The 230,686-nt window shown below is 62.4% G+C and carries 202 protein-coding genes, 1 pseudogene and 2 riboswitches (2 of these 205 cut by a window edge); of the genes and pseudogenes, 142 read left to right on the top strand and 61 right to left on the bottom strand.

What is annotated here, in order from left to right; translation table 11 throughout:
- From IGS58_RS15725 to IGS58_RS15715, 3 genes are all read right to left on the bottom strand, one after another.
- Positions 1–496, bottom strand: the 5' end (the start) of a protein-coding gene (locus tag IGS58_RS15725) for a tetratricopeptide repeat protein (protein WP_230521993.1). It extends 2,717 nt beyond the left edge of the window; the window shows 496 of its 3,213 coding nt (coding positions 1–496); its start codon is at positions 494–496; its stop codon lies off the left edge, out of view.
- Positions 497–668: 172 nt separating this feature from the next.
- Entirely contained in the window at positions 669–1,397 is a 729-nt protein-coding gene (locus tag IGS58_RS15720) for an acetyltransferase (protein ID WP_230521992.1), read from the bottom strand.
- Between the two features lie 186 nt (positions 1,398–1,583).
- Positions 1,584–3,260 (bottom strand): electron transfer flavoprotein-ubiquinone oxidoreductase, encoded by a 1,677-nt coding sequence (locus IGS58_RS15715; RefSeq protein ID WP_174718100.1) that lies wholly within the window; start codon positions 3,258–3,260, stop codon positions 1,584–1,586.
- Between the two features lie 264 nt (positions 3,261–3,524).
- Here IGS58_RS15715 and IGS58_RS15710 point away from each other — a divergent pair, with 264 nt between their 5' ends.
- Entirely contained in the window at positions 3,525–4,301 is a 777-nt protein-coding gene (locus IGS58_RS15710) for an SDR family oxidoreductase (protein WP_034752351.1), read from the top strand.
- Positions 4,302–4,323: 22 nt separating this feature from the next.
- Here IGS58_RS15710 and IGS58_RS15705 read toward each other — a convergent pair whose 3' ends face one another.
- A complete protein-coding gene (locus IGS58_RS15705; protein WP_034784217.1) occupies positions 4,324–4,890 on the bottom strand; it encodes a LuxR C-terminal-related transcriptional regulator in 567 nt (188 codons plus the stop codon).
- 147 nt (positions 4,891–5,037) lie between these two features.
- Between IGS58_RS15705 and IGS58_RS15700 the strand changes: the two genes are divergently transcribed.
- Positions 5,038–5,739, top strand: coding sequence for a CoA transferase subunit A (locus tag IGS58_RS15700; RefSeq protein ID WP_230521991.1), 702 nt, complete (start codon positions 5,038–5,040; stop codon positions 5,737–5,739).
- Between the two features lie 20 nt (positions 5,740–5,759).
- Entirely contained in the window at positions 5,760–6,410 is a 651-nt protein-coding gene (locus IGS58_RS15695) for a CoA transferase subunit B (RefSeq protein ID WP_034784214.1), read from the top strand.
- A 50-nt stretch (positions 6,411–6,460) separates the two neighbouring features.
- Here IGS58_RS15695 and IGS58_RS15690 read toward each other — a convergent pair whose 3' ends face one another.
- Both IGS58_RS15690 and IGS58_RS15685 read right to left on the bottom strand, forming a co-directional pair.
- Entirely contained in the window at positions 6,461–6,871 is a 411-nt protein-coding gene (locus tag IGS58_RS15690) for a DoxX family protein (RefSeq protein WP_230521990.1), read from the bottom strand.
- 235 nt (positions 6,872–7,106) lie between these two features.
- Positions 7,107–8,444, bottom strand: coding sequence for a dicarboxylate/amino acid:cation symporter (locus IGS58_RS15685; RefSeq protein ID WP_230521989.1), 1,338 nt, complete (start codon positions 8,442–8,444; stop codon positions 7,107–7,109).
- A 215-nt stretch (positions 8,445–8,659) separates the two neighbouring features.
- Here IGS58_RS15685 and IGS58_RS15680 point away from each other — a divergent pair, with 215 nt between their 5' ends.
- Genes IGS58_RS15680 through IGS58_RS15670 form a run of 3 tightly spaced genes read left to right on the top strand, consistent with a single transcriptional unit; the run spans position 8,660 to position 12,239 of the window.
- Positions 8,660–9,541 carry an alpha/beta fold hydrolase gene (locus tag IGS58_RS15680; protein ID WP_034784211.1) on the top strand — a complete coding sequence of 294 codons (882 nt, stop codon included), beginning with the start codon at positions 8,660–8,662 and terminating at the stop codon, positions 9,539–9,541.
- 54 nt (positions 9,542–9,595) lie between these two features.
- Positions 9,596–9,946, top strand: coding sequence for a RidA family protein (locus IGS58_RS15675; protein ID WP_230521988.1), 351 nt, complete (start codon positions 9,596–9,598; stop codon positions 9,944–9,946).
- A 40-nt stretch (positions 9,947–9,986) separates the two neighbouring features.
- Positions 9,987–12,239, top strand: a complete 2,253-nt coding sequence (locus IGS58_RS15670; RefSeq protein WP_034784208.1) for a RelA/SpoT family protein — start codon at positions 9,987–9,989, stop codon at positions 12,237–12,239.
- 140 nt (positions 12,240–12,379) lie between these two features.
- Here the strand turns inward: IGS58_RS15670 and IGS58_RS15665 are convergent, their stop codons facing one another.
- From IGS58_RS15665 to IGS58_RS15655, 3 genes are all read right to left on the bottom strand, one after another.
- Positions 12,380–13,330, bottom strand: a complete 951-nt coding sequence (locus IGS58_RS15665; RefSeq protein WP_070257419.1) for a cation diffusion facilitator family transporter — start codon at positions 13,328–13,330, stop codon at positions 12,380–12,382.
- A 117-nt stretch (positions 13,331–13,447) separates the two neighbouring features.
- Entirely contained in the window at positions 13,448–14,323 is an 876-nt protein-coding gene (locus IGS58_RS15660; protein ID WP_230521987.1) for a pirin family protein, read from the bottom strand.
- Positions 14,324–14,380: 57 nt separating this feature from the next.
- Complete coding sequence (locus IGS58_RS15655) at positions 14,381–14,980, bottom strand: FMN-dependent NADH-azoreductase (RefSeq protein WP_070257417.1); 600 nt, start codon at positions 14,978–14,980, stop codon at positions 14,381–14,383.
- A 125-nt stretch (positions 14,981–15,105) separates the two neighbouring features.
- Between IGS58_RS15655 and IGS58_RS15650 the strand changes: the two genes are divergently transcribed.
- Positions 15,106–16,011 (top strand): LysR family transcriptional regulator, encoded by a 906-nt coding sequence (locus IGS58_RS15650; RefSeq protein ID WP_230521986.1) that lies wholly within the window; start codon positions 15,106–15,108, stop codon positions 16,009–16,011.
- Between the two features lie 17 nt (positions 16,012–16,028).
- Here the strand turns inward: IGS58_RS15650 and asd are convergent, their stop codons facing one another.
- Complete coding sequence (gene asd / locus IGS58_RS15645; protein ID WP_070257416.1) at positions 16,029–16,877, bottom strand: archaetidylserine decarboxylase; 849 nt, start codon at positions 16,875–16,877, stop codon at positions 16,029–16,031.
- Positions 16,878–17,161: 284 nt separating this feature from the next.
- Here asd and IGS58_RS15640 point away from each other — a divergent pair, with 284 nt between their 5' ends.
- The 6 genes from IGS58_RS15640 to IGS58_RS15615 all read left to right on the top strand — a co-directional run bounded on the left by IGS58_RS15640 (position 17,162) and on the right by IGS58_RS15615 (position 24,450).
- Positions 17,162–19,342: a TonB-dependent receptor plug domain-containing protein gene (locus tag IGS58_RS15640; RefSeq protein WP_230521985.1), complete on the top strand. Its 2,181-nt coding sequence runs from the start codon at positions 17,162–17,164 to the stop codon at positions 19,340–19,342.
- 119 nt (positions 19,343–19,461) lie between these two features.
- Positions 19,462–20,700 (top strand): DEAD/DEAH box helicase, encoded by a 1,239-nt coding sequence (locus IGS58_RS15635; protein ID WP_230521984.1) that lies wholly within the window; start codon positions 19,462–19,464, stop codon positions 20,698–20,700.
- Between the two features lie 53 nt (positions 20,701–20,753).
- Positions 20,754–21,371 (top strand): LON peptidase substrate-binding domain-containing protein, encoded by a 618-nt coding sequence (locus tag IGS58_RS15630; RefSeq protein WP_052140282.1) that lies wholly within the window; start codon positions 20,754–20,756, stop codon positions 21,369–21,371.
- Between the two features lie 141 nt (positions 21,372–21,512).
- Positions 21,513–22,256: a DNA-binding protein gene (locus tag IGS58_RS15625; RefSeq protein ID WP_035818092.1), complete on the top strand. Its 744-nt coding sequence runs from the start codon at positions 21,513–21,515 to the stop codon at positions 22,254–22,256.
- A 226-nt stretch (positions 22,257–22,482) separates the two neighbouring features.
- Positions 22,483–23,430, top strand: a complete 948-nt coding sequence (locus tag IGS58_RS15620; protein ID WP_230521983.1) for a cupin-like domain-containing protein — start codon at positions 22,483–22,485, stop codon at positions 23,428–23,430.
- A gap of 108 nt (positions 23,431–23,538) precedes the next feature.
- Positions 23,539–24,450, top strand: coding sequence for an ADP-ribosylglycohydrolase family protein (locus IGS58_RS15615; RefSeq protein ID WP_230521982.1), 912 nt, complete (start codon positions 23,539–23,541; stop codon positions 24,448–24,450).
- Here the strand turns inward: IGS58_RS15615 and IGS58_RS15610 are convergent.
- The 4 genes from IGS58_RS15610 to trpS all read right to left on the bottom strand — a co-directional run bounded on the left by IGS58_RS15610 (position 24,447) and on the right by trpS (position 29,263).
- Positions 24,447–25,178, bottom strand: a complete 732-nt coding sequence (locus tag IGS58_RS15610; protein WP_230521981.1) for a class I SAM-dependent methyltransferase — start codon at positions 25,176–25,178, stop codon at positions 24,447–24,449. The two genes, IGS58_RS15615 and IGS58_RS15610, sit on opposite strands and share 4 nt — an antisense overlap.
- On the bottom strand, positions 25,175–26,428 hold the full coding sequence (locus IGS58_RS15605; protein WP_230521980.1) for a voltage-gated chloride channel family protein: 1,254 nt from the start codon (positions 26,426–26,428) through the stop codon (positions 25,175–25,177). Before IGS58_RS15605 ends, IGS58_RS15610 begins: the two co-directional genes overlap by 4 nt.
- Before the next feature lie 36 nt (positions 26,429–26,464).
- Positions 26,465–28,054: a pyridoxal-dependent decarboxylase gene (locus IGS58_RS15600; protein WP_230521979.1), complete on the bottom strand. Its 1,590-nt coding sequence runs from the start codon at positions 28,052–28,054 to the stop codon at positions 26,465–26,467.
- Between the two features lie 132 nt (positions 28,055–28,186).
- Positions 28,187–29,263, bottom strand: a complete 1,077-nt coding sequence (gene trpS, locus IGS58_RS15595) for a tryptophan--tRNA ligase (RefSeq protein WP_225317293.1) — start codon at positions 29,261–29,263, stop codon at positions 28,187–28,189.
- A gap of 318 nt (positions 29,264–29,581) precedes the next feature.
- Here trpS and IGS58_RS15590 point away from each other — a divergent pair, with 318 nt between their 5' ends.
- Positions 29,582–31,525 carry a CocE/NonD family hydrolase gene (locus tag IGS58_RS15590; protein WP_230521978.1) on the top strand — a complete coding sequence of 648 codons (1,944 nt, stop codon included), beginning with the start codon at positions 29,582–29,584 and terminating at the stop codon, positions 31,523–31,525.
- Here IGS58_RS15590 and IGS58_RS15585 read toward each other — a convergent pair.
- The 4 genes from IGS58_RS15585 to IGS58_RS15570 form a co-directional block, all read right to left on the bottom strand.
- Positions 31,522–32,379, bottom strand: coding sequence for a DMT family transporter (locus IGS58_RS15585; protein ID WP_230521977.1), 858 nt, complete (start codon positions 32,377–32,379; stop codon positions 31,522–31,524). The genes IGS58_RS15590 and IGS58_RS15585 overlap by 4 nt on opposite strands.
- A 7-nt stretch (positions 32,380–32,386) precedes the next feature.
- Positions 32,387–33,208, bottom strand: coding sequence for a substrate-binding periplasmic protein (locus IGS58_RS15580; RefSeq protein WP_034784189.1), 822 nt, complete (start codon positions 33,206–33,208; stop codon positions 32,387–32,389).
- Positions 33,209–33,308: 100 nt separating this feature from the next.
- Positions 33,309–34,592: a TCR/Tet family MFS transporter gene (locus IGS58_RS15575; RefSeq protein WP_230521976.1), complete on the bottom strand. Its 1,284-nt coding sequence runs from the start codon at positions 34,590–34,592 to the stop codon at positions 33,309–33,311.
- A gap of 157 nt (positions 34,593–34,749) precedes the next feature.
- The gene (locus IGS58_RS15570; RefSeq protein ID WP_230521975.1) at positions 34,750–35,400 is read right to left on the bottom strand and encodes an HD domain-containing protein; all 651 of its coding nucleotides are present in this window, start codon (positions 35,398–35,400) and stop codon (positions 34,750–34,752) included.
- Positions 35,401–35,750: 350 nt separating this feature from the next.
- On the opposite strand from IGS58_RS15570, the gene IGS58_RS15565 reads away from it, so the two are divergent.
- The 3 genes from IGS58_RS15565 (at position 35,751) to IGS58_RS15555 (ending at position 39,894) form a co-directional block, all read left to right on the top strand.
- The gene (locus IGS58_RS15565) at positions 35,751–36,242 is read left to right on the top strand and encodes a chemotaxis protein CheW (RefSeq protein WP_034784183.1); all 492 of its coding nucleotides are present in this window, start codon (positions 35,751–35,753) and stop codon (positions 36,240–36,242) included.
- Between the two features lie 325 nt (positions 36,243–36,567).
- Positions 36,568–38,175: a methyl-accepting chemotaxis protein gene (locus IGS58_RS15560; RefSeq protein ID WP_230521974.1), complete on the top strand. Its 1,608-nt coding sequence runs from the start codon at positions 36,568–36,570 to the stop codon at positions 38,173–38,175.
- Between the two features lie 81 nt (positions 38,176–38,256).
- Positions 38,257–39,894 (top strand): methyl-accepting chemotaxis protein, encoded by a 1,638-nt coding sequence (locus IGS58_RS15555; protein ID WP_115057467.1) that lies wholly within the window; start codon positions 38,257–38,259, stop codon positions 39,892–39,894.
- Here IGS58_RS15555 and IGS58_RS15550 read toward each other — a convergent pair.
- Positions 39,891–40,565, bottom strand: a complete 675-nt coding sequence (locus IGS58_RS15550) for a ribonuclease HI family protein (protein ID WP_230521973.1) — start codon at positions 40,563–40,565, stop codon at positions 39,891–39,893. The genes IGS58_RS15555 and IGS58_RS15550 overlap by 4 nt on opposite strands.
- A 142-nt stretch (positions 40,566–40,707) precedes the next feature.
- Between IGS58_RS15550 and IGS58_RS15545 the strand changes: the two genes are divergently transcribed.
- A complete protein-coding gene (locus IGS58_RS15545; RefSeq protein ID WP_230521972.1) occupies positions 40,708–41,916 on the top strand; it encodes an NAD(P)/FAD-dependent oxidoreductase in 1,209 nt (402 codons plus the stop codon).
- A 59-nt stretch (positions 41,917–41,975) separates the two neighbouring features.
- The gene (locus IGS58_RS15540; RefSeq protein WP_230521971.1) at positions 41,976–42,542 is read left to right on the top strand and encodes an RrF2 family transcriptional regulator; all 567 of its coding nucleotides are present in this window, start codon (positions 41,976–41,978) and stop codon (positions 42,540–42,542) included.
- Between the two features lie 18 nt (positions 42,543–42,560).
- Here IGS58_RS15540 and IGS58_RS15535 read toward each other — a convergent pair whose 3' ends face one another.
- The 4 genes from IGS58_RS15535 to IGS58_RS15520 form a co-directional block, all read right to left on the bottom strand.
- Positions 42,561–42,902 (bottom strand): hypothetical protein, encoded by a 342-nt coding sequence (locus IGS58_RS15535; protein WP_230521970.1) that lies wholly within the window; start codon positions 42,900–42,902, stop codon positions 42,561–42,563.
- Positions 42,903–42,938: 36 nt separating this feature from the next.
- On the bottom strand, positions 42,939–45,623 hold the full coding sequence (gene mgtA, locus IGS58_RS15530) for a magnesium-translocating P-type ATPase (protein WP_230521969.1): 2,685 nt from the start codon (positions 45,621–45,623) through the stop codon (positions 42,939–42,941).
- Between the two features lie 395 nt (positions 45,624–46,018).
- Complete coding sequence (locus tag IGS58_RS15525) at positions 46,019–46,633, bottom strand: TetR/AcrR family transcriptional regulator (RefSeq protein WP_230521968.1); 615 nt, start codon at positions 46,631–46,633, stop codon at positions 46,019–46,021.
- A 22-nt stretch (positions 46,634–46,655) separates the two neighbouring features.
- Positions 46,656–47,873, bottom strand: a complete 1,218-nt coding sequence (locus tag IGS58_RS15520; RefSeq protein WP_230521967.1) for a Bcr/CflA family efflux MFS transporter — start codon at positions 47,871–47,873, stop codon at positions 46,656–46,658.
- A gap of 162 nt (positions 47,874–48,035) precedes the next feature.
- Here IGS58_RS15520 and IGS58_RS15515 point away from each other — a divergent pair, with 162 nt between their 5' ends.
- On the top strand, positions 48,036–48,194 hold the full coding sequence (locus tag IGS58_RS15515; RefSeq protein ID WP_161789584.1) for a hypothetical protein: 159 nt from the start codon (positions 48,036–48,038) through the stop codon (positions 48,192–48,194).
- Between the two features lie 176 nt (positions 48,195–48,370).
- Here the strand turns inward: IGS58_RS15515 and gcvP are convergent, their stop codons facing one another.
- The 3 genes from gcvP to gcvT all read right to left on the bottom strand — a co-directional run bounded on the left by gcvP (position 48,371) and on the right by gcvT (position 52,947).
- Positions 48,371–51,271 carry an aminomethyl-transferring glycine dehydrogenase gene (gene gcvP, locus IGS58_RS15510; protein ID WP_230521966.1) on the bottom strand — a complete coding sequence of 967 codons (2,901 nt, stop codon included), beginning with the start codon at positions 51,269–51,271 and terminating at the stop codon, positions 48,371–48,373.
- A 103-nt stretch (positions 51,272–51,374) separates the two neighbouring features.
- On the bottom strand, positions 51,375–51,755 hold the full coding sequence (gcvH, locus tag IGS58_RS15505; RefSeq protein ID WP_034784168.1) for a glycine cleavage system protein GcvH: 381 nt from the start codon (positions 51,753–51,755) through the stop codon (positions 51,375–51,377).
- Between the two features lie 70 nt (positions 51,756–51,825).
- Positions 51,826–52,947, bottom strand: coding sequence for a glycine cleavage system aminomethyltransferase GcvT (gcvT, locus tag IGS58_RS15500; protein WP_230521965.1), 1,122 nt, complete (start codon positions 52,945–52,947; stop codon positions 51,826–51,828).
- A gap of 74 nt (positions 52,948–53,021) precedes the next feature.
- Positions 53,022–53,127, bottom strand: a riboswitch (glycine riboswitch).
- Positions 53,128–53,155: 28 nt separating this feature from the next.
- Positions 53,156–53,242: riboswitch (glycine riboswitch) on the bottom strand.
- Positions 53,243–53,411: 169 nt separating this feature from the next.
- Between gcvT and IGS58_RS15495 the strand changes: the two genes are divergently transcribed.
- From IGS58_RS15495 to def, 7 genes are all read left to right on the top strand, one after another.
- A complete protein-coding gene (locus tag IGS58_RS15495) occupies positions 53,412–53,984 on the top strand; it encodes an ATP-dependent Clp protease proteolytic subunit (protein WP_230521964.1) in 573 nt (190 codons plus the stop codon).
- A gap of 147 nt (positions 53,985–54,131) precedes the next feature.
- Positions 54,132–54,767 (top strand): phosphatase PAP2 family protein, encoded by a 636-nt coding sequence (locus IGS58_RS15490; RefSeq protein WP_230521963.1) that lies wholly within the window; start codon positions 54,132–54,134, stop codon positions 54,765–54,767.
- Between the two features lie 184 nt (positions 54,768–54,951).
- Entirely contained in the window at positions 54,952–58,479 is a 3,528-nt protein-coding gene (smc, locus tag IGS58_RS15485) for a chromosome segregation protein SMC (RefSeq protein ID WP_230521962.1), read from the top strand.
- On the top strand, positions 58,476–59,639 hold the full coding sequence (locus IGS58_RS15480) for a cell division protein ZipA C-terminal FtsZ-binding domain-containing protein (RefSeq protein WP_230521961.1): 1,164 nt from the start codon (positions 58,476–58,478) through the stop codon (positions 59,637–59,639). The genes smc and IGS58_RS15480 overlap by 4 nt, the downstream gene beginning before the upstream one ends.
- Before the next feature lie 14 nt (positions 59,640–59,653).
- The gene (ligA, locus tag IGS58_RS15475; RefSeq protein WP_230521960.1) at positions 59,654–62,005 is read left to right on the top strand and encodes an NAD-dependent DNA ligase LigA; all 2,352 of its coding nucleotides are present in this window, start codon (positions 59,654–59,656) and stop codon (positions 62,003–62,005) included.
- Between the two features lie 25 nt (positions 62,006–62,030).
- Positions 62,031–62,924 (top strand): UTP--glucose-1-phosphate uridylyltransferase GalU, encoded by an 894-nt coding sequence (gene galU, locus IGS58_RS15470; RefSeq protein WP_230521959.1) that lies wholly within the window; start codon positions 62,031–62,033, stop codon positions 62,922–62,924.
- A complete protein-coding gene (gene def / locus IGS58_RS15465) occupies positions 62,921–63,457 on the top strand; it encodes a peptide deformylase (protein ID WP_034784158.1) in 537 nt (178 codons plus the stop codon). The genes galU and def overlap by 4 nt, the downstream gene beginning before the upstream one ends.
- Positions 63,458–63,535: 78 nt before the next feature.
- Here def and IGS58_RS15460 read toward each other — a convergent pair whose 3' ends face one another.
- The 4 genes from IGS58_RS15460 to map all read right to left on the bottom strand — a co-directional run bounded on the left by IGS58_RS15460 (position 63,536) and on the right by map (position 68,673).
- A complete protein-coding gene (locus IGS58_RS15460; RefSeq protein WP_230521958.1) occupies positions 63,536–64,300 on the bottom strand; it encodes a flagellar brake protein in 765 nt (254 codons plus the stop codon).
- A gap of 152 nt (positions 64,301–64,452) precedes the next feature.
- Entirely contained in the window at positions 64,453–65,202 is a 750-nt protein-coding gene (locus IGS58_RS15455; RefSeq protein ID WP_230521957.1) for a pseudouridine synthase, read from the bottom strand.
- A gap of 43 nt (positions 65,203–65,245) precedes the next feature.
- Positions 65,246–67,813 (bottom strand): [protein-PII] uridylyltransferase, encoded by a 2,568-nt coding sequence (locus tag IGS58_RS15450; protein WP_230521956.1) that lies wholly within the window; start codon positions 67,811–67,813, stop codon positions 65,246–65,248.
- Between the two features lie 47 nt (positions 67,814–67,860).
- Complete coding sequence (map, locus tag IGS58_RS15445) at positions 67,861–68,673, bottom strand: type I methionyl aminopeptidase (RefSeq protein WP_070257392.1); 813 nt, start codon at positions 68,671–68,673, stop codon at positions 67,861–67,863.
- A gap of 400 nt (positions 68,674–69,073) precedes the next feature.
- Between map and rpsB the strand changes: the two genes are divergently transcribed.
- From rpsB to IGS58_RS15360, 17 genes are all read left to right on the top strand, one after another.
- Positions 69,074–69,826, top strand: coding sequence for a 30S ribosomal protein S2 (gene rpsB, locus IGS58_RS15440; RefSeq protein WP_010397614.1), 753 nt, complete (start codon positions 69,074–69,076; stop codon positions 69,824–69,826).
- Positions 69,827–69,984: 158 nt separating this feature from the next.
- Positions 69,985–70,896 carry a translation elongation factor Ts gene (tsf, locus tag IGS58_RS15435; protein ID WP_034784153.1) on the top strand — a complete coding sequence of 304 codons (912 nt, stop codon included), beginning with the start codon at positions 69,985–69,987 and terminating at the stop codon, positions 70,894–70,896.
- A gap of 147 nt (positions 70,897–71,043) precedes the next feature.
- Entirely contained in the window at positions 71,044–71,760 is a 717-nt protein-coding gene (gene pyrH / locus IGS58_RS15430; RefSeq protein ID WP_034752258.1) for a UMP kinase, read from the top strand.
- A gap of 165 nt (positions 71,761–71,925) precedes the next feature.
- Positions 71,926–72,486 (top strand): ribosome recycling factor, encoded by a 561-nt coding sequence (frr, locus tag IGS58_RS15425; RefSeq protein ID WP_034784152.1) that lies wholly within the window; start codon positions 71,926–71,928, stop codon positions 72,484–72,486.
- Between the two features lie 99 nt (positions 72,487–72,585).
- On the top strand, positions 72,586–73,353 hold the full coding sequence (gene uppS, locus IGS58_RS15420) for a polyprenyl diphosphate synthase (protein WP_034784151.1): 768 nt from the start codon (positions 72,586–72,588) through the stop codon (positions 73,351–73,353).
- Complete coding sequence (locus tag IGS58_RS15415; protein ID WP_070257391.1) at positions 73,353–74,186, top strand: phosphatidate cytidylyltransferase; 834 nt, start codon at positions 73,353–73,355, stop codon at positions 74,184–74,186. The genes uppS and IGS58_RS15415 overlap by 1 nt, the downstream gene beginning before the upstream one ends.
- A gap of 8 nt (positions 74,187–74,194) precedes the next feature.
- Entirely contained in the window at positions 74,195–75,379 is a 1,185-nt protein-coding gene (gene ispC / locus IGS58_RS15410; RefSeq protein ID WP_070257390.1) for a 1-deoxy-D-xylulose-5-phosphate reductoisomerase, read from the top strand.
- Positions 75,376–76,737, top strand: coding sequence for an RIP metalloprotease RseP (gene rseP, locus IGS58_RS15405; RefSeq protein WP_099393339.1), 1,362 nt, complete (start codon positions 75,376–75,378; stop codon positions 76,735–76,737). Before ispC ends, rseP begins: the two co-directional genes overlap by 4 nt.
- Positions 76,738–76,820: 83 nt before the next feature.
- Positions 76,821–79,157 (top strand): outer membrane protein assembly factor BamA, encoded by a 2,337-nt coding sequence (bamA, locus tag IGS58_RS15400; protein WP_034784144.1) that lies wholly within the window; start codon positions 76,821–76,823, stop codon positions 79,155–79,157.
- Positions 79,158–79,208: 51 nt separating this feature from the next.
- On the top strand, positions 79,209–79,727 hold the full coding sequence (locus IGS58_RS15395) for an OmpH family outer membrane protein (RefSeq protein WP_051958405.1): 519 nt from the start codon (positions 79,209–79,211) through the stop codon (positions 79,725–79,727).
- 149 nt (positions 79,728–79,876) lie between these two features.
- Positions 79,877–80,932, top strand: coding sequence for a UDP-3-O-(3-hydroxymyristoyl)glucosamine N-acyltransferase (gene lpxD, locus IGS58_RS15390; protein WP_230521955.1), 1,056 nt, complete (start codon positions 79,877–79,879; stop codon positions 80,930–80,932).
- The gene (gene fabZ, locus IGS58_RS15385; protein WP_070257388.1) at positions 80,929–81,423 is read left to right on the top strand and encodes a 3-hydroxyacyl-ACP dehydratase FabZ; all 495 of its coding nucleotides are present in this window, start codon (positions 80,929–80,931) and stop codon (positions 81,421–81,423) included. The genes lpxD and fabZ overlap by 4 nt, the downstream gene beginning before the upstream one ends.
- A gap of 1 nt (position 81,424) precedes the next feature.
- Positions 81,425–82,216 (top strand): acyl-ACP--UDP-N-acetylglucosamine O-acyltransferase, encoded by a 792-nt coding sequence (gene lpxA, locus IGS58_RS15380; RefSeq protein WP_034784140.1) that lies wholly within the window; start codon positions 81,425–81,427, stop codon positions 82,214–82,216.
- Positions 82,200–83,384 carry a lipid-A-disaccharide synthase gene (lpxB, locus tag IGS58_RS15375; RefSeq protein WP_230521954.1) on the top strand — a complete coding sequence of 395 codons (1,185 nt, stop codon included), beginning with the start codon at positions 82,200–82,202 and terminating at the stop codon, positions 83,382–83,384. The genes lpxA and lpxB overlap by 17 nt, the downstream gene beginning before the upstream one ends.
- A gap of 44 nt (positions 83,385–83,428) precedes the next feature.
- The gene (gene rnhB / locus IGS58_RS15370; RefSeq protein ID WP_035818175.1) at positions 83,429–84,067 is read left to right on the top strand and encodes a ribonuclease HII; all 639 of its coding nucleotides are present in this window, start codon (positions 83,429–83,431) and stop codon (positions 84,065–84,067) included.
- Positions 84,064–84,849, top strand: a complete 786-nt coding sequence (locus tag IGS58_RS15365) for a TrmH family RNA methyltransferase (protein WP_230521953.1) — start codon at positions 84,064–84,066, stop codon at positions 84,847–84,849. Before rnhB ends, IGS58_RS15365 begins: the two co-directional genes overlap by 4 nt.
- An 11-nt stretch (positions 84,850–84,860) precedes the next feature.
- Positions 84,861–86,063, top strand: a complete 1,203-nt coding sequence (locus IGS58_RS15360; RefSeq protein ID WP_230521952.1) for an aminotransferase class V-fold PLP-dependent enzyme — start codon at positions 84,861–84,863, stop codon at positions 86,061–86,063.
- Positions 86,064–86,117: 54 nt separating this feature from the next.
- Here the strand turns inward: IGS58_RS15360 and ppsR are convergent, their stop codons facing one another.
- Entirely contained in the window at positions 86,118–86,966 is an 849-nt protein-coding gene (gene ppsR, locus IGS58_RS15355; RefSeq protein ID WP_230521951.1) for a posphoenolpyruvate synthetase regulatory kinase/phosphorylase PpsR, read from the bottom strand.
- Between the two features lie 152 nt (positions 86,967–87,118).
- On the opposite strand from ppsR, the gene ppsA reads away from it, so the two are divergent.
- From ppsA to IGS58_RS15330, 5 genes are all read left to right on the top strand, one after another.
- The gene (gene ppsA, locus IGS58_RS15350; protein WP_034752367.1) at positions 87,119–89,551 is read left to right on the top strand and encodes a phosphoenolpyruvate synthase; all 2,433 of its coding nucleotides are present in this window, start codon (positions 87,119–87,121) and stop codon (positions 89,549–89,551) included.
- 146 nt (positions 89,552–89,697) lie between these two features.
- Complete coding sequence (locus IGS58_RS15345; RefSeq protein ID WP_034752224.1) at positions 89,698–90,195, top strand: Dps family protein; 498 nt, start codon at positions 89,698–89,700, stop codon at positions 90,193–90,195.
- A 177-nt stretch (positions 90,196–90,372) separates the two neighbouring features.
- The gene (locus IGS58_RS15340) at positions 90,373–90,789 is read left to right on the top strand and encodes an NfeD family protein (RefSeq protein ID WP_034784134.1); all 417 of its coding nucleotides are present in this window, start codon (positions 90,373–90,375) and stop codon (positions 90,787–90,789) included.
- A 15-nt stretch (positions 90,790–90,804) separates the two neighbouring features.
- The gene (locus IGS58_RS15335; protein WP_070257384.1) at positions 90,805–91,749 is read left to right on the top strand and encodes an SPFH domain-containing protein; all 945 of its coding nucleotides are present in this window, start codon (positions 90,805–90,807) and stop codon (positions 91,747–91,749) included.
- A 629-nt stretch (positions 91,750–92,378) separates the two neighbouring features.
- Complete coding sequence (locus IGS58_RS15330; protein WP_010397665.1) at positions 92,379–92,687, top strand: H-NS histone family protein; 309 nt, start codon at positions 92,379–92,381, stop codon at positions 92,685–92,687.
- 312 nt (positions 92,688–92,999) lie between these two features.
- Here the strand turns inward: IGS58_RS15330 and smpB are convergent, their stop codons facing one another.
- The gene (gene smpB, locus IGS58_RS15325) at positions 93,000–93,449 is read right to left on the bottom strand and encodes an SsrA-binding protein SmpB (protein WP_034784131.1); all 450 of its coding nucleotides are present in this window, start codon (positions 93,447–93,449) and stop codon (positions 93,000–93,002) included.
- A 93-nt stretch (positions 93,450–93,542) separates the two neighbouring features.
- On the opposite strand from smpB, the gene IGS58_RS15320 reads away from it, so the two are divergent.
- From IGS58_RS15320 to guaA, 4 genes are all read left to right on the top strand, one after another.
- Positions 93,543–93,974, top strand: coding sequence for a type II toxin-antitoxin system RatA family toxin (locus IGS58_RS15320; RefSeq protein WP_035818194.1), 432 nt, complete (start codon positions 93,543–93,545; stop codon positions 93,972–93,974).
- Positions 93,967–94,263, top strand: a complete 297-nt coding sequence (locus IGS58_RS15315) for an RnfH family protein (protein ID WP_230521950.1) — start codon at positions 93,967–93,969, stop codon at positions 94,261–94,263. The genes IGS58_RS15320 and IGS58_RS15315 overlap by 8 nt, the downstream gene beginning before the upstream one ends.
- A gap of 143 nt (positions 94,264–94,406) precedes the next feature.
- Positions 94,407–95,867 carry an IMP dehydrogenase gene (gene guaB, locus IGS58_RS15310; protein WP_034777711.1) on the top strand — a complete coding sequence of 487 codons (1,461 nt, stop codon included), beginning with the start codon at positions 94,407–94,409 and terminating at the stop codon, positions 95,865–95,867.
- Between the two features lie 70 nt (positions 95,868–95,937).
- The gene (guaA, locus tag IGS58_RS15305) at positions 95,938–97,548 is read left to right on the top strand and encodes a glutamine-hydrolyzing GMP synthase (RefSeq protein ID WP_034777714.1); all 1,611 of its coding nucleotides are present in this window, start codon (positions 95,938–95,940) and stop codon (positions 97,546–97,548) included.
- 164 nt (positions 97,549–97,712) lie between these two features.
- On the opposite strand, the gene IGS58_RS15300 is transcribed toward guaA, so the two are convergent.
- Positions 97,713–98,453 carry a helix-turn-helix transcriptional regulator gene (locus IGS58_RS15300; protein ID WP_230521949.1) on the bottom strand — a complete coding sequence of 247 codons (741 nt, stop codon included), beginning with the start codon at positions 98,451–98,453 and terminating at the stop codon, positions 97,713–97,715.
- 516 nt (positions 98,454–98,969) lie between these two features.
- On the opposite strand from IGS58_RS15300, the gene IGS58_RS15295 reads away from it, so the two are divergent.
- The 31 genes from IGS58_RS15295 (at position 98,970) to IGS58_RS15150 (ending at position 129,623) form a co-directional block, all read left to right on the top strand.
- Positions 98,970–99,383, top strand: coding sequence for a hypothetical protein (locus IGS58_RS15295; RefSeq protein ID WP_034777728.1), 414 nt, complete (start codon positions 98,970–98,972; stop codon positions 99,381–99,383).
- Between the two features lie 87 nt (positions 99,384–99,470).
- On the top strand, positions 99,471–99,857 hold the full coding sequence (locus tag IGS58_RS15290; RefSeq protein ID WP_070257381.1) for a hypothetical protein: 387 nt from the start codon (positions 99,471–99,473) through the stop codon (positions 99,855–99,857).
- 7 nt (positions 99,858–99,864) lie between these two features.
- Positions 99,865–100,494, top strand: coding sequence for a hypothetical protein (locus IGS58_RS15285; RefSeq protein ID WP_230521948.1), 630 nt, complete (start codon positions 99,865–99,867; stop codon positions 100,492–100,494).
- On the top strand, positions 100,494–101,342 hold the full coding sequence (locus IGS58_RS15280; protein WP_230521947.1) for a hypothetical protein: 849 nt from the start codon (positions 100,494–100,496) through the stop codon (positions 101,340–101,342). Before IGS58_RS15285 ends, IGS58_RS15280 begins: the two co-directional genes overlap by 1 nt.
- Before the next feature lie 2 nt (positions 101,343–101,344).
- Entirely contained in the window at positions 101,345–101,974 is a 630-nt protein-coding gene (locus tag IGS58_RS15275; protein WP_230521946.1) for a DUF4255 domain-containing protein, read from the top strand.
- A complete protein-coding gene (locus tag IGS58_RS15270; RefSeq protein ID WP_070257378.1) occupies positions 101,971–102,549 on the top strand; it encodes a carboxypeptidase-like regulatory domain-containing protein in 579 nt (192 codons plus the stop codon). The genes IGS58_RS15275 and IGS58_RS15270 overlap by 4 nt, the downstream gene beginning before the upstream one ends.
- A 19-nt stretch (positions 102,550–102,568) precedes the next feature.
- A complete protein-coding gene (locus IGS58_RS15265; RefSeq protein ID WP_230521945.1) occupies positions 102,569–104,227 on the top strand; it encodes a phage tail sheath C-terminal domain-containing protein in 1,659 nt (552 codons plus the stop codon).
- Between the two features lie 34 nt (positions 104,228–104,261).
- Positions 104,262–104,708: a phage tail protein gene (locus IGS58_RS15260; RefSeq protein WP_034777734.1), complete on the top strand. Its 447-nt coding sequence runs from the start codon at positions 104,262–104,264 to the stop codon at positions 104,706–104,708.
- 21 nt (positions 104,709–104,729) lie between these two features.
- Complete coding sequence (locus IGS58_RS15255; RefSeq protein WP_052139831.1) at positions 104,730–105,113, top strand: hypothetical protein; 384 nt, start codon at positions 104,730–104,732, stop codon at positions 105,111–105,113.
- Positions 105,110–105,265 carry a DUF6760 family protein gene (locus tag IGS58_RS29190; RefSeq protein ID WP_308140640.1) on the top strand — a complete coding sequence of 52 codons (156 nt, stop codon included), beginning with the start codon at positions 105,110–105,112 and terminating at the stop codon, positions 105,263–105,265. The genes IGS58_RS15255 and IGS58_RS29190 overlap by 4 nt, the downstream gene beginning before the upstream one ends.
- Before the next feature lies 1 nt (position 105,266).
- Positions 105,267–105,779 (top strand): phage tail protein, encoded by a 513-nt coding sequence (locus IGS58_RS15250; protein WP_070257377.1) that lies wholly within the window; start codon positions 105,267–105,269, stop codon positions 105,777–105,779.
- Complete coding sequence (locus tag IGS58_RS15245; protein WP_230521944.1) at positions 105,779–106,924, top strand: hypothetical protein; 1,146 nt, start codon at positions 105,779–105,781, stop codon at positions 106,922–106,924. The genes IGS58_RS15250 and IGS58_RS15245 overlap by 1 nt, the downstream gene beginning before the upstream one ends.
- Positions 106,924–107,565, top strand: a complete 642-nt coding sequence (locus IGS58_RS15240) for a CIS tube protein (protein WP_230521943.1) — start codon at positions 106,924–106,926, stop codon at positions 107,563–107,565. The genes IGS58_RS15245 and IGS58_RS15240 overlap by 1 nt, the downstream gene beginning before the upstream one ends.
- A complete protein-coding gene (locus IGS58_RS15235) occupies positions 107,558–108,604 on the top strand; it encodes a phage late control D family protein (RefSeq protein ID WP_070257373.1) in 1,047 nt (348 codons plus the stop codon). The genes IGS58_RS15240 and IGS58_RS15235 overlap by 8 nt, the downstream gene beginning before the upstream one ends.
- Complete coding sequence (locus IGS58_RS15230) at positions 108,601–109,197, top strand: phage baseplate assembly protein V (protein WP_070257371.1); 597 nt, start codon at positions 108,601–108,603, stop codon at positions 109,195–109,197. The genes IGS58_RS15235 and IGS58_RS15230 overlap by 4 nt, the downstream gene beginning before the upstream one ends.
- 5 nt (positions 109,198–109,202) lie before the next feature.
- Positions 109,203–109,610 (top strand): PAAR domain-containing protein, encoded by a 408-nt coding sequence (locus IGS58_RS15225; RefSeq protein WP_230521942.1) that lies wholly within the window; start codon positions 109,203–109,205, stop codon positions 109,608–109,610.
- 2 nt (positions 109,611–109,612) lie between these two features.
- On the top strand, positions 109,613–110,002 hold the full coding sequence (locus IGS58_RS15220; RefSeq protein ID WP_034777759.1) for a GPW/gp25 family protein: 390 nt from the start codon (positions 109,613–109,615) through the stop codon (positions 110,000–110,002).
- Between the two features lie 14 nt (positions 110,003–110,016).
- Positions 110,017–110,214 (top strand): hypothetical protein, encoded by a 198-nt coding sequence (locus tag IGS58_RS15215; protein ID WP_230521941.1) that lies wholly within the window; start codon positions 110,017–110,019, stop codon positions 110,212–110,214.
- Positions 110,211–113,273, top strand: a complete 3,063-nt coding sequence (locus IGS58_RS15210; protein WP_230521940.1) for a baseplate J/gp47 family protein — start codon at positions 110,211–110,213, stop codon at positions 113,271–113,273. The genes IGS58_RS15215 and IGS58_RS15210 overlap by 4 nt, the downstream gene beginning before the upstream one ends.
- 2 nt (positions 113,274–113,275) lie before the next feature.
- Entirely contained in the window at positions 113,276–114,397 is a 1,122-nt protein-coding gene (locus IGS58_RS15205; protein ID WP_230521939.1) for a hypothetical protein, read from the top strand.
- On the top strand, positions 114,394–115,371 hold the full coding sequence (locus IGS58_RS15200; protein ID WP_070257363.1) for a phage tail protein: 978 nt from the start codon (positions 114,394–114,396) through the stop codon (positions 115,369–115,371). Before IGS58_RS15205 ends, IGS58_RS15200 begins: the two co-directional genes overlap by 4 nt.
- Positions 115,368–116,177, top strand: a complete 810-nt coding sequence (locus IGS58_RS15195) for a hypothetical protein (protein ID WP_230521938.1) — start codon at positions 115,368–115,370, stop codon at positions 116,175–116,177. The genes IGS58_RS15200 and IGS58_RS15195 overlap by 4 nt, the downstream gene beginning before the upstream one ends.
- On the top strand, positions 116,174–119,692 hold the full coding sequence (locus IGS58_RS15190; protein WP_230521937.1) for a hypothetical protein: 3,519 nt from the start codon (positions 116,174–116,176) through the stop codon (positions 119,690–119,692). Before IGS58_RS15195 ends, IGS58_RS15190 begins: the two co-directional genes overlap by 4 nt.
- A 64-nt stretch (positions 119,693–119,756) precedes the next feature.
- Positions 119,757–120,701, top strand: a complete 945-nt coding sequence (locus tag IGS58_RS15185; RefSeq protein ID WP_230521936.1) for a hypothetical protein — start codon at positions 119,757–119,759, stop codon at positions 120,699–120,701.
- Positions 120,701–121,345 carry a hypothetical protein gene (locus tag IGS58_RS15180; protein WP_230521935.1) on the top strand — a complete coding sequence of 215 codons (645 nt, stop codon included), beginning with the start codon at positions 120,701–120,703 and terminating at the stop codon, positions 121,343–121,345. Before IGS58_RS15185 ends, IGS58_RS15180 begins: the two co-directional genes overlap by 1 nt.
- A 4-nt stretch (positions 121,346–121,349) precedes the next feature.
- Complete coding sequence (locus tag IGS58_RS15175; protein WP_230521934.1) at positions 121,350–122,117, top strand: hypothetical protein; 768 nt, start codon at positions 121,350–121,352, stop codon at positions 122,115–122,117.
- 4 nt (positions 122,118–122,121) lie between these two features.
- Complete coding sequence (locus IGS58_RS15170) at positions 122,122–122,613, top strand: aspartyl/asparaginyl beta-hydroxylase domain-containing protein (RefSeq protein ID WP_230521933.1); 492 nt, start codon at positions 122,122–122,124, stop codon at positions 122,611–122,613.
- A 4-nt stretch (positions 122,614–122,617) separates the two neighbouring features.
- On the top strand, positions 122,618–124,870 hold the full coding sequence (locus tag IGS58_RS15165; RefSeq protein ID WP_230521932.1) for an ATP-binding protein: 2,253 nt from the start codon (positions 122,618–122,620) through the stop codon (positions 124,868–124,870).
- An 11-nt stretch (positions 124,871–124,881) separates the two neighbouring features.
- A complete protein-coding gene (locus IGS58_RS15160; RefSeq protein WP_230521931.1) occupies positions 124,882–127,725 on the top strand; it encodes a hypothetical protein in 2,844 nt (947 codons plus the stop codon).
- A gap of 57 nt (positions 127,726–127,782) precedes the next feature.
- Entirely contained in the window at positions 127,783–128,952 is a 1,170-nt protein-coding gene (locus tag IGS58_RS15155) for an eCIS core domain-containing protein (RefSeq protein ID WP_230521930.1), read from the top strand.
- Between the two features lie 23 nt (positions 128,953–128,975).
- Positions 128,976–129,623, top strand: a complete 648-nt coding sequence (locus tag IGS58_RS15150; protein ID WP_139144174.1) for a DUF4272 domain-containing protein — start codon at positions 128,976–128,978, stop codon at positions 129,621–129,623.
- 75 nt (positions 129,624–129,698) lie between these two features.
- Here IGS58_RS15150 and IGS58_RS15145 read toward each other — a convergent pair whose 3' ends face one another.
- The 4 genes from IGS58_RS15145 to tssK are packed head-to-tail and all read right to left on the bottom strand — an operon-like array spanning position 129,699 to position 136,128.
- Positions 129,699–130,136 carry a hypothetical protein gene (locus tag IGS58_RS15145; RefSeq protein WP_070257344.1) on the bottom strand — a complete coding sequence of 146 codons (438 nt, stop codon included), beginning with the start codon at positions 130,134–130,136 and terminating at the stop codon, positions 129,699–129,701.
- Positions 130,137–130,186: 50 nt separating this feature from the next.
- Positions 130,187–133,993 (bottom strand): type VI secretion system Vgr family protein, encoded by a 3,807-nt coding sequence (tssI, locus tag IGS58_RS15140; protein ID WP_230521929.1) that lies wholly within the window; start codon positions 133,991–133,993, stop codon positions 130,187–130,189.
- A complete protein-coding gene (icmH, locus tag IGS58_RS15135) occupies positions 133,993–134,772 on the bottom strand; it encodes a type IVB secretion system protein IcmH/DotU (RefSeq protein WP_034777796.1) in 780 nt (259 codons plus the stop codon). Before icmH ends, tssI begins: the two co-directional genes overlap by 1 nt.
- Positions 134,773–134,781: 9 nt before the next feature.
- Entirely contained in the window at positions 134,782–136,128 is a 1,347-nt protein-coding gene (gene tssK / locus IGS58_RS15130) for a type VI secretion system baseplate subunit TssK (RefSeq protein WP_070257341.1), read from the bottom strand.
- Between the two features lie 359 nt (positions 136,129–136,487).
- Here tssK and IGS58_RS15125 point away from each other — a divergent pair, with 359 nt between their 5' ends.
- The 20 genes from IGS58_RS15125 to IGS58_RS15030 all read left to right on the top strand — a co-directional run bounded on the left by IGS58_RS15125 (position 136,488) and on the right by IGS58_RS15030 (position 161,490).
- Positions 136,488–137,069, top strand: a complete 582-nt coding sequence (locus IGS58_RS15125; RefSeq protein WP_052139838.1) for a tetratricopeptide repeat protein — start codon at positions 136,488–136,490, stop codon at positions 137,067–137,069.
- A gap of 66 nt (positions 137,070–137,135) precedes the next feature.
- Positions 137,136–137,645, top strand: a complete 510-nt coding sequence (tssB, locus tag IGS58_RS15120; RefSeq protein ID WP_070257339.1) for a type VI secretion system contractile sheath small subunit — start codon at positions 137,136–137,138, stop codon at positions 137,643–137,645.
- 4 nt (positions 137,646–137,649) lie between these two features.
- Positions 137,650–139,134, top strand: a complete 1,485-nt coding sequence (tssC, locus tag IGS58_RS15115; protein ID WP_034777802.1) for a type VI secretion system contractile sheath large subunit — start codon at positions 137,650–137,652, stop codon at positions 139,132–139,134.
- Between the two features lie 29 nt (positions 139,135–139,163).
- Positions 139,164–139,655, top strand: a complete 492-nt coding sequence (locus IGS58_RS15110) for an Hcp family type VI secretion system effector (RefSeq protein WP_034752191.1) — start codon at positions 139,164–139,166, stop codon at positions 139,653–139,655.
- Positions 139,656–139,801: 146 nt separating this feature from the next.
- Complete coding sequence (gene tssE / locus IGS58_RS15105) at positions 139,802–140,290, top strand: type VI secretion system baseplate subunit TssE (RefSeq protein ID WP_070257336.1); 489 nt, start codon at positions 139,802–139,804, stop codon at positions 140,288–140,290.
- A gap of 2 nt (positions 140,291–140,292) precedes the next feature.
- Complete coding sequence (tssF, locus tag IGS58_RS15100) at positions 140,293–142,137, top strand: type VI secretion system baseplate subunit TssF (protein WP_230521928.1); 1,845 nt, start codon at positions 140,293–140,295, stop codon at positions 142,135–142,137.
- Positions 142,101–143,195, top strand: a complete 1,095-nt coding sequence (gene tssG / locus IGS58_RS15095) for a type VI secretion system baseplate subunit TssG (RefSeq protein WP_230521927.1) — start codon at positions 142,101–142,103, stop codon at positions 143,193–143,195. Before tssF ends, tssG begins: the two co-directional genes overlap by 37 nt.
- Before the next feature lie 46 nt (positions 143,196–143,241).
- Complete coding sequence (gene tssH / locus IGS58_RS15090; RefSeq protein WP_230521926.1) at positions 143,242–145,902, top strand: type VI secretion system ATPase TssH; 2,661 nt, start codon at positions 143,242–143,244, stop codon at positions 145,900–145,902.
- A 66-nt stretch (positions 145,903–145,968) separates the two neighbouring features.
- Complete coding sequence (locus tag IGS58_RS15085; protein WP_230521925.1) at positions 145,969–148,506, top strand: type VI secretion system Vgr family protein; 2,538 nt, start codon at positions 145,969–145,971, stop codon at positions 148,504–148,506.
- Positions 148,503–149,417, top strand: a complete 915-nt coding sequence (locus tag IGS58_RS15080; protein WP_230521924.1) for a DUF4123 domain-containing protein — start codon at positions 148,503–148,505, stop codon at positions 149,415–149,417. The genes IGS58_RS15085 and IGS58_RS15080 overlap by 4 nt, the downstream gene beginning before the upstream one ends.
- The gene (locus IGS58_RS15075; RefSeq protein WP_230521923.1) at positions 149,414–149,890 is read left to right on the top strand and encodes a hypothetical protein; all 477 of its coding nucleotides are present in this window, start codon (positions 149,414–149,416) and stop codon (positions 149,888–149,890) included. Before IGS58_RS15080 ends, IGS58_RS15075 begins: the two co-directional genes overlap by 4 nt.
- A gap of 310 nt (positions 149,891–150,200) precedes the next feature.
- Positions 150,201–150,707: a hypothetical protein gene (locus tag IGS58_RS15070; RefSeq protein ID WP_139144173.1), complete on the top strand. Its 507-nt coding sequence runs from the start codon at positions 150,201–150,203 to the stop codon at positions 150,705–150,707.
- 1 nt (position 150,708) lies between these two features.
- Positions 150,709–152,823, top strand: coding sequence for a phospholipase effector Tle1 domain-containing protein (locus IGS58_RS15065; protein ID WP_230521922.1), 2,115 nt, complete (start codon positions 150,709–150,711; stop codon positions 152,821–152,823).
- A 1-nt stretch (position 152,824) separates the two neighbouring features.
- A complete protein-coding gene (locus tag IGS58_RS15060) occupies positions 152,825–153,091 on the top strand; it encodes a PAAR domain-containing protein (RefSeq protein ID WP_230521921.1) in 267 nt (88 codons plus the stop codon).
- A gap of 7 nt (positions 153,092–153,098) precedes the next feature.
- Positions 153,099–154,445 carry a hypothetical protein gene (locus IGS58_RS15055; RefSeq protein ID WP_230521920.1) on the top strand — a complete coding sequence of 449 codons (1,347 nt, stop codon included), beginning with the start codon at positions 153,099–153,101 and terminating at the stop codon, positions 154,443–154,445.
- 118 nt (positions 154,446–154,563) lie between these two features.
- The gene (locus IGS58_RS15050; protein ID WP_230521919.1) at positions 154,564–157,365 is read left to right on the top strand and encodes a type VI secretion system Vgr family protein; all 2,802 of its coding nucleotides are present in this window, start codon (positions 154,564–154,566) and stop codon (positions 157,363–157,365) included.
- Positions 157,362–158,285 (top strand): DUF4123 domain-containing protein, encoded by a 924-nt coding sequence (locus tag IGS58_RS15045; protein WP_230521918.1) that lies wholly within the window; start codon positions 157,362–157,364, stop codon positions 158,283–158,285. Before IGS58_RS15050 ends, IGS58_RS15045 begins: the two co-directional genes overlap by 4 nt.
- 55 nt (positions 158,286–158,340) lie before the next feature.
- Complete coding sequence (locus tag IGS58_RS15040; protein ID WP_139144466.1) at positions 158,341–158,736, top strand: hypothetical protein; 396 nt, start codon at positions 158,341–158,343, stop codon at positions 158,734–158,736.
- Between the two features lie 71 nt (positions 158,737–158,807).
- Positions 158,808–159,308: a DUF3304 domain-containing protein gene (locus IGS58_RS15035; protein WP_230521917.1), complete on the top strand. Its 501-nt coding sequence runs from the start codon at positions 158,808–158,810 to the stop codon at positions 159,306–159,308.
- 31 nt (positions 159,309–159,339) lie between these two features.
- Positions 159,340–161,490 (top strand): phospholipase effector Tle1 domain-containing protein, encoded by a 2,151-nt coding sequence (locus IGS58_RS15030; RefSeq protein WP_230521916.1) that lies wholly within the window; start codon positions 159,340–159,342, stop codon positions 161,488–161,490.
- Positions 161,491–161,555: 65 nt separating this feature from the next.
- Here the strand turns inward: IGS58_RS15030 and tssA are convergent, their stop codons facing one another.
- The 7 genes from tssA to IGS58_RS14995 are packed head-to-tail and all read right to left on the bottom strand — an operon-like array spanning position 161,556 to position 170,958.
- Positions 161,556–162,602 carry a type VI secretion system protein TssA gene (gene tssA / locus IGS58_RS15025; RefSeq protein WP_230521915.1) on the bottom strand — a complete coding sequence of 349 codons (1,047 nt, stop codon included), beginning with the start codon at positions 162,600–162,602 and terminating at the stop codon, positions 161,556–161,558.
- Positions 162,603–162,621: 19 nt separating this feature from the next.
- The gene (locus IGS58_RS15020) at positions 162,622–163,416 is read right to left on the bottom strand and encodes an OmpA family protein (RefSeq protein ID WP_070256532.1); all 795 of its coding nucleotides are present in this window, start codon (positions 163,414–163,416) and stop codon (positions 162,622–162,624) included.
- Positions 163,417–163,418: 2 nt separating this feature from the next.
- Complete coding sequence (gene tagF / locus IGS58_RS15015) at positions 163,419–164,399, bottom strand: type VI secretion system-associated protein TagF (protein ID WP_070256530.1); 981 nt, start codon at positions 164,397–164,399, stop codon at positions 163,419–163,421.
- Positions 164,396–168,301 (bottom strand): type VI secretion system membrane subunit TssM, encoded by a 3,906-nt coding sequence (gene tssM, locus IGS58_RS15010; RefSeq protein ID WP_230522239.1) that lies wholly within the window; start codon positions 168,299–168,301, stop codon positions 164,396–164,398. The genes tagF and tssM overlap by 4 nt, the downstream gene beginning before the upstream one ends.
- Before the next feature lie 46 nt (positions 168,302–168,347).
- Positions 168,348–169,796, bottom strand: coding sequence for a hypothetical protein (locus IGS58_RS15005; RefSeq protein WP_230521914.1), 1,449 nt, complete (start codon positions 169,794–169,796; stop codon positions 168,348–168,350).
- Between the two features lie 31 nt (positions 169,797–169,827).
- Positions 169,828–170,097, bottom strand: a complete 270-nt coding sequence (locus IGS58_RS15000) for a PAAR domain-containing protein (RefSeq protein ID WP_034788054.1) — start codon at positions 170,095–170,097, stop codon at positions 169,828–169,830.
- 15 nt (positions 170,098–170,112) lie between these two features.
- Positions 170,113–170,958, bottom strand: a complete 846-nt coding sequence (locus IGS58_RS14995) for a M15 family metallopeptidase (protein ID WP_230521913.1) — start codon at positions 170,956–170,958, stop codon at positions 170,113–170,115.
- Between the two features lie 217 nt (positions 170,959–171,175).
- Here IGS58_RS14995 and IGS58_RS14990 point away from each other — a divergent pair, with 217 nt between their 5' ends.
- From IGS58_RS14990 to IGS58_RS14925, 14 genes are all read left to right on the top strand, one after another.
- Positions 171,176–171,943: a hypothetical protein gene (locus IGS58_RS14990; protein ID WP_230521912.1), complete on the top strand. Its 768-nt coding sequence runs from the start codon at positions 171,176–171,178 to the stop codon at positions 171,941–171,943.
- Positions 171,940–175,248 (top strand): type VI secretion system Vgr family protein, encoded by a 3,309-nt coding sequence (locus tag IGS58_RS14985; protein ID WP_230521911.1) that lies wholly within the window; start codon positions 171,940–171,942, stop codon positions 175,246–175,248. The genes IGS58_RS14990 and IGS58_RS14985 overlap by 4 nt, the downstream gene beginning before the upstream one ends.
- A 54-nt stretch (positions 175,249–175,302) precedes the next feature.
- Entirely contained in the window at positions 175,303–178,359 is a 3,057-nt protein-coding gene (locus tag IGS58_RS14980) for a phospholipase (protein WP_230521910.1), read from the top strand.
- 28 nt (positions 178,360–178,387) lie between these two features.
- Entirely contained in the window at positions 178,388–179,743 is a 1,356-nt protein-coding gene (locus IGS58_RS14975; protein WP_230521909.1) for a T6SS immunity protein Tli4 family protein, read from the top strand.
- A gap of 121 nt (positions 179,744–179,864) precedes the next feature.
- Positions 179,865–182,669, top strand: coding sequence for a type VI secretion system Vgr family protein (locus IGS58_RS14970; RefSeq protein ID WP_230521908.1), 2,805 nt, complete (start codon positions 179,865–179,867; stop codon positions 182,667–182,669).
- Between the two features lie 14 nt (positions 182,670–182,683).
- Positions 182,684–183,619 (top strand): DUF4123 domain-containing protein, encoded by a 936-nt coding sequence (locus tag IGS58_RS14965; RefSeq protein ID WP_230521907.1) that lies wholly within the window; start codon positions 182,684–182,686, stop codon positions 183,617–183,619.
- Positions 183,620–183,642: 23 nt separating this feature from the next.
- Positions 183,643–186,390: a T6SS effector BTH_I2691 family protein gene (locus IGS58_RS14960; protein WP_230521906.1), complete on the top strand. Its 2,748-nt coding sequence runs from the start codon at positions 183,643–183,645 to the stop codon at positions 186,388–186,390.
- An 8-nt stretch (positions 186,391–186,398) separates the two neighbouring features.
- Complete coding sequence (locus tag IGS58_RS14955) at positions 186,399–187,094, top strand: putative type VI secretion system effector (RefSeq protein ID WP_139144145.1); 696 nt, start codon at positions 186,399–186,401, stop codon at positions 187,092–187,094.
- A gap of 366 nt (positions 187,095–187,460) precedes the next feature.
- On the top strand, positions 187,461–188,255 hold the full coding sequence (locus tag IGS58_RS14950; protein WP_230521905.1) for a hypothetical protein: 795 nt from the start codon (positions 187,461–187,463) through the stop codon (positions 188,253–188,255).
- Positions 188,256–188,329: 74 nt separating this feature from the next.
- Positions 188,330–188,731 (top strand): hypothetical protein, encoded by a 402-nt coding sequence (locus IGS58_RS14945; RefSeq protein ID WP_230521904.1) that lies wholly within the window; start codon positions 188,330–188,332, stop codon positions 188,729–188,731.
- A complete protein-coding gene (locus IGS58_RS14940) occupies positions 188,677–189,024 on the top strand; it encodes a hypothetical protein (protein WP_230521903.1) in 348 nt (115 codons plus the stop codon). Before IGS58_RS14945 ends, IGS58_RS14940 begins: the two co-directional genes overlap by 55 nt.
- A 365-nt stretch (positions 189,025–189,389) precedes the next feature.
- Entirely contained in the window at positions 189,390–190,184 is a 795-nt protein-coding gene (locus tag IGS58_RS14935) for a hypothetical protein (protein WP_230521902.1), read from the top strand.
- Between the two features lie 113 nt (positions 190,185–190,297).
- On the top strand, positions 190,298–190,699 hold the full coding sequence (locus IGS58_RS14930) for a hypothetical protein (protein WP_230521901.1): 402 nt from the start codon (positions 190,298–190,300) through the stop codon (positions 190,697–190,699).
- Positions 190,700–190,778: 79 nt separating this feature from the next.
- On the top strand, positions 190,779–190,991 hold the full coding sequence (locus IGS58_RS14925) for a hypothetical protein (protein WP_230521900.1): 213 nt from the start codon (positions 190,779–190,781) through the stop codon (positions 190,989–190,991).
- Positions 190,992–191,183: 192 nt separating this feature from the next.
- Here IGS58_RS14925 and IGS58_RS14920 read toward each other — a convergent pair whose 3' ends face one another.
- The gene (locus IGS58_RS14920; RefSeq protein ID WP_230521899.1) at positions 191,184–191,717 is read right to left on the bottom strand and encodes an ankyrin repeat domain-containing protein; all 534 of its coding nucleotides are present in this window, start codon (positions 191,715–191,717) and stop codon (positions 191,184–191,186) included.
- A gap of 42 nt (positions 191,718–191,759) precedes the next feature.
- On the bottom strand, positions 191,760–192,959 hold the full coding sequence (locus IGS58_RS14915; RefSeq protein ID WP_230521898.1) for a YbfB/YjiJ family MFS transporter: 1,200 nt from the start codon (positions 192,957–192,959) through the stop codon (positions 191,760–191,762).
- Between the two features lie 314 nt (positions 192,960–193,273).
- On the opposite strand from IGS58_RS14915, the gene IGS58_RS14910 reads away from it, so the two are divergent.
- The 4 genes from IGS58_RS14910 to IGS58_RS14895 all read left to right on the top strand — a co-directional run bounded on the left by IGS58_RS14910 (position 193,274) and on the right by IGS58_RS14895 (position 195,751).
- The gene (locus tag IGS58_RS14910) at positions 193,274–193,948 is read left to right on the top strand and encodes a CsgG/HfaB family protein (RefSeq protein ID WP_034788077.1); all 675 of its coding nucleotides are present in this window, start codon (positions 193,274–193,276) and stop codon (positions 193,946–193,948) included.
- An 8-nt stretch (positions 193,949–193,956) separates the two neighbouring features.
- On the top strand, positions 193,957–194,325 hold the full coding sequence (locus tag IGS58_RS14905) for a DUF4810 domain-containing protein (protein WP_230521897.1): 369 nt from the start codon (positions 193,957–193,959) through the stop codon (positions 194,323–194,325).
- Positions 194,322–194,984 carry a DUF799 domain-containing protein gene (locus IGS58_RS14900; protein WP_099377092.1) on the top strand — a complete coding sequence of 221 codons (663 nt, stop codon included), beginning with the start codon at positions 194,322–194,324 and terminating at the stop codon, positions 194,982–194,984. The genes IGS58_RS14905 and IGS58_RS14900 overlap by 4 nt, the downstream gene beginning before the upstream one ends.
- Before the next feature lie 137 nt (positions 194,985–195,121).
- Entirely contained in the window at positions 195,122–195,751 is a 630-nt protein-coding gene (locus tag IGS58_RS14895; RefSeq protein ID WP_230521896.1) for a hypothetical protein, read from the top strand.
- Positions 195,752–195,773: 22 nt separating this feature from the next.
- On the opposite strand, the gene IGS58_RS14890 is transcribed toward IGS58_RS14895, so the two are convergent.
- Positions 195,774–196,622: a siderophore-interacting protein gene (locus IGS58_RS14890; RefSeq protein ID WP_230521895.1), complete on the bottom strand. Its 849-nt coding sequence runs from the start codon at positions 196,620–196,622 to the stop codon at positions 195,774–195,776.
- A gap of 91 nt (positions 196,623–196,713) precedes the next feature.
- Here IGS58_RS14890 and IGS58_RS14885 point away from each other — a divergent pair, with 91 nt between their 5' ends.
- Positions 196,714–197,292, top strand: a complete 579-nt coding sequence (locus IGS58_RS14885) for a TetR/AcrR family transcriptional regulator (protein WP_230521894.1) — start codon at positions 196,714–196,716, stop codon at positions 197,290–197,292.
- Between the two features lie 38 nt (positions 197,293–197,330).
- Here the strand turns inward: IGS58_RS14885 and IGS58_RS14880 are convergent, their stop codons facing one another.
- The gene (locus IGS58_RS14880) at positions 197,331–198,434 is read right to left on the bottom strand and encodes a tryptophan 7-halogenase (protein ID WP_230521893.1); all 1,104 of its coding nucleotides are present in this window, start codon (positions 198,432–198,434) and stop codon (positions 197,331–197,333) included.
- Entirely contained in the window at positions 198,431–200,296 is a 1,866-nt protein-coding gene (locus tag IGS58_RS14875; RefSeq protein WP_230521892.1) for a LodA/GoxA family CTQ-dependent oxidase, read from the bottom strand. The genes IGS58_RS14880 and IGS58_RS14875 overlap by 4 nt, the downstream gene beginning before the upstream one ends.
- A 485-nt stretch (positions 200,297–200,781) precedes the next feature.
- Here IGS58_RS14875 and IGS58_RS14870 point away from each other — a divergent pair, with 485 nt between their 5' ends.
- On the top strand, positions 200,782–201,447 hold the full coding sequence (locus IGS58_RS14870) for a response regulator transcription factor (protein WP_230521891.1): 666 nt from the start codon (positions 200,782–200,784) through the stop codon (positions 201,445–201,447).
- The gene (locus IGS58_RS14865) at positions 201,441–202,751 is read left to right on the top strand and encodes an ATP-binding protein (protein ID WP_230521890.1); all 1,311 of its coding nucleotides are present in this window, start codon (positions 201,441–201,443) and stop codon (positions 202,749–202,751) included. The genes IGS58_RS14870 and IGS58_RS14865 overlap by 7 nt, the downstream gene beginning before the upstream one ends.
- Before the next feature lie 61 nt (positions 202,752–202,812).
- Here IGS58_RS14865 and IGS58_RS14860 read toward each other — a convergent pair whose 3' ends face one another.
- Together IGS58_RS14860 and IGS58_RS14855 are read right to left on the bottom strand one after the other, a co-directional pair.
- Positions 202,813–203,451 (bottom strand): NAD(P)H-dependent oxidoreductase, encoded by a 639-nt coding sequence (locus tag IGS58_RS14860; protein ID WP_034788098.1) that lies wholly within the window; start codon positions 203,449–203,451, stop codon positions 202,813–202,815.
- A 107-nt stretch (positions 203,452–203,558) separates the two neighbouring features.
- Complete coding sequence (locus IGS58_RS14855) at positions 203,559–204,557, bottom strand: aldo/keto reductase (RefSeq protein WP_230521889.1); 999 nt, start codon at positions 204,555–204,557, stop codon at positions 203,559–203,561.
- 103 nt (positions 204,558–204,660) lie between these two features.
- Here IGS58_RS14855 and IGS58_RS14850 point away from each other — a divergent pair, with 103 nt between their 5' ends.
- A complete protein-coding gene (locus IGS58_RS14850) occupies positions 204,661–205,548 on the top strand; it encodes a LysR family transcriptional regulator (protein WP_230521888.1) in 888 nt (295 codons plus the stop codon).
- Here IGS58_RS14850 and IGS58_RS14845 read toward each other — a convergent pair whose 3' ends face one another.
- Both IGS58_RS14845 and IGS58_RS14840 read right to left on the bottom strand, forming a co-directional pair.
- Complete coding sequence (locus IGS58_RS14845) at positions 205,549–206,634, bottom strand: ATP-binding protein (protein ID WP_070256502.1); 1,086 nt, start codon at positions 206,632–206,634, stop codon at positions 205,549–205,551. It abuts the gene before it with no gap.
- A complete protein-coding gene (locus tag IGS58_RS14840; protein ID WP_070256500.1) occupies positions 206,634–207,383 on the bottom strand; it encodes a response regulator in 750 nt (249 codons plus the stop codon). Before IGS58_RS14840 ends, IGS58_RS14845 begins: the two co-directional genes overlap by 1 nt.
- 133 nt (positions 207,384–207,516) lie before the next feature.
- Between IGS58_RS14840 and IGS58_RS14835 the strand changes: the two genes are divergently transcribed.
- The 3 genes from IGS58_RS14835 to IGS58_RS14825 are packed head-to-tail and all read left to right on the top strand — an operon-like array spanning position 207,517 to position 213,238.
- Positions 207,517–208,680 carry an efflux RND transporter periplasmic adaptor subunit gene (locus IGS58_RS14835; RefSeq protein WP_230521887.1) on the top strand — a complete coding sequence of 388 codons (1,164 nt, stop codon included), beginning with the start codon at positions 207,517–207,519 and terminating at the stop codon, positions 208,678–208,680.
- A gap of 26 nt (positions 208,681–208,706) precedes the next feature.
- Positions 208,707–211,853, top strand: coding sequence for an efflux RND transporter permease subunit (locus tag IGS58_RS14830; protein ID WP_230521886.1), 3,147 nt, complete (start codon positions 208,707–208,709; stop codon positions 211,851–211,853).
- Positions 211,853–213,238, top strand: coding sequence for an efflux transporter outer membrane subunit (locus IGS58_RS14825; protein ID WP_230521885.1), 1,386 nt, complete (start codon positions 211,853–211,855; stop codon positions 213,236–213,238). Before IGS58_RS14830 ends, IGS58_RS14825 begins: the two co-directional genes overlap by 1 nt.
- A 45-nt stretch (positions 213,239–213,283) precedes the next feature.
- Here IGS58_RS14825 and IGS58_RS14820 read toward each other — a convergent pair whose 3' ends face one another.
- Genes IGS58_RS14820 through IGS58_RS14810 form a run of 3 tightly spaced genes read right to left on the bottom strand, consistent with a single transcriptional unit; the run spans position 213,284 to position 214,724 of the window.
- The gene (locus IGS58_RS14820; RefSeq protein WP_230521884.1) at positions 213,284–213,823 is read right to left on the bottom strand and encodes a contractile injection system tape measure protein; all 540 of its coding nucleotides are present in this window, start codon (positions 213,821–213,823) and stop codon (positions 213,284–213,286) included.
- 16 nt (positions 213,824–213,839) lie between these two features.
- Positions 213,840–214,409 carry an Hcp family type VI secretion system effector gene (locus IGS58_RS14815; RefSeq protein ID WP_230521883.1) on the bottom strand — a complete coding sequence of 190 codons (570 nt, stop codon included), beginning with the start codon at positions 214,407–214,409 and terminating at the stop codon, positions 213,840–213,842.
- Positions 214,410–214,451: 42 nt separating this feature from the next.
- Positions 214,452–214,724, bottom strand: coding sequence for a DUF6150 family protein (locus IGS58_RS14810; protein ID WP_070256573.1), 273 nt, complete (start codon positions 214,722–214,724; stop codon positions 214,452–214,454).
- A 192-nt stretch (positions 214,725–214,916) separates the two neighbouring features.
- On the opposite strand from IGS58_RS14810, the gene IGS58_RS14805 reads away from it, so the two are divergent.
- The 9 genes and pseudogenes from IGS58_RS14805 (at position 214,917) to IGS58_RS14765 (ending at position 223,263) form a co-directional block, all read left to right on the top strand.
- A complete protein-coding gene (locus tag IGS58_RS14805; RefSeq protein ID WP_230521882.1) occupies positions 214,917–216,563 on the top strand; it encodes a DUF4394 domain-containing protein in 1,647 nt (548 codons plus the stop codon).
- Between the two features lie 118 nt (positions 216,564–216,681).
- On the top strand, positions 216,682–217,962 hold the full coding sequence (locus IGS58_RS14800; RefSeq protein ID WP_070256487.1) for an arsenic transporter: 1,281 nt from the start codon (positions 216,682–216,684) through the stop codon (positions 217,960–217,962).
- Positions 217,963–218,021: 59 nt separating this feature from the next.
- Entirely contained in the window at positions 218,022–218,609 is a 588-nt protein-coding gene (locus tag IGS58_RS14795) for a TetR/AcrR family transcriptional regulator (protein ID WP_230521881.1), read from the top strand.
- A 76-nt stretch (positions 218,610–218,685) separates the two neighbouring features.
- A complete protein-coding gene (locus IGS58_RS14790) occupies positions 218,686–219,786 on the top strand; it encodes an alkene reductase (protein WP_230521880.1) in 1,101 nt (366 codons plus the stop codon).
- A 29-nt stretch (positions 219,787–219,815) separates the two neighbouring features.
- Complete coding sequence (locus tag IGS58_RS14785) at positions 219,816–220,199, top strand: nuclear transport factor 2 family protein (protein WP_070256481.1); 384 nt, start codon at positions 219,816–219,818, stop codon at positions 220,197–220,199.
- Between the two features lie 58 nt (positions 220,200–220,257).
- Positions 220,258–220,887 (top strand): NAD-dependent dehydratase, encoded by a 630-nt coding sequence (locus IGS58_RS14780; RefSeq protein WP_230521879.1) that lies wholly within the window; start codon positions 220,258–220,260, stop codon positions 220,885–220,887.
- Positions 220,888–220,934: 47 nt separating this feature from the next.
- Positions 220,935–221,363 (top strand): annotated as a pseudogene (locus IGS58_RS14775) (GNAT family N-acetyltransferase); the annotation flags it as partial.
- A 9-nt stretch (positions 221,364–221,372) separates the two neighbouring features.
- Positions 221,373–221,981: a flavin reductase family protein gene (locus tag IGS58_RS14770; RefSeq protein ID WP_230522237.1), complete on the top strand. Its 609-nt coding sequence runs from the start codon at positions 221,373–221,375 to the stop codon at positions 221,979–221,981.
- On the top strand, positions 221,965–223,263 hold the full coding sequence (locus tag IGS58_RS14765) for a glycosyltransferase (protein ID WP_230521878.1): 1,299 nt from the start codon (positions 221,965–221,967) through the stop codon (positions 223,261–223,263). Before IGS58_RS14770 ends, IGS58_RS14765 begins: the two co-directional genes overlap by 17 nt.
- A 20-nt stretch (positions 223,264–223,283) precedes the next feature.
- Here the strand turns inward: IGS58_RS14765 and IGS58_RS14760 are convergent, their stop codons facing one another.
- The 3 genes from IGS58_RS14760 to IGS58_RS14750 all read right to left on the bottom strand — a co-directional run bounded on the left by IGS58_RS14760 (position 223,284) and on the right by IGS58_RS14750 (position 225,573).
- Positions 223,284–224,156 carry a DUF2145 domain-containing protein gene (locus IGS58_RS14760; RefSeq protein ID WP_099387546.1) on the bottom strand — a complete coding sequence of 291 codons (873 nt, stop codon included), beginning with the start codon at positions 224,154–224,156 and terminating at the stop codon, positions 223,284–223,286.
- Between the two features lie 56 nt (positions 224,157–224,212).
- The gene (locus IGS58_RS14755) at positions 224,213–224,644 is read right to left on the bottom strand and encodes a hypothetical protein (protein WP_034788152.1); all 432 of its coding nucleotides are present in this window, start codon (positions 224,642–224,644) and stop codon (positions 224,213–224,215) included.
- 95 nt (positions 224,645–224,739) lie between these two features.
- Positions 224,740–225,573: an HDOD domain-containing protein gene (locus tag IGS58_RS14750; protein ID WP_230521877.1), complete on the bottom strand. Its 834-nt coding sequence runs from the start codon at positions 225,571–225,573 to the stop codon at positions 224,740–224,742.
- Between the two features lie 257 nt (positions 225,574–225,830).
- Here IGS58_RS14750 and IGS58_RS14745 point away from each other — a divergent pair, with 257 nt between their 5' ends.
- On the top strand, positions 225,831–226,322 hold the full coding sequence (locus IGS58_RS14745; RefSeq protein ID WP_230521876.1) for a (R)-mandelonitrile lyase: 492 nt from the start codon (positions 225,831–225,833) through the stop codon (positions 226,320–226,322).
- 39 nt (positions 226,323–226,361) lie between these two features.
- Here IGS58_RS14745 and IGS58_RS14740 read toward each other — a convergent pair whose 3' ends face one another.
- Together IGS58_RS14740 and IGS58_RS14735 are read right to left on the bottom strand one after the other, a co-directional pair.
- Positions 226,362–227,468, bottom strand: a complete 1,107-nt coding sequence (locus IGS58_RS14740; protein ID WP_230521875.1) for an acyl-CoA dehydrogenase — start codon at positions 227,466–227,468, stop codon at positions 226,362–226,364.
- A 74-nt stretch (positions 227,469–227,542) separates the two neighbouring features.
- Positions 227,543–228,328, bottom strand: a complete 786-nt coding sequence (locus IGS58_RS14735; protein WP_230521874.1) for an AraC family transcriptional regulator — start codon at positions 228,326–228,328, stop codon at positions 227,543–227,545.
- Positions 228,329–228,437: 109 nt separating this feature from the next.
- Between IGS58_RS14735 and IGS58_RS14730 the strand changes: the two genes are divergently transcribed.
- The 3 genes in view from IGS58_RS14730 to panB are tightly spaced (at most 36 nt apart) and all read left to right on the top strand, a layout consistent with a single transcriptional unit that may run on beyond the window.
- Positions 228,438–229,385 (top strand): DMT family transporter, encoded by a 948-nt coding sequence (locus IGS58_RS14730; protein WP_070256460.1) that lies wholly within the window; start codon positions 228,438–228,440, stop codon positions 229,383–229,385.
- Between the two features lie 36 nt (positions 229,386–229,421).
- Positions 229,422–229,868, top strand: coding sequence for a PaaI family thioesterase (locus tag IGS58_RS14725; protein ID WP_070256458.1), 447 nt, complete (start codon positions 229,422–229,424; stop codon positions 229,866–229,868).
- A gap of 19 nt (positions 229,869–229,887) precedes the next feature.
- Positions 229,888–230,686 carry the 5' portion of a 3-methyl-2-oxobutanoate hydroxymethyltransferase gene (panB, locus tag IGS58_RS14720; protein WP_230521873.1) on the top strand. It continues 29 nt past the right edge of the window, so only the first 799 of its 828 coding nucleotides appear in the window; its start codon is at positions 229,888–229,890; its stop codon lies beyond the right edge, outside the window.

Genomic DNA, 230,686 nt, shown 5'->3' with positions numbered 1-230,686 from the left:
AGTCGGAGAGCGGGTAGCGCTGCGTCAGGTCGCGGCTGGCCGCTTCCAGCTCGGCATGGCGGCCGGCCTGGTACAGGTCGATGACGGCCTGGATTTCCTGTGCGCCCGGCGCGGCGGCAATCGCCGTTTCCACGCGCTTGCGCAGCGTTTGCGACTGTTCGTTGTCCAGCCCGCGGGTGATCGCTTCGTTGACGATTTCCAGCGCCTGCTCACGCTCGCCCGCTTTCAGCAAGCCGTCCGCGTAGGAGAGCCAGAACTGGCCTTCGTCCGGATTCACCGACAGCGCCTTGTGCAGGTATGGCAGGCCGGCCTTGAATTGGCCAACCTGTCCCGCCAGCAAGCCCATGTTGTGATTGGCGATGGCGTGATAAGGCTGGGCCTGCAAAATAGCCAGGTACAGCTCTTCTGCCTGCTCCAGCAGCCCCCCCTGGTGCGCCGCAAGCGCTGCTTGCAGATCGTTGTCGAGAGGCATCTCAGTGGTGGCGCTATCGGTCATGGCAAGTGGGAAAAGTAAGGTCAGCTGGAATTGTAACTGTTGGGGAGGGGAATAGAAACTTTCCCATGGGAATTTTATTGCGTGGCGATGCGCCGCTGGCAGCGGCGTGCCCGCAAAGCCACAGCGCACCGGAAAATATTGTGCGAATGGCAGTGCCGCCCCGACGGCGGCTTCACACGGCGATGGCGCCGTGCTCCTGTTCCCATTGCTTGCGGCTGGTCTTCAGGATGTCGATGACCAGCAGCGCTTTTGCCTCATCCGTGGAAAGGTCTTCCATGAACATGGCATTGTTGGCGCGTATCCAGGCCAGCGGCATTTCCCACCAGGCCAGTTCCACCAGCCCGGCGCGCACCTTTTCGGAAAAGCGGTAGCGCAGCAGGCGCGCCGGCGAGCCCGCATATATTCCGTAGGGTTCGGAGCGGAAATTGGGTGGCAGCAGCGCCCGCGCGCCGATGACGCAGCCGTTTTCAATCACGCTGCCGCCCAACACCATGACTTCATCGCCGATCCAGACATCGTTCTTGATAACGGTGTCGTCGTACTGCGGTGGCTCGGCCGATTTCAGGCCGCCGCCCAGCACGCCGAGCATATAGGTCGATATCGTGCGCATTTCATGCTGGCCATTCAGCACGAAGCGCAGGCGCGCGCCGCCGGCGACAAAGCGCCCCACGCACAGGCTTTGCTTGCCGCTGTCGTATTTCACTTGCGAACCGACGCCGAAACCGGAGCAGCGGCCGATGAAGAAATGGCCAAAGCCCGGCTCCTGGTCGAGCCAGTCGCGGAAAAACTGCGGCGGCAAGGTGCTGCTGGCGCCATCGGCATAGCCGAGCACGGTGAAGTGGGCGGAGAGGGGATGATCTTGCAGGGTGCCTGTGTAATTGGCTTCTGTTGTGATTTGCACTACATTGCTCTTTGTGACGGTGAAGTTGCGGGAGGGTGATGCGACGTGCGGCTGTCCGGCCAGGTCGGCCGCTGCCGTGGCGGGAATTGTAACTGGCGCGGGAAGCGATGGGAAAATTTCCAATAGGAAATTTATCGCGGCCGTATGAAAAACGCCCCGGCGAAGAAGCCGGGGCGTGCGGGAAACTTACATGTTCGGATAGTTCGGCCCGCCGCCGCCTTCCGGTGTCACCCACACGATGTTCTGCGTCGGATCCTTGATGTCGCAGGTTTTACAGTGCACGCAGTTCTGCGCATTGATCTGCAGGCGTTCGGCGCCGTCGTCGTTCTTCACGAACTCGTACACGCCGGCGGGACAGTAACGGGCTTCCGGACCCGCATACGTGGCCAGGTTGACGTCGACGGGCACGCTGGCGTTCTTCAGCGTCAGGTGGATCGGCTGGTCTTCCGCGTGGTTCGTGTTCGAGATGAACACGGACGACATCTTGTCGAAGGTCAGCTTGCCATCGGGTTTCGGATACACGATCTTTTTCGACTGGGCGGCCGGTTTCAGGCATTCGTGGTCGCCATGCGAGTGGTGCAGGGTCCATGGCGCCTTGCCACGGAAGATCAGCTGGTCGATGCCCGTCATCAGGCTGCCCAGGTACAGGCCTTTCGATAGCCATGGCTTGACGTTGCGCGCCACGTGCAGTTCTTCATGCAGCCACGATTGTTCAAAGGCGACAGGGTAGCTCGTCAGTTCGTCGTGCTGGCGCTGTTCGCCCAGCGCGCCGAAGGCCGCGTCCGCCGCCAGCATGCCGCTCTTGATGGCCGCGTGGCTGCCCTTGATGCGGCTCATGTTCAGGAAGCCCGCATCGCAGCCGATCAGCGCGCCGCCGGCAAACACCAGTTTCGGCAGCGATTGCAGGCCGCCGGCCGCAATCGCCCGCGCGCCGTACGAAATGCGCTTGCCGCCTTCGAAGAACTTGCGGATTTCCGGATGCGTCTTGTAGCGCTGGAATTCCTCGTACGGCGACAGGTACGGGTTTTCGTAGTTCAAGCCCACCACGTAGCCGACCATCACCTGGTTGTTTTCCAGGTGGTACAGGAAGGAGCCGCCGTAGGTTTTCGTGTCCAGCGGCCAGCCGCTCGAGTGGATCACCAGGCCCGGCTTGTGCTGGGCCGGGTCGATTTCCCACAATTCCTTGATGCCGATGCCGTAGGATTGGGGATCCTTGCCGGCGTTCAAGTCATACTTGGCCATCAATTGCTTGCCCAGGTGGCCGCGCGCGCCTTCGGCGAACAGGGTGTACTTGGCGTGCAATTCCATGCCGAGCTGGAAGTCGGGGCCCGGCTCACCGTCGCGCTTGACGCCCATGTTGCCGGTCGCCACGCCTTTCACGGAGCCGTCGTCGTTGTAGAGGATTTCCGCGGCAGGGAAGCCGGGGAAGATTTCCACGCCCAGGTTTTCCGCCTGCTGGCCCATCCAGCGCACCACATTGCCCAGCGAGACAATGTAGTTGCCGTGGTTTTCAAAGCAGGCCGGCACGGCGAAGCCTGGCGTTTTATACGCTTTGGTTTCGGTCAGGAACAGGATGCGGTCTTCCGTCACTTCCGTGTTCAGGGGCGCGCCCAGTTCTTTCCAGTTTGGAATCAGTTCCGTCAGCGCTTTCGGGTCCATGATGGCGCCCGACAGGATATGCGCGCCCAGTTCGCCGCCTTTTTCCAGCACGCAGACGGACACTTCCTGGCTCTTTTCAGCGGCCAGCTGCTTCAGGCGGATCGCCGCGGCCAAGCCTGCGGGGCCACCGCCGACGATCACCACGTCATACTCCATGGTTTCGCGCGGTCCGTACTGTTCAACTAAGTTATTAGGCTGTGTCATGGTCTCGATTTATAGTCACTCAATTAGGTAGCAAGGATAGGGAATAAAGCATCATCGGGGAAATTTAAGCACGAGTGTGCTTGTTTTTGGCGAGGATTGCAACTTTGGCGCCATTTTGCGTGACATTGCCCCTCGCCGCAATCTAAATCCGGCCATTTTGTGTAATGATGGCGTTTACCTTTGCTCAAGTGCGATGCGGGGTATTTTGCCCCTGTGCCAGTGGCACGGCGTAAAGTGTTGTCTAAAATAAAACAGGAGTAGCTCGTGGGCATAGAAGTCAATTTCGAGGGCAAGATTGCCCTGATTACCGGCGCATCGAGCGGCCTCGGCGCGCGCTTTGCGAAAGTGCTGGCCCAGGCTGGCGCACAGGTCGTGCTGGCGTCGCGCCGCACCGAACGCCTGAAGGAATTGCGCGCCGAGATCGAAGCGGACGGCGGCGCCGCGCACGTGGTGTCGCTCGACGTGACCGATTTCGCCAGCATCAAGTCGGCCATCGCGCATGCGGAAACGGAAGCGGGCCCCATCGATATCCTCGTCAACAATTCCGGTGTCTCCACCACGCAACGCCTGGTCGACGTCACGCCCGAAGATTACTCGTTCGTGATGGACACCAACCTGCGCGGATCGTTCTTCGTGGCCCAGCAAACGGCCAAGCGCATGATCGCGCGCGCCAAGGGCGACCCGAAGAAACAGCACCGCATCATCAATATCGCCTCGATGGCAGGCTTGCAGGTCCTGCCGCAGATCGGCGTGTACTGCATGAGCAAGGCGGGCATGGTGCACATGACGCGCGCCATGGCCGTGGAGTGGGGCAAGTACGGCATCAACACGAACGCCATCTGCCCCGGCTACATTTCCACGGAAATCAATGAAGATTACTTTGCCACCGAGCAGGGCAAGAAGCTGATCGAGATGCTGCCGAATAAACGTCCGGGCAAGCCGGAAGACCTCGACGGCCTGCTGCTGTTGCTGGCGGGCGAGGATTCGCATTTCATCAATGGCGCCATTATTTCCGCAGACGGTGGAATGAGTACCTTCTAAGGCACCGGCTTGTGCACCAGCCCTAGCGCTGCAGCTGCAAGCCCACCAGCTTGTGCACCAGCTCCGACGAGGTCGAAGCGGCGAACTTGCGCATCAGCTTGGCACGGTGCATTTCCACCGTGCGGGGGCTGAGGTCGATCTGGCGGGCGATGACCTTGCTGGTCTTGCCTTCGACCAGCAGGGCGGCGATTTCGCGCTCGCGCGGGGTCAGCTCCGCCGTCACGGGACGTTTCTCGCTGACATCCTCGAACGTCCAGATGCCCGGCCCCAGCGGCTGTGCGGCCAGCATGGCGTGGCCCGTGACGTGGCACCAGAACAATTCACCATTACTGCGGCGCATGATGCGCTCGTCCGAATAGCGTCCCTTGGCGTTCATGATGGGGATGATGCGGTCACCCGTGCGCAGGAATTCATCGTGCGTGGGGTAGAGTACTTCGAACGACTGGTCGTCCAGCTGGGCGCGCGCATAGCCGAACATGGCTGCCAGCGCTTCGTTGCAGCTGCGCATGATGCGGTTTTCCGACATGCACATGCCCACGGGCGCGTGCAGGAAGATGCTTTCATAATCGATGGCTGACGCGGCGTTCATCTGATACGTATCACTCTCACAGGGGGATTGCCGGCACGGCGCCGGTAGTTCTACGGTATTGTACTTTCCACTCGCGTATTTTATGCTGAGTCGCTGCCTGAGTCATGGACTCAAGACCAAAGCTTAACAAAAGATAGAGGGACACCCATGAATAAAGTTTATCCTGACGCCGCCTCGGCGCTGGCCGGTATCGTCCAAGATGGCCAGACCATCGCCGTCGGCGGCTTCGGCCTGTGCGGCATTCCCGAAGCCCTGATCGGCGCCTTGCGCGATTCGGGCGTGACGGGCCTGACGGCCATTTCGAATAACGCCGGCGTGGACGGCTTCGGCCTGGGCAAGCTGCTGACCACGCGCCAGATCAAGAAAATGATCGCCTCCTATGTGGGCGAAAACAAGGAATTCGCGCGCCAGTACCTGGCCGGCGAGCTGGAACTGGAATTCACGCCGCAAGGCACCCTGGCCGAGAAACTGCGTGCCGGCGGCGCCGGCATTCCCGCCTTCTTCACCAAGACGGGCGTGGGCACCATCGTTGCCGACGGCAAGGAGCTGCGCGAATTCGATGGCGAGCAATACGTGATGGAACGCAGCCTGGTGGCCGATGTGTCGCTGGTGAAAGCCTACATGGCCGACCGCGCGGGCAATTTGGTCTATCGCAAGACGGCGCGCAATTTCAACCCGAACGTGGCCATGGCCGGCAAGATCACCATCGTCGAAGTGGAAAAACTGGTCGAAGTGGGCGAGATCGACCCGGACCAGGTCCACACGCCGAGCATCTTCGTGCACCGCATCGTGGTCAACGCGAATCCGGAAAAACGCATCGAGCAGCGCACCGTGCGCACTGAAGCATAAAAAAGAATACGGAGAACATCATGGCTTGGACTAGAGACGAAATGGCCGCGCGCGCGGCGAAAGAATTGCAGGATGGCTTTTATGTGAACCTGGGCATCGGCTTGCCGACCCTGGTGGCGAACTATGTGCCGGAGAATATCGAAGTGTTTCTGCAGTCGGAAAACGGCTTGCTGGGCATCGGCCCGTTCCCCACCGATGCGGAAGTCGATGCCGACCTGATCAACGCTGGCAAGCAGACGGTGACGGCCTTGCCCGGCGCAGCCTACTTCAGCTCGGCCGACTCGTTTGGCATGATTCGTGGCGGCAAGATCAACCTGGCTATCCTGGGTGCCATGCAAGTGTCGGAAAAGGGCGACCTGGCGAACTGGATGATTCCGGGCAAGATGGTCAAGGGCATGGGCGGCGCGATGGACCTCGTCGCCGGCGTCAAGCGCGTCGTCGTGCTGATGGAACACGTGGCCACGGCCAAGGATGGCACGACGTCGCACAAGCTGCTGAAGCAGTGCGACTTGCCGCTGACGGGCGTAGGCGTGGTCGACGTCATCATCAGCGACCTGGGCGTCATCGACGTGACGGAAAACGGCCTGAAGCTGGTGGAACTGGCGCCGGGCGTGACCAAGGAACAAGTGCAAGAGGCCACGGGCGCTGAGCTGGACGTTTCGGCCGTATAAATGGCTTGTTGTATGGAATAAAAGGGCGGACAGCGATGTCCGCCCTTTTTTTATGCGCCGGCCTTGCCGCGCAGCCCGTCGAGGCTGTAGGCGCCGGCGCCGGCAACTGCGAAATACAGGAAGGTGAAGCAGTACATCACGGCCATTTCGCCGCCGTTCAGGATCGGCAGGAAACCGGCTGGCGCATGCGCCATGAAGTAGGCGGCCGCCATCTGGCCCGACAGGATGAAGGCGACGGGGCGCGTAAACAGGCCGACCAGCAGCAAGGTGCCGCCGACCAGCTCGATGACGCCGGCCGCGCCCATCACGGAAAACAGTTGCAGGCCGTCGAACATGGCCACATGCGGCGCGCCGAACAGTTTGGCCGTGCCGTGTTGCAGGAAGAGGAAACCGAGGATGATGCGCAGCACGCCCAGCAGGCGTGGACTCCAGGTGGCGTAGAAGGCGGGCGAGAGGGACATGACGTACTCCATTCAAAAGTGAGGATGGTTCGGTGTCAGGCTTGCATTAACGCAATGTCATTATGCGGGAGCTTGCGGGCGAACAGTGCTGTAACTGTAATTGTTTTTGATTCATTGATCATCCAGTGAAATATTGATACATGATTTACTGTGGGTTGATGATGCGATAAGATGCGCGCGCCATGAAAAAAGCCCCGAAGATCGCTCTACGGGGCTTTTCAATGAAGAGTACGGCTTACTTGACGATATTCACGGCCGGGGCGACATACGCGTCGTCGGTCGGGTGGGTGGGGTGGGCCAGCTCGCTGTGCAGCTTGTCCATGTCGAGTTCTTTTTCCCATTTCGACACGACGATGGTGGCCACGCCGTTGCCCACGAAATTGGTCAGCGCGCGGCATTCGCTCATGAAGCGGTCGATGCCCAGGATCAGCGCCATGCCGGCCACGGGGATGGTCGGCACCACGGCCAGGGTGGCGGCCAGGGTGATGAAGCCGGCGCCCGTGATGCCGGACGCGCCTTTCGAGGTCAGCATCGCCACGCCCAGGATGGTGAGCTCTTGCCAGATCGTCAGTTCCGTGTTGGTGGCTTGTGCCACGAACAGGGCCGCCATGGTCATGTAGATGTTGGTGCCGTCCAGGTTGAACGAGTAGCCGGTAGGCACGACCAGACCGACCACCGGTTTCGAGCAGCCGAGGCGCTCGAGTTTTTTCATCAGGGCCGGCAGGGCCGATTCCGACGAGCTGGTACCGAGCACGATCAGCAGTTCTTCCTTGATGTACAGCAAGAAGCGGCCGATGGAGAAGCCCGTGTACTTGGCGATCAGGCCCAGCACGACGAAGACGAACAGGAAGCAGGTCAGGTAGAACGAACCCATCAGTTTAGCCAGCGGGATCAGCGAAGCCAGGCCGTATTTGCCGATGGTAAATGCCATCGCGCCGAACGCGCCGACAGGGGCGACTTTCATGATGATGTTGACCATGCCGAAGATGGCGTGCGACAGCTCGTCGATCAGCTTGGTGACGGGACGGCCGCGCTCGCCCAGCAGGGACAGCGAGAAACCGAACAGGATGGCGATCAGCAGCACTTGCAGGATGTCGCCCTTGGCGAACGCATCGACGAAAGTCTTCGGGATGATGTTCATCAGGAAATCGATGGTCGTCATGCCTTCGGCGTGCGTGTATTGCGCGATCGACTTGGCGTCCAGGTGGGCCGGATCGGCGTTGAAGCCGGCGCCCGGTTTGAGGATGTTGGCAACCAGCAAACCGATGGCCAGCGCGAAGGTGGAGACCACTTCGAAGTAGATCAGGGCCTTGCCGCCCACGCGGCCGATCTTCTTGACGTCCTGCATGCCGGCGATGCCGGAGACGACGGTACAGAAGATCACCGGGGCGATGATCATCTTGATCAGTTTGATAAAGCCGTCGCCCAGCGGTTTCATGTCGACAGCGTTGGAAGGGTAAAACACGCCCAGCAGCACGCCGGCCACGATGGCGAACAGCACCTGCACGTACAGGATTTTATAGAATGGTTTTTTCACGAGTGGTCTCCTCTTGCGGGTTGATGCTGCGATCATCCACTCATTGCCAGGCCGCCTCAATTGTGGATAACCGCAGATATGCATTTTCGCTATATCGGGTATTGCGCCATGACTGGCGTGCTGCGGCGCAGCATTTCAGGCGTGCGCTTGGAGCATTGCCCGCGCTGCGCTACACTGCCGTAGCGTCGCGCGCGGGACACCCCATGGCAGGCAGGAAGCGGTGCTCTTTTTATATCGAATAAGGAATTGGCATGATCGAAGCGAGCATCAAATCCGTCCAGTGCATCTCCCCCGCAGGCTTGCACACCATGTCGTACAAGGAGTGGGGCGCGGCGGACAACCCGAACGTGCTCGTCTGCGCCCATGGCGTGACGCGCGTGGCGGACGACTTCGACAACCTGGCGCGCGCCATGGCCAGCGATTACCGCGTGATCTGCCCCGATGTGGTGGGACGCGGGCGCTCGGGCTGGCTGGCCAATCCCCAGTTCTACCGCGTGCCGCAATATGTGAGCGACATGGTGACCCTGCTGGCGCGCGTGCTGGCCAATGGCGAGCGCCAGACGGTGGACTGGTTCGGCACGTCGATGGGCGGCTTGATCGGTCTGGGCCTGGCATCGTTGCCGAACAGCCCGATTAGCAAGCTGGTGCTGAACGATATCGGCCCGACCCTGGCGCCGGAAGCCTTGCAGCGCATCGGCGACTACATCGGCCAGGACTTGCGTTTCGAGACATTTGAACAGGGCGCCAAGTTTGTGCGCGACGTGTCCGCCAGCTTCGGCCCGCACACGGACGCGGAATGGCATAAACTGGCGGTGGATGTGTTGCGCCAGGATAAGGATGGCCACTGGCGCCGCCACTATGATATGGGACTGGCCATGCCGTTCCGCTCGGCCACGCCGGAATCGGCGGCCAGCGACGAAGCCATGCTGTGGGCCGCGTATGATGCCGTGCGTTGCCCCACCTTGCTGGTGCGCGGGTCGGAATCCGATTTGCTGTCGCACGAAACGGCGCAAAGCATGCTGGGCCGCGGCCCGAAGGCGGAGCTGGTGGAAATCGCCGGCGTGGGCCATGCGCCCACTTTTGTCCACGATGACCAGATCGCCATCGCCCGCAAGTTTTTGCTGGGCAAATAAGAAGGTAACAAGCAATAACGCTGTACAGATTTTGAAACAACCGAAAGAAGAAGCATGGAAATTACACGACTGCACGTAGGCAAACGCCTCTCCGAAGTAGCCATACACAACAACACCATCTACCTGGCGGGCCAGATCGCGGAAGACACCACGCAGGGCATCGTCGGCCAGACGCGCGAAGTGCTCGGCCACATCGACCGTTTGCTGATGGAAGCGGGCAGCGACAAGACTTGCATCCTGTCGTGCCAGATCTACATCGCCGACATGAAGGATTTCCCCGGCATGAATGAAGTGTGGGACGACTGGGTGGCTTCCGGCCACACGCCGCCGCGCGCCACGGTGGAAGCGAAGCTGGCCAATCCGGCATGCCTGGTTGAAATCGTCATCATTGCTGCAGAGCGTTAAGTCATCAAGTTGTTGAGTTATTAAGTTTAAAAGGTAATACATGGTTTCCATCTCGGCCCCGAATAGCGTCACCTCGGAACAACTGGTAGAGGGCTTGAGTGCGCCGGACAGTGCGCGCGTGCTGGACGCGCTCGCGTATGCCACCGAGGCGTATGGCGACAAGCTGACCTTTGCCGGCCGCTCCGCGCTGGACTTCGCCGTCGGCGTGGCCACCACCCTGGCTTTCCTGCGCAGCGATGCGGAAACGCGTATCGCCGGCCTGATGTTCGAGCTGACCCTGTTGGAACCGGACACGGCCGCCGACATCGAGCCGCGCTTCGGCAAGCAGGTGTGCGACCTGGCGACAGGCGTGCGCCAGCTGATCCGCTTGCGCGCGCTGACCCAGGCGCAGCACGGCAGCGCTGGCGGGCGTGGCAAGAATGCGGCGCAGCAAGCCGTGGCCCAGGTGGAAACCCTGCGCAAGATGTTGCTGGCGATGGCTTCCGACATGCGCGTCGTGCTGGTGCGCCTGGCTTCCTGCGTGACGACCTTGCGCTATTTCGCCGAGTTGAAATTGTTCAATGAAATGACGCGCGAGTACGGCAAGGAAACCCTGGACCTGTACGCGCCGCTGGCCAACCGCCTCGGTATCTGGCAGCTGAAGTGGGAACTGGAAGATTTGTCGTTCCGCTTCATCGAGCCGGAAGCGTACAAACGCATCGCCAAGATGCTGGAAGAAAAGCGCATGATGCGCGAGGGCTTTGTGTCCTCGGCGATTCTGCGCCTGCAGACGGAACTGGCTTCAGCCGGTATCCAGGCGGAAGTGTTTGGCCGCCCGAAACACATTTACAGCATCTGGAACAAGATGCGCGGCAAGGAACTCGATTTCACGGCCCTGTACGATGTGCGCGCCTTCCGCGTCATCGTTGCCGACGTGAAGACTTGCTACACGGTGCTGGGCGTGGTCCACAATATCTGGACCCCCATCCCGAAAGAATTCGACGATTACATTTCGCGGCCGAAACCGAACGGGTATCAGTCGCTGCACACGGTGGTGACGGCCGAGGATGGCCGTCCGCTGGAAGTGCAAATCCGCACGAATGAAATGCACAGCTTTGCCGAATACGGCGTGGCCGCGCACTGGCGCTACAAGGAAGAGGGCGGTTCGAACTTTGCCGGCCAGAAATACGACGAAAAGATCGCCTGGCTGCGCCAGCTGCTGGCCTGGAAAACCGAGGTCGCCGACGCCGTCGTGGGCCAGGAAGAAATCCAGCGCGAATGGGTGGAAAAGCTGAAATCCGCCACCTTGGACGACCGCATCTTCGTCATGACGCCGCAGGCGCGGGTGCTGGAATTGCCCGTGGGCGCCACGCCCGTCGATTTTGCGTATCACCTGCACACGGACGTGGGCCACCGCTGCCGCGGCGCCAAGGTTGACGGCATCATGGTGCCCCTGAATACCCAGCTGAAAAACGGCCAGACCTGCGAAATCATCACGGCCAAGGGCGCGCCGGGCACGGCCGGGCCGTCGCGCGACTGGCTCAGCGCCGGCTACGCCGTCAGCACGCGCACGCGTTCGAAGATCCGTGCCTGGTTCCACGCCATCGACATGCAGGAAACCCTGGCCCATGGCCGCGCACTGGTGGAGAGATCCTTGCAGCGCGAAGGCAAGACGGCCGTCAACCTCGAAGCCCTGGCGCAAAAGCTGGGCTTTGCGAAAGTCGACGAACTGTTCCTGTCGGTCGGCAAGGATGAATTCAGCCTGCGCCACGTGGAGCAGGCGCTGCACGACAACGGCGAAGTGGTGGTGCCGGAAGACGCCGTGCTGGTCGGCAAGAGCCGCGCTTCCAGCGTGGAGCAGGGCGCCAAGTCCGGCGTGCTGGTGGTGGGCACGGAAGGCTTGATGACAGTGCTGGCCAAGTGCTGCAAGCCGGCGCCGCCGGACAGCATCGTCGGCTTTGTGACGCGTGGCAAGGGCGTCTCGATCCACCGCGCCACGTGCAAGAACTTCGAGGAAATGCGCGCCAAGTCGCCCGAGCGCGTGATCTTCACGGAATGGGGCAGCACGGGCGGGCACGACACCGTGTATCCGGTCGACATCTTCATCCTGGCAGGCGACCGCCAGGGCTTGCTGCGCGACATCTCCGAAATCTTCTCGCGCGAAAAGATCAACGTGATCGGCGTCAATACCCAAAGCGCCAAGGGCCAGGCCCGCATGACCTTTACGGCCGAGATCAGCTCGACGGCGCAGTTGTTGAAGGCGCTGAATGTGATCAAGGATGTGAGTGGGGTGCTGGAAGCGCGGCGTAGTTGACGCCTGACCAAACCTACTGCGCGTCGGTATAGATGGCCTGCGATGCTCACCGTGCTCTAGTACGGTTGCGCTTCTCGACCACCTCTACCTTCCGCTCGCTACGGTTTTGTCAGGCGTTGTGACGGTTGTTGAATTCCGTGCTAGTGGGTCTTGTCACCCTGATGCAAGCCCGCCATCGCCGCCGTCTCCGGCTGCAAGGTGATATGGTCGATGCCATGCTTACTCAGTAACATCTTCTTGATCGCCCGCAAGACCTTCGGCCAATGGTCGAGGTGTTCGATTTCCACGTGGCCGATCAAGGCCGGCTGGCCCGGCGACATATCCCACACATGCAGGTCGTGCACGGCGATCACGCCATCCACCTGCTCCACGTCAGCGCCCACTTGGATGTAGTCGATATGCACGGGCACGCCTTCCATCAGGAAATGGTAGGACTCGCGCAGCACGCCGAATGTCGACTTTAAAATCAGCAGTGACACCAGCACGGACAGCAGCGGGTCGATCTGCATCCAGCCAGTAAAGTAAATCACGGCGCCGGCGACGATGGCGGCGACCGAACCGAGCAAATCGCCCATCACGTGCACGAGGGCGGCGCGCGTGTTCACGCTTTGCTTGTCTTTCGATAATACCCACGCCACGACTATATTGATCGCCAGGCCGATGAAGGCGACGATGAAGACCATGCCGCCCTTTACGGGTTGCGGGGAGGAAAAGCGCAGCGCCGCTTCGTAGCAGATCCAGCCCACCACGCACAGCATGGCCAGGCCGTTGACGAAGGCGGCCAGCGCTTCAGCGCGGCCAAAGCCGAACGAGTGGCGGGGCGAAGGAGGGCGGCGCGCGATCAGTTGCGCCAGCAGTGCCAGGCCCAGCGCGGCCGCGTCCGTGACCATGTGGCCCGCGTCGGAAATCAGGGCCAGCGAATTGGACAGGAAGCCGGCCGCCACTTCGATCCCGGCAAATGACAGGGTCAGGCCCAGCGCCCAGGCGAGGATGCTCTGGCTGCGCCCCTCGAACGAGTGGGTGTGCTTGGCGTCGCCTTTCAGGTGGGCGTGCAAATGGGTGGCGTCGTGTTCGGTGTGCGTCGGTTGCATGGAATGCTTTGTGGAATGATGTTGCCGCCAGTGTAATTGAAAAGCAACAAAGTAGTCGGCACGTAAAAAAACCTGCAGGCCCGGAGGCACTGCAGGTTTTTGATGAGGCAGACAACTTTACTGCACGGCCGTCTCGCCAAACTTGCCCTCACGGAAATCCTGTACGGCCTGGAACACTTCCGCCTGGGTATTCATGACGAACGGGCCATATTGCGCGATGGGCTCGTTCAAGGGCTGGCCGGCGACGAGGATTACGCGGCCGCCTTGCGGCGCCTCGATGCGCACGCCGTCGCTGCCGGGCGTATTGGCGAAGATCGCCATGCGCAGGGCGGGCACGGCCTTGCCGTCGACTTGCACTTCGCCACGGAAGGTGTAGATGAAAGCGTTATGGCCTGGCGGCAATGGCTGCTCGACGCTGCTGCCGGCCGGCAAGTCGATATCGAGGTACAGCGGTTCCGTCAGTTCGCGCTGCACGGCGCCCGTCACGCCATGGCTTGCGCCGGCGATCACTTGCACGGCCACGCCCGCGTCCGTCGTGTAGCGGGGGATTTCACTGCTGGTGAAATCGCGGTACCACGGCGTGCGCATCTTGTCGCGCGCGGGCAGGTTCAGCCACAGCTGAAAACCTTCCATCACGCCTTCTTCCTGCTCCGGCATTTCCGAGTGGATCACGCCGCTGCCGGCCGTCATCCATTGCACGCCGCCCGAGGTCAGCAAGCCTTCATTGCCCGCGCTGTCCTTGTGGCGCATGCGTCCCGTGATCATGTACGACACGGTTTCGAAGCCGCGGTGCGGATGCTCGGGGAAGCCGGCGATATAGTCGTTCGGCTTGTCGCTGGCAAAGTTGTCGAGCATCAGGAAAGGGTCGAGGCGGCGTTGCAGCTGCTGCGTCAGCACGCGGTTGATCTTCACGCCGGCGCCGTCCATGACGGCCTGGCCGGCAATCACGCGCTCGACGGCGCGTGGCTTGTTGACGGTGGTGGTATCGCTCATTGTTCTCTCCTCTAGGCCAGGGCGGCGCCAGTGCGCCGTCCCTTTCACTGCTGGGGATTACACCAGGATCGCGTTGATCTCGGCGTCCGCCTGGGCTTGCGCCTTGGCCACGGCTTCCGGGCCCATGCCCATGCCTTCCGAATACACGTATTGCACGTCGGTCAGGCCCAGGAAGCCGAACATGGTGTTCAGGTAAGGCACCTGGCTATCGTTGGCGCTGTCGCGGTGCAAGCCGCCGCGGGACAGGCCCACATAGACTTTCTTGCCAGTCAGCAGGCCCACGGGGCCGTTTTCCGTGTACTTGAAGGTGACGTTGGCGCGGGCAATCGCGTCGAACCAGCTTTTCAGTTGCACGGTGATGCCGAAGTTGTACATGGGCGCGCCGATGACGATCACGTCAGCCGCTTGCACTTGCGCAATCAGTGCGTCATCGAGGGCGATGCGGGCCGCTTGCTCCGGCGTGCGCTTGTCTGCCGGGGTGAACAGCGCTTGCAGGGTCGGCTCGTCGAGCACGGGGTGCGGTGCGGCAGCCAGGTCGCGGCGGGCCAGGGTAGCACCGGGGTTGGCCGCTTGTACGCGGGTAACGATGGCGTCAGCCAGGCGGGTCGAGGCGGAACCGGTGCTGCGGGCGCTGGAATTGATTTGCAGGATGTTCATCTTGTTTTCTCCGTTGTGAGGTGTCTTGCGATGGATGAACTATAGCAATTCCAAAATTGATGCGGAAGCTGTTAAAATGGATAACATTAATCCATTAATGGAACAATCGAGTTAAAGGTAAGTATATGGATATCGATCCCGGAGATTTGCTGCTGTTTGCGCGTGTCGTTGAATGCGGCAGTTTCTCGCGCGCCGCCGTGCGCGTGGACTTGCCCAAGTCGACACTGTCGCGCCGCATCTCGCTGCTGGAAGCGAAATTGGGCGAACGCCTATTGCTGCGCACCACGCGCAAGCTGGCGCTGACGGAGTTTGGCGCCAGCTTGCTCGAGCATGCGCGCAAGGTGGTGGAAGAGACGGAGGCTGCCGGCGCGCTGGCACAGCACCGCCAGGCAGGACCCAGCGGCTTGCTGCGCATTTCCATGCCGGCCGACTTTGGCGACACCCTGATGCGCCAGGTGCTGGCCGAGTTCGTGCGCCGCTATCCGGCCATTTCGCTGGAACTGGACTTGTCGGCGCGCCGCGTGGATTTGCTGGAAGAGAACTTCGACCTGGCCATCCGCATGGGCAACTTGCCAGACGACGCCAGCCTGGCCGCGCGCCGCGTGGCGTTCAGTACGCTCGCCCTGTATGCCTCGCCGCAATACACGAGCGTGCACGGCTTGCCCGAGCATCCCGACGATCTGTATGGCCACGATTTGCTCAGCTTGCCACGGGCCGTGCATGGCCTCGTGCACTGGACTTTGATCCGCGGCAAGACGACGTGGGAGCGCGATTTGCCCGTGCGCCTGCTGGCCAATTCGCCGGAATTGCTGGTGCGCATGGCGTGCACGGGCGTGGGCATCGCGGCCAGCACGGACCGCTTTGCCAAGGCGTATGTGGCGACGGGGGAACTGGTGCGGGTATTGCCGGAGTGGAGTTTTCCGCTGGTCACGGGCTGGGCCGTGTTTCCCGGCCGGCGTTTGATGCCGGCCAAGACGCGCACGTTTCTGGACTTGATGGAGGAAATGTACCAAACCGACGCGCCCGTGTAGGCGCGCGTCTTGCTGCCTTACTTGGGCAGCTTGCCCATGACTTCGCCCAGCTGCACGGGGCCGGCCGGTTGCCAGTTGGCATTGAACGTCACGGTATCTTTCGGGAACAGCATGACGACGGTGGAGCCGAGCAGGAAGCGGCCCAGCTCTTCGCCCTGCTTCAGCACGACATTGTCGTTCGCATAGCTCCAGTCGCGTACCTGGCCTGTGCGGGGCGGGTTGACGACGCCGTGCCAGACGGTGGCCATGCTGCCGACGATGGTGGCGCCCACCAGGGTCATGACGAAGGGGCCGTTGGCCGTATCGAACACGCAGACGACCCGCTCGTTGCGGGCGAACAGGCCGGGGATGCCGCGCGCTGTCGTCGGGTTGACGGAGAACAGTTCACCGGGCACATAAATCATGCGCGTCAGGCGGCCGTCGCACGGCATGTGGATGCGGTGGTAGTCGCGCGGGCTCAGGTACAGATTGGCGAAGCTGCCGTGTTCAAACTGGGCCGCCAGTGCCGCATCGCCGCCCACCAGGGCCGTGGTGCTGAAGCTGTGCCCCTTGGCCTGGAAGATCTGGTCCCTGTCGATCGTGCCGAACTGGCTGATGCGGCCATCGACGGGGCAGACGTAGTCGGCCTGGGCCAGCGGACGGGCATCGGGGCGCAGCGCGCGCGTGAAAAAGTCGTTGAAGCTCGTGTAATGCGTGATGTCCGGGTCCAGCGCCTCATCCATGTTGACGTTGTAGCGGCCGACGAACCAGCGGATCAAACGCGTCGTCATGGCGCCGCCCTTGGCACCGGCGACGCGGCCGGCAAAATTGGTCAACGCTCCCTTGGGCAGCAGATATTGAGGCAAAACGGCAAGACGGTCAGACACGATGGGAAGCCTTTGACGGGGTGATGGGAACAATGATGAAAACGCATTATAGCGGCGATGTGGCGCGCAATGATATGTACCGTATGCAAGGGGGCGTAGTGCAGCCGGCCGCCGAATTTAATTTGCCATAGGAAATATTTTCAGGAAACTGTGTCACTCGGAAAAAATTACAGCACAATACAGCGGCCTGTTTTTTAGCTTTTAGCCATTTTTATTCAGCCAACTTTTTTAGCCAGGTCATGATGCCACGCCGTTGCCTTCGCCTTACCATCCTTTGTTCCTCCGTGTTACTTGCCTGGAATGCCCAGGCCCAGCAATCCGAAACGCCCGCCGCCACTGACGCCGCCGTGCCGCTGAAGGTTGAAAAGGCCGCTGCGCCCGCCATGCAAACCGTCGAAGTCAAGGGCAGCGGCTATGATCCGCGCCGCGACGATACGGCCAGCAAGATGGTCGTTGGCAGCGAGGAAATCCTCAAGTATGGCGACACGAATGTCACCGACGTGCTCAAGCGCCTGCCCGGCATTACCGTGTCCGGCGCGGCCGGGCGCTCGGGAGGTGAAATCCGCATGCGTGGCCTGGGCAGCGGCTACACGCAGATATTGCTCAATGGCGAGCGGGCGCCGGCCGGTTTCTCGCTCGACACCTTGTCGCCCGACGTGATCGAACGCATCGAGATTTTGCATGCGGCCAGCGCCGAATACAGCACGCAGTCGATTGCCGGCACCATCAACGTGGTGCTGAAAAAAGCCGTCAAAACGGCGCAGCGCGAACTCAAGCTGGGCGTGCAGGGCAGCGACGTGAGCTTTTCGCCCAGCGTGAACGTGCAACTGTCCGACCGCGACGGCAATTTCTCGTATTCGCTGGCCGGCTCGCTGTTCCGCTACGATTACCATTACGACAATCCGGGGCTGGAACTGGGCTACGCGCCCGATGGCCGGCAAAACCTGCTGCGCCGCACGAACGGCACGGGCGATGGCCGTCCGGAAGGCATCAACCTGTCGCCGCGCCTGAACTGGGTGCTGGCCAACGGCGACAATGTGACGGCGCAATTCTTCTTCAATGGCGGGCGCTCGAACCACCGCAATTTCAGCCGCGCGGAAACGGAGCAGGGCGTGCGTCCCGACTACGACAGCAATACGGGCAGCTCCAGCAACCACAATGCCTTCGGCCGCAGCGACCTGACGTGGATGCACAAGCTGGCCGGCGGCGCCAGGCTGGAACTGAAAGTGGGCGCCTCGGCTGCCCGCAATACGTCCGACAGCCTGCAGCAGGGCTTTATCGATGGCAGTGGCCTTGCCCTCGAGCGCAAGGTGGGCGTGAAGGCAACGGAAAACGGCGTCAGTTCGACCGGCAAGTATTCCACGCCCTTGCTGCCCGGCCATGCCCTGTCGATGGGCTGGGATGGCGCCTACACGGAGCGCGAGGAATCGCGCCGGCAGCGCGAAGCGGCCCTGGGCACCTTGGGCGCGCGTCCGCCCGTCAACAGCGACGAGGGTTTCGACGCCACGATCAAGCGCCTGGCCCTGTTCGTGCAGGATGACTGGGAAATCACGCCGCGCTGGTCCATGTATGCGGGCGTGCGCTGGGAAGGCATCGACACGCGCAGCGCGGGCGATACCTATGACGAAGTGCAGCAGCGCACCAGCGTGTGGAGCCCGCTGCTGCAAACCCTGTGGAAATTGCCCGATACCAAGGGCGACCAGGTGCGTCTGGCCCTGACGCGCACCTACAAGGCGCAGCCTACGTCAAGCCTGATTCCACGCCGCAATACCTCGACCAACAATAGCCAGACGGACCCTGACCGCGAAGGCAATCCGTATCTGAAGCCGGAGCTGGCGCTGGGCATCGATGTGTCGTACGAGCACTACTGGGCCGAAGGCGCCTTGCTCAGTGCGCGCGCCTCGGCCCGCCGCATCGATGGCTACACGCGCCAGGGCTTGCTGTTCATCAATGACCGCTGGGTCTCCACGCCTGTCAACGATGGCCGCGCCAATACACAGACACTGGAACTGGAAGCGAAATTCCCGCTGCGCGCCGTGCTGGCCGCGCCTGTGCCGGCCATCGACCTGCGCGCCAGCGTCAGCCGCAACTGGTCGCAGGTGGAGCAGGTGCCGGGACCGGACAACCGGCTCGACCAGCAAACGCCCGTCAGCGGCAACTTCGGCCTCGACTACAAGACGCCCGACGGCGTGCTGACGACGGGCGGCAGCTTCAACTTCCGCAATGGCGGCCCCGTACGCATCACCGAGCGCCAGAGCGCCTATACGTCGCCGCGGCGCGACCTCGATATTTATGCGCTGTGGAAGTTCGATGCGAAGAACCAGCTGCGCCTGGCCGTGTCGAACCTGCTGGCGCAAGACTTCGAAAGCACCACCACGTATGCGGATGCCAGCGGCACGATCACCCGCAACAGCATTTCACCGAGCTCGCCGCAGGCGCGCGCCACCCTGGAAATGAAGTTCTGATCGTGACGTTCCCGCACTGAAAACCCCGGCCAGCCTCCCCGCTGGCCTATAATCTCGGCAATCGCGCGCGCGGCCGGTCCGTGCGCGCCACCTTTTCATTTGCCAAGATTGCTTTCCCCATGACGTTTTCCTCCCTCGGCCTGATCGATCCCCTGGTCCGCAAACTCGATGAGCTCGGCTATGCCAAGCCGACCCCCGTGCAGGCGCAATCGATTCCTGCCGTGCTGGCCGGGCGCGACTTGATGGCCGCCGCCCAGACGGGCACGGGCAAGACGGCAGGCTTTGCCGTGCCGCTGCTGCAGCGCCTGACCCTGGAAGGCGTGGTGGCACCCCAGTGCGTGCGCGTGCTGGTGCTCGTGCCCACGCGGGAACTGGCCGAGCAAGTCTATGCCAGCTTCCGCAGCTATGGCGGCAACTTGCCGCTGCGCAGCTTTGTCGCGTATGGCGGCGTACCCATCGAGCCGCAGATCAGCAAATTGCGCAAGGGCCTCGACGTGCTGGTGGCCACGCCGGGCCGCTTGCTGGACTTGCAGACGCAGGGCGCCGTCAAGTTCGAGCAAGTGCAGACGCTGGTGCTGGATGAGGCTGACCGCATGCTGGATCTGGGCTTCGAGCGCGAGCTCGACATATTGCTGATGACCATGCCCAAGCAGCGCCAGACCCTGCTGTTCTCGGCCACCTTCTCGGACGCCATCCGCGCCATGGCGAAAACCATGCTGAAGGATCCCGTCTCGATCGAGGTGAGCGCGCGCAACAGCACAGTCAAGGCCGTCAAGCAATCGGTCATCGTGTGCGACAAGAAGCGCAAGCCGGAACTGTTCCTGCACTTGCTGAAGAAAATGCGCTGGGGCCAGGTATTGGTCTTCGTCAAGACGCGCAAGGGTGTCGAGTTGCTGGTGAACACCTTGCTGGAGCAGGGCGTGCGCGCCGATTCCATTCATGGCGACAAGACGCAGCCGAACCGCCTACGCGCGCTGGCCCGTTTCAAATCTGCCGAGGTGCAGGTGCTGGTGGCTACCGACGTGGCCGCCCGTGGCCTCGATATCGAGCAATTGCCCGTCGTCGTCAATTTCGACTTGCCCACCGTAGCGGAAGACTATATCCACCGCATCGGCCGCACGGGCCGCGCGGGCGCTTCGGGTGCAGCCATTTCGCTTGTGTGCGCCGATGAAGTGGAGCTGCTGTCGGCCGTGGAAGCGCTGACCCGGCAAACCCTCAAACGCAACGAGGAGCCCGGTTTCGAGGCGGAACACCGCGTGCCGGGCACGTCCGCCGGCGGCACCATCCAGAAGAGGGCTGTGAAAGTGCTGGCGCCGAAGGCGGCGGAGCGGGCCAAGAAAAGGCGCTTCTACAAATAATCAGGGACGCCAGGCGCGCAGCACGGATATGCCATTCGTGCCATCATGCGCTTATGACCTCGATACCTTTGTTCCCGCTCAATACGGTGCTGTATCCCGATGGCTATCTGCCCCTGCAGATCTTCGAGGTACGCTATCTGGACATGATACGCAAATGCATCATGGGCGAGCAGCCGTTCGGCGTGGTGCAACTGCTGGATGGCACGGAAGTGCGCAAGCCTGGCCATCAGGAAACCCTGGCGCCCGTGGGCACCCTGGCGCGCGTCATTGACTGGGCCGCGCCCTTGTCCGGCTTGCTGCAAATCAAATGCATGGGCATGCAGCGCTTTCACATCGTTTCCAGCGAACAGCTGAAGCACGGCTTGTGGATGGCGCAGGTCGAAACTTTACCGCCCGATAAAACCATTCCCATTCCGCAAGAGCAGCAGAACGTGGCCGACGCGCTCGGCGCGCTGATCCGCACCCTGCAGGAGCAAAAGATCCCGCCCGACCAAATGCCCTTGCAGCCGCCGTACCGGCTCGACGAGTGCGGCTGGGTGGCGAACCGCTGGTGCGAGCTGCTGTCCCTGAGCGCCATGCAAAAGCAATTGTTGCTGAGCCAGGACAATCCCGTGCTGCGCTTGGAACTGGTGCAGGATATGCTCACGGAAAATGGCCTGCTCGAAGAGTAAAACATCCCAGGCCGCATGCTTGCACAAGTTCCGTTGTGTAATTGCAATTTCTATTGAGAAATACTTTACGCTTTGCCGCCGCTGGCATAAGATAATGCCCCTGGGCAAGATTGCCCTGGGCAACATTCAAGAGTACACGACATGGCAAAAGTAAGCGCGGAACAGATCAATGCGGCAATGGAAGCGATGGCGGGCGAAGGCCAGGCCATCACGGTACGCGCCTTGCGCGAACGGCTGGGCAACGGCGCCTGCCTGGGCACCATCAGCAAGCTCTTGCTGCGCCGCAAGGCAGGCGCGCAACGCCAGATCGCTGCCGCCGCCGAACTGTCGCCCGTGCTGCAGCAAGCCATCCTCGATTATGTAGGACAGGAATTAAGCGCCAGCCACAGCGCGCATGAAGCCGAGATGAATGACAATCAACAGGAATTGATGGACCTGGCCAGCGAGAACGAGCGCCAGCAAGAGTTGCTCGACCTGCAAGCGGGCGAGCTGGAAACCTTGCGCGAGGAGCTCGAGCGCGAACGGCAAGTGGCGAACCAGGCCCGCACGGACCTGGCCAAGGCGCAGCTGCGCCTGGAAGGCTTGCCGCGCCTGGAAGAGGCGGCCGAGCAGGCGCGCATGGATCTTGCCAAGGCGCAATTCAAGCTTGAAGGTATCCCGCGCCTGGAAGAGGCTGCCGAAGCGGCACGCGCGGAACTGATCCAGGCCCAGTTGAAGCTGGAAAGCCTGACGCGCGTGGAAACGGAGCTGGCGGCCGCGCGCCTGGAACTGGAAGCGGAACGCGAAGAGCTGGGCGAAACGCGCGCCGAGCTGGACGAAGAGCGCACCTTGCGCATCAAGGCGCAGCAGTTCATCGTCGATCCCATCTTCAAGACGCCTGTCTGAGGACACCTGACCAAACCTGCTGCGCGTCGCGCTTTGCGGCCTGCGATGCTCACCGTACTGGAGTACGGTTGCGCTTCTTAGCCACAAATCACTGCCGCTCGCGACGGTTTTGCCAGGTATCGATGCGTCGTAGGGAATCTCTCATGCGTGCTGCACGGGCCTTGCTGGCTTAAAATGGCGCACTGTCGCGCCATGTCGTGCGACGCCTTGATCGCAAAGAAGGTTTATGCCCGTAGAAAAGAAGGTGTCGCTCCCGCTTGCGGCCACGCCCATATCGCCGCGCGCGCTGCCGCCCCGGCCGCCAGCACAATTCAGTTCGCCCGAAGCGGCCCTTGCGCGCAAGCAGGCACGCGAGGGCAAGGATGCGCAGGTGCGTGGCGTCACGTCCATCGATGCCATGCGCGAGGCCATCAAGCTGGCGGCGCGTGACTTGCCGGCCATCACCGAGGTGCCGCGCCTGGCCATGCTGGACGCCGCCGCCTTTCGCGCGCGCGCCGCGCTGGGATTGCCCTTCCTGATGCGCGGGCTGGTGCAGCGCTGGCCCTTATCCAAGCTGGAACCCGAAGTCTTGCGCGAGCAATTCAGCCACGTGCCCGTGCGCGCGCGCGTGGGCGACTACATCAACACGGCATTCGCGGCAGACCGCGCCATGCAGGACATGTCGATGGGGCAATACCTGGATATGCTGGCGGAGGGCAAGTATGCGCTGCCGCCGTACCTGGGCAACCTGGAATTGCGCGAGTTGAACCGTCTGTGCCACTGGCCCACGTATTTCGACAAGATGGGGCCGCCACGCTTCTGGGTGGGGCCGGCCGGTACGGTCACGCCCCTGCATTGCGATTACGACGACAATATCTTCGCCCAGGTGTGGGGCCGCAAGCGTATCTTCCTGTCGCCGCCGCACCACGACGAATTCCTGTACCCCAGCGAAGCGAACGCCATCCTGTTCGGCTCACCGTTCGACCCGGAAGCGCCCGACTTCGAGCGTTTTCCCCTGGCGCGCCAGGCGACCATGATCGAATGCCTCGTCGAGCCGGGCGACATGCTGTACGTGCCTGCCGGCTGGTACCACCAGGTGCGCGCGCTGACGTTTTCCCTGTCGTCGAACCGCTGGGCCAGGGCCGTGCCGCTGGCGCTGCATGGGGAGATGGCGCTGCGGTGTACCGAGGCGTAATCGGATGGACCAATGGCCTTGCCATCGGCGCACAGACCATGCGGGGGAATTGTCGTCCAGCTTGTTATCATGTCTTCTTCATCCGCAACCTCATCTGCATGGAGAGCAATGATCACATCGAGCTTGAATAATCGTTATCTGGGCGCCATGCTGGCGCTGGCCTGCGGCGATGCGGTCGGCACGACCGTGGAATTTTCCCCGCGCGGCAGTTTCGCGCCCGTGACGGAGATGACTGGCGGCGGCCCGTTCGGCCTGCAGCCGGGACAGTGGACGGACGATACTTCGATGGCGCTGTGCCTGGCCGAGAGCCTGGTATTGAAAGGGGTGTTCGATCCGGCGGACCAGATGGTGCGGTATCTGAACTGGTGGCAATGGGGCTACCTGAGCTCCACCGGCACCTGCTTCGATATCGGTGGCACGGTCAGGGGCGCGCTGGCCAGTTTCCAGGAAACAGGCAATCCCTACAGTGGTTCCACCGCGCCGATGACAGCAGGCAATGGATCGCTCATGCGCCTGGCTCCCGTCGTGCTGTTTGCCTATCCGGATGCGGCGGCGGCCGTGGCATACGCCGCCGATAGCTCGCGCACGACCCACGCGGCGCCGGAAGCCATCGAAAGCTGCCAGCTGTTTGCCGCCTTGCTGTGCAGCGCGCTGGCGGGTACGCCGAAAGAGGCGCTCATGGACAGTGTGGCTTATCGTCCTGCCGAACCGCGGCTGGTGGAGCTGGCCAGTGGCAACTTCATCGCCAAGACGGAAGGGCAGATACGCGGCACGGGCTATTGCGTGGAGTCGCTGGAAGCGGCGCTCTGGTGCTTCTTCCATACCGACACGCTGGAAGAAGCTGTGTTGCGCGCCGTCAACCTGGGCGAGGATGCCGATACGACCGGCACCATCGTCGGCCAGCTTGCCGGCGCCTATTATGGCGCCAAGGCAATCCCGGCGCGCTGGCTGGAAGCGCTGGCCATGCGCGGCGATATCGAAGAGCTGGCGGGCAAATTGTTCCAGCGGGCCCGGGGCTAGCGCAGGCTACAGCCCACCAGCAACAGCATCGGCCGTTCCCGCTCTTCGGTCAGGGCCGGCTGCCGCGCGACTTGCTCGTCGGTGGGGCCCCATTCTTCCACGTGTTCCAGCTGGAAACCGGCGCGTAGCAGCGCATTGATGGTCGTGCCCAGGGTGCGGTGCTGCTTGATCACGCCTGGCGCCAGCCAGTCCGACACGCGCGGGCCTTGCTGCTGGTAGCTGTCGACGGGCCAGCGCTTGCGGCCTTGCGCATCCGTCAGCCAGCCGGGCTTTCGCGGGGCCATGAAGATCGGGTGCTCGATGGAAAACACCAGCTTGCCGCCCGGTTTCAAGCCGTGGCGGATGGCAGCCAGCAAGGTGGTGAAATCCTCGATGTAGTGAAACGCGAGCGAACTGTAGACGAGATCGTAGCTGGCGGGCGGCAGGGCCAGTTGTTCCAGGTCCAGCCGGGCATAGCTGACGGCCGCGTGCGTCCCCATGGCGTTCGCCTGCGCCAGCATCTTTTCCGACACGTCCACGCCCAGCACCTGCGCCGCGCCAGCGTCGGCTGCCCAGCGGCAGAACCAGCCATAGCCGCAGCCCAGGTCGAGCACGCTTTTCCCTTGTATCTCCGGCAGCATGGCGCGCAGGGCTGGCCATTCGGGCGCGCTGTCGAGTCCGCCGACGGAGCGGGGCAGCTGGCTGTAGCCGGTAAAGAAGGCGTCGTTGTCGTAGATATTCTGTGTCATGTGTCGATATCCTTGTGGACGGTGCGCTTGGCATGGCCGCCCCGTTGCGCCCGGTAAATGCCCGCGTGGCCGGAAAACAGATAGGCCACGACGCAGGCGATGGCCGCATACACGCCGATCTCGGCGCCGAACAGTTCCATGGCCATCAGGGTCGAGGCAATCGGCGTGTTGGCCGCGCCCGCAAACACGGCGACGAAGCCGACGGCGGCCAGCAAGGTGACGGGCTGGTGCAGCAGCGGGCCCAGCGCATTGCCCAGGGTCGCGCCGATGAAGAACAATGGCGTCACTTCGCCGCCCTTGAATCCCGTGCCCAGCGAGACGATGGTAAACGCCATCTTGGCCAGGAAATCGTATGCCGGCAGCGGTTCCTTGAGCGCGTCGACGATGGTGGGGATGCCCAGGCCGATATACTTGTCCGTGCCGATCAGCCACACGGCGATGGCGATGATCACGCCGCCGGCCAGGGGGCGCAGCGGGGCGTAGCGGATCCAGCGCTTCATCAGCCCGCTCAAGCCGTGCGTGGCCTGCGCAAACACGTTGCCCGTCACGCCGAACAGCACGCCAGCGATCACCATGGCGGACAAGGTCCAGGCGGAGATGGCGGGGATCAAAGGCACGGCGTAATGCGTGTGGTGAATGTTGAATAACTGCCCCCACAGCAAGCCCACCTGGTCGGCGATGACGGCGGCCAGCAGGCAGGGCAGCATGGCTTCGTAGCGCAGGCGGCCGATGGCCAGCACTTCCAGGCCGAAGATGGCGCCCGCCAGCGGCGTGCCGAAGACGGAAGCAAAGCCGGCGCTGATGCCGGCCATCAGGATGATGCGGCGGTCTTCATTGTTCAGGCGAAACATGCGGGTCAGCTGGTCGGCCAGGGCGCCGCCCATCTGCACGGCCGTGCCTTCGCGCCCGACGGAGGCGCCGAACAAATGCGAGACGACGGTGCCGCCCAGCACCAGCGGCGCCATGCGCAGCGGGATGATTTTTTTCGGGTCGTGGATTTCATCGATCAGCAGGTTCGCGCCGCCTTCGACACTGCTGCCATAGCGCAAATACAGCCAGCCGACGGCAAAGCCCGCCACGGGCAGCAGCCAGATCAGCCAGGCGTGCGCTCGCCGCGTAGCGGTTGCCCATTCCAGGGCGAACAGGAAGCCGGCCGAAGCCGATCCCGCCAGCACGGCCACAACAAAGGCCAGCAGCAGCCATTTCAACAGATGCTTGCATAGATCGGCGAGGGCGCTCAGGCGGTGCATCGGGCATCCAGTCAAGGGGGGATGGGGGGAGATTCCTTACAGGCCCAGTTCCGCCAGCAGCGCCTGGCCGATGGCGCGCTGCTCGGCCAAAATGGCGCGCAGGTGGTGGGGGCGCGTCTTGACATTCGTCATGACCACGCGCAGCACGTTGGTCGGGCCAGGGTAGCGCGTCGATTCCAATACCGTGCGCGAGACAAAGCTGTGGCCTTGCGCCTTCTGCCGGTTCTGCAGCTTGGCGTTCAATGTGTTCAGTTGCGTGTTCAACTCTGTCGCCGCGTCCACCTGGCCGCCGGCCAGCAAGCTTTCCATGCGCTGGCGCAAGTGTGCGGGCACGTAGCGGTAGGTCAGAATGAAGGTGTCCGAGCGCGTGACGAGTTCGAAATCCTGCTGGTCGGCCAGCAAGTCCTGCAACTGGCCGGACAGGGTGGCCGCCTGCCGCAGCAAGGTCGTGTAGCCGGACACACCGAGCACCTTGAACGAAGTCCACAGTTTCAAGGCATCGAAGCGGCGCGAGCCTTCCAGCGAGGTCTGGCCCAGGTCGCCCGAGTTGTCGCGCAAGATGTAGTTGGCGTTGTGTTTCAGCAAGTTCAGGCTGGCGCTATCCTTGAACAGCACCATGCTTTGCGCCATCGGCACCCACAGCAATTTATGCCCGTCGATGACGACGGAATCGGCCAGGGCAATCCCGTCGTACAGGGCGCGGTACTGTTCCGCGATCAGGAGGGCGCCGCCCCAGGCCGCATCCACGTGGAACCAGATGCCTTCCCGCGCGGCAATGGCTGCCATGGCGGCCAATGGATCGATGGCGCCCGTTTCCGTCGTGCCGGCGATGCCGATCATGGCGACGACCTTGATCTTGCGCAATTTTAAATCGGTAATGGTCGCTTCCAGCGCGGCGACGTCGATGCGGTTGTCGCGGTCGACGGCCACCAGGTGCAAGGCGTTTTCGCCGAGGCCCAGGGTCGCCAGCGCCTTTTTCACGGAGTAATGGCTGCGCGCCGAGCCGATCACGGCCAGCCCCGCATAGCCTGATTCCTGCATGGCGGCAAACAGGCCCCGTTTGCGCGTGCCGGGCAACTGCCGTTCCAGCGCCACGGCCAGGGCCGTCAAGTTGCCCATGGTGCCGCCATTGACGATATTGCCCAGCGCGCCGCTGGTGGCTGCCATCGCCTGCGCGTAGACGCTATCGGCCTGCTGGTACACCTGGCGGTGCAGCCAGCCGAGGATCTGCTTTTCGATCAGGGTCGACACATACGCCGTCTCGATCTTCACCTGGTTCTGGTTCAGGGTCGCCGTAAACGCTTCGGCCAGCACGCTGATCCACGGCAGGGCTTGCGTCATGTGGCCGATGTATTGCGGGTGGTTCAGCTGGGCCGTATTGGCCAGCACGGTGGTATCGAGTTCTTGCAGGAAATCCGCCACGGGCATGCCGTGCGCGGGCAGGCAAGTGTCGGACAGTTGCGTCAGCAATTGCGCATACGGCGTGTGCGGATAGGGCGTGTCGCGTTCGGCTGCCAGCCACCCGCCCAGCATGCCCAGCGCCTGCTGCAGGGGCGCGGGCGAGCGTTGCAGCGCATCGATGGAAAAATGCTGCAGCAGCAGCTGTTCGATAGGGGTATCGGTCATGGCGCGTTGTCTTCTCTACGGATTGCTGATGCCACGGTGACAAACGAATTGCGCCCAGGCGAAAGCGGGATTTTACCCGACTCCGCCTGGGCGCATCAGTTTGCTATATCAGTTTGCTATGACTGCTGGTGATCAGAAGTAGTTCAGGCCCAGCGCCGACTTGACTTCATCGGCCGTGCGGGCCGCCACTTCGCGTGCCTTGAAGGTGCCTTCCTTCAGCATCTGGATGACCTGGCCCTTGTCCTTGGCGAATTCTTCGCGGCGGGCGCGGATCGGCGCCAGCATTTCCTGCAAGACCACATCCAGGCGCTTCTTGACAATGCTGTCGCCCAGGCCGCCACGCACATAATGGGCCTTCATTTCGGCCAGCGCCGCTTTTTCCGGATCGAAGGCGTCCAGGTAGGTAAACGCGATGTTGCCTTCCAGGTGGCCCGGGTCTTCCACGCGCAGGTGCAGCGGGTCGGTATAGACTTTCTTCACGGCGGCCGTGATTTCGGCCGAGGTCGCACCCAGGTTGATGGTGTTGCCCAGCGACTTGCTCATCTTCGCCTTGCCGTCGATGCCGGGCAGGCGGCCGATGTCGGGTACCAGCGCCTTGCATTCCATCAGCACTTCGCGGTTGTACATGCGGTTGAAGCGGCGCACGATTTCATTCGTTTGCTCGATCATCGGGATCTGGTCTTCGCCCACGGGCACCACGCCCGCCTTGAAGGCCGTGATGTCGGCCGCCTGGCTGGCAGGGTAGGTCAAAAAGCCGGCCGGGATGTCGCGCTCGAAGCCGCGCAGGCGGATTTCTTCCTTGACGGTGGGATTGCGCTCGAGGCGCGCCACGGTGACGATGTTCAGGTAGTAAAACGTCAGTTCGGCCAGTTCCGGGATTTGCGACTGGATGAATACCGTGGTCTTCGTCGGGTCGATGCCGACAGCCAGGTAATCGAGCGCCACTTCGACGACATTGCGGTGCACCTTGTCGATGTCTTCCATATTGTCCGTCAGCGCCTGGGCGTCGGCCAGCATGATGAATTGCTTGTAGCTGTTCTGGTAGCGGACGCGGTCGCGCAGGCTGCCCACGTAGTGGCCCAGGTGCAAGGGGCCGGTCGGGCGGTCGCCCGTCAGGATCACGGATTGCGACGCGATGGCGGCGGCGGACAGCGGTGCGGCCGGGGTATTCTCGGTGTCTGGGGTATCGGGGGTGTTAGGCAAGCTCATCAAGTTTCCTTTCGAGCCGCCTGCATCGGGGATGATCCAGGCTGAGCCTGTTACGCCACCGATCGAGGCGGCGTTGATCATAATTCACATCACTATGCAGTGGCCGCGCGAAAGTGAGCGGGACCACCAATTCAAGCAGGCGTGTTGTGAATGAATAAATTTCATGGCGTTATGGTTGCAGTTCGCACGCGTTCTGTCAAGTTTGCGCCCCGATTTATCTGCTGCGCTGCGTCAGAGGCTAGCCTTATGCGGAACTTGCTTTCCGGGTACTATTGCCGTTCGGCCACTTTTGCGTGGCATGAATCATTGGAGAACAGTATGCGCGTGTCGTCCCCCGTCCGGCTCACCGGTCTGGCTTTTGTTATCAGTTCCTTGTTTGCAGTACCGGCGATGGCGCAAACGCCGCCGATGACGCCCGATATCGGCGCCAAGCTGGTGATGCCCGACATGAATGACTACGTCAAGCGCGTGGTGATGATCCCCATGCGCGACGGCGTCAAGCTGTACACGGTGATCGTCGTGCCGAAAGGCGCGCAAAAGGCGCCGATCATGCTCACGCGCACGCCGTACAATGCGGCCCGCCGCGCCCAGCGCGCCGCCAGCCCCAGCATGCTGGTCACTTTACCTCTGGGCGACGACACCCTGGTGGAAAACGGCTACATTCGCGTGTTCCAGGACGTGCGCGGCAAGTATGGCTCGGAAGGCGATTACGTCATGACGCGCCCCGTGCGCGGTCCGCTGAACAATACCAAGGTCGATAACGTGACCGATGCGTGGGACACCATCGACTGGCTCGTCAAAAACGTGCCGGAAACGAATGGCAAGGTGGGCATGCTGGGTTCCTCGTACGAGGGGCATACGGTGCTGATGGCCCTGGTCGACCCGCATCCGGCCCTGAAGGTGGCCATTCCCATGAGCGCCATGGTCGATGGCTGGCGCGGCGACGACTGGTTCCATAACGGCGCCTTCCGCATGCCCAGCCTGTCGTACATCGCGGGACAGACGAGCGTGCGCGGCGGCGGCGAATCGCCGGCGCTGGGCGTCTATGACGATTACGACGCCTATCTGCGCATCGGCTCGGCCGGTGACTACGCGAAAAAGTTCGGCATCGACAAGCTGACGTACACGAAAAAGCTGTTCGAACATCCGGCTTACGACAGTTACTGGCAAGAACAGGCGCTCGACAAGATCCTCGCGAAACGCCCGTTGATCGTGCCCACCATGCACGTGGTGGGGCAGTGGGACCAGGAAGATATCTATGGTCCCTACGCCACCTATACGGCGATGGAGGGACGCGACAAGCGCAACAACCTCAATTACCTGGCCATCGGCCCGTGGCGCCATAGCGGCGTCAACTATGACGGTTCCAGCCTGGGCGCCCTGAAGTTTGACGGCGACACGGCGCGCCAGTTCCGCGAAAAAGTCATGCAGCCATTCCTCAATCAATACCTGAAGGATGGCGCGCCGGACGCGAATACGGCGCCCGTGGTGTCGTACCAGAGCGGCACGAACCAGTGGCAGCGCCTGCAGCAGTGGCCGCTGGCTTGCGAGACCTGCGACACGAAGCTGACGCCGATCTACCTGCAGGATGGCTACAAGCTGGGCTTTGCGGCGCCATCGGGCGCTGCGGATGCGGCTGAAGGCGCCTTCGATGAATACGTGGCCGATCCCGCCAAGCCCGTGCCTTTCGTGCCCCGTCCCGTGCGCCTGAACGATGGCGACGTGTGGAAGCCATGGCTGGTCAGCGACCAGCGCGGCTATGCGGACCGCACGGACGTGCTCAGCTATGTTTCCGAACCGTTGAAAACGGCCGTGCGCATCGCCGGCGCGCCGATGGTCAACCTGTTTGCCGCCACCAGCGGCACGGATGCGGACTGGGTGGTGAAACTGATCGACGTGTATCCGGATGAGGTGCCGTCGCAGCCAGCCATGGGCGGGTATCAGCTGGGCGTGGCGATGGATATCTTCCGCGGGCGCTACCGCGACAGCTTCGAGCACCCGACTCCGATCCCGGCGGGCCAAGTGCAGCGCTACCGCTTCGCCTTGCCGAACGCGAATCACGTCTTCCTGCCCGGCCACCGCATCGCCGTGCAAGTACAGTCGAGCTGGTTCCCCCTGTACGACCGCAATCCGCAAAACTATGTGCCGAACATCTTCCTGGCCGACCCAGGCCATTATAGAAAGGCGACGCAGCGCGTGTACCACGCGACAGGGGCGGCCAGCGCGATCGAGTTGCCGATTGCGCCGCTCGACGCGCGCTAGGCCATTCGCATCAGCATGGCGCCCGCCGCGATCAGGGCTATGGCCAGGTAGCGGCGGGGGCTGATTTTTTCGCGCAGGAACAGGGCCGCAATGGCGATAGCGAACAAAATCGATGTTTCGCGCAGGGCTGCAATGGCGGCCACGGGCGCCTGCGTCATGGCCCACAGGGCCAGGCCATACGAGGCGAGGGTGCCGAAACCGCCAACGGCGGCCAGGCGCCATTGCGTTTGCGCATACGCAAGCAAATCGGCGGGACGGCGCAACGCCGTCCACAGCAGCAATCCGGTTCCGTTCAAGACAAAAATCCACATCGTGTAAGCGGCTGGCGCGCCGGACAGGCGCACGCCGATGCCGTCGATCAGGGTATAGCTGGCGATGACGCAGGCGTTGCCCAGCGCAAAGGCGGTGGCGCGCCCCGTGCTTTTCGGCACCGTGCCGATGGCGCTCGTGCGCGCGGCAACATACAGGCCGAGGATACCCGCGCAGATGCAGGCGACGGCGCCCATCTGCATGGCGGACAGGCGCTCGCCGATCAGCGGCCAGCTGGCCAGCGCGACGATAAGCGGCGCGCTGCCGCGCATCAGGGGATAGGCATGGCTCATGTCGCCCGCCTTGTAGGCGGCCGCCAGCAGCGAGTAATAGGCCAGCTGCGCCACAGCCGAGGCGGCCAGGTAGGGCCAGCTGGCGGGTGCGGGAGCATGAACAAAGGGCAAGACGGCCAGTGAAATCAGGGCCGCGCCGACGGAGACGAGCACCGTGCTGAGAAAGGTATCCTTGCCCGACTTGACGATGGCGTTCCAGCTGGCGTGCAGCAGGGCGGCAAACAGGACGACGGCGACGACAAAACCGGACATGCGGGCCTTAGCGGGGGCGTATGCTGAGCGACAGCAATTCCTGGCGGTGATGGCGCTGGAAGCCTTCCATCACGGAGCCCGAGCGCCCCGCCTTGTCCAGCAGGTCGCGCAGGGTCGCCTGGTCTTCCGCCGTGAGGGATTTGCGCGACAGGTAGACGCCGCTCATGCCCCATGGCAGTTCCGGCAGCGCTTCCAGGCGCAGGCGGTCGGCCAGGCCATACACGCGCGCATCGTTCTGCGCCACGCCGGCCAGGATGGTGGGGCTCATGATGGTGGCATCGATGAAGCCGCTTTGCATCAGGCGCGCCACGGAGAGCGCGTCGACTTCGTAGAACAGGCGTCCCTGGCTGCTCAGTTCCTTCGCCAGCGCCTGGTACGGTGCGCCATAGTCGTAGCCGCGCACGAGCGCCACGCGCAATTCGCGCCGCTCGATCAGTTCCTGCATGGTGTTGATGGGCGCGCGCGCGCCCTGTAGCGAGATCAGCAGGGGGCGGCTGCCCAGCATGGGGATGAACAAGCCATGCTGGTCGCGCCGCAAGGTGCTGCTGGCCGGGATCAGCAAGTCGGCCTTGCCCGCCTCGAACATCGCTTCCAGGCGCGCGCGGGGCACGGCCGTGAAGATGAAATTGCAGCCGAGCTTGGCGCCCATGCTGCGCAGCAAGTCGGGATAGATGCCGCCGATCGTGGCGCCATTGACCACCACGCTGGCGCCGATGGCCGAGACGGGCACCTGGATGTCGCGCGAGCATTGCGCGCCCGCCAGCGGCGGCAGCGCCAGCGCCAGCATGGCCACGGTCCGGCGCCAGGCGCTGGAATAAAAGTCAGTCATACCCATCCTTGCTCACCATCGAATGCCGGGCATCGGTAATGCCCCGCTGATTTTCTCATTCTCGCCTATTTATTTCTCAAATGCAATATTATCCCGCCGACTACTTTGTGGTGGAAACCACAAGTCTTGCCTGGCGTTGCGCCTTGAAGTAGCGCCAGGCCACCAGGATGGCCAGAATTTGCATGATGGCGCACAGGTAGAACGTGCTGCCGATGCGCCAGTCCTGTGGCGGCAAATGGCTCACTTTGCCGAGGATCATGCTGCCCAGCAAAGGCATCATGATGATGCCCAGGCTGCTGATCGATTGCAGGGAGCCCATCAGTTCTCCCTGTTCGCTGGCGTTCGATGATTTCGAGATGATGCCTTGCAGGGCCGGTCCGGCGGCAAAGGCCAGCAGGTTGCACAGGATCAGCGCATACATCATCCAGCCCTGCGTCGCCAGGCCGTACAGCAAATAGGTGAGGGCGCCCGAAGCCATGCCCAGCAGCGACAACCGTACCTCGCCGAAGCGCTTGATGAGTATGCCCAGCAAGCCCGCCTGCACGACGGCCGCGCACAGGCCCACGCAGAACAGGGCGATACCGTTCTGGCGCGGCGTCCAGTCGAAACGGAAATGCGTGTACAGCACCCAGGTGGTGTTGAGCATCATTTGCGCAAACGTCATCAGGCCGAAAGCCAGCACAAGGCCGCGGATTTCCACACGGCGCACCAGCTTCAGCAGGGCGGCAAACGGATTGATGCGCGCCAGGGTAAACGGTGCGCGCGGGCCTGGCTGCAGCGATTCGGGCACGCAGAAATAGCCATAGATGAAATTGGCCGCCGACAGGCCCGCCGCCACGTAGAACGGCAGGCGCAGATCGATTTCGCCCAGCAGGCCGCCCAGCATGGGGCCGCAGATGAAACCCAGGCCGAAAGCGGCGCCGATCTTGCCGAAGCTCTTGGCGCGGTTGTCCGGCGTGGACACGTCGGAGGCGTAGGCGGACGCGACCGACATGCTGGCCGACGAGACGCCGCCGATGACCCTGCCAATGAACAGGCAGGCCAGGTTCGGCGCCCAGCCCGTGGCGAGAAAGTTGATGCCCATGCCGGCCATCGAGTACAGCAGCACGGGGCGGCGTCCCACGCGGTCGCTGATGGCGCCCAGCATGGGCATGAAGATGAATTGTAGCAAGCCGAAGAGGGCTGCCATGATGCCGTACCAGAACGCCTGGGCATCCTTGCCGTCGACAAAGTTGCCGATCAGGATGGGCAGCACGGGCACCACCAGGCCGATGCCCAGCATGTCGATGAAGACGCAGACGAGGATGAAATTGAGATTGCCGGCGCGCGCGGGCGCGGCGGGCGATGATGGGGAAGGGCTGTCGGTGCTGGTTTTATCGGACATGCATGCTTTCGGCGCGCACCCCGCGCCGCCGTGCGGCTGGCGGGGTTCAGTTGTTGGCGTTGCGCCGGCGCGTTGCAGGTTTCTGCTGACGCGCGGCGCGATAGCTGAGCCTTGCATTATAGACAGCATGGGCCATGCTGGCTATCGCCACCAGGGTTTATGTACTAATACCCCACTCGCCGGCAAAGGCGGCGCGGAAATCCGTCAGCACGGCCAGCCGCTGTTCGGCCAGCGCGCGGCCTGCCGCCGTCTGCATCTTGCCGGGCAGTTTGTCGAGCTTGGTGACGATATGGTCGAGCGCGTATGCCTTGTCGTCGAGCGGGCGATGGGCAGCCAGCGGATCGCTGCCATGCGCCAGTGCGCTATCCATGCGCGCCGCCGTGTAAAACAGGCGTGCCAGTCCCACGGCGCCCAGCGCGTCGATGCGGTCGGCATCCTGCACGATTTGCGCTTCGATGGTGTGCGGCGGCAAGTTGGCGGAAAAACTGTGCGTCTCGATGGCGTGTGCCACGCCGGCCAGTTTTTCTGATGGGAAATCCAGTTCCGCCAATTGGCGGCAAGCCAGTACTGCCGCCTGGCGCGAGGCCAGGTGGCGCTCGGGATGGTTTTTCGGCAGGTTGACCAGGTCGTGCAGATAGCAGGCGGCCATCACGGTGAGGGCGTCCGCTTCCGCATGGTTCTGCAGCAAGACACTGGCATTGCGCCAGACGCGTTGCAGGTGGTTGATGTCGTGGGCGCTGTCATCGCCGAGGCCGGCCGTGGCCAGCGCCAGCAGGCGTGGTTGCCATTGGGAAAGCAAGGATTGCATGGTTCGAACTTCTAAAAGGCAAAGGCCGCCAGTGTGGCATAAAACGGCGAGCTTGGCAGTGCAGGCACCTGCATTTGCGGTCCGGCGAGTGCCATGCAGCGTGCCGTTTTTGCCACGTAATTTCCCCTTTGATAACGAGGCAGGTCGGCAGACGCTCTTTTTTAGTGCATGTAAAATTTACATGGGGTAACATTGCCGCATGGAAATTAGAAGCATAAGCTAATTGCAAGAAAGTATTTGCAAAACATACAAGTAGGAGCCATGCCTTGCGGATGGCTCTTGTCACGTCCAAGGCCTGCGTGCAGCGTGCCGTGGCCTGCGCCCTTGGGCGATTTAACTAAAGGATTATCATGAGCACCATTTCCAGCGACACTGGCGCAACCGTTGCCAAGGCTGCCGAATACCTGGCTTTTACCCTGGGCCAGGAAGAGTATGGCATCGACATCCAGAAAGTCAGCGAAATCCGCAGCTATGAAACGCCGACCCGCATCGCCAACGCCCCCGAGTTCGTCAAGGGCGTGGTCAACCTGCGCGGCATCATCGTGCCGATCGTCGACATGCGTATCAAGTTCAACCTGGGCACGCCCAGCTATGACCAGTTTACCGTTGTCATCATCCTCAATATCGGCAACCGCGTCGTCGGCATGGTCGTCGACCGCGTCTCCGACGTCACCACCCTGATGCCGGAGCAGATCAAGCCGGCGCCGGACATGGGCCGTTCGATCAACACGGAATACGTGATCGGCCTGGGCACCATCGACGAGCGCATGCTGATTCTGGTCGATATCGACCAGCTGATGTCCAGTGCCGACATGGGTTTGATCGAGAAGCTGGCCGCCTAGGCCGCCAGGAAAAGTCCAGGGCTGCGTTGCATTGCCTCGCCGTACATTCGTACTGTCTTCGGCCACGCGCCTTGCCCTGCACATGTCCTGACTCCCTGGTGCCGAGAGGGTTTTTTAGAAACAATTGACCCCAAGCATTGTTTGCTTTTTCTGCAAGGCGCACGCTAGCGCATTTCCTGGCGCACGGTTCAGCCGAACCGTGCGCCAGTTTCACTTCAGTTTCACTTTTTACGCCAATTCGCTACAGCGGCCAACCAGCGCCCGCCCATGAGCGAGATCGTCAGCTTGTTATCAGGCTGACGGCAGGGCTTTTTAGGATAGTCACATGAATTTATTACGCAACGTCAGCATCGGTGTCCGCCTCGGACTCGGTTTTGCCGTGATTTTGCTGTTTTCCATGCTCATTACGGGCATCAGCGTCTGGCGCCTGCACGACGTGGCCAGCGCCACGCGTGTCATGATGGAGCAGCCGCTGGCCAAGGAACGCTATATTTCCGACTGGTATGGCCGTATCGACAGCGCCGTGCGCCGTACCATCGCCATTGCCCGCAGCAGCGATACCTCGCTCAGCGGCTATTTCGCCGAAGAATCCAAAGTCTCGTCGTCCAGTTCGGCCGAGCTGCAAAAGAAGATCGAGGCGCTGATCGACAAGCCGGAGGAAAAAGCCATGTTCGCGGGCTTGCTGGAACAGCGCAAGGTGTACATCAGCTCGCGCGACCAGGTCTACAAGCTGAAGGGCGAAGCGCAGGTCGATGCCGCCAATGAGGTATTTGAAAAGACCTTCGTGCCGGCCGCCGCCAGGTACCAGAAGATGGTGCAGGACTTGCTGGAACACCAGCGCGCCAGCATCGATACGACGGCGCGCGAGATCGACGCCGTCGCCAATACCAGCCGCAACCTGATGCTGGTGCTGGCCGCGCTGGCGCTGGCATTCGGCGTCGTCTGCGCGTGGGTCTTGACGATGGGCATCGTGCGTCCCCTGCGCACGGCCGTGGATATCGCCCGCAAGGTAGCCGATGGCGACTTGACGGCGCAGATCGACGCCAGCGCCAAGGATGAAACGGGGCAACTGCTGCTGGCCCTGAAGGACATGAACACCAGCCTGCTCAACATCGTGGGCGAAGTGCGCAGCGGCACGGACAGCATCGCCACGTCGTCGACGCAGATCGCCGCCGGCAACCAGGACCTGTCCTCCCGCACGGAAGAGCAGGCCGGTTCGCTGGAAGAGACGGCTTCGTCGATGGAAGAACTGACCAGCACCGTGAAACAGAACGCGGACAATGCGCGCCAGGCGAACCAGTTGGCGGCCTCGGCGGCGCAAGTGGCCGTCAAGGGCGGCGAAGTCGTGGCACAGGTGGTGGGCACGATGGAATCGATCAATGCGTCATCGAACAAGATCGTCGACATCATTTCCGTCATCGATGGCATCGCCTTCCAGACGAATATCCTGGCCTTGAACGCGGCCGTGGAAGCGGCCCGCGCGGGCGAGCAGGGCCGCGGCTTTGCCGTCGTGGCGTCCGAAGTGCGCAACCTGGCGCAGCGTTCCGCCAGCGCCGCGAAAGAGATCAAGACCCTGATCGGCGCGTCCGTGGAGCAAGTCAACGCGGGCAGCATGCTGGTGGCGCAAGCCGGTTCGACCATGAACGACATCGTCGACAGCGTGCAGCGCGTGAGCGACATCATCACGGAAATCACGGCGGCCAGCAGCGAGCAAAGCGTGGGCATCGACGAGATCAACCGCGCCATCGGCCAGATGGATGCCGTCACGCAGCAAAATGCGGCGCTGGTGGAAGAGTCTGCGGCCGCCGCCGAATCGATGCAGCACCAGGCACACAACCTGGCGCAAGTCGTCAGCGTCTTCAAATTGACTGGCCAGCAGGCGCTGAAACGCCCGGCTGCGCCGAAAACCACCTTGCGCATCGGCACACGCTGATGGCGCTGCGGCTGCCCCGAGCAGCCGCTTTCTGCTGTCCCCTTTTTATATAGTCTGGTTCCGCTTTTTTAGGATATTCACATGAATTTGTTAAGAAACGTCAGTATTGGTGTGCGCCTCGGCCTGGGTTTTGCCGTGATTTTGCTGTTTTCCATGCTCATTACCGGCATCAGCGTGTGGCGCTTGCATGATGTGGCCATGGCCACGCGCACCATGATGGAATTGCCGCTGGCGAAGGAACGCTATATTTCCGACTGGTACGCGAAGATCGACAGCGGTGTGCGCCGCACCACGGCCATCGCGCGCAGCAGCGACACCACACTGGGCGCGTATTTTGCGGAAGAAGCCAAGCAATCATCCGTCGTATCGGGCGAATTGCAAAAGAAAATCGAAGCCTTGATTTCCAGTCCGGAAGAAAAGGAACTGTTCCGCCTGGTGAGCGAACAGCGCAAGGTTTACCTCGACTCGCGCGCGCAAGTGTCGAAGCTGAAAGCGGATGGACAGGAAGCGGAAGCGGAGCAGGCGTTCCAGGGCATCTTCGTGCCCGGTTCGACGAAATACCTGAAAGTGGTCAACGACATGCTGCAGCACCAGCGCGCCAGCATTGACAAGACGGCGCGCGAGATCGACGAGGTCGCCAAGACGAGCCGCAATTTGCTGCTGACCCTGGCCGTGCTGGCGCTGGGCTTTGGCGTCGTCTGCGCCTGGTTGTTGACGATGGGCATTGTGCGCCCCCTGCGCACGGCCGTGGACATCGCCCGCAAGGTAGCCGATGGCGACTTGACGGCGCAGATCGACGCCAGCGCCAAGGATGAAACGGGGCAACTGCTGCTGGCCCTGAAAGACATGAACACGAGCTTGCTCAACATCGTCGGCGAAGTGCGCAGCGGCACGGACAGCATCGCCACGTCATCGACGCAGATCGCCGCCGGCAACCAGGACCTGTCTTCCCGCACGGAAGAGCAGGCCGGTTCCTTGGAAGAGACGGCTTCGTCGATGGAAGAGCTGACCAGCACCGTGAAACAGAACGCGGACAATGCGCGCCAGGCGAACCAGTTGGCGGCCTCGGCGGCGCAAGTGGCTGTCAAGGGCGGCGAAGTCGTGGCGCAAGTCGTGGGCACGATGGAATCGATCAATGCGTCATCGAACAAGATCGTCGACATCATCAGTGTGATTGACGGCATCGCCTTCCAGACGAATATCCTGGCCTTGAACGCGGCCGTGGAAGCGGCCCGCGCGGGCGAGCAGGGCCGTGGCTTTGCCGTCGTGGCGTCCGAAGTGCGCAACCTGGCGCAGCGTTCCGCTTCGGCGGCGAAAGAAATCAAGACCCTGATCGGCGCGTCCGTGGAGCAAGTCAACGCGGGCAGCATGCTGGTGGCGCAAGCCGGTTCGACCATGAACGACATCGTCGACAGCGTGCAGCGCGTGAGCGACATCATCACGGAAATCACGGCGGCCAGCAGCGAGCAAAGCGTGGGCATCGACGAGATCAACCGCGCCATCGGCCAGATGGATGCCGTCACGCAGCAAAATGCGGCGCTGGTGGAAGAGTCTGCGGCCGCCGCCGAATCGATGCAGCACCAGGCGCACAACCTGGCGCAAGTCGTCAGCGTGTTCAAGCTGAACGGGCAGCAGGCCAGTGTCAGCGGATTGAAGGGGGTGAAACGTCCGGTGGCGAAACAGCCGAAAGAAACGTTGCGGATCGGCCGCGCCGCTTAATCCTCTTCTACCCAGCCGGTAATGGCCAGCTGGGACAGCCGGTCCGCCTCGCCATTCCTGTGGCGCGGCAGCCAGCGCAAGCTCACATCAGTAAATTGTTCCAGCAGGGCCACTACGGTGGCCCTTTGCGTTTCCAGTCCTTTGGCCCCCAGCGGCGTCGTTCCCAGCACATCATTGATCACCACCTGGCTGTCGCCGTACAGCAGCAGTTGCACGGGCGGCGGACGCACCTTGAGTGCCGCCTGCAGCACGGCCGTCAGGGCCGCATATTCCGCGTCGCTGCTGCTGCCATAGCCGGCAGCCTCGCTCACTTCGATGCGCTCGCCGTTTGGCCCCAGCAGCAGGGCGCCTATGCCCAGCTTGCCCGGGTTCGGATGGGCGGAGCCGTCGAACCAGCCGCGCCAGGCCGACGCCGGCACTGCCATCACCCGCCGCGCCGCCTGCGCCTGCTGGCGATCGCTGATCTTTTGCGCCTTGCGCTGCGCTTCGGCGGCGTGCGCCTGCAGCCGTGCCGCCAGCAGGGCGGCCAGGCCCAAGGTGCCGGATGCCTGTTCCAGTATCCGCCGCAGCGCCGTGTCGCCGGCGATGCCTTCCCGCGCGGCCAGGCGGCGCGCCTGTGCCCGCTCGCTCTTGAACGCTGCTGCCAGCAATGTTTCCAATTCCTCTTGCATGGGACCTTCCCTCATCATCGTGCCGCGAATCTACGCGAGTGCGGCACAGTCCGCAAGGCAGGCTGTTGCGATTTTGGCGGGCCAGCTTGCAACTCATAACGCGGAGTGATATAGTCTGCGTTATCAAATCAAGGAGAAAAACATGACACAGCGCGTATTGATCATTGGTGCCGGCTTTGCCGGATTGTGGAGTGCCCTGGCAGCCGTGCGTCGCCTAAGGCTGGAAAACATTGCCGCAGGCGAGATCGAAGTGGCGCTGGTGGCGCCGGAAGCCATGCTGACGATGCGCCCCCGCCTGTACGAACCGGCGCCCGCCAGCATGGTGGCGCCGTTGCAGCAACTATTTGACGAGACGGGCGTGCGCTTCATCGCCGGCAAGGTCGATGCCATCCGCAGCGACAGCGACGAAGTCGACATCGTCGCTGCCGATGGCAGCCGTTCGACCCTGGCCTACGACCGCCTGGTACTGGCGGCCGGTAGCAGCCTGTTCCGGCCGAATATTCCGGGTCTGCAAGAATTTGCTTTCAGCGCCGACCAGCGCGATGACGCGGTGGCGCTCGATGCGCACCTGCATGCGCTTGCGGCCCGGCCAGCATCCTCCGCGCGTAATACCGTCGTGGTGGCCGGCGGCGGCTTCACGGGCATCGAGCTGGCGGCCGAGCTGCCGGCCCGCCTGCGCGCCATCCTGGGCGAAGATGCCGATATCAAGGTGATCATCGTCGAGCGGGCGCCCGACATCGGCCCGGATCTGGGGCCGGGACCGCGCCCCGTGATCGAGCAGGCGCTGGCGGAGCTGGGCGTGGCATGCCGGCTCGGTTCGGCGGTGGCCGCCATCGACGCGGATGGATTGACGACGGCCGATGGCGAGCGCATCGAGGCGTCCACCGTGGTGTGGACGGCGGGCGTGCGGGCCAGTGCGTTGACGGCGCAGGTTCCCGGTGAGAAAGACGCCGCGGGACGCCTGCGGGTGGCGCATGATTTGCGCGTGCCTGGCGCCGGCAAGGTCTTTGCCACGGGCGACGCCGCCGTTGCCGCCACGGATGACGAAGGCAATCACACGCTGATGAGCTGCCAGCACGCCATGTTCCTTGGGCGCTCCTCGGGCGACAATGCCGTGGCTGACCTGCTGGGACTGGCCACGCGGCCCTATCGCCAACCCTATTATGTGACCTGCCTGGATCTGGGAGCATGGGGTGCGGTCGTGACGCAGGGCTGGGAGCGCAAGGTGTGGCTGACGGGCAGCGAGGGCAAGGCCATGAAGGTGGCCATCAATGGCCGTGTGATTTATCCGCCTGTCGATAGTGCCGCGGCGCTGGCCGCCGCCGATCCGGCGTTCGAGCTGTCGCTGTAGCCTTGCGGCTGCAAACGGGGAGTGCTACAGTCCCCGTTTTGCAACGGAGGAATGGCATCATGGCACATTATGGAAGCGGCACCGAGTATGGCTTGCATTGCCTGCTATATCTGGCACAGCCGCTTGCCGAGCCTGCCAGCAGCCGCGACTTGGCGGAGTTGCAGGGTATTTCCGTCTCCTTCCTGGCGAAAATCTTTCCCAAGCTGGAGAAGGCGGGCATCGTGACCGCGTCGGAAGGCATACGCGGCGGTTATCAGCTGGCGCGCCCGCCCGGCGACATCAGCGTGCTCGAGGTGGTGGATGCCATCGAAGGCCCGAAACCCCTGTTCGATTGCCAGCAGATCCGCAGCCGCTGCACCCTGTACGAAGGCGAGCCGCCGGGCTGGATGACCAGCGGCGTATGCGGCATCCATGCCCTCATGCTGCGCGCCGAGAAAAGCATGCGCGCCGAACTGGGCAAGACCACCTTGCTTGACTTGGCGCAAGGTTTTGGCAGTGTCGCGCCGGCCGGTTTTGGCGCGGATGTGCAGGGCTGGTTCAGCGGCCGCGTGCAGGAGCGCAGCGAGGCGCGCATCGCCGCCGTGCGCGGACCGAAGTCGCGCCGCATCAAGGACGATGTGGTTTGACGCTCATTTGACGCTACTTCACGGTTTCAACAGCACGGTATCGACCAGGCTGCCAATCCAGCATACCACCAGCACGCCCACGGCCACCGTCATGGCGGGGCCGTCATTGGCGGACAGGGCATCGACTTTTTCCACGATCAGCTGCACGTCGAAGGGCAGGGCACCGCTGTCGATCTGTGCCATTATCTGGTCCAAACGTGCCATGATCTGGCGCACTACGATCACCAGCGCGACCAGGGCCGGCACGAGGAAGAGGCAGCCGCGTGCCTTGCGTTGCAATACGAAATGCCCGCTGCCGGGAAAAACCAGGGCCGACAGCAGCAGGGCGAGATTACGCTTGGAAGGAGGGGAGCCGCTCATGCGTGCCTTGTGTGGGTGGAAGAGCGGCTCATCATACTATTGCCAGCCGAATTTGCGCAGATACACGCGTTTCATGAACGTCGTCAGCACCGTGTAGCAGACGAGGATGCCCAGCAGCCAGGGGAAGTAGCCCAACGGCAAGGCCTGCAGCTTGAAGTAGGTCGCCAGCGGACCCATCGGCAGGAAGACGCCCACAGCCATGATGGCGGTGGTGGCCACCAGCAGGGGCACGGACGCGATGCTGTCGATGAAAGGCAGCTTGGGCGTGCGGATCAGGTGCACGATCAGGGTTTGGGTCAACAGCCCCACGACGAACCAGCCGGACTGGAACAGGGTTTGCTGCTCTGGCGTATTCGCGCCAAACACATGCCACATCAAGATAAACGTGCTGATGTCGAAAATCGAGCTGATGGGGCCAAAAAAGACCATGAAGCGGCCGATGTCGCGCGGATTCCAGCTCAGCGGCTGCTGGATCAGTTCGGCGTCGACATTGTCGAAGGGAATGGCGATCTGCGACACGTCATACAGCAGGTTCTGCACCAGCAGGTGCAGCGGCAGCATGGGTAAAAACGGCAAAAAGGCGCTGGCCACCAGCACGGAAAACACATTGCCGAAGTTCGAGCTGGCCGTCATGCGGATGTATTTCAGCATGTTGCTGAAGGTGCGGCGGCCTTCCAGCACGCCTTCTTCGAGCACCATCAGGCTCTTTTCCAGCAGGATGATGTCGGCCGCTTCCTTGGCGATATCGACGGCGGAATCGACGGAAATGCCGATGTCGGCCGCGCGCAGGGCGGGCGCGTCGTTGATGCCATCGCCCATGAAGCCGACGATGTGACCATTGCCGCGCAGGGCGCGCACGAGGCGCTCCTTGTGCAGCGGGCTGAGCTTGGCAAACACGGTATTGTCTTCCGCTGCCCTGGCCAGGGTGGCGTCGTCCATGTCGTCGAGCTGCGGGCCTTGCAGCACGCCATGCACGGCCAGGCCCACTTCGCGGCATATCTTCGCCGTCACGAGGTGATTGTCGCCCGTCAGGACTTTCACGGTCACGCCATGTTCCGCCAGCGCGCGCAGTGCTGGTGCCGTCGATTCCTTCGGCGGATCGAGGAAGGCCACATAGCCGATCAGGGTCAGCGCCGTTTCATCGGCCACGCCGTACACGGTCTTATGGGGCGGCACTTCCTTGACGGCCACGGCCACCACTCTTAAGCCTTCCGCATTCAGGCCATGCGTGGTTTCCAGCACCTTCGCCAGCAGGGCCGCATCGAGGGGAATATTCACGCCGCCCAGGCGCAGATGGCTGCAGGCGGCGAGGATTTCCTCGACGGCGCCCTTGCAGATCAGTTCATGGTGGTCATTCTTTTCGGAAACGACGACGGACATGCGGCGGCGCACGAAATCAAACGGGATTTCATCGACTTTCACATAATCGCGGGCCAGCTGCATTTCCGTCTGCAGCTCAACATGGTCAAGCACGGCCCGGTCCAGCAGGTTTTTGAGGCCCGTCTGGTAGTGGCTGTTCAGATAAGCGAATTGCAGCACTTCGTCGGAGGGCTGGCCGAACACGTCCGTGTGGCGCTCGAGCACGATCTTGTCCTGCGTCAAGGTGCCCGTCTTGTCCGTGCACAGCACGTCCATGGCGCCGAAGTTCTGGATGGCGTCCAGGCGTTTCACGACGACTTTCTTTTTCGACAGTTTCACGGCGCCCTTGGCCAGGGTGCTGGTGACGATCATGGGCAGCATTTCCGGCGTCAGGCCGACGGCGACGGACAGGGCAAACAGGAACGCTTCCATCCAGTCGCCCTTGGTCCAGCCATTGATGAGGAACACGAGCGGCGCCATCACGAGGGCGAAGCGGATCAGCAGCCAGCTGACGCTGTTGACGCCCGCTTCGAAGGCCGTCGGCGTACGCTCGGTGGCCGTCACGCGCGTGGCGATGGTGCCGAAGTAGGTGCGGTTGCCTGTGGCCAGCACCAGCGCCGTGGCGGCGCCGGAGATCACGTTGGTGCCCATGAACAGCAGGTTGGCCAGTTCCATGGGATCGCGGCCCGCACTGTCGGCCAGTTCGGCCATTTTTTCCACCGGCAAGGATTCACCCGTCATGGCGGCCTGGCTGACGAACAGGTCTTTTGCGGAAAGCAGGCGGCAGTCGGCGGGAATCATGTCGCCGGCCGACAGTACGATGAGGTCGCCCTGCACCAGCTGGCGGATCGGCAGCTCGACCTGCTGGCCGTTGCGCAGCACGGTGGCCGTATTGCTGACCATGGCTTTCAGGCGCTCGGCGGCCCGGTTCGAGCGGCCTTCCTGCACGAAGCGCAGCAGGGTCGACAAGATCACCATGGTGCCGATGACGATGGTGGCCTTCGGGTCTTCCGTCAGGTAGGACACGATGGCCAGCACGGTGAGCAGCAGGTTGAACGGATTCTTGTAGCACAGCCACAGGTGCTGGTACCAGGCCAGCGGTTTTTCATGCTCGACTTCATTGGGGCCCGTTTGCGCGCCGATGACTTGCGCCTCGGCATCGCGCAAGCCTTCGATGCGCGTGTGCAGGCGGTTCAGCGCCGTATCGAGGTCTTCATGGGCGGCAGCCAGCAGCTGGCGCGCCAGGTGGTCGGGCACTGGGCGGGCCGTGCTGTTTTCCAGTGGCATGGCGCGCCGGCGGAAGTGGCCGGCCGTATGGCGCTTGCGCAGGAACGATTCGAATAAGCGGGTGAAGAGATTCATGGCTCTTCCTTTCACGACGAGGTGTTGACGGGCGGCGCAGCCGCAGGCAAGACTTGCGTGCCGCCAACGCAACATGGCGAGGCATGGCGCTGGCGGGCAATCCGGGTCAGTAGCCGGTCGCGATCGGAAAGAGGGGGAGAGGCGCGCAGCCGTACTGGCCGCGCGAGACACCGCACCTTGCTCAGCAAGGCACGGAGAAAACGGAATTCCGCGTTGCTTGCTGTTTAGCTGCCGAGGCAATCACCGATACAAGATCGGCTACTGTCACTAGAACAAGTACCCACGTGGGACTCCGTAAATGAATAATGAGGGCATCTTATGGATGTGCTGCAAGAGTGTCAACTGAAGAAATCTTAGGTTTCCAAAGTGTAATGTGGGTGTTGCAGGCCACCTGCTCAGCCATGTTGCGTGGCCATCGCCAGCGAATCGGACAATATCTGCCACAAGGCCGCGTGGCGCTGCTGCAGCGCGGCGCCGCCCGCGTAGATTAGCTCCACGTGCAGGCTGTCGACGATGCCCAGATAGGCTTGCGCATACAGGTCGACGCGTTGCGGCGGCAGCGCGGGCGCCAGCCGGCCCAGGCTGGCCACGAAGTGCTGCTGCAATTGCGCCAGCAGCGCTTCGTAACCCGTGCCGACTTCGATGCGCAGGGGCGCGGGCGGCAAATACGCCGTGCGCAGCAAAAAGCGCAAATGGGCCGAGTCCGCATAGCGCTGCGCCATGCGGTCGCAGTACAGGGAGCCGGCCAGAGCACTGCCGGCCGTGGCCGCCAGCGCCGCTTCATCGGCGAAACAGGCATCCATGAAGGCTTGCTCTTCGGCCAGGGCGTCGGCAAAGACGTCGAGGAACAGGGCATCCTTGCCGGCGAAGTGCGAGTACAGCGAAGCCTTGCGCATGCCCGCCTGCCCGGCGATGTCGCTGAGGGACGAGGCATCGTAGCCATGCTCCGAAAAGTGCACGACGGCAACGGCACAGATGTTATCGGCCGAAGCCGAGCGTTTTTTCATCATTGGGGTGAGTGTGAGTGAGGCGTCAGTGCGCTCCGAGGCTGCTGGCATGGACCGGATGGATGCGCGCAGTAGCCAGGGTCAGCCATGATACCAGCAGGCCGGCCACGGTCAAGAACAGCAGCCAGGGCAGTGGCCCCCATTCGGACAGGCTGGCCGCCAGCGGCGTGGCCAGCGACGACAAGGTCATCTGGATGGCGCCCAGCAGGGCGGCCGTGGAGCCGAGCGCGCGCTGCTGCGAACCCATGGCCATGGCCATCAGCGCCGCTTCCGCGATGCCCAGGCCAAACAGGGCCACGAACATGCCCGGCACGACGGCGGCGATGCCTGCTCCCGCCCAGGCACCGAGCAGGGCCAGTCCCGCGCCGCCCAGCATGGCCGCGCTGCCCGTCACGCTCAATCGCGCCACGCCATACTTTTCCACCAGGCGGCCGCTGGCCATCGCACCGAGCAGCACGGCCACGCCCGTGGCGCCGAACACCAGGCCGAAACTGCCGGCGGACAGGCCGAAGTCGCGCTGGTACACGAGCGACGCTCCGCCGATATAGGCAAACAGGAAAAAGAATGTGGCCGACAGGGCCAGCGCGGGCAGCAGGAAGGCGCGATCCAGCGCGATGCGCGCATACGTGCGGTGCATGCCGCGCGGCGAGACGCGGCGGGCGCGGGGCAGCGTTTCCGGCAGGAACAGCGCGCTATTGAGCAGGGTCAAGACACCGAGCGCGGCCAGGGCCAGCATCACGGCGCGCCAGCCGTAATGCGCGTCGAGCAAGCCGCCCACGGCCGGCGCCAGCACGGGCGCCAGGCCCACGATGGTCATCAGGAGGGCAAACAGCTGCGCCGCCTGCACGCCATCGGCCACGTCGCGCACCATGCTCATCACGACGACCAGGGTCAGCGCCGCACCCAGGCCCTGCAGGGTGCGCGCCAGCAGCAGGGTGTTCAATTGATCCGCCTGTGCCGCCCACACGGCGGCAAGAATGTAGACGGCGATGCCGGCCAGCAGCGGACGGCGCCGGCCCAGCATGTCGGTCAGCGGGCCGCACAGCAGCTGCCCGCCGCCCAGGGCCAGCAGGAACACGGTCAGGCTCAGCTGCACATTTGCATACGAGGTGTGCAGCTCGCGCGCCATGGCGGGCATCGAGGCCAGGTACATGTCGATGCCGGCCGGACCGAGCACGGCGACCAGGGCCAGGGAAGCCGCCAGCCCGAGACTGGCGGCGGGAAGAGGGGTTTGCTGCTGCATTGCGCTTCCTTTGTATCGTCAAAAAACACGGCATGGACATTGCCGTCTTTTTTATTGTACACTGACTACCTACCGATAGGTAGCTACTCAATAAAGGCAAAGGATGACGACGATGATGAACGTAACAATGGCGGCTGCGCCGCATCTGCGGGGAGAGCGGACATGACGGAAGTGGGTATTTCGCTCAGCGGCGTCGCTGTCGCACTGCTGTTTGCCGCCTGGAGTTCGCACCGCGCCCGCTGCGAGCGGCGCGATGTCGTGCTGTTGACGATGCTGGGCACCGTGCTGGGGTTGCCGGGCGCGGCCTTGCTGGCGTTGTAGGTCGGATTAGGTCTGAAGGACCGTAATCCGACAGCGCCACATAGGTCAACAATGTTGTCGGATTACGCGCTTGCGCGCTAATCCGACCTACGTGGATGTGCAGGCATAAAAAAAAGGCAGGCCGCGTGGCCTGCCTTCTTGTCGTCGACACGCCCGCGGAAGCGGGCGCCCGGCGCTTACTCTTCTTCGTATGAGCTGATAGGTGCGCAACCGCAGAACAGGTTGCGGTCGCCGTACACGTTGTCGGCGCGGCCGACTGGTGGCCAGTATTTGCGCTGGCGCAGGGAAGCGACGGGGTAGGCGGCGATTTCGCGGCTGTACTTGCGTTCCCAATTGTCCGACATCAGCACCTGCGCCGTGTGCGGCGCGTTTTTCAGCGGGTTGTCGTCGTGGTCGAATTCACCGCTGGCGACCTTGGCGATTTCCGCGCGGATGGCGATCATGGCGTCGATGAAGCGGTCGATTTCCACTTTCGATTCGCTTTCCGTCGGCTCGATCATCAGGGTGCCCGGCACGGGGAAGCTCATGGTCGGCGCATGGAAACCGAAGTCCATCAAACGCTTGGCCACGTCTTCGTTGCTGATGCCGGTGGCGTCCGTGATCGGGCGCAGGTCCAGGATGCACTCGTGCGCGACCAGGCCGTCGTGGCCCGAGTACAGCACGGGGTAGTGCGGCGCCAGGCGGCGCGCGATGTAGTTCGCCGCCAGGATCGCCGTCTCGGTCGCTGCCGTCAAGCCTTCCGCGCCCATCATGGCGATGTACATCCACGAAATCGGCAGGATGCTGGCCGAGCCGAATGGCGCGGCGCTGACGGCGCCGATGCCGGCCACATCGCGCTGGTAGCCCGAGGAACGCTGGTTCGGCAGGAATTTCGCCAGGTGGGCGCCGACGCCGATCGGGCCGACGCCTGGTCCGCCGCCGCCGTGCGGGATGCAGAAGGTCTTGTGCAGGTTCAGGTGCGACACGTCGCCGCCAAACGAGCCGGGAGCGGCCACGCCGACCAGCGCGTTCATGTTGGCGCCGTCGATGTAGACCTGGCCGCCGTGCGAGTGGATGATCTCGCACAGTTCCTGGATGCCTTCTTCAAACACGCCGTGGGTGGATGGGTAGGTGACCATCACGCAGGCCAGGTTGGCGCTGTGCTTTTCCGCTTTCGCTTTCAGGTCGGCCAGGTCCACGTTGCCGTTGGCGTCGCAACTGGTGACGACCACCTGCATGCCGACCATGTTAGCCGATGCCGGGTTGGTGCCGTGCGCCGACGACGGGATCAGGCAGATGTTGCGGTGGCCTTCGCCGCGCGATTCGTGGTAGGCCTTGATCACCAGCAGACCCGCGTATTCACCCTGCGAGCCGGCGTTCGGCTGCAGCGAGACGGCCGCGTAGCCTGTCAGCGCGCACAGCATCTCTTCCAGCTGCGAAATCATCTCGCGGTAGCCGACCGTTTGCGCATCGGGAGCGAACGGGTGGATGTTGGAGAACTCGGGCCAGGTGACGGGAATCATTTCACTCGTCGCGTTCAGCTTCATGGTGCACGAGCCGAGCGGGATCATGGTGCGGTCCAGCGCCAGGTCCTTGTCGGCCAGGCTGCGCAGGTAGCGCAGCATTTCGTGTTCCGAGTGGTAGCTGTTGAAGACGGGGTGGGTCAGGTAGGCGCTCTCGCGCGCCAGCTGTGTCGGCAGGGCGCTGGTGACGCCAGCTTCCACGCTGTCCAGGTCAGGTGCGGCAGGCGCGTTGACCAGGCCGTGCGCGAACACTTTCCACAGCAGCGCGATATCGTCGCGCGTGGTGGTTTCATCGAGCGACACGCCGACATGGGTATTGTCGATCTTGCGCAGATTGACGCCGTGGTGCATGGCCGTCGCGTGCAGTTGCGCCGCATCGGCAACGTTGATGGTCAGGGTGTCGAAGTAGCTCGCGTTGACGACGCCATAGCCGAGGGTCTTCAGGTTGGCGGCCAGCACGCCCGTGTAGCGGTGCACGCGCTGGGCGATCTGCAGCAGGCCGGCAGGACCGTGGTAGACGGCGTACATCGAGGCCATCACGGCCAGCAGCACTTGCGCCGTGCAGATGTTCGAGGTCGCTTTTTCGCGGCGGATATGCTGTTCGCGCGTTTGCAGGGCCAGGCGATACGCCTTGTTGCCTTGCGCATCGACGGTCACGCCGACCAGGCGGCCCGACATATTGCGCTTGAATTCATCGCGCGTGGACAGATAGCCCGCGTGCGGGCCGCCGAAACCGAGCGGCACGCCGAAGCGCTGGCTGTTGCCGACGACGACGTCGGCGCCCCATTCGCCCGGCGGCGCCAGCATGGTCAGGGCCAGCAGGTCGGCCGCGACGATGACCATGGCGCCGTTCGCGTGCAGTTTTTCCACGCCGGCGCGGTAGTCGCGCACGACGCCGTTGACGCCAGGGTATTGCAGCAGCACGCCGAAGCAGGCGTCCAGCGACTCGATTTCAGCCGGGTCGAAGGTACGCACTTCGATGCCGATCGGCTGGGCGCGCGTCTGCACCACTTCCAGGGTTTGCGGCAGCACGTCATTGGCGACGTACAGCACGTTCGACTTCGACTTGCCCACGCGCTGGATCAGGGTCATCGCCTCGGCGGCGGCCGTGCCTTCGTCCAGCATCGAGGCGTTCGAGATGCCCATGCCGGTCAAATCCGTGATCACTTGCTGGAAGTTCAAAATCGCTTCCAGGCGGCCTTGCGAAATCTCTGGCTGGTATGGCGTGTACGCCGTGTACCAGGCCGGGTTTTCAAAGATGTTGCGCAACACGACGCCAGGGGTGAACGTGTTGTAGTAGCCCTGGCCGATCAGGGATTTCAATACCTGGTTCTTGCCGGCGATGGCTTTCAGGCGCGACAGGGCTTCCTGTTCCGGCATCGGCTGCGAGTACGCGCCCAGGGGCAGGGCGCCCTTGTTGCGGATGTTGGCCGGTACCAGGGCGTCGATCAGCGCGGCGCGCGATGGATAGCCGAGGGTCGCCAGCATGGCTTGCTGTTCGGTGGCAGAAGGGCCGATGTGGCGGGCGATGAAGGCATCGCGTGCTTCGAGTTGGGTCAGGCTGGTGCGGGTCATGATATAGAGGCCAAAAAAGACTGAAAAACCGGGATGCGGCGCGCGGGCGCAGCGCAGAAAAAATGCAAACGGGCCGCGATTGCGGCCCGTGAGTCAAACGCGATTAGGCGCCGGTGGTGGCGCCATAGGCGGCAGCGTCGAGCAAGCCGTCCAGGGCCGACACGTCGGCTGGCTTGATCTTGAACAGCCAGTTGGCGTAGGCGTCGGCGTTGATCGACTCAGGCGAGTTGACCACGTCGTCGTTGACGGCCACGACTTCGCCGGCGATCGGCGCGTAGATGTCGCTCGCTGCCTTGACCGATTCCACCACGGCGGCGTCGTCGCCGGCGCCGTAGGTATTGCCCACGGTTGGCAGTTCGACGAAGACGATGTCGCCCAGGGCGTCCTGCGCGTACTCGGTGATGCCGACGGTGATCGTGCCGTCGCCTTCAAGGCGTACCCATTCGTGGGAAGCGGTGTACTTCAGTTCTGCAGGAATGTTCATGTGTGGCTCCAGATGGTAAGTGTTCGTTATTGATTATGGTTGTACGGTCTTGCGGGCGGCTCTAATACGCTTACGCAGCCAGGATTTTACCGTTACGCACGAAAGGCAGCTTGACAACGGAAGCGGCCAGCTGCTTGCCGCGGATTTCCACGTGCACGGTGTCGCCCACGTTCACGCCGTTCGGCACGCGCGCCAGGGCAATCGCTTCCTGCATCGTCGGGCTGAAGGTGCCGCTGGTGATTTCGCCCGTGGCTTCGCTGCCGGCGATGATGACTTTCTGGTGGGCGCGCAGCACGCCGCCTTTTTCGCGCAGGATCAGGCCCACGAATTGCGCGTTCTGGCCTTTGGCCAGCAGGGCGGCCTTGCCGATGAAGTCGCGCTCGCTGACCAGGTCGATGGTCCACGCCAGGCCCGCGTCGAGCGGGTTGACGGTTTCATCCATGTCCTGGCCGTACAGATTCATGCCCGCTTCCAGGCGCAGGGTATCGCGCGCGCCCAGGCCCGCCGGCTTGACGCCGGCCGCTGCCAGGGCGTTCCACAGCGCTTCCACCTGGGTGGCGGCCACGCCGATTTCAAAGCCGTCTTCGCCCGTGTAACCGGTGCGCGCCAGCATGACTTCGCCGAAAGCCGTGTCCTTGACGATGACGACGTTGAATGGCTTGATGGCTTCGGAGGCGGCTTGCGTTTCCGGCAGCACTTGCCACACCTTGGCGCGGGCGTTCGGGCCTTGCACGGCGACCAGCGCCATGGCGTCATTGCCGTCGCGGCGCTGGGTGATCGTCAGACCGCTGTTGGTGCTGGTATTTTGCCGCTGCATCCAGGCCACGTCTTTTTCCGCCGTGCCCGCGTTGACGACCAGGCGGAACCAGTTTTCATTGAAGAAGTAGACGATCAAGTCATCGATGACGGTACCTTCGGCATTGAGCATGCACGAGTACAGCGCCTTGCCCGACACTTGCAGCTTGTCAACGTTGTTGGCCAGCAAGCCGCGCAGGAAAGCGCGCACGTTCGGACCTTCGATATCGACCACGCACATATGGGACACGTCGAACATGCCGGCATCGCCGCGCACGGCATTGTGTTCTTCGATTTGCGAGCCGTAGTTGACGGGCATGTCCCAGCCGCCGAAATCGACCATGCGGGCGCCGAGGGCACGGTGGGCGTTATTGAGTGGGGTCGCTTTGAGCGTCATGGATTCCTCGGGACGAAGGTAAAAGGGGAGTTAACAAAACATAGAATAGCCAAACACGGCTTTCCAGCGTGATCACTGACCCCCCTGTCCTTTGTACCTGAGAGATTACGGGGGCTTGCCCCGTGCGCCCCTTCGGTGGGCCGCCGGCAATAGCCGCGGCCGCTCTCCAGAGTTGAGCTGAAACGTGTCGCCAAAGCAACAGCTTCAGTCCGCCTGATCGGTCCTTTTGCCTGAGAGTTTTTGGGTAGTGCCCCTTCGGCGGCAACGCTGGTTTGCCCTCTCCCGATCAAGTGGGAGGAATATATGCCAGCAGGGTGTTTCTGTCAATCTGAAAAGACGTTGCCAAATTGCAGCAAAAGCCCCGGTTTGCGGGGCTGGCAGGGGGCTGGAGACGCCGCAAAAGGGCGCCCGGCCGCGCGGGAATGCGCTATGATGAAATCCTGGCTTTCTTGCGGGTGCCTGCCATGAACACTACACAAAGCGAGACGCAAAACAACACCGAGCAGCACGGTTACTTTACCCTCTCGGGCGACGTCAACAGTGACATGGTGCGGCGCGTCTTCAACGCCGTGGCCGACATCACGGAAGACAAGCTCACCACTGCGCACATTTTGATCCAGTCCAACGGCGGCTATGTCAGCGATGGCATCTGTCTGTACAACTTCCTCAGCAAGTTGCCTTTCGACATCATCACCTATAACGCGGGCGCCGTGGCTTCCATCGCCGTCACCCTGTTCCTGGCGGGGCGGCACCGCCACGCCAGCGACACGGCCCGTTTCATGGTGCACAAGTCGCATGCGACAGCCTCGCCCGGATCGCGCCCCGACGCGCTCAGCATCATCGTCGAGGGCTTGCGCGCCGACGACATGCGCACCGAGCGCATCCTGCGCGGCCACGTCAGCCTGACGGAAGAGCAGTGGCAGGTGCACGCGTATTCCGACCTGCATCTGACGGCCGACCAGGCGCTGGAAGTGGGCATGATCGAATCGATCCGCGACTTTGCGCCGCCCAAGGGCAAGCGCTTGACGAATATCTGACGCGTGCCTTGCAATGCCCGGCGGATGGTTTCGGCGTGGAAATTTTGTAATCGAATGTAATTCTTCGCTGCAGCACAGCAAAAGCCGCGCGGAACAGCACTGAGTCGTGGCATAGTGCAAGCTGATCATGAAATAAGTGCAGGCACGATGACTTGGTGGAATGGAATTTCTTTTGCGGCCGATATGGCCGTGATGGGGCCGGCTGGCGTGGCGATCGCCCTGTGGCTGCTCGTTTCGCGCCAGTGGCGCCTGGTACTGAGCTGGAGCCTGTGGTACGGCGGCGGCCTGGCCCTCGTGGTGCTGTCGAAGCTGGCCTTCATGAGCTGGGGTGTGGGCAGCAGCGTGCTCGATTTTACGGGTTTCAGCGGCCACGCCATGCGCGCCGGCGCCGTGTTTCCCGTGCTGATGTATGTGCTGCTGCAGCGGGCCGCACCGCGCTGGCGCCATGCCGGCGTGCTCGTCGGCGTGGCGTTTGCCGTGCTGGTGGCTATTTCCCGCGTGGTCGTCCATGCGCACAGCGTGTCGGAAGCCGTCAGCGGCTGCGTGCTGGGCCTGGCGCTGGCGCTGGGCTTCATGTGGAATGCCCGCGGCACCGTCAATTTCGCCGTCAGCCATGCGCTGGCGCTGGCCAGCCTGGTGCTGATGGTGGTGCTCAGCTTCAAGGCCGAACCCATGCCGACCGAGCAATGGCTGCAAAAACTGGCCCTGGTGCTGTCCGGCCATGAGCGAGTTTTTTCCCGCGAAGACTGGAAACTGGCACAGGATGGCCGCCCAGCCCCATGATGCGGGACAGGCTGGCGCCTGGCGCCACGGTTTTTTGGCCAGAAAAGCATCAGGAAATGATATGATGAACCACTTTTTTTGCGGTGCATGGCCAGACAGCCGCCGCGATGGTGCATCTGAAGTGAATATGAACCGGGTTCACCCATAATATAACCGCCAGCATAGGCCAGGAACTCTAAAACACGTGCGTCTCTCTTCCATCAAGTTGTCGGGATTTAAGTCTTTCGTCGATCCCACCAATTTCCAGGTGCCAGGCCAGCTCGTGGGCGTGGTCGGGCCGAATGGCTGCGGCAAGTCGAACATCATCGACGCCGTGCGCTGGGTGCTGGGCGAATCGAAAGCGTCGGAACTGCGCGGCGAGTCGATGCAGGACGTCATTTTCAATGGTTCCACGCACCGCAAGCCGGCCGGCCGCGCCTCGGTCGAGCTGGTATTCGACAACAACGATGGCAAGGCCTCGGGCCAATGGGGCCAGTACGCCGAGATCGCCGTCAAGCGCACCCTGACGCGCGACGGCACGTCCACCTATTACATCAATGGCCAGCCCGTGCGCCGGCGCGACATCCAGGATATTTTCCTTGGCACGGGCCTCGGTCCGCGCGCCTACGCCATCATCGGCCAGGGCATGATTTCGCGCATCATCGAATCGCGCCCCGAAGAATTGCGCGTCTTCCTGGAAGAGGCGGCCGGCGTCTCCAAATACAAGGAACGCCGCCGCGAGACGGAAAACCGCTTGCAGGACACGCGCGAGAATTTGCTGCGCGTGGAAGACATCTTGCGCGAACTCAATGCCAACCTGGAAAAGCTGGAAGCGCAGGCGGCCGTGGCCACCCGTTTCCACGCCTTGCAGGCGGACCAGGAAGAAAAACAGAAACTGTTGTGGTTGCTGCGCAAGAACGAGGCGCAAAACGAGCAGACGCGCTATTTCCGCGAAGTGGAACAGGCGCAGACGGACCTGGAAGAGCAGACGGCCAAGCTGCGCAATGTGGAACTGACCCTCGAGCAGATGCGCCAGGCGCACTTTGCCGTGGGCGACCGTTTGCACACGGCGCAAGGCCATCTGTACCAGACGAATGCGGAAATCGGCAGCCTGGAAGCGCAGATCAAGTTCGTCATCGAATCGCGCGCGCGCCTGCAGGCGCAGCTGGCGACACTGACGGCCCAGCGCGACCAGTGGACGCAGCAAGGCGGCGAATACCAGGAGCAGATCGAAGAGGCGGAATTTCATCTCGAAGAGCTGGCTGCCAAGGTCGAGCAATCGCAAATGATGGCGGAGCAGAAGGGCGAACAATTGCCCGAGCTGGACGCCGCCTGGCGCGCCGCGCAAAACAAGAGCACGGAATCGCGCGCACGGATCATGCAGGCCCAGCAGCAGCTGGAACTGGAATCGGCACACCAGCGCAACGCCTCGAACATCCTGGCCAGTCTCTTGAGCCGCCGCGAGCGCCTGCAGCAGGAAAAGAACAGCCTGAGTTTGCCCGACAGCAGCCATCTGGAAAACCTGAAACTGCAGCTGGAAGAAAAGCAGCAAACGCTGGAAGAACAGGGTTTCTATCTAGAGGAAGCGCTGGAGCAGCAGCCCAAACTGGAGCAGGAACGGGCCGAGGCGCAGGCGCAAGTCAATGCCGAGACGGCGGCGAATGCCCAGCTGGAAGCGCGCCTTTCCGCTTTGAAACAATTGCAGGAACGGGTACAGACCCAGGGCAAGGTTCAGCCATGGCTGAAAAAGCACGAGCTCGACACCTTGCCGCGCCTGTGGCAAAAGCTGCAGATCGAAGCGGGCTGGGAAGCGGCCATGGAATCGATCTTGCGCGAGCGCACGTCGGCCCTGCAACTGTCGAACATCGACTGGGCCAAGGCATTCTTTGCCGACGCGCCGCCGGCCAAGCTGGCCCTGTATGCGCCATCCACCGTGGCGCCGCTGCCGATGCCGGAAGTGGCGGGTCTGAAACCGTTCCTGAACTTGCTCAAACTCAATGATCCGGGCTTGCGCGGCTTGCTGCAGGATTGGCTGTACAACGCCTACGCCGTGGAAGACGCAGCCGAAGCCCTGGCCGAACGCGCAAAATTGCCGCCAGGCGGCTACTTCGTCACGCGTGCCGGTCACGTGGTCACGGCCACCAGCGTGCGCTTCTATGCGGCTGATTCGGAGCAGGAAGGCATGCTGGGCCGCCAGCAGGAAATCGAGAATATCGGCAAACAGTTGCGCGCCCAGCAATTGCTGGCCGAAGAGGCGCGCGCCCGTTCCGTACGGGCCGACGCGGCCGTGGGGGCCTTGACGCGCAACCTGTCCGACCTGCGCCTGCGCATCCAGCAACTGACGGCGTCCGTGCATACCTTGCAGCTCGACGTGGTCAAATTGTCGGAAGTGGAAGCGCGTTTCAACCAGCGCAGCACGCAGATCGGCGCCGACCTGGCCGAAATCGCCGCGCAGGAAGCGGAACAGATGCAGACCAAGCTGGAATCGGAAGAAAAATTCGAACAGCTGGACATGGAGCTGGGCAACTTGCAGGAAGCGCACGAAGACGGCCATACGGACTTCCTGCAGAAGGAACAGCGCCTGGCCGAAGCGCGCGAAGCCTTGCGCGACCTGGAGCGGGCCGCCAAGGATACGGAATACGCGGAAAAAGCCCAGCGCGCGAAGATCGAGGAGTTGCGCCGCAACATCGCCACGGCCAGTACGCAGGCCCAGCAAGTGACTGCCAGCCTGCAGGCGGGCGAACTGGAACTGGCCAACCTGGAAAGCGGCGCGGCCGCCGACGGCTTGCAGGACTTGCTCGAGCGCCGCACGACGCAGGAGCGGGCGCTGGCCGATGCGCGCCATGAGCTCGATCAGATCACGCAGCAGCTGCGCCTGTCCGAAGATGCGCGTACGCAATCGGAACGCAGTCTGCAGCCGCAGCGCGACAAGATCATGGAAATGCAGCTCAAGGAACAGGCCGCGCGCCTGAACCAGGAGCAATTCGCCCAGCAATTGCTGGAGTCGGGCGCCGATGAAGCTGTCCTGACGGAAAAATTGCACCCGGACATGCGTCCGTCGTATCTGCAGGGCGAAGTGACGCGTTTGACGAATGCCATCACGGGCCTGGGCGCCGTCAACCTGGCCGCGCTGGACGAGCTGGCGCAGGCATCCGAGCGCAAGAATTTCCTCGATGCCCAGAATGCCGACCTGACGGAAGCGATCAATACGCTGGAAGACGCGATCCACAAGATCGACAAGGAAACGCGCGACTTGCTGCAAGACACGTTCGACAAGGTCAACCATCACTTTTCCGAGCTGTTCCCGATTCTGTTCGGCGGCGGCCAGGCGAAACTGACCATGACGGGCGACGAGATTCTCGATTCCGGTGTACAAGTCATGGCGCAGCCTCCCGGCAAGAAAAATGCCACCATCCACCTGTTATCGGGTGGAGAGAAGGCGCTGACCGCGACCGCATTGGTGTTTTCCATGTTCCGCCTGAATCCGGCGCCGTTCTGCCTGCTCGACGAAGTCGATGCACCGCTGGACGATTCGAACACGGAACGCTTCTGCCGCATGGTCAAGCGCATGTCCGACCAGACCCAATTCCTTTTCATTTCGCATAACAAGATTGCGATGGAAATGGCCCATCAATTGATCGGTGTGACGATGCAGGAGCAGGGCGTATCGCGCATCGTGGCGGTGGACATGGAGTCCGCCGCAAATTTTGCAACCGAGGCACAAGCAGCATGACAGACCTTCAAATTACCTTGTTCGGCGCCGGCGGCGTCTTTATCGTCGGCGTTTTCTCGTATAACAAATGGCAGGAATACAAGGCCAAGAAAAGCGTGGAACGGGCTTTTTCCACTGACCACGACGACGTGCTGATGCGCGAGGGCGACGCCCCCGCGGTGGAAGCCCAGGAACCCGTCTTGCGCCAGGAGCCGCGCTTCGACGCGGCGCCCGCCGCCAAGGCCGAACCATCGTTCGGCGCACCGCCAGCGGCCCCCGTACCTGACGCGCCCGTGCATGCGGAACCGTCGCTGGCCGATGCCGACCCTGCACCCGCCGCTCCTGCCGCGCCGGCGCAGCAGGAAGTCAGCGCCGCCAGCGAACAGGCGACCAGCCTGGTCGACCCGCTGATCGATTGCCTGCTGCCCCTGTCGCTGGAAGCGCCCGTGCGCGGGGACAAGATACTGCCCGTGCTGCAAACCCTGCGCCTGGTGGGTAACAAGCCCGTCCACTTCATCGGCTTGCACGTGAATGGCGACTGGGAACCGATCACGCATGGCGGTGTCTACACCAAGATGCAGGGCGGCGTGCAGCTGGCCAGCCGCAGCACGGCCTTGAATGAACTGGAATACTCGGAACTGGTCACGCGCCTGCGCGGTGTGGCCGACGAGATTGGCGCCGAGCCGGAAGTGCCCGACATGATGGAAGTGATGGCCGAAGCGCGCAATCTGCACCGCTTCGTGGCCGGTCACGATGCCCAGCTGGGTGTGAACCTGCACACGAATGGCGCGCCATGGGCCATTTCCACCTTGCTGTTCGCGCTGGAAAAACAGGGCTTTGACGTGCGTCCTGATGGCCGTTTCGTCATGCCGGACGGCGACGGCGGCTATCTGTTCTCGCTGTCGACGAATGTCACCCTGGCCGAAGAAACGACGCCACGCCTGACCCTGTTGCTGGACGTGCCATGCGTGGCGCCCGCGCGCGACGGTTTCGGCGCCATGGTCGCCTGCGCCAAGGCACTGGTGGGCCGCCTGGACGCTACCATCGTCGACGATTACAACCAGGCCTTGTCCGATGCGGCACTGGCCGAGATCGCCGGCCAGGTGCAAGAGTTTTACCAGGAAATGGAGGCGGCCGACATTCCGGCCGGCTCCACCCGCGCCCTGCGTTTATTTAGCTGAAGAATCCCGCAACAATGACTGATCCGATCAACCAGGACGCCGCCCAGCGCGTCCTGGCACTCACGGCCGAACTCAATCGGCATCTGCACGCCTACCACGTGCTCGACAATCCCACCATCCCCGACGCCGAGTACGACAAGCTGTTTGTCGAACTGCAGGCGCTGGAAGCGGCCCATCCGGAACTGCGCACGCCCGATTCGCCCACCTTGCGCGTGGGCGCGGCGCCCTTGCCGCAATTCGAGCAAGTCACGCACACGGTGCCGATGTTGTCGCTGAATAATGGTTTCACCGATGACGATATCGTCAATTTCGACCGCCGCGTGCGCGAAGGCCTGGACCTTGACGGTGCAGAGGTCGACTACGCGGCCGAAGTGAAATTCGACGGCCTGGCCATCAACCTGCGCTATGAAAACGGCCTGTTCGTGCAGGCGGCCACGCGCGGCGACGGCGCCACGGGCGAAGACGTGACGGCGAATATCCGCACCATTTCCGGCATCCCGCTGCGCCTGCTTGGCGACAGGATTCCTGCCGTGCTCGACGTGCGCGGCGAAGTGATGATGTTCAAGGCCGATTTTGCCCGTTTGAACGAACGCCAGCGCGAAGCGGGGCAGAAGGAATTCGCCAACCCGCGCAATGCGGCCGCCGGCAGCCTGCGCCAACTCGATTCGCGCATCACGGCGCAGCGCAAGCTGCGTTTCTATGCGTATGGCATCGGCGCCCTCGATGGCGCCGCCATGCCGGTGTCGCATTCGGCCTTGCTGGACTGGTACGAAACGCTGGGCATCCCCGTGTCGAAGGAGCGCAAGGTGGTGCAGGGCGCGCAGGGCTTGCTGGCATACTACGCCGATATCGGCGCGCGCCGACCCGTCTTGCCCTACGAAATCGACGGCGTGGTCTACAAGGTGAATGCGACGGAAGACCAGCAGGAACTGGGCTTTGTGTCGCGCGCGCCCCGTTTTGCGCTGGCGCACAAGTTCCCCGCCGAAGAAGCGCTGACGCAGGTGCTGGGCATCGATATCCAGGTGGGCCGCACGGGTGCCATGACACCCGTGGCGCGCCTGGCGCCCGTGTCCGTGGGCGGCGTGACGGTAACCAACGCCACCTTGCACAATGAAGATGAAGTGCTGCGCAAGGATGTGCGCGTGGGCGACACCGTCATCGTGCGCCGCGCCGGCGACGTGATTCCCGAAGTGCTGAGCGTGGTGCTGGAAAAGCGCCCGGAACCGGCGCCGCTGCCGTTCAAGATGCTGGAAGCGTGTCCCGTCTGCGGCTCGCACGTGGTGCGTGAAGAGGGCGAGGCGATTGCCCGCTGCTCGGGTGGCCTGTTCTGCTCGGCACAGCGTAAGGAAGCGTTCCGCCATTTTGCGGGCCGCCGCATGATGGATATCGAAGGCCTGGGCGAACGTTATATCGATACCCTGGTCGAACTGGAATACGTGCATGGCTTGGCTGACCTGTACGGCCTGACCCTGGAAAAACTGCTGGAAATGAAGCTGCGCGCCGACGAGCGCGACGGTTCGACGCCAGAAACAGTGCAACAAGGCAAGATTCCTACCAAGTGGGCGGAAAATCTGCTGGCCGGCATCAAGGCGAGCAAGCGTCCGCCGCTGGAGCGTTTCCTGTTCGCGCTGGGCATCCGCCACGTGGGCGAGTCGACGGCGAAGACCCTGGCCGAGTGGCTGGGCAGCCTGGCGTATGTGCGGCAGGCGCCGGCGGCCTTGCTGCGCGTGCTGCCCGATATCGGCGGCACCGTGGCCGAATCGATTGCCGACTTCTTTGCCGAAGAAAAGAACCAGCAGGCGCTGCAGGCATTGCTGGACGCTGGCGTTGCGCCGCAGGGCGAGCATGCGCCCAGCGCCAAGCTGCGCACGCAGCTCGAACAAACCACGTTGCTGGCCGCCATCGGCATCCCGAAACTGACGGAGCCGCGCAGCAAGCAGCTGGTGGAGCGGGGCGTGACCCTGGCCAGCCTCGCCGCGCAAGGCGCCAGCTTCCATGCGGGCTTGCCCGCCGCCGTGGCCGAATCGCTGGCGCAATGGCTGGCCGATGAGGGCAATGTCAAGCTGCTTGGTCAACTGGACGCCCTGCGAAATGAATTACTGTCACAATTGCCTGAAATGCCAGCCGCTGGCGGCAAACTGGACGGCAAGACTTTCGTCCTGACGGGCACCTTGCCCAATATGAGCCGCGACGAAGCCGCGGAGCTGATCGAGGCGGCCGGTGGCAAGGTCAGCGGTTCTGTATCGAAGAAGACAGGCTATGTCGTGGCCGGTTCGGATGCCGGCAGCAAGCTGGCCAAGGCCCAGGAGCTCGGTGTGGCCATACTCGACGAGGCTGGCTTGCTGGCTCTGCTGGCGCAGGACTAATCATTCAAAATATTACAGAAGACCCATGAAAAAAATCAGAAAAGCAGTTTTCCCCGTCGCCGGCCTGGGCAGCCGTTTCTTGCCAGCGACCAAGGCGCAACCGAAGGAAATGTTACCCATCGTCGACAAGCCATTGATCCAGTACGCGGTGGAAGAGGCCGTGGCGGCCGGCATCACGGAAATGATCTTCATCACGGGCCGCAACAAGCGCGCCATCGAAGACCATTTCGATACGGCCTACGAGCTGGAGTCGGAACTGGAAGCGGCCGGCAAGCGCCAGTTGCTCGACATGGTGCAAAACGTCATTCCCAAGCACATCAATTGCATTTACATACGCCAGTCGGCGCCGCTGGGCCTGGGGCATGCCGTGCTGTGCGCCCGTCCCGTGATCGGCGACGAGCCGTTTGCCGTCTTGCTGGCCGACGATTTCATGGATGTGGAAGAGGGCGTGCGCCCCGTGCTGGCGCAGATGACCGATGTCTTCCAGTATGAAAATTGCTCGCTGCTGGCGGTGCAGGATGTGCCGCGCGCGGAAACCAAGCAGTACGGTATTGTCTCGGCAAAGAATTATCAGCCGGACCTTGAATTGGTCTCGGCCATTGTGGAAAAGCCTGCGCCCGAAGAGGCGCCATCGACGCTGGCCGTGGTGGGCCGTTATGTGCTGACCAGCCGTATCTTTAACCACCTGGAAAATATCGGCACGGGCGCCGGCGGCGAAATCCAGTTGACGGACGGCATTGCCGCCCTGATGCGCGAAGAGCGCGTGCTGGCTTACCGCTACCAGGGGCAGCGTTATGATTGCGGCTCCAAGCTCGGCTACCTGAAGGCAACGACGGCGATGGGCATGAAACATCCGGAAACGGGTGCGGCCTTCCGCACTTACTTGCAAGAACTGCAATCGGCACTGGAAGCAAAATGACCGTACGTGAAATCCTCAAGATGGGCGATCCACGCTTGCTGCGCATGGCCGAGCCTGTGCGTGAATTCGATACGCCCGAACTGCATGCCTTGATCGCCGACATGTTCGACACCATGCATGCTGCCAATGGCGCGGGCCTGGCGGCGCCGCAGATCGGTGTCAACCTGCAGCTGGTGATCTACGGTTTCAAGCAAAACCTGCGCTATCCCGACGCGCCGCAAGTGCCGGAAACCGTGCTGATCAATCCTGTGCTGACGCCTTTGTCGGAACGCAAGGAAGAGGGCTTTGAAGGCTGCCTGTCCGTGCCCGGCCTGCGCGGCAGCGTGCCGCGCTGGAGTGAACTGCATTACGAAGGCGTGGACCAGTTCGGCCAGCCCATCAGCCGCGACTGCGACGGCTTCCATGCCCGCGTGGTGCAGCACGAGGTCGACCACTTGCACGGCATTCTGTATCCGATGCGTATCGTTGATTTTACGCAGTTCGGCTATACGGAAGTGATGTTTCCCGAGTTGGATCCAAACGACGACGACTAGGCGCCGCATACCAGTCGACGATAAAACAACGGCCGCGCAGCATGAGCTGGGCGGCCATTTTTTATGCCTGAAGCAAACCTAGCGTACCTTGCGGCTGCTGCCCAAGTTATCCAGCAGCATCTTTAATTCATCCTGCATGGCATCCGTCAGGTTCAGGAAGCGGCAGCCGATCTGCACTTGTTCTCCCAGCAGGAAGGAGCGGAAGGTGCGCGACAGGCGGATTTCCAGGTCGGCGATCATGACCTTGTTTGGTCCCAGTTCCAGGCGCACGCGCGACAGCTTGCGCCCCACGTACAGGCCCACCGTGTCGCGCGGATGGGCGCGCATGCCGATGCCGCCGGCCGAGAAATCATACAGCTGCAATTCATACGGGCGACCTTCGAGCACGAAGGCGGCCAGGTAGTACACGCCCAGCGGCGTTTCCAGGCGGGTCGATTCGCGCCGTTCCAGCACCAGGCAATGGCTGGGGAAGTTGGTCAGGTAAACGTTCGGGCGTTCGGGATACGCCTGCCATTCGCCATTGATGGTGAATTGCAGCTTGGCGCTTTGCACCCACGACACAAACGTGGCGCCACCAGGCGGCAGGGTAGCGCCTTCATTGAGTTCCAGTACGAATTGCGGCAAGTCGTCGTCGACGGACAGAATGCGCGCCATGATGACGTCTTCGCCGTCCGTCGGGTAGATGGAAATGGCGTCGCCATTGTCAGCCAGGCTGCACAGGGTTTCGCCGATATCCCACGGATCGCTCATATGGTGCGGCTTGGTGCCGGGCGCCATCGGCTCGGCCACGTCAGCCAGGCTGGGCGCGCCTTTGCGCAGGGGATTAGGAATGGGATCGTTCACGACAGCGTATCTCTTTTGTTCTAATGGGGAATAGTGTATAGGTTTAAAGCAATATTTACTAAGTAAATCACAATAATTGTTTTTATATCACTATATTCCTGTTGCTTATGTGACTTGGCATGCCGCGCGGCATGCCGTCTTGACGTCGTCGCTTAAAATTGTTCGTCCGCGCTCAGGTAACGCCATTGGCCTGTCGGCAAGTCGCCCAGCTTGACCTTGCCGATACGCACGCGTTTCAATCCCAGCACTTTCAGGCCCACGGCTTCGCACATGCGGCGGATCTGGCGTTTCTTGCCTTCGCGCAGGGTAAAGCTCAGCTGGTCTTCGTTTTGCCAGCGCACCTTGGCCGGCAGCAGCGGCTTGCCATCGAGCCACAGGCCGTGGTTGAGCTTTTTCAGCTCGCTGTCGGGCAGGGTGCCGCTCTTGCTGTAGCTCACGCGCACCAGGTATTCCTTGTCGATATCGGTATCGTGGCCGATCAGCTGCTTGGCCACGCGGCCGTCCTGTGTCAGGACCAGCAAGCCGACGGAATCGATGTCCAGTCGGCCGGCCGCCACCAGGCTGCGCAGCTGCGTGGGGTGGAACTGTTCCGGGCTGCGGTCTTCCGCCCAGCGGTTTTCCGCCTTGATCAGGGCCACGGCAGGCGTGTAGCCGTCTTCCGCCTGGCCGCTGACATAGCCGACCGGTTTGTTGATCAGCACGGTGACGCGCTTCGATTGCTCGGCCGCCGCCTGGCGTTCCACGGTGACCCGCTGGCTCGGGTAGACCTTGCTGCCCAGTTCGGATACCACCTTGCCGTCCACACGGACCCAGCCGCGCGCGATCCATTCATCGGCTTCGCGGCGGGAGCACAGGCCCAGTTCAGACATGCGTTTGGACAAGCGTAATAATTCTTCGGTCATGTTGTTTCAGTTTCAGTAAAGGTAGGCGCTGCGCGGGAGGTCATCAAACCTTCAGCGCATCGAGTAAATCGGTTTCCAGCAATATCTGGTTGCGGGCATTGTTGAGCGCGGGACCGTCGACGAGGAAGACGTCTTCGACCCGCTCGCCCAGGGTCATGATCTTGGCCGTGTGCAAGTTAATGCGGTACTTGGTCAGCACGTTGGCGATCGCATACAGCAAGCCCGTGCGGTCGTTGGCCGCCACCGACAGCAAATAGTACTGGCCCCGCTCGTCGGGCCGCAAATCCACGGTCGGTTGGAAGGGGAAGGTGCGCGACAGGCGCGACAGCCGTCCCTTGCCCGGTGGCGGCAGCGGCGTTTGCGACTGCAGCAGTTCGCCCAGTTCATGCTCGATCAGGCTGATGATGTCGCGGTAGCTCTTGGCGAAGTTTTGCTCGGTGACAAGGAACGTATCGAGCGCATAGCCATTCTTTGTCGTGTGGATCTTCGCGTCGAGAATGCTGAAGTTCTTGCGGTCGAAATAGCTGCAGATGCGCGCGAACAGGTCGGGCTGGTCGGGAATGTACACGGCCACCTGCAAGCCTTCGCCTATGGGCGCCAGCCGGCATTTTACCACCGGCAACTTACTGTCGAGCTTGTCATACAGCGAGCGCGTCTGCCACGCGATGTCGGACGCGTCGTGGCGCAGGAAATACGCCACGTCCAGCTGCTGCCACAGTTTCAGGTGGGCATCCGGCGGCAAGCCGTACAGGCGCAGGGTGGCCAGCGCTTCCTGCTGGCGGTTCTTCAGCTCGCGGTCGGCCGTGTGTGGCTCGCCGCCGAGCACGCGCAAGGTGATCTTGTACAGGTCTTCCAGCAGTTTGCCCTTCCAGGCATTCCACACTTTCGGGCTGGTGCCGCGGATGTCGGCCACCGTCAGCAGGTACAGGCCCGTCAGGTGGCGCTCGTCCTTGACGACCTTCGCAAAGGCGGCGATGACGTCGGGATCGGACAGGTCCTGCTTTTGCGCCACTTGCGACATGGTCAGGTGATTTTCCACCAAGAAAGCCACCAGTTCCGTGTCTTCCGCCGACAGGCCGTGGTCCTGGCAGAACTGGGTGGCGTCGGCCACGCCCAGCTTCGAGTGGTCGCCGCCGCGGCCCTTGGCGATGTCGTGGAACAGGGCCGCCACGTACAGCAGCCACGACTGCGAGAAATCGGCCATCAGCTGGCTGCAGAACGGGTATTCGTGCGCGTGCTCGCTCATCGTGAAGCGGCGCATGTTGCGCACCACCATCAAAATGTGCTGGTCGACCGTGTACACGTGGAACAGGTCGTGCTGCATCTGGCCCACGATGCGGCGGAAATTGGGCAGGTAGCGCCCCAGGATGCTCATCTCGTTCATGCGCCGCAGCGCGTGGATGATGCCGACCGGGGCTTGCATGATGCGCAGGAAGAGGGCGCGGTTGGCAGGATCCTGGCGGAAGGGGGCGTCGATCTTGAAGCGCGCGTGCCACAGGGCCCGCGTGGCGCGCGACGTCATGCCCTTCAGGGCGGGGCGTTCCGTCATCAGCACGAAGACTTCCAGCATGGCCGACGGGTATTGCTCGAACGTGTCGTCGGCGCTGATGTCGATCAGGCTGTTGACTTCATTGAAGCGTTCGTTAATGGGCACAGCCACGTCGTCTTGCGGAAACAATCGTGCCTCGATGTTTTGCAGCAGAATCGTGTTGAGCTGGGTCACCGTCTTGGCGGCCCAGTAGTAGCGCTGCATCAAGAATTCGCTGGCGCGGCGCATGTGCGGACCGCTGCCCGTCGCTTGCAGGCCCAGCGATTCGGCGATGGCCGTCTGCACGTCGAACACGAGGCGGTCTTCGCGCCGTCCCGCATGCAGGTGCAGGCGCACGCGGATATCCTTGAAGGCGCGTTCTTTTTCCATCAGCTGGCGCGCTTCCGTCAGGGTGATCAGGCCGCCCGTGGCCAGCGTGCGCCACGAGTTCGCCAAGCCGGCCGCCTTGGCCACCCACAGGATCACCTGCAGGTCGCGCAGGCCGCCCGGGCTTTCCTTGCAATTCGGTTCCAGGCTGAAGGCCGTGTCTTCGTATTTGGCATGGCGCTGGCGCATTTCCGCCGTTTTCGCCTGGAAGAATGCCTGCGGATCCATGGCCGCGTCATAGCGCTGCTGCAATTGCGCGAACAGGTCCGCGTTGCCGCACACGAGGCGCGCTTCGAGCAAGCTCGTTTGTACGGTGATGTCGGCCTTCGATTCGACCATGCATTCATCCACTGTGCGGATGCTGTGGCCGATTTCCAAGCCCAGATCCCACAGCAGCTGCACCAGTTCCTCGAGCTTTTCCTGCGTGGCCGCATCGGGCGCCTGTTGCAGCAGGATCAGCAGGTCGACGTCGGAATAGGGAAATAGTTCTCCGCGGCCATAACCGCCCACGCCGACCAGGGCCGTGCCGGGCGGCAAGCCGGCTTCCTGCCAGGCACGCGCCAGCACGCCGTCGACGCTGTGGCGCAGGCTGCGCAGCAGTTTTTCAGGCTTGCCGTCGGCCTGGAAGGCCGCAATGACGACCTGGCGGTCGGCTTTCAGTTGCTGCTTCAGCTGTTCCCGAACTTGCTTTTTCATCTGGGCCCTGGGTGGCGGTGGGTCGGGGTGCGGTCAAGCCTGATGAATCAGGCTTTATTGCCGATCAAGGCGGGCGGCGGCGGCATGCCGGGCGAGACGGTCAGCACTTCATAGCCCGTTTCCGTCACCAGCACCGTGTGTTCCCATTGCGCCGACAGGCTGCGGTCCTTGGTTTTGATGGTCCAGCCATCGTTCATTTCGCGGATTTCGCGGCGGCCCGAGTTGATCATCGGTTCGACGGTAAAAATCATGCCCGCTTCCAGGCGCTCCAGAGTGCCTGGCTTGCCGTAATGCAACACTTGCGGCTCTTCATGGAAAACCTTGCCGATGCCGTGGCCGCAGAATTCGCGCACCACGCTGTAGCCGGCCTTCTCGGCATGCTGCTGGATGGCGTGGCCGATATCGCCCAGGTGGGCGCCCGGCTTGATCTGGTCGATGCCCAGCCACATGCACTCATAGGTGATTTCCGACAGGCGCTTGGCCAGGATGGTCGGTGTGCCGACGAGGAACATGCGGCTGTTGTCGCCGTGGTAGCCATCCTTGATGACGGTGATGTCGAGGTTGACGGAATCGCCGCTCTTGAGGACCTTGTCGCCGGGAATGCCGTGGCAGATGACGTCGTTGACGGAGGTGCAGATGGCTTTCGGATACGGCGTGTAGCCGGGCGGGCAATAGTTCAGCGGGGCAGGGATGGTGCCCTGCACGTTGACCATGTATTCGTGGCACAGGCGGTCCAGTTCGCCGGTCGTGACGCCGACCTTGACGAAGGGGGTGATGTAGTCGAGTACTTCGGCGCCGAGCTTGCCGGCAACGCGCATGCCTTCGATGTCGGCGGCGCTATTGATACGGATGGTGGACATGGTGTATTTCGCAATCTGCAAGAATTCAGGTGAAAAGCACAGACGATTTCTGCTGTATGGGAAAAAGTCTGCAAATATGTCGAAATTATAAACGAGGCGCCCTGAATCCGCCGCCTCCTTCCTATGGCCAGGCAGGGATTTGTGGGGGAAGTGGCGGCCAGCAGGCGGTGGCGCCACACCTTGCACCAGCATGGTGCATTGGGTGTTTCCGCAGGGCGCGCGATTTGCAGCGCGGACTTGATGCGGCGGGCATTTCGGTGTAGAATCCCGGGTTGCTTGAATTCTCTTTTAAGCAATGCAGTAAAACAGTGTCTTTAATTTATATAAACACGCGAATCCGGTCGACAAGGGTGCCTGTATGGTGACTGATCGGATTCCAGACCCAACCCTGGAGTTAATAATGTCCGTAACAATGCGCGAAATGCTGGAAGCCGGTGTCCACTTTGGTCACCAAACCCGTTTTTGGAATCCAAAAATGGCACCGTTCATCTTCGGCCATCGCAACAAGATCCACATCATCAACCTGGAAAAAACCATGGCGATGTACCAGGACGCAATGAAGCACGTGCGTCAACTGGCTGCAAACCGTGGCACCATCCTGATGGTTGGCACCAAGCGTCAAGCTCGCGAAATCATCGCTGCTGAAGCACAACGCGCTGGCGTGCCTTTCGTTGATCAACGTTGGTTGGGCGGCATGCTGACCAACTTCAAAACGATCAAAACCTCGATCAAGCGTCTGAAAGACATGGAAGTGATGATCGAAGATGGTTCGATCGAGAAGCTGTCGAAAAAAGAAGCGCTGATGTTCTCCCGCGAAATGATCAAGCTGCAAAAATCGATCGGCGGCATCAAGGACATGGGCGGCATTCCTGACGCAATCTTCGTCGTCGACGTCGGCTACCACAAAGGTGCGATCACCGAAGCAGCTAAACTGGGTATCCCGGTCATCGGCGTTGTCGATACCAACCACTCCCCAGAAGGCGTGAACTTCGTGATCCCAGGTAACGATGACTCCTCGAAAGCCATCATGTTGTACGCTCGCGGTGTTGCTGATGCAATCATCGAAGGCCGTGCAGCTGCCGGTAACGAAGTTGTTGAAATGGTTAAAGCAGCCGCTGGCGACGAATTCGTCGAAGTAAACGAACAGGCTTAATGGCCAGGCTATCGCAAGATAGCCGTTTGTAAGCACAGCAGTAAGGGAAAAGGGGTGGCAGCAGCTCCCCCTTTTTTTTAACAAAAAAACGATAGTGACCGCTGGCGAGGCATGCATGCCCGGCCGCGACTATCGACTCACCGAATCAGGAGAAACACATGGCAGCGATTACAGCAGCGATGGTAGGCGAATTGCGCGGCAAAACCGACGCACCAATGATGGAATGCAAAAAAGCACTGACCGAAGCCGATGGCGACATGGCTCGTGCGGAAGAGATCCTGCGCGTCAAACTGGGCGGCAAGGCATCGAAAGCATCGGCACGCATCACCGCTGAAGGCGTCGTGGCAACCTACATCGCCAATGGCGTAGGCGCCCTGGTCGAAGTGAACTCGGAAACCGACTTTGTTGCGAAAAACGACGATTTCCTGGCACTGGCCAACAACGCTGCCCGTCTGGTAGCAGAACACAACCCGGCTGACGTGGCTGCCCTGCTGGCCCTGCCACTCGATGGCAAGACCCTGGAAGACGTGCGCGCTGCCCTGATCGGCAAAATCGGCGAAAACATGACCATCCGCCGCTTCCAGCGTTTCGAAACCAGCAACAAGCTGGCTTCGTACCTGCACGGTTCGCGCATTGGCGTGATCGTCGAATTCGACGGCGCCGATGAGCAAGTCGGCAAAGACGTGGCCATGCACATCGCTGCCATGAAGCCAGTGTCGCTGTCCTCGAACGAAGTTCCTGCGGAACTGATCGAAAAAGAGCGTTCGGTTGCACAACTGAAAGCCGAAGAAGACGCAGCCAAAGCGGCCGCCGAAGGCAAGCCAGCGCAATCGCCGGAAATCCTGGCCAAGCGCCTGGAAGGTTCCGTACAGAAGTTCCTGAAAGAAGTTTCCCTGCTGAACCAAGCTTTCGTGAAAAACGACAAGCTGTCGGTTGAGCAAATGCTGAAGGCGGCTAACACCAGCGTCAAAGGTTTCGCCATGTACGTAGTGGGCGAGGGCATCGAGAAGAAGCAAGACGACTTCGCAGCAGAAGTCGCAGCACAGATGGCTGCCTCCCAGGGAGCGTAAGTAAAGCGGGCCGAGAGGCCCGTTTTTTTGGCCCGCCCGCACCTGTCGTGCCGGGCGGCGGCATGGGCAGCCCCGCGCGCCTATCCGGCGCTGCAAGGCGCTGCGCCATGTCATACTCGAATAACCTCATTTATGGAGCCCCAGCTCATGTCAAAACCAGCCTACAAGCGCGTCCTCCTCAAGTTGTCCGGCGAAGCCCTGATGGGTGATGATCCCTACGGCATCAACCGCGCCACGATCGAGCGCATGGTGGCCGATGTGGCCGAGGTGGCGAAGTTGGGTGTGGAACTGGCAATCGTGATTGGCGGCGGCAATATCTTCCGCGGCGTCGCGCCTGGTGCGCAAGGCATGGACCGTGCCACCGCCGACTACATGGGCATGCTTGCCACGGTGATGAATGCACTGGCCCTGGCCGATGCCATGCGCCACGTCGGCATTACCGCGCGCGTCATGTCGGCCATCGGCATCGAACAAGTGGTCGAGCCGTACGTCCGCCCGAAAGCCCTGCAATACCTGGAAGAAGGTAAAGTGGTGGTCTTCGCCGCCGGCACCGGCAATCCATTCTTCACCACCGACACGGCAGCTGCCCTGCGCGGTTCCGAGATCAGCGCCGAGATCGTCCTGAAGGCCACCAAGGTCGACGGCGTCTACACGGCCGATCCGAAGAAGGATCCGAACGCCACCCTGTTCCACACGATTACGTTCGACGACGCCATCGCCAAGCACCTGCAAGTGATGGATGCCACGGCATTCGCCCTGTGCCGCGACCAGAAACTGCCGATCAAGGTGTTTTCGATCACCAAGCCGGGCGCGCTGATGCGCGTCATCATGGGTGAAGACGAAGGCACCCTGGTACACGTATAAGGGAAGCGGAGCGCCGAGAAACCGCCCATGGCTGCGTTGCAGCGCCTCGCCGTACATTAAGGCGCTGCGCCTTGCCCTGAACGGTTTTCGGCACTCCCGGCTGCGGTACCATTCAAGCCGCAAGCGCAATAGAATATTCATTATTATCAAGACAAGGAGTAGGTAATGTCCTTAGCTGACGTTAAAAAGAACACCCAGGAACGCATGACGAAGTCGCTGGAAACACTGCGGGCCGATCTGGCCAAAGTGCGTACCGGCCGCGCCCATACGGGTATCCTGGACCACGTGATGGTCGATTACTACGGTTCGCCGACGGCGCTGACCCAGGTCGCCAACGTGACCCTGATCGACGCGCGCACCATCGGTGTGCAGCCGTACGAAAAGAAGATGGCCAACACCATCGAGAAAGCCATCCGCGACGCCGACCTGGGCTTGAACCCATCGGCACAGGGCGACCTGATCCGCGTTCCGACGCCGCCGCTGACGGAAGAGCGCCGCAAGGAAATGGTCAAGCTGGTCAAGAGCGAGGCGGAAGACGCGAAGATTGCCGTGCGTAATATTCGCCGCGATGCGAACGAGTCGCTGAAGAAACTGGTCAAGGAAAAAGCCTGCTCCGAGGACGATGAGCGCCGCTCGTCGGAAGAAGTGCAGAAACTGACGGACAAGTTTATTGCCGACATCGACAAGATGGTCGTCGACAAAGAAAAAGAAGTACTGACGGTCTAGTTTTCAGTCCTTTTGACACTGCCCGGGAAAGCATGGCTTTTCCGGGCAGTGCTATTTGGCGCATAATAGCTATCTTTTATTTTTGGTATTCGTGTTTTCATGATCTATTCGAGTTCGACAACGGCAGTACCTGAGGTGGGCACGGTGCCGCGCCATGTGGCAATCATTATGGATGGCAATGGTCGCTGGGCAACCAAGCGCTTCCTGCCCCGCGTGGCTGGCCACGTCAAGGGCGCCGACGCCGTGCGCGGCATCGTCGAGACTTGCCTCGACCGCGGTGTCGAATATCTGACCCTGTTTGCCTTCAGTTCGGAAAACTGGCGCCGCCCGGAAGAAGAGGTGTCGATGCTGATGCGCCTGTTCGTCACGATGCTGGAACGTGAAGTGGTCAAGATGCATGCCAGCGACATCCGCCTGAAGGTGGTGGGCGACCTGTCGCGCTTCAATGGCGAGCTGCAAACCCTGATCGCCAATGCGGAGCGCAAGACGGCGAACAACACGCGCCTGACGGTATCCATCTGCGCCAATTACGGCGGCCGCTGGGACATCATGCAGGCAGTCAACAAAATGACGGCCGAGGCGGCAGCCAATGGCCAGCCCGCCGCGCACGCTTATACGGAAGAGCAACTGGCGCCGCACCTGGCCATGGCCTACGCGCCCGAGCCCGACCTGTTCATCCGCACGGGCGGCGAGCAGCGCATTTCCAATTTCCTCCTGTGGCAACTGGCGTACACTGAGTTGTTTTTCACCGAGACTTTCTGGCCCGACTTCAATGACGAGTGCCTCGACGCGGCAATCGCGTCTTACCAGCAGCGCGAACGGCGCTTTGGCCGTACCAGCGCGCAATTAACTGAAAAGACAAACTGATGCTGAAAACACGGATAATCACCGCCCTGGTCTTGTTGGCGGTCTTGCTGCCGGTTCTGTATCTGAATTATTTCCCCGCCTTCGCCGTGATCGCCACGGCGTTCTTCGGCGCCGCCGTCTGGGAAAGCTTCCGCATTTTCAAAAATCGCCATGCGCTCGTGATTGCCGCCGTCTGGACTGCCGCCTTCGCGTATACGTTCTTTGCCGGTAACGGCATGGCGCAGCTCAATTTCTGGTTCGCCCTGTGCGTGGCCATCTGGCTGATCCGCTTCGTGCCCTCGCTGGCGACGGGCTTGCCGCCTACCGAAGGCCTGGGCAATACCTTGCTCAGCCTCGTGTATCCGGTGACCATCGTCGGCTGCTTCGTCGCCATCATCGCCCTGTTCCTGCATAGCCCCTTGTTCCTGCTGTCCGTCATGGCCCTCGTGTGGATCGCCGATATCGGCGCCTATTTCTCGGGCAAGGCTTTCGGCAAGCGCAAGCTGGCGCCAAGCATTTCCCCAGGTAAATCCTGGGAAGGTGCCATTGGCGGCGGCATCGCCGTGCTGGTCATTGCCGCCATCACCATCGTGGCCGCGCCATCGCTGCCGGTCTTGCAAGACACCTTTGCCGTGCAGCTGCAATTGCGCCGCGGTTGGCTGGTGGCCCTGCTGGTGCTGCTGCTGATCGTCGCCGCCAGCATCGTCGGCGACCTGTTCGAATCCCAATTGAAGCGCCGCGCCGGCATCAAGGACAGCAGCAGCCTGCTGCCTGGCCATGGCGGCGTACTCGACCGTATCGACGCGTTGATCCCGGTCCTGCCATTTGCCGCCCTCGTGGCCAGCTGGCTTTAAGGAAACTCATGCAATACATCACCATTCTTGGCGCGACCGGTTCGGTCGGCGTGTCCACCCTGGACGTGCTCGCGCGTCATCCGGAGCAATACAGCGTGTATGCGCTGAGCGCGCATACGCGTGTGGCCGAGCTGGCCGCCCAGTGCCTGCAATTTCGTCCCCAGCGCGCCGTCGTCGGCACGGCGGACGCCGCCCTTGAACTGACGCGCTTGCTGCGTGGGCAGGGCGTCGATACGCAAGTCGAGTACGGCGAGGAAGCCCTGTGCGCCATCGCCAGCGCGCCGCAAGTGACGGGCGTGATGGCGGCCATCGTCGGCGCGGCCGGCCTGGCGCCCACCCTGGCGGCGGCGCGTGCCGGAAAGAAAGTATTGCTGGCCAATAAAGAAGCGCTCGTCATGTCCGGCCAGCTGTTCATCGATGCCGTGCACGATAACGGCGCCGTGCTGCTGCCGATCGACAGCGAACATAACGCCATCTTCCAATGCATGCCGCATGCCCATGGCCGCGCGCCAGGCGCCGCAGGCGTGGCAAAAATCGTGCTCACCGCTTCCGGCGGCCCCTTCCTCACGCGCGACGTCGAAACGCTCGACTCGGTCACGCCGGACCAGGCGTGCAAGCATCCGACCTGGGCTATGGGGCGCAAGATTTCCGTCGATTCGGCCACCATGATGAACAAGGGCCTGGAAGTGATCGAGGCGCACTGGCTGTTCGGTGCCCCTGCCGAGCAGATCGAGGTGCTGATCCACCCGCAAAGCGTGATCCATTCGATGGTCTCGTATGTTGACGGTTCCGTGCTGGCCCAGCTGGGCAACCCGGACATGCGCACGCCGATCGCGCATGCGCTGGCATATCCGCAGCGTATCGCTTCCGGCGTGGCGCAACTGGACCTGGCGCAAGTGGCTACCCTGCAGTTCGAGCGCCCCGACTTCCGCCGTTTCCCTTGCCTGGCGCTGGCGTTCGACGCCTTGCGCGCGGGCGGCACGGCGCCGGCCCTGCTGAACGCGGCCAATGAAGTGGCCGTGCAAGCCTTCCTCGACGAACAGATCGGCTTCCGCCAGATCGACCGGGTCATCGCGCACGTGATCCAGACGGTGCCGCATGGCGCCGCTTCCAGCATCGAAGCCGTGATGGAGCAGGACCGCCTGGCCAGAGCGGCTGCGCGAGCATACATCGCCCAGAGGCTGGCTGCATGACGCTCATCACCACGTTGCTGGCCTTTATTGTCGCGCTCGGTTCACTGATTACCCTGCACGAGCTGGGCCACTACCTGGTGGCGCGCTGGTGCGGCGTAAAGGTGCTGCGTTTCTCGATCGGCATGGGAAAAGTGGTGTATTCGCGCAAGTTTGGCAAGGACCAGACGGAATGGGCGATTTCCGCGCTGCCGCTGGGCGGCTATGTGAGCATGCTCGACAGCCGCGCGCAAGACCTCAGCGACTTGCCGGAAAGCGAATTGCGCCGCGAATTCACGCGCCAGAGCGTGTGGCGCCGCATCGCCATCGTGGCCGCCGGCCCGCTGGCCAATTTCCTCGTCGCCATCGTGCTGTACGCGGGCCTGTTCATGCATGGCATCGAAGAGCCGTCGAGCAAGCTCGGCCCCGTGGCCGAGCAGACGGCCGCCTATGCGGCCGGCTTGCGCAGCGGCGATACGGTCGAAGCGGTGAATGGCAAGGCTGTGGCCAGCTGGTCCGAGCTGCGCTGGGAGCTGATCCAGGCCACGCTCGATAAGCAGCCGGCCCGCATCGAAGTGCGCCGGCCTGACCGCGGCGAGCAGGAAGCGACCTTGCCGACGGCCAGCCTGACGGAAACGGACCTGGAAGGCGATGTGCTGGGCAAGCTGGGCCTGACCCTGGCCCGTTCCGCGCCCACCCTGATGGAAATCATGCCCGGTGGCGCCGCTGCGCGCGCCGGCCTGCAGAAAGACGACCAGATCCTGGCCATCGACGAGCAGCCCGTGCACGACGTGGCGGCCGTTATCGCCACCCTGAGCCAGGCGCCGGGCCGGACCTTGCAATTGCAACTCTTGCGCCAGGGTCAGGACCTGACCCTGGCCATTACGCCGGACGCCGTGCCGGGCGCCGGGGCAGAGGGAGCTGTAACAGTTGGTAAGATACAGGCAAAGCTGGGGCAGGTGCCGGATATGATCACCGTGGCATCCGGACCGTTCGCCGCCGTGGGCAAGGCGTCCGCCAAGGTCTGGGATACCAGTGTCATGAGCCTGAAAATGCTGGGCAAGATGATCACCGGCCAGGTCTCGCTGAAGAATGTGACGGGGCCCATTACCATCGCCGATTACGCGGGCCAGACGGCGCGCATCGGCCTGGTAAGCTACCTGAGCTTCATTGCCTTCATCAGTATCAGTCTGGGCGTGATGAATTTGCTACCCATTCCTGTTCTGGATGGCGGGCATTTGCTGTATTATTCGCTGGAAGTTTTGACCGGACGCCCCTTGCCGGAGCGCGTAGGCGAGATTGCCCAGCGCCTGGGGATCGGTTTGTTGCTGACCTTGATGGTGCTTGCCGTCTTTAATGACGTGTTGCGATTGCTGAATTAGGGCGGTGGTTGATGCCATTGCGTGAGTCGCACAAGCAATCTTTTGTGTATGTTGTCCATTGATTTACCCATTGAATAACCCCAATGAAATTACATTCTGCTCGTTTTGCCTTGCCTTCCTTTCGCCGCAGCCTGATCGGCGCCGCCGTCATGGCCTTCTGTTCCGGCCACGCGCTGGCCGTCCAGCCATTTACTGTCAAGGACATCCGGGTCGAAGGGATCCAGCGTACTGAAGCGGGCACCGTGTTTGCCTACCTGCCGGTGCGGGTCGGCGAAACGTTCTCCGACGAGAAGAGCGTGGCCGCCATCAAGGCCCTGTACGCGACGGGCATGTTCAAGGATGTGCGCCTGGAAGCCGATGGCGACGTGCTGGTGGTGCTGGTCGAGGAACGTCCAGCCATCGCCACCGTGGAATTTACGGGTACCAAGGAATTTGAAAAGGATGTGCTGGTCAAGGCCCTGAAGGAAATCGGCGTCGGTGAAGCCAAGATTTTCGACAAGGCGTCCGTTGACCGCGCGGAACAGGAACTCAAGCGCCAGTACCTGTCGCATGGCCTGTACGGCGTGAAGATCACCACCACCGTCACGCCGATCGAGCGTAACCGCGTCAACGTGGTGTTCGCCGTCGACGAGGGCGACGTGGCCCGCATCAAGCAGATCAACATCGTCGGCAACAAGGCCTTCACCGACAAGGAACTGCGCGAGCAGCTGGCCTTGAACACGGGCGGCTGGTTCAGCTGGTACACCAAGGCCGACCAATATTCGAAGACCAAGCTGACGGGCGACATCGAGTCGCTCAAGTCCTACTACCTGGACCGCGGCTATATCGAGATGCAGGTCGACTCGACGCAAGTGTCGATCACGCCCGATAAAAAAGACATCTACCTGACGATCAATATCACCGAAGGCGAGAAGTACAAGATCGCCGGCACCAAGTTCGAAGGCGAGATGTTTGGCCGCGAAGAAGAGTTGAAAGCGCTGAACCTGATGCGCGAAGGCGAAATCTATTCGGGCGCGCGCCTGACGGCGACGAACAAGCGCATCCAGGATCGCCTGGCCACGTTCGGCTATGCGTTCGCCAACGTCAACGCGAATCCGGAAATCAACCGTGAAAAGCATGAAGTGGGCTTTACCTTCTTCATCGATCCGGGCAAGCGCGTGTACGTGCGCCACATGAATATCGCCGGCAACACCACCACGCGCGATGAAGTCATCCGCCGCGAATTCCGCCAGTTCGAATCGTCCTGGTATGACAGCAACAAGATCAAGCTGTCGCGCGACCGTGTCGACCGCCTTGGCTACTTCAAGGACGTGACCATCGACACGCCGGAAGCGCAGGGCACGACCGACCAGGTCGACGTCAACGTGACGGTGGTGGAAAAACCAACCGGTAACTTCCTGATCGGCGGCGCTTTCTCGCAATCGGAAAAATTTACCCTGTCGGCATCGATTTCGCAGGCCAACTTTGCCGGTAGCGGCAACACGGTCGGCATCGAACTCAATACCAGCCATTACAGCCGCACGATCGCGTTTTCGCAAACCAATCCGTACTACACGGACGACGGCATCTCGCGCAGCTTTGAAGTCTACCTGCGCACGACGGAACCGCCGGCGCTGAACATCGGCAGCTACAAGATCAAGCAAACCGGTGGGCGTGTCAGTTTCGGCGTGCCGTTCTCGGAAGTCGACACCGTCTTCTTCGGTATCGGCGCCGAACGCTCGCGCATCGAAACCGACATCACCAGCCCGATCCGCTTCAAGCAATACGTGGTTGACAATGGCGGCCCGTCCGACGGTATCGGTTCGGCTACCACCAATTCCATCCCGCTGACGGCGGCATGGCAGCGCGACAGCCGCGACAGCGCCCTGACGCCGTCGATCGGCCGCTACCAGCGCGTCAACCTGGAGGCTGACCTGATCGGCGACCAGAAATACTTCCGTGCCATCTATGAGCACCAGTATTTCCGTCCGCTGTTCAGCAAGGTCACCCTGGCGCTGAAGGGCGAACTCGATTACGGCCACGGCATCGGCAAGCACGTGTACCCGGTCTTCAAGAACTTCTACGGCGGCGGTATCGGTTCGGTGCGCGGCTACCTGAGTTCTTCGCTGGGCGCGGTCGAACCGAGCACCAACGATGCCTTGGGCGGCGCTTCGCGCCTGATCGGTAACGCGGAACTGCAGATGCCATTCCCCGGTTCGGGCAATGACCGCAGCTTGCGCTGGTTCGGTTTCCTTGACGGCGGCCAGGTCTACCAGGAAGGCGAAAAAATGCGTTTGTCGCAATTGCGCTATTCTGCTGGCTTGGGCATCAGCTGGATTTCCCCGGTGGGCCCGCTCAAGTTGAGCTATGCCAAGCCGCTGAACGCCAAGCCGACGGACCGCCTGGAGCGCTTCCAGTTCCAGATGGGCACCGGTTTCTGACCGGCCATCTGAACCGGGGCGACAGCTTTTACTTTTTGACCATGGAGTATCATGAACACCGCATCCGCTACCCTGCCCAAGACCCTTGCCGTGATCGCATTGTGCTGGAGTTCGCTGTTGCCGGTGCAGGCGCAGGCTCAGGAGTCGAAGATCGCCTGGATCAGCAGCGAACGTATTTATAACGAATCGAGGCTGGCCAAGCTGGCCAGCGCCAAGCTGGCCGAAGAGTTCCGCTCGCGTGAAAAAGCCGTGCAGGAACTGGCCAGCCGCTTCAAGGTCGCCAACGAAGCCCTGGAAAAGGACATGCCGACCCTGAGCGAGGCGGAGCGCGCCAAGCGCCAGCGCGAGTTTTTCGAGCTGGACAAGGAGCTGCAACGCCGCCAGCGCGAATTTCGCGAAGACCTGAGCCAGCGTACGAACGAAGAGCGCAGCGCCATCGCGGAAAAAGCCAACACCATCATCCAGCAGATGGCGCATATCGAAGGATATGACATCGTGCTGCAGGAAGCCCTGTGGGCCAGCCCGCGCATCGACATTACCGACAAGGTATTGAAGGCGCTGGACAAGTAACTGTAATAGTTTTTACGCCTGACAGTGCCGTGGCGAGCGGATGTGAGTTGTGGTTGAGAAGCGGAGCTGTGCTGGAGCACAGTGAGCATCGGAGACCGCAAATCGCGCCGCGCAGCAGGCATAGTCAGGCGTTCTTATAAAGGTAAAAGATGGGCACTCGACTAGGAGAATTGGTCGAACGCTTCGGCGGGCAGTTGGCGGGCGATCCGAACCTGGAAGTTTCAGGCATCGCACCGCTGGCCGACGCCGGCGTTTCGCACATCAGCTTTCTCAGCAACAGCAAATTCCGCGCACAGGCCGCCCAGAGCGGCGCCGCGGCGCTGATCCTCACGCCGGCCGACGACGCGCTGATCGGCGGCGACTACGCCGGCGCGCGTATCGTCACCCCGAATCCCTATGTGTATTTCGCGCGTGCGGCGCAGTATTTCGCCGCCCTGCACGAGATCAAGGCCCCGGTCGGCATCCATCCGGGCGCCTTTGTCGACGCCAGCGCGCAGGTTGACGCCAGCGCCTCCGTCGGCGTGCATGCGGTGATCGAAGCGGGCGCCGTGATTGGCGCCGGCTGCGTCATCGGGCCTGGCTGCGTGGTGGGCCGCGACGCCGTCATCGGCGCGGGTACCCAGCTGTTCGCCAACGTGACCTTCCACGCGCGCTGCGTGATCGGCCAGCGCGGCATCATCCATTCGGGCGCCGTGATCGGCACCGACGGATTCGGCTTCGCCAACGAAGGCGGCGTGTATATCAAGATTCCGCAGACGGGCAGGGTGGTGATCGGTGACGATGTCGATATCGGCGCCAACACCACCATCGACCGTGGCGCACTGGCCGACACCATCATCGAAGATGGCGTCAAGCTCGATAACCAGATCCAGATCGGCCACAACTGCCATATCGGCGCGCACACGGCCATGGCCGGCTGCGTCGGCGTGGCCGGCAGCGCCATCATCGGCAAGTACTGCACCTTTGGCGGTGCCGCCATGGTGCTGGGCCACCTGACCATTGCCGACCGCGTCCACGTGGGCTCGGGCAGCATGGTCTCGCGTTCGATCCTGGAAGCGGGCCAGTACACGGGCTTCTATCCGCTGGCCAAGAACGCCGACTGGGAAAAGAGCGCCGCCATCGTGCGCAACCTGTCAAGCATGCGCGAGAAGATCCGCGCGCTTGAAAAAACAATTAAAACACTGACCACGCAAGACGAAAAATGACTACTGAAAAAAAGACCCTCGACATCCTCGCCATCAAGTCGCTGCTGCCGCACCGTTACCCGCTGCTGCTGGTTGACCGCGTGCTGGACTGGGAAGCGAACAAAACCATCACCGCCATCAAGAACGTGACGGTCAACGAAGAGTTCTTCCAAGGCCATTTCCCGCACAAGCCAGTCATGCCTGGCGTGTTGATGATCGAAGCGCTGGCGCAGACGGCGGCCTTGCTGTCGTTCCTGACGATGGGCGTGAAGCCGGACGAAAATTCGGTGGTGTACTTTGTCGGCATCGACAATGCGCGCTTCAAGCGTCCTGTCGAGCCGGGCGACCAGCTGAAGATGGATGTGGAAATCCTGCGCGTCTCGCGCGGCATCTGGAAATACAAGGCCGTCGGTACGGTCGACGGCAAGCTGGCGGTGGAAGCGGAACTGATGTGCACCATCCGCAGCGCGCAGGATGCGAGCCAGTCTGCGAGCCAGCCAGCGGGGCAGTAACATGGCGGCCATCCACTCCACGGCAGTCATCGACCCGAAGGCCGAGCTCGACAGCTCGGTCGAGGTGGGTCCGTACACCATCATCGGTCCGCACGTGCGCATCGGCGCCGGTACCAAGGTTGGCCCGCACGTGGTGATCGACGGGCACACGACGATCGGCAGCGATAACCACCTGTTCCAGTTTTCCTCCATCGGCGCGCAGCCGCAGGACAAAAAATGGGCGGGCGAGGCGACGCGCCTGGAAATCGGCGACCGCAACACTATCCGCGAATTCTGCACCTTCAACACGGGCACCGTGCAGGGCGGCGGTGTGACGCGCCTGGGCAATGACAACTGGATTTCGGCGTATGTGCACCTGGCGCACGACTGCCTGGTGGGCAACAACACGATTTTTTCGAACAACGCGCAGCTGGCGGGCCACGTGGAGATCGGCGACTGGGTCATCATGAGCGGCTTCGCCAATGTGCACCAGTTCTGCAAGATCGGCGCGCACGCTTTTGTCGGCATGAGCACCAGCCTGACGCAGGACGTGCCACCGTTCGTCCTGTTGAACGGCAATCCGGCGCAGGCGCATGGCGTCAATATCGAGGGCTTGAAACGCCGCGGCTTTACGCGCGAGCAGATCAACGGCATCCGCACCGCATATAAACTCATCTACCGCTCGGGACTGACCCTGGAAGAATCCAAGGCTGCCCTGTTCGAAGAAGAAGCGGCATCGTCGCCCGAGGTGGCGCAACACATTCGTGCCATGCGCGAATTCCTTGGCGTGGCGTCGCGTGGCATCGTCCGCTGACCAGTCCGGCGGCCGGCCGGTCGCCAATGTCGCCATCGTCGCCGGCGAGGTGTCGGGCGACCTGCTGGCCAGCCGGCTGCTGTCCGGCCTCGTGCCGCAGCTGCCCGGTGCCCGCTTTCACGGCATCGGCGGCGAGCACATGGCCAGGCAGGGCTTTGTTTCCGACTGGCCGCTCGACAAGCTGACCGTGCGGGGCCTGTTCGAGATCATTCCCCGCTACCGCGAAATCAAGGGCATCCAGAACGCGCTGCGCGACCAGTTGCTGGCGGAGCGTCCCGCCGTCTTCATCGGCGCCGACTACCCGGGCTTCAACCTGGGACTGGAACAGCAGCTCAAGGAAGGCGGCATCCCCACCGTGCACTACATCGGGCCGCAGATATGGGCCTGGCGCGGTGGCCGCATCAAGAAAATCATCAAGGCCGTCTCGCACATGCTGGTGATCTTCCCCTTCGAGGAAGAGATCTACCGCAAGGCGGGCGTGCCCGTCACCTATGTCGGCCATCCGCTGGCTGAAATGATTCCGTTGCAGCCCGACGAAGCGGCCGCGCGCCGCACTTTGGGCTTGCCGGAAGACGCGAATGTCGTGACCCTGATGCCGGGCAGCCGCATGGGCGAACTCAAATACAATACGGTGGCCTTTGTCGGTGCCTGCAAGCTGCTGCTGGCGCGCGACCGCTCCCTGCGTTTCGTCGCGCCCATGGCCGGTGAAAAGCAGCGCCAGTACTTCCTGCAATTGATTGCGGAAGCAGGCTTGCAGGATGTCGAGATCCTGCTCACCGACGGCGGCTCGCACACGGCCATCTGCGCCGCCGATGCGGTGCTGGTGGCGTCCGGCACGGCCTCGCTGGAAGTGGCGCTGTACAAGAAGCCCATGGTCATCGCCTACAAGATGATGCGCGCGTCGTGGGAAATCATGCGCCACATGGGTTACCAGCCGTGGATTGGCTTGCCCAACATCCTGGCGCGCGACTACCTGGTGCCCGAGCTGCTGCAAAACGCGGCCAGCCCGGAAGCGCTGGCCGAGGCCATGTGGCAGCAGCTGAGCGACGTGCCGGGCCGCCTGCGCCTGGTGCAGCGCTTCACGGACATGCACCACAGCCTGCTGCGCGACAGCGCGCGAGAGAGCGCCAACGCCGTCATGCAAGTCATCGCCGCCAACCGCAAGTAAGCCCCGATCACCGCTTCAACCGCAGTACCAACCAAAGATTCAACGTGAAAAATATCTATCCCGGCCTGTTTGACGACTTGCCATTCTCGCTCGATGAAATCATCTGCGGCGTCGACGAGGCAGGACGCGGTCCGCTGGCCGGCCCCGTGTTTGCCGCCGCCGTGATCCTCGACCCGAACCAGCCTATCGACGGCCTGCGCGACTCGAAAAAACTCAGCGAAGCCAAGCGCGACCTGCTGGCGCCGCAGATCAAGGCCAAGGCCCTGGCCTGGGCCATCGCCGAAGCGTCGGAAGAAGAGATCGACCGCCTGAACATTTTGCAGGCGTCGATGCTGGCCATGCGCCGCGCCGTCGAGGCGTTGGCTACCGTGCCGACCCTGGCCCTGATCGACGGCAACCGCTGCCCCGTGATGCCGATACGCGGCATGGCCATCATTGGTGGCGACGACAAGGTCGATTCGATCTCCGCCGCCTCGATCCTGGCCAAGACGGCACGCGACGCGGCCCTGGTACACCTGCATGCGGCCTATCCCGAATACTGCTTCGACCAGCACAAGGGCTACGGCACCAAGCTGCACCTCGAGCGCCTGCACCTGCACGGCGCCTCGCCCGTGCACCGCCGCTCGTTCGCACCCGTGCGCAACGTGATCGCCCTGTTTGGCGGACAGGAGGTGGCGGCATGAAGACGATTACCTCGCGCGACAATGCGCAATACAAGGATTTGCTGAAGCTGGCGGGCAGCTCGCAGGCGCGCCGTAAGTCGGGCCGCACCCTGCTCGACGGCGTGCACCTGTGCCAGTCCTACCTGCAGCTGCGCGGCATGCCGGAGCAATGTATCGTCAGCGAAAGCGCCTTGCAGAACGGGGAAGTGGCGGACATCGTCGGCCAGCTGGAAAGCCAGCGCGCGCACGTACTGGGCTTGCCCGACGCGCTGTATAACGCCGTGAGCCAGGTCGAACATGGCGTGGGCGTGATGTTCCTCATCGAGACGCCGGAACGGGCCGTCACGCAGCCCCTGGGCGTGTCGGCCGTGCTGCTCGATAACCTGCAAGACCCGGGCAACGTGGGCTCCATCCTGCGCAGCGCGGCCGCCGCCGGCATCACGCAGGTGTACTGCAGCGCCGGCACGGCCTTCTGCTGGTCGCCGAAGGTGCTGCGTGCGGCGATGGGCGCGCATTTCGTGCTCGACATCTTTGAAAACGTCGACCTGGCGGCGCTGGTGGCGGGCGCCAAGGTGGCGACCCTCGCCACCAGCGGCTATGCCACGCAGCGCCTGTACGACGTCGACCTGCGCCAGCCCGTCGCGTGGCTGTTCGGCCATGAAGGGCAGGGCGTCGCCGACGACCTGCTGTCGATGGCCACGCACCAAGTGGTCATTCCCCACCTGGGCCAGATCGAATCGCTGAACGTGGCTGCCTGCGCCGCCGTCTGCTTCTTCGAGCAGCTGCGCCAGGGCCAGGCCTGAACAGGGTAGCCATGTCTTTCGCCCTGCTCGCCGACGGTGCCGCACGTGACGAGGCCTGGTGGCGCCAGGTGGCCGCGTTGTATCCCGCGCCGCCGGACGCCATCGTCAATCTCGAGCATGGCTATTTCGGCGCCATGGCCGCGCCCGTGCAAGCCGCCTTCGAGCAGGCCGTGCGCTACACCAACGAGCAACTGAGTCCTTTCGTGCGCGGCGAGTTCACGCGCACGCATGTGGATATCCTGCGCCAGCGCGTCGCTGAACTGATCCACGCGGAGCCGCACGAAATCCTGCTGACCCGTAGCGGCACCGAGTCCATGCAGGTGCTGATCACGCAATACCACGGCCTGGCGCCCGGCGATACGGTGCTGTGGAGTAATCTCGACTATCCGGCCATGCGCACGGCCATGCGCTGGCTGGCGCAGCGCCGTGGCGTCACCAGCACGCAAGTCACATTGCGCTTGCCCATCAGCGATGACGAGATCGTCGCCAGTTACGCGCAAGCCATGCGCCAGGCCGTCAAGCCCAAGTTGCTGCTGCTGTCGCAGGTGGCGCCGGCCAACGGCCAGCAACTGCCAGTGCAAGCCATCATGGCGCTGGCGCGCGAGCACGGCATCGACGTGCTGCTCGATAGCGCCCATGCGCTGGGGCAGGTCGACGTGGACGTGCAAGCGATGGGCGTCGATTTCGCCGGTTTCAATCTGCACAAATGGCTGGGGGCGCCGGCGGGACTGGGTATCGTGTATATCCGCGCATCGCAGCTGCACAAGATCGAACCGCACTTTGGCGACGATGATTATCCGCCCGACGATATCCGCAGCCGCCTGCACATGGGCATGCCGCCGATCGGTGCCATCTTGGTCGCGCCTGCCGCATTGGACTTCCATGCGCGCCTGGGCGGCACGCCGGCCAAGACCGAACGCCTGGCCTGGCTGCGCAATTACTGGGTCAGCCGCGCCGCGCAACTGCCCGGCGTGCGCATGCTGTCTCCGCTCGATGCCAGGCGCGGCACGGCGCTGGTGGCGTTTGCCGTCGATGGCATGCGTGCGCGGGAGCTGCAGCAGGTTTTATTGCACCGCTTCGGCGTGTTTACCGTCGAACGCAATATCGGCGATACCGACATCGTGCGCGCCACGGTGGCCATCACGACGCAGACCAGCGAACTCGATCAACTGGTCGCCGCGCTGACGGTGCTGTCCGGCGAGGCGAACACCTGACAAAACCGTCGCAAGCCATCTATTACCGACGCGCAGCAGGTTTGGTCAAGCGTTCTAGTACTCGCGGCGGTTCGGCTTGATCTCTTGCAGGATCGTCGTGGAGATCTCTTCGATCGACTTGGTGGTCGACGACAGCCAGCGGATGCCTTCGCGTTTCATCATTTTTTCCGCCTCGTTGACCTCGTAACGGCAATTTTCGATGGCCGCATACTTGCTTCCAGCGCGTCTTTCGTTGCGTATTTCCGACAAACGTTCGGGCGTAATGCTCAATCCGAAAATTTTATTCTTAAATTCCAGCAGGGCCGATGGCAGCTTCTCACGCTCGAAATCGTCGGGAATCAGCGGATAATTGGCCGCCTTGATACCGTATTGCATGGCCAGATACAGGCTGGTCGGGGTCTTGCCAGAGCGTGACACACCCACCAGAATGACATCGGCCGAGGACAGGTTCTTGTGCGACTGGCCATCGTCGTGCGCCAGCGAATAGTTGATCGCCTCGATGCGGTTCTTGTATTCCTCGCTGTCGACGATATTGTGCGAGCGCCCGATGGTATGGGTCGACATGACGCCCAGTTCCTGCTCCAGTGGGGCGACAAAGGTCTGGATCAGGTCCATGTGCATGCCGCTGGACTTGCGGATCACGGCCGACAGGTCGTTCTTCACCAGGGTGGAGAAAATGATCGGGCGCTGGCCATCGGTGGCGAACGCTTCGTTGATCTTGCGCGCCGCCTCGTAGGCCTTGTCCATGGTATCGATGAAGGGCAGGCGGATCTGGCGGAAGCGCAGATCGAACTGCGTCAGCACCGAGTGGCCGAACGTCTCGGCGGTGATGCCGGTGCCGTCGGAAACGAAGAAGACGGTGCGGGCCGCGGAGGGCAGAGGGGGGCGTGGATCTTGTGTCATGGGTTTTCGGATCAAGATTGTGCGTCGTCAATTTGCGCCGCACAAGGTAAAATGGCTGCAACGGTATGATTGTGCTGCACGACGCCAAGAATAACAAGAAGACTGTCTGTGCGCCGCGCGTAAAGATTTCTATCATCAGTAAGGGTGTCATTATGACCAACGCAGTATCGCAACAGCAGGAAGACAAGGACGCGGTGTATGTTGCCTCGTTCGAGCATTTGCGCATGACGGATGTCGAATCCGTCGGCGGAAAGAACGCCTCCCTGGGCGAAATGATCAGCCAGCTGGCGGAAGCCGGCGTGCGCGTGCCCGGTGGCTTTGCCACCACGGCGCAGGCATTCCGCGATTTCCTGTCGTATAGCGCCAATGGCGGCTTGCCGCTGGCCGAACGCATCGCCCAGCGCCTCGAAGGGCTGAACATCGATGACGTGCGCTCGCTGGCGCAAGCCGGTGCCGAGATCCGTCAATGGATCGTGGAAACGCCATTCCAGCCACGCCTGGCCGCCGAAATCGACCAGTTCTACGCCAAGCTGGTGGCCGATTCCGATACCGAAATGTCGTTTGCCGTGCGTTCCTCGGCCACGGCGGAAGACTTGCCGGATGCTTCTTTTGCTGGTCAGCAAGAGACCTTCCTGAACGTGGTCGGCATCGACAACGTGCTCGAGGCCATGAAGCAGGTGTTCGCATCGCTGTACAACGACCGCGCCATCTCGTACCGCGTGCACAAGGGCTTTACGCACGCTGAAGTGGCCTTGTCGGCCGGCGTGCAGCGCATGGTGCGTTCCGACCTGGGCGCGGCTGGCGTGATGTTTACCATCGATACGGAATCGGGCTTCAAGGACGTGGTCTTCGTCACCTCCAGCTATGGCCTGGGCGAAACCGTGGTGCAGGGCGCAGTCAATCCGGACGAATTCTATGTGCACAAGCCGATGCTGGAAAAAGGCAAGTCGCCTGTGATCCGCCGCAATATCGGCTCGAAGCTGCTGAAAATGGAATTCACGAACGAAGCGAAAGCTGGCCGTTCCGTGAAAACCGTCGACGTGCCCGTCGAAATGCGCAACCGCTACTCGCTGAACGACAGCGAAGTGGTGGAACTGGCCAAATACGCCGTCATCATCGAAAACCACTACGGCCGTCCGATGGACATCGAGTGGGGCAAGGATGGCCGCGACGGCAAGCTGTACATCCTGCAAGCGCGTCCCGAGACCGTCAAGTCGCAGCAAAAGGCGACCGACGTGCAAGAACGCTTCAAGCTGAAAAGCACCGGCACCGTGCTGACCTCCGGCCGCGCCATCGGCCAGAAGATCGGCGCCGGCCCCGTGCGCGTGATTCACGACCCGGCCGACATGGAGCGCGTGCAGCCAGGCGACGTGCTTGTTGCCGACATGACAGACCCGAACTGGGAGCCGGTCATGAAGCGCGCTTCGGCCATCGTCACCAACCGCGGCGGTCGTACTTGCCACGCAGCAATTATTGCGCGTGAACTGGGCGTGCCTGCCGTCGTCGGCTGCGGCGACGCGACCGACGTGCTGAAAGACGGCACGTTTGTCACCGTCGTGTGCTCCGAAGGCGACGAAGGCAAGATCTACGATGGCTTGCTGGAAACAGAAGTGTCGGAAGTGTCGCGCGGCGAATTGCCGAAGCTCGACACCAAGATCATGCTCAACGTGGGCAATCCGCAGCTGGCGTTCGATTTCCAGTCCGTGCCGAATGCCGGCGTGGGCCTGGCGCGCCTGGAATTCATCATCAATAACAATATTGGTGTGCACCCGCGCGCGATCCTGGAATACCCGAACATCGATGCCGACCTGAAAAAGGCCGTGGAATCGGTGGCGCGTGGCCACGCTTCGCCAAAGGCGTTCTACATCGACAAGCTGGCAGAAGGCATCGCCACCATCGCCGCCGCGTTCTGGCCGAAAAAAGTCATCGTGCGCCTGTCCGACTTCAAGTCGAACGAGTACAAGAAGCTGATCGGCGGTTCGCGCTACGAGCCGGACGAAGAAAACCCGATGCTGGGTTTCCGCGGCGCGGCGCGCTACCTGTCGGCCGACTTCTCCGAAGCGTTCAACATGGAATGCGAAGCGATGAAGCGCGTGCGCAATGACATGGGCCTGACCAACGTGGAAATCATGGTGCCGTTCGTGCGCACCCTGGGCCAGGCCGAGAAAGTCATCGACCTGCTGGCGAAGAATGGCTTGAAGCGCGGCGAGAACGACCTGCGCGTCATCATGATGTGCGAAGTGCCGTCGAACGCCATCCTGGCCGACCAGTTCCTCGACCATTTCGATGGCTTCTCGATCGGTTCGAACGACCTGACCCAGCTGACCCTGGGCCTGGACCGCGATTCCGGCATGGAATTGCTGGCCGCCGACTTCGACGAGCGCGATCCTGCCGTGAAAGCCCTGCTGGCCCTGGCCATCAAGGCTTGCCTGGCACGCGGCAAGTACATCGGCATTTGCGGTCAGGGTCCTTCCGACCATCCGGACTTCGCCGTCTGGCTGATGGAGCAGGGCATCGAATCGATGTCGCTGAATCCGGATTCGGTGATCGACACCTGGCAGAAACTGGCTGCGCTGAAAGCGTAAGCATCTTTCCCGCCCTTTGAAAACCCGCTGCCGCTCACCCGGCAGCGGGTTTTTTTATGCCTGCCACGCGGCGCACGGCAGTATTCGATGGGCTTGCTCCAGATCAGCTAAAATGATTTCACCAATACATTGAAACAGGAGTTCACATGGCAAGCAAGAAACCGAGCAAAGTGGCAAAGATCGATATCGGCATTTCCGAAGCGGACCGCGCGAAGATTGCGGAAGGCCTGTCCGGCCTGCTGGCCGACAGCTACACCTTGTACCTGATGACCCATAATTTTCACTGGAACGTCAAGGGGCCGATGTTCAACACCCTGCACCTGATGTTCATGACGCAATACACGGAGCAGTGGGCCGCGCTGGACCTGATCGCCGAGCGCATCCGCGCCCTCGGCTATCCTGCGCCGGGTACCTACAAGGAATTCGTCAAGCTGGCCTCGATCAAGGAAATCGACGGCGTGCCGCCGGCGCTGGACATGGTCAGCCACCTGGTATCGGCACAGGAAGCAACCGCGCGCACGGCGCGCCGCCTGTTCCCGCTGCTGGAAAAAGCGAATGACCAGCCGACGGCCGACCTGATCACGCAGCGCCTGGATTTGCATGAAAAGACGGCGTGGATGTTGCGCAGCCTGCTCGAGGAATAAAGGCTGGGCCTGCGGCGCTAATTCGGCCCCGCCTATTGACGTCATCAGGAATTGCGTTAGACTGCTTGTATATAGGTGTTTGGCAAGAATAATATCAGGCAGTAATACGCATTAAACCCCGTCGCTTATATAGGCTACGGGGTTTTTTATTTTCGGATTCGCAAAGATGGAGGCATCATGGCTGAATGGGTAGGCTGGTTTGTGGCGGCTGGCGCGGTATTGATCCTGGAGCTGTTTACGGGCACGTTTTATTTGCTGATGATCGCCATCGGCATCAGTGCCGGAGGACTGGTGGCGCTGGCGGGCGGCAATGGCGGCTGGCAAGCCCTGACGGCCGCCATTGTCGGCGTGGCGGCCACCCTGTTATTGCGGCGCAGCCGTTTTGGCAAGGCGGCGCGGCGCGATGCGGCGCAGGACCCGAATGTGAATCTCGATATCGGCCAAAGCGTAGCGGTCGCGCATTGGGTCGATGGCGCGGCGCGCGTCATGTACCGCGGCGCCTTGTGGGATGTGGAGCTGATTCCCGGCGGCGATACGCAAGCCGGCCATTACACCATACATGCCGTGCGTGGCAGCCGTTTGATTGTTGGATAACCTGGAGAGTAGATTATGGAAGTAAGCACTGGTAGCGTGTCGCTGATCTTGTTATTGCTGGCATTGGTATTTGTCTTCAAGACGGTCAATGTGGTGCCGCAGCAGCATGCCTGGGTGGTGGAGCGTCTGGGCAAGTTTCACGCGGTATTGGGTCCTGGCCTGAATATTGTCGTGCCTTTTGTCGACCGTATCGCCTACAAGCACGTGCTCAAGGAAATTCCGCTCGACGTGCCGCCGCAGGTGTGCATCACGCGCGACAATACGCAATTGCAGGTCGATGGCATTCTGTATTTCCAGATTACCGATGCCATGCGTGCTTCATATGGCTCGTCGAATTATATTGCCGCCATTACGCAACTGGCGCAAACGACCTTGCGTTCGGTGATCGGTAAAATGGAACTCGACAAGACATTTGAAGAACGCGACCATATCAATACGGCCATCGTGAATGCCATCGATGAATCGGCGGCGAATTGGGGCGTCAAGGTATTGCGCTATGAAATCAAGGATTTGACGCCGCCCAAGGAAATCCTGCATGCGATGCAGGCACAGATTACGGCCGAACGCGAAAAGCGCGCCCTGATTGCCGCCTCGGAAGGGCGCAAGCAGGAACAGATCAATATCGCCAGCGGTGAGCGCGAAGCGGCCATTGCCCGCTCCGAAGGCGAGAAGCAGGCCTCGATCAACCGTGCCGAAGGCCAGGCCACGGCCATCGTCGCGCTGGCGCAGGCCAGTGCCGAGGCGCTGCGCCAGGTGGGTGCCGCCATTCGCGAACCGGGCGGGGAAGATGCCGTGAACCTGAAAGTAGCCGAGCAGTATGTGGGCGCGTTCGCGCAATTGGCGAAAACCAATAACTCGATTATCGTGCCGGCCAATCTGGGCGATATGAGCGGTTTGATCGCCACGGCGATGCAGGTGGTGAAAACGCAGAAGCCGAAAGGCAGCGTGGCGATTCCCTGATTGCCTGGTGAATAGCAAACTCGTAGCAGGTTTGTCTTTAATGCTGCCCGCCATATCGCGGGCAGTTTTCAATTGCGCCATTGGAATATATGCTGGAAGACGGGCTGGAGTATCTGCGCTTGAATCCATAACGTTGAAATATTTTCTTTATGCTATGCTGTGCGCACTTTCGGGCTTATATGCTGTCGTGCGACGCTTATCTTTTTGATTAAGTAGAATCTGCGGCTCATGCATGGCTATGATTGCGCCGATATCCGCGACGGATACTTGAGAGGAATTTTGGAGTTGATGTATAAGGGCGATAGTATTGCTCCCATGTATATTTTGAATTGCAATTTATAATTACTATAAATTGCAATGAAACAGAAAGTACTGCAAAATAAATACTGCCGATGGCGCTGTATTGAACCGCAACCGTACAAAGCGGAGACGCTTGTACAGGCAGTTCATGCGCGATGCCGGTTCCCCATGCTGGAACGATTACACTGTTTGAAAGCCAGGGAAGCAGGTTTTTTGGTAAAAGAATTGTAAAAAACAATCAAATCTGAAGAAAAATCACCTCAATCGCGTTACAATTGGATAGAATTTAACTGTTCAGTTATATTTTTCAACTCACACAAGGAAATATCATGGATCTGTCCAGCTTATCCCTGTCCGAACTGCGCACCTTGCAGGACGACATCAAGAAGCAAATGAAGAAACGCGAACAGGACGATCTGTCCAAGGCGCGCGAGCAAATCCTGGCAATCGCCCAGAGCGTTGGCGTTTCCGTAAAAGATCTGGTTGGTACGGGGATCCGCGCTAAAACCGGCACGGTCGCAGTACGCTATCGCAATCCGGATGACGCGACGCAGCAATGGACTGGCCGTGGCCGTCAGCCGAAATGGGTCAAAGAGTGGACCGATTCGGGCAAGTCGCGTGATCTGCTGAAGGTTTGATTCTGAAGGTTTAAAAACCGTTCATTCGGATGCTTGTCCTGTGCAGTGATACAGGTGTAGTACAAGGCAGCATGCAAGCATCCGGAACTTTCCTGATTTATCGTCTTTGGCCAGGCAGGCAAAGCTGATTCATTCGCTTATCTCCATGGTGTTTTCACCAATACCAGTTTTTTCCCGCCGTATCTCTTTCCATTCCCTGTTTTTATCCCATTGCGCTGTGCGTTTCCGCTTGCCGCAGGCACCGGCAAAATAAAACCCGGCATATAGCCGGGCTTGATGGTATCGGCGCAGCACGCTGCGCGTAGTGCCGGATCAGCGGCGGTGCGACTTCATTGCCGCCTGGACTTCGCGCGCGCCGTCGCGGTCGCGTTCCGCTGCCCGCTTGTCGTGCTGCTTCTTGCCCTTGGCCAGGCCGATTTCGCATTTCACGCGGCCGCCCTTGTAGTGCAGGTTGAGCGGCACCAGGGTATAGCCGGAGCGTTCCACCTTGCCGATCAGTTTATCCATTTCCGCACGGTGCAGCAGCAGCTTGCGCGTGCGCACGGCTTCCGGATGGATATGGGTGGAGGCGGTCGGCAGGGCGCTGATATGCGCACCGAACAGGAAGAGTTCATCGCCGCGGACGACGACGTAGGCTTCCTTGATTTGTACGCGGGCGTCGCGGATGGCTTTGACTTCCCAGCCTTCCAGCACGATGCCGGCTTCGTAGCGATCCTCGATAAAGTAGTCGTGGAAGGCTTTTCTGTTGTCTGCTATGGTCATGAGATGGTAAATGTGCGCGGGTCGGTTAAACTACTGTCTCGCGCAAGCGCGATAAAATCAAATGTATCCAACATCATAGCAAATGGTTCTTCAATGGCAGTAGTACATAAATCAGTTTTTCTCGGCTATAGCGCCGAACAAATGTTCGCGCTGGTGGCGGCGGTGGAGGATTATCCCAAATTCCTGCCCTGGTGCGGTGCGGTCGAGATTCGCGAGCGGGGCGAGAACACGGTTGTCGCAAGCGTGGGCATACATTACCACGGCGTGCGCCAAAGCTTCACCACGTCCAACGAGAACGTGCCGCCGACTTCCATCAAGATGAAGCTGGTGGACGGTCCTTTCAAGACCCTCGACGGCGTGTGGACCTTCAAGGCCCTGCGCGAAGATGCGTGCAAGATCGAACTGGACCTGCACTACGAGTTTTCCAGCCGCGTACTGGAACAGATCATCGGCCCCGTCTTCGGCATGATCGCCAACAGCATGGTCGATTCCTTCTGCAAGCGCGCGGAGACGGTGTATGGCTGAAGCAGGCATCACGGTGCAAGTATGCCACGCGCTGCCCGACAGCACGTTCCTGCGCTCCTTGAACGTGCCTGCCGGCACCACCATCGAGCAGGCGGTGGCGCTGAGCGGACTGCTGCGGGAAATCCCCGCCATCGACCTGGCCGTGACCATGGTCGGTATCTACGGCAAGAAGAAGCCGTTGGATACCGTCCTGCGCGAGCATGATCGTATCGAGGTGTACCGTCCGCTGCAGGCGGACCCGAAAGAAGCGCGCCGCCGGCGTGCCAGCGGCAAGCCCGCCAAGACCTGACGGGTCTGGAAGAGGGCAGGGCTGCGGCTTGCGGCTGGCCTTGGCGGGCCATTTTTTTGCTATTTCCAAATATCTTTTTTATGCTGCAAGGACGAAGGGCGCTTTTTTCTGTATAATCTGCTTTTGCGCCAATAGGAAATGCTATGCGTCTACTTCAAAAAGCACTCACATTCGATGACGTGCTGCTCGTCCCAGCCTACTCCAACGTTCTGCCCGCCGATACGTCCCTCAAAACTCGCCTGACCCGCAATATCACCCTGAATATTCCCTTGCTGTCCGCAGCCATGGATACGGTGACGGAAGCCCGTCTGGCGATCGCGATGGCCCAGGAAGGCGGCATCGGCATCATCCACAAGAATTTGAATCCGAAGGACCAGGCACGTGAAGTGGCCCGCGTAAAGCGTTTCGAAGCAGGTGTGTTGCGTGATCCGATCACGATTCCGCCGGAAATGAAAATCCGCGACGTGATCGCTCTGACGGAACAGTACGGCATCAGCGGTTTCCCTGTTGTCAAGGGCAAGGAAGTCGTCGGCATCATCACCAACCGCGATTTGCGCTTTGAAAAGGAACTCGACGCGGAAGCTTCCGCCAAGATGACCCCGCGCGAAAAGCTCGTGGTCGTCAACGAAGATGCCGATACGGCCGAAGCCAAGCGCCTGATGAACAAGCACCGCCTCGAGCGCGTGCTGGTCGTCAACGACGCGTTTGAGCTGCGCGGCCTGATCACCGTCAAGGATATCCAGAAATCGACCTCCCACCCGTTCGCGTCGAAAGACAGCCAGGGCAAACTGCTGGTCGGCGCCGCTGTCGGCGTAGGCGCCAAGGATGAAGAACGCATCGACCTGCTGGTCGCTGCCGGTGTCGACGTGCTGGTGGTCGACACGGCCCACGGTCACTCGCAAGGCATCCTCGACCGCGTACGCTGGATCAAGACCAAGTACCCGCAAGTGGAAGTGATTGGCGGCAATATCGCTACCGCCGCTGCCGCCAAGGCGCTGGTGGAATACGGCGCCGATGCGGTCAAGGTCGGCATCGGTCCTGGCTCGATCTGCACCACGCGTATCGTTGCCGGCGTAGGCGTGCCGCAAATCACGGCCATTTCGAATGTTGCCGAAGCTTTGGCCGGTACGGGCGTGCCATGTATCGCCGACGGCGGTATCCGCTTCTCGGGCGATATCTCGAAAGCGCTGGCCGCTGGCGCCTCGACCGTCATGATGGGTTCCATGTTTGCCGGTACGGAAGAAGCACCGGGCGAAGTGATCCTGTATCAGGGCCGCAGCTACAAATCGTACCGCGGCATGGGTTCGCTGGGCGCGATGTCCGATGGTTCGGCTGACCGTTATTTCCAGGACGCCACCATGAAGGCAGACAAGTTCGTGCCTGAAGGTATCGAAGGCCGCGTCGCCTACAAGGGCAGCGTGCTGGCGATCATCTTCCAGCTGGTGGGCGGCGTGCGTCAATCGATGGGTTACTGCGGTTGCGCCACCATCGACGAACTGCGCGAAAAAGCGGAATTCGTGGAAATCACCTCAGCCGGCATGCGCGAGTCGCATGTCCATGATGTGCAGATCACGAAAGAAGCGCCAAATTATCGCTCCGAGTAAGCGGTAACGAAAGTCCAGACCGGCGCCCAGTGCGCCGGTTTTGCAATTGACCCTGAATAAAGCTCCGACCATGCACTCTAAAATCCTCATTCTCGATTTCGGTTCCCAAGTCACCCAGTTGATCGCCCGCCGCGTGCGCGATTCCGGCGTGTTTTCCGAAGTCTTCCCGTATGACGTCAGCGATGAATTCGTGCGCAACTATGGCGCCGCCGGCGTGATCCTGTCGGGCAGCCACAATTCCACGCTGGATGGCGACTCGCCGCGCGCGCCGCAAGCCGTGTTCGAGCTGGGCGTGCCCGTGCTGGGCATTTGCTACGGCATGCAAACCATGGCGGCCCAGCTGGGCGGCAAGGTGGAAAACGGCCTGGTGCGCGAATTCGGCTACGCCGAAGTGCGCGCCCGCAGCCACACCAAGTTGCTCAACGGTATTGCCGACTTCGTCACCGACGAAGGCCACGGCATGCTGAAAGTGTGGATGAGCCATGGCGACAAGGTGCTGGAAATGCCGCCAGGCTTCAAGTTGATGGGCAACACCCCGAGCTGCCCGATCGCGGCCATGGCCGACGAAGAGCGCCAGTTCTACGGCGTGCAATTCCACCCGGAAGTGACGCACACGGTGCAGGGCAAGGCCATGATTGGCCGTTTCGTACATGAAATCTGCGGCTGCAAGTCGGACTGGAACATGCCCGACTACATCAGCGAAGCGGTGGAAAAAATCCGCGCGCAAGTCGGTAGCGATGACGTCATCCTGGGCCTGTCCGGCGGCGTCGATTCGTCCGTGGCTGCTGCCCTGATCCACCGCGCTATCGGCGACCAGCTGACCTGCGTCTTTGTCGACCACGGCCTGCTGCGCCTGGACGAAGGCAAGATGGTGATGGACATGTTCGCCAAGAACCTGGGCGTGAAAGTCATCCGCGTCGATGCGGAAGACCAGTTCATGGGCCACTTGGCCGGCGTTACCGATCCCGAGCAAAAGCGCAAGATCATCGGCCGCGAATTCGTCGAAGTCTTCCAGGTCGAGTCGGGCAAGCTGGTCAACGCCAAATGGCTGGCGCAAGGCACGATCTACCCGGACGTCATCGAATCGGCCGGTAAAGGTAAAAAAGGCCAGACCATCAAGAGCCACCACAACGTGGGCGGCTTGCCGGACACCATGAAGCTCAAGTTGCTTGAGCCTTTGCGCGAACTGTTCAAGGACGAAGTGCGCAAACTGGGCGTCGCCCTGGGCTTGCCGCATGACATGGTCTACCGCCACCCGTTCCCGGGCCCGGGCCTGGGCGTGCGCATCCTCGGCGAAGTCAAGAAAGACTACGCCGACCTGCTGCGCCGCGCCGACGCCATCTTCATCGAAGAACTGCGCAACACGCCGTACGAATTCGTCGCCGGCCAGGCCGTCGACCCGGACGCGCTGCCAGCGAACTGGTATGAAGCGACGAGCCAGGCTTTCGCCGTCTTCCTGCCCGTCAAATCGGTGGGCGTGATGGGCGATGGCCGTACCTACGAATACGTGGTGGCCTTGCGCGCCGTGCAAACGCAGGACTTCATGACGGCCCACTGGGCGCACCTGCCGCACAGCTTGCTGGGCAAGGTCTCCAACCGCATCATCAATGAAGTGCGCGGCATCAACCGCGTCGTCTACGATATCTCGGGCAAGCCGCCGGCGACCATCGAGTGGGAGTGAGTTTCCCTAGGGGAGCATTTTCATCGTCATGCTCATCATGGTGATTCAGTAAGCAGGGCCCTGTTTTTACAGGGCCTTTTTTTATGGCGCTGGACTGTTATACCCGGACAGCCGGTAGCCCATGCCGCCAGGCGGCTCGGATTGCATGGCAAATCTGGCCCGGCTCAGGAGGGGATCAGGAAGCCGGCCTTGATGGCCTTGAGGACGGCTTGCTGGCGCGTCTGTACATTGAATTTCTTCTTCGCATTGGAGACATGAAAATTGATGGTGCCTTCGGAACGCAGCAGGATGCGCGAAATTTCCCACGAGGACTTGCCCGCCATGATCCACTGCAGGCATTCCATTTCGCGCGTGGTCAGCGGATTGGCGCCAGGCACGGGTGGCGCGTCGTGCTTGATGAAGCGGGCGGACGATTCGATCACGTAGTCGCGGATCAGGGCCAGCTGCGCAATCGTGGCGAAGCTGTCGCGTTCCGCATCCATCGGCGGCGCGTTGCGGATAAAACTCAACATGCCCGTTTCACCGCTTGCGCCGTGCACCGGGAAGCAAAAACCGGAGCGCATGCCGTGCTGGCACGCCTGTTCATAGAAGGCGCGCTGTGCGGGACTGGTGAAACTTTCCGGCCGCCATAGCAGCGGCATGGTATTGGCCAGGCAGTGGGAGATGCTGGGATCGCTTTCATGCAGGCGTTCCGAGACATACAGCGCGCGCCAGGACGGCGGATAGTTGCTCACGACAAAGGACGTCTCCGGTGCCGGCCAGTGAAAAGCCACCGTCTTTTCCGGCGCGACGCCGTAATACACATGCTCGTAGCCGCATTGTGCGCCGATGCTGAACAGGAGACGGGTCCAGTCCGCTTCGGTTTGGCATCGCACCAGGCTAAACAGGTCATCCAGCAGCAGCATGGAATACTCCTCGGGTTGATGATGGTGGTTCGTAACGCCAACATGCAAGACGCGTCCCGGCGATCACGGTGTCGTCGCAATCGCTGCCTGTCATCAGGCGCGGTGGCAGGGGCGGGCGCAGCATCACAATACGAAGGTTAAACGAAGGGCAGATTTGTATGTTGCAGGATTTGAGCATTAGCAACACCTAGTAAAAATAATAGTTTTCTAGCAATCGTTACATTGTCACAAGCAGAGGCCGTATAAGGTTTCTGATGATGCAAGTAATGCGGAGAAACCCCTCTTTTTGTCCCGCTCGCCGGTGAGAATGCGTGATTATCTGGCCCATCGCCGGCCCGGCTCGCGCGGCGTGTCGCGGATACACCAAAGCCATGCCAGCGCAAACTGGCACATTTGTCAGGTGACTCACGCCGGGCCAGCGTGGCTTAATGTCGTTGCTGACCAATGCATTGTCAGTCGACTTGAAAAAACGGACGCGTGCAGTTCAACGAATTTTCACTCTTAGAGGAATGCATCATGACATCTGAGTACAAGTACGCCACGGCGGAAATCAGTGTGCAAAACGCCCAGCCTGGCCAGCGCATCTCGGTCACACTGGACATCGAAACGAAATCGGACACCCTGTGCTGGAGCACCGGCGATCCATCGGAAGACAGCAATTCGGGTATCACCATTAACGCCTCGGGCGGCGTGGCCCTGCCGTTGAGCAGCCTGAGCGTCAATGGCGTCCTGATTGACCTGCAGATCAGCGCCGGCGGTTCGGATTCGGTAACCTTCAACATTTCGCCTTGCCTGACGGCCAATGGCAGCCTGTCGCTGCTGAAGATCAAGTCGACCAGCGATAGCGGTCCCGTGCTGACCTTCAATTTCGATGGCAAGAAGCCGATCACGCTGAGCCAGAACTTTGTCATCCTGGAGTGGCCGAATTAAGCCTTGCTGAAGCTGGCGCATCGGCACCCGTGTGAATGCCCGCCCGCGGCAGGGCATTCATCTTTTTTGGCTCTTCGAGGAATTACCGTGCAAGAATATTCGATCGCATTCATCTTTGAAGTCAGGTCCGACAATACGGTCCCGCTGAACGCCGTCCTGTCGATCACCGATGCCAACAGGATTTCGCTAACCGGAACACCGGTGCAGATCCAGCCCTGGGGCGGCGCGCCTGCCACGCCTCCGCTGGTCTACCTGAACGTGAAGGAAAATGGCATCAACCTGCAGGCAGGCGCCAATCCATCGGGCGACCAGCAAGCGCTGGAAGTGGTGGTCGGCGTGGTCCCGGCCGGCGCCAGCATGACCGTCAACTTCACCTATGTCGATGTGAGCGTGCTGGGCTATTACAAATTTCTCGGCGGCAGTAGCCAGGTGCCCTTGAAAGTGGGCAAGAACACCATCACCTTCCCGGAATAAACGCGCGATGAGCAAGCGGACTACGGGCGGTACCGACCTGGCGGCGGCGACGCTTGCGGAGCATACGCCGGCCGCCGCGCCGCGCAAGCGCTCCGCGTCCGTCAGCAAGCCGGCCGGCCAGGCGCTGGCGCAGGCCGAGGCAAAGCTGGTCATGGCGCGCATCCAGATCGATGCCCTGGCCTTGAATCCGCATGAATTGCAGCACCTGCAATCGCATCTGCTGAGCAACCCGCTGCACGCGCTCAACGAGCAGTGCTACCACGAGGTGACGACGTTTCGCCAGCTGAGCATCCGTTTTTTCCAGTTGCGTGCCAACAGCAAGGCCTTCCTGACCATCCGCCCCGATCAGAAGGCGATCTGGAGCGAAGGCGGCGAGGACAGCCGCATGGTGGGACTGTGCATGTCCAGCAACGCGCCCGCCATGTATCTGAGCAGCTTGCTCATCAATGCGCGCGAAATCATCCTCGAAACCTACCAGGACTGCGACGAGGTCAGCATCGAACTATACGTGCAGACCAGCCAGCCGCAGCTGCAGGGCCGGGTCGACCTGCCGCCCGGTGCCAGCGTCTGCCTGCAATCGCGCGGCGACCGCAGCACGGTCATCGGCCTGAGTTCATTTGCGATCGATCTTGCCTGATGAATACTCCAACGCTCCAGCTTGACACCGCACACGGCCAGCGCATGCAAGGCGATCCCTTGCCGGTCGTGCTGATATTCAAGAATATCGCGGCCGACTCGAACATCAATTTCACGTTCACCACGGCCGGCACCGAATGGTCGCTGGGCGCGCGCTCGGGCGACAGCATGGGTTTCACGGTGGTGGCCGATCAGAACGGCGGCCAGCGCCAGTCATGCATCCGCTCGGTTGAATTTTCCGGCGGCTTGCTGGCCATCCGCACCGCCAGCGGCGGCGCCGCGCTCAATGCCTTCACCATGACCCTGTTCCTGCGCGTGGCCCCCGGCGTCGATTATCTGCAGGGCTATTGCACGCTCAACAACGAAGCGAGCGTGATGGCGTTTTTCGGTTCGCAGCGCGCGATGGAGTGGCGCAACGGGCGCATCAGCGCAGTCCTGCGCGATCCCGACGCCAATTCGCGCAGCGTGATCCTGTCGGTGCAGAATGCTTATCCGGGCGACCGCATCGCCCTCGAACTGTCGACCAAGAAAGGTCTGGGACTGGCCACCTGGTGTCTGGGACCGGGAGGAGAAGAGTCGGGCGGCATCCGCCTGGCCGGCGCCCAGCCCAGCGTGCCGCTCAAGTTCTTTGCGTACGGCACCCGCGTGCTGGAATTCGAGACGAGCCAGAGCGCCGACGCCGGCGCTACGCTGGACTTCTTCATGCAGGCTTACCTGAGCTGGCAGCCGCACGATCTGCCGTACATCTACCTCAAGGCCACCTGCGACCCCAACGTGAGCCTGTTTGCCCACATCGGCAACCGCCAGCCGCAACTGGTCAGCCAGACCTTCACCGTGTTTACGCTCTAGCCATGGGACCGGCGACCATCGATTCCGGACAGGTGCTGCGCTGCGTGAGCGAGTCGCTGCGCTCGCTGATCCGCGCGCACATCCCGGAATTCGCAAACGAATCGGCGGTCGTGTTCGACTCGCCCGCCGAGATCGACAGCCAGGGCGCGACCATGCTCTCGCTCTACCTCTACAACATCGAGATCAATCCCTACCTGCGCAACCTGCCGCCCACACTCACCCGCGGCCAGGGCAAGGGCGGGCCGAACTCGCTGGCCGTGACGCCGCCGCCGCTGGTGTCGGACCTGCTCTACATGATGGTGCCGTATGCGCGCTCGGCCGAACTCGAACTGGTGCTGGTGGACAAGCTGGTGCGCCTATTCCACGACGTGCCGGCGCTCGCGGGCGCCTGGCTGCACCCCCAGCTCAAGGCCAGCGGCAACGATTCGATCTCCATCGTGCCCGACGCCAGCCCGATCCTGACCTTGCACAATATCTGGAGCGGCTTTCCGAACAAGCCCTACAAGCTTACCAAGCTGTACACGCTGTCGCCGGTGCGCATCGCCTCGGCCCTGCAGCCGAGCGCCGAAATGGTTGCCGACAGCACATTGGAAACGACGCGGCGCGCCATCGCCGGGGCGGGAGCGGCATGAAGCTGAGCGCCGTGATCCAGCTGATCGACGGTTTCAGCATGGCGCCGGCAGTGGGCGCGCGCGCGCATTTCCTGCTGAACGACAAACCGATTGTGCCGCAGGACAAGGCGCAGGCCTTTTACGCCTTTGCCGGCCTCGACGACGGCAGCTACCGGCTCGACGTACTCAGTGCCGACCACCGCTACTTTGACCAGCAGCTGACGTTCGAGGTGCCGCTCAAGGAGCCGCTGGCGGACGCCATCGTCGCCTGCGTGCTGGCGCCCAGTCCCCTCTATCCGTATCCCGAGGGGACCACGCTGATCCGCGGCAAGATCGTCGACGCCGCCGCGCAACCGCTGGCCCAGGTCGCCATCAGTGCCGGCTACCAGGGCGCGCGCGCCAGGGCGCAGGCAGTGGCGGGCGCCTCGTCCGGCTACGGCCGCTATGCGGGCCGATACGCGCTGGCGCTGCGCGGCAAGCTGGACGCTCCAACCACGGTCGCGCTCGGCTTTAGCAAGGCCGGCCACGCCAAGGTCAGCAGGCAGGTCAGCGTGCAACCAGGTTCCATGCTGTTCCTTGACATCGAGATGCCGTAATCCACACGAGAGACTTATTTTGGCCACTTATAACCATCCCGGTATTTATATTCAGGAAGTGCCAGGCACCCGCAGCATCCAGGGCGCTTCCACATCGACCCCGGCTTTCGTCGGCGTGACGGAAACGGGGCCGTACATGCAGCCCATCCTGCTCACCAGCTGGGCCGCCTACCAGCGCACGTTCGGCCAGCTGGCCTGGTATGCGATGGTGTCGTGGTCGGTCTACGAATTCTTCAACGAAGGGGGCGCCGCCTGCTATGTGGTGCGCGCCAGCGACAAGGCAAGCGCCAAGTGTGCCAGCGCCAAACAGCCGCTGGCCGTCACGGCCGTCACACCGGGACCCTGGGGCAACGCCATCAGCATCATGATCAGCAACGCCAGCGCGACCGACCCGAGCATCACGCCGGCGCCCACCACGCCCGTCTTCAATGTCACCGTGATGGTGGCGGCGGCGCTGATGGGCACGCCCGCCGCGCCCGTGGTGGCGACCATGCCGAACTTGCTGCTGCAGCAATACATCGTGCAAAACAGCCTCAGCCCGCAAACCTTCGGCACGGCCTCCTATTACGTACTGGAGCAGTTCAACGGCTTCACGGCCAACAGCATGATCAACGAGGCCAACAAGCCCAGCGCGCTGGCGACGCAGATCAACGCCAATTCCATGTTCATTCGCGTGGCGGTCAACAGCACCGCTTCGCCCACGCCGCCAGTGCGGCCACCGAATGGCGGGCCGACGGCGCTGAGCAACGGCGGGAATCCGAATTACGACCTGACCGATGCCACCAAGCTGCTCGACAAGGTGCAGGGTCTGAGCCTGCTGTCCGTGCCCGACACCGTCACGGCCACCGACAACAGCGGCAAGCAGTCGCTGGCGCTGCAGGGCACCCTGATCAATGCCGGCCTGATGTTCTGCATCGACAAACGCAACCTGTTCTATGTGATCGATCCGCCGTTCGGCCAGAGCGTGCAGGACATCCTGTCATTCAAGTCCGGCCAGGGCCAGGCGCCGAAAGGCAATCCGAACGCGCTCAACTCCGACTTCGGCGCACTGTATTACCCATGGGTCTACATCTACAATCCGATCGCCGGGGCCAACGTGCCGATCCCGCCGTCCGGTCCGGTGCTCGGCCGCTACGCGTATACCGATATCAATGTGGGGGTGTTCAAGTCTCCTGCCGGGGTCAATGACGGCGCCTTGATGAGCGCGGTGCTGCTCGACCAGTCCCTGACCGATGCCGACCAGGACTTGCTGAACCCCGAAGGCATCAACGCGGTGCGCAATTTCATCAACTACGGCAACGTGATCTGGGGCGCGCGCACGCTGGCGCTCAACACGGAATGGACCTATGTGAGCGTGCGGCGCCTGTTCATCTATGTCGAGCAAAGCCTGCGCCAAAGCCTGATGTGGGTGGTGTTCGAACCCAACGACCAGCAGCTTTGGTCATCCATCTCGCGCGACGTCAGCGCTTTCCTGACCACCCTGTGGCTGCAGGGCGGCCTGTTCGGCGCGACGGCCGCCGAAGCGTTTTTCGTCACCTGCGACGAATCGAACAATCCGCTCGAGACGCGCATGCTGGGGCAGCTGTACATCGACATCGGCCTGGCGGCAGTGTATCCGGCCGAGTTCGTCATCCTGCGCCTGACCCAAAAAACCAGCGCGCCCGATTCCGGCAGCTGACCCCATCCACACCGATTGATTGCGGAGAACGCGCATGGCCACACAATTAACCGATCCCTACCGGGGATTCCGCTTCCGGGTCGAGATTGCCGGCATCCAGATCGCCGCGTTTTCCGAGGCGAGCGTACCCGACAGCACGATCGAGGCGGTCGAGTACCGCGAAGGCACCGACCCGGTCTACAAGCGTTCGCTGTCGGGGCTCACCAGCTACGGCAAGCTGAGCCTGAAGAAGGGCCTGACCGACTCGATGGACCTGTACAACTGGTACCAGCTGGTGTCGACCCAGGGTTCGGGCGCGAAGGGGGCGCAAAAGAACGTTTCGCTGATACTCATGGATGCAGGCGGCGCCGACAAGGCGCGCTGGAACGTGATCAGCGCCTGGGCCAGCAAGTACGAAAGCTCGGGCCTCAACGCGGCCAGCAGCGACGTGATGATCGAGACGTTCGAACTGACGATGCAATACATGACGCGCGTGTCGTAACGCGCACAAGGGGAAGCGGCAATGAGCGTGATCTGTACCGAAATCGAATTTATCCTGCCCTTGGGTTACCGCGACGGCGACGGCAACCTGCACCGCAATGGCGTGATGCGCCTGGCCACCGCCGGCGACGAGATCCTGCCGCTCAAGGACCACCGTGTCCAGAGCAACCCGGCCTACCTGATCATCATCGTGCTGTCGCGCGTGATCGTGCGTCTGGGCAGCCTTGAAATGGTCAGCACCAAGGTGGTCGAGGAGCTGTTCGCGGCCGACTTCTTCCACCTGCAGCAGCTGTACAACAAGATCAACCAGGTCGACACTGACGACGCCGGCTTGCCGGGGGAGGCGCAGGGCGCCCTGGGAAAGCCGGGCTTGCTCCAGTTTCCGACCAGCTTTACGCAGAGATAGCCTTCCTCGCCTATCACTTTCACTGGTCCCATGAGGACCTGATGGCGATGGAACACGCCGAGCGGCGCCGCTGGTGCGGCGAAATCAGCAAGATCAACCAGACGATGAATGCCGATGAGCGGCACAAGTCGATGCATAACCTGGGAGCATGAGATGGTGGTCGGTGTCAATGCAGTCATGGGTGCCGCGCAGCGCCAGCTGGGCCTGCGTATCGACCCGTTCAAGGCCTACAATTTTTTTGTCGAAGTTGAAGGCATCCTGGTGGGCGGCTTCATGTCCGTCGATGGGCTCGAATCGAAGACCGAGGTGCGCACCGTGCGCCAGGGCGGCGTCAACGACATCGAGTACAAACTGCCCGGCCAGGTGACCTGTTCCGACCTGGTGCTCAAGGCCGGCATCACGGCGCTCGACCCGATGTGGCTGTGGTACCAGTCGACGCTGAGCGGCGCCATCCGGCGCCGGAACGGCTCCATCTACCTGTTGGATGACCGCGGCTTGCCCAGCGTCTGGTGGGATTTCTACAATGCCTGGCCCGTGCAGTGGCAGGGGCCAAGCCTGGATGCGGGCGGCAGCCTGGTGGCATGCCAGTCGTTTACGCTGGCACACGAAGGCATCCGCAAGAGCCTCGCGAGCAGCGTCTACTCGGCCGCGGCGGGGATACTCTGATGCGCGCCATGCGCCTTGGCTGCGCGGGCCTGGCACAGCGCTTCCATGCGGCGCGCGGCGCACCGCTGTGGCGTTTCGCCCATTCCGGCGCGCCGCTGCAGCTGCGCATGGCGCATGGCGGCGCGGCGGGCCGGCACACGACGTCGGTGTTGCACTATTGGCAGCAATTTCGCTCGGCCATGGGGCTGGTGGTGCGCATGCAGGGTATGGCGCGCAAGGCGGACATGGTCGAACGCATCGAGGTGCGCCTGCTGGAATTGCGGGGCCAGCTGATGCAGGCGCACGCGCGGCAGCAAACCCTCGTGCGCCTGGTGCTGCCGCGCCTGGAGCGCGGCGTGGCGCAGGCGCAGCAGGCCAGGGCCGCGACCATCGCCTGGCTGGCGCGCGGTGCGGAGCAGCCAGCCCTGGCGCTGGCCGTGCGTCATTTCACCGCGCAGCCGGCAGCGGGGCAGCGGGGCGCCGCAGCGTTGGCGCGTGCCGTCGCGCGTTGCGCCAGGCTGCGCGCCGTAGCGGCGGCGTCTTCGCCGGCGCTGGTCCGGACAGCCATCCGGCGCGCGCAGCCGGCGGCACACGGGGCCCCTTCCCAGCCGGCCGCTGGCGGCACGGCCAGCCCCGCGCCACGCGAGGCGGCGCGGCGAAGCGGCATGACCAGACGGGCGCCGGCCCGCAATGGCATTGCCGCACCCGGCGCGCCGTTCTTGCGTCCGGCATCGCATCCGGCACAGTTTCCGCGCGCAACGCGCCCGGCTGTGCCCCCCCGGCAGGCAGGCGCCTGGCGCCCCCCGGTGCAGGCCGTGCCGGCGCCATTGCCCGCGCCGGCCGCGCACGCCGCCATCGTCCTCGGACGCTACCAGGGCCGCCAGCCCGTGCGGCGCGACATGCGCCAGGCGGCGCCGGCTGCCACAGCCGAGCTGCAAAGCCGCGTCGAGCATATTGTCGATACGCGCATGCTCGGCGTGGAACGCGCGGTGCAGACCAGGGTAGTGCATGAAATCGTCCATGGCGGGCAGTCGCAGGAGCAGTTGCGCAAGGTGCTGGCCGAGACGCTGTTTTCCGCGCCAGTACTGGCCTCGCTGACCGACCGCATGGCAAGCGCCATGGCGCGCCGCAGCGCCACCGAGCGCTATCGCCGGGGAGGCGCCTGATGCTGGAAATGGCCAAGATCGTCGTGCATGCGACGCGCGAGGAAATTCCCGTGATGTACAACCCGACCGAACTGTCGCTGAACAAGACCGTGATGGTGCAGGGCGAGGGCTCGAACATCCAGTTTCAGCGGGTCAATAATGACGACCTGACCGTGTCGCTGTTTTTCGATACCTACGAGCACCAGGTCGACGTGCGCAGCAAGACCAACAAGATCGTCGCGCTCACCGTGCCCAGCGTGGGCACGAATGTGCGCAAGGAGCCGCCGGTGCTGGTGTTTACTTGGGCCGGTCCGCTGTTTACGGGCATTATCGTCAAGCTCGACCAGAAATTCACGATGTTCCTCAGTTCCGGCATTCCCGTGCGCGCCGAGCTGAACGTGACGTTCAAGTCGGTGCTGACGCAAGAGGAGGACTTGCAGTCGCGCGGCTATTTCAATTGCCGCCAGCTGTGGCAGGTCAAGCAGGGCGACCGCCTGTACCTGATCGCGCAAGCGACCCTGGGCGACCCGAACCAGTGGCGCCTGATCGCCGCCCAGAACAGCATCGAGGATGCCTTGAATTTCCCGCAGCGCAAGGATATCGGCCGCAATCTGGTCATTCCCGACGTGCATGCCGGCACCGCGGGAGCCGTGTATGCTTAGCGTCCAGACCGGGGCATTCAAGATCCTGAAGAACCGCAGCCCCTTGCCATCCTCGATCGTGGCCGCCATCCACAACGTGCGCGTGCACGATGAAATCAATGTACCGGCCATGTTCAGCTTCACGCTCGACATGGTGAAGGCGGACGGCGCCTGGCAGGACGTCGACCTCGACGTATTCAAGCCGGGCGACCAGATCACGATTTTCCTGGGCCTGAACCAGTTGCATCAACTGATCAGCGGCGATATCACGGCCATCGAACCGAGTTTCAGCACTGCATCCTCGGCCGCCACGATACGCGGTTTCGACCGCATGTACCGGCTCAAGTTCGGTACCCGCACCAAGACCTACAGCTTGCTCAACGATAACGAGATCGTCAGCGACGTGGCGCGCGCGGCACGTTTGCCGGTCACGCTGGAAGGCCAGCCGGACACCATCAACCAGTACGTCATCCAGAACAATGTCTCCAACTACGCCTTCCTGATGGAGCGCTGCAAGCAGCTCGACTACGAACTGCTCATGGCCGACACGACGCTCGTGTTCCGCCCCTCGGCCGAGGGTAACGGCGCCATCAAGACGCTCAGTTATCCGCGCGACCTGAGTGCGGTGAGCCTGAACCTGAAAGTGCCGACCATGGGCCAGAAGGTGACGGCCATCGGCTACGACGTCGAAACGAATGCCGTCATCACGGCCGTGGCGCAGTCCGGCACCAGCCAGGACAAGATGGGCGGCAGCGAAACGGGCTACGAGGCGGCGGAAGATTTTCCCAGTTCGGAAATGACGCTGCAATGTCCCGGCATCAGCGACCCGGCCGCGCTGCAGGCGGTGGCCGACGCGCAGTTCCAGAGCCAGCTGCAAAGCTTTATCGAAGGCCAGGCCAGCCTGGTGGGCGACAGCGACCTGGTGGCTGGCGTGAACATCAAGATCACCGGGCTGAGCGAGCGTTTTGACGGCACCTATTACGTCACCTCGAGCACCCACGACTATGACGACAGCAGCGGCTACAAGACGGACATCAACGTGCGCAGGACGGGTATATGAACGGCAACGCATCCGGGGTCGCGCTCGGCAAGGTGAGCAACACCGAAGACCCCAAGGGCCTGGGACGCATCCGTGTTTTTTTGACGCTGAGTGGCGCCACCATCGAGTCGGACTGGCTGCAGGTGATGAGCTTTTTCGCTGGCCCCGGCTATGGCGCCTTTTTCCTGCCGAGGAAAGACGATTCGGCCCTGCTGGCCTTCGCCGACGGCGACCCGAACCAGCCGTATGTACTGGGCTTCCTGTGGAACGGCGTGCAAAAGCCGCCCGTCGAGGCGGCCCGGCAGCAGGAAGTGCGCATGCTCAGGACGCAGTTGGGCAAGACCATCGTGCTCGACGATAGTGCGCAGGGCAAGATCACCATCATCGACGAAAAGAACAACCAGATCGAGCTCGATACCGCCAACAACAAGATCAGCATCAGCAGCGAAGGCGACCTGGCGATCAGCGCCAAGGGCACGCTGACCATCAGCGCGCCCCACGTGGTGCTGCAGACTACGGACGGCAGCGTCAAGGCCGATTTGTCGGCCGAGGGCATGCAGTTGCAGGGCGCAAAGGCGCTCAAGCTGCAGGCCGCCATGATCGATCTGAACTGATGGGCATGGGCGCAGCCAAGGCGGGCGACAGTATCGTCAACGCCGCCGACATCCACATCGTACTGGTGCCGAGCCCGGGCGGACCGGTGCCGACCCCGCAGCCGTTCCCGTTTTCCGGCAAGATCGCCAGCAATACCAGTATGAACGTGCGCATCAACGGCAGGCCTGCGGCGACCGTCGGTTCGATGGCCAACAATGTGCCGCCGCATATCGCCGCCAGCGGCCAGTTCCAGGTGCCGCCCACCAATCTCGGGCAGGTGATGCTTGGCAGCTTGACGGTCCGCATCAACGGCAAGGGCGCCGCGCGCGCGGGCGACCTGTGCGAAACCTGCCACGACCTGCCGCCGGCCGGTCCGCAGGCGCCGCCGCCGACCGTGCAGGTGGCCGGCATGAGCACCGTGAGGATGGGCTAGCGATGGCCACCGGCGCCGATTTCTTGGGCCAGGGCTGGGCGTTCCCCGTGCAGACCAGCGGCGGGCGCGTGCTGTTCGCGGCCGGCGCCGACGACATCGCTGAAGCCATCCTGATCATCTTGCAGACGGCGCCAGGCGAAAGAGTGATGCTGCCGGCCTTCGGCTGCCGCATCAATGAGCTGGTGTTCTCGGCCGGCAATGCCAGCGCCAGCAGCCTGGCGCAGCTGTACGTGAAGCAGGCGCTGGACCGCTGGGAGCCGCGCATCCAGGTCACCGGCGTGGCCGCCCTCATCGACGCGCAACAGCCCAATTGCCTGCAGGTGTCGGTCGATTACCTGATCCGCTCGCACAACCAGCCGGCCAATCTGGTCTACCCATTCTTTCTCAAATAAGCCAGGACATATGCATGGACATACAATTGATCGACGACCGCCTTGCCGAATTGAAAAGCAACGAAAGTGCGGGACAGGCGCAGCTGCAGGCGCTGCAGGACGAATTCAACGAGCGCAAACGCCAGCTCCAGGCAACCTTGCTGCGCATCAGCGGCGCCATCCAGGTGCTTGAGGAGCTGCGCGCGGAAGCGGCAGGCGAGCCGCGTCCATGACTTCCCCGACGCTCGACTTCCGCGACGCCGAGCAGTTTTATGCGCAGACGCTGGCGCTGGCCAAGGCCTACGTTCCCGAATGGAGCGGCTACTGGAATACGCTGCCGCCAAGTGCGTCGGACGTCGACCAGGATCCGGGGCTGGTGCTGCTGAAGCTGTTTTCGCAGCTGGCCGCGTACACGGCCGATATCGAGAACGCCATGCCGGAGCAGCGCCGCCTGGGGTTTTTCCAGTTCATGAACATGCAGTTGCGCGCGCCGCTGGCGGCGCAGGCGCCGCTGCGCTTCCTGCTCAAGGCAGGCCAGCCGGCGGCGACGGTGCCGGCCCAGTGCGCGGTGCTCGATGCGCAAGACCAGACGATCCGCTTCCAGACCAACGAGGCGCTGCTGGTGCTGCCCGCCACGCTGTCGGCGGCGCTGACGGTCATTCCGGCGCAGGACCAGTTCATCGATGCTTTGCCCAGCCTGCTCGGGGACCAGGCCGGGGTGCCGATCTTCGTGGCCAGCCAGCTGGCCGATCCGGCCGAACAGCCGCTCGGGCACTGGTTCATGATGGGCGATCCGGCCCTGTTCAAGCCTGACGACGCGCTGCAGAGCATCACCGTCACCCTGACCGGCAAGCAGCTGTACCCTGAATATTTCGGACAATGGTTCGATGGCGCGCTGACGCCGCTGACGACGCAGTTGACGAGTTCATCGTCGGAGCGGCAGCTTGACATCGTGCTGGGCATGCCGCCGCGCGCGGCCGCCGTGCCGCTGGCGCAGCTCCAGCGGCAGTTGTACCGGGCGGGCGAGCCGGGCGCCGGTTTCGACGCCGCGCCCTTGAGCGGGCAGGATGGCGAAGCGCAATACTGGCTGCTGGTCAAGCCCGCGCCGCAAGTCAAGGTGCTGGCCTCGCTGGCCCAGCAATTGCCCGTCATCACGGGGTTGAACTGCACCTTCAAGGGCAAGGCCATCGTGCCGCAGCAGGCCGCCTGCAATGGCGTGCTGCTCGATATCGCCAATGGCGCCTATCCGTTCGGCGAAACGCCGAAAACCAACGATGCGTTCTACCTGCGCTCGGACAGCGTGTTCGCCAGGACCGGCGCCCTGGTGACGGTCTATTTCACACTGACGACCTTGGAATATACCTTTCCGGTGCGGCTGGTCTGGCAATTCTGGGACGGCTTGCAATGGAGCGCCTTCAACGCCACCACCACGGACGCCAGCACCTACCAGTTCGTCGACAGGATCAACAATTTTCAGTCCGATAGCCCGGACGGCCCCACCTGCATCCAGTTCGCCTGCCCGAAGTTCGGTCCGGGCACCGTGGCCGGTTCCGAAGGGCTGTGGATACGCTGCGTGATCGCCGAAGGCGGTTACGGGCAGCAGGGCGGCATTGCCAGCACCAGCGTCAGCACCACCATCGACGCCATCCCCGCGGATGTGCTGGGCCAGGCGCAAAAACTGGGGGTGAGCAAATACCTCAACGACGTGGCCGGCGTCAATTTCAGCTACACGATTTCCCAGCCGAGCTACTACCCGCCCTTCGTGCTCTCGGCGCGTATCGAATACAGCTTCGCGGCCAAGCCGCAGAGCTTCTGGAGCTACAACGCCTTCACCCTGAGCCGTTTCCTGTTCAGCCCGTTCAAACCGGTCGACGCGCTGCTGACCGGCTTCTATTTTGCCTTCGACGATGCGGGATTCGCCGCCGCCTGTGCCGGCAACAAGCTGGTCCTGTACTTCTATCTGCAGCAGGAACAGGCCACCCCCGGGCGCACCCTGCAGTGGGAATACCACGACGGCCAGCAGTGGCGGGCGCTGGCGGTGGACGATGCCACCTACGGCTTGAGCCGCTCTGGCCTGGTCGGCTTCGTGGTTCCGGCCGCGATGCAGGCGGCCTACCTGTTTTCGCAGATGGCATTCTGGTTCCGCATCAACAATGCCCATGTCGACCGTACCATCCGTCTGTATGGCATGTATCCGAACACGGTCATGGCGTCGAACCTGACCACCCTGGTCGATGAAGTGCTCGGATCGAGCAACGAGCAGATGTTCCAGCAGTTCACGCTCGACTATCCCCCCGTGCTGGCCGACCTGCTGCTGTGCGTGATCGAACCTGCCGGGCTGATGGCGGGGCAGGACCCTGGCGCGGCCGAATTTGCCGACGCGGAGCTGGCGGACGTGCGCGTGGGCGCCGGCGAGGTGGCACGGCGCTGGACCCAGGTCGAGAACTTCGCCTTCAGCGGTCCGACCGACCGCGTGTATACGCTCGACTATGCAAACGGGCTGCTGACATTTGGCGATGGCTACAACGGCATGATCCCGCCGCCTGGCCACAACAATATCGTCGCCATCCGCTACCACCATACGCAAGGGCTGGCGGGCAATGTGGGCGCTGGCGCGCTGACGGTGCTGCGTCCCGGCATCGCCAACATCGCCGCAGTGGCCAATCCGGCCCCGGCGGCCGGCGGGGTCGGCTGCGCTACGCGGGCAGAACTGGCGGCCACCAGTCCCGCGATGGTGCGTGCGGGTGGCTGGGCCGTGCAACTGCAGGATTTCACGGCCCTGGCCGGTGCCGCCAGCGCCCAGGTGGCACAGGCACGCGCCGTGGAGGCCGAAGGCAATACCATTCGCATCGCGGTGCTGCCCCTGTCCACCGATCCGCTGCCGTACGCCAGCCCGGCGCTGCTGGACCAGGTGGGCGCGTATGTCAGGCAATACTGCCTGGCGGCGCTGGTCGGACGCATCGGCATCGAGGCGGCGCGCTATGTGCCGGTGTCCGTCACGGCGCAGCTGGCGGCCCGCGTCGCGCCCGACCAGGTGCAAGCCGAACAGGCGCGCATCGCGGCGCTGCTGCGCGCCTATTTCCAGCCGGTGTATGGCGGTCCTCCCGGGCAGGGCTGGCGTTTCGGCCAGACCGTGCAGGCGTCCGCCATCCATGTGCTGCTGCGCAGCCTGCCTGGCGTGACCGGCGTGCTCAGCCTGAACGTGAATGGGCGCCAGGATGGCAATGTCGTGCTGGCGCCCACCGAGCTGCCCGTCGCTGGCAGCATGCTCGTGTATATCTCGGCGGTGTAGCCATGGCCTTCGAGCTGCCCGACCTCGACCGCAAGAGCTACCAGGAACTGGCAGCCGACCTGGTGCGCCGGATCCCGCAGTACACGCGCCAGTGGACGGACTATAACGATAGCGATCCGGGCATCACCCTGCTGCAATTGCTGGCCTGGCTGGACGAGTCGCTGCTGTACCAGGCCAATGCGATTCCCGTGCAGACGGACGAGAACTACCTGCGCTGGGTGCTGGGCCTGGCCTTTTCCGGCAACCAGACCGCCTACAGCCTGGCCGCCAAGGCCAACCATGACGCCGCCTTCCTGGCCTTGCAGCAGGTGCTGGCGCAGATCGAACAGGGCGCCGTGCTGAACAAGCCGACGCTGCAGCAATATGTGCTGGCCTATGTCGGCCGTCCCTACATGGCGCTGACCCTGCCGAACATCGACACGCTGGCGCTGGAAACCAACCAGGTCATCGCGCAGCAGGCTGCCGGCGGCACGGGCGCCACGCCGCTGCTGGTGCGGCGCGCGTATGCGCAAAGCGCGGGGGAGGGCAGCGTTGCCTGGATACTCAGCGATGCGCAATGGCGCTACCAGTATCCGCCGTATCCGAACCAGGCCGGCAACGGCAAAAGCAATAGCACCACGCGGCGCAAGGTGCTGATGATCGAGGCCGCCGACGACGCGGCCGCCGAGCGTACCTTGCTCACGGCCGTAAACAAATACCTGGCCCCGCGCGTGATCGCCGGCAACCGGGTGCAGGCGCGTGCGGCGCAGTTCACCGACATCAACGTGACGCTGGTCGCCGGCTGCGTGCCGACGGTGCGCCTGGATGTCACGCTGGGCCTGCTGTTCGCGCGCCTCTTCGCCTACTTCCTGCCCTGCGAGGGAGGGCAGGCCGGTCAGGGTTGGCCATATGACGAGGCGCCCACCGAAGCGGCGCTGCGCCAACTGGTCCTGGCCATGCCGGGCATCGATGCCATCGACGAGCTGGTCTTCGATTTCATCCCCACCCTGGCGCTCGACCGGATGGCCGTGCTGGACGTCAACGCCCAGCTTGCCGATCTGCCGCCCGGCACGCCCGCGATGTTTTACCGGGGATTGCCGCGCCTGCGCTGCCTCGATGTCAGCGTCAGGAGCAATGCCGCATGAGCGCGCCGTCAAGCTACCTGCGCTACCTGCCTGCCGTGTACAGCACCACGCAGCCGGCTTTTCTGGCGCAGTACCTGAAGATTTTTGAAAAGATATTGACCGGCATCGGCGACGCGGAGCTGGGCGGGCGCAAGGGCATCCATGAGCTGCTGCAGGCGGACGTCATTGGCAATCTGTTCTATCCGCGCCTGAGTTTCCTGTTTCCCCCTTCGGACACGAGTTTCATGCCGCCCATCTCAGGCGCGACGGCAAAGCAGGAAACGGCCATCCTGGCCGACCTCGACACCTATATCCAGGTGCCCGCGCCCGACGATCCGCTGGCCGGCTACGTGGCCGCCGCGCCGGGCGCATCGGACCCGAACGCGCCCATCGAAGCCTGGCTCGACGATTTTCTCGACTGGCTCGGCGGCTGGGTCGCGCTGGCCGTCGACAACGACTGGGACATCGACCAGAAGCGCACCGTGATCGCGGAAATCATGGCCCTGTACCGCATGCGCGGAACCTTGCAGGGCCTGAGCATGCTGGCCAACCTGCTGCTCGGGCTGCCCATGGCCATGCACGGCCAGCAACTGGACGACAGTGGCAAGTGGATTGCCATCGACGGCACCGTGTCGGTAAACATCAGCGCGCCGTCCCCACCCGACATCGTGGCAAGCGACCTGGCCGGCAGCGCCTTCATCGTGCGCGACGCTTACGTTAGCGGCGCGCCCGTCGTGGCGGGCTACCTGCCGTGGCTGTTCAATGTGCAGATGGTGCTGCCGAACGCGCACAACCCGCTGTTCATCCTGACGGCTTCCAACGTGGCGCAGATCCAGGCGCTGTATGGCCGGCTCGAGCAGTTCCTGCGCGTCATGAAGCCTGCCGCCAGCAACTACATCATCACGATCGTACCCAGCATGCAGTTGCAGGCGCAAGGCTATGCCAGCGCGCTGGGCGTCAATACCTTACTCGGCCAACAAGGAATCCAGACATGAGCACCATCATCAAGGCGGACGTCGCCGACCACCTGAACTACCATACCGGCATGTTCCTGACGTCGGACTACATGACGCTCGAGCAGAATTACTTCAGCAACTGGTTCTGGCTGCAAAACCAGTACCTGTTCTCGCCCGGCGTGCTGAACGGCATGCTGGTGAGCCAGGCCGGCAATACGTTGGCCGTCAGCCAAGGCGTGGCCTTCGACGATGCAGGCCGTTTCCTGATCCTGCCGTCCGGTGGGACGCCGCTCACGCTGCCGTCGGATGCCAGCAATCCCATGCTGGTGTACGCCTATTATCCCGACACCAGCGCGTCGACCGCCAACGTGGTCAGCGAGGCGGCCCAGCTGCTGGCCGCGAAGAGGGTGCCCGCGAATGGCGTGCTGCTGGCCACCGTCACGCTCGACGCCAACAAGGCCATCGTCAGCGTGACCGACAGCCGGATTCCTGTGACGAGCCGGCTGCCGGCCGCGCTGGGGGACGCGAGGGCAAGCGCCGCGCCCGACACCTTCCTGCAGGGCACGTTGACGGTGCCGGCGGCCCAGCTGCAAGGCGCGGGCGCCAGCACCAGCGTCACCGTCCATTTCTATGATACGCAACAGGATGCCTTCAGCGCGCCGCCCACCGTGATGGTGACGGTGGGCGGCAGCGTTCCGTACGCCACCGCCGTCGCCTCCGGCACGGCGCAATTCGTCGTCACGCTGCTGGCGCTGCAGGCCGCTGGCGGTGATGCCGATATCACACTGTCGTGGATCGCCATCGCCAGTGCCGCTTCCAATACCATGACACGGGAAAAAGCATGAAACAGCCACGTGTCGAACGGCCCAACTATTTCTCGGGCGAAGCCTTGCTGACGGACGATTTCCGCTGCGAGCAGCAGTATCAGATGGATATGCTGGCGGCGCGCAATGTCAGCCTGTACCTGTATGGCATCGCGCATGGCCTCGAGGTTGCCGCCTCGGCGGATGGGCAACCGAGCCAGCTCGAAGTATCGCGCGGCATGGCGATCGACGCCCTGGGCCGGCAGATCATCCTGCTCGAGCCGGCCGTGCTGATGTTCGATAAGCTGGACCCCGGCGCGACCTATTTCATTACCATCAACTATTTCGAGGTGTTCGCCGACCTCAGCGACGAGAGCGGCACGGCCGGCTACAAGCGCATCGTGCAGCAACCGCAGCTCCAGTACTTGCGCAATCTCGACCAGCCAGGCACGAACATTTTACTGGCGGTCATTTCCCTGACCACCGAGGGCAGCATCAACAGCCTGACCTACAAATCCGGGCGCAACGAGCGCCGCTATGTGGGCAGCAGCGTCGGTTCGGTCAATTTCGTCACGGAAGGGGCAGGCGTGAACCAGGCCTTTTCCGCGCCATCCAATATTGCCGGCGCCACGGTGCAGGCGGACTACGCCAGCATCAGTGCGCGCCGCGAAGGCAGCCGCGCCGATGACTATTACCTGGAGTTCGACGCCCCGCGCGGGCAGTTCATGGGTCTGCTGACGGCGCGCAACAACCTCGGCGTGGGGACCGACAATCCGGTCGCCAACCTGCAGGTCGATGCCGTGACCATCAAGGGCAAGGGTACGATCAGCTGGGACAACCAGCTGGTCACCTTCTCGGATGCGCCCGCGCCGTTCCTGCAAGTGGGCGACCAGCTCATCGCGGACCCTTCGGTGCGCATGGGGACGGCCCAGTGGCGTACCGTCAGCAAAATCGTCCAGGATGGTTTGCAAGTCGAGATCGACGCTGCGTTTTCGCCCACCACGATGCCGGCGCCCGGATCGGGCTACACCTACATGCGTTCGGCCCTGGCCCGTTTTTCGCGCAGTGACGGCACCTTGCTGCAGGTAAGCCTGGACGGCACCGTCGGCCTGGGGGTGCAGGCGCTGGCCAAGGGGGGCTCCGCCAGCGCCGGGCCGAATGCGCTGGTCATCGGGCGGGATCGCAACGTCGGCATCGGCCTGAACGAAGGCGCGCCGCGCGCCGCCCTCGACGTGCAGGGGCAGATCCTGGCCGACAGCCTGACTGCCAGCGGCGCCATCAAGGCCCAGAGTTTCGAGGGCAACGGCTCCAAGCTGCAGGGCATGGCCATGCTCAGCTACTGGACCAAGGAGTCGCCGGGGCAGGCGGCGAGCCGGCTGTTCTACGATGGCGGCAACGTCGGCATCTTCGACCGCAGCCCGGCCGCCTCGCTGAGCGTGGGCGGCGGCAGCGCCTTTATCGGCAATGGCGTCATCAGCTCGATCAGCGCCGATGTCGTGCAGGGTTACAACACCACGTTCCAGGACCAGGTCAAGGTGGGCGACCTGATCGCCATCGGCACCCTGAACCAGCAGCAGGCGGTGCTGGCCAAGACGCCTGCCAGCGATACGGAACTGGTCCTGACGACGCAGTTTGAAATCCCCGTCATCAATTCGCCCTACAGCTACCTGGTGTCGGGCACGGTTGAACCGGTCACCGGCCCCGGCAAGGTCAGCAGTAACGGCACGACCATCACCGGCACGGAGGGCACCAAGTTTACTGCCTTGTCGGCCGGCGATACCCTGCTGATTCCCCGTTTCACTCCGGCGGCAGTGCAGGTACAGAGCGTTGCGCAGGTTGCCAGCGATACGCAACTGACCTTGTCCGCGCCGTACGCGGGGAAGGTCGACAGCCTGCCGTACCAGCTGCAGGGGGCCGACGGCGCGAAGACGGACGGGGCAGGGACCATCAGTATCGATCCGGCCACGCCGACCGTGGTCACGGGCACTGGCACCGCCTTCCTGAGCGCGGCGAAGGCGGGCGACCAGCTGTTTGCCGCGGCCGATCCGCAGACACTGCCGCGGCTGCTGCGCGTCAAGTCGGTCGATAGCCAGACCCAGCTGACCTTGCTGGAAGGCGGTGCCGCCACGTCCCCGTTCGCGGCTGCCACGTCGGCCTACATGGTCAGCGCGGGCCTGCTGGCCCAGTTCAAGGCCAACGACGACAATGCCATCCTGGCACCCGCAGAAGAGGCGGGGCTGCCGCCGGCCATGCTCATCGTCAGCAATAGCGAGCCGCCCAACTACAACACGGTCGCCATCAATCTCGCGCTCACCGACGTGGACACGCAATACGCCCTGCAGGTAAACGGCCCCGTCAGTTTTGCCAGCGGCGCGGCGACCTTCAGCGATTTGACGGCCGACACCATCTGGGCCCAGGAGTCGGTGGCGATCGGTGGCACCGGCTTTGCCGCCGGCGCCAATCTGCTCAGCGTGGCTGCGGTGGGCGACGCGGCGCCCACGCTGGCCGTTACGCCCAGCGAGGTGGCGGTGACGGGCAATATCAATGTCGCCGGCAACGTCACGGCGACGGGCGAGGTGCAGGGGGATACTTTGATCGGCAAGATCATTGGCGACCGTACTCTTTTCAATCAACCCGTCTTGCCACTGAGCCAGACAGCAGCTTCCGATGGCACGCTCGTGGCCTACGTCGGCAATACCGATTTCACCCAGCCGCCGTTGGCTCCGTTCTACGGTATTTTGCAAGGCAGTACGGTTGGCGCATCCGGTACGACCTGTGCTTTGCAAGTGACCGCTTCTTGCATTCCGATCACTGTTTCAACGGGAAAGAAGACCGCCAAACAATACTGGCTTCCGTTGCCGGGCACGTTTTCGATGCCGGTGAGAAAGGGGGAGGAATGGACTATCGATCTCATTACCGATCCTAATGCGGGTGCGTCACCGCAGGTGTACTGCTATTGGGTGCCGTTTGCGGCCCAGGACGCGCAGCTCGTTTCCCCAGAGCCCGTGACGCCGGAACATGATCTGCATGGCCAGTTAATCGGTGGCTTCAACCTGCTGCGTGAGCGCATGGTCAGCGGGCAGCTGCAAGGCAGCGTTGCGGCCAATGCCCAGGAAGTGATCGATGGGCGCGTCAACGACCTGACCCAGATCTTTGGCGACCTTACCCACATGAGCGCTGACGAGGAAGAGCGGGCGCAGTTCGTGCGCGACCTGCAAAAGATCGTCTGCTCGCCAGCCTTGCCCGGCGAAGCCGAAGTCGTCAAGCCGCTCGATCCGCAGGCGGTCCAGGATTTGATCGACACCTTCGGCAAGGCCAGCGGCCACAGCTTTACCGACGAGCAGCGCGGCCTGCTCCAGGCCGGCGTCGAGGCGCTGGTGCAAATCAATGACAGCGAGGCCAGCCGGGCCGATCTGGGATTGATCAAGAAGAATATCGGCATGTTCATCGGCAACGTGCAGCAGGTGCTGGGCATCGAGTTCAGCAGCACCGACACGCGGCTGCTGACACGGGCGCTGGTGCGGCTGGTCGGCGACGGCAGGCAGAACGCTATGTGAAGCATTTTCGCACTTGCCTGACAGGGCAAGACATTTTGATGTTGCATCCAACCATGGAGTTGTCATGAACCGTAAGCATAAACATAGCAATGACTTTGGCGCACGCACCACTTATTCGCAGGCCGACCTGGTCGAAGGCGTTTTCAGTACGGTGGCCATCAGCGACGGCTTCGTCATGGCCAGCATCGGGCAGCCGACCATTACCGCCGCCTACCTGGGCATGCTCGAGGGCAGCACCATCGATGCTGGCGGCAGCGTAACCAGCCATACCTATGCCACCGGTTGCACTCAGGCGGTCACCGCATCGTCCGGCAAGAAAGGAGCGTACACGTATTTCATCCCCATGCCAGGGAATTTCACGATGACGGTGCGGGCCGGCGAAACCTGGAAGATCCAGTTGACGGCCGAACCGGCGATCGGTCCCGCACCCCTGGTGGAGTTCGTCTGGACGCCGGAAAACGCCAGCTCCATCGCGCTGGAAACGCGTCCCAGCCCCACGGCTGCGGCAATGGCGCAGTTGCGCGAGGAAGTCTCGTCGGGGCGCTTGCAGGAAAACCTGCTGGCTTCGGCCCAGCGCACGATCGATGAACGGGTGGGCGACTTTGCCCATGTGTTTGGCGACGCCACGAAGATGAGCAATGACGAGGGCGACCGGACGCGCTTCGTGCAGGGCCTGCAAAAAATCGTCTGCAGTGCCAGGCCCGCCGGCCAGCCCGTCGATAACCGGGTCGACGATGCCGACCTGGTCGGTCTGGTCGCCGCCTTCGGGCAGGCTACCGGGCGCAACTTCGGCGTGCAACAGCAGGATTTGCTCAAGGAAGGCATCCGCGCGCTTGTGAAAATCAATGAAAATGCGGCCAACCGGGGCGACCTCGGCCTGATCGATGCGAATGTCCGCCTGTTCCTCGACAATGTGCAGCGCGCCACGGATATCAGCCTCGGCAATTCTGACCGGCGCCTGCTCACGCGTGCCCTGGTGCGCCTGGTGGGCGACGGACGCCACGGCTGATGCCCGTTCCGTTCTTCCCTTTGCTGGACGAGGGCGCCTGTGACGATTGGGTCTTGCGGGTGTCGCTGCTGGCACGCCACTGGCGGCGGCGCCATGCCGAAGTGCCCTTTTATTCATTGGGACTGGCGGCCTACCTCGACGCCGGTGCGGGCCCGGCCGGCCTTTACTGGAACCGGCCGGAGCGCGAACGCAGCAACCGCCTGCTCGCGGCCCATTTTGGCGCGCTGCTGCAACTGGTGCTCGATTGCCTGGAGCGCCATTGCGGGCTGCCGGCCCGGTTGGCGCCCGGGGCCGCCTGGCCCGGCTTTCATATCTACCTGCCGCACCCGGCATTCGCCGAGCCGGTGGCCAGCGTGCACCGCGACTTGCAATACCGCGACGTGTTTGCAGGGCGGCATTTTGGCGCGCAGGACTTGCTGAGCTTTACCCTGCCGCTGAGCGTGCCGGCGGGCAGCGGCCTGCATCTGTGGCGGCGCGAGGAGGGTCAACCCGACTTCATCGCCTACCGCCACGGACAGATGATCGTGCATGACGGGCTGGCGATACACCAGGCGGTGCTGGCCTGCGGCAAAGGCGGCCTCGAGCGCATCACCATGCAGGGCCATGCGGTCCGCCTGGATGGACAACTTCTTTTGTATTGGTAAGAGCATGAATCCTGACCACAGCGCTGAAGCGATCGCATCGTTCCACCTGCCCGTGCTGACGCCGCAGCAATGCGCGGACGTCGTCGAGCGCCTGCTCGACCTGGAACCGTTCTGGCTCAAGCGTACCCGGCATTTCCCGATCCACACCCTGGGGGCCACGTATTACTACGATATAGTGGGCATGCCGGCGCGTCCGTACGAACGGCTGGCCCGCCAATATAATCCTTTTCTGCTGGATCATTTCGGCGAAGTCTATGACGCCTTGCTGGCGTCCCTGGGCGCCGCGCTGGGCCAGCCTGTCGTTTATCACCCGGCGCTCGCCTTGCCCGGTTTTCACATGTTCGGCGGCCATCCCGCCCTGCGTGCCTCGGAAGACCTCGACCTGGTGCACGAGCAATGGCAGGGCGGGCGCGAGACGGCCGACTTTCCGGGCAATCCCATCCACCTCGACCGCGGCCACCTGGCTGTCGGCCTGGGCGCGGCGCCGACGCTATCGGTGACCTTGCTGATCGCCGCTGCGGGGCGGGGCGCCGGCATGAAAATGTGGCCGTTCGGACTCGAACGCACGGGCAATCTGGATGAAAGCGAGATCCTGGCGCTGCTGCAGCGCGAACCGTTCGAGCAGATCCATTACCAGACGGGGGCCGCTTTCATCCATTCCGGCCGTCGCTATCACCAGGCCCGCGGCTTCGACGGCGCGCCCGGAGACTATCGCATCACTTTGCAGGGCCATGCCGTTTGGCAGGGCGGGCAATGGCAACTTTTCTGGTGACACCATGTTCTTTCGCAATGACCAGTTCTCCTTTACGGCCCGCCTCGAGCAAGGCTGGGAAAGCGTGCTCGACGAATGCCTGGCGCTGCCGCATGCCGAGTTCGACGCCTGGCCTGAAACGGGCTTGTACAACCGCGGCTGGGATGTCTATGGCCTGGTGCTCGAAGGCCGTCCCATGCTCGAGAACGCCATCTTCTGTCCGCGCACGCTGGCCTTGCTCGGCTGCATTCCGGGTCTGGTGACAGCGGGCTTTTCGCGCCTGGCGCCCGGCACCGAGATCGCGCCGCACGTCGGTTATACGGACCGGGTGCTGCGCCTGCACCTGGGCCTGCGCAGTTCGCCCGACTGCGCCTTGCGGGTGGGTGCGGCCGTGCGCCATTGGCAGCCCGGGCGCTGCCTGGTCTTCGACGACACGCAGGAACATGCGGCCTGGAACCGGGGCGCCAGCGACCGCCTGGTGCTGCTCGCCGATTTCACCAAGCCGGAAGGGGTGTGAAACGATGAGCGCCCAGCCAGCCACGGCCGCCACCGACAGCGGCGCCTATGCGGACAACGCGGCCCTGCAGCAGGCGCTGCGCACGCTGGCCGACAATATGATCGAGCTGGCCCTGCTGGCACGCCAGGCGGAGGCGTCCGCACCACCCGAAGCGGCGTCCGGCGCCGCCCTCGAGCGCCTGTACCGGCAAGCCAGCCAGCTGGGCGCGGGGAGCGCGGGCGGCGCCGATGCGGCCGCGCGGCTGGGCGCGCGCATCGAACAGCAGTGGCAATTGCTGGGCCAGCGTGCGGCAGCCACCGTCGAGGCGCAGATTTTTATTCCCTGGATCCATGTCTGCGCCCTGTTCAACCTGGACCGGCCGCAACAGGAAGTCTTGCTGTTCGGTTTGCTCAGCGAAATCGAATGGCGCTATGGCGCCATCGTGCGCGCTTTCGGCAGCGCCGCCAGCGCCGAGGGCAGCGAAGGCTGGATCGACCTGGCCGGCCTGGATGCCATGCTCGCCGCGTGCCGCGGCACGCGCCCGGGCTTGCAGCGCTGCCTGCTGGCCGATGCCGCCTTGCTGCACTGGGAACTGATCGTGCTGGTGCCCAATACCAGCCTGGCCGGACTGGACGGCGGTTATCGCCTGAGCGAGCCGATTGCCGCGTATCTGCTGGCCCAGTCCGCGCCGCGCCTGTGTCTCGAGCGCCCGCTGACCAGTCTGGACAGCACGCTGGCGCTCGACGAGCACCTGGCCGATGCCCAGGCCCTCGCGCAGCTGGCGCGTTTCATCGGGCACTGCGGCCCGGCGCAGGCGCGCGCGGCCAGCCATGTGCTGCAATTGCAAGGGCCGGACCTGTGGCTGGCCCGCAGTCTGTGCGCGGCGACGTTTGCGACGATGGGCATGGCATGCGTCGAACTCGACGGCAAGGAAATCTGGCAAGCCTATCTGAATGGGCAAAAGAACCGCCGCACCTTGCTGGCGCGCCTGCGCCTGCTGTGCCGCGACGCGTTGTTGTGCAACCGCATTTTCGTGCTCCTGCATTGCCACTGGCTCGGCACGCAGGAGGGCGCCGACGACGACCTGCTTGACGAGGTCATGCAGGTACTGTTCGAGAGCCAGCCCTACCTGGCGGTCTTGAACGGTCCCGCGCGGCGGCTGTCCGACCTTGCTTTTCGGTATGCCCGGCACGAGGTGGCGGCCGTCCTGGTGCGCGTCCCGGCGCCGGACAGCCGCTTGCGGCGCGCCAGCTGGCTGCGCCATGCGGGCACTTTCGGCGTGGACATCGACGATGCCTTGCTCGCCAGGCTGGTCAATCAATATCTGCTGACGCAGGAACAGATCGTGCTGGCGCTGAAGGAAACGGCGAGCCGGCGCATGCTGCAGGCCGAGGGCGAAGAGGGGAGCGCCGGCGAAATGCTGCTCGACGCCTGCCGCGCGCAGAGCAACCGTGAACAGATGAGCGTTGCGCATGAAGTCAAGACCACCTACCGCTTCGGCGATATCGTCCTGCCGGATACCACGCGGCAGTGGCTGCAGGAAGTACTGCAATATGCGCAGCAGCGCCATCAGGTCATCGAGGAGTGGGGTTTCAACCGCAAGAACGAGCATGGCAGCAACCTGTGCATCCTGTTCTATGGTCCGTCCGGGACGGGCAAGACCATGGCAGCGTCGATCATTGCCAATGAACTGGGACTGGGCCTGTACCGCATCGACTTGGCCAGCATCGTCAGCAAATACATCGGCGAGACGGAAAAACACCTGGCCCAATTGTTCGACCAGGCCGAGGCGATGAATATCGTGCTGTTCTTCGACGAGGCCGAAAGCCTGTTTTCGAAACGCACGGAAACGAAGGATGCGCACGACCGCTATGCCAACCTGCAAACCGGTTATTTGCTGCAGCGCATCGAAAGCTACACGGGGATCGTCATCCTGTCGACCAACCTGATGGCGAATATGGACAAGGCCTTTACGCGGCGCTTCAAGTTCATGATCGAATATCCGTTTCCCGAAGGCGCGCAGCGCCTGCAATTGTGGCGCAGCGCCTTTCCGCCCGCCGTGCCGCTGGCCGGCGACATTGATTTCGAACTGCTGGCCGAACGCGCGCCCTTGAGCGGCGCAAATATCAACAGCATCGCCGTGAGCGCCGCCTTTCTCGCGGCGGCCGAGCAGCAGGCGGTGGGGCAGCGGCACTTGCTCAAGGCGACGGAGCGCGAGTACCACAAGCTGGGCAAGGTGTTTGCGCCCGATGATTTTCGCTGGGACGATGATGCGTAGCGCGAGGACGCATGCGCGCGGGCGGCTGCCTGCCGGCATGCCGGAAGGGGGCGCAGCCGATGGAGCATGAGCGCCTGCGGCATAAACCGCGTTCGACGGCGCACACGGCAGCGCGCAGCGGGCCGGACACGCCGCAACTGCGCGTTGCCGATGGCGGCACGCCGATGCAGCAGTACCGCTATGCGCGCAGCCCGGCCAGCTTGCTGCGGCAGCCAGGCCCGGCGGCGTCCATGGGGGCGCAGGGATCGTCCGCATTCCGGGCCATCGCGGCGGCGATGGGCGAGCAGCATGGCGTCGACACGTCGACGCTGCGCGCCACGCATAATTCCCCGTTTCCCGCCACCGTGGAAGCCGATGCAACCTTGCAGGGCAACAAGGTCCATTTCGCGCCCGGCAAGGATAGCGAGCCGAACATCAGGCACGAGGTCGGGCATCACATCATCAATGTCTTGCGGGGCACGCCGCCCCGGACCGATGGCCGCGTCAATGGGCAAGCCGTCAACACGAGCGATGAAGCCGGCGCTGATCGCCTGATGCGGCAGCCGCTGCAACGCAAGGCAGCGCCGCCCCAGCCGCTCGCAGCAAGCGGCCAGGAGCATGATAACGGCCCCGTGCAGCGCACCATCGGCTCTGCGAACCGCTACATCAGTGACAACGAGCTGTGGCGGAATGGCCGCAACGACGTGTTTTCCCTGCTGGCAGAGCTGTACTGGGAAGGATCTGAGGAGTATGACGAGATTTACCGGGAGTTGATGCAGGACCTGCCTGAATTTCCCGGTCCGGCGACGGATGGATGGGATCCCGTGACCTCTGTTGACGCGGAAATGTTCTTGGCGGAGGAAATCGAGAAATTGGGTGCCATGTATGGCGACATGCCGGATGGCGTGCGCGACAGAGTCATTGAATGGAATGGCAAGGTTTCGCGGCAGGGACTGGCACGCAGGAAAGAAAAGAGCTCGGATGCCGCCAGAAAACGCTCCAAGGTGATGAATGCCGCAGGCGACAGCCTGAAGCTATACCATGCCAAGACCGCCCCGACGAAGAACAAGCAGCCGCCGGGAGGCCAGGGGAAGAGCGTTTTTTTCAATCAGAATCAGTTCGATTACTTCCGTTCCAGCGCAGCCAATGTACAAAGGGATATTCTTGGACTGACAGGAGATACCAAGCGTGGTGACGCAGCGTTTGTTAATCAGTTGAGTCAGATCTACAAACCCGCCAGTTCGACGCTTGCAAATGAAGAGGAAGAGGAAGAGCAAACGGCACTGCTGAAAGCTGATGTCGAGCAGGATGAGGGCAGTCCGCTCGGTATCATCGGGTATCGGAATCCGGGTGGGCAAGGACATCCCGGTCCCAAATTGGGCGCCGAGGTCAACAGCTTTACTTACAATCTGCTGCTGAAAAATTCGAAAACCAGGACCTACGCACCCGCGAAAAAAATAGGCGTTCCCAAGCAGTACCTTAGTTCCAAAAAATACCGTACTGAGGCAAGGAAGCTGGTGCATCACGACTTCGATACTCCAGAAGACTATGAGGTGGAGTTGTTCAGGCATTATCGGCAAATCGTGTCCGGGGCAAAGCGGATTTACGGGGATAACGAGTGTATGTTCGATTCATATGCGTTGAAACTGGTGTATGCAGGCATGGCTGGCGAGACGAGTTTCTTTACTTATCCGGCCCTTATTTTTGAAATTCAGGACAAGAACAACCTTGGTATCGATGTTCCAAAGATCAAACAGGGGATTCTTGATAAATGGAATGCTGTCAGCGATGTAACAATGACCGAGCGGCAAAGTTTTGGTTTTTTGTATCCCGCCATCAGCGACCTCGAAAAATCGATCCGGATATGGCCAGGGCAGTATGACATCGAGGGGTTTCTCGCCACGCTGCAGAAGGTGATATCACCTCACGCCGATGTGGCGCGCAGGCGCCGCAGGCGGGGCGGCCGCTTGTCCCTGCTGCAAAACACGCTCAAGCGCAGCATGAATCTTGCAAAGGGCGCAGTAAATCGGGTGGCAGTGGGAAACGACAAGGTCAAAGTGTTGCTCAATCGTATAGCGAGTAACTATGGCAAAGGATTGCAAATATTGCAGCAGTGGCGCAGCTGGCGGACCGACGTGTTGTTTGCAGAGGCGACGCAAGTCATTGAAAACCTCAATGAGGCGGCACTCCACCTGTCGACGGAGTATGAGCAGAGCGAGGCCAGGGGAAAAATGGAAGCCGCTGTCTTGCGCCATTACACGGGCCCCGTCCAGGGTGCCGGCTATACCATTGCATCGTTCTACCTTACCCACAGCGGGCAGCAAGGTTCGAGCAGCGCGATGATGTTTCACGGGGCCGACGCGGCCTTCGTGAAAAAAAAGGTCAAGGACAGGGGGCCGGTGTACTTTGAAACCATGACCTCCACGGCGGGGCCCAAGTCGCTCAGCCTGGTCGATCCTGCCTATAACTTTACCACCAGAGAAGAACTGGCTGACTTTGGAAAACAAAATACCGGTGATGCGCAAATCTACGACATGACGAATATGGACCCTGCCGCGCTGCCTGGCCTGCTGGGGAAAAATACGCATGCCAAGGTCACGCTGTATGCAAGCCTTTCGAAACACTTCCAGTTCGGAACCGACAGCACCAACCTGGGCTTCGTCATGCATTTGCAAAAGGCCGGGGATGAAGCGCCAGTCGGCAGCTATTTGCCGAAGGGCGCGGTGTGGGATATGGGGTCAACAAGGGTGCTAAAAAAACCAGCCTATGTGCCAGCCGTGCCGTCTGCGCTCTACCATCATGCATCGTTGTTGCTCGATGCACAAACTGGCACGAGTAAGGTCGCAGGCAAGCGCAAGCGCAAGGAGGAGTCGTGAAAATATCCGCCAGCAAAGCTGATCATGACGCATGAGCCATTGCGGCACAGGCCGCCCATGCAGCCCGCCACGGACACGCGCCGCGCGCTTCCTGTCGTCCAGCGGCAGGGCGGGCACGGCGGCACCGCCATGGCGAACTTTCGCTATGTGCGCAGCCCGGCCGGCGGGCCTGCCCCCGATGCCAGGCGCGCGCCGCTGCCATCGGCGCTCAGGACCGGCATCGAGCAGCTGTCGGGCATGGCGATGGACCGGGTAACGGTTCACTACAATTCGCACCAGCCTGGCCTGGTGCAGGCACATGCCTATGCGCAAGGCGGCGATATTCATCTGGGACCTGGCCAGGAAAGACACTTGCCGCACGAAGCCTGGCATGTGCTGCAGCAAAGGCAAGGCAGGGTGAGGCCCACGATAGCGGCGCACGGCATGGCGATCAACGATGACCGCGCGCTCGAGCAGGAGGCAGACCGGATGGGAAGCCGGGCCATGAACGCGATGCCCGCGCGATCGGCAAGCCTGCAGGTTCCCGCGCCAGCCGCCGCCGAGCCGGGGGCAATGGTGGCGCAACGGGTCATCTTCAATGGCACCGATTACAAGGACGATCCGAAACACAATAATAGAACGATCATCAGCGATGCGCTGGACGCCATCATCGAGGCGCAAAATGGCACGGTGCTCGATCCGGACAGCTGGATCAGCTGGGTCGATTCGATCAATGTCAAGCTGCAGGCCAGTGGCCCCACCAAGGCGATATTGAAGGAAATCTCGCTGTTTTATCAGCAAGTGGCGGAGCTCAGCTTCAAGGTCAATCCGGTGCTGGCCGAGGCATGGCGGCGTTGCCGGGACGCCACGTCGAACTGGAAAGATTACAGCTTGGTGGGCGGAAAATTCAAGGACAAGTTTACTGAGTTGCTGGACGAAATCAGCACGGACTTCCCTACGCTGGCGGCCAAGGCGAGCACCGTCACGACCTTCAAGGTCAACAAGGAGCACATGGTCAACAAGGGCGCGAAATTCGGTGGCGGGCAAACCGATTTCGATAATCTGATGTATGCGGCCGCTCCACCAACAGGCTCGACAGCGACTTTGTCGGAGTTTCACAAGTCCCTCCATGCGATGAAACCAGGCACCGGGAAGGTGAACTACAATGCGCTGCATCCGGATATCCGCAAGGTGATCGAGGATGAACAAAAGAAATACAATGAACACCTGATGGGCAAATTTATTTAGATCGATTGGAAAGCGGCCTAGCCATGAACACCATCCCTTCTGACGTGGCGCTGGCGCGCCTGGATCGTTCGGTTCGTCATCTGACATCATTGGGCCTGCCGCTTCCCCCAGGCCAATTGCCTTTGCCACCGACATTGAGCGGTGCCGTGCGCAGCGCACGCGACACGGCAGGGCGCGCCATTTGCCTGTGCATGTGCGCCTCGCGCGCCGAAGGACTCGCGCCGGAGCTTGCCTCCGACCTGATCGCGGACCTGGGCGCCGCGTCCGCATTACGTCCCCTCGAAGCCGCATTTCTCGACCCGCAGACCGATCCGGCACAGCGGGGTCCCGTGTTCCAGTGGGGCTTCGAAGCGTGCTGGGCGCTGTTATGGGCCTTGGGCAAGGTTGGCAGTCTGGAGACGCCGACGGCCACTTGCGACCCGCAGCGCATCGCCGCCATGATCACCGGTGCCGGCTCGATCGATGCGCTGGCTGAGCCGTTGCGCGGCGATGGGGAACTTCTCGATGCGCTTGACCTGAACACGCGCCTGCTGGCCGTGTGCCAGCAAGCGCGCTTCGTCGACGTTCCAGGGGGATTGATCGGGCAGGTCATCGCGCAGCGACAGTTTGCCTTGCTGTGGCTGCTGGATCCGGCAGCTGTGCCGTGGGAGGAGATCGAAGTGGCTGTTTGAGCCGGCTCGCGGGCGCTGCCTCAGGCATCCGGCGAAACGCTTGTTCCGCACAACACCATCCGCACCAGCATCGTCTTACTCCTCTTTTTCAAAGATGCGGATCTTCGCGCCGCCCTGGTAGTCCTGCAGCTCCGCTTCGCCATCGATGCGTATGTCGCCCTTCAATATCACTTCCACGCTGATATCGACTTTTTTGATGCGAAACGTTTCAATGTCGGTTGGATGCACGTCGATTTCCATGGAAATCGAGGCGCCTGGCGCAATCGTGGTGAATTGCGTTTTCAGCGCCGGATTGGCCAGGCCACGGCGGGCGTAGGTGACGGCGCCGGTATCGGTATCGATGAATTTGACGATCGGGCCCGACTTGCGCAGGTAGTCGAGCGGAAAACCGATATCGCGGCTGCCATCGTTGCGGATGGTAACCAGCAGGTCGATCGGCTTGCGCTCATAGACGCAGCCAGCGTTGCCCAGGCATTGCAGGGAGATGGAGAGGGGCGCGTGGGTGCTCGTCATGGTGTTTGCTTTCAATGGTAGTGCCATCAGCATGGCATAGATAAGCAGGGTCAGACAATATCGCATCGTATTTTCCTGCCGATTTTTTTGCTCAGTAATTCCTGCGCCTCGATCGCGATATTCCAGCCGTGGCGTTTCAGGATCCGCGCGCCTTCTGCGTACGACATGATCGATTGTGTCAGGTCTTCCGGCGAGGTGCCGTTGACGTGGCAGACGATGGGCTCGTCGAGCGTGCCGTCCGGCTTGAAATAGCGTACCGTTTCTTCGAATTCCGTGTACGAGTATTCGTCGGGCATGCCGACGCAATGCCCGAATTCATGCGCATACGTGGTCAGTGCCGTTGCCAGCGACACGTTCATCACGTCGCCGGTCACGTTTTCGCGGTCATAGCGCTTGTGGATCTGCAGCGTGTAATGCTGATTCTCGTCAACCCAGAGGACGCGGAAAACCACGGGCAACACTTTTTGTCCGCATTGCGGATCATTGATTTCAAGCCGGAACTTGTTGTTCCAGTTGCCTTCGATGCCGGCCGTCGCGTTTTTCTTCGCCAGCGCCACCACGTTGGCGCGCTGCTTGACGCGCAGCGCCGCCGATTCCGTGCCCTTGTCGCTCTCTTCCAGCGCCTGTCCTGCGGCGTCCAGTACCGTGATGGCCTTGAAGCGCACTTCCACCACCACCGGACCGTCCGATTTTGACGGCACGTACAGCTTGAACCAGATCCTGTCCTTGTATTTGTGCGGCGTGCCGTCGTGCTGGTAAGGCTGCGCATAGCGGCCATACGAGGGACCGGCGATTTCCTTTTCGTAGTCCTCGATCCAGCAGGCCGGCAGCTTGACCAGCACTTCCTTGCGCCGCTTGTTGTCCACCGGCGTGGTGCTGGAGTCGCCTGCCGGCTTGTATTTGGGTTCCGGCGGGGTGCTGGCCCTGGCTGCCGGCTGCCCTGGCGAACCTGGCACCGGCGCCGGTGCGGAAGAGGGGGCGGATGCCGGTGCCGGTGCCGAACCTTGGCCTCCCACGGTTTTCAGCAGCTCGATCACCAGCGCCTCGGTGGCGGCTGCCGCAATCACATGCGTCAAGCCCTTTTCGTCGGTCATGCCGCTCTCATAGCTGCCATCTTCGCGCTTGATGCGGTAGGGCTGGCGCGGCATCGCTTCGCCCGTGTCGCGGTCGCGCAGCACAAAGCCTTCATCGAACAGCTTGATGCGCGTGTCCGGCAGCGCCGGCAGCACGCCCGCCGCGCTGGCGCCGCCGTTGAACACGTGCTGACCACCCTTGACCGTGAAGTTGCCGGGACAGGTAAACGTGATATTGCCGCCTTCAAGCGTGATCGACGATTGCCCGGCCTGCAGCGTGATCTTCTGATTGGCCTTGATGTCGATGCAGTCGTTGACCGAGATCACGGTAATGGCCTTGTCGGCCAGGATTTCCAGTTGCCCCGTATGCGCCTGCAGCGATACGGGGCCGTTGGCGGCAATTGCCTGGATGCCGCCGGCGTGGGTAAACAGCCCTTGCGCGCTGGCCGACACGGATGAATAGGTGTGGCCGGCCGTCATGTGCAAGTCCGCTTGCATCGTCCAGTGCAACTGCTGGGCGGCAAACACCACGGTCGAGCCGGGCGTGGCCCAGTTGATGCTGGCAGGCGCTTCCATCAGTACCAGCGGCTGGCCGAACTTTTCCACCGGCTGGTCGGCGGCCAGCTTGCGCTCGCCTGCGCTGGCCTTCAGTGCTTCCTGACCGCCCACGCTCGCTTGGTATTTGCCATCCTGCTGTGGATCGATCTGCTTGATCAGGTCCAGCTGGGCCTGTTTCGCGTCCTGGCTGAACAGGGCGGTTTGTTGCTGTGCGGCCTCGGCCAACGACTTGTTCAGTTCGGCCGCGCCTTTCAGCTGGGCCAACGCTTCCGTGGTGTCGAGCTGGGTAGAGGCAACGCCCGCGCCAGTCTGTGCGCGGGCGGTGGTCGAGATGAGCACGCCTTCGCCGCCGCGCAGCACGCTCCAGGCATCGGTGCGCAGTTCGAAACCGCTGCCGCGGTAGCTGCCGCGCTGGGCCGTGTTGGGGCCTTGCTGTACCAGGTAGCCGAGGTTCAGCTGCGTGGCCGCGCTGCTCGTCGCCAGGCGGGTGCGCAACTGGCCCGGCGTGTCGTCGATCACCCACTGGTTATAGCCGCCGCCATCGAAATTGTGGCTGTGGATGCCGGAAATGACGCCGGCATGATTGACGTCCGAACCGACGCCGGCCGCATACGGCGGCGCGTCGCTGCCGGTATAGAGCTGGGCCACTACCAGCGGACGGTCCATGTCGCCTTCGATGAAGTCGACCAGCACTTCGGTGCCGATGCGCGGCGTAAATTGCGAACCCCAGTTCGGGCCGGCCAAGGCTTCGGCAACGCGCACCCAGGTGCCTGACGCTTCATTGCCGGGCGCGTTGCCCTGTTGATCCGTGTTGTGCGCCATGCCGCCCGGATTGGCGGCGCCGCCCCGTTGCCAGGCGAACTGGATGCGTACCTGGTGGTCGCGCCCGGTGGTCGCCACGCTGTCGGGCAGGCCGACCACCAGCGCCGTTTGCGGCCCCAGCGCGCTGCTGGCCACGCGCGCGGCTGTGGCGAGCGGCACGATGGCCACGCTGGTCCGCGCGCAAGCAAAGGTATTGCGGTAGGTGCCGGCCTCGAGCTGGCCATCGAGCAGGCTGGCGACGTCGCTCAGGCTGGCAATTGCCGACAGTTTCGACAGTCGCGCCGTCAGCGCGCCGCCGGCCGGCCCCAGGTTGTTGCGTGCTTCGTGCTCGACCCAGAGCACGGTGAACTGGTTGGCGCCATCGGCATAGTGTTCGTGCTGCAGCAGGTCAAAGGCGTGGCCGGCCGCCATGCGCCGCACCGCGCCAGCGCCCGTGAATTGCTTGTTCTCCAGTTGCAGCGCCTGCAGCATGCGCAGGCCGTGCGGATCGGCCGCCGTGCTGTCGGGATAGCGCCGTTCGCCGGAGCCGTCGTACAGGGGCAGGGGTGGCAGCTCGCCCGCCTGCAGGCTCGAACTGTGTTCGGCGGCCGGCGCCGCCAGTTGCTGCGGGTCCCAGCTGCTGATGCCGACCGCATTGGGCCGCACCTGGCGCCGCGCGCTGAAGCTGTCGATGGCGTCATCGGTATCGCTGGCGCGCACGCCGTGAAAGCGCAGGCCAGCCACGCCCGGCGTCGGCGGCGCGACTGCCTTGCTGTCGAAAATCACGAGCTTGTGTTTTGCCTGCTGCGCGTTCTGTTGTTCGCCTTGTTGCGCCGCGCCATCCTCCTGTTCGTGCTCGAAGCGCCAGCTCAGGCCTTCGAAGGCCAGCACGCGGGTCAGGAAGGCCAGGTCGCTTTCGCGGTATTGGGTCCAGACGGGGCGTGGCGCCAGTTCCTGGCTGACATCGAATTCGAAACGGACCTGCGGATAGTCGCCGAGCAGCTCCGTGATGAGGTCGCGCGCGTTCTTGTCCTGGAAGATATAGCTGTCGCGGCGCAAGCCCAGCAAGGCCAGGGCAGGCTCGAGGCGCAGCCGGTAGCGCGCCACGCCGCCATCGGCGCCGGCAAAGCCGCAGTCGGTGCACAGTCCGTGCCAGGCGCGCCAGCTGCCGTCGGGCTGCAGCAGCTTGAGCGTGATTTCTTCCCCGAGAAAGCTGGCCAGGTCCAGGCCCGCCGCCGTGCTCAAGGCATCGACCTCGAAGCGGAACAGCTCATTGACCGCCTCGCGGCCCGTCATCCGCTCGGCCATCAGCGATTCGGGCAGGTTCGATTCCTGCGCCGTGGCAAGCGTGATCAGCCGCGCATGCTGGGACAGGCCGGTGCCGAACACCCCCAGGGCGGCCTCTGTCGTTGCCGGGCCGCTCATTAAGGCAACGTGATGGTCAGGTTGGCCGTGCGCGGCGCCAGCTTGACGATATCGCTGTAGGCGTTCATCTGCTGTTCGGTGTTTTTGGCCAGCATGGTGCGTAGGCCCAGGTAACCGAGTGCACAGATCAGCGCGAATATCGAGCACAGCACCCACAGCGGCACGTCGTTGCGCAATTTGTGCGCAATCTGGTCGGGGCGTTCCGCATGTGGCGCAAAGCCCGCTTTCTTGCCCTTCATCTGGGCGATCTCGTCACCCAGGCGGGCCGTCAGGTAGGCCAGTTTTTCCGAGCCTTCCAGGATGTACCGCCCCTGGAAGCCGAGCAGCAAGCACATGTGAAACACTTCCAGCGCCTGCAGGTGTGCGCTGCCGCGCGCGCGCAGGGCTTCGAGACGGATGAAGAAATTCTCGCCGGCCAGCTGGTCGCCGAACAGCACCAGTTGCAGCGGGCGGCGCGCCCAGTCGTCGCGGATGGCATACGGCGAACGCAGGATGATTTCGTCGACAGCCGCGCAAAATGCATATTTGGCGGCATCGATATCGTCGGCCGAGGCCGCATGTTTTTTCGCCGCGTGCCCGAATTCGTCGAGAAACTGCGTCATCTTTCTGATGAAGTCGGCATTGTCTTGCGGGCCGCTGCCGTTTTTCAGCATGAACAGCGCGTAGAAACCGTCGTACATCAGGTCCGTCAGCGTGTGTTCCGTGCCCGGGCCGGCAGGTACGCTCGATGCGTAAGCGGCGGAGCCGCCGGACATCAGGGAGGGGGCGTTTGCATTCATCGTTTATCTTCAGGAAGTAATGGCGACAAGTTCAAGTTTCAGATCCCGCATGCCGGACGGAACGTAGATCGAAATCGACTGGGCCTGCAGCATGCGGTCGTACATCTGGCCCTTCGCTTCGATGGTGAAGTAGTACGTATCGGGCCGCACGGGCACGGCGGCCGGCACTTGCGGCGTGTGCTGCAGGCGCACGCCGGGCAGGGCCGACAGCACGAATTTTTCCACATCGTCGGGCGCGCCGATCTTGAAGCGCAGCGGCACCACGTCCACCAGTTCCACGCCCGGCAGGTCGGCCGAGACGCCCAGGTAAAACGCGGTCTTGTCGTCGATCTTGCCCGAATCGAGCTTGCCGTGATGGTAAGACGGCTTGATTTCGGTCAATGCAATGGCGAAATATTTTGACGAGATCACCGTGTCGAGCAGTTCGCGGATGATCGCGTGCAGGCGCGCGAACGACGGCCCCGGATCGGTGTGCTGATAAGCCGGCAGGTCGGCCAGCGCATGGGTTTTCGAGAACGTCATCAGCGCGCCGGCCAGGGCCAGCAGCGCTTCGTACAGGCGCTCCGGGTGCAGCGCCGGATGATGGAAATAATGGCTGAGCGAGGCAAAGGCCGAACTGGCCGTGTGCAGCAGCCAGAACGAGGACATGTCGCCGGAGCGAAATTCGATCACATTTTTGCTCGGCTCGCGGTGGTGGCCGTACAGGGCGTTGACCTTTGCCTGCAGCGCATCGATCAGGCGGCGCAGTTGCAGGAACAGCAGCGGGGCGCTGCGGATCGACAGGCTCGGCGGCACGAACGACGGGTCCGGCTCGAAGCCGCCGGTCGACAGGCGCCGCAGGCGCAGCAACGGAAAATTCACATACGAATCGCGCGGTTCCGATTCGGCCACCAGGCGCAGCGATTTTTGCAGGTAGGCCAGTTCGGCCTGCGCTGCATGGGTGTACAGGTCGGGCGTTTCCAGGTTGGTCTGACCGTAGCGGGCTGCGCTGTTGGTTTGGTCGGGCGCGGCAAAGTTGCCGCCGAAGTGCTTGAAGGCGGGCAGGGCGGCATAAAACGTGACGGTTTGCTGTGATTGCAGCAGCTTGCTCAGGTCCAGGGCTTCGGGCAACTCGTCGGCGCCGGGAGCGTTGTAGATTTCGCCATCCTGGAACACCAGCGACAGTTCCAGCAGCCGCAGCGTGTTATTGCTCAGCGCATCGCGGTCGATCTGCACGTGGTTGACACCCCAGGCGTAGGGATGCAGCGCCTTGATGCTTTCGTGCAGGCGATGTTCATGGTACCGGTCTTGCTGCTGGAAGTGCTGGGGGCGCAGAAACAGGCCTTCACCCCATAACAATTTGCTTGTAATGCTCATCGATTGCCCTTTTTCCCGAGGAAGTAAAAGCGCGGAGAACGCTGCCGCTCCCGGGCTCTTTTGCAGCGCGATCGGCGCCTTGCAGGTGCATCCGATCATTCAATCTTTGCAATAAGAAATTATGTGCTTTTTTCGCAACTGCAACAACATTAACATTATCTGGAAGAAAGGCGCGTACGGTACGTTTCCCGCATGGCGCCTGCCTTTGCGGCCGATCGGATTGTGAGTTTTCGCGTATTTTCTATTGAACGGAGTCAATATTCAATCCGTGTTAGTCTCGCAAAAATAAGAATTTGGCAACTATAAATTGCAAGTTTTTTAATGACCGCGTCATCTTTTTTTTTGAGGGAAATCAGACCATGTCTCGCCAATTCACACTCCATTTTTTTGCCGCGGTTGCCTGCGCATTGACGCTCAGTGCCTGCAGCACCGCGCCTGCGGTCAAGACGGCGCCGCCGCCACCCTCGCTCGACGAGCTGATGGCAAAGGCGACCCAGGCTGCCAGTTCGGGCAACAACGAAGCGGCCATGGGTTTGTGGAAACAAGCCGCTGTCGAATTCCCAGCCGATAAGAATCCATGGGTCCGCATGGCGCAGACCCGCTATGAGGCGGGCCAGTACGGCGACGCCATCATCAATGCCCAGGAAGTGCTGGTGCGCGACCCCGCCGACAAACTGGCCAACAGCGTCATTGCGATCAGCGGACTGCGCCTGTCGACGCGTGCCTTGGCCGACCTGAGCCGCCAGAACAACCTGTCCGGCCCGCTGCGCACCGAATCGCAGGATCTGGCCAAGCTGTTGCGCGAAAGCCTGGGCGAAACCGTGCTGGTACCGGCGCCTGCCGCGGCGCAGGCGCGCGACAAGCAACCGGCGCGTCCGCCGCGCAAGGGACAGAGCAAGACTGCTGACAGCAGTGCCAATCCCTTCGATGGTTTGAAGTGAAGCTGAGGCAGTAGCAATCTACCAGGGCATCGCGGATGCCGCCGATTACTCGTGAAGGGATGTGTCATGTCAAAAAAAGAAAGTGTTCAAAAACGCCTGCAAAAGGTCCGGCCGCCACGCGTGCAGATGACGTATGACGTGGAAATCGGCGATGCGATTGAAAACAAGGAACTGCCCTTCGTGATGGGCGTCGTGGGCGACTTCGGCGGCAATTCGGAAGTCGAGCAAAAACGGCTGAAGGACCGCAAGTTCATCGGTATTGACCGCGACAATTTCGACGAGGTGCTCAAGGGCGTCGAGCCGCGCGCCGCGTTTGGCGTCAGCAATGAGCTCAGCGATGAAGGCGGCCAGCTGCGCGTCGACCTGCGCTTCAAGTCGCTCAATGACTTCCGTCCCGAGGCGGTGGTGGAGCAGGTGGCGCCATTGCGCCGCCTGCTCGAGGCGCGCACCAAGCTGGCCGACCTGCGCAACAAGCTGGCCGGCAACGACAAGCTGGAAGATATCCTGAACGACGTGCTCAACAGCACGGAAAAGCTGGCCCAGCTGGAACAACAATCCACCGCCAAGAAAGACTGATCCCATGTCCGCTCAACTGACCCCCGCGTCCGGCGCCGCCGCGACCACCGATATCGGCTTGCTTGACCAGATCGTCGAACAAAGCAAGGTTGCCAAATCCAGCGTCGAGCATGCACGCGCCAAGGATCTGATTTCAGAACTGGTCAGCCAGGTGATGGAGGGCACCGTGGTGGTGTCGGACAACCTGGCGGCCACCATCGATGCGCGCGTTGCCGAGCTGGACAGACTCATTTCGCGCCAGCTCAGCGTCATCATGCATGCGCCCGAATTCCAGAAGCTGGAAAGCAGCTGGACCGGCCTGCATCACCTGGTCGATAACACGCCCACCGGCACCAACCTGAAGATCAAGCTGCTGAACGCCACCAAGCGCGAGCTGGTGCGCGATTTCCAGAGCGCGCTGGAATTCGATCAGTCGACCATGTTCAAGAAAGTGTATGAGGAAGAGTTCGGCACTTTCGGCGGTGCTCCATTCGGCGCGCTGCTGGGCGACTTCGAATTCACGCGCCAGCCCGAAGACATGTATTTCCTCGAGCAGATGTCGCATGTGGCCGCTGCCGCCCACGCGCCCTTCATTTCGGCCGCATCGCCCGAGCTGTTCGGCCTCGAGAGCTATTCCGACCTCGGCAAGCCGCGCGACCTGGCCAAGGTGTTCGACACGGTCGAATATGCGAAGTGGAAGTCGTTCCGCGAATCGGAAGATGCGCGCTACGTCGGCCTGACGCTGCCGCGCTACCTGGGGCGCCTGCCGTTCAATCCGGCCGACGGCGCCACCGTCGACGGCTTCAACTTCGTCGAGGATGTCGATGGCACCAACCACCAGAAATACCTGTGGTGCAATGCCGCCTATGCCTTCGGCGCCAAGCTGACGGCGGCCTTCGACGACTATGGCTGGTGCGCGGCGATCCGCGGCGTGGAAGGCGGCGGCCTGGTCGAAGACTTGCCGACCCATACCTTCAAGACCGACGAGGGCGAAGTGGCGCTGAAATGCCCGACCGAGATTGCGATTACCGACCGGCGCGAAAAAGAGCTGAGCGACCTGGGTTTCATTTCGCTGGTGCATTGCAAAAACACGGATTACGCGGCGTTCTTCGGCGCCCAGTCGGCGCAGAAGGCCAAGAAGTACAACACCGATTCCGCGAATGCGAATGCGGTGCTGTCGTCGCAGCTGCAATACATCTTTGCCGTCTCGCGCATCGCCCATTACATGAAGGCGATGATGCGCGACAAGATCGGCAGCTTTGCCGCCGCGTCCAACGTCGAAGATTTCCTCAACCGCTGGCTGATGCAATACGTGCTGCTCGACGATAACGCCAGCCAGGAGCAGAAGGCCCAGTTTCCACTGCGCGAAGCATCGGTGCAGGTGTCGGAAGTGCCTGGCCGTCCGGGCGTCTACCGGGCGATTTCCTTCCTGCGTCCCCATTTCCAGCTCGATGAGCTGTCCGTTTCACTCCGTTTGGTCGCGGAGCTGCCGCAATCGACCAAATCCTGATTTTTTCATAAACAACCGAAAGGAATGACATGGCAATCGACGTTTACTTGCAAATTGATGGTATCAAAGGCGAATCCACCGACACCTCCCACAAAGATTGGATCGAATGCAAGTCGGTCCAGTGGGAAGTACTGCAGCCGAAATCCGCCACCGCCTCGACGGGCGGCGGACATACCGCCGAACGTACCGAGCACAAGGATATCGTGGTCGCCAAGCTGGCCGACCTCGCCACGCCCCTGCTGCTGCAAAATTGCTCATCCGGTAAAACGATCCCGAAAGCCAAATTCGAATTCCTGCGTGCTGACGGCCAGGGCGAGCGCATCAAGTACTTCGAGATCGAACTGGAAAACGTGCTGATCAGCAGCGTGGCGCCATCCGTCGCGGCTGGCGACATCCTCGGCGAAAATGTGTCGATCAAGTATTCCAAGGTCAAGTGGAAATACACGCAGCAAAAAGTCGGTGGCGGCTCAGGCGGCAATACCTCCGGCGGCTGGGATCTGTCGGCCAACAAGACGATTTGATCGGCAACGGCCCTTGCCGGATGAAGCCGTTCCGGCTAGCCGCCGACGGTGACTCCGGCTTGTGCCTGCGTGACTGATGCTCCTGAATCAAAGGGCCGCCGCAGGCCGCCCTTTTGTTCCTTCCCACTGCCAATGACGGGATACCGATGAAGGGTTTTACGCCGGGATTGTTCGACCGCCTGATGGACACGCCTATCCAGGGTGCTTCCAGCAGCACCGTCTCGCGCCTGTCGCTGGAGGATTTGAAAGACACCGTGGCGCGCGACCTGGAGGCGCTGCTCAACACGCGCACCGTGATACCGGAAGCGCTGCTGAAAAAATTTCCCGAATGCGGCCGCTCGATTGTCACCTACGGCCTCAATGATTTCGCCGGCCTGAGCTTGTCGAGTTCCGATGACCGCGCGTATATCTGCCAGTGTCTGGAAAAGGCCATCGCGCGCCATGAGCCGCGCCTGCGCAGCGTGCGCGCTTCGCTGGAAATCCAGGAAGGCTCGATCAATCGCCTCAATTTCGCCATCACCGCGCTATTGGTGGTGCACTCGGCCCAGGAACCCGTCAACTTCGACGCCATCCTGCAGCCGTCAAGCCTGCATTACACGATCAGCAAGGCGCGCCGTGCGGCGCAAGGAGCCTGAACTTGGAAGAATTATTGCCGTATTACGAACGTGAACTGGGTTTCCTGCGCCGCTATTCGCGCGAGTTTTCCGAGCGCTACCCGAAGATCGCGGGACGGCTGCTGATCGGCGGCGAAGTCTGCGAAGACCCGCATATCGAGCGCATGATCCAGTCCTTCGCGCTGCTCAATTCGCGCATCTCGAAACGCCTCGATGACGATTACCCTGAATTCACCGAGGCGCTGTTCGAGGTGCTGTATCCGCATTACCTGCGGCCGTTTCCTTCGTGCTCGATCGCCCGTCTCGACTACAGCGGCGCGGCGGCGCAGCTGACGGCCGCCACCGAGATTGCGCGCGGCACCGAACTGGCGACGCGCCCCGTCAAGGGCGTCGCGTGCACCTTCCGCACCGCGTATCCGGTCACCGTGGCGCCGCTGGCGCTGACGCATGCGGCGTTTGCCGCCATCATCGACGCGCCCGAGCAGGTGCAACTGCCGCCAAACGCCACCTCCAGCGTCAGCATCGTCATCGAAGCGACCGCCGATCAGATCAGTCTGGCGCAACTGGGTGTCAAAAAGCTGCGCGTGTTCATCGACGGCGAGCCTTCGTTTTGCGCGGCGCTGCGCGACGCGCTGTTCATGCGCACGCTCAAGGCCTATGTGGAAGCGGACGATAGCGGACGCTGGAGCGCGCTGGCGCAGATCCCTGTCAGCGCCGCCGGCTATGCCGAGGACGATGCGCTGATCCCGTTTTCAGCCCGTTCGCATCCGGCCTACCGGCTGCTGACCGAATACTTCTGTTTTCCCGAAAAATTTAATTTTTTCGACATCGACCTGGCCGCGCTGTGCGCGCCGCTGCCGTCCGGCTGCCGGCGCATCACCTTGCACCTGGCCCTGGCCGGGCTGCGCACGGATTCAAATACGGCGCGCATGCTGGGCACCATGTCGACGAATAACCTGCTGCTGGGCTGCACGCCGGTGGTCAACCTGTTCCGCCTGCGCGGCGAGCCGATCCGGCTGACGCATACGGCCGCCAGCTATCCGGTGCTGGCCGATGCGCGCCGCGCCTACGCCTTCGAGGTGCAGGCCATCGAATCGGTCAAGCTGGTGCGCCAGACGCCGCAAGGGGAGTCGATCACGGAATTTCGCCCGTTCTATTCGCTGCGCCACGGCCAGATGCCGGCCAGGGATGGCCATTACTGGGTAATGCGGCGCGATGACACCGTCAGCGAGAAAAGCCCCGGTTACGAGACCGAGATTTCCATCGTCGACATCGATTTCGATCCGGCCGCGATTGAAACCGATACCCTCAGCCTGGAGCTGAGCTGCACCAACCGCGACCTGCCGGCGCAACTGACCTATGGCCTGCGCGGCGGCGACCTGTTCCTGGAAGGCGGATCGAGCGTGCGCAGCATCCACTTCCTGCGCAAGCCGACGGAATCGCACCGCTTCGAGCGGGGGCGCGGCGCGCACTGGCGCCTGATCTCGCACCTGTCGCTGAACCATCTGTCGCTGTCGGGCAGCGGCCTGGAAGCGTTCCAGGAAATGCTGACCCTGTATGACTTGCCCCGCTCGGCGACCTCGCAACGGCAGATCAGCGGCATTGCGGCGATCGACCACAAGGCGGCCAACGCCTGGCTGCCCGGCAATCCCTTCGCCTGCCTGGTGCGCGGCCTGGAAGTGCGGCTGACGCTCGACGAGGAAGCGTTTGTGGGCAGCGGCATCCATGCGTTTGCCCATATCGTCGAGTGTTTTCTCGGCCTGTACGTGCATGCCAACAGTTTTACCCAACTGGTGGTACTGTCGAAAAAATCGGGAGAGGAGTTGTTGCGATGCAAACCACGCAGCGGCGATTTGAGCCTAGTGTAATAGAGCGCCTGTTCGCCGAGCCTTACCGCTTCCAGTACTTCCAGGCGGTGCGCATGCTCGAACTCTGGCTGGTTCGCAACGGCATGGCGCGCGAGGGCGCGGTGGCCAACTACCTGCGCTTTCAAAATTCGGTGTCGCTCAATTTTGCGCCCAGCCAGCTTGAAGCGGTGCAGGCGGAACCGCGCGAGCTGGGCGCCCTGGCGGCCGACATGCGCGCGCTGGGCGAGGCCGTGCGGGGCGGCGAACTGAAATACGTCCGCATCACGCCTGCCTTCATGGGCTTTCTCGGCGTGGCCGGCGCGCTGCCGGCCCACTATACCGAACGCATCGCCGCGCACCAATTGTACGAAAAGGACGAAGGACCGCGCGCCTTTCTCGACACCTTTTCCAGCCGGGCGCTGGCGCTGTTCTACGAAGCGTGGCGCAAGTACCGCCTGGAACTCAAGTACCAGCTCGATGGCAGGGACAAGTTCCTGCCGCTGCTGCTGTCGCTGGCGGGACTGGGCCATGCGTCGCTGCGCCAGCGCCTGTACGACGATGGCAATGGCGTCCTCGACGAGTCGGTGGGGTTCTTTGCGGCCGCCATGCGGCACCGGCCGCCATCGGCGGTGGCGATCGGCCAGGTATTGTCGGCCTATTTCGGCCAGACCATCAAGGTGACCCAGTTTGTCGGCTGCTGGTACGACGTGCCGCCCGACCAGCAAAGCAGCCTGGGCGGCATGAATGCCATGCTGGGTTCGACCGCGCTGGTCGGCGCGCGCGTCTGGCAGCGCGACTTGCGCATGCGGCTGGTGGTCGGACCGCTGGCGCGCGTGCATTTCGACGCTTTTCTGCCGGGCGGCGCGGCGGCGCGCGCGCTGGAAAAAATGCTCACCATGTTTACCGGCCTGTGCCTCGAATACGAAGTGCAGCTGGTGTTGCGCGCCGACGATGTGCATGGCGTCACGCTGGAGCAGCCGCGCAGCGGCGGGCGGCTGGGCTGGGACAGCTTCCTGATCACCTCCGGCGCCGCGCAGGACCGTGGCGACGTGCGCTATGAACTGCATACGCTGGCATGAATTATTTTCCCTTTTTTATCCGTTTCCACACAAGGACCTTTGCCCCATGAGCATCAACCTCAAGACGCTGATCAGCAAGCTCAATGACACCAGCCGCACCGCCGCCACCCGCGCCGCCGGCATCTGCGTCGGCCTCGGACAATACGAGGTCGACCTGGAACACCTGTTCCTGGCCCTGCTGGAACAGCCGGCCAGCGACTTTGCGCTGATCGCCCGCCACAGCGGCATCAGCGTCAGCATGCTCGAAGCGGACCTGCAGGCCGAGGTGGCGCGCCTGCAGACCGGCAATGCGCGCACCCCCGTGTTTTCGCCCAGGCTGCCGAAGCTGTTTGAAAATGCCTGGCTGATCGCGTCGCTCGACGTGCAGGCCGGCCGCCAGGCCAGCATCCGCAGCGCCCATCTGCTGCAGGCGCTGCTGACCGACCCGGAGCTGGCGCAGCTGGCTTACCGCGGCTCGAAACTGTTCAACAAATTCAAGCTCGACGACCTGAAGCACAACCTCGACAAGATCACGCAAGGCTCGCAGGAAGCGGCAGGCGCCCCGGCTGCCGATGGCGAGGCGGGGGAGGGCGGCGATCCGGTCGGCGAACTGGAAGGGCGCGCGGCCGCGTCGAAAACCCCGGCGCTGGACCAGTTCACCACCAACCTGACGGCGCGCGCGCGCGACGGCAAGGTCGATCCGGTGATCGGGCGCGATGCCGAGATCCGCCAGGCGATCGATATCCTGATGCGCCGCCGCCAGAACAATCCCATCCTGACGGGCGAGGCGGGCGTGGGCAAGACGGCCGTGGTCGAAGGGCTGGCGCTGCGCATCGCGCAGGACGACGTGCCCGATGTGTTGAAGGGCGTCGAGATCCATACGCTGGACATGGGCCTGCTGCAGGCTGGCGCCAGCGTCAGGGGCGAGTTCGAGAACCGCCTGAAAAACGTCATCGACGAAGTCAAGAAAAGCCCGCACGCCATCATCCTGTTCATCGACGAAGCGCACACCATGATCGGCGCCGGCGGCACGGCCGGCCAGAACGATGCGGCCAACCTGCTCAAGCCGGCCTTGGCGCGCGGCGAGCTGCGCACGATCGCTGCCACCACCTGGGGCGAGTACAAGAAGTATTTTGAAAAGGACGCCGCGCTGGCGCGCCGCTTCCAGGTCGTCAAGATCGAGGAGCCGAGCGAGGAACTGGCCTGCGCCATGTTGCGCGGCATGGCGCCGCTGATGGAAAAGCATTTCAATGTGCGCATCTACGACGAAGCCATCACCGAAGCGGTACGGCTGTCGCACCGCTACATCATGGGCCGCCAGCTGCCCGACAAGGCCATCAGCGTGCTCGATACCGCCTGCGCCAAGGTGGCGCTGGGCCAGAACGCCACGCCGGCCCTGCTGGAAAACCTGGTCAAAAAGCTTGACCGCATCGACGCCGAAGTCGCCGCGCTCGAGCGCGAGGAAAAGAGCGGCGGGAACCACCCGGTGCGCCTGAAGGACTTGCGCGCGCAGCGCAGCACGGCCGCCGGCGAGCATGCGACGCTGGCCGCGCGCTGGGAAAACGAAAAGACCCTGACCGGGAAGGTCAAGGCGGCGCGGCAGGAGCTGGAAAACGCCGGTGCGAAACCGGACGCCAGCCAGGCTGGCGACCTGCAGGCCTTGCTGAAGGACCTGCGCGCGCTGCAGGGCGAAACGCCGATGGTGCCGGTGCAGGTCGACGGCCACGTGGTGGCGGAAATCGTCGCCGGCTGGACCGGCATCCCGCTCGGCAAGATGGTCAAGGATGAAATCCGCACGGTGCTCAAGCTGAAGGATATGCTGGAAGAGCGCGTACTGGGCCAGTCGCATGCGATCGAGGCGGTGGCGCAGCGCGTGCGCACCTCGCGCGCCAACCTGGACGACCCGAACAAGCCGAAGGGCGTGTTCCTGTTCGTCGGCCCGTCCGGCGTGGGCAAGACGGAAACGGCGTTGGCGCTGGCCGACGTGCTGTATGGCGGCGAACGCAAGCTGATCACCATCAACATGAGCGAATACCAGGAAGCGCACAGCGTATCGGGCCTGAAAGGCTCGCCGCCCGGCTATGTCGGTTATGGCGAAGGCGGCGTGCTGACCGAGGCCGTGCGGCGCAACCCGTACAGCGTGGTGCTGCTCGACGAAGTGGAAAAAGCTCACCCGGACGTGCTCGAACTGTTCTTCCAGGTCTTTGACAAGGGCGTGATGGAGGATGCCGAAGGGCGCGAGATCGACTTTAAAAACACCATCATCATCCTGACCTCGAACGTCGGTTCGGGCATCCTGATGCAGGCCTGCCTGAATGTGGCGGCGGCTGACCTGCCGACGCCGGAACAGCTGGAGGAAAAGATCCGCCCGCAACTGGTGAAAACCTTCAAGCCGGCCTTCCTGGGGCGCTTGAAAGTGATTCCGTTCTATCCGATCTCGGACGATGTGCTGGTCAATATCATCGGCCTGAAACTGGGCAAGATCGCCCAGCGCATCGCGGCCAATCACAAGGCCGAATTCAGCCACGACGAGGCGCTGGTCGAGGCAGTGCTGGCGCGCTGCACCGAAGTCGATTCGGGCGCGCGCAACGTCGACAATATCCTCAACGGCACCGTGCTGCCCGAGATCGCCGAGTCGGTGCTGGCCAAAATGGCCGAAGGCGCAGCGATCACGAAAATCAAGGTCAGTGCCAGCAAGCAGGGGCAGTTCAAGTACACCATCAAGTAAGCATGCGTACGCGAAGCAACATGGCTGCGCCGGCAGGCGCAGCGTCACTCAAGGGAATGGACATGCATGGCTAATCCGGAGCAGGGAACAGACAATCTGTTTGCAGGGATCGGACAGCACGCCCGGCTGCTCAAGCTGGACACGCCGCTGGGCGCCGATGTCTTGCTGGCGCAGCGCGTCCATGCGGTCGACTGCGTGAGCGAGGGATACGACTATGTCGTCGATCTGCTGTCGCTCGACGATGCGGTGGAACTCAAGCAGCTGATCGCCCAGGAAGTGACCTTGTGGGTACTGCAGCCCGACGCCAGTTACAGCCCCATCCACGGTTACGTGCATACGGCCAGGAAGCTGGACAGCGATGGGCAGCTGTCGGCCTACCAGATCGCTTTTGCCAGCTGCCTGCACTTCCTCAAGTTCCGCAAGGATGCGCGCATCTGGCAGAACAAGGGCGCCGACGACATCATCGCCGACGTGCTGGGCGGCCATCCGCAATGCCAGGGCAAGTTCAGGTTCGACCTGAACCAGGCGGTGCGCCAGCGCTCGTATTGCACGCAATACGAGACGGACTGGCAATTCGTCATGCGCATGCTGAAAAGCGAAGGCTGGTACGGCTATGTCGAACAGGCGGCCGATGGCAGCGGCCATCAGTGGATCATCACCGATTCGGTGCAATCGCTCAAGCCGCTGCAGCCCGGGCAGATTGCCTTTCACCGCGCAGCTGGCACCGAGGAACTGGACAAGATCGTCCAGTGGGGCGGCGCCCGCACGCTGTCGAACAGCCAGCTGGCGACCCGTACCTATGATTACAAGGCGCCCCGCAGCAATCACCAGGATGCCGTGCAGATCTTGCCCGGGCACGGCAGCATTCCGTCGCAGCTCGAGGTTTACGAATATACGGGCGCCTACAGCAGCGCCGACACCGAGCATGGCGCGCAACAATCGCGCCTCCGGGTGCAGGAGTGGGAATCGCGCATCAAGCGGTTTTTTGGCACTTCGGGCGTGCGCCGGCTGCCGGTGGGCTGCTGGTTTACGCTGCTCGACCATCCGGCCCATGCCGAAGAGGCGGCCGAGGAGCGCCAGTTCGTCGTGCTGGGCGTGGAATGGGCGATCGAAAACAACCTGCCGCTGTCCAGCATGCAACAGGATTTTTCGGGCAGCCTGAAAGGCCGGCTGCAGCAGTTCAAGGAAGAAGCGGGCTTGAACCGCGCCGACCTGGCCCCGACCGGTACCGGCGATGAGCGCACCGGCCACTGCTTCAACCGCTTCGAAGTGCAGCGCCGCAGCGTGGAATACCGCAGTGCCTTCGTGCACGCCAAGCCGGCCATGCATCCGCAGACGGCCACCGTGGTCGGCCCGGCCGGCGAGGAAATCCATACCGATACCCTGAACCGCGTGAAGGTGCGCTTCCATTGGGACCGCCTCAATCCCGGCGATGAAAAGGCCTCGTGCTGGGTGCGCGTGAGCTATCCGAATGCCGGCGAGGGCTATGGCGCCGTGCATGTGCCGCGCGTTGGCCAGGAAGTGATCATCACCTTCCTCGACGGGGACGTGGACCGGCCCATTATTACGGGCCGCATCTACAACGGCGAACAAGCGCCGCAGTGGCATACCGATGGGCGCATGTCGGGCTACAAATCGAAAGAGTACAAGGGCGCGGGCTTCAACCAGCTGGTGATGGACGACAACACCGAGCAGAACCGGGTGCAGCTGTACAGCAGCAATACCCATGCGCAGCTCAACCTGGGCTATCTGGTGGGGCAGCAGGGCAATCAGCGCGACGGCTTTTTCGGTTCCGGCTTCGCCCTCAATTCGGATGCGTATGGCGCCATCACCGCGCAAAAGGGACTGTACATCAGCACCTACGGCCGGCCCGGCGGGCGCGGCTCCCAGCTCGACGTGCGCGAGGCGTACGATCAGCTGACGCAGGCGCACGAGCTGGCGCAAAACCTGTCGGACGTGGCGGAAAAGTCCAGTGCCGAGGCGCTGCCGGGGCAGCAGGCGTTCCAGCAATTCATCGACGCGACCCAGGCGCAATACGACGGCGCCGGCCAGCAGGGCGCCAACCGCTTCGCCGAGCCGGTACTGCTGGCGGCGTCGCCGGCCGGCATCGGCCTCGCCACGCCGAAGAGCACGCACCTGCACAGCGGTGAACAGCTCACGATGTCTTCGGGCGAGGATACCAACCTGGCTGTCGGTAAAAGCCTGATCGCCAGCGTCAAGGAAAAGATCAGCCTGTTTGCATACAACGCGGGCATCAAGCTGTTCGCCTCGAAAGGAAAGGTCGAGATCCAGGCGCACGGCGGCGACATCGACATCATCGCCGAAAAGGTATTGCGCCTGCTGTCAGCCACGGACCGCATTGAAATTTTTGCCAAGAAGGAAATCATCCTCGGTGCCGATGGCTCGGCCATCAGGATCAACGGCGCGGGCATTACCGATATGACGAGTGGCCAGCGCATTAGCCATAACGCCGACTTCTCGATGCCAGGCCCCAAGACGATGCCGTATGCGCTGCCGGTGCTGCCCAAGGAAGTCTGCCTGGAATGCCTGAAAAAGCGCGCAAAACAGCGTACCGCCTTCGTCAACAAAGGATCTCAACGATGAATTTTTTGCCTCTGGATCAGGCTTCGTTTGCAGCAAACCTGGCAAGCGCGTTCGACAATCGTGAACTGAGCTGTTATGCCATTGTCGACCAGGCGCAGGACGGCACGCTGCTGGCGCACTTTGAAAAAGAGCAGATCAGCATGCACAGCAAGTGCCTGCTGCCGGCGGCGCTCGGGTCCGATACGGAAGCGTACGCGCCCCATCTGGTGGCGTTGTCGCCACTGGCTGCCGATACCGAAGCGTGGCCGGACATCGTGCAAGGCGCCGCCAGCCATCCTGCCAGCTTTACGCTGCTTGCAAGTACTGATGATTTTGACACGCTGTGGGAAAGCCTGGCGGCGTTTACCGAGATATTGCTGCCGGACGGCACCGACATGATTTTTGCCTTCTGGGACCCGGCCATCCTGGGCACCCTGACGGGACAGAAAAGCGACCTGACTTTGCACGTGGGGGTGCAGGCGCTGACCGTTTCCCAGCGCGAGCGTCTGCTGCAAGGCATAGTAGCATGGTGGTACTGGGACCGCGATGGCCATCCCCAGCAGGTGCTGCCAGGGGAAAACGACCATGGCCTGCCTCCCCACCGGGTGACCTTGCCGCTCAAGCTGGCCCAGGTGCAGGTCGACATGCTGGTGGAAGCGGGCATGCCGGACCAGCTCTTGTCGATGCTGCAGGAAAACCAGCCGCAGCTGCTGATGGATATTCCACCCGCGCAACACTACCGCCTCGTGCAAAAACACCTGTTGGCCGCGCGCAAACTGAAGCTGTCCGGCATGCGCGACATTCTTAACTACACCTGCGCCGCCCTGATCTACGGCGACAAGCTCCAGACCAACCCGGTCATTGCGTCACTGCTGGCGCAGGTCAAGGCCGGCGATATCAGCTTTGAAGCTGCCATGGACCAGTTTCCATGAGCATCTGGGAACAGGAAGCAACGAAGTCAGGCCGGCGGCTGGCGCTCGGATTGATGGCGTGCGGTTTGCTACTGCCGCTGGCGGCGTACGGCCAGAGAGTGCAAAAAGAAACAGCATTGAATGTAGAAGTGTTCTCCTACGTTGATCGGGTCATTACCGACATTTCTTTTAACGGCACCGGCCTGGGCGTGATGAACAGGTATGGTGGCACTGGGACCATTACTGATGTTTATATTCCGTTCGGGATTCAGGCATTGAAATGGACTTTGGGCGGGCCAAAAGGAACGCCACGCAATGGCGAGCGTATGACTCCGAAGAATCAACTTGTGATTTCGCCGGAGCAGATACCGCCGGGAACGCGTTATCTCGGCATACATCTTTATCCCGATGATACAGTCGAGCTCACCTTTGTGGACTCCATACCTGAACGAACAGCCCGAGGCGAGAAAATTCTGGCGGCGAGGAAGAAATAACATGCGTGAAAAGGATGGAAGAAATGCGGCAACTCAAAAATTGGCACTTTCGTCGCCAAGCAGGCGTCACGCCAACATGGTGATTGCACTGGGCTGGCAATCTCGCTGGTGGACGCAGTCAGGCCTTGCGAAAAGAAATCGGCTTAAAGTGTAGATGTTCTCTATCTAGGCAAGCCGATACACGAAACAGGGCGGTAGGTGTCCGCACCTGCAGCCGTGATATCGCTGCGGTGAAAACCGGCGCAAGGCTGCGTTGAAATGATAGCTAGCAGCACACTTGGTCACACACACAGCATAAGGGCATAACATCATGACAGGCGACGAACGAGATATGGTTATTCATAAATCACGACCATTGCTATCAGGCCGGCGGAGTGCCATCGGCTTGATAGGTTTGGGTTTGATGATGCCGCTTGCGGCTTGTGGACAAGGAAAGAAAAAAATGCAAAAAGAAACAGCGCTGCATGTAGAAGTGTTCTCTTATATTGATCGAATCATTATTGATATTTCTTTTAACGGCACCGGCTTGGGCGTGATGAATAGGTACGGGCGCACGGGCACTATTACCGATGTTTACATTCCGTTTGGAATTCAAACATTGCGATGGAGATTGGATGGGCCAGAGGGTACACCGCGCAATGGCGAGGTGGTGACCCCAAAGAACCAACTCGTCATTTCGCCGGAGCAGATATCCCCGGGAACGCGTTATCTCGGTATACATCTTTATCCCGATGATACGGTCGAGTTCACCTTTGCGGACTCCATACCAGAACAAACAGCCAGAGGTCAAAAAATTCTTGCTAACAGGAAGAAATAATATGGCCGAAGGAGATAAATTGCTTGCGGCGCGGGCATGCAACCGTGATGTTGCCGGCGTAGAACCCAGTGCGAAACAGAATTGCGCGGATACTGTAAATATCAGTATCTACTTTGATGGAACTGGAAATAATAGAGACGCGGATAAAGACCTCCGGCGTTGGTCGAATCCGGCGCGGCTGTGGCAGTCGGCTCAATTTCTTCTGGGGGGTAATTTTCCAAATTACGCTATTTATATCGCTGGGGTCGGGACGCGTTTTAATGGTACAGCGACAGACTGGATGGACGAGAAGCTGAGGAGGGTGGAAGATTCGGAAGCCGCCGGACGTGGGCTTGGTGCTGGCGGAACACGCCGAACCGAGTTTGGGCAAACTAACGTTGATGAAGGTTTGCGTGTCGTCCTTATGCAAAATGCTGCCAAGCTGAACATCCCATTAAAGGCCTATAGAGAAAAGGGGAAGCCAGCCAATATCAATGGTCTCGCTGCCGCGATCGAGGCACATGGCCTGATTACAATCATTAATCTTTCTATCTTTGGCTTTTCACGCGGCGCAGCATTGGCCAGGGCTTTCAGCAACGACATGCTGAAAGCATGCACCACTGGAAAAGATGGCTTGCTGCGTTACAAGGGAGTACCCATACGCTTCAACTTTATGGGATTGTTCGATACGGTTGCCTCGTTTGGCTTGCCAGCGCTGAACGTCGATACGCCCTTTAATGAAAAGAATCTGGTAGTACCGCATGCGGTCGAGCGTTGCGTGCACTATGTAGCGGCGCATGAGTTGCGTTTTTCGTTTCCAGTCGATCTGATCCGGAAGAATGGGGCGCTCAAGTCTGGTTGGACTGAAACAGTGTATCCGGGAGCCCATTCCGATGTTGGGGGAGGGTACGAACCGAAAAACCAGAATATTTTGAATAGCTATGCGCGTATTCCGATGCGCGACATGATGCGCGAGGCAGTAAAGAGCGGTGTACGGTTGGTCGATTATGACGATATCCATAAGTCTAGTAAGGTAATTTTTGAAGAACGTTTTGAGTTTAAGCCTGAAGTCGAAGCGTCTTACAAGCAATACATGGCAGCAATTGGTGCTCCCGCCACCGTGGAGCAAGCTGTTACGGCCCACATGAAAGCCCTGTATTCCACATGGGGCACCATGACCAAGCGAAAAATCAAGACGCCGGACCTGATTGAAGCCGAGAGCGCAGGTGGCAGCAAAAAAGGTCATCCCGGCATTGCGCGTGAAGCCGAGTTGTTGCTGGATGCCGCCAAAGCAAAAGAATTTGCCGTGTCGCATATTCTGCCCACGGTATCGGCAGCAACGCTGCAGGTCATCGGCATGAAGTACAGCATGATCGTACGCCCGGAAAAGTGGCGGCTCGATGCCTGGCAAGCGACGGCATCCGATCCCGTACTCAATTTCATCAAATCCGCAGTGCATGATTCCAAGGCCGGCTTCATGGGCGGCGTGGAGCCGTTCAGTTATTTCCGTCCGCGCGGCATGACAGAATCGTCGCGCAATGTGCTGGCGCAAGGCTTGGACTGGCTGGACGATACCGTCACTGCCATCAAGAAGGGCGTGATCAAGGTGTATCACCGGGCCGAGGGCGTGGTGGTGGAAACCTGGGAAGGCGGCAAGCGGGTGGCCACGCATACGTACAAGGTGGGTGAAAAATTTGTCGTCGATACCGTGCGTGCTGGCGTCACCTATACGGTAGAGGTGTATCAGAGCGGCAAGCAGGTCGTCATCGCTGCCGTGAAGCGCGGCCAGCAGATGGTCATTACCTCGGTCAACGTCGTCAAGAAAGAAATCACCGATGCCGCGACGGCCGTGCAGAAAAAGGCCGGTGAGGTGGTGGACGCAACCCAGGAGCTGGCGGCAGAGGCCGGGCGCAAGGTGCAAAGCGGCGTCAACCAGGCCAAGGACATGGCCACCGAAGCCGGGCGCAAGGTACAGAGCGGCGCCAGCCAGGCCCGGGACATGGCCACTGAGGCCGCCCGCAAGGTGCAGGGCGGCGCCAGCAAGGCGGCCAAGGCGATCAGCGACGGCGTCGATACGCAGGTAAAAGCGATTGAAGATGGCTGGAGTGCCTTCCGGCGCAATCAGCTGGGATTCTGACATGGCGCTCGCAATCATCCGGCTCGGCGACAAGACGACCCACGGCGGCGTCGTGGCAAGCGCCTCTCCCGTGCATACGATCCGCGGCATCGGCATCGCCAGGGTGGGCGACATGGTCGCTTGTCCATTGCCGGGCCATGGCAGCAATCCGATCATCGAGGGCAGTACCGTATTCAGTATCGGCGGACGCAAGGTGGCGCTGCATGGGCATAAAAGCGCTTGCGGCTGCGCGCTGATCGCCAGCCTGCCCGTGGCCACGATAGGGTAGGCGGATCATGAGCGATATTTCCTTGCCGCAAGCACCGTCCGTACACCGTCCGCGCCGCCGGCTGGTGTTCAGGATAATCTTGTGGATACTTGTGCTGGCAATTGTCGGCATTGCCTGGATTGCTCTGCTGGCAAGCGTGGCGCCATCGCGCCTGGATTTGTCAGGTGGGGGCGCGATACTGATGCTCTGCGCACCGCCCGTGCTGCTGGCCTTTCTGGGCTGGACAGGCCTGCAATTTCTGGCAACCCCAGGACCCGTGCCGTCTTTGCCTGCCAGCACGGCGATTCCGGCGCCGGCGCAGGAGCTGCCGCAGGAACCGCCGGCGCCGCCGATTCCCCTGGTGCGCCTGCATATCGGTGCCTGGAGCGCGCTGACGCCCCATGGTGCCGTGACCGAAACGGCCGAAGGCAGCAAGGCGCGCAAGCAAGTCTTCAAGCCTGACAAGGCCATCCTGCACCCGTCCGGCTACCCGGCCCATGCCGGTATCGTCGATCCCCTCGACCTCGGTGCGATGGGGCATGCCGCAGACACGCGTCTGCGTGTCCCGCGCGTGATGACCCTGCTCGCCGCCATCCTTGACGACCTGCATGCGCAGCAGGGCAGCCTGGTTCGCCGCATCGATGGCCCGGTGAGCGTGTATTGGCTGGCGCCCGATGCGATATCCGGCGGCGCGGCGCAGGGCGCAGTCTTTGCACGGGCATGGCAGCATTCGGCCTGGCGTGACATGCCCTATGTCTTGCAGCCGATGGCGGCCGGCGAAGCCCGTCTTTTCACCGTGCTGTCGGCCCTGCAGCACGGCATTCGCCAGCCTGCCGTTTGCGCCATCATCGTCGGCGCCGACAGCTTGCTGGACCCCGAAGAACTCGCGCCTGCCTTGGCGCTGGGACAGGTGTTTGCCGCCAGTGCGCCGCAGGGCTTCATTCCTGCCGAAGGCGCGGGCGGCATCGTGCTGTGGAACCCGGACAGGGCGCCGGAGCAGGGGTGGGCGCATGCCGCAATACTGGGACCGGTCAGCACCGCGCAGGGTGCCGCGACACACGCCGCCGTGCATGGCGTGATGTCCGCCGCGCTCATGGCGTCGGGCATGGACGCCGCCGATATCGCCCATGTTGTCAGCGATGCCGATCACCGCCCGCAGGCAAGCATGGCCGTGGTGGCCGCCATGTTGCAGCTGCTGCCCGGTCTCGACCCGCTGGAACAGCGGATGAGCCCCATGGAGTCGGCAGGCAGTTTTGGCGCTGCAACCGATCTGGTCCATCTTGCGCTGGCGGTAGAACTGGCCAGTGAAAAACCGGTGCTGGCGCTCGGCACCACAGGCGGACAGTGCGCTGGCGTCGTGGTAATGCCCGCCTGAGCGGCAAGGGTGCACATGCAATGGTTTCAATCGCGCTCCTGCGATATACATTCCTCGCTACAATAATTGCAAAATATGCAAAATATGCAAATCGTGGTAAACGACTGACGGGAATCGCATGTCATCCACCTCGACCGACAAGATTGCTGACGCACTGGCCGCTTTCACGAGCGCCACGCGGCTGTACGAATTGATCATCGGCGAGGACGCGAACGGCAGCTTGCTGGTCGAAGCCTTTGCCGCCGACGAACGGCTGCAGGAGGTCGGCGCGCGCGACGTCATCGCCTTGTCCACCAGCGCCCATGTTGCGCTGGCGTCCCTGCTGGGCCAGCCTGCCAGCCTGCATATCAGCCTGGCGGACGGCACGCGCACGCAGTTTTCCGGCTATGTCAGCGAAGCGGCCATGCTGGGCAGCAATGGCGGCCTGGCGCGCTACCGCCTGCGCATCACGCCTTGGTTGTTTCTGCTGACGCAAGTGCGTAACAGCCGCGTCTGGCAAGATCGGAGCGTGACGGCCATCGTCGACGAGGTATTGCAGGCGTATGCGCCATATGCGCTGTGGCGCTGGAGCGACGAGGTCGCATCTTTCATGCAGGACGTGGGCGAACGCAGCTATTGCTGCCAGTACCGCGAATCGGATTTCGATTTCGTGCGCCGGCTGCTGACGGAAGAGGGCATCGCCTGGCGCTTCGAGGCGCACACTCTGGTCCTGTTCGCCGATAGCAGCCAGGCTTGCGCCACGCCCGAAGACGCCAGCAGCGCGCAGGCGGGCGGGCTGCGCTTTCATGGCGCGCGCGTCGGCGAGCCTAGCGACAGCGTGCAGGCCTTGAGCGCGCGGCGCAGCCTGCAGGTGGGCCTGAGCAGCGTGCTCAGCTATGACTACAAGGCGAAAAAGGCCGTGGCTGCCAGCGTGCCGGCCAACATCGCGCTTGGCGGCAAGAACGCGCCGGTGCTGGAAAGCTACGACACACCGGGCCAGTACTGGTACGCCAGCGCCGCCCAGGCGCAGCGCTACGCGCAGTTGCAGATGCAGGCCCACGAGGCGCGCGCCCAGCTGTGGCAGGCGCGTTCGACCGTGCGCACCCTGCGCGCCGGCACGCGCTTTACCCTGACGCAGGGACCGTTACCGCAGGCCGATGGTGCCGCGTCCGAATATGTCGTGCTGCGCGTGGCCAGCATCGGCGTCAACAACCTGCCGGCGCCGGCCCTGGAGGGATTGGCGGAACTGTTCGGCCCGATACCGGAATTGCTGGAAGAAACCGTGGCGGAGTGGGGCGCAGGATTTCCCGATGTCGCCGCCGCGATCGCCCAGGCGCAAACCAGCGGTTACGCCAACTGCATCGAGATGATCACCGCAAGCACCCCGTGGCGTCCGGTGCATGACAGCAACGATGCGCGCCAGCACGCCACGCCGATCGCCCTGGGCAGCCAGAGCGCCATCGTCGTCGGCGCCGATGGCAATGACGTGGCCAGCGGCGCCGATGAAATTTACTGCGACAGGCTGGGCCGGGTGCGCATCCGCTTCCACTGGCAGCAGGAGACGGGCGCGACCTGCTGGGTGCGCGTGGCGCAGCGCGCGGCCGGCGGCGGCATGGGCAGCCAGTTCCTGCCGCGCATCGGCCAGGAAGTGCTGGTGCAATTCCTGGAAAACGATATCGACCGGCCCGTCATCATCGGCGCGCTGTACAACGGACAGGGCGAGGGCGGCACCGTAGCCACGCCGGGCGGTGGTACGCGCGAGCCAGGCGACGCTGGCGTGTTCCAGCCGGCCCACGATCACGCGGTAGCGGGCCAGGGCAATCTGGCGGGCGGCAACAGTCCGCTGTGGCATGGCGCCGCAGGCGCCAGCGCGGCGCATCGGAATGCCAGCGCGCAATGGGGCATCCGCAGCAAGGAGTTCGGCAAGGCGGGCGGCATGGCCGGTTACAACCAGTTGCTGTTCGACGACACCGACAGCCAGGGCCGGGTGCAGCTGAAAAGCAGCCATGCGGCCAGCGAGCTGAGCCTGGGCCATCTGATCCACGGTGCCGACAATTACCGTGGCAGCCTGCGCGGCGCCGGCGCCGAGCTGCGCACCGATGCGTATGGCGCGGTGCGCGCCAGGGCGGGCTTGCTGATCACCAGTTATGTGCTCAAGCACGAGGCCGCGCAACGCGATCCGGCCGGCGACAATGCCGGCGGCATCGCGCTATTGAAGCAGGCAGTGATGCTGGGCGACACCTTCAGTGCTGCCGCCAAGACGCATGAAACGGTCGCCTACGCCAGCCATGTGGGCGTCACCGCACCGAATGCCAGCGAACTCGACGAGCAGGCGGCGCCCCTGAAAGCCATGCAGGCCAGCGTGGCGGGCATGTATGAACAGTTGCCGCACACCAAGGACGCCATCATCGCGATTGCCGCCAAGGCTGACTTGGGCCTGATCGCCGGGCAGGACCTGCAACTGGCCAATGGCGAGAGCGTCGTCCTGATGAGCGGGCAGGACACGCAATGGAGCAGCGGCGGCCAGTGGCGCCTGCACACGGGCCAGGCCATCGGCATGTTGGGCGGCGCCGTCAAGGCCGGGGAGGGGGATGCCGGGGTGCAGCTGATCGCCGCCCAGGGCATCATCGACGCGCAGGCGCAGGCCGACCTGCTCCAAGTCCAGGCGCGCGAAGAGGTCAATATCGTTAGCGCCAACGCGCATGTCGACTGGGCGGCGGCGAAAAGCATCCGCCTGTCGACGGCGGGCGGGGCCAACATCACCATCGAGGGCGGGAACATCATCATCCAGTGTCCTGGCAAGATCACCGTATTTGCCGGCAAGAAAAGCTTCATCGGGCCCACGCGCGCACCGTATGTGATGCCGCCGCTGCCATCGAGCACGTGTAAAAGCTGCATTTTGAGCGCCATGCAACAGGGCGCAGCGGGAGTGCTGCGGTGACGCCCGACAGCGTTTCGGCATTGCACCACTGGGTCCGGGCCAGTCTTGAGCGGCAACGCCTGCCTTATCTGCTGCTCGACAGTGCGCAAGCCGAAAACAGCCACCTGGCGCTGCAGCGCTGGAAAGTGCCATATGCGTCGCTGTTCGAGGAAACCCACGAAGCGAGCCTGCCCGAGATCGCGCCCCTGCTGATACGGCTGTCCGGCCTTGCGCCGGCCATGCTGGAAAAAGTCTGCGACTGGGCCGAAAAGCTCGGTTATGGCGCGCCTTGCCTGAGCTGGATGGAAAGTCCATGGCCCTTGCCCGAACTGGCGCGGCATTTGCGCCAGTTTCACGCCGTCGGCCTGAGCGACGAGCAGCAGATGATGCTGCGCTGGTATGACACGCGCATCCTGCCCGTCTGGCTGGCCTGCCTGGAGCCGCTGCAGCGCGAGCAGTTCGTGGCGGGACTGTTGAGCTTGCAGTATATCAACCGTTTTGGCGACGTTGCCGTCCTGCTGGAGGTCGATACTGCCGGTGCTGCACCGGACGCTGCGCTCATGGACTCACCGCTCATCCATCTTGACGATGCGCAATACGGCATGCTGGTCGATGCCGGCGACGCCGATACGCTGATCAGTCATTTGCGGCGGGTGATCACGGACGAAACCAGTGATACCCCGCCCCGGCTGCTGTACGAGTTCGTTGCCCGCTACCAGCAGCGCGCGCTGGCCGCCGGCATCGACGACCTGGACCGCCAGACGCAATACCTGTTGCTGGCCCTGTATACGTCCGGCGCAGGCATTGAACATCCCGATTTCATCGCCCTGATGCAAGATCCACCCACCTCTATCGAAAGTTTTTATGAAGCCATGCAAGCCTTGTCCGACGACGTATGGGAAGCCGGCCCACCTTTATGGGGCATACAAGTTGAAGCTTGACCGGCTGCCGGCGCTGTGCCTGAGTTTGGCCTTGGCGTTTGCTTGCGGCAACGTCGTGGCGCAGACAACGGTAAAAGCCGGGCCGCAAGCGTCAAGCACGGAGAAGCACGCCAAGCTGAAACCGGCCGACACCGCCAACCTGGTCAGCCATTTGCGGCGCGTGATCACCGATGAAACCAATGACACGCCGCCGCGCGTGCTGAACGCCTTTGTCGCGAAATACCAGCAGAGGGCGCTCGATGCCGGGATCGATGACCTCGACCGGCAAACGCAGTACGTCTTGCTGGCGCTATATACCTCCGGCAAGGCCATGGAACAGCCCTTGTTTATTGCATTCATGAAAAACCCACCCGCATCGCTCGATGCTTTTTACGACGCGCTGCAAGCCTTGCCGAAAACCGTTTGGGAAGCGGGGCCACCGTTGTGGGAGTCGTATGAGCCAAAGGGATAATGATTCTTGAAATTGATTTCATGTAATTTGAATCACAAGATTTATTTGGCCGGCGAATTTCAGGAGATCACATGATAAAAAAAGTAATGCCGAAAAATTTACTCAATGTATTTTTATGTATTTTTATGGCATTTTCAAATATTGCTTGTAGCAAGGAATCAATGAAAACTAGCGTGAGTTTGACGGCATATAACCATACTGAGAGCGGCGTCGGAAGTTATATTGTGACACTGGCAGATGGAACTTCAGTAGAGGCTGGCTACCTGGCTCCTGGCGAAGGGGGGGGCGGGGAAACTTGCTGTCTTTCAATTCCTTCAGTATGGAAGCCTGGCATGAAAGCGACGATATCTATGCAAATATTAAAAAATGGTAAGCCGATTCGAGTGGAAAAGACTGTCTCTGTACCTCGTTACAATTCGTCCGATGCCGGCAGGTTTGTCGTTCATTTTCTTCACGATGGCAGCTTAAAGGTTTTTGTAACTAAATACTCGTTGGGACATCGAAAATATCCACTTTCTGGCAAGGAGGCGGAACTGGAGCCTGGCGTTCCACTAGAAATAATATGGGAATAGAAATTATAAATAATTCAGGGATTTTGTAAAAATGTCTATTGTTTATACAGGAAGAAAAGCTCCTCTCGATGGGCGACGCAGGCTCACTCCCAAAGAATCGTCACAGCGTGCCAAGGCGATGGCTTGCGTCAGGTCGCCTCATAAAACAGAATGTCAGGGGCAGATTTATATCGGACTGTTTTATGATGGCAGTGGAAATAATCATGATTGGAAGCAGAAAGATCCGCTAGTCAATCCCAAGAACTTGACACAAAGGCAAAGAAACAAGCACAGCAATGTTGCCCGGCTTTGGGATGCACATCTTGATGAAGAAAAAAATGGATTCTTTCGTGCATATATGCCAGGTGTTGGTACGCCGTTCAAGGAGATTGGCGATACGGTCGAGGCATTAACTGATAATGCGGGTGGTGGCTTCGGTTACATGGGTGCCGATCGTATCAATTGGGGTATCACTTCATTGCTCAATGCAGTGCACCGTTATTTGACAGGTACACCTATGCTAGGTCGGGACGAGCAAAGGCTGCTGGTTAATTTGATGAGTTCGCAAATGCTGCTTGGGTTGGAAGGCGTGCAGCGTTGGACAATGCTGACGTCGCTTGAAGAAAAACTGGCGCGTGTCGTCAAAAATCATCAGCGCAAGCTCAAGCAAATCAACGTATCCATCTTCGGTTTTTCTCGTGGCGCGGCCGAAGCGCGCGCCAGCGCGCACTGGCTGCATCAGGTGTTCGAACGGGAAACCGGCGCATTTGAGCTGGCAGGCGTCCCCATACGCATAGGCTTCCTGGGAATTTTTGATACCGTCGCCGCCGTTGGCGTCGGTGACGTAACGCCGGTGACCTTCGGGCATATGGCCTGGGGAAATGGAACCCAGAGCATTCATCCCGTAGTTGAAGAGTGCACGCATTTCATCGCTTTGCATGAACAGCGCGCCAGTTTTCCGTTGGAATCGGCAACGGGACGGGGCAATGTTGGTTACCCCGGCATGCATTCTGACGTAGGTGGGGGATATTACCCTGGCGAGCAGGGCCGTTCCATGCCGGGCTGGGGGCCTTCGCCGCATCTGTCGCAGATTCCCTTGATCGACATGCATTTCGCCGCCCTGAAAGCCGGTGTGCCCTTGCGCACCCTGAATGAGATGAAAGAGGCCAGGCACAGTTTGCTATTGCTTTCCTTTGCCACTGACCCAAGACTGATCGCCTCCTATAACAACTGGCTGACCCATAACGGCATCAAGGGCGCGGACGTGAAGACCTTTACCGAGGCGCATACAAAACAATATCTGCGCTGGCGCGGCATGTTGCACGCGCAGGGAAAAACGCAATTGAAGAGCAAGCGTTTTTTCAAGGAGTCGGATAAGCCGGGCCAGAAAGACTTGCTGGAGGCCGACACCGATCTGGGGATATATTTGCGCTCCTGGCGCGAACGAAAGAAGGCCAACGCAACCGTGGCGGGGTGGCTCAATGAACGTGCCAAGACGGTCCTGAATCGCGTCAGCCCGGCTGGCATGCTGTTTGTCGAAGACGGGAAAGACCCGTTAAGCGACTGGGAAGAGCGATTTTTGAAAATCATGACGGAAGGCGCGCAGCCGCCGGCCGGCTGCGTCACGCTGTTTGAAGATTATGTGCACGATTCGCGCGCCGGCTTTCGCATCCTGGGCAAGCACGAACCGGTATGGCTGACCGGCGGCTATGGCCGCTTCCGCAACGTTTTCGTGCAAAGCGATGATTATTCGAACATGTCGAATATCGCCAATGAATCTTTGAAGGCCGTCAAGGCAGCAGGCGACGCGGCCGTGACCTACTTCCAGAAGCTGTATGGCTATACGGTCAGCACTTACCGGGCAGCGCGCAGAAAGGTTGCCGCGACCGCGAAGGCGGTGGCCGAGGCCGAAAAACGGCTGGAGCGGCAGGCGGTGGCAACGTACAGGGAAACGAGCCGGATGATCGTCGATGGCGCCACCCGCGCCGGTCACGGCGTGCATGATGCCGGGGTGGAGGCGGAAAAAAAATTGGACCGCGCAGTCAAGACCGCGAAAAACGCCATGCAGCAAGCCAGCCAGGAAGCCCGGCTTTATTATCAGGCCGAAAAAAAGGTCATCTTGAAATATGCGAAGGCAGAGGCCGAGTGGAAGGCGCAGCTGGAAAAGCGCTGGCGCGAGGAAGAGCGGGAAAAAGCGAAATAAGACCGAGGCAGGCAGAACACCCTCGGCGACGGCAGATGCGCCGCCAAGGGGGAGGGGGCATCCGCTTAGCCATTGCCGGGCGGTTGCACGCCCAGCAGTTCTTCGATATGCGCGAGCGAATGGGGATCCTTGACCACCGAGCGCAGCCAGCTGTGCAAATCCTGGTCGGCCGCATTGGCGGCCTTGTCGGCAAAATAGGAGACGGGGCTGTGCGGCTCGCTGCGGCGGAAGAATTGCGCCACGGCGCGCAGTTGCTCGATCGCCTGCGCGCGGGTGGCGATGGCGCCGGGCGGGCCGGCCGGGATCGCTGGCAGGGCCGGCGCCATGGTGCTTTCTACAACGGCCGTGCCGCCCGCCGCTGCGACAGGCACGGCTGGCGCCGCGCCGGCACTGGATGGCATCACGCGCAGCATCGCTTCGACGGCTTCCCGCGCCGTGGAGAAGGCCGGGCTGTCGTTGCCCAGCCGGGCGTCGACGACTCTTTCAAGCTTGCGCAGCGCTTCCAGGCAATCTTGCGCGTCGACGGCGAAGCTGGCGCAGAAGGCGGCCGAGTTGTTGCGCCGCGCCGCTTCCATGTCGGACAACTTGACGCCCTCATGCTGTCTGGCGGAATCACCCGGGGCGGCCTGGCGCCGCGCCGTCTCGAAATCGATGGTGGAAAAGGCGCCGCCCGGGCCGCCCGTGACGGGCACCTCGCGCAGCAGCGCAGGAATGCGCGAGAGTATCCAGCTGAGGTTGCCGATGCGCTGTTCCTGGTCGCCATCCTCGGCTTCCGGGAACAGGCCCCGGTCCCAGAATTTTTCGCACAGCCCCGCCAGCACCAGCAAGCCTTCGGCCATGCCGCGCAGGTGGTGGCGCTTGGTGCCCGCTTCCGTCAGCCAGACGGCCAGGCGCAGATCCTTGCTGCTGCCGGCGAGCAGGCCGGCGCAGCTACGCACGACGAAGTCCCAGTCGGCCTCTTTCAGGTCGGCGACCCATTCGCCCTGGTCGAGCGTGGGGTCGTCGAACTTGCGCGCCAGGGTAATGGCGTCGAGTTCGGGCGAAAACGCCAGGTCCACGCCTGCCGGCTGTTCATTGCTAATTGGAAGTAATAATTGTTCGGCTGAAAACATGTGGTCCCCTGATGGATGATTATTGCGCCATGCGAAATTCAATGCGCCGGTTGCGGGCGCGCCCGTCCACCGTGTCATTGCTGGCGATCGGCCGGTCGGAGCCCTGGCCCGACGCCGTCAGCAGGTCGCCGTGGATGCCTTTCGATGCCAGGTAGAATTTGACGGCCTCGGCCCGCGCCTGGCTCAGGCTCTGGTTACTGGCGCGCAAGCCCTGGTTATCGGTATGGCCGATGATTTCGACCTTGCGGCCAGCCAGCTTTTGCATGGCTGCCGCCATTTCATCGAGGATGGCGCGGCCCGATGGCGTCAAGGTGGCCTTGCCGCTTTCAAACTCGATGGTGCGGTTGGCCAGGGTGGTGTCGAGTACGCCCTGTTCGCTGGCCGACACGCGCAGGCCATTGTTGACGCTGTAGGTGGGATTGAGGCTGGTGGCGATATCGCTGGCGATTTTTTGCCGCTGCGCCTCGTTGGCCACTTCCCCGCGCACGCTGACGACGCTGCCGTCGATTTTCAGCTGGCCGCGGCTGATCTGCTTGAGGTTGGGCGACAGCAGCTTTTGCACATAGGCGTTCCAGTTGGCAGGCAGCACCACCTGGCCGACGGCGATCTGGTCGACCACCTTGTCGGCGCCGTACAGTTCGCGCAGGCGCGCCAGCACGGCGGCCTTGCTCGCTTCGTCAGGCACGGTGCCAGCGGCCAGCACCTGGCCTGGTTGCGGCGTGGCGGCCGTGGGTACCGAGATGGGCGCTTGCGCTGAAGCGGACATGGCGGCCAGCGCCATGCCGAGGAAGAGAACGATCCGGGATACGCGCATGGTCAGGTTCCGATAAAGGCGGCGCGCAGGGAATCGTGCGCCGATTTGAGCGAGAGGTTGGCTTGCGCCAGATAGGTCGACACTTTCTTGATCGCGTAGTCGTTGCCGACGTGTTCCTCGACCCAGTCCAGGTCGTCGAACGCGATATGGTGTTCCAGTGCCGCTTGCGGGTTCATCAGTACATGCAGGGTCTGCGCCGACGCGCCGGAAAATCCCAGCACCAGCGTCTGCCGGCCGCGCAGCCGCGTGATGAACAGCGCCAGCTCGAAGTCGGCACGCGCCAGGAACGGCGTGATCAGGTGCATCCAGAACGCCGCCACCATGTTGCGGTACAGCGGGTCGGCCGGCAGCGGCAATTCGAGACTTTTCTCCAGCCGGCTGGAACTGCTGGCCATCACCGGCTGCAGCAGCAGGCCCAGTGCCAGCAGCACCTGCCGCACCGTGCCGGTGAACCCGGTGGGCGCCAGCAGCGCGTCGAGTTCGCCCACGGTCTGCATGTCGAGGAAATCGTTGAAGGTAGCTTCATAGGCGGCGGCACGCAGGTCGAGGTCGATGCTGGCATGGCTGGCCGCGTGCAGCGCGTTGCCCGCATCGGGGCCGCGCATGTCGTTGCTGAGCGCCTCGCAACGGTTCCACAGGCGCGACAGCACCAGCGGACTGTTGGCGACAAACGCGGCCGGCTGGTCCACTTCCATGGTGCTCATCATCAGGAAGGGAAAACGGCGCGACGACGCATCGCTGCTGGCGGCGATATGGCCGGCGATGGCGCGTCCCCGGCGCGGACCGATGAAGGCGAAATGCATGGGCGGCAACGCATCGTAGGTCAGCTTCCAGCGCGCGTCGGCGCTGAGCAGGTCCATCGCCTGCGCCAGCCAGTCGTCGAGGATCTTCAGCAGGGCCGGGTTGTCGCTGGCCTTGACGAAGTCGCCGCGGCTGGGCAGCTTGCCGAAATAGCCGATCGGGGTGGCGGTGGTGCGGCTCATGGCGCGACGGCGGCGCTGGCCGCATTGCCGGTGGCGGTGGGGGCGGCGCCAGGCGCATTCACGGCCGGTACGCTCTGGGCCACGACTTCCGGCAGCTTCAGGCCGCGGAAGCCCGCGGCGCCCGAGGCGGTGGCCGGTGCCGCGGGCGGCGCCGGCGTGGCGACGATCTTCAGGTTGGCCGCCACGCTCACGCCGCTGTTTTCCCAGCTCAATTCGAATACGCCGCCATCCTTGCGCTTGCGCTTGGCCGAATCGATCATTTTCTTCAGGCCGAAATGGCCGGGTTCGTTGAGCAACACGACCGTGCGGCCCTCCGGCGTGATGGCGCTGATGCGTGCGCCTGGCGTGCCTTGCGGATTCGGCCAGACCATATGGATCCACGGCTGCGGCTGGCCGCGCCAGCGCAGCGCCTGGCCGTCGATCTCGATCGTGTACTCGGTGGCGCCGGTGGCGGCCAGCGCCTGCAGGTCGAAACGGGTTTGCGCTTCGCCGGCGCCGGCCGCCGTGGCCACGCCGTTGGCGCTGAGCGGAGCGATCCAGCCGGGGAAGCTGGCCACCACCGACGGCGCCAGGCCGATGCCCATGTTGGCCCAGGTCTTGGCGCTGAGTGAATCGCCGCGGCGCACCACCAGCGGGCCGATGGTGGTATTGAAGAACTTGGCGATGCTGCCTTCCGGTCCGAATACCTGGCCGATGTCGGCATTGCTGGCCTCGCTACCCGAGGCGGGCGCGAACGGATACTTGGGCGCCAGGGTTTTCTGGAACGGTTCGAGCACCTGCGCCAGCCAGACCTTGTTGATTTCCGTTTCGGTCGGCTTGATGATGACGGCGAACGTCTGCATCAGCGGACGCACCAGCAGCGGCCGGATCGCCTGCTTTTGCGCATCGGTCATGCCGGTCAGCATCTGTTCATCCACGTATTTGAGCGCATCGGCCAGTTCCGAGCCGGTGCCGTCCAGCGTCTGCTGCATGAACTGCTTGGCGCCGGGACCCGTATCGCCCTGGTTCTTGATCTGGTTGAAGCGGGCGCGCAGCTTCGATAGCGCTTCCATGTAGCCGCGCATCAGCGAAGCGTCCTTGTCCTTGGTAACCACCAGGCGGGCCACGCCGGAGAATTCGCGGCCCACCGGCCCCATCGGCAAGGCGCCGGCGGCGGGCGCGCCGCTGCCGAGGTTGACGTTGATGCCGGAGGGTTTCTGGCGCAGGATGGTTTCCTTGAACCAGCCCATCACGCCGCGCTGGGCGCGCTGCAAGCCCTGTCCCAGCAGTGACGGGTTGTCCCACGAGGTTTCCTTGTACACGGTTTCGATCAGCTTGTTGATCGGCGAGGTTTGCGGATCGCCGAGCCGGTTCATGGCCGCCGCCGCGTTGTCGAAGCCGTTCAACTCGCGGATGCTGACGCCCTGGATGAATTTCTGCCATTCCTTGGCGTAGTCCGTCTTGTACAGTTCGACCAGCGCTTTCTGGATCTGCTCCGGGCTGCCTTCCAGCGTCAGGTCGTCCTTCGACGCCGTTTTCAGCACCCAGTCGGCGCTTTGCAGTTCGCGGTTGGCCGCCTCCTGGAACGCTTGCTGGATGAATTGTTCCCATGCGTCGCGCGTGAAGGTGCCGGGAATGGCGTAGCTGCCCAGCACCAGCTCCTTGTCCTGCTCGCCGACGATGCGCGCCACCGTCATCGAGGCGAAGCGCGTGGCGGCGCGTGCCTTGACGTCGGCGTACACGCGTTCGCGCGCCGGCATGCCCCGCACCACGCGGCGCAGGCTGTCGCGCGACTGGTCGACCAGCGCCAGCTTGCTGTCGATCTGCGGCCAGGACGGGTCGTTGATCTGGGTGAGGTAAAACGAAATCATGCGTTCGGCGCTGCGTATCATCTGTTCGCGCGGCATGCTGCCGCGGTTGCTGTCGAGCCAGACTCTCCAGAAGCGGGTCAGCTGGTCATTCAAGTGGCTCGCTTCGGCGCGCGACTTGTCGCTCAGCATCAGATAGGTTTTCAGGGCGTTATAGGCGTCTTCCACATTGGCCGGCGAGGCATCCTTGAACTGCTGCGCGCCGAGGTTGACGGCGGCGGCCGTGGCTGGCGGCGCGGCGGCCGGGGCGCTGGCCAGGGCCGCCGTCGGCGTGGCGGCTACCGGTGCCGCCAGGGTGCCGGCCGGCGCGGGCAGGGTGGCGGCCGCGCTGGCCGACACCGCGCCCGACTGCGGCGTGCTGGCCATCGGCTGCAAGCGGCTGGCGCCGGCATTGACCTCGGCCAGGAAGGCTTCCAGCGATTGCGACACCGGCGCCAGCATCACTTCACGCACGCCCGAAAAATACTCTTCGCGCAGTTTGCGCTCCAGCAAGTCCCCCTGGTACAGGCCCAGGCCCAGCGAGACAGGCCGGCTGTTGCGGTAGGAATCGAGCTGCTCGATCCGGTCCTGCATGATTTCCAGCGCTTCGAAACGCGATTGCAGGTCGAGCCGCTTGTCCTGCACCTTGATCGCCTGGTCCAGGTCGGCCTGCACGTTGGCCACGAGCTGGCGGTTGGCCATGTAAGACCAGCTCCAGCCGGCCAGCGCCAGGCCCACCAGCGCGGTGGCGGCAAAGAAAGTGGCGTAGCGCACGCGGGTCTTGGCCGGACTGGCGTACTGGGCGACCAGCTCCTTGTCGGCGAAGATCACCTTGCGGAACAGATTGAGCAGGAAATAGCCGTGCTGGTCCTGTACCGCGTTCTGTTGCTGCGGCTGCAATTTCAAATCGAAGCGCTGCGCCACCCGTTCCGACGAGGCCGATACCGACATGCCTTCCTGCAGCGCGCTGGTGAAATAGAAGCCGCGCATGACGGGCTTGAACTGGAACGGGTTTTCCTCGAACAGGGTGGCGATGAAGGCGCGCAGCGACCCCTTGATCGCGCTGAACTCGAGCGGGAAGGTAAACACGCCCGGCGGCATGCGTTCCTGCTGCTGCAGCGCCATGCTGGCCAGGCTCAGCTCTTTCAAGCCGTCATACAGTTCGTCGAAACGCTGGTCGAACTGCTCCAGCACGTCCTGCCTGGAACTGGTCTGGCTGTAGGGCAGGGTGGCGCCCCATACCCGGTCGCGTTCGCCCCGTTCCGTGTCCTGGAAAAATTCGTTGAAACCGGTAATCAGGTCGGCCTTGGTGAACACCACGTAGACGGGCGCGTGCACTTCCAGTTTTTCCGTCAGCTCCTGCACCCGCTGGCGCAGGTTCTTGGCCAGGTTGATGGCGAATTCGGGCCGGCTGCCGGTCAGCTCGGCAATGCTGACGGCGATGATGATGCCGTTGATCGGCGCGCGCTTGCGGTGTTTTTTCAGCAGCGCCAGGAAGCCGAACCATTCGGCACGGTCTTCGTCGTTGACGGAATAACGGCCAGCCGTGTCGAGCAGGATGCCGTCGGTGGTGAAGAACCAGTCGCAATTGCGGGTGCCGCCGATGCCTTGCACGATCTTGCTGTCGGCAAAAGGAAACTGCAGGCCGGAATTGGCGATCGCCGTGCTCTTGCCGGCCGCCGGATTGCCGATGACCATATACCAGGGCAACTCGTACAGGGCGGCGTCGCCCGACAGCTGGCCCAGTTTGGACGTCTTGATGGTGCCGATCGCTTCGAGCATGCGTTTGCGGATGGCTTCGGTTTCCTCGCGCTGCGTGGGCCCCGCCTTGGGTACCGCGCCGGCCGTCTGCTGTTCCAGCATGCCGCCGAAGCTGGCGGCGTCGCGCTGGCGGCGCCTGCGCTGCAGCCACCATACCGCGCTGGCGACCAGCAGGACCAGCGCCAGCGGCGGCACGATCCATACCAGCGGCCATTCAAAGATGACGGCGCAACTGACCAGCAGCGCGGCCAGCGCCACGAAGCCGATGGCGAACAGGCTGAAACGGGTAGTAATGGAATGCCAGAATCGTTGCATCATAGTATGAGGGGCGAGAGGTTGATAGGCATGGTGGAGGGAGGGGTCATGTCGCGGCGAGGGATTCAGGGGCAAGGGCTTCCGGGCCCACTACTACGGCGGCCCGGTGGAAGGCGTCGAGGTTGCTCAGGCATAGCACCTGGCTGGCATTCTCGGCCGCCTCGTGTCGCGCCAGCACCAGCGCCGCCAGGGTGGCTACATGGCCACTCTGGCCGCAGGCCGCCGCCACGCTGAGTACGTCGTTGCTGAGATCGATATCGGGCAGCAGCGTGCCGGCATTGTTCATCAGTTCGATCATGCGGCTGGAGCGCTGGTCGGCATCGGCGTATAGCCGCGTGATCGCGTCCGGGGCGACAGACGCCGCCGACATCGCCTTGCCGCCCAGCTCGGCCAGCAAGGTGGCATCGCCATGGCCGCGGCCATCCGCCGACTGGCCGCGCACGGCCATGCTGGCATGGTGCAGCAGTACCGGCGTGTCCGCCTGCAGCGCCGCCGCCTGGGCCGCATCGGCCAGCAGCAGGCCGGCCGCGCCTTCGCCGGGAATCTGCCCGCTGGGCTGGCCGGCATTGAACAGCAGGCCGCGCGAGGTCCAGTCATGCACGGTCAGCTCGCCGATATGCGAACCGCAGGCCAGCACGATGGCCAGGCACGGCAGCTCCTGCAAGGCCGCCTGCGCGGCCAGCTGTTCGATCAGCGCCAGCGGCCCGCTGTCGCCGGCCAGGTGCACGCTGAGCTTGTCGGCAGGCCAGCCTTGCTGTTGCGCCTGCCCATGCAGCCAGGCGGCGCCCGTGTCGCGCTGCGGCTTGTTCCAATCGGGCGGCAACAGCAGATGCAGTTGCAGGGTCGGCAACGGCAGCACGGCGCGCGATCCCGGTTGTGCCGCCTGGTAGTCGTCGAGCTGCGCGTGCATCGCCGCTTCCTGCATCAGTTCGGTCAATACCTCGGCGCCCAGCGCCAGTGCGCGCAAGTGTTCGGCATCGAAATGCGGGGCTGCGCCCGGCGCCGTATCGGCCGGACGGGTCTGCAGCCAGTCGTCCAGCAGGGCTTTCTGGCCATGTTCATCGAGGTCTGCCACGCGGGCGCTCATCACCGGGTAGCCTTGCGCGTCGGTCAGTTCCGGATCGAGTTCGGGTCGCTGCTGCTTGTCCAGCAGCGCGGCCGCCAGTTCCGGCGCCGAGGCACCGCCCGGCATGCGCAGTGCGGCGGCGGCCAGGTGCAGCGGCGCGCGCGGCGCAGGGTCATTGCCGGGCGCCCCGGCGTCGGCGTCGGCGGCGTCAAACAGCGCCGGCACCGCAGCCGGCGCGGCCAGCCTCGTTACCAGTTTCTTGCCCAGCCACCAGCTGATGAGCAGCGCCAGCGGCAATGCCAGCATGCTGCCGGCCAGGTCGCCCGTCGATGGCATGCGCGTGCTGGTGCGCCAGTACCAGATCGCGCCGCCCCAGCATAAGGCGAACACGGCCAGTATCAGCAGGCTGCGCCGCAGCCACGGGCGCATCAGTGCGCTCCCTTGCAGTGGCGGCCGGAGGTCATAGCTGATCCGTGGTGGCTTGCTGGCTGGCGATCAGCACCGCGCCACAACTGGTCTTGTCGCCCTGGCGGGCCACCGGTTTGCCATCGACGATCCAGCTGGCGTCGCCGCTGACGATGGGACAGATGCCATGGCCTGGCCGCGGGCACGACACCTTGTCGCCTACGCGCGCAATGCCGATGCCGCCGCTGTCCGTCACCGCCGAGGCCTCCAGCACGCTGCCGCCATGCGATGTCTTGTCGCCCAATCTGATTACGGGACCAGCCATGTGTGCTCCTTCCAGTCATCGTTGTTTTTTCATTACACCAGGCACGCGCAGTTCGGTGTGGCCGAAGTCCATCATTTTCCAGCGGCCGCCCCACGTCATGCCGACCGATTCGGCCACCTCGCCATACAGCTGATAGCCGCGCATGGCCCACGGATCTTTCTCTGATATCACCAGCTTGCCGTCGCGCAAAAAGGCGCAATCGGCGGCCAGGCCATACTGATGCCAGCTCTGGAACGCGGCCGCATTGGTGACATTGCTGCCCATGCCGGCAAGCATGTTTTGCCGTTCCGGACTGCGGTAACCTTCCAGGATGGCCATGTCGTAGCCATGTTTTTCCTTCATGATCTTGAACACCAGCAGCAGCCTTTGCGCGTATTCGGCATTGAGCAGCGTCCAGTTGCGGCTGGCCGATACCAGCATCGGCCGCACTTGCTGCACTTCCTCGGTGGCAAACACCAGCGGCGGCAGATCCACCGGCGGCACCAGCTGTTCCCCTTGCAGCAGGGCCGACACTTGCGTATTCATTTCGCGCGTCGACACCTCGTAGCCGCCCAACACGTTCTTGCTGCCTGCCAGCAAGGCGATCGCCGGTGGCAGGCACATCACCGCCGCACCGCCCAGAAACAGCAGGTAATGGCGGCGCACGAACGCCGCGCTGCCGAGCAAGGTGCTGGCGCCGCCACGGCGCAGCGTGTCCAGTCCGGCGTTCCTGCGCCGGGCCAGCCGCTCGATCCGCGCCCCGATGCCCCGTTCGGCCGTCGCCAGCGCCCGCATCACCAGTTCGCGGCCGGATGGAAACAGCACGAGCCAGCTGATCAGGCATGCGAGTAAAAAATAGAGTGCCACCGCCAGTAGAAACACGCCCACCCCGTTCCAAAAAAGGCGCCAGGCATGGGCAGTTGAATGCCGCTGTGCCAGCGTTTGCGCTAATATTGCCGCTGAGTATATCTTACTAACTTGCTAATTACGGGGGCTTAGTTTCAATTGTGCGCCGGGTGCACACTGTTGATTTCCTAACATGCGTCACGCTTTTTTTTATTGTCGTAAGGTATTGCAAATATTGACAGGAGTTAAGATTTTGCCAAGCAATGACGACAGCCCGCGGCCATCGACACGGCCCAGCTTATTGACGCCCGCGCAACAGGCCGAGGCGGACCGTAGCCGTATCCTCAACCATCTCGAAGGCGGCAAGCGGCCTGCGCCCGTCCCGCTTGGCGGCAGGCGCGCCAGCCGGTGGCCGGTCTGGGGTGGCATGCTGGCCGGCGCCTTGCTGTTGCTGGCCACCGGCGCCTGGCTGGGACAACGCGAGACGGCGGCGGTGGAGGACCCGGTGTTGCGCAGCACGGCGCCAGCAGCGGAAACACCGGCTGCGGCCACCGCTCCCGTCACCGCCACGGCCAGCATACGCGAAGAGGAACAGCCGCCGCCGCGGCAGAGCTTGAGCGAAATGCTGGGCGCCGACCTGCCAGCTCCCGTCCCGGCGCCGGTGCCCGGTCCCAGGGATGTGCTGAGCAAGGCGCTGGAAAGTCCGCAGAAGAGCGCGCCCAAGCCGGCGCGCGCGCCGCAGAAAAAACCGCCAGCCAAACCGCTCAATCCCGCTGATAAGGCCAAACCCGCCGCCACGCCGGAACAGGAAAACGACGTGGCCCTCCTGGCCGCGCTGGTGTCGCATGCCCAGGCTGGCACGCCGCCCAAAAAAGCGCCGTCCAGCCTGCAAGCCCAGTTACAGCAATGCAGCAAGTTGAAACCGGCCGCCGCCGATAGCTGCCGGCAGAGAACTTGCGCCGGCCGTACCGGCAAGCCGCTATGCAAGGCCGCCAGGGCTGCGGCGAAAGGCGCGCAATGAGCGCAGCGCAGCTGGACCAGGTGGGCGCCGCGCTGGGAGCGTTCTCCAGCATCACGCGCTTGTACGAGATCAAGCTTGAAGGCGACAGCGCGCAGGATGCGGACCTGCTGCTGGTGGAAGCGTTCGCCTGCGACGAGCAATTGCAGACGCCCGGCGCGCGCGATGTCATCGTGCTGTCGACCAGCGCGCAGCTGGCGCTGGCACCCATGCTGGGCAAGCTGGCCACGCTGCAAGTGAGCTTGTTTGATGGCAGCCGCGCCAGCTTCAGCGGTCATGTCAGCGAGGCGGCCATGCTGGCCAGCATGGGCGGCCTGGCGCGTTACCGGCTGCGCCTGACGCCCTGGTTGTGGCGGCTGGGCCAGGTGCGTAACAGCCGCGTCTGGCAAGACAAGAGCGTGATCGAGATCGTCGAGTCCGTGTTCCAGTCCTACGCGCCGGCGGCGCGGTGGCGCTGGAGCGATGACACGCGTCCGTTCATGGATGGCGTCGCGGCGCGCAGCTATTGCTGCCAGTACCGCGAGTCGGACCTCGATTTCGTCAGCCGCCTGCTGACCGAAGAAGGGCTGGCATGGCGCTTCGAGGAACAGGAAGGCGGCCATTGCCTGGTGCTGTTTGCCGACAGCAGCAGCGACAGCGCGGTGCCGGAAGACGCGTCCAGCGCGGCCGGCGGCGGCATCCGCTTTCATGGCGCGCGCGCCGGCGAGCAGGGCGACACGCTGCAGGCGTTCAGCACGGCGCGTTCGCTGAACACGGCGCTGGCGACCGTGCTCAGTTATGACTACAAGGCCAAGCAGGCGGTCGCGGCCAGCGTGCCGACCCGGACGGCGGTGGGCGGCCAGCATGCGCCGCTGCTGGAAAGCTACGATACGCCGGGCCAGTATTACTATGCCGACTCAGCCCAGGCCAGCCGCTACGCGCTGTTGCGGATGCAATCGATCGAAGCGCGCAGCGAGCGCTGCGTTGCCCGTTCGACGGTGCGCACCTTGCGCGCCGGCACGCGCTTCAGCCTGACGCAGGGACCGCTGCAGGCGGCGGGCGGCGACGCGCCGGCCCCTGCTTATACGGTGCTGCGCGTTTGCAGCGTGGGCGTCAACAACCTGCCGGCGCCGGCCAGGCAAGGTCTGGCCGAACTGTTCGGCCCGATCCCGGAACTGCTGCAGGAAAGCCTGGGCACGCTGAACCTGGGCCCGCGCCACATCGAACATTTCGAGCAGGTGATCGCCCAGGCGGTGGCCAGCGGCTACGCCAATCATCTGGAAGCGATTCCCGCCGCCACGCCGTGGCGCCCGGTGCTGGGTGAAAACGGATTGCGCCAGCATCCGAAACCGACCGCCTTCGGCAGCCAGAGCGCCATCGTCGTGGGAGCCGATGGCAATGACGCGGCCAGCGGCGCCGATGAAATATATTGCGACAGCCTGGGCCGGGTGCGCATCCGCTTTCACTGGCAGCAGGAGACTGGCGCAACTTGCTGGGTGCGGGTCGCGCAGCGCGCGGCCGGCGGCGGCATGGGCAGCCAGTTCCTGCCGCGCATCGGCCAGGAAGTGCTGGTGCAGTTCCTGGAAAACGATATCGACCGGCCCATCATCGTCGGCGCGCTGTACAACGGCCAGGGCGAGGGCGGCGGCGCACCCACGCCGGGCGGCGCCGCCGCTGCCCAGGCCGACACGGAGAAATTGTTCGCGCCGGCCCACGACCATGGCGCAACAGCCCAGGGCAACCTGGCGGGTGGCAATAGCCCGCTATGGCATGGCGCCGCCGGGGCCAGCGCGGCGCACCGGAATGCCAGCGCGCAATGGGGCATCCGCAGCAAGGAGTTCGGCAAGGCGGGCGGCATGGCCGGCTACAACCAGCTGCTGTTCGACGACACCGACAGCCAGGGCCGGGTGCAGCTGAAAAGCAGCCACGCGGCCAGCGAGCTGAGCCTGGGGCACCTGATCCACGCGGCCGACAATTACCGCGGCAGCCTGCGCGGCGCCGGCGCCGAGCTGCGCACGGATGCGTATGGCGCGGTGCGGGCGGGCGCAGGCCTGCTGGTATCCAGTTATGTACTCAACCATGGCGCCTGCGCGCGCGACCCGGCCGGCGACAATGCGCCCGGCATGGCGCTGCTCAAGCAGGCCGCCAAGCTGGGCGAGACCTTCAGCGCGGCGGCCGTCACGCACCAGGGCGTGGCCTATGCGGCGCATCTGGGGGCGACGGCGCCCGGCAGCAGTACGCTCGATGCGAAGGCCGCGCCGTTGCCGGCCTTCCTGACTACTGCCTCGGGCATGCTGAGCCGCGACAGCGTGGCGGCCGCCAGGAGCGATGCGGCCGGCAAGCCCGTCGCGCCAGCCGACGACAAGCTGCCGCACAGCAGCGACGCCATCATTGCGGTGGCGGCCAAGGGGGGCCTGGGCGTGGTGGCCGGACAGGATATGCAATTGTCGAATGGCGAAACGGTAACACTGATGAGCGGGCTCGATACGCAGTTCGCCGGCGGCGGCAAGTGGCGATTGCACACGGGCCAGGCGATCGGTCTGCTGGGCGGCGTGGTCAAGCCGGGCGAGGGCGAGCTGGGCATGCAGCTGGTGGCGGCCAGCCAGCCCATCGAGGTGCAAGCCCAGTCCGACGAGATCAAGGTCCAGGCGCGCGAAGAGGTCAATGTCGCCAGCGCCAACGCGCATATCGACTGGGCGGCGGCAAAAAGCATCCGCCTGTCCACGGCGGGCGGCGCCAACATCACCATCGAGGGCGGCAATATCACGATCCAGTGCCCCGGGAAGATCACAGTGTTTGCAGGCAAGAAAAGTTTTCTGGGGCCGACAGGACTCGGTTATCCATTGCCCCGCCTGCCGCGTTCCGAACTGGCGTTGCGGCCGTTGAAATTCTTGCTGCGCCTGGCCGACACGCCGGGGCTGAAAGGCCATGCGCTGGCGCACACGCCGTGGAAGATCACCCATGGCGCGCAGCCCGACGGCATGGATTTCATCGACGACGACAAGCTGGTGGCGCAGGGCAAGACCGATGCATTGGGGAATATCAAGCTCAGCGATGCGGAGGAAGAAAAGCTTGCCGCCGTCTATGCGAGCAATCCGGACCATACCTGGATCGTGTATCCGGGCCACAGCGTGCGGCTGAACGTGGAAACCGAATCGCCCGACTGGAGCGACAAGGAAAAGCTGTTCCATGCGATGCAGGCGGCGGATTTCAGCGCCGGGCGCTATGCCACCATCTTCGAGGCGGCAGCCGCGCCGCAGGCGCGCTATGCGAAAGAAGCGCTGGCCTCGCTTACCCTGAAAAACATCCTGCCGAAGGTGAAAGTCTGATGCTGACATTTTCCTTCCATGCAAGCCAACCGGCGACACACTGCGACATGCGTCATGACAAATAAAAATATCTCCCAGCTGACGGGCAAGGACGGCACGCCGAGCGCGCCGGCCACGTCGGCGCCTGGCTGTTTCGTGCACGATGGCGAAGAACTGCCGAATTTCCCCGAGCAAAAGTGGGGCAGCATCTTTTCGGAACAGCAAAAGGGCAACCAGGTCGAATTCTATGTCACCGGCGAAGAGTATTTCACGGCTGTCGCCAAGGCCATCGAAGGCGCCAAGAAATCGATTTTCATCACCGGTTGGCAAGTCAATTTCGATGTCGAACTGACGGCGAGCAAGACCTTGTTCGAATGCCTGGAAACGGCGATAAGCAATCCCCACCATCCGAAAGTGTATGTGATGCCGTGGCTGTCGCCCAAGGTCGGGGTCGATACGGGCGACTTCGAAACCGTGCTGGCGATCTTCCAGCTCAATGCAGGCGTCGGCGGCCCCGCCAAGGCGTTCGCTTTGCCGGCGATCGCCCAGAGCGACATGGAAGGCATGCTGGGCATCGGCTTTTCCCATCACCAGAAACTCGTGGTGATCGACAATGAGCGCGCGTTTGTCGGCGGCATCGACCTTGCCTATGGCCGCCGCGACAACGGCAAGTTCGCCCTCAGCCATGGCACGCGCAAGGGCAACGAGGTGTACAACACCTGTATCCCGGCCATCGAGCCGATGAACCATGAAGCGCAAACGGCCTACCTGACGCGCGCCGAACTGCTGGCCGGTTGCATCGGCGGAAAAGTCGGTGGCGCGGCCACGTTTGCCACCTCGGCCACGATCAGGCCGATCGCCGTCGTGCTCGACGTGGTGCAGGACGCCAAGGATGGCATCGCGCGGATATCGAAGAATATGTCCGCCAAATGGGATGCGATCGACCTGATGCCCGACTTTATCGGCAAGCTGCAAGACATACCGATCGATGTTGCGCAGGATATATCGCGCTGGGCTTACGGCCAGCTCGACAAAGGCTTGCGCGACAAGGTCGATGCCGTGCGCACCACGGGCAGCGCGCATGTGATCGATGGCGGCACGGCGCTGATGTCCTGGCTGAACGCCGGTTCGCTGAACAAGCTGCCGCCCGAATTGCGCAGCGGCACGGTCAAGCTGATCGAGACCTTCGTGATCGGCGTCCTCACTTATCTGTCGACCTTGGCCGACGCGCGTCCCACGCGCTATGAAAACCTGAAAAAATTGCGCAAGATCATGCCGACCGGGGCCAAGACCTTCGCCGCCACGCAGCCGCGCATGCCATGGCACGATGTGCATGCGGCCATCGTCGGGCCGTCGGTCAGCGACTTGAGCCGCAATTTCATCGAACGCTGGAACGGCATTGCCCAGCGATATGAAAAATCGTACCAGGCCAGCATGCCGCCTTCGCTGATCAAGATGTTCCAGGCGCTGGGCATGTCCGGCACGCCCAGGCTGGTCTTGCAGCGCATCGCCGCCGCGCCGCCGCCCAAAACGCCTGCGAAGCCGGCGGGAGATGCTTGGGTGCAAGTGTTGCGCAGCGCGCCGATGAGGTTGCTCAATGACGAGCTGGCCGCACATGCGCGCGGCAGCAAACCCGCGGCCAGGCCGGAATGGCCGCAGAACAACTGTCTGAAGGCGATGCTGACGGCAATTAATGGAGCGCAGAAGTTCATCTATATCGAAGGCCAGTTTTTCCAGTCGGAATATGGCAGCGATGCAAGCAAGACCAGGCCGCTGTCCGGTCCGATGGCGGCGCTGCTCGACATCAGCAAGTCGCCGGCCTATGAAAAGTATGCGCGGCAGCTCGGCGTGTATGGCGTGCCGCCGGCGGACATGATCGACAAGCTGATCTGGTCGCAGATCGACGATGTCAAGGCCGACATTACCGGTGGCGGCAGCGATTTCATGGCCGATCTGTTCAATGTGATGAGCAACTACGCCGATATCACCTCGACCCGCATGATGGGCAAGGAAGAGCCAGGCATCCTCAATCCGATTGGCCTGGCATTGTCGCAGCGCATCGAGCGGGCCATCAACGATGGCTTGCCCTTCCATGTCTACATGGTGCTGCCGGTGCATCCGGAAGGCACGCTCGACACCCTCAATATCATGACGCAGCTGCATTTGACGATGCAGTCGCTGGTATTCGGCAAGGATAGCCTGGTGAACCGGATCCGGCGCGCCATCCTGGTGCGGGATCTGCGCAAGAGCAAAAAACTGGGGGCGGAAGAGGCCAGGAAAACCGTTGCCGGCTACGCGCCGGACCGGCTGGCCGAACTGGCCGGCGACAAGTGGACCAGCTACCTGACCTTGCTCAACTTGCGCTCCTGGGAAACCTTGGGCACGCGTCACGTGACGGAGCAGATTTATGTGCACTCCAAGCTGTTGATCGCCGACGACAGGGTGGCGATCCTGGGCAGCGCCAATATCAACGACCGCAGCCAGCTGGGCGGGCGCGATTCTGAACTGGCGGTCGTCGTCAGGGATGACAATCAGACCGATGTCGAGCTCGATGGGGTCGATAGCGACAAGGTCAGCGTCAACGTGCATGACTTGCGGGTGCGCCTGTGGAAAAAACTGTTCGGCCTGACCGATGGCGCCACCCCGGCCAAGGGCTTGATCAAGCACCTGTTGCGTCCGGCGGCTCCGGACACCTGGGAGGCGATTCAAAAATTGGCGCTGGCCAATGCGGAAGCGTATGCCAAGGCCTTCGCTTTCCTGGCCCGTCCAAGCGGCAAGCCCAGTTCGATCTGGCCCACCTGGAATGCCAGGACGCGCAGCCTGGAACACCACATGCCGTTCCACGAGCGCTTCTGGCGCGATGCCGATATCTTGCGCGACAAATCGCACTCCTGGGAGGCGCAAACGCGCGCGCCCGAATCGGCGCCGGTGGGCGTGCAGGGTTTTATCGTGGCCTTGCCGGTCACCTGGACGGCGGGCGAAAACAATATTTCAGGCATGAATCTGACCCTGCTGGCCCATCAGGAGAAGAAACCGCCGCGCGATGCAGACCACCCATTGCCGCAAGAGACCTACGCCCAGGTTGAATCAGGCAAGCGCCCGCCAGTCGGGCAGGGCGAAAGCTCGGTTTGAAGAATAGTGCTTTTTTTGATTGGTAGCCATGATGATAGTTTGTCTTCCGCGTTTTGCCGCATGCCATCTCGCCACTCTCCTGCTGTTTGCCGGCGCGTATGGCGAAGGCATGGCCGCCAACCAGGCCGATCCGGCGGCGCCATCGCGCAGGCCCACGGCGCAGGAACTGATGCAGGCGACCGCGCCCGGGTACGCGACGCCGGCCGGCATGGCGCGCGAGTGCCTGGGGCGGCTGGTATTCGACGTGCATGCACCGGTACAGTGGCCGACCCGCTACAAGGACGCGTCCGACACGGGCATCTTTTACCGGTCTTTCAGCGAAGACGTATTTCACCAGGGTGATGAGATACAGGTTGGAAATGTCCGCATCGGTGTGCTGGGGCCGCTAGGCAAGGAAGATATGGCCGCCTTGCGGGAAGCCATGCCGCAACCCAGGATCGACCGCCTGCAGGCGCTGCTCAAGGACGATGAGGCGGAACTGGCCGAATTGAAAGGCCAGCCCGCCAACGCGAAGACCCGTCAGGCGAGCTATCTGGCGCAGAAGTCGCTCACCGGCAGGCAGGCGCAGATCAAGGAACTGCAAAGCAACTACCAGACATTTGATTCCGGCCTGCCCGACAGTGACGGTTACCGCAGCAGCGAAGGTTCGGGAACGGCCAACCCCACCCGCTATTCCATCTATCGCAGCCACCTGCAGCGCGGCGAATATGTGTATGTGTTTGAATCCATGCAAGAAATACGCGACAACAATAGCGAGGCAGCGCATGGCCAGCAGTTCATCCGCTTCCTGAAAAGCTTCCGCCCGCGCGCCGCCAATGAAGTGCCGAAAGAACTGGGCCTGTGCATTCCGCATGGCTTTATCGCTGACGATGGCAAGACGGTCAGCGCTATCCAGCAGTCCTTGCGCTGGCCCGACGCGCCCGGCGTGTTGTATACGATCAGCACCGGCAACGTCGATCCGCGCGCCTTGAAGGTGCCGCTGGTCCAGGCGGCCGCCACCGGCGGCATCGGCCAGTTCGGCAGCCGCGGCGAGCAGGAAGCCAAGCCTTTCATTGTCGAACGCATCGCGCCCCGTAGCGTCCGCATCGGCGCGCTGACGGCGCAGCAGGGCGGCGTGGCGCTGAAAGTGGAGCGGCCAGGCAGCGCGCCGTTTGAAACCTATACGGTATTTACCGGTTATGCAGGATGGCTGGGCACGGCGGTGCTGCCCTACATCCTGATCGAGCTAGGCAGCCGCAGCATGGAGCAGGCACCGGAACTGAAGCAGAATCCGCCGCCGTTCAAGAGCAGCTACGCGCGCCTGGAAACCTTGTTGAAGAGTACGCATTTGCGGCCCACCGAACCGGCCATGCCGGAGTTGCGCGGTCTGAGCGGAACGCAATGATTGCTGAGCCGAGATTTCAATCGAAACACTCTTGCTATAAAAAAATTTCTAGGGTGTAATGGCTTCGATAAAAATGCTTATTTACTAATTTTATGCGGGAAGCCGCGTGATGGAGTTCCGGATGTCCATGTCCTTGCCCGCCAGTTTCACGCAAGCCAGCAGATTGCTACAGCTGACTACGCCCCTCGGCGCCGACCGCCTGCTGGCCGAATGCGTGCGCGGCGAGGAAGGCTTGAGCACGGGCTTCGTGTTCCAGATCGCGGCCCTCTCGACGGACGCCGCCATTTCCTTGCGTACCCTGATTGGCCAGCCGGCCCTGCTGCAATTGTTGACCGCTACCAGCGCCGACGCGCTGCGCCCGTTCCACGGCCATATCACCGCCGTCGAGCTGGTTGGCGCGAACGGCGGCATGGCGCGCTATCACCTGACCCTGGAACCGTGGAGCGCGTTTCTTGCCCACGGCCGCGACAGCCGCGTGTTCCAGGACATGACGGTATTCGACATCCTCGACGCGCTGTTTGCCGCTTACCAGGCGCAGGGCAAGCTGGCGCCGGCCTGGCGTTTCGATATCCTCGACCGCGCGGCATACCCGAAGCGCAGCCTGAGCACCCAGTACCAGGAAAGCGACTGGGCCTACGCGCAGCGCCTGATGCACGAGGAAGGGCTGTTCTATTACTACGAACACGGCGGCGATCCCGGCAGCCCCAGCCTGGGCAGCCACTGCCTGGTGATCGCGGACCATAACGGCGCGTTCAAGCCGAATGCCCAGAGCAGCATCAATTTCACGCAGCCGGGCGCCGTCATGAAGGTTGACAGCATCGACCGCTGGCGCACCGAATTGCGCCAGCAGACCAATGCCATCGAAATGGGCAGCTGGGATTACCGCTCGCTCGACCAGCGTGTTGCCAGCGCGGCAGGTCCGGTGCAGGGCGTGGAGCTGCTCAGCCGCGACGCGCCCGGGGCCTATGCCTATGCCTCGCGCGAGCAGGGCCAGCGCATCGCGCGCAACCAGTTGCAGGCGCTGGAAGCGGGCAAGGAAGTCCACGTGGCGGCCGGTACCGTGCGTACCTTGTCGCCGGGCACCACGTTTAGCTTGCAGGGGCAGCCGGTGTTCGACCAGGCGGGCAGCGACGACGAGCGCAGCTTCCTGATCGTGCGCACGGTCCACCTGATGCACAACAACCTGAGCGCGGATCTGCAGTCGTCCATTGTGCAGACGCTCAAGACGGGCTTGCTCGATACGGCCATCCGCAAGGAGCAAGCCGGCAGCCTGCACCGCATGCCCGCGCTGCTGGGCGCCATTGCCGAGCGGCCCCTGTACCGCAACCGCATCGATGCCATCCGCAGCAATATTCCTTATCGCGCCAGCGGCAAGGACCAGCATGGCCAGCTGCTGCATCCGCGCCCGACCGTGCATGGCCAGCAGACGGCCGTCGTGGTGGGGCCGGGCGGCGCCGTGATTCACACCGACCGCGACCACCGCATCAAGGTGCAATTTCACTGGCAGCGCGGCGTCATGAGCCACAGCCGCCTCGACCATCCGCAAGGCGGCAAGCATACCGGCGCGCCAGGCGACGACAGTGCCGGCACCTGGGTGCGCGTCGCCTCCACGATGGCGCCGGTAGCGGGCGCCAACTGGGGCGGCCATGCCTTGCCGCGCATCGGCCAGGAAGTATTGATCGATTTCCTGGAAGGCAATATCGACCGACCGCTCGTGATCGGTACCGTCTACAACGGCCAAGGCACGGCCGACGCCCAGAATAACCGCGTGGCCCATGGCGCCGGGCCGGCCACCGGCAATGCGCCGGCCTGGTTTCCAGGGGAAGCGGGCGCGCATGCCCACCCGGCCGCACTGTCCGGCATCAAGAGCCAGGCCATGCAGGCCAGCCAGCAGGGCGGCGCGGCGTACAGCCAGCTGGTATTCGACGACAGCCCGGGCCAGCCACGCGTGGCCCTGCAGCGCCATGCCGGCGCACATCAGGGCACTGCCGAGCTGAACCTGGGACACTTGCGCCATCAGACGGACAACCAGCGGCTGGCCGCTGCCGGCTTCGGCGCGGAACTGAAAACCGAGCACAGCGCCGCGCTGCGTGCGGGGCAGGGGCTGCTGCTGTCGACCGACGGGCGCACCAATGCCAGCGGCACGCAGATGGATACCAAGGAAGCCACGGCCCAGATCGAACAAAGCTTGGCCCTGCTGACTTCGCTTGCCGAGACGGCGCAAAAGCACAAGGCTGTGTTAGGCGGTGGGCAAGGCCAGGCCGAAGCGGCGCCCGATACGCTGCCGGCGCTGAAGCAATTGGCGAACAGCATCGAAATGCTCAAGGGCACGGCGGGCACGGGCGATGGCCAGGTAACGGCCTATGGCGCGCCGCAGCTGCAATTGTCCAGTCCGGCGGGTATCGCCGCGACCACGCCGCTCAACGCGCTTTTTGCCTCCGGCAATACCAGCAGCATCGCGGCAGGGCAGGACATCAATTTCGGCGCGCAAGGCAACCATTTCCATGCGATCAGTTCAGGCATCAGCCTGTTTACTTATGGCAAGGCCAGCAAGCCCGACAAACCCAACCAGGAAACGGGCATCCGCCTGCACGCGGCCAGCGGCAAGGTCAGCAGCCAGAGCCAGTCCGATGAAACAAAATTAACCGCAGACAAGGCCGTGACCGTGGCCAGCGTCAGCAAAAGCGTCAACATCAACGGCAAGCAGCATGTGCTGATGACGGTGCAGGGCGCCTATATCAAGCTCGAAGGCGGCAATATCGAGATTCATGGGCCCGGCAAGATGGAATTCAAGGCCGGCATGAAGGAGTTTACGGGGCCTGCCAGCAGTAGCGCGGTAAAGCAATTGCCGGTGGGTGTCCTCAAGGGGTGCGAACAAGCAAGTAAGAATGCCAGCGCCACTCAGGCAGGATCACAAACATTGTAGCTCGGGGAATTTGTATGGAATCGACGGTCGAGGTCATTGTCAGCCAAGCATGGGAAGCACCACTTCAACTGCTCCATAAACAATTTCATGAAACGGCAAATGACCTATGTTTGTTATGGGTAAATCCTGCACAAGGAGATCCGTTTTCTTCGCATGCGATTGTGCAGCAACGAAAAATAGTCGTGCCCATTGCACATCCCCGTTTCGATCAGCAGTTCGCGCCATATCTGATCGAGTTGGCGCTGGATGAATATGCCGGCGCTGAACTATTCAAAATGAGTGTCGAACTTGCCTGGAACTCTTGGACAAAGGACAGTCTGTGGGCTGGTAACGGTCAAGCGATCGCTGGATGGGTTATCAGTGACGAAGCGCCGGAAAACATAGCGCGCCATTGGGCCAGCCATTGCCATATTCATTCAGTTCAAGGCCTGGAAAAATTGCTCAGATTCCATGACCCGGGTGTCCGCGAATGGTTATGGCCGGCGATGACTGTCGAACAGCAGCGTCAGATGCTGGGGCCAGTAAGCAGTGTGATCGCATTTGACCGGCAGCAAAACCTGATGCGACATGGTCTGGATGACACCCATGCGCTTTTTCCTCATGCCGCGCTTGAACAGCGGCTGATCTTGAGTTCATCGCAGTGGGCGCAAGTGAATGATTATTCCACGCTTCATGCCGCGTGGCTAACGTGGGGAGAATCTGGGCCGAAGCAATGGGAACAGGCGATTTTTTCAGCATTGGCACGCGCGACGCACTATGGCATCGTCGATAAAAAAGACCGTGAGTTATTTGCTTTGCATGTTTTGCAGCTTGGCAGTGATTTCCATGATGATCAGCGTCTACAGGCAGTGTGGAGCATGACCGGCGCCGGCGAATTTTATGGCGGTGCACTCGAAGAGGTGACTGGATGCCCTGCTGATCAATTACAAGATTATTTTTCTAAAAAATAAGATAAAGACCCTCAGGAAAATTTATGGCTTGTACTAATCCAAAAAACCCAGAATGCGAAAACTGCAATAAGTCTGGACTGGCTATTCTGCCTGTTCGATATGCCGTTGTGCCAAATGATGTTGATGCAACACTACCCGATCCGCTAGGAAATAAAGTCACGGATGTGAAACTCAAGTATCACAAGTATGCATTGCGCACCTTGCGTAAAGGTTTTGTCTATCTTTTTTATGAAAAACATGCGCGTGGAAGTCAAATCAAATGGGAAGTGTATAGCGTCTCTGAGGCAGGGACATTGTGGAAACAATATTTTAACAGCGGTCTCAAGCCAATTAGCGTTGAGCCGGCCTGCTCGCGCGACGGGCATAATATACCTGCTTCAATCATATCAATCGAAAAACCCGAAAAATGTGGCAAAGTCTGGCTGGCATTTTCAGACCATGCATGGAGTAAAGAAACTTTCACTTTGTTTGCCAGCGACGAAAAATTGCGCGACAAACGTATGCAAACTTTTTTACCTTCGATATGGGTGACAGCTGGAGGTTACCGACACGGCCTTCCCGCTACCAAGAAAAATATCGAAAAGGTCATTGAGTATCAAGAGAATTTCAATTCAATAAGTCTCAGCGGGTTGCCACTTGGCGAAATGAGCAAGGTGGATGGTAGCTACAACGCTACAAAACTGAAAATGGAAAGTACTTGCCATGCTTTGCACCTGAGAAAGGGTGAAAGCGAAAAACTGGCTGGATTGATGAAAACAGTCGGTGAGGGAAAAAATACCAAGGGTAATGCTCCTGTCATTATCGCCCTATGGGATGCATTTGGCATTACCCATGAGCTCAACGGCTTCCGGAATGAACCTGCAGGTTGGATAAAAAAATACAGTGAAGAACGAGAGCTGGAACTGACTGCATTGCAAGGTATAGAAGGCGTCAGAAAAACTCTGGAAAATACGGCCGTTGCGAACGAAGAGCAGCATCAGGAAGAAACGCGAAATAATGCTCCTCAAATAAGCTCCACGCAGGAGCGGCGTGATCGGGCATTAAAACTGGCGGAACCGCAAAGAGGCCGTGAAACCGAAGTATGTGATTTGTTGGACCAATGGGCTCGGGAGAAAGTGCCGGTTACCATGGGTTTTAGTGCGCGTCTTAATGATGCAAATGCGTATCCGGAGCCGTCGCGCAGCATCAAGATGGCCAAGGTAAAAGCCGATGCGGACAGCTTTATTGCGAGGAGAAGAGAAAATTCTCCAGCGATGATCGCCAAAGAAAAAGAACTATCTTGGGCGAAGTATGAGGAGATGCTGGAGCCTGGAGCTTATCAGGACTTCCGGAAGAGATATGATGCGATGCTGGATGACGCAAAAAATATTATCGACGAAAGAACACATGATCTTATCATGTGGTTGGAATCAAAATTATTGATTAATTACTTGAGCGAATTTAATGAGGAAAGTATCGAAGATGGCGTTGCCTTTGAGGATAAGATTGGTAGCGCAATAAACGGCATGAATTCAAGTATTCAAGGACAGAATAAAATTACCGAATGGGTCAAAGAAATGAAGGCGCATGAGCCGAATCTTCTTTGGCGAGCTCTGTCTTTAAATCAGAAAGCGCTTGGTGAACAATTTAATACTGCGCTGGCAGAAGCAGGAACAAGTTTCAGTGAGGTCGGTAAGGCCAGTATGGACTTTTTGGCCGTGCATATCAGAAAGGCCTGCGATATCTACAAGAAGGTCAATACCATGCAAAATACCTTGCTGAAAGCCGCAGATGCCTCCGAAGGTATTAAGGTCATAAAGGTGGTGGATCTTGATCGCTTGTTCATGACAATTGGAGATTTGCTGTTCAGGCCTTTTTTGAAGAGAGGCGCAGATTCCACCGCTGAATATGCTGTTCGAGGTTTGATGATGGCGCGTGCCGGAGTTGAACCTGGTCGCATCATCAGCGCAATAGAAATTCAGGCGAGGCAGGAAGGTTTAGCCAGAGCCGATATTGTACGTCGCTTGTCGACAGCAAAAAGCTTCATTGGATCGGGGAATGATTTAAAAAGCGAAAAATATGCAGCACTGGAAAAGAAATGGATGGAGGTAAAGGAAGATACTACTAAAGGCCCTACAGCGCTGAAAGAAAATCGTTTATCGTTGCTTGTCGCGACACTTGAAATTATTAATTTGGTAAAAATTGCCTGGGAATTCAAGGATGATAAAAAAACCTTGGGTGAACTGTGTGCTGCCATATGCTCGACGACTGCCGCGATTCTTGATATTGGCGCCAATGCGGCAAAACATTTAGTTGGTGATAAAGTATCGGTGACATTTCAATATTTAAAAGTTTATGGCGGAGTTTTAAGTACAGTAGCCGGTTATTACTCGGCTGCTAAAGAGGCGGAAACTGGAAGAAAGTATTTGGATAAGGAAAATTACAATCTTGCAGCTCTTTACTTTTTAAAATCCGTGGTGCAATTTATTGCGGTTACATTCGGATTGCTTTCGAGTTTGTCTTACGCGGCACCGCTACTAAAAACTAGTAGTCAGAAAATTGTACAATGGACAGGAACGAGACTTTTATATTACCGGTTATTTAGCATGACTTGGGCAGTTCGCCTTAATATGGTGGGGCTGGCTGTTACTCTAATTATATGGCTAGTAGTGCCAAATTCCTTAAAGGAATGGTGTGAGACATGTCCTTTTGGGAGGGATAAGGTAAAAGGTACAAAAAATCCGCAGGTATTATTGGAAAAACTTGGAGATGCTTATCAAAAAATATCATGAGGAAAAATATGCATGAATTATCTTATCAGCTAATCAGTGGAATTGTTGGTGGTTTAAAAACGTCTAACGTGAACGTGAATTATTTGAAGAATGGCGAGTCATTCAAAAAAATGTCCAGCTTGACCGCGGTAGTTCAGGCGGCAGCGGGTGAGCCAGGAGCTGTTCATAGTGCGCAAGCGGCAGCAAGTGACGGAGATCCTGTCACAGGCTTCACTATGAATGTGGGCGGCAAGTTAGTTACCGGAAGTTTTTGGGAGGTTGATTTTAGAGACGGAGACGAGGTTCAAGTTGTGGGGTATGAAAAAGGCAATAATTTTTTCGCTGTCGCAGTCGTTGATGTAAAGGAAGAAAAAATATGGATGCAGCCACATTGTGAACGTGGAACACTTGCAAAAAAATATCATCTTTTAAAATGCTGTGGATATTCTTTTATTGGATTGTGTATTTTTGAAATTTTATTGGGATTTTTTACTGGATTTCCAATTTGGTTTGTTTTGATTTGCTCGGCCTTTATTAATCCAATTATTTTGTTTGTAACTGTTGGATTAAGCTGGAAGGATTTTATGAATTTTGCAAAAGAAATGAATAGAGTAGGAAAGGCGCTAGTTATTGCTGAGCCGGAAAAAATTGATCTTTTTAAAAGTACGAGAAAATCAAGAAAGTCAGGGAAGCCAGCTTTGCCAATGGGTGTGTATTATCTTTAAGCGCGAGGGTGCTACTATGTAGAGATATTTGCAGACACCTTAGATATTGATGTAAATTTCATCCATCGGTCAGATCAGCCGACCGGAAGCTCGTGTTGGCAGGCCATCTTTTCGATGCGCGACAGGAATCGAATCGCCTACCAGTTGATCGATGAATGGTCTGCCGATACGTCGCGCCTTTCCATCATTTATTGAAGATGGATATCTGATATAGATCAGCAATGACGAATTGGCGAACCGGTTTCAAGCATGAAAATGGAGGAAAAGATAAGAATGGCTTAGCGGATAGTCATTTGATTCTGTTGAGAAATTAATGCAATTGCAGAAGACATTAAAGACGGTTCAAGCATAATTGTTAGGAAGCGCATGGTGGCTGAAGAGAATAATGAAAATACATCTTCCGACGAAGATTTCTTTATGGTGGAAGGAAAGATTACAGAATTTCATATGGCTGCAACAAATGTGAATTTGCTTAATAAAATAGAAAGAAGCCTTGCGGAAAAGAATCTGGCAGGTGGCGTCGCGGCCGTCATCAATGGCATGCCAGGGGCGTTGGCAAATGCAGCCATGCTAAGTTTGTACGATGGCGAAGATATGCATAATTTTGCTGGACTGGTCAATGGCGAAGTAGTTTGTGGTGTTTTTGTCGATGCGGATAAGATCAAGGATGGCGATTTCGTCAGGTTGGTGGTGGCAAGGAGAGGTGATGTCCTGCACGTGCACAGTTTGCTTCGCATTGAGGATAGCCTGTTATTGATGCCTCTGAATGCGTATTGCGGACAACGCGCATTTTTCTGGAATTGCATGAGATTTGCAAGAAATATGACGTTGTTTGTTTGGATTGTTTTATTTTCCGGATTTTTCTTGTTTATTGATGTGTCGCAGGAAAGAAAAGAGGATTTAATTACTGCATGTGGTGCAATATTCTTGCTGCCTCCGCTTTTCTGTTTTCCTTTTGAATACTGGACATATAAGACCATGCGTGGCTATTCAATATATGCTGAGAAAATATTTGTCGCTTATGGTTTTCCAAGGCCGGATGTGTTTGATGCGAGAGGCGGAATTACTTTTTTTGAGAATAATGGCAATGGTTTTTTTTCAACCAATTGTGAGCTGGCGCTGAAAAAGCACAAGTCGAAATGCAAAATTCAATCTGCCTGACAATTGGGCATTCTTAGCCACTTCCTGCACGAAATTGATGGCATTGCTGGGAGATATTGGCAGTGATGAATAATATGAATGACGTACAGTATAGTTTAATAACTGGAGTTATTGATAATTTAAATAAGCATGATATTAGTGTTAATTATTTGAAGGGAAACGAGAAATTCAAAAAAACTGCAGGTCTGACTGCAGTCTTACAAACTGCTGCTGGTGAGCCAGGAGCGGTCCATAGCGCTCAGGCGGCGACAAGTGAGGGAGATCCTGTAACGAGCTTCAGAATGAGTGTCGCTGGAAAATCTGTTAGTGGAAGTTTCTGGGAAGTTGGCTTCAAGGAAGGTGATGAGGTTCAAGTTGTAGGATATGCAAGAAACAATGACTTCATTGCTGTCGCAGTCGTCGATCTAAAAGAGAAGAAAATATGGATACGACCGCATTGCGAACGTGGCACGACCGCAAAAAATATCATTTATTAAAATTTAGTGGGTATTTTTGTGTTGGGTTATACATCCTTACTCTTGGAATGGGTTTTTTTGGAAATATTCCATTATGGTTGATGTTGATTACTGCGACTGTAATAGCGCCGGTTATTTTATTTGCAACTACAGGGATGAGTTGGTCAGATTTTATGGATTTCTCAAAAGAAATGAATAGAGTTGGAACAGCCTTGGGAATTGTTTATCCTGAAAAAATTGATCTTTTTAAAAGTACGAGAAAATCCAGAAAATCAGGAAAGCCAGCTTTGCCGATGGGTGTGTATTATCTTTAAGCGCGATGGCACTACTCTATAGAGATATTTTTAGATGCCTTAGATATTGATTAAATTTCGTCCATCGGCCAGCTCGGTCGACCGGGCACCTGTGCTTGCAAGCCATCTTTTCGATGCGCGGCAGGAATCGAATCGCTTACCTGTTGATACATGAATGCTCAACCGATAAACCGTGCCTTTCCATCATTTATTGAAGATGGATATATGATGTAGATCAGGAATGACGAATTGACGAACCGGTTTCAGGCATGCAACTGGAGGGAAAGACGAGAGTGGCTTGACGAATGGCCGTTTGATTCTGTTGAGAAATTTATGTAATTGCAGAAGGCCTTAAAGACGGTTCAACCATAATTGTTAGGAAGCGCATGGTGGCTGAAGAGAATAATGAAAATATATCTTCCGATAAGGATTTTTTCATAGTGGAAGGAAAGATTGCAGAATTTCATATGGCTGCAACAAATGTGAATTTACTTAGTAAAATCGAAAGCAGCCTTGCGGAAAAAAATCTGGCTGGCGGCGTTGCCGCCGTCATCAATGGCATGCCAGGGGCATTGGCAAACGCAGCCATGCTGAGTTTTTACGATGGTGAAGATATGTACAATTTTGCCGGACTGGTCAACGGGAAAGTAGTATGTGGTGTTTTTAGAGATGCCGATAAAATCAAGGATGGCGATGTCGTAAAATTGGTGGTCACACAGAGAAAGGACGTGCTGTACGTACACAGTTTGATCCGCATTGATGATAGCTTTTTTATGATGCCATTGAATGCTTATTGCGGAGAGCGTGCTTTTTTCTGGAGTTGCATGAAATTTGCAAGGAACATGACCTTGGCTGTTTGGATAATTCTTTCTCTTATGTTTTTTTTATCTGTCGATGTATCGTTGGAGAAAAATGAAAATTTAATTACGATGTTCAGCATAATATTCCTAATGCCGTTGATTTTTTGTTTTCCTTTTGAGTATTGGAGCTTCAGAACTATGCGTGATTATTCGATCTATGCGACGAAGATTTTCACTACCCATGGCTTTCCAAGGCCAAGTGACTTTGATATGCGCGCTGGCGCTACTTTATTCAAGGATCACAGCTATGGTTTTATTGGATATAGTTGTGAATTGGCCTTGAAAAAACACAGGTCGAAATACAAAATTCAATCTGCTTGATAATTTCCTCGATACATTTCCGTTACTTTCCAAGTTGGATCTGAGTCGCTTCCTCTGCGAAATTGATGGCATTTCTGTAAAGATATTGCCAGTTCAGCGATCGAGAAAATCATATGCATGAATTCTCCTATAAGTTGGTCAGCGGTGTTGTTGAGGATTTAAGAACTTCCGACATGCATGTGAAGTATTTGAAGAGTGCTGAATCATTCAGGAAAATATCCGACTTGACGGCGATTGTGCAAGCTGCTGCCGGCGAGCCCGGCGCCGTTCACAGCGCACAGGCGGCCACAAGTGACGGAGATCCTGTCACAGGCTTCAGCATGAGCGTGGGCGGCAAGTGGGTTAGCGGGAGTTTTTGGGAAGTTGGTTTTAGAGCCGGAGACGAGGTTCAGCTTGTCGGCTATCAAAAAGGCAATGACTTCATCGCTGTCGCAGTCATTGATGTAAAGGAAAACAAGATATGGATGCAGCCACATTCTGAACGTGGCACTACCGCAAAAAATATCATCTATTAATATGTAGTGGGCATTTTTGCATAGGATTATACATCCTTACTCTTGGAATGGGTTTTTTGGGAATATTCCATTATGGTTGATGCTGATTACTGCGACTATAACAGTGCGGGTTATTTTATTTGCAACAGCGGGATTGAGTTGGTCAGATTTTATGGATTTTTCAAAAGAAATGGATAGAGTAGGAAAGGCACTTGGGATCGCTGAGCTGGAAAAAATTGATCTTTTTAAAAGTACGAGAAAATCCAGAAAATCAGGAAAGCCCGCTTTGCCGATGGGCGTGTACTATCTTTAAATTAGATAAGTAAAATGTATGATCCCATTGATGTTCCTGATGCGCTGCTACTATCTGGAGTAGAAATGAAGCATCTTCATTTTTCTAGACAAGGATGGCGGCAGGTACTTAGAGCTCGATGCTCTGGTGGTCGTAATCGCGCGCCATCCCCCGCGATGCTGTCGCGCGATTACTGGCAGACAGTGCCCCTGTTTATTCCGCTTGGCCCAGGCTGACCAGCCGTGCCAGGGTCTCTTGCGCGTTCATGCTCTTGGCCAGCGAGATGGCAGTCATGCCGCGGCTGTCCACGGCATCGATGCGGGCGCCGTGCTGCAGCAGCAGGTCGAGGATGGCCAGGCGGTTGAACATGGCTGCCATCATCAACGGGGTCTTGCCGTCCGGGCTGGCGCCGTCCACCCTGGCGCCGTGCTGCAGTAGCAGCGCGGCGATGTCCAGGTAGCCTTTATAGGCCACGCCGGCCAGCGGCGTCTGGCCCTGGTCGTTGGGGACGTTGGCGTCGGCGCCCGCTTCGAGCAGCAGGCGCGATGTTTCCAGGTGGCCATGGTAGCTGGCCAGCATGATCAGGCTGTCGCCTTTTTCGTTGCGGAAGTTGACTGGCACGCCTTGGACCACCATGGCGCTCAGTTGCTGCGTATCGCCTTCGCGTACCAGGGCAAACAGGCCCTGGATGAATTCCAGCGTTTCGGCATCCATCGTTGCGGGGATTTTTCGTGCATCGGTGTTCATCGTCTTCTTTCCTCGAGGGTGGGGGGCTATGCCTGTAGTCTACTATGCGGCCGGCGCCAGCGCCTTTTGCCGCGAGGCAAGCACCGCGCCGATGAAGAGGGCGATGGCGGAGGCGATCAAGCCCCGTTCCAGTCCGGCCGGGCCGTCGGCGATCCAGCCAACCACGATGGGGCCGACGATCTGCCCCAGCGCAAAGACCGTCGTGTAGGCGCTGATGCCGGCTGTCCAGGATTGCTGCGGCAGGTTATGCCGCACCAGGGCCGTGGTCGACGCTACCACTGACAGGAATACGGCGCCGAAGACCAGGCCGGAGAGGAACACGACGGGTATGAAGCTCGTCAGCGCGGGCAGGATGGTCACCACGCCCAGCACGCCATTCAATATCGCCAGCGATTCGCCGCCCCTGTAGCGGTCCAGCATGCGCGCCCAGATGCGCGACGACGCCACCACCGCCAGGCCCAATAAAGTGTAGAACACGGTGACCAGGGTGGGCGGCATGCCTTGCTGCTTGAGCAGCGCGATGACAAAGGTCATGTAGCCGATGTAGCCGACGCCGAACATGAAGTAGCCGGCCAGGCTGGGGGTAAAGTCGCGCCAGGCGAAGCGCCGCGGCGTGTCGACGGCGCGCGGCGCTTCGCCGATCGCTTTGGCCGGCAAGGCCATGATGGTGGTGGCCAGCAGGCAGGCAATGCCCAGTGCCAACCAGGGCCATTGCCACGCATGCGCGGCGCCGTGTTCCTGGGCGGACGCCAACGCGGCCGGCACCAGCAGGGCAGACAAGGCAATGCCAAAGCCCGTGCCGCCATAGTACAGGCCGATGTAAAAGCCGGCGCGCTGGCTGTGCATGGAACCGAGCCGCGCCGCCAGCACGCCGCCGGCGATGAACATGAAGGCGCTGGCCACGCCCGCGCACACGCGCTGCAGGAACAGGGTGGTGGTGTCGCTGACGAGGCCCGACATCAGCATGAAGATGCTGGCCAGCACGGAACCGATGATCAGCAAGCGCCACACGCCCAGGCGGCGCATCAGGACCGGCGTGGCCAGGGCGCCGAGAAAATAGCCGAGCGCATTGAAGGTGTTCATGGCCCCGGCCAGCAGGTAGGACCAGCCCAGGTCGGCACGCATGGGCGGTAGCAGCAAGCCATAGGAAAAGCGCGACAGGCCCAGGGCGACGGCCGCGCCCAGCGAAAGCGCCAGCGCCGTGGCCAGCGGATGGGCCGGGGAATGATCGTGTGTCGGCATGGCCTGGAGACCCATCTATGTGAAAAGCTGCAGTGGAGTGGGCGCCGGGTAGGGCAGGCCGGCGGGCAAGGTCTGTCGGTGGCAGTGGCATACGGCCTTCAACGCTGACCGTTTTTTACTGTCAAGTTAATGAATTGGCCTTGAGAAGTCAAGCAGGCACCGCCTGAACAGCACTGGCAATAATGCAATCTTGTTATTGTTACTTTTGGATAGAATTGTGAGACATGCAATACCATATAATTGCAATTAGGAAATTAACTTGCCTAAAATTAATTTCGCAGGTTGCTCCTGATCCTCCATATCATAAGGGCACTATGAACAAGAATAAACCCGGCGCGTTGTTGATTGCAGCGCTGATTGGCGCGGCCTTGGCTGGCTGCGCTTCCGAAACCTCGCAAGCCGTGGCTGTCCCCACGGTTGCCAGTGCAGCCCGTCCCTACGTTGGTCCACGCACCCTGATCGCTGTCGGCAAGTTCGACAACCGCTCGAACTTCATGCGCGGCATCTTTTCCGATGGCGTCGACCGCCTGGGCAGCCAGTCGAAAACGATCCTGATCGCGCACCTGCAAACGTCTAACCGTTTCAACGTGCTCGACCGCGACAACATGGCGGAACTCAAGCAGGAAGCCGAGTTCAAGAAGCAGGGCCAGAATATCAAGGGCGCCGATTTCGTCGTCACGGGCGACGTGACCGAATTCGGCCGCAAGGAAGTGGGCGACAAGCAATTGTTCGGCATCATGGGCCGCGGCAAGACGCAAGTGGCCTATGCCAAGGTCACCTTGAACGTCGTCAATATCGCTACGTCTGAAGTCGTGTTTTCGGCCGCCGGCGCCGGCGAATACAGCCTGTCGAACCGCGAAGTGCTGGGTTTTGGCGGCACCGCCAGCTATGACGCCACCCTCAACGGCAAGGTGCTGGACCTGGCCATGCGCGAAGCGGTCGAGCGCCTGGTGGCTGGTGTCGAAGCGGGCGCAATGCGCAAACAATAAGGTATCCCATGAAAACAATGATGAACAAGGGCGCAGCCCTGCTGGCGCTGCTCGCCTGTGCCGCCCTGACCGGTTGCGCCACGCAATCGAAGACCCTGTACCAATGGGAAGGCTACGAGCCGCAAGTGTACGAATACCTGAAGGGTGAAAGTCCTGAACAGCAGATCGCCGCCATGGAAAAAGACTTGCAGGTGATCGGCGCGAAGGGCAACCACGCGCCGCCGGGTTTCCATGCTCACCTGGGCATGCTGTACTCGATCGCGGGCAAGCCGGAACAGGTCGAAGCGCAGTTCGAAGACGAGAAAAAACTGTTCCCGGAATCGACGCCGTACATGGACTTCCTGTTGGGTAAAATGAAAAAAGGCGAGAAATTATGATGTCGCGCATGTTGAAAATGGCCTTGTGCCTGGGTCCCGCCATCTTCATGGTCGGTTGCGCCACCAAGCAGGCGGCCTACGATTACACCGCCTTCAAGGCGGCCAAGCCCCGCTCGATCGTGGTCTTGCCGCCGTTGAACAACTCGCCGGAAGTCAATGCCGGCAACAGCGTCTACGCGCAAGTGACGTATCCGCTGGCCGAAGCGGGATACTATGTGCTGCCGGTGGCCGTGGTCGGTGAAACCTTCAAGCAGAACGGCTTGACGAATGCCGCCGATATCCACGGCGTCGATGCGAAAAAGCTCAACGAGATCTTTGGCGCCGATGCGGGCCTGTACGTGACGATTTCCAAGTACGGCACGACGTACGCCGTGATCGACAGCGTGACGGTGGTCTCGGTCGATGCCAAGCTGGTCGACCTGAAGACGGGCGCCTTGCTGTGGCAGGGCGCGGCCAGCGCATCGAGCAACGAAGGCAATAACAGCGGTGGCGGCGGCCTGATCGGCGTGCTGGTGACGGCGGCCGTCAAGCAGATCATCAACACCAGCACCGATGCCAGCCATCCGCTGGCTGGCACGGCGAATGCGCGCATGCTGTCGGCCGGCGTGCCGAATGGCTTGCTGTACGGTCCTCGTTCGGAACGCTACCTGGCGCAGTAATCGTTCGCGAGTAGCGTGCCCAGGCCCTGCATCAGCCAGGGCATGGGCAGTGACAACCGGCGCCGGAGGAAATCGCGGACTCGTCCTCCGGCGCTGTCTTTCCTGAGTTCGTGCAGATTCCAGGCAGGGAGCAAGCGATGGGCATTCAATTCAACGTCCGCTACAACGTGGAAACAGACGATTTGCAAGGCAACTCCGTGCTGGTTTTCCTGAAGCTGCAAAACCCGCAGGGCCATTACCACAGCCATGCCTGGCAAGTGTTGACGGGGTCCGCCGGCGCCACCGAATCGTTCCACTACGAGGACAGGATTTCGACCGACGTGAACAGTTTCGGCATCACCGGGAACACCATCGTCTCGGGCCGCCAGGTCATCGCGCCGGGCCAGCTGCTGTCGGCCGTGAGCCCGCATGGCTTGTCGCCGCTGCTGCAGCCGGCCGCCGCCTCGCTGGCGCAATCGAAGCTGACGCCGGCACAATGCGGCGTCATGAACGAGACCAGCCCATTCATCCCATTCAGCTGCAACTGGTACGTGAACGACCGGCCGGTCGCGACCATGCCCGATGTCGACGCCAACATGACGATCGGTTTCGAATACCTGCCCAGCCTCTATTTTGTGGTCGCCATGCGGCCGGCAGCGGGCCAGACCTACAGCCTGGAGAGCTTCCAGGACATGACGCAGTATGCGATGCCGGTCTCGGTTACCGAAGTGGACGTGACCTTGCACCGCAGCCAGGACGCGTGGCGCTTCGACTTCGCCGCCCGCTAGCGCGCGCCGCGACCGGCACGGCTCATACTTCGACGGCCAGGTCGTCGAAGTCGGCCAGGGTGCCGCCATTGGCGATCAGCTGCTCGAAGCTGTGCTTGCGGCGCGCGTCGATGTGCGTATTGCTGACGCCGCGCTTCCAGTAGCCGGCCACCAGCACCTGTTCCTTGTCCAGGCCTGCATCGATGCGGAAGTGCTGGCGGATGGCGCGCATTTCATTGCGTTCGCCCGCGCCCCATATCGCGTAATCGTGCGGATATTGTAACGCCCTGGCCTGGGCGGCCAGCGGCCCGTCCGGCGCCACGTGGGCCGTGCCGAGGCGCTGCAATGCTAGGCCCGGCACCTTGGGCAATTCCTGGAACGCCGCTTCATCATCGGTCACTACCCAGCCGATGCCGCTCGCGTTGGCGGGCCATTGATGCAACATGGCATACAGGGCGGGTATGCCCGTCTCGTCGAGGAAGAGGGCGAGCTTGCGTTCGCTGCCCCCTGGCACGGTGAACTGCGGGCGCGGCCCCGTCAGGCGAAAGATGTCGCCCACGCGCAGGCTGTCGCCCCAGCGCATCATGGGGCTGGCATGTTCATGCAGCACGATATCGAAGGCAAAGGCTAACGCCGCCGCGTCATAGCTGCGCACGGTGTAGATGCGCGAGGCGCCGCCATCGATGGCGCCGTCGAGATGGATGCGGAAGGCCACGTTGGGCAGCGTCCATTGCGGATCGTCGCCCGAGCGGGCCAGGCTGGCCGTGACGCGCAGCACGCTGGGAACGGGGCGCGCGATGGCGGCGACGCTGGCCGTGACTGCATGCAGGTTGCGGTCATGCTCGGCATTGCGCAAGGGGCCGCCCGATTGCGGTTCTGGGGGTGTTGCCATGTAAGTACTCCTGTGTCTTGGGTAATTAGTTTCATCATGCTAAACTAATTGCGAAAAAACGACAACGCAGCAGCCGCCACGGAAAATAATCATGACTATCGCCACCGATACACCGCGCCCCGGGCGTCCCCCCAGCATCACGCGCGCGCGCATTGCCGACGCCGGCATCGCCATGGGCTTGCCCGCCATGACTTTCACCGGCGTGGCCGCCTTGCTCGGCGTCAGCCACGTGGCGCTGTACAAGCACGTCGCGCACCTGGCCGCGCTCAAGCTGCTGGTGGCCGAGGAGATTTTTGCGCGCTGGCAATTGCCGGCGCACGGAGAGGATGACCTGGAGCACTACCTGCTGCGTTTCAGCGCTTCGCTGCGCCAGCTGGTCAAATTGCATCCCGGCCTGGCGCCCTATCTGCTGCGCCGGAAAGCGACGCCGCCGGCCATGCTGGCGCGCATCGGCGCCCACCAGGCGCAGGTGGCGCACGGCTACCAGCTGTCGCTGGAGCGCGCCCGCTGGCTGCTGTCGACCGTGGCGTTTCACTGCGTGGCCCTGGCCGACACCGTGTATGCGTCGGCCGGCGACACCTGGGAAGCAGAGGACGATGCGCTCATCGAGGCCGAGTTCGACCTGGGCATGCGCGCGCTGGTCATCGGGGTGCTGACGATGCGGCCGTAATGGCGCGCAATCTTGCTTGAACTATAACTTCGTCAGGCTCAGCTTGCCTGCATGGCCGGCCAGCGCCGGCGCCAGAACGGCGCTGACGGCCAGCGCGTTTCCTGGCCGTAGCAGTACGCCAGGTGGCGTTCGTACGCCGCGCTGATGGCTGTCAGTTCCCCATTGTATTTACGATAGGCATTCACGTCGCCGTGCAGCGTGCGGTCGGCGGCCTCGGCCGCGGCCAGGCCCGTGTACAGGGCGTTGAAGATGCCTTGCGATGACAGCGGATCGAAGCTCAGCGCGGCGTCGCCGACGGCGAACCAGCCTGGGCCGGCGCCGGCGTCCAGGGTCGCCGTATGCGCGGGCGTGGCCATGGCGGGCGTATCGGCCGTATAGCCTTGCTGCTCCAGCAATTCCCGCGTGGCGGGCAGGCGCCGCGCCGCCGCTTCCAGCCAGCCGGCATCGCGCAAGATGTTGGTGTCGAGCAAGTCGGCATCCGTATGCAGGGCCAGCACGCGGCGTTGGCCGGGCAGGGGCGCGCTGTACCACCAGCCATCTTCGCACGCCTCGATGTGGGCAAAGCCCCGCGCGGAGGGCGTGCGATCCTGCCCGTATTGCCATACTGATACCAGCCGGTCGCTGCGCTGGCGCCGCGCCCCGATTCTGCGGGCCAGCCGGGCGTTGCGTCCCGTGGCGTCGATGATGATGCGCGCCGCCGCGTCGCAAAGGCCGTGCTGCGTTAGCAGGCGTACTTTCCAGCCGGCATCGTCCGGTACGATGCCCACGATCTTGGCCGAGGCCAGCAGGGCGGCGCCGCGCCGGCGCGCCTCGTCGCGCAGCCACAGGTCGAAGGTGCCGCGCGCCAGGTGCCAGCCGTGCCCGTCGGGATCGCTGAGGAAGTGGTGTTCCGTCCAGGCGCCGTTCCACCAGGCGCGGTTGCCGTGGTAGGGCGCATGGCCCTGTTGCAGGAAGGCGTCAAGCAAGCCCATGTCCTGCAACAGGCGCGCGGCGGCCGGCGGCAGCGATTCGCCGATGCGCGCCAGCGGGCCCGCCAGCCGGTCGACCAGCAAGATCCGGTGCCGCCCCGCCAGGTTCAGGGCGGCCGTGGCGCCGGCCGGACCGGCGCCGACGATGAGCACGTCGGCCTGCAGCAGGGTCACAAGCGGTGCCGTTGCAGATGGCGCGCTTTTTCCGTGCCTTCCAGGTCGACGTCGACGAACTCGTCCGGTATGCCCGCCGCGGCGCGCAACTGGTGCTTGCCGGCTATCGGCTGCGGCAGGTTTTCCACCTGCAGGAAGGCGGGGAAGCCCGTCACGTCCGTGGGGCCTGGGCGTACTTCCACCACGCCCACTTGCGCCAGGTCGGCGATCATGTTGTTGATCTGCTCTTCATAGCTGATGTTGCCCAGCGGCCGTATCCACGCGGCGCGCCGGGCGAAGGCGGCCAGGCGGTCGTCGACGGGAACTTCGCGGTTCATCACCGTGTCGTAGGCGAGCTTGCTCATCACCTGGTTGGGCACGCGCGCGGGCCAGAAGGTGGGCACGTAGGGATCGTAGTCGGACTGGTAGCCGGAGCGGCAGCTGGCCGTGTCCGTCTGCCATGGCACGGCCATCCAGCGCGTCACGCCGCCGGCGATCTGCGCCGAGCAGGGGCTGCTGATATTGTCCGGTGTCAAGACGGCGCCGTAGTCCGGCTCCACCCAGCCGGGCGGCCGGTGCGCCAGGCGGAACGGTGCGCTGTACATGCTGGCCTGACGCATGGGCCAGGTCATTTCGCAGCCGGGGTGGAAGGCGTCGGCCAGGCAGAATTCCATGGCCGCGCGCAGCAGGGTGTCCGGTTGCTGCGCCAGTTCCACGTCGGCCAGGCTTTGCGGCGGCGTCTTGCCGGGCGCGTAGTCGTCCGTGAACTTGCCGTCGGCCCATTGCTTGAGGAAGCGCAACTGCAGATTGCTCAGCGCGCAGTTCTGGCGCGGCGTGTCTGCCGGCGGGATGGCCATCGCATCGCCATACAGCCACGGCCACGGCGATGGCGCCCAGGCGTCGCGCTCGAACTGGCGGAACTGGTTATAGATGACGTTGCGCCACTCCTTGCGGTTTTCGGACGGGCTAGCCAGGCGCGCCATCCATTCGTCGCGGCTGAACGGCGTGCTGCCGTCCCAGCCAAAGGCGGCCGCAAAGCCGGCATTCACCCATTGCAGGTTGGACAGGCGCTCGAAAATGGGGCGGATATCATCCTGGAACGAGGGAGCGGCAGGCGCGGCAATTTTGCCTTCGGAAACAAACAAGTCGCGCATCAAGTCCCACATGGTGCGCACCGACTTTTGCTGCGGCGCATAGTCGGGCGGCGCGACGACCACCCAGGCCATGTCGACGGGCAAGGCATGGCCCTGGTAGTGCACCTTGGCGCAGACGGGGCCGTCGGCCGTGTCGTCATGCCAGCCTTCGTTGTTGGCAAAGGTGATGGCGCGCGCGCCATTCCACGAGGCCGACTTGCCATGGCCGCCCAGCACGATCAGCCGTCCCATGGCATCCGTGCGCAATTCGCCCAGGTAGACGGGCGTGCCCATGAAGCGGCCGCTGTCGAAGGCCACGCCTTGGCTGTCGCTGCCGCTGATCTTGCGCTCGCCCGGCGTGATGGACAATTGCGCGCGGTCGGTGACGGCCATGTTGCGCAGGAACGAGGGCTGGGTGACATTCGCCTCGGGAATATCGAGCGCGATCTGGAACTGGTACCACGCCGCCTTCGTGTTGGCCAGGGTAACGGACCATTCGATGTCGGCATTGCTGGCGTTCAATTCGGCCACCGCCACGCCGGCCGCGTTCAGGCCGTAGATGCGAAAGCTGGCCGCCTGGCGCTTGATGGCTCCGGACGCATCGCGGTAATAACCGGCCGGCCGCGCCGCCGGTTCCGGCACCTCCGGTCCCAGAAAGTACTCGCTGGGGCTGTTGCCCACGCGGGCAATGCCGATGGGCGGATAAATCGCCGCCTTGACGATGACGGTATCTTGGGTGGGGGTGGACATGGCGGGCCTTTCCAGATGCGTGGAGGGAAGGAAAATATACCGCATAAAAAATGCGCCAAATGCGCACATAGTCACGCTGGCGTGAAATCGGGCGCCAGGCCGGGCAATTCAGTTGCTGTGCAGATTGACTTGTTGCCGGCACGCAGGTATCTTGGATCGGCATTGCCTGTTTATCAATATATGAGATAATGTATTGATCCGATATTTTTCTATGCAACCTTTAAGGAATGATATGAAAATCAAGGCTATTTTCTGTGTTGGCGCGCTATCCCTGCTGGCTTTTCTGCCGGTATCGCAAGCGGCCCAGCCTGGCGAGGCGCTCGCTGCGGCGGTACCGCATGCGAAAGGCATGGCCCTGTTTCCGCAAGAAGGCAATATTCCACCGTTCCGCGGGTCCGGGTCCAGGTAAGGCACCGCGGCAGTCCCTGCGGCGCGGCGCCAGTCAAGGTAAGATGGTGGCTTTTTCAAGACCTTGAGAGGCCCGCGTGCGCGTGTTGCTGGTGGAAGACGATCCGATGATCGGGGAAAGCCTGGTCGAGGGCTTGCGCGGCGAGTGCTATGCCGTGGACTGGGTGCGCGATGGCCACGATGCGGAGCTGGCGCTGGCCGGCTTCGCCTACGATTTGATGCTGCTGGACCTGGGCTTGCCCGGCAAGGAGGGCATGGACGTGCTGCGCACCATGCGTGCTCGGGGCGCCGAGTTGCCCGTGCTGATCATCACGGCGCGCGACGGTACGCCGGCCCGCGTCAACGGGCTCGACAGCGGCGCCGACGATTACCTGGTCAAGCCGTTCGACCTCGACGAGTTGCTGGCGCGCATCCGCGCGCTGCTGCGCCGCCGCGTCAGCCGTTCGCGCTCCGTCATCGAGCACGGCGCGCTGATCCTCGACCTGGCCAGCCACGAGGTCACCTTCGAGGGCGAATTGATCAAGCTGCCGCCGCGCGAGTTTTCCGTGCTGCGCGCCTTGCTCGACCATCCGGGCAAGGTGGTGTCGAAGCGCCAGCTGAGCGAAAAGCTGTATGGCTGGGATTGCGAAGTGGAAAGCAATACCGTCGATGTGTACGTGTACCAGCTGCGCAAGAAGCTCGGTGCCGACTGCATCCAGACCGTGCGCGGCGTGGGCTACAAGATGCGGGTGGCATCTTGCTGACCATCCGCCGCCAATTGCTGCTCGGTTTGCTGGCCGCTACCTTGCTGTGCGTGCTCGGCGCCGGCATTTCGCTGTTCCGTTCGCTGCTGGAAGAAACCAATGAACTGGCCGATCTGCAGCTGCGCCAGCTGGCCGTGGCCTTGCCCGACGAATTCGAGACGCAGACGGGCCTGGCCGCCGCGCAAGACCCGGAAGAAGCGTTCGTGCTGCAGGCCTGGGACGAGGATGGCCAGCCATTGCCCGTCCTGCAGGGCCAGCCGGCACTGCCGCGCTATGCGCTGGCCGGTTTTGCCGATGTCGTGCTGCACGGCGAGGACTGGCGCCTGTACGGCGAAACGCGGCGCGGCCGCTACGTGCAGGTGGCGCAGGCGCAGGCCGTGCGCGACCAGTTGGCCTGGCAGATGACCATGCGGGCCGGCGCGCCCCTGCTGGTATTCGCGCTGATCCTGGCGCTGCTGATCGTCGCCGTCGTGGGGCGGGCGCTGGCGCCGCTGCACCGGCTGGCCGAATCCGTGGCGGGCCGTTCGCCGGACGCGCTCACGCCGCTGGCGGCCGACGACATGCCGCCCGAACTGCGGCCCGTGGCGCTGGCGTTGAATAGCCTGATGGGGCAGTTCGAAGCGGCGCTGACGGCGCAGCGCACCTTTGTTGCCGATGCGGCGCATGAATTGCGCTCGCCGCTGACGGCGCTGAAACTGCAGCTGCAGGTGGCCGAGCGGGCCGGCAGCGAGGAAGAACGCCGCTTGGCGCTGGCGCGGCTGCATGAGCGGCTGGATCGCAGCACGCACCTCGTGCGTCAGCTGCTCAGCCTGGCGCGCCACGAAACGGCGCTGGCGGCCAGCCAGCTGCACACGGTGGACCTGGGACAATTGCTGGAAGCGGCCGTGGCCGACCACAGCGCGCTGGCCGACAGCCGGGAGATCGACCTGGGCGTGGTGGAAACGTTGCCGGCCAGGGTGCTGGTACAGGCCGATCCCGATGGCTTGCAAGTGCTGCTGAATAACCTGATCGACAACGCCTTGCGCTACACGCAGCATGGCGGCAGGGTCGACTTGCAGGCGGCCGTGGAAGAGGGCCGGCCCCTGCTGCGCGTGTCCGACAACGGCCCCGGTGTGCCGCAACAGCACCACGCGCGCCTGTTCGACCGCTTCTTCCGCCCCGACGGCAACGATGCCTGGGGCTGCGGCCTGGGCCTGTCCATCGTGCGCCACATCGCCGAGCACCACCAGGCCGATATCGCGCTGGCCGAGGGGGGCGAGGGACGGGGCCTGCAGGTGACGGTGCGTTTTCCGCAAGCGGCCTGAACGGACAAAAAAAAAGCGGATGCCGGTCAGGGCATCCGCTTTTCAATCACTGGCGAGGCGCTTACGCCAGCTCGGTGATGAATTGCTCGCGCGCAGGGCGCACTTTTTTCAAGTCCACCAGCCAGTCGCCTGCGTCGGCGCGGTAGCCGAGCGGCAGCATGACGACGGAACGCAGACCTTTTTCACGCAGGTTCAGGATTTCATCGACCTTGGCTGGATCAAAGCCTTCCATCGGCGTCGAATCGACCTTTTCCTGGGCCGCGGCGATCAGCGCCGTGCCGACGCCGATATATGCCTGGCGCGCCGCGTGCTGGTAGTTGGTTTCCGCATCGCGCTGCGGATACGTGGCCAGGATTTGCTGGCGGTAGGCTTCCCAGCCTTCATTCTTGAAGCCGCGGACGGTGTTAACCAGGTCAAAGCGCGCGTTGATGCGTTCTGCCGTGTAATTGTCCCAGGCGGCGAATACCAGCAGGTGCGAGGCGTCCGTCACTTGCGACTGGTTCCATGCATGCGGCTTGATCTGTTCGCGCAGTGCCGGATTCGTCACGACGAAGACTTCGTAAGGATGCAGTCCGCTGGAGCTGGCCGTCAGGCGCACGGCTTCCAGGATGCGCTCGACCTTGTCTTGCGGCACCGTTTTCGTCGGGTCCATCTTCTTGGTGGCGTAGCGCCATTGCAGTGTTTCGAGCAGTGCGGACATATAAATCCCTTTGATAATGAATAGTTCAGATTGGAAATGATAGCGGATTCAGGCATTTCAAGTGCGGCAGGCAAAAGAACTTGTATAGCCGAGCCAGGCACGGTTGTCTACAGGCCAAGCATGGCAAGCTCATGCTGTGGGTAGCGCGCGCCCTGCACGGCTGCGGGCGCGATGGCGGCGCCGATGGCGCCCAGCTCGGCTTTGTTCAGGGTGATACGCGCGGCGGCCACATTCTCTTCCAGGTGCGCCAGGCTGCGCGCGCCCGGTATCGGCACGATATCGCTGCCTTGGGCCAGCAGCCAGGCCAGGGCCAGCTGGGCCGCCGTGGCGCCGCGCGCCGCCGCCAGGCGCTGCAGTTCAGCCACCAGCTTCGCGTTGGCTTCCATCGCCTGCGGCTGGAAACGGGGCAGGCTGTGGCGGTAGTCGTCCGGCGCCAGCGCGGCGCTGGATGCGAGCCGGCCCGTCAGGAAGCCCCGGCCCAGCGGGCTGTAGGGCACGAAGCCGATACCGAGCGCGCGGCAAGCGGGCAGCACCTCGGCTTCCACATCGCGGCTCCACAGCGAATACTCGGACTGGACGGCCGCAATCGGATGCACGGCGTGGGCGCGGCGCAGGGTGGCTGCCGACACTTCCGACAGCCCCAGGTGGCGCACCTTGCCGGCCCGCACCAGATCCGCCATGGCGCCGACGACGTCTTCGATGGGCACGGCGGGGTCCACGCGGTGCTGGTACAGCAAGTCGATGCAGTCGATGCCCAGCCGGGACAGCGAACCTTCTACCGCCCGGACGATGTGTCCGGGGCGGCTGTCGACGCCCGCCATGCGTTCCACGCCCTGGCCGTGGGGCAAGATTTTGAAGCCGAACTTGGTGGCGATGCTGACCTTGCCGCGCAGTTGCTTCAAGGCGCGGCCCACCAGTTCCTCGTTGGCGTAGGGGCCGTAGACTTCCGCCGTATCGATCAGGGTCACGCCCAGTTCCACGGCGCGGTGCAGCACGCGCAGCGAGGTGGCTTCGTCGGCGCCGCCGTAGGCAAAGCTCATGCCCATGCAGCCCAGGCCGATGGGGGCGACGCGCAAGCCGGAGTTGCCCAGTGTTCTGTGCTCCATTTTTCACTCCTCTTCAAAAAAAGATGCAAGGAGTATGGATGAAGCAACAGCATGCGATAAGATAGCTTATCCTGCATGCATTGCTGAATTTCACTCATGAATAATGGCTGACCTCAATGAATTGACGGCCTTTGCCGCCGTCGCCCGCCTGCGCAGCTTTCGCAAGGCGGCCCTTGAACGGGGCGTGTCCGCTTCCGCCCTCAGCCATGCGCTGCGGGCGCTGGAAGAGCGCCTGGGCGTGCGCCTGCTGAACCGCACCACGCGCAGCGTCACGCCGACCGAGGCGGGGCAGCAGTTGCTGGCGCGGCTGGCGCCGGCCATGCGCGAAATCGATGATGCCTTGCTGGACTTGAGTGCCTTGCAGGATGTGCCCGCAGGCAAGCTGCGCCTGAACGTGCCCCGTCCGGCCGCCCGGCTGCTGCTGGCGCCCATGCTGGCCAGCTTCGTCGCCCGTTATCCGCGCGTGCAGGTGGAAGTGGTCACCGACGACGGCATGATCGATATCGTGCGCGACGGTTTTGACGCGGGCATCCGCTTCGGCGAGCAGGTGGCGGCCGACATGATCGCCGTGCCCGTGGGCGCGCCCCAGCCTTTCGTGGTGGTGGCGTCGCCGGCCTATCTGGCGGCGCATGGGGCGCCAAGCACGCCGCGCGACTTGCTGGGGCATGCCTGCATCGGCCGGCGTTTTCCCAGCGGGCGCCAGTATGCGTGGGAGTTCGAGCAGGCAGGCGAGGGCGTCAGCATCGCCGTCGGCGGGCCGCTGGTGTTCGACGACGATGAACTGATGCTGCGCGCGGCCCGCGATGGCGCGGGACTGGCGTATGTGTACGAGGCCGATGCGCGCGCCGATATCGCGGCGGGACGCCTGGCGTGCGTGCTGGAACGTTGCCTGCCGCCGCCGCCCCGTTACTTCCTGTACTACCCGAGCCGGCGGCAGATGCCGCCCGTGCTGCGCGCCTTTGTCGACATGCTGCGCGCGCCGGCGATATAGTCAGCCGGCGTGCGGCGGCGCGGCGTGCTCGACCGGCCACTTGATGGTGAACAGGCTGCCGCCCGCCTTGCCACGCGTGCAGACGGCGCTGCCGCCATGCGCGCGCGCGATGGCTTCGACCACGGCCAGGCCCAGGCCGCTGCCCGCGTTCAGGTCGACCCTGTCGCTGTCGCCGCGGCGGAATGCTTCGAACACGTGCGGCGCCAGTTCCTCGGCAATGCCGGGGCCTGCATCTTCGACGCTCAGGTAGTACTGGCCGGCCTGCACGCGGGTGCGCACGCGCAGCAGGCCCGGATGCGCATAGCGGCGCGCGTTGTCGAGCAGGGCCAGCACGATTTGCCGGATGCGCGCCGCGTCGCAGCAGACGGGATGGTCGGACAGGTGCAGTTGCAGCGCAAAGCCGGCCGCTTCCATGTCCGGCGCCAGCAGGCGGCGCACCTCCTCGATTTCCAGCGTCAGGTCCGTCCATGCCATGCGCAGCTGCATGTGGCCGCTGTCGGCCAGGCTCAGGGTGCGCAAGTCCTCGATCAGGCGGCCCAGGTCTTCCACTTGCGACAGCAGGCTGGAAAACGGCACTTCCTCTGGCTTGAAGACGCCATCGACGACGCCTTGCAGGGTGCCGCGCAGGATGGTCACGGGCGTGCGCAGCTCGTGCGCGATGGCCGCATTCCACGTCTCGCTTTCCTTGGCCGCCCGCTGCAGGCGCTCGGCCATGCTGTTGAAATCGTCGACCAGCATGGCCGTTTCACCCAGAGTGCGGTCGCCGGCGAAGGCGCGCGCGGACAGGTCGCCATGCGCCACGCGGCGCACGCTGTCCATCACGGAATTGATCGGTTTTAAAATGCGCGACGCGAGCTTGATGGCGAAGAACGCGGCCAGCAGCAAGCCAAAGATGGTAATCGACAGTATCCATAGCCATTCCACCGTCGTCGGCGACCAGTCGTCCGGCTCGGACAGCATGTTGGGATCGATCTTGAAGACGACGGCGAAAAACGTCCACGAAAAAATCCAGATGACGAGGATGCTGATGACCATCAGCACGGACATCGACAGCACGATCTGCCGGTTCAAGCCTGTGAAGCGCATCAGAGGTCGCTTTCCAGGCGGTAGCCCACGCCGCGCAGGCTGGCCGGCATGTTCATCACGCCCGCTTCTTCCAGCTTCTTGCGCAGCTTGCTGACGTGGCTGTCCACCGTGCGTTCCATCGAATTGCTCTCGGGCATGCACGACTCCAGCAATTCCAGGCGGCTGCAGACGCGGCGCGGCGTGCGCGCCAGGTGGGCCAGCAGGCGGAACTCCGTCAAGGTCAGGCTCAAAGGCACGGGCGCGCCTTCGCGCAGCACGCTGGCCACATAGGTTTCCTGGTCGATCTCGATGGGGCCGCAGCGCAGGCGCTGGCCGCCGACGGGATGGTGGCGCACGCGCGAGCGGCGCAGCACGGCCGCCACGCGGGCCACCACTTCGGCCGGATTGAAGGGCTTGATGATGTAGTCGTCGGCGCCCACGCGCAGTGCGGCCAGTTTATCGGCATCCTGGTCGCGCGCCGTCAGCATGATGACGGGCGTCTCGCCGCGCCGCCGCACTTCCGCCAGCACGCCCCAGCCGTCGACGCGGGGCATTTGCACGTCGAGCAGCAGCAGGTCCGGCGCCAGCGCCAGGTGCTGCTGCAGCGCTTCCTGGCCATCGTGCGCGAAGGCCGTGCGGTAGCCGTCGCGCTCCAGGTAGCCGGCGAGGATGCGGGCGATTTGCGGTTCATCTTCGGCGATCAGGACGAGGGCGGAAGGCGGCGTGGTGGCAAGGAAGGAGGGCTGGCTGGCGCTGTGATGATAGTTCATATAAATAGTCTAGCATTCTTCGCCGCCTCCATCGAATCTCCACATTTCTTTGACGGAACATCCATCTTGGCCTTCTATGCTCTTGTTATCTGTCGACCGGACCGCCGGTTGGGATCTGCCATAGAGAAAGACCATGCATCCGAGCCACCTCACCAAGAAAAACATGTTGATCGCCGCGGCACTGCTCAGCCTTGCCGCCTGTTCCAAACCCGCGCCGGAAGAAGGCGCCGCGCCGCCCGCCGCCGTTACTGTGCTCAAGCTGCAAGCGGCGCCTGTCGTCCTCAGCGATGAATTGCCGGGCAGGGTGGCCGCTTTCCGCACGGCCGACATCCGCCCGCAAGTGGGCGGCATCGTGCTGCGCCGCCAGTTCGAGCAGGGCGCCGAAGTGAAAGCGGGGCAGAAGCTGTTCCAGCTGAACCCGGCGCCATTCCAGGCGGACGTCGATTCGGCCGCCGCCGCCCTGCAGCATGCGGTGGCCACGGCGAACCGCGCCAGCAGCCAGGCCGACAGGTTGAAGCCGCTGGTGGAAGCGGACGCCATCAGCCGCCAGGCGTATGACGATGCCGTGGCCCAGCGCGAGCAAGCCGTGGCCACCGTGGCCCAGGCGCGCGCGGCCCTGGCGCGCCGCCGCCTGGACCTGGCCTTTGCCAGCATCGAGGCGCCCATTGCCGGGCACATCGGCTCCGAACTGGTGACGGAAGGCGCGCTCGTGGGCCTGGCCGATGCCACGCCGATGGCGCGCATCCAGCAGATCGACAAGGTGTATGTCGACGTGCGCCAGCCGGCCGCCGCGCTGGCCGCGCTGCAAGCCTCCGGCACCGGCGGCGCGGACAAGCTGCCCGTGACTATCCTCGGCGCGGACGGCCAGCCGCATCCCGTCACGGGCCGCATCCTGTTCTCCGGCATCAGCGTCGATGCGGGCACGGGCGACGCCGTCATCCGCGTGCTGGTCGACAATCCGCAGCGCCAGCTGCTGCCGGGCATGTTCGTGCGCGCCCGCATCGCCCGCGCCGTGCAGGCAGATGGCGTGCTGCTGCCGCAGCAAGCCGTCTTGCACAGCAGCGGCGGCCAGGCGCAGGCCTGGGTGCTCGATGGCACGAACAAAGCAAGTCTTAAACCCATCAGCGTGGGCGACGTGATCGACCACCAGTACGTGGTCAACGGCGGCTTGAAGGCTGGCGAAACCGTCGTCATCGAAGGCCAGGAACGCTTGCAGCCGGGCGCCACCGCCGCACCGCAGCCATGGAAGCGCGCCGCAGCCGTTGCCGCCGCACCTGCCGTCAGCGCCGTGCGCTGACCCGTACATATTGAAAGTGTAACGACATGCCTCAATTTTTCATCAACCGCCCCGTCTTTGCGTGGGTGGTGGCGGTCTTCATCGTCCTGTTCGGACTGATCGCCATACCGCAATTGCCGATTGCGCGCTTCCCTTCGGTGGCGCCGCCCAGCGTCAGCATCAGCGCCAACTATCCTGGCGCCACGCCGCAAACCATGAACGATTCCGTGGTGGGTCTGATCGAACGCGAACTGTCGGGCGTCAAGCACCTGCTGTACTTCGAGTCGTCCACCGATACCTCGGGTTCGGCCTCGATCACCGTCACCTTCCAGCCGGGAACGAACCCGGAAATGGCGCAGGTGGACGTGCAAAACCGCCTGAAAGCCATCGAACCGCGCCTGCCGCAAGCCGTGCGGCAAAATGGCTTGACGGTGGAGTCGGCATCGTCCGGCTTCCTGATGATCGTCAGCCTGATTTCCGAGAATGGCCAGCATGACGAAGTGGCGCTGGGCGACTACCTGGCGCGCAACGTGACGGAAGAACTGCGCCGCATTCCCGGCGTGGGCAAGGTGCAGCTGTTCGGCTCCGAGCGGGCCATGCGCATCTGGGTCGATCCGGCCAAGCTGGTGTCGTACAACATCGCCATGGGCGAGCTGACGGCAGCGGTGGCGCAGCAGAATGCGCAGATCGCCCCGGGCCGCTTGGGCGATTCGCCCGCCGTGCACGGCCAGCGCGTCACGATTCCGCTGACGGTGCAGGGCCAGCTGCAAACGCCGGCCGAATTTGCCGCCATCGTGCTGCGCGCGAATGCGGATGGCTCGAAAGTGACGATCGGCGACGTGGCGAAAGTGTCGCTGGGCGCGCAAAGCTTCAATTTCAGTATCCGCGAAAACGGCCAGGCCGCTTCGGGCGCCGCCATCATGCTGTCGCCGGGCGCCAACGCCGTGCAGACGGCCAGCGCCGTGCGCGCGCGCATGGCCGAACTGGCACACACGATGCCCGCAGGGATCAAGTATTCGGTGCCGTTCGATACGGCGCCGTTCGTGAAGATCTCGATCGAAAAGGTCGTCGTGACCCTGCTGGAAGCGATGGTGCTGGTGTTCCTCGTCATGTATCTGTTCCTGCAAAAGATACGCTACACGCTGATTCCCGCCATCGTCGCGCCGATTGCCCTGATGGGCACCTTCACGGTGATGCTGATGGCCGGCTATTCCGTCAACGTGCTGACCATGTTCGGCATGGTGCTGGCGATCGGCATCATCGTCGACGATGCCATCGTCGTGGTGGAAGCCGTCGAGCGCCTGATGGCGACCGAAGGCTTGTCGCCGAAGGAGGCGACGTCGAAGGCCATGCGCGAAATCACCGGTGCCGTCGTGGGCATCACCCTGGTGCTGACGGCCGTGTTCATCCCGATGGCGCTGGCCAGCGGTTCCGTGGGCGCCATCTACCGCCAGTTCACCCTGGCCATGGCCGTGTCGATCCTGTTCTCGGCCTTTTTGGCGCTGACCCTGACGCCGGCCCTGTGCGCGACCATGTTGAAACCGATCGGTCCGCACGACCATGACAAGAAGGGCTTCTTCCTGTGGTTCGACCGCTGTTTTGACCGCATGACGGCCCGCTATGAAAAGGGCGTGGTGGCGATGCTCAAACGCGCGGGCCGTTCGATGGTCGTGTATGGCGCCATCGTCGCGGCCCTGGGCGTGGCCTTCATGCAGCTGCCTTCGGCCTTTTTGCCGGAAGAAGACCAGGGCTACTTCATCACCTCGATCCAGCTGCCGTCCGACGCCACCATGGAGCGCACGCTCGATGTCGTCAAACTGTACGAGCAGCACGTGGCCACGCGGCCCGGCATCGAAGTGAATCAGTCGATCCTCGGCTTCAGCTTTTCCGGCGCGGGACCGAACGCGGGCCTGGCCTTCACCATGCTGAAGGACTGGAAACAGCGCAACGGCGCCACGGCGCAGGAAGAAGTGGCGCTGGCGCAGGAAGCCATGTCGCAGGCGAAGGAGGGCGTGATCATGAGCCTGATGCCGCCCGCCATCGATGAACTGGGCAACTCGTCCGGCTTTTCCATGCGCCTGCAAGACCGCGCCAACCAGGGTGTCAACGCCCTGCAGGCGGCGCAGAACCAGCTGCTGGGCCTGGCCGCGCAAAGCAGCAAGGTGGCGGGCGTGTATCCGGACGGCTTGCCGCCGGGCGCCAGCGTGCGCCTCGATATCGACCGCACCAAGGCGGAAGCGCTGGGCGTGTCGTTTACGGCCATTGCCGACATGCTGACGGCAGCCATGGGGTCGACCTATGTCAACGATTTTCCGAATGCGGGCCGCATGCAGCAGGTGATCATCCAGGCCGATGCGCCGTCGCGCATGCAGTTGAACGACGTGCTGGCCCTGCGCATCCGCAATAACGCGGGCGGCATGGTGGCCTTGGGCGAACTGGTGCGCCCCGTGTGGAGCGAGTCGCCGCTGCAACTGGTGCGCTACCAGGGTTATCCTGCGGCGCGCATTTCGGGCAGCGCGGCGCCGGGCGTATCGAGCGGCGACGCCATGCTGGAAATGGAGCGCCTGGTGAAACAGCTGCCGCCCGGCTTCGCGCTGGCGTGGACGGGGCAGTCGCTGCAAGAGAAGGAATCGGCGTCGCAAGCACCCATGCTGATGGCGCTGTCGATGCTGGTGGTCTTCCTCGTGCTGGCGGCCCTGTATGAAAGCTGGAGCATTCCCGTGTCCGTGATGCTGGTCGTGCCTTTGGGCTTGCTGGGCGCCGTGCTGGCCGTGATGTTGCGCGGCATGCCGAACGATGTGTTCTTCAAGGTGGGCATGATCACGATCATCGGCCTGTCGGCGAAGAATGCGATCCTGATCGTCGAATATGCGCGCCAGCTGCAGGCGCAGGGCAAGGGACTGGTCGAGGCGACGGTGGAAGCGGCCCGCTTGCGTTTGCGTCCGATCTTGATGACGTCCTTGGCCTTCGCGCTGGGCGTCGTGCCGCTGATGCTGGCCACGGGCGCCAGCGCCGAAACGCAGCATGCGATCGGCACGGGGGTGTTCGGCGGCATGATTACCGCCACCGTGCTGGCCGTGTTTTTCGTGCCCGTGTTTTTTGTCGTGGTGCTGGGCGCCGTCGACAAGATGGGCAGCTATTTCAACAAACGCAGTAATCGCATCGCCGTCAAGGCGGTGGAAGGGGAGTTGTAATGCGTTGGTTTCATCTGTTACCGATCGCCGGGCTGTTGTCGGCGTGTTCATTGACGCCGCCGCTGGTCAAACCGGCGGCGCCGATACCGGCCAGCTATGGCGCGGTCGCCGCGCCAGGCATGGTCGACACTGTGGCCGACCTGGGCTGGCGCCAGATGCTGCTCGATGCGCGCCTGCAGCGCCTGGTCGACATCGCACTGGAAAACAACCGCGACTTGCGCGTGGCGTCCCTTAACGTGGAAGCCGTGCGGGCGCAGTACCAGATCCAGGATGCGGGCCGCTATCCGTCCATCGGCGCGAATGCCGGCGGCGTGCGCCAGCGCGGCGCCGATGCGGTGACCCAAAACCACGCAGTACAAAGCCAATTTTCTGCCGGCATCGCCATGAGCGCGTTCGAGATCGACCTGTTCGGCCGCCTGCGGTCCTTGTCGGACGCGGCGTTTGCGCGCTACCTGGCCACGCAGCAGGGCCAGCGCGCCGCGCACATGGCCCTGATCGGCGCCGTCGCCGACGCGTACCTGGAACAGCGGCTGGCCGAGGAGCAGCTGGCGCTGGCGCGGCAAACCCTGCTTGACTGGCGCCAGGCTTTGACCCTGACGCAGCGCCTGCACGGCGCGCAGCAGGGCAGCGGCCTGGACGTGGCGCAAGCGGAAGGACAGGCGGCCACGGCGGAAGCGGACGTACAGGCCCGCGAGCGGGCCAGCGCCTTGGCCCGCAACAGCCTGGAACTGCTGCTGGGCGCGCCGTTGCCAACGGACTTGCCGGCGGGCCGCCCGCTCGATGGCCAGCCCGTGCTGACGCAGCTGCCGCCCGGCCTGCCGTCGGACTTGCTGGCGCGCCGTCCCGACATCCTGCAAGCGGAATACGCGCTGGTGGCGGCGAATGCGGAAATCGGCGCCGCCCGCGCCGCCTTCTTCCCCCGTCTGTCGCTGACGGCGTCGCTGGGCTTTGCCAGCCCTGAGCTCGGCGACCTGTTCCGTGGCAGCGCGCGCAGCTGGTCGTTCGCGCCGCAAGTGACGCAGCCGCTGTTCCAGGGCGGCCAGCTGCGCGCGGAATTGCAACTGTCGCGCTTGCGCAAGGACGTGGCCGTGCTGCAATACGAGCAGGCCATCCAGGCGGCCTTCCGCGACGTGCGCGACGGGCTGGCCGGCAGCGCCACGTATGCGCAGCAGATCGATGCGCAGCAGCGCGTGGTGGTCGCGGCGCAGCAGCGCCAGCGGCTGTCGCAGCTGCGCTACGACGCGGGCCAGGACAGCCGCCTGGAATTGCTCGACGCGCAGCGCCAGTCGTATGCGGCCCAGCAAACCCTGCTCGACGTGCGGCGTGACCAGTTCAAGTCGTCCGTGGCCCTGTACAAGGCGCTGGGGGGAGGGCTGGCGGAGTAGCCCGCCTTGCGGGGGGGGCGGCCAGCCGGGCGTGGGCTTGCCAGGCTACGCGCCGGGCCAGTCGATCAACAGCGGTTGCGGCATCCACGGGTGCCGGATGGCAGCCAGGTTCCACGGCAAGCGGCTCAGCAGTACATCGAAGGGATTGCGCGCGACAGCCAGCGTGCATTTCCCGTCGCCTTTTTGCAGTCGGCCTTCGCGCTGCAGAAAGACCTGGCGCAATCCCTCGGGCGAGGTTTGTCCCACCGCTGGCCAATGGCGCATCACGGCGGCCAGCACTTGTTCGCACAGGGCCCGTTCTTCTTCGCCGAGGTCGACGGGTGGAGCAGGGAAGTCCGGTTCCAGGCCGCACAGCAGCTTGTTCAGCAGCAATTGCTGCTCCGGTGCATCGCTCCTGCCATCGACCAGGTATTGCAGCAAGTGAACGGCGTGCGCGCCGTGTTCGCCGCGCAGTTGCGGCCTGCCATCGCCGCCAGTGGCGAGCAAGTCCAGCCGCTGGAACATTGCTGGCAGGAACGGGTGGAGCAACACCAGGCCGGCATTCCTGATGTCGGCGATGTCAGGCGAATTTGCAGCGTCGTCCATGCGTTTATCCCGTCTGTTACGCTGTAAACGCCCCGATCGGGCGGTTGCGCGCCAGGCTCCAGCCTGTCGTGTACTGGGTACTGGGCTGGCCATCCGCCTGCTGCACGCTGTGGCTCCAGAGTATTTCCGTAAAGCTCAGCTTGAACTGCTCGGTGGGCGTGTCGTCGGGATGGGTTTGCAACTGGATTTCGCTGATCAGGGCGTCGCGCAGGGCAATGGTGATGATGTTGGCCGTCTTGCCGCTCGAATAACGGGTGATGTACAGCCTGGTCGGCTGGGCCGCACCCCTGCCCAGTGGCTCGGCGCGCAGGCACAGTTCATACAGCTTGATGGAGGTCTGGTCGACATATTTGACGCAGGTAAATTCCGTGATCACGGGCCGTCCGGACGTGCGCGCCGAATTGCTGACGTCCGTCGTCACCTGCTGTTTCATGCCCTGGTGCAGCGAGACCAGCTCGATGCACGGGCCCAGGTCCTGCAGGGCGCCGGCATCGCGCCAGATGGCGTCGATGCCGGCGCTGCCACCGTCCGGCGTCTTGCCGAACACGAGTTCCGGGTTGCCGGGTTCCAGCAAGATCAAATCCATGGCGATGCTTCCTTCAAGTCAGTGTACACGGGCCTTCATGCGCTACAGGTGGATATTACGCGGGCGTCGCCCTTGCCACCCCTCCTCGCCATCGTCGTCGACAAGACAGACTTTTACCTGCGCCGTATTCGGTGACGTGAAGCGCACGATGACGGTGGCGCTCTGGCGGTCATGGGTGATGTACCACAGGGCGTCGCCTTGCGCCTGGCCGATGCTGTCCACGCGGCGCACCAGCAGGTCGGCCTGGCTGCGTTCCACCAGTGCCACGCTCAGCTGCGCTTCCTCCAACTTTGTTGTCTGATACACGATTGCCACGGTCCGCTCCATGTTGTTGATTTTCCTGCCCAAGACTATACACCGAAAAAGTTGCCTAAACACAACCATAAATCGAGCCGAAATTTTTTTTTGTGCCACTGCATCCAAACGCCGGCACGGCGCGTAGTACAGGGGTGCGCTCACCGCAACGGCGGCACGAGCGGCACTTCCACTCTTTCAGGGGCCACGATCATGCCGATATTACCGACCTTGCCATTTGCCAAGCTGCTGCTTGTTTCCGCCGTCGCCATGTCGCTCGCCGCTTGCGGCGGCGATGACCATGATGATGTCGTCGTCACGCCACCGCCGCCCGTGGTGGTGGCCGGCGATGTCTTCGTGCTCACCGCCAGCAACAAGCTGCTGTCGTTCGACCGCGCCACGCCAGCCACCATCCGCACCACGGCCACCGTGACGGGCTTGCAGGCCGGCGAAAACCTGCTGGGCATCGATGTCCGTCCCGCCGATGGCCAGCTGTATGGCGTCGGCAGCACGGGGCGCATCTACACCCTGAATGGCGTGACGGGCGCCGCCACCGTGAAAGCCACCCTGGCGGCCGATGCGGGCGACACCACGGCGCCGTACACGGCGCTGGCCGGCACGGAATTCGGCGTCGATTTCAATCCGGTGGCCGACCGCCTGCGCATCGTCAGCAACACGGGGCAAAGCTTGCGCATCAATGTCGATACGGGCGCGACCACGACGGATGGCAGCATCAACGGCGGCGTGGCCAGCACCGCCATCACGGCCGCCGCCTATACCAACAGCTTCGCCGGCACGGCCAGTACCACTTTATTTGTCATCGACGCTGCCAACGCCACCCTGTACACGCAAAATCCGCCCAACAACGGCACCCTGGCCAGTGCCGTGCCGCTGGGCGTGGCGGCCACCGGCGTGGCCGGTTTCGACATCGATGCCCGCACGAATACGGGCTACGCCGTCATGACGGTGGCCGGCGTGCGTAACCTGTACACCCTGAACCTGGCGGCTGCTGCTGCGCCGGCGGCCCTGGTGGCGGCCATCGGCGTGACGGAAGAATTGCGCGGCATCGCCTTGAAAGCGCCGGCCGCGCCCATCGCCTATGGCTTGACGGACGACGCCCGCATCGTCACCTTCAAGACGGCCACGCCGAACACCCTGGATGCCAATGTGGCCATCACCGGGCTGGCGGCGGGCGAACGCCTGCTGGGCTTTGACATCCGTCCCAAGGATGGCCTGCTGTACGGCATCTCCTCGGCGGGGCGCATCGTCACCATCGATCCGGCCACTGGCGCGGCCACGGTCAAGGCGACGCTGGCCGCCGATGCGGCGGACGCCAGCGCACCCTACACGGCCATCGCCGGCACGGCCTTTGGCGTCGATTTCAACCCCGTCGCCGACCGTCTGCGCGTGATCGGCAGCACGGGGCAAAGCTTGCGCATCAATGTCGACACGGGCGCCACCACCACCGATGGCGCCGTCAACCGGGCAGGGGCGACGCCGGCCGTGACGGCGGCGGCCTACAGCAACAGCTTTGCCGGCACGACGGCCACCATGCTGTTCGATATCGACACAGCCAGCGCCAGTCTCGCCCTGCAAAATCCGCCAAATGACGGTACCCTCGTCAATGTGGGGCTGCTGGGCGTGGCTGCGGCGGGCGACGTGGGCTTCGATATCGCGGGCGGCGCCAACGGCCTGGCGCTGGCGGCCCTGCGCACTGCCGCCACGGGCCCCAGTTCCCTGTACCGCATCGACCTGGCGACAGGCGCGGCAGTGCTGAGCGGCGGCGCGGCCACTCCGGCGGCGTCCGTCATCGGCAACGGCACGGTGGGACTGGTGGATATCGCCATCGCGCTCAAGTAAGAAAATGCGCCGCAGCTTTGCTTTGATTCAATAATTCCAGTATTATGGAAATATTGTTGACATACGCAGGCTGCGGCGCATGGTGCCCGCGACGCCGCATCGAACGGAACTTCGCCGCATGCTCACCGCTTTCCTGATCTTTTTCGCCACCTTAATCCTCGTCATCTGGCAGCCGCGCGGCCTGGGCATCGGCTGGAGCGCCGTCATCGGCGCCTGTGTCGCCTTGCTGGCCGGCGTGATCCACTGGGGCGACATCCCCGTCGTCTGGCATATCGTGTGGAACGCCACCGGCACCTTCATCGCCGTGATCATCATCAGCCTGCTGCTGGACGCGGCCGGCTTCTTCGAATGGGCCGCGCTGCACGTGGCGCGCTGGGGCGGGGGCAGCGGACGAAAACTGTTCGTGCTGCTGGTCTTGCTGGGCGCGCTCGTTTCCGCCGTGTTCGCCAATGACGGCGCCGCGCTGATCCTGACGCCCATCGTCATCGCCATGCTGCGGGCGCTGAAGTTTTCCGCCAAGGCCACGCTGGCCTACGTGATGGCGGCCGGCTTCATCGCCGACACGGCCAGCCTGCCGCTGGTGGTGTCGAACCTGGTGAACATCGTCTCGGCCGATTTCTTCAAGATCGGCTTTGCCGAATATGCGTCCGTGATGGTGCCCGTCAACGTCGTCGCCGTGGCCGCCACCCTGGGGGCCTTGCTGCTCTTTTTTCACCGGGATATTCCCCGCGACTATGCAGTGGCGCAGCTGAAGCGCCCGGACGCCGCCATCCGCGACCTGGGCACCTTCCGCGCCGGCTGGCTGGTGCTGGCGCTGCTGCTGGTGGGATTCTTCTCGCAAGAACACCTGGGAGTGCCCATCAGCCTGATCGCCGCCGTGGGCGCCGCGCTGCTGCTGGGCGTGGCCGGCAAGGGCCACGTGATTTCCACGCGCCACGTGCTGCGCCATGCGCCGTGGCACATCGTCGTCTTTTCGCTGGGCATGTACCTGGTCGTGTACGGCTTGCGCAATGCGGGTTTGACGGCTTACCTGACGGACATGCTGAACCACTTTGCGCAGTACGGCGTGTGGGGCGCGGCCATGGGCACGGGCGTGCTGACGGCCTTGCTGTCGTCCGTGATGAACAATCTGCCGACGGTGCTCGTCGGCGCGCTGGCCATCGACCCGACGACGGCGCAGGGGGCCGTGCGCGAGGCGATGATCTACGCGAACGTCATCGGCAGCGACCTGGGCCCGAAGATCACGCCCATCGGCAGCCTGGCCACCTTGCTGTGGTTGCATGTGCTCGACAGCAAGAACATCCACATTTCCTGGGGATACTATTTCCGCGTCGGCATCGTGCTGACCGTGCCCGTGCTGCTGGTGACCCTGGCCGCGCTGGCGCTGCGCCTGGGGTGATGTCAGAGGGGAAGATAGTTTACTAGACGACCGGTCAGATTTTTTGCTATACTGGCTGCATGAGCAAAAAATCTTCCGCCGACATGCGCCAGCACCTGATCGACATCGCCAAGGCTTTGATGGCCGAGAAGGGCTATACGGCCGTGGGCCTGGCCGAACTGGTGGCGGCGGCCGGCGTGCCGAAGGGTTCCTTCTACTATTACTTCAAGTCGAAGGAAGAGTTTGGCCAAGCCTTGCTCGATGACTATTTCACCACCTATCTACAGACGGTCGACGCCTTGCTGGCGGGGCCTGGCAATGCCCGCGAGCGTTTGCTGGCCTATTTTGACTACTGGCGCGCGACGCAGGCCAGCAGCGCGCCGGAAGGCAAGTGCCTGGTGGTCAAGCTGGGCGCTGAAGTGTGCGACTTGTCCGTGGACATGGGCGCCGTGCTGCAGCACGGTACGGGCGCCATCCTGGACCGCCTGACGCAGTGCGTGGAAGCGGGCCATCTCGACGGTTCCTTGGCGGCGGCGACGACGCCGGCGCGCGTGCTGGCCGAATCCCTTTACCAGTTGTGGCTGGGCGCGTCCCTGATGGTCAAGGTGGCCAGGAGCGGCGGACCGTTCGACGCTGCCATGGCGACCACGCAACGGCTGCTGTCGTAGCCGTTTTTTTGACTATTAAATAGACGACCGGTCAGTTATTTCCGGTTTTTTTCTGACTTAACATGAAAGCAATACGATGACCGAACAGCATGAAAGCGATTTATTTTCCCCGGTCGATCTGGGCGCGCTGGCATTGGCCAACCGCATCGTCATGGCGCCGCTCACGCGCAGCCGCATGGGCGACGATGGCGTGCCGAACGCCTTGCACGCCGAGTATTACGCCCAGCGCGCCAGCGCCGGCCTGATCATCAGCGAAGCGACGAATATTTCGGCCCAGGGCCGCGGCTATGCTCTGACACCGGGGATATGGACGGACGAGCAGGTGGCCGGCTGGAAGCTGGTCACCGATGCCGTGCATGCGGCCGGTGGCAAGATCGTTTGCCAGCTGTGGCATGTGGGACGGTTTTCGCATGCCAGCCTGCAGCCCGATGGCGCCGCGCCCGTCGCGCCATCGGCCATCCGGGCCGAGGGCAGCACCTACACCGCCAGCGGCATGCAGCCCGTGTCCATGCCGCGCGCGCTGGCAACGGGGGAAATCGCCGGGGTCGTCGCGCAGTATGCGCATGCGGCCGCATGCGCGCTGCGCGCCGGTTTCGATGGCGTCGAAGTGCATTCGGCCAACAGCTACCTGCTCGACCAGTTCTTGCGGGACTCGACCAACCGGCGCACGGACGCTTATGGCGGCAGCATCGAAAACCGCGCGCGGCTGACGCTCGAAGTGACGCAGGCCGTGGTGAACGTGTGGGGCGCGGCGCGGGTCGGCATCCGCCTGTCTCCCGTCACGCCCGACGCGGGCAACACGCCGATCGACAGCGAAGTGATGGCCACCTATGGCTACCTGATCGAACAGTTGAACCGGCATGGACTGGCCTACCTGCACTTCGTCGAGGGCGCCACGGCCACCTCGCGCGATGTGCCCGATGGCGTCGACCTCGATGCGCTGCGGGCCCTGTTCAACGGCCCGTACATCGGCAACAACCACTATGACTTGCCGCTGGCGCTGGCGCGCCGCGCGCAAGGCAAGGTCGATGCAGTGGCGTTTGGCCGTCCCTTCATCGCCAACCCGGATCTGGTGGCGCGACTGCGCCATGGCGTGGCGCTGGCCGTGGCGCCGCGCGAGGCGTATTACGGCGGTGGCGCCAACGGCTACACCGACTGGCCCGCCAGCCAGTTCTGATTTCTCTTCACCCACCCAAGGAGCGCAACATGAACAACACCACGTATGTGCAGGATTACCAGGCGATTGTCGCCGTGCTGAATCAATACAATGCGGGCGGCGCGCAGGCCGACAGCAGCATCATGCGTCCGGCTTTCAGCAGCCAGGCCACCATTTTCGGCGTCGATGGCGGTGATAAACTGACGGGCGGGCCCATCGAAGGCCTGTTCGAGATCATCGACAGTGCCTTCCGGCCATCGCCTCAGGCAAAGGCGGCCATCGTGCGCGTCGACATTGTGGGCACGGCGGCCAGCGCGCGCGTCGATACGGACGATATCTCGGGTTTCCGCTTTACCGACTTTTTCAATTTGCTCAAGGTGCAGGGCGAGTGGACCATCGTCAGCAAGATCTATCACACGCACGCGGGCGCCTGATGCACTGGCTGGGCGCCCGATGCTGTATCGTGTGGCGTCCAGCATGCGGGGAGAAACAATGAAACTGATACTGATAGGCGCCACGGGCCTGGTGGGCCGCGAAGTGCTGCGCCTGGCGCTGAGTGACGCGCGCGTCACGGCCATCGTCGCGCCCGTGCGCAAAGCCTTGCCGGCGCATCCCAAGCTGGACGCGCCCCTTGTCGATTTCGACTGCTTGCCGGCGGATGCGCCCTGGTGGCAGGCCGATGCCGTCATCTGCACACTTGGCACAACCATGAAGGTGGCGGGCACGCGGCAGGCCTTCCGGCGGGTCGACCATGGCTATCCGCTGGCCGCGGCGCGGCTGGCGCTGGCGGCCGGCACGCCCACGTATGCGCTCAATTCCGCCGCCGGCGCCGACGCGGCCTCGCGTTTCTTCTATAACCGCGTCAAGGGCGAGCTGGAACGCGACCTGGAAGCGCTGGGTTTCAGATCGCTCACGCACGTGCGGCCGGGCCTGATCGGCGGCGAACGCGAGGAGGCGCGGGCGGGCGAGGGCGCCGCCTTGCGCATCCTGCGCGTGCTGGCTCCGGTGCTGCCGCGCCGCTGGCGCATCAATCCCGCGCCGCGCATCGCCAGCGCCTTGCTGGAAGCGGCGCTGGCCGCCGCCCCGGGCAGGCATGTCGTCAGTTCGGAGCGGCTGGTCTGAACGCGCGCCCCTTATAATTGGTGTTCATGTTCTTTTGAGTACGGAAAATGGAAACAGTACGTCCTTACCAGGCCGGCGACCGCGCTGGGTGCCTCGCGCTCTTCGACGGCAATACGCCGCGCTTCTTCGATCCATCCGAGCGGGCGGGCTTTGCCGCGTGGCTCGATGCAGGGTCGCATCCATACTGGATCATCGAGCGCATCATCGATGGACAGGCGCGCATCGTCGCCTGCGGTGGCCATGCGCTGGACGCGGACGGCAGCGTCGCCAGCCTGTGCTGGGGGATGGTGGCGCAGGATCTGCATGGGCAGGGATTGGGCCGCGCGCTGACGCAGGCGCGCCTGGACGCCATCCGTGCCGTGCCGGGAGTCGCCCGCGTGAGCATGAATACCAGCCAGCACACGCAGCGTTTTTATGCGCGCTTCGGTTTTGAGACAGTCAAAGTGACGCCGGATGGCTTCGGGCCAGGCATCGACCAGTGGGATATGCTCCTGTCTCTGAAAAGCGAGGAGCCTGAACATGGTCATATCGCCCCCGTGCCGCTGGAAAAGGCGTATCGCCTGCTCAACCACGGCCCCTCCATCCTCGTTTCGGCCCGCCACGCCGGCATCGATAACGTGATGGCCGCCGCCTGGGCCTGCGCCCTCGATTTCGCGCCGCCGAAACTGACCGTGGTGCTGGACAAGGCAACGCGCACGCGCGCGCTGGTCGAAGGCAGCGGCACGTTTGTCATCCAGGTGCCGACGGCGGCGCAGTTGCAACTGACCCACGCCGTCGGCACGCACAGCCTCGATGCGCAGCCCGATAAACTGGCGCGCGCTGGCGTGCAGCTGTTTCACATGGACGGCGTTGATGTGCCGTTCGTCGCAGGCTGTTCCGCCTGGCTGGCCTGCCGTTTGATCCCCGAAGCGCACAACCAGACTGCGTATGACCTGTTCATCGGCGAAGTGGTGGGCGCCTGGGCCGACACGCGCGTGTTCCGCGACGGGCACTGGCATTTCGAGCAGGCCGATCCATCCTGGCGCAGCCTGCACTACATCGCCGGCGGGCGCTTCTATGCGATCGGCGAGGCGCTCGATGCTGCCCCGCGCTGACCCGTTGGCGGGCCAGGCCGCCACGACGCCGCTCGTCATCGTCGCCAGCAGCGGCACCGGCGGCGACATGCAGCCGTTTATCGCGCTGGCGCAGGGCTTGCAGCAACGGGGCCGGCGCGTGCTGCTGCTGGTGCCGGGCTGGCAGGAAGCGGCCGCGCAAGCCTCGCGGCTGCCATATCACACCTTCGGCAGCGCGGAAGAGGGCCAGGCCATGCTGGGCGACTCCGGCCTGTGGGATGAGCGCAAGGGCTGGGGCGTGGTGTGGAATGGCCTCGTGCCGCACCTGGGCGCCGTGCGCGACGTCGTGCAAGGCTTGCCGGCCGATGAGGCTTGCGTGGTGCTGTGCCATCCCATCCTCGTGCCGATGGCGGCCCTGGCGCGCTCCGCGCGGCCGGACCTGCGCATCGTCGCGGCGTATCTGGCGCCATCGAACCTGTGCAGCAGCCATGATTTCCTGACAGCCGGCTCCTTGCGCATTCCCGCCTGGGTGCCGCTGGCCTGGCGCCAGGCACTGTGGCGCATGATCCACCGCGGCATGATCGATCCGGTCATGCTGCCGGGTCTGAACGGCGCGCGCGCGCAGCACGGCTTGCCGCCGGAAGCGCATTTTTTTGCACACATGCTGGCCGCGCCGGACGCTTCGCTGGGGCTGTTTCCCGCGTGGTTCGCCGCCCCGCAGGCGGACTGGCCGCCGCACTTCGCGCAAGCCTATTTCACCGGCGCCGCCATGCATGGCGCTGCAGCGCTGCCACCGGAGCTGGAACGTTTTCTGGGCGAGGGCGAGCCGCCCATCGTGTTTACGCCCGGTACCGGGCACCAGCACGCGCAGCGCTATTTCAGCATCGCCCTCGCAGTCTTGCGGCGGTTGGGACGGCGCGGCCTGTTCCTCACGCCCCATGCGGCGCAACTGCCGCAGCACATGCCGGCCAGCGTCATGTGGCAGGCGCACGCACCGTTTGCGGCGCTATTGCCGCGCGCGGCGGCCGTGGTGCACCATGGCGGCATCGGCACCAGCGCGGACGCCTTCCGCGCGGGCATCCCGCAACTGATCGTGCCGTTCGCGTACGACCAGTTCGATAACGGCTGGCGCGCCAAACGGCTCGGTGTGGGGGATGTCTTGCTGGCCAGGCGCCTGTCGGCGGGGCGCATGCAGCGGCAGCTGGCGCGCCTGCTCGCCGCGCCCGAGGTCAAGCTGGCGTGCGGCGAGGTGGCCCGCCAGATGGGGCAGGGGCTCGAATCAGCGCGCCTGCTGGATCACGTCGAAGCGGCCCTGGCCGCTTAGTCTGCCTGGGGAATGCTGCGCTAGGTATCGTCGAGGGCGATGACCCGGTCGTTTGCGCCGGGCACGCAGCCGTCGGCGATCGGTTCCCAGCCCCGATGCACCACCACCTGCTTGCCGTCGTGGCAGATTTCCACGCGCTCGCTGGCGGGCAGGCGCTGGCGCGCGAACGCTTCCAGGCTGGCCGGCAAGCTCGTTTCCAGCTGCATCGTGCCGATGGCTTCCGGCGGGTGGTCATCCATGTGCACGAGCGGCACGAAGATGGAGCCGAGCATCAGCCAGCGCGCACCCACGTCGACGGGGGCGGGCGCATAGGGGGCGGCGCGCAGCCAGTCCTGGGCGCGCGCGCGCAAGTCGCTGCCGGCGGCCAGCTCGCCCCAGGCCGAGGCCAGCAATTCCACCACCCACTGATTGCAATTCTGGTATTTCAGGCTGAAGGCATACGCGTTGGCGCTGTAGCGGCCTGCCAGCAGCTGCTGCACGCGCACGGGGTCGAGCAGGGCGCGGCGCAGGGGTGGCACGGTTTCGGCCGGCAGTTTCACGAGCGAGATGTAGCCCAGCGCCGGGTTTTCCGTGCCCATGGCGAAACCGGCCGTGCCCTGGTCGAAGATGCGCGGGCGGCCCTCGTCACAGGCGTAGTACAGCTGGCGCGCAGACCAGCCGCTGTCGTTGTCGTGGCGCCAGGCCAGTGCCGCATGCGAATAGCGGATGCCGAAGCGGGCCAGGTCCAGGCCGGAGCGGCTGATCAGGGCCACGCTGCCTTCGCTGGCGGCCAGTTCCTCGCGCACGACGGCGGCAAAGCGCAACAGGCGATCCTGTTCCGTGGCCGTGAGTTCCTGTGCGCGGTCGCAAAAACGCGAGGAGGCGAGTGAGGTGCCCGCCTGGGCGGCGCCCATGCTGAAGATGGCGCAAACGCCCAGCAGCAGTGCCGGGCGGCGCGGGAGAAAACGAATCAAAGGCTGACGGGACGCGTGGCCATTTCGCCGTACCAGTCGTCGGCCAGCACGAGGAAGAAGGCGGCGCGCGTGTCGTTGCGCGAGAATTCGATGCCGTAGGCGCGGTTTTGCGCATGCACCACGTCGCCCTGCGCCAGCTGCTGCTTGTCGAGCGCCGCTTGCGGCAAGTCCAGCACCAGCGGCGTTGCCGTGGCGTCAGCCTGCATGGTCAGGCGCGTCATGCCGTCGCGGCCCGGCACGGCGGCCACGTCGATGATGCGGTAGGGGCCATTGGCCACCTTGTTGTCGCGCGAGGAGCTGTTGCTCGAACCGTTGAGCGAGTCGGAAATGCTGCCGCTCGACTGGGAGCCGGCGCTGGAGGCCGAGGAAACGAAGCTGTCGGCGTTGGCGTTGCACGCCATGGTCAGAGCTGCGGCCAGGCCGAGCATGCGTAAGGTGGAGGTAGTCAAGGCAGTTTTCCAGTGGACATCAATGAAAGCGGACCGGGTCCATCCCGGCCCGCGCCATCATAGCAGATCGGCCATCAGCTGAGCAGTACCTCGATCAGGCCCTTCGCTTCGGCTGAAGGCTGCGTGCGCAGCGCCTGCAGCACGGGATCGTGTTCCAGGTAGGCTTGCAGTTGCGCGCTGACGGTGATGCCGGCCTGCGGCAGCGGCGAAGGGACGGGAGCCAGCGCCTTGGCCAGCAGCAGGGTGTCGCGCAAGCCCTCGGGCGGCAGCATGATGGTCGAGCCGGGCAAGGTATTGACGGCATCGGCCACCGGCTGCGGCACGCCCAGTTGGCGCATCAGCGAGCGGCCGATCACTTCCAGGGCGGATGCCATCTGCGTTTCCAGGTGGGCGTACAGGCCCGGGGTCTTGTCGGCCTGGGCCAGCAAATAAAAGCCGGCCACTTCATGCACGATGCCGGCAAACAGCGCCGTATCGGCATCCGTATGCGTGACGGCGCTGGCCAGTCCATGCGCCAGCGCCGCCACGTGCACGGTGTGCGCCCACAACTGGGTGGCGCGGGCGCGCAAGGCGTCGTCGCGGATGCCCGCGTTCAGCTGGCGGATGACGGCCGCCGTCGCCAGCGAATACAGGTTGCGGTGTCCCAGCCGCTCGACGGCGGCGCGCACGCTGGTGATGGCGGGCGTATGGCCGGGCGAGAACAGGGCCGAATTGGCCAGCGCCACGGCGCGCGCCGACAAGGTCGGTTCGCACAGCAGCAGCCGGCTGATGTCGGCCGAGTGGCAATCCGGGTTGGCCAGTTCCTTTTGCAGGAGCAGTGCCGTATTGATGCTGGTGGGAAAGGCCAGGGTTTCCGTTTCGGCGCTGGCCAAAAGTTGCGCCAGGCTGCTGAGCGTGTTGACGTGCATGGATAGGGGAGCGAGAAGTAGCAATGTCTGCATATTATCAGGCAATGCGGCCTGCATGGCGTCCGCCTGCCTTTCCTGCGAAACAAGTTGCGCATCGGTCCATTCATCAGCCCAGCTTATAGGTCCTAGTGGCTATGCGCCGCTAATCAGCGCGGGCCAGCGCTGTTAAGCTTGGATTGCCAGGACAGGCGAAGCCGGCTGCCCGGCGGCACGCCCATTCTGGGAGCCGATCTTACCGGCAAGAAAGGAAATCACCCATGCATCGATACGCCGCGGCACTCTTGCCGCTTTGCCTGCCCGCCGGGGCCGTTTCTGCCTCCGCGTCTGCCGAGGCCGCTGCCACGCACGCCGCCGTCACCGTCACGCGCGCCGCCGCCATGCCCACCATCACGGGCGACGCCGCCTATTTCACGGGCACGGTCGAAGTCGACGCCATGTTCCAGCGGCCGTCTCCGGCCCGCGTGGGCGGCGGCATCGTCACCTTTGCGCCCGGCGCCCGCACGGCCTGGCATACGCATCCGCTAGGCCAGACCCTGATCGTCACGCAAGGCAATGGCTGGGTGCAGCACTGGCAGGGACCGCTGCAGGCGCTGGCGGTCGGTGACGTGGCGTGGATACCGCCCGGCGTCAAGCACTGGCATGGCGCCACGGCCACGTCCGCCATGCAGCATGTTGCGATTGCGGAGGCGCAAGATGGCAGGGCCGTCAGCTGGCTGGAACACGTGACCGACGACAGCTATCCGCGCTAAGGCGCTCAATGACGATGCGGCGCCGGGCGTGCAAGCAGATTAGGGCAGCAGCAGCGCATGCTGGCTGGCCGTATGGAAATCGCGCCACACGCGGTTGATGGCGCTGTCTTCGCGGGCCGCGTACAGGCCGCAATAAGGGTACAGACCATCGACGGCGGCGCGGCACGCGGCCACCAGGTCCAGCGAACTGGCCTGCACGGCCTGCATGCCGTCCGCGTCGAGGGCCGCGCCTGCGGCAACCGTTGCCCAGCTGTCATCCAGCACGGCATAAAAGCGGGCACGGGCGGCAGCGCAGGCGTCTTTCTTGTCTTGCAGGAATGCGGCTACTTCCGGCACGTCCAGCAGCGGCAAGCCGGCGCGCGCATGGCGGCGGTGGCGCATGCATTCCTCTGCCAGCTGCATGAAATGCGCGGCCATGCCGGCCACGTTGGCGGCCAGGGTCACGTAGGCCAGCGAGTAAAACGGGTAGCGGTACAGGGGGCCGTCGGCCGTCGCGGTGTCGGGACTGATCGCAAAGCCATGTTCCTTGCTGAGCCACTGGCCATCGATGCGGTAGCTGTGCGAGGCGCTGGCGCGCATGCCGATGCTGTTCCACGAGGGCACCAGTTGCACCAGCGCGGCGGGCACGAGGAAGGCGCGGATGCGCGGCTTGCCATCCGCATCGAGCAGGGGCTGGCCATCGCGCTGCAGCCTGGCGTTCAGGGTGAAGTGGGTGGCCATCGGCGCGCCGCTGGCGTAGTCCCAGCTGCCCGAGATACGGTAGCCGTCGCCTTCTTCTTCCGCATCACCGGTGGCAGCGCCGCTGCCGCCCAGGCAGACCCGGGGCGTGCCGATGATGGCGCGCGCCATGTCGGGCGCCAGAAAGCCTGCGAACCAGCCGGCGCCCGCGCACAGGGTCAGCACCCAGCCCATGCTGCCATCGATGGCAGCCACGGCTTCTTCCAGGCGCACCACTTGCGGCAAGGGCAGCTCGGCGCCGCCCGCGCTGCGCGGCGCCAGCATCGTCAGCCAGCCGCGCCGGTGCAGCAAGGCTTGCTGTACTGGATGCAAAAAGCGGGCGGCGTCGGCCGCCGGCGCATGGCGCGCGATGCGGCGCGCGTCGCGCCCGGAAAGGGTGGCAAGGGTAGCGAGGACAGCGTGCGGCATGGGCGGAATCCGGCAATGGCAGAGGCGGGCATTTTCGCACAGCGGGCACGCTTGCGGGGGAAGGACGAGTTCGGCTAGGTGCTGCGCCGCCGGTACTCGTCCGGCGTCTCTCCCGTCACCTTGCGGAACATGGTGATGAAGGCCGAGGAGCTGGCATACGCCAGGTCGAACGCGATGCTTTCGACTGTCTGGCCCGCTTCCAGCATGGCCATGGCCTTGATGACGCGCAGCCGCGCGCGCCATTGGGCAAAGCTCATGCCCAGGTCGCGCTGGCAGCGGCGCATCAGGGTGCGTTCGGTGGTGTTGACAGCCTGTGCCAGAGCGGCCAGCGGGCGGTGGTCGCCGGGGTTGCTGTCAAGCATGGCCAGTACCTTGCCCAGCATGGGGTCATCCGAGCTGGGCAAGTAACTGCCCACGGGCGTGGCGCGCGCCAGCTGGTCCAGCAAGACCTGCAAGAGGCGCTCTTCATGGATCGTCTGCGGCAAGCCGGGCGGGTGGGTGCGCAAGTGCTCGTGCATGGCGCGCACGAAGGGCGTGACGGCCAGCGCGCAGGGCGCGGGAGGCAGCGCCCGGCACAGTTCTTCGCTTACATACAGCGAACTGTGGAAGGCGGGATGGCGGTTTTGTCCCGTATGCGCCACGCGCGGCGGCAGCCAGATGCCGTACTGGGGCGGCACCAAATAGTGTTTTCCTGCCACCAGCACCTCCACCACGCCACCAAGCGCATAGACGAATTCGCCCCAGGAATGGCTGTGGCTGGGATACATGGCCGCAGCGGGCATGGCTGCGCTGCGAAAGCAGATGGGAGCGGGCAGGGCGCCGTTGTAGGGCGCGGTCAGCAAGTGTTTGGTAGCGGGCATGAAAATGTTTGCGGGTGGCTGTATTGCGCGAGGTGCTGTCGGTTTCTCACTATATAAAGAAAAGCTGCACCCGCCATACTACCTGCTGCCGACTATCTGAAGGAATACTGTGGAAACGCGCAAGGCAATGGATGGGCAGGCAGTGGTCGTCATGACCCTGCTGTGCCTCGTATGGAGTTTGCAGCAGGTGGGTATCAAGGCGGTCGCGCATGACATGGCGCCCGTACTGCAGATCGCGCTGCGTTCGGGCCTGGCGGCCATGCTGGTGGGCCTGCTGATGCTGGCGCGCCGCGAAAACCTGGCGCAAGCGCGCGCCGCCTGGCGCCCGGGCTTGCTGGCCGGCAGCCTGTTCGCGCTCGAATACGTGCTGCTGGGAGCTGGATTGCAATATACGAGCGCCGCGCATGCCGTGGTGTTTCTCTACACGGGTCCGCTGTTTGTGGCGTTGGGCCTGCATTTCAGGCTGGCGTCGGAGCGCCTGGCCCCGCTGCAATGGGCTGGCGTAGCGCTGGCCTTTGCCGGTATCGTCGTCGCCTTTTTGCCCGGCACCGCGCCAGCGGGCGCGCCGGTCAACCCGCGCGGCTTGCTGGGCGACCTGCTGTGCCTGGCCGCTGGCGCGGCCTGGGGCGCGACGACCCTGGTGGTGCGCTGTTCACGCCTGGCGCACGTGCCTGCCACGCAGGTGGTGCTGTACCAGTTGACGGCGGGCTGCGTGCTGCTGCTGGGCGCGGCAGCGTTGCTCGGCCAGCTGGACTTCGCGGCCACGCCCCTGGTGATCGGCAACCTGGTGTTCCAGTCCGTGATCGTCTCGTTTGCCAGCCTGCTGGCGTGGTTTCATTTGCTGCGCCGCTACCTGGCATCGCGCCTGGGCATTTTTTCCTTCCTGACGCCGCTGTTCGGCGTGCTGCTGGGCGCCATGTTGCTGGACGAGCATGTATCGATGGCGTTTCTCCTTGGCGCGGCGCTGGTGCTGGCTGGCATCGTGCTGGTCAGTGCAAGCGGCCCGCTGACGCTGTTGTTCGCAGCGCGTCAGAAGCAGGGTAGAGTGGAGCCGTAGTCATTTTTCCCTGTTCACTTGAGAAAGCAGTCCGCCATGACCCGACTTCCCGATCCGCAATTCGCCGACAAAGTTCGCGCCAGTTTTGATTTGCAGAACGCCATGACCTTGATCCAGGCCAGCCTGCCCGTGGTGGCGCATGGCAGCACGGAAATCCATGTGCCGCATTGGAGCGGCATCGAGCAGCAGCATGGCTTCGTGCATGGCGGCGTGGTGGGCATGATCGCGGACTCGGCCGCCGGCTACGCGGCCATGACCATGGTGGCTGACGGCGCATCCGTGCTGACGGTGGAATACAAGATGAACTTGCTGGCGCCCGCCGACGGCGAGAAACTGATCGCGCGCGGCAAGGTGGTGCGCCCTGGGCGCACCCTGATCGTCACGCAAGCCGAAGTGTTCGCCGTGCGCGATGGCAAGGAAACCTTGTGCGCGCTGATGCAGCAAACCATCATGGTGATGCACGGCAAGTCCGAAAAAACTTAACTTAATGAAATGAAAAAGCATGCCCGCGCCAGACCACAATGCACACTTGCTGCACAGTAAGCCGTTGACGGCGCCAGCCTTGCTGGCAATGCGCGATGCGGGGCAAAAGATTGCCGCACTGACTTGTTATGACGCCAGTTTCGCCACCCTGATGAACGCTTGTGGCGTGGAGCTGCTGCTGGTCGGCGATTCGCTGGGGAATGTGGTGCAGGGGCAGGGCACGACCTTGCCTGTCAGCGTGGCCGACATTGCTTACCATACGGCAAGCGTGGCGCGCGGTAACCGTACGGCCGTGCTGGCGGCCGACATGCCGTTCGGCAGCTATGCCACGCCGCAAGCGGCGTATGCCAACGCCGTCCAGTTGATGCAGGCGGGCGCACATATGGTCAAGCTGGAGGGTGGCAGCTGGTTGTGCGACACGGTGCGTTTCCTGACCGAGCGGGGCATACCCGTGTTCGCCCACCTGGGCTTGACGCCGCAATCCGTGCATCAGCTGGGCGGCTTCAAGGTGCAGGGCAAGACGGCGGAAGGCGCGGCGGTGTTGAAAGCCGACGCACTGGCCCTGCAGGCGGCTGGCGCTGCGCTACTGCTGCTCGAAGCCATCCCTGCCACGCTGGGCCGGGAAGTGTCGGCACTGCTGGCCATTCCCACTATCGGCATCGGCGCCGGGCCCGATTGCTCGGGCCAGATCCTCGTCATGCACGATATGCTCAACGTGTTTCCCGGCAAGAAGGCGCGCTTCGTGCGCGACTTCATGACGGGGCAGGCCAGCATCGGCGGCGCCTTCACGGCCTATGTCGGCGCCGTCAAGGAGCGGT

Origin of the sequence: Janthinobacterium sp. EB271-G4-7A (assembly GCF_020858075.1) — a bacterium.
GTDB lineage: Bacteria > Pseudomonadota > Gammaproteobacteria > Burkholderiales > Burkholderiaceae_D > Janthinobacterium > Janthinobacterium lividum.
The sequence above is the reverse complement of the archived record's forward strand: the minus strand, read 5'-3'. Positions and strand labels throughout refer to the sequence as shown.

Excerpts from the sequence above, each read along its gene's own strand:
- IGS58_RS15715 (WP_174718100.1), bottom strand. The coding sequence starts at position 3,260 with ATGACACAGCCTAATAACTTAGTTGAACAGTACGGACCGCGCGAAACC.
- IGS58_RS15705 (WP_034784217.1), bottom strand. The coding sequence starts at position 4,890 with ATGAACGCCGCGTCAGCCATCGATTATGAAAGCATCTTCCTGCACGCG.
- IGS58_RS15700 (WP_230521991.1), top strand. The coding sequence starts at position 5,038 with ATGAATAAAGTTTATCCTGACGCCGCCTCGGCGCTGGCCGGTATCGTC.
- IGS58_RS15695 (WP_034784214.1), top strand. The coding sequence starts at position 5,760 with ATGGCTTGGACTAGAGACGAAATGGCCGCGCGCGCGGCGAAAGAATTG.
- IGS58_RS15690 (WP_230521990.1), bottom strand. The coding sequence starts at position 6,871 with ATGTCCCTCTCGCCCGCCTTCTACGCCACCTGGAGTCCACGCCTGCTG.
- IGS58_RS15685 (WP_230521989.1), bottom strand. The coding sequence starts at position 8,444 with ATGATCGCAGCATCAACCCGCAAGAGGAGACCACTCGTGAAAAAACCA.
- IGS58_RS15680 (WP_034784211.1), top strand. The coding sequence starts at position 8,660 with ATGATCGAAGCGAGCATCAAATCCGTCCAGTGCATCTCCCCCGCAGGC.
- IGS58_RS15675 (WP_230521988.1), top strand. The coding sequence starts at position 9,596 with ATGGAAATTACACGACTGCACGTAGGCAAACGCCTCTCCGAAGTAGCC.
- IGS58_RS15670 (WP_034784208.1), top strand. The coding sequence starts at position 9,987 with ATGGTTTCCATCTCGGCCCCGAATAGCGTCACCTCGGAACAACTGGTA.
- IGS58_RS15665 (WP_070257419.1), bottom strand. The coding sequence starts at position 13,330 with ATGCAACCGACGCACACCGAACACGACGCCACCCATTTGCACGCCCAC.
- IGS58_RS15660 (WP_230521987.1), bottom strand. The coding sequence starts at position 14,323 with ATGAGCGATACCACCACCGTCAACAAGCCACGCGCCGTCGAGCGCGTG.
- IGS58_RS15655 (WP_070257417.1), bottom strand. The coding sequence starts at position 14,980 with ATGAACATCCTGCAAATCAATTCCAGCGCCCGCAGCACCGGTTCCGCC.
- IGS58_RS15650 (WP_230521986.1), top strand. The coding sequence starts at position 15,106 with ATGGATATCGATCCCGGAGATTTGCTGCTGTTTGCGCGTGTCGTTGAA.
- IGS58_RS15635 (WP_230521984.1), top strand. The coding sequence starts at position 19,462 with ATGACGTTTTCCTCCCTCGGCCTGATCGATCCCCTGGTCCGCAAACTC.
- IGS58_RS15630 (WP_052140282.1), top strand. The coding sequence starts at position 20,754 with ATGACCTCGATACCTTTGTTCCCGCTCAATACGGTGCTGTATCCCGAT.
- IGS58_RS15625 (WP_035818092.1), top strand. The coding sequence starts at position 21,513 with ATGGCAAAAGTAAGCGCGGAACAGATCAATGCGGCAATGGAAGCGATG.
- IGS58_RS15620 (WP_230521983.1), top strand. The coding sequence starts at position 22,483 with ATGCCCGTAGAAAAGAAGGTGTCGCTCCCGCTTGCGGCCACGCCCATA.
- IGS58_RS15615 (WP_230521982.1), top strand. The coding sequence starts at position 23,539 with ATGATCACATCGAGCTTGAATAATCGTTATCTGGGCGCCATGCTGGCG.
- IGS58_RS15610 (WP_230521981.1), bottom strand. The coding sequence starts at position 25,178 with ATGACACAGAATATCTACGACAACGACGCCTTCTTTACCGGCTACAGC.
- IGS58_RS15605 (WP_230521980.1), bottom strand. The coding sequence starts at position 26,428 with ATGCACCGCCTGAGCGCCCTCGCCGATCTATGCAAGCATCTGTTGAAA.
- IGS58_RS15600 (WP_230521979.1), bottom strand. The coding sequence starts at position 28,054 with ATGACCGATACCCCTATCGAACAGCTGCTGCTGCAGCATTTTTCCATC.
- trpS (WP_225317293.1), bottom strand. The coding sequence starts at position 29,263 with ATGAGCTTGCCTAACACCCCCGATACCCCAGACACCGAGAATACCCCG.
- IGS58_RS15590 (WP_230521978.1), top strand. The coding sequence starts at position 29,582 with ATGCGCGTGTCGTCCCCCGTCCGGCTCACCGGTCTGGCTTTTGTTATC.
- IGS58_RS15585 (WP_230521977.1), bottom strand. The coding sequence starts at position 32,379 with ATGTCCGGTTTTGTCGTCGCCGTCGTCCTGTTTGCCGCCCTGCTGCAC.
- IGS58_RS15580 (WP_034784189.1), bottom strand. The coding sequence starts at position 33,208 with ATGACTGACTTTTATTCCAGCGCCTGGCGCCGGACCGTGGCCATGCTG.
- IGS58_RS15575 (WP_230521976.1), bottom strand. The coding sequence starts at position 34,592 with ATGTCCGATAAAACCAGCACCGACAGCCCTTCCCCATCATCGCCCGCC.
- IGS58_RS15570 (WP_230521975.1), bottom strand. The coding sequence starts at position 35,400 with ATGCAATCCTTGCTTTCCCAATGGCAACCACGCCTGCTGGCGCTGGCC.
- IGS58_RS15565 (WP_034784183.1), top strand. The coding sequence starts at position 35,751 with ATGAGCACCATTTCCAGCGACACTGGCGCAACCGTTGCCAAGGCTGCC.
- IGS58_RS15560 (WP_230521974.1), top strand. The coding sequence starts at position 36,568 with ATGAATTTATTACGCAACGTCAGCATCGGTGTCCGCCTCGGACTCGGT.
- IGS58_RS15555 (WP_115057467.1), top strand. The coding sequence starts at position 38,257 with ATGAATTTGTTAAGAAACGTCAGTATTGGTGTGCGCCTCGGCCTGGGT.
- IGS58_RS15550 (WP_230521973.1), bottom strand. The coding sequence starts at position 40,565 with ATGCAAGAGGAATTGGAAACATTGCTGGCAGCAGCGTTCAAGAGCGAG.
- IGS58_RS15545 (WP_230521972.1), top strand. The coding sequence starts at position 40,708 with ATGACACAGCGCGTATTGATCATTGGTGCCGGCTTTGCCGGATTGTGG.
- IGS58_RS15540 (WP_230521971.1), top strand. The coding sequence starts at position 41,976 with ATGGCACATTATGGAAGCGGCACCGAGTATGGCTTGCATTGCCTGCTA.
- IGS58_RS15535 (WP_230521970.1), bottom strand. The coding sequence starts at position 42,902 with ATGAGCGGCTCCCCTCCTTCCAAGCGTAATCTCGCCCTGCTGCTGTCG.
- mgtA (WP_230521969.1), bottom strand. The coding sequence starts at position 45,623 with ATGAATCTCTTCACCCGCTTATTCGAATCGTTCCTGCGCAAGCGCCAT.
- IGS58_RS15525 (WP_230521968.1), bottom strand. The coding sequence starts at position 46,633 with ATGATGAAAAAACGCTCGGCTTCGGCCGATAACATCTGTGCCGTTGCC.
- IGS58_RS15520 (WP_230521967.1), bottom strand. The coding sequence starts at position 47,873 with ATGCAGCAGCAAACCCCTCTTCCCGCCGCCAGTCTCGGGCTGGCGGCT.
- IGS58_RS15515 (WP_161789584.1), top strand. The coding sequence starts at position 48,036 with ATGACGGAAGTGGGTATTTCGCTCAGCGGCGTCGCTGTCGCACTGCTG.
- gcvP (WP_230521966.1), bottom strand. The coding sequence starts at position 51,271 with ATGACCCGCACCAGCCTGACCCAACTCGAAGCACGCGATGCCTTCATC.
- gcvH (WP_034784168.1), bottom strand. The coding sequence starts at position 51,755 with ATGAACATTCCTGCAGAACTGAAGTACACCGCTTCCCACGAATGGGTA.
- gcvT (WP_230521965.1), bottom strand. The coding sequence starts at position 52,947 with ATGACGCTCAAAGCGACCCCACTCAATAACGCCCACCGTGCCCTCGGC.
- IGS58_RS15495 (WP_230521964.1), top strand. The coding sequence starts at position 53,412 with ATGAACACTACACAAAGCGAGACGCAAAACAACACCGAGCAGCACGGT.
- IGS58_RS15490 (WP_230521963.1), top strand. The coding sequence starts at position 54,132 with ATGACTTGGTGGAATGGAATTTCTTTTGCGGCCGATATGGCCGTGATG.
- IGS58_RS15480 (WP_230521961.1), top strand. The coding sequence starts at position 58,476 with ATGACAGACCTTCAAATTACCTTGTTCGGCGCCGGCGGCGTCTTTATC.
- ligA (WP_230521960.1), top strand. The coding sequence starts at position 59,654 with ATGACTGATCCGATCAACCAGGACGCCGCCCAGCGCGTCCTGGCACTC.
- galU (WP_230521959.1), top strand. The coding sequence starts at position 62,031 with ATGAAAAAAATCAGAAAAGCAGTTTTCCCCGTCGCCGGCCTGGGCAGC.
- def (WP_034784158.1), top strand. The coding sequence starts at position 62,921 with ATGACCGTACGTGAAATCCTCAAGATGGGCGATCCACGCTTGCTGCGC.
- IGS58_RS15455 (WP_230521957.1), bottom strand. The coding sequence starts at position 65,202 with ATGACCGAAGAATTATTACGCTTGTCCAAACGCATGTCTGAACTGGGC.
- IGS58_RS15450 (WP_230521956.1), bottom strand. The coding sequence starts at position 67,813 with ATGAAAAAGCAAGTTCGGGAACAGCTGAAGCAGCAACTGAAAGCCGAC.
- map (WP_070257392.1), bottom strand. The coding sequence starts at position 68,673 with ATGTCCACCATCCGTATCAATAGCGCCGCCGACATCGAAGGCATGCGC.
- rpsB (WP_010397614.1), top strand. The coding sequence starts at position 69,074 with ATGTCCGTAACAATGCGCGAAATGCTGGAAGCCGGTGTCCACTTTGGT.
- tsf (WP_034784153.1), top strand. The coding sequence starts at position 69,985 with ATGGCAGCGATTACAGCAGCGATGGTAGGCGAATTGCGCGGCAAAACC.
- pyrH (WP_034752258.1), top strand. The coding sequence starts at position 71,044 with ATGTCAAAACCAGCCTACAAGCGCGTCCTCCTCAAGTTGTCCGGCGAA.
- frr (WP_034784152.1), top strand. The coding sequence starts at position 71,926 with ATGTCCTTAGCTGACGTTAAAAAGAACACCCAGGAACGCATGACGAAG.
- uppS (WP_034784151.1), top strand. The coding sequence starts at position 72,586 with ATGATCTATTCGAGTTCGACAACGGCAGTACCTGAGGTGGGCACGGTG.
- IGS58_RS15415 (WP_070257391.1), top strand. The coding sequence starts at position 73,353 with ATGCTGAAAACACGGATAATCACCGCCCTGGTCTTGTTGGCGGTCTTG.
- ispC (WP_070257390.1), top strand. The coding sequence starts at position 74,195 with ATGCAATACATCACCATTCTTGGCGCGACCGGTTCGGTCGGCGTGTCC.
- rseP (WP_099393339.1), top strand. The coding sequence starts at position 75,376 with ATGACGCTCATCACCACGTTGCTGGCCTTTATTGTCGCGCTCGGTTCA.
- bamA (WP_034784144.1), top strand. The coding sequence starts at position 76,821 with ATGAAATTACATTCTGCTCGTTTTGCCTTGCCTTCCTTTCGCCGCAGC.
- IGS58_RS15395 (WP_051958405.1), top strand. The coding sequence starts at position 79,209 with ATGAACACCGCATCCGCTACCCTGCCCAAGACCCTTGCCGTGATCGCA.
- lpxD (WP_230521955.1), top strand. The coding sequence starts at position 79,877 with ATGGGCACTCGACTAGGAGAATTGGTCGAACGCTTCGGCGGGCAGTTG.
- fabZ (WP_070257388.1), top strand. The coding sequence starts at position 80,929 with ATGACTACTGAAAAAAAGACCCTCGACATCCTCGCCATCAAGTCGCTG.
- lpxA (WP_034784140.1), top strand. The coding sequence starts at position 81,425 with ATGGCGGCCATCCACTCCACGGCAGTCATCGACCCGAAGGCCGAGCTC.
- IGS58_RS15365 (WP_230521953.1), top strand. The coding sequence starts at position 84,064 with ATGAAGACGATTACCTCGCGCGACAATGCGCAATACAAGGATTTGCTG.
- IGS58_RS15360 (WP_230521952.1), top strand. The coding sequence starts at position 84,861 with ATGTCTTTCGCCCTGCTCGCCGACGGTGCCGCACGTGACGAGGCCTGG.
- ppsR (WP_230521951.1), bottom strand. The coding sequence starts at position 86,966 with ATGACACAAGATCCACGCCCCCCTCTGCCCTCCGCGGCCCGCACCGTC.
- ppsA (WP_034752367.1), top strand. The coding sequence starts at position 87,119 with ATGACCAACGCAGTATCGCAACAGCAGGAAGACAAGGACGCGGTGTAT.
- IGS58_RS15345 (WP_034752224.1), top strand. The coding sequence starts at position 89,698 with ATGGCAAGCAAGAAACCGAGCAAAGTGGCAAAGATCGATATCGGCATT.
- IGS58_RS15340 (WP_034784134.1), top strand. The coding sequence starts at position 90,373 with ATGGCTGAATGGGTAGGCTGGTTTGTGGCGGCTGGCGCGGTATTGATC.
- IGS58_RS15335 (WP_070257384.1), top strand. The coding sequence starts at position 90,805 with ATGGAAGTAAGCACTGGTAGCGTGTCGCTGATCTTGTTATTGCTGGCA.
- IGS58_RS15330 (WP_010397665.1), top strand. The coding sequence starts at position 92,379 with ATGGATCTGTCCAGCTTATCCCTGTCCGAACTGCGCACCTTGCAGGAC.
- smpB (WP_034784131.1), bottom strand. The coding sequence starts at position 93,449 with ATGACCATAGCAGACAACAGAAAAGCCTTCCACGACTACTTTATCGAG.
- IGS58_RS15320 (WP_035818194.1), top strand. The coding sequence starts at position 93,543 with ATGGCAGTAGTACATAAATCAGTTTTTCTCGGCTATAGCGCCGAACAA.
- IGS58_RS15315 (WP_230521950.1), top strand. The coding sequence starts at position 93,967 with ATGGCTGAAGCAGGCATCACGGTGCAAGTATGCCACGCGCTGCCCGAC.
- guaB (WP_034777711.1), top strand. The coding sequence starts at position 94,407 with ATGCGTCTACTTCAAAAAGCACTCACATTCGATGACGTGCTGCTCGTC.
- guaA (WP_034777714.1), top strand. The coding sequence starts at position 95,938 with ATGCACTCTAAAATCCTCATTCTCGATTTCGGTTCCCAAGTCACCCAG.
- IGS58_RS15300 (WP_230521949.1), bottom strand. The coding sequence starts at position 98,453 with ATGCTGCTGCTGGATGACCTGTTTAGCCTGGTGCGATGCCAAACCGAA.
- IGS58_RS15295 (WP_034777728.1), top strand. The coding sequence starts at position 98,970 with ATGACATCTGAGTACAAGTACGCCACGGCGGAAATCAGTGTGCAAAAC.
- IGS58_RS15285 (WP_230521948.1), top strand. The coding sequence starts at position 99,865 with ATGAGCAAGCGGACTACGGGCGGTACCGACCTGGCGGCGGCGACGCTT.
- IGS58_RS15280 (WP_230521947.1), top strand. The coding sequence starts at position 100,494 with ATGAATACTCCAACGCTCCAGCTTGACACCGCACACGGCCAGCGCATG.
- IGS58_RS15275 (WP_230521946.1), top strand. The coding sequence starts at position 101,345 with ATGGGACCGGCGACCATCGATTCCGGACAGGTGCTGCGCTGCGTGAGC.
- IGS58_RS15270 (WP_070257378.1), top strand. The coding sequence starts at position 101,971 with ATGAAGCTGAGCGCCGTGATCCAGCTGATCGACGGTTTCAGCATGGCG.
- IGS58_RS15260 (WP_034777734.1), top strand. The coding sequence starts at position 104,262 with ATGGCCACACAATTAACCGATCCCTACCGGGGATTCCGCTTCCGGGTC.
- IGS58_RS15255 (WP_052139831.1), top strand. The coding sequence starts at position 104,730 with ATGAGCGTGATCTGTACCGAAATCGAATTTATCCTGCCCTTGGGTTAC.
- IGS58_RS15250 (WP_070257377.1), top strand. The coding sequence starts at position 105,267 with ATGGTGGTCGGTGTCAATGCAGTCATGGGTGCCGCGCAGCGCCAGCTG.
- IGS58_RS15245 (WP_230521944.1), top strand. The coding sequence starts at position 105,779 with ATGCGCGCCATGCGCCTTGGCTGCGCGGGCCTGGCACAGCGCTTCCAT.
- IGS58_RS15240 (WP_230521943.1), top strand. The coding sequence starts at position 106,924 with ATGCTGGAAATGGCCAAGATCGTCGTGCATGCGACGCGCGAGGAAATT.
- IGS58_RS15235 (WP_070257373.1), top strand. The coding sequence starts at position 107,558 with ATGCTTAGCGTCCAGACCGGGGCATTCAAGATCCTGAAGAACCGCAGC.
- IGS58_RS15230 (WP_070257371.1), top strand. The coding sequence starts at position 108,601 with ATGAACGGCAACGCATCCGGGGTCGCGCTCGGCAAGGTGAGCAACACC.
- IGS58_RS15225 (WP_230521942.1), top strand. The coding sequence starts at position 109,203 with ATGGGCGCAGCCAAGGCGGGCGACAGTATCGTCAACGCCGCCGACATC.
- IGS58_RS15220 (WP_034777759.1), top strand. The coding sequence starts at position 109,613 with ATGGCCACCGGCGCCGATTTCTTGGGCCAGGGCTGGGCGTTCCCCGTG.
- IGS58_RS15215 (WP_230521941.1), top strand. The coding sequence starts at position 110,017 with ATGGACATACAATTGATCGACGACCGCCTTGCCGAATTGAAAAGCAAC.
- IGS58_RS15210 (WP_230521940.1), top strand. The coding sequence starts at position 110,211 with ATGACTTCCCCGACGCTCGACTTCCGCGACGCCGAGCAGTTTTATGCG.
- IGS58_RS15205 (WP_230521939.1), top strand. The coding sequence starts at position 113,276 with ATGGCCTTCGAGCTGCCCGACCTCGACCGCAAGAGCTACCAGGAACTG.
- IGS58_RS15200 (WP_070257363.1), top strand. The coding sequence starts at position 114,394 with ATGAGCGCGCCGTCAAGCTACCTGCGCTACCTGCCTGCCGTGTACAGC.
- IGS58_RS15195 (WP_230521938.1), top strand. The coding sequence starts at position 115,368 with ATGAGCACCATCATCAAGGCGGACGTCGCCGACCACCTGAACTACCAT.
- IGS58_RS15190 (WP_230521937.1), top strand. The coding sequence starts at position 116,174 with ATGAAACAGCCACGTGTCGAACGGCCCAACTATTTCTCGGGCGAAGCC.
- IGS58_RS15185 (WP_230521936.1), top strand. The coding sequence starts at position 119,757 with ATGAACCGTAAGCATAAACATAGCAATGACTTTGGCGCACGCACCACT.
- IGS58_RS15180 (WP_230521935.1), top strand. The coding sequence starts at position 120,701 with ATGCCCGTTCCGTTCTTCCCTTTGCTGGACGAGGGCGCCTGTGACGAT.
- IGS58_RS15175 (WP_230521934.1), top strand. The coding sequence starts at position 121,350 with ATGAATCCTGACCACAGCGCTGAAGCGATCGCATCGTTCCACCTGCCC.
- IGS58_RS15170 (WP_230521933.1), top strand. The coding sequence starts at position 122,122 with ATGTTCTTTCGCAATGACCAGTTCTCCTTTACGGCCCGCCTCGAGCAA.
- IGS58_RS15165 (WP_230521932.1), top strand. The coding sequence starts at position 122,618 with ATGAGCGCCCAGCCAGCCACGGCCGCCACCGACAGCGGCGCCTATGCG.
- IGS58_RS15160 (WP_230521931.1), top strand. The coding sequence starts at position 124,882 with ATGCGCGCGGGCGGCTGCCTGCCGGCATGCCGGAAGGGGGCGCAGCCG.
- IGS58_RS15155 (WP_230521930.1), top strand. The coding sequence starts at position 127,783 with ATGCAGCCCGCCACGGACACGCGCCGCGCGCTTCCTGTCGTCCAGCGG.
- IGS58_RS15150 (WP_139144174.1), top strand. The coding sequence starts at position 128,976 with ATGAACACCATCCCTTCTGACGTGGCGCTGGCGCGCCTGGATCGTTCG.
- IGS58_RS15145 (WP_070257344.1), bottom strand. The coding sequence starts at position 130,136 with ATGACGAGCACCCACGCGCCCCTCTCCATCTCCCTGCAATGCCTGGGC.
- tssI (WP_230521929.1), bottom strand. The coding sequence starts at position 133,993 with ATGAGCGGCCCGGCAACGACAGAGGCCGCCCTGGGGGTGTTCGGCACC.
- icmH (WP_034777796.1), bottom strand. The coding sequence starts at position 134,772 with ATGAATGCAAACGCCCCCTCCCTGATGTCCGGCGGCTCCGCCGCTTAC.
- tssK (WP_070257341.1), bottom strand. The coding sequence starts at position 136,128 with ATGAGCATTACAAGCAAATTGTTATGGGGTGAAGGCCTGTTTCTGCGC.
- IGS58_RS15125 (WP_052139838.1), top strand. The coding sequence starts at position 136,488 with ATGTCTCGCCAATTCACACTCCATTTTTTTGCCGCGGTTGCCTGCGCA.
- tssB (WP_070257339.1), top strand. The coding sequence starts at position 137,136 with ATGTCAAAAAAAGAAAGTGTTCAAAAACGCCTGCAAAAGGTCCGGCCG.
- tssC (WP_034777802.1), top strand. The coding sequence starts at position 137,650 with ATGTCCGCTCAACTGACCCCCGCGTCCGGCGCCGCCGCGACCACCGAT.
- IGS58_RS15110 (WP_034752191.1), top strand. The coding sequence starts at position 139,164 with ATGGCAATCGACGTTTACTTGCAAATTGATGGTATCAAAGGCGAATCC.
- tssE (WP_070257336.1), top strand. The coding sequence starts at position 139,802 with ATGAAGGGTTTTACGCCGGGATTGTTCGACCGCCTGATGGACACGCCT.
- tssG (WP_230521927.1), top strand. The coding sequence starts at position 142,101 with ATGCAAACCACGCAGCGGCGATTTGAGCCTAGTGTAATAGAGCGCCTG.
- tssH (WP_230521926.1), top strand. The coding sequence starts at position 143,242 with ATGAGCATCAACCTCAAGACGCTGATCAGCAAGCTCAATGACACCAGC.
- IGS58_RS15085 (WP_230521925.1), top strand. The coding sequence starts at position 145,969 with ATGGCTAATCCGGAGCAGGGAACAGACAATCTGTTTGCAGGGATCGGA.
- IGS58_RS15080 (WP_230521924.1), top strand. The coding sequence starts at position 148,503 with ATGAATTTTTTGCCTCTGGATCAGGCTTCGTTTGCAGCAAACCTGGCA.
- IGS58_RS15075 (WP_230521923.1), top strand. The coding sequence starts at position 149,414 with ATGAGCATCTGGGAACAGGAAGCAACGAAGTCAGGCCGGCGGCTGGCG.
- IGS58_RS15070 (WP_139144173.1), top strand. The coding sequence starts at position 150,201 with ATGACAGGCGACGAACGAGATATGGTTATTCATAAATCACGACCATTG.
- IGS58_RS15065 (WP_230521922.1), top strand. The coding sequence starts at position 150,709 with ATGGCCGAAGGAGATAAATTGCTTGCGGCGCGGGCATGCAACCGTGAT.
- IGS58_RS15060 (WP_230521921.1), top strand. The coding sequence starts at position 152,825 with ATGGCGCTCGCAATCATCCGGCTCGGCGACAAGACGACCCACGGCGGC.
- IGS58_RS15055 (WP_230521920.1), top strand. The coding sequence starts at position 153,099 with ATGAGCGATATTTCCTTGCCGCAAGCACCGTCCGTACACCGTCCGCGC.
- IGS58_RS15050 (WP_230521919.1), top strand. The coding sequence starts at position 154,564 with ATGTCATCCACCTCGACCGACAAGATTGCTGACGCACTGGCCGCTTTC.
- IGS58_RS15035 (WP_230521917.1), top strand. The coding sequence starts at position 158,808 with ATGATAAAAAAAGTAATGCCGAAAAATTTACTCAATGTATTTTTATGT.
- IGS58_RS15030 (WP_230521916.1), top strand. The coding sequence starts at position 159,340 with ATGTCTATTGTTTATACAGGAAGAAAAGCTCCTCTCGATGGGCGACGC.
- tssA (WP_230521915.1), bottom strand. The coding sequence starts at position 162,602 with ATGTTTTCAGCCGAACAATTATTACTTCCAATTAGCAATGAACAGCCG.
- IGS58_RS15020 (WP_070256532.1), bottom strand. The coding sequence starts at position 163,416 with ATGCGCGTATCCCGGATCGTTCTCTTCCTCGGCATGGCGCTGGCCGCC.
- tagF (WP_070256530.1), bottom strand. The coding sequence starts at position 164,399 with ATGAGCCGCACCACCGCCACCCCGATCGGCTATTTCGGCAAGCTGCCC.
- tssM (WP_230522239.1), bottom strand. The coding sequence starts at position 168,301 with ATGCAACGATTCTGGCATTCCATTACTACCCGTTTCAGCCTGTTCGCC.
- IGS58_RS15005 (WP_230521914.1), bottom strand. The coding sequence starts at position 169,796 with ATGCGCCCGTGGCTGCGGCGCAGCCTGCTGATACTGGCCGTGTTCGCC.
- IGS58_RS15000 (WP_034788054.1), bottom strand. The coding sequence starts at position 170,097 with ATGGCTGGTCCCGTAATCAGATTGGGCGACAAGACATCGCATGGCGGC.
- IGS58_RS14985 (WP_230521911.1), top strand. The coding sequence starts at position 171,940 with ATGAGCGCAGCGCAGCTGGACCAGGTGGGCGCCGCGCTGGGAGCGTTC.
- IGS58_RS14980 (WP_230521910.1), top strand. The coding sequence starts at position 175,303 with ATGACAAATAAAAATATCTCCCAGCTGACGGGCAAGGACGGCACGCCG.
- IGS58_RS14975 (WP_230521909.1), top strand. The coding sequence starts at position 178,388 with ATGATGATAGTTTGTCTTCCGCGTTTTGCCGCATGCCATCTCGCCACT.
- IGS58_RS14970 (WP_230521908.1), top strand. The coding sequence starts at position 179,865 with ATGTCCATGTCCTTGCCCGCCAGTTTCACGCAAGCCAGCAGATTGCTA.
- IGS58_RS14965 (WP_230521907.1), top strand. The coding sequence starts at position 182,684 with ATGGAATCGACGGTCGAGGTCATTGTCAGCCAAGCATGGGAAGCACCA.
- IGS58_RS14960 (WP_230521906.1), top strand. The coding sequence starts at position 183,643 with ATGGCTTGTACTAATCCAAAAAACCCAGAATGCGAAAACTGCAATAAG.
- IGS58_RS14955 (WP_139144145.1), top strand. The coding sequence starts at position 186,399 with ATGCATGAATTATCTTATCAGCTAATCAGTGGAATTGTTGGTGGTTTA.
- IGS58_RS14950 (WP_230521905.1), top strand. The coding sequence starts at position 187,461 with ATGGTGGCTGAAGAGAATAATGAAAATACATCTTCCGACGAAGATTTC.
- IGS58_RS14945 (WP_230521904.1), top strand. The coding sequence starts at position 188,330 with ATGAATGACGTACAGTATAGTTTAATAACTGGAGTTATTGATAATTTA.
- IGS58_RS14940 (WP_230521903.1), top strand. The coding sequence starts at position 188,677 with ATGGATACGACCGCATTGCGAACGTGGCACGACCGCAAAAAATATCAT.
- IGS58_RS14935 (WP_230521902.1), top strand. The coding sequence starts at position 189,390 with ATGGTGGCTGAAGAGAATAATGAAAATATATCTTCCGATAAGGATTTT.
- IGS58_RS14930 (WP_230521901.1), top strand. The coding sequence starts at position 190,298 with ATGCATGAATTCTCCTATAAGTTGGTCAGCGGTGTTGTTGAGGATTTA.
- IGS58_RS14925 (WP_230521900.1), top strand. The coding sequence starts at position 190,779 with ATGCTGATTACTGCGACTATAACAGTGCGGGTTATTTTATTTGCAACA.
- IGS58_RS14920 (WP_230521899.1), bottom strand. The coding sequence starts at position 191,717 with ATGAACACCGATGCACGAAAAATCCCCGCAACGATGGATGCCGAAACG.
- IGS58_RS14915 (WP_230521898.1), bottom strand. The coding sequence starts at position 192,959 with ATGCCGACACACGATCATTCCCCGGCCCATCCGCTGGCCACGGCGCTG.
- IGS58_RS14910 (WP_034788077.1), top strand. The coding sequence starts at position 193,274 with ATGAACAAGAATAAACCCGGCGCGTTGTTGATTGCAGCGCTGATTGGC.
- IGS58_RS14905 (WP_230521897.1), top strand. The coding sequence starts at position 193,957 with ATGAAAACAATGATGAACAAGGGCGCAGCCCTGCTGGCGCTGCTCGCC.
- IGS58_RS14900 (WP_099377092.1), top strand. The coding sequence starts at position 194,322 with ATGATGTCGCGCATGTTGAAAATGGCCTTGTGCCTGGGTCCCGCCATC.
- IGS58_RS14895 (WP_230521896.1), top strand. The coding sequence starts at position 195,122 with ATGGGCATTCAATTCAACGTCCGCTACAACGTGGAAACAGACGATTTG.
- IGS58_RS14890 (WP_230521895.1), bottom strand. The coding sequence starts at position 196,622 with ATGGCAACACCCCCAGAACCGCAATCGGGCGGCCCCTTGCGCAATGCC.
- IGS58_RS14885 (WP_230521894.1), top strand. The coding sequence starts at position 196,714 with ATGACTATCGCCACCGATACACCGCGCCCCGGGCGTCCCCCCAGCATC.
- IGS58_RS14875 (WP_230521892.1), bottom strand. The coding sequence starts at position 200,296 with ATGTCCACCCCCACCCAAGATACCGTCATCGTCAAGGCGGCGATTTAT.
- IGS58_RS14860 (WP_034788098.1), bottom strand. The coding sequence starts at position 203,451 with ATGTCCGCACTGCTCGAAACACTGCAATGGCGCTACGCCACCAAGAAG.
- IGS58_RS14855 (WP_230521889.1), bottom strand. The coding sequence starts at position 204,557 with ATGGAGCACAGAACACTGGGCAACTCCGGCTTGCGCGTCGCCCCCATC.
- IGS58_RS14850 (WP_230521888.1), top strand. The coding sequence starts at position 204,661 with ATGGCTGACCTCAATGAATTGACGGCCTTTGCCGCCGTCGCCCGCCTG.
- IGS58_RS14845 (WP_070256502.1), bottom strand. The coding sequence starts at position 206,634 with ATGCGCTTCACAGGCTTGAACCGGCAGATCGTGCTGTCGATGTCCGTG.
- IGS58_RS14840 (WP_070256500.1), bottom strand. The coding sequence starts at position 207,383 with ATGAACTATCATCACAGCGCCAGCCAGCCCTCCTTCCTTGCCACCACG.
- IGS58_RS14835 (WP_230521887.1), top strand. The coding sequence starts at position 207,517 with ATGCATCCGAGCCACCTCACCAAGAAAAACATGTTGATCGCCGCGGCA.
- IGS58_RS14830 (WP_230521886.1), top strand. The coding sequence starts at position 208,707 with ATGCCTCAATTTTTCATCAACCGCCCCGTCTTTGCGTGGGTGGTGGCG.
- IGS58_RS14825 (WP_230521885.1), top strand. The coding sequence starts at position 211,853 with ATGCGTTGGTTTCATCTGTTACCGATCGCCGGGCTGTTGTCGGCGTGT.
- IGS58_RS14820 (WP_230521884.1), bottom strand. The coding sequence starts at position 213,823 with ATGGACGACGCTGCAAATTCGCCTGACATCGCCGACATCAGGAATGCC.
- IGS58_RS14815 (WP_230521883.1), bottom strand. The coding sequence starts at position 214,409 with ATGGATTTGATCTTGCTGGAACCCGGCAACCCGGAACTCGTGTTCGGC.
- IGS58_RS14805 (WP_230521882.1), top strand. The coding sequence starts at position 214,917 with ATGCCGATATTACCGACCTTGCCATTTGCCAAGCTGCTGCTTGTTTCC.
- IGS58_RS14800 (WP_070256487.1), top strand. The coding sequence starts at position 216,682 with ATGCTCACCGCTTTCCTGATCTTTTTCGCCACCTTAATCCTCGTCATC.
- IGS58_RS14795 (WP_230521881.1), top strand. The coding sequence starts at position 218,022 with ATGAGCAAAAAATCTTCCGCCGACATGCGCCAGCACCTGATCGACATC.
- IGS58_RS14790 (WP_230521880.1), top strand. The coding sequence starts at position 218,686 with ATGACCGAACAGCATGAAAGCGATTTATTTTCCCCGGTCGATCTGGGC.
- IGS58_RS14785 (WP_070256481.1), top strand. The coding sequence starts at position 219,816 with ATGAACAACACCACGTATGTGCAGGATTACCAGGCGATTGTCGCCGTG.
- IGS58_RS14780 (WP_230521879.1), top strand. The coding sequence starts at position 220,258 with ATGAAACTGATACTGATAGGCGCCACGGGCCTGGTGGGCCGCGAAGTG.
- IGS58_RS14770 (WP_230522237.1), top strand. The coding sequence starts at position 221,373 with ATGCTCCTGTCTCTGAAAAGCGAGGAGCCTGAACATGGTCATATCGCC.
- IGS58_RS14765 (WP_230521878.1), top strand. The coding sequence starts at position 221,965 with ATGCTGCCCCGCGCTGACCCGTTGGCGGGCCAGGCCGCCACGACGCCG.
- IGS58_RS14760 (WP_099387546.1), bottom strand. The coding sequence starts at position 224,156 with ATGGGCGCCGCCCAGGCGGGCACCTCACTCGCCTCCTCGCGTTTTTGC.
- IGS58_RS14755 (WP_034788152.1), bottom strand. The coding sequence starts at position 224,644 with ATGCTCGGCCTGGCCGCAGCTCTGACCATGGCGTGCAACGCCAACGCC.
- IGS58_RS14750 (WP_230521877.1), bottom strand. The coding sequence starts at position 225,573 with ATGCACGTCAACACGCTCAGCAGCCTGGCGCAACTTTTGGCCAGCGCC.
- IGS58_RS14745 (WP_230521876.1), top strand. The coding sequence starts at position 225,831 with ATGCATCGATACGCCGCGGCACTCTTGCCGCTTTGCCTGCCCGCCGGG.
- IGS58_RS14740 (WP_230521875.1), bottom strand. The coding sequence starts at position 227,468 with ATGCCGCACGCTGTCCTCGCTACCCTTGCCACCCTTTCCGGGCGCGAC.
- IGS58_RS14735 (WP_230521874.1), bottom strand. The coding sequence starts at position 228,328 with ATGCCCGCTACCAAACACTTGCTGACCGCGCCCTACAACGGCGCCCTG.
- IGS58_RS14725 (WP_070256458.1), top strand. The coding sequence starts at position 229,422 with ATGACCCGACTTCCCGATCCGCAATTCGCCGACAAAGTTCGCGCCAGT.